Annotated in this window: 211 protein-coding genes, 1 pseudogene and 3 riboswitches (2 of these 215 running past the window's edge); of the genes and pseudogenes, 98 read left to right on the top strand and 114 right to left on the bottom strand. The window is 71.3% G+C overall.

Translation table 11 applies throughout. The annotated features are described in order from the left end of the window. Together FNV62_RS11210 and FNV62_RS11205 are read right to left on the bottom strand one after the other, a co-directional pair. Positions 1–24, bottom strand: partial view of a response regulator transcription factor gene (locus FNV62_RS11210; protein WP_143612798.1) — the start only. It extends 639 nt beyond the left edge of the window; only the first 24 of its 663 coding nucleotides appear in the window; its start codon is at positions 22–24; its stop codon lies off the left edge, out of view. 14 nt (positions 25–38) lie between these two features. Beyond that, the gene (locus FNV62_RS11205; RefSeq protein WP_143612797.1) at positions 39–1,208 is read right to left on the bottom strand and encodes a sensor histidine kinase; all 1,170 of its coding nucleotides are present in this window, start codon (positions 1,206–1,208) and stop codon (positions 39–41) included. A gap of 107 nt (positions 1,209–1,315) precedes the next feature. Here FNV62_RS11205 and FNV62_RS11200 point away from each other — a divergent pair, with 107 nt between their 5' ends. The 3 genes from FNV62_RS11200 to FNV62_RS11190 are packed head-to-tail and all read left to right on the top strand — an operon-like array spanning position 1,316 to position 3,458. Then, the gene (locus tag FNV62_RS11200) at positions 1,316–2,257 is read left to right on the top strand and encodes an ABC transporter ATP-binding protein (RefSeq protein WP_143612796.1); all 942 of its coding nucleotides are present in this window, start codon (positions 1,316–1,318) and stop codon (positions 2,255–2,257) included. After that, on the top strand, positions 2,254–2,979 hold the full coding sequence (locus tag FNV62_RS11195) for an ABC transporter permease subunit (protein ID WP_143612795.1): 726 nt from the start codon (positions 2,254–2,256) through the stop codon (positions 2,977–2,979). The genes FNV62_RS11200 and FNV62_RS11195 overlap by 4 nt, the downstream gene beginning before the upstream one ends. A gap of 41 nt (positions 2,980–3,020) precedes the next feature. Then, entirely contained in the window at positions 3,021–3,458 is a 438-nt protein-coding gene (locus tag FNV62_RS11190; RefSeq protein WP_143612794.1) for a hypothetical protein, read from the top strand. On the opposite strand, the gene mug is transcribed toward FNV62_RS11190, so the two are convergent. The 7 genes from mug to FNV62_RS11155 all read right to left on the bottom strand — a co-directional run bounded on the left by mug (position 3,436) and on the right by FNV62_RS11155 (position 9,589). Next, positions 3,436–4,017: a G/U mismatch-specific DNA glycosylase gene (gene mug / locus FNV62_RS11185; protein WP_143612793.1), complete on the bottom strand. Its 582-nt coding sequence runs from the start codon at positions 4,015–4,017 to the stop codon at positions 3,436–3,438. The genes FNV62_RS11190 and mug overlap by 23 nt on opposite strands. Beyond that, complete coding sequence (gene purB / locus FNV62_RS11180; RefSeq protein ID WP_054229009.1) at positions 4,014–5,456, bottom strand: adenylosuccinate lyase; 1,443 nt, start codon at positions 5,454–5,456, stop codon at positions 4,014–4,016. Before purB ends, mug begins: the two co-directional genes overlap by 4 nt. Positions 5,457–5,548: 92 nt before the next feature. Beyond that, on the bottom strand, positions 5,549–6,787 hold the full coding sequence (locus tag FNV62_RS11175) for a cytochrome P450 (RefSeq protein ID WP_143612792.1): 1,239 nt from the start codon (positions 6,785–6,787) through the stop codon (positions 5,549–5,551). A 24-nt stretch (positions 6,788–6,811) separates the two neighbouring features. Next, positions 6,812–8,206 carry an NAD(P)/FAD-dependent oxidoreductase gene (locus FNV62_RS11170; protein ID WP_097283760.1) on the bottom strand — a complete coding sequence of 465 codons (1,395 nt, stop codon included), beginning with the start codon at positions 8,204–8,206 and terminating at the stop codon, positions 6,812–6,814. Next, the gene (locus FNV62_RS11165; RefSeq protein ID WP_143612791.1) at positions 8,203–8,436 is read right to left on the bottom strand and encodes a ferredoxin; all 234 of its coding nucleotides are present in this window, start codon (positions 8,434–8,436) and stop codon (positions 8,203–8,205) included. Before FNV62_RS11165 ends, FNV62_RS11170 begins: the two co-directional genes overlap by 4 nt. Before the next feature lie 64 nt (positions 8,437–8,500). After that, positions 8,501–9,115 carry a hypothetical protein gene (locus FNV62_RS11160; RefSeq protein ID WP_143612790.1) on the bottom strand — a complete coding sequence of 205 codons (615 nt, stop codon included), beginning with the start codon at positions 9,113–9,115 and terminating at the stop codon, positions 8,501–8,503. A 135-nt stretch (positions 9,116–9,250) separates the two neighbouring features. Next, positions 9,251–9,589: a DUF4326 domain-containing protein gene (locus FNV62_RS11155; RefSeq protein WP_054229004.1), complete on the bottom strand. Its 339-nt coding sequence runs from the start codon at positions 9,587–9,589 to the stop codon at positions 9,251–9,253. Between the two features lie 396 nt (positions 9,590–9,985). Between FNV62_RS11155 and FNV62_RS11150 the strand changes: the two genes are divergently transcribed. Further along, on the top strand, positions 9,986–10,966 hold the full coding sequence (locus FNV62_RS11150; protein ID WP_144315154.1) for a teichoic acid biosynthesis protein C: 981 nt from the start codon (positions 9,986–9,988) through the stop codon (positions 10,964–10,966). A gap of 37 nt (positions 10,967–11,003) precedes the next feature. On the opposite strand, the gene FNV62_RS11145 is transcribed toward FNV62_RS11150, so the two are convergent. The 7 genes from FNV62_RS11145 to FNV62_RS11115 all read right to left on the bottom strand — a co-directional run bounded on the left by FNV62_RS11145 (position 11,004) and on the right by FNV62_RS11115 (position 19,495). Continuing rightward, entirely contained in the window at positions 11,004–11,843 is an 840-nt protein-coding gene (locus FNV62_RS11145) for an SGNH/GDSL hydrolase family protein (protein WP_097283757.1), read from the bottom strand. 73 nt (positions 11,844–11,916) lie between these two features. Next, positions 11,917–12,930, bottom strand: coding sequence for a hemolysin family protein (locus FNV62_RS11140; protein ID WP_143612789.1), 1,014 nt, complete (start codon positions 12,928–12,930; stop codon positions 11,917–11,919). Next, a complete protein-coding gene (locus FNV62_RS11135; RefSeq protein ID WP_097283756.1) occupies positions 12,927–14,270 on the bottom strand; it encodes a hemolysin family protein in 1,344 nt (447 codons plus the stop codon). Before FNV62_RS11135 ends, FNV62_RS11140 begins: the two co-directional genes overlap by 4 nt. A gap of 160 nt (positions 14,271–14,430) precedes the next feature. Beyond that, the gene (locus FNV62_RS11130) at positions 14,431–14,856 is read right to left on the bottom strand and encodes a GNAT family N-acetyltransferase (RefSeq protein WP_097283755.1); all 426 of its coding nucleotides are present in this window, start codon (positions 14,854–14,856) and stop codon (positions 14,431–14,433) included. Between the two features lie 57 nt (positions 14,857–14,913). Continuing rightward, entirely contained in the window at positions 14,914–15,813 is a 900-nt protein-coding gene (locus tag FNV62_RS11125; RefSeq protein ID WP_143612788.1) for an LLM class F420-dependent oxidoreductase, read from the bottom strand. A 210-nt stretch (positions 15,814–16,023) separates the two neighbouring features. Continuing rightward, positions 16,024–18,588 carry an FtsX family ABC transporter permease gene (locus tag FNV62_RS11120; RefSeq protein ID WP_143612787.1) on the bottom strand — a complete coding sequence of 855 codons (2,565 nt, stop codon included), beginning with the start codon at positions 18,586–18,588 and terminating at the stop codon, positions 16,024–16,026. A 10-nt stretch (positions 18,589–18,598) separates the two neighbouring features. Next, positions 18,599–19,495: an ABC transporter ATP-binding protein gene (locus FNV62_RS11115; RefSeq protein ID WP_225900232.1), complete on the bottom strand. Its 897-nt coding sequence runs from the start codon at positions 19,493–19,495 to the stop codon at positions 18,599–18,601. A 147-nt stretch (positions 19,496–19,642) separates the two neighbouring features. Here FNV62_RS11115 and FNV62_RS11110 point away from each other — a divergent pair, with 147 nt between their 5' ends. Next, positions 19,643–19,906: a hypothetical protein gene (locus FNV62_RS11110; RefSeq protein WP_054228994.1), complete on the top strand. Its 264-nt coding sequence runs from the start codon at positions 19,643–19,645 to the stop codon at positions 19,904–19,906. A gap of 4 nt (positions 19,907–19,910) precedes the next feature. Beyond that, complete coding sequence (locus tag FNV62_RS11105) at positions 19,911–20,285, top strand: hypothetical protein (RefSeq protein WP_054228993.1); 375 nt, start codon at positions 19,911–19,913, stop codon at positions 20,283–20,285. Here the strand turns inward: FNV62_RS11105 and FNV62_RS11100 are convergent, their stop codons facing one another. Together FNV62_RS11100 and FNV62_RS11095 are read right to left on the bottom strand one after the other, a co-directional pair. Beyond that, positions 20,286–20,972: a class I SAM-dependent methyltransferase gene (locus FNV62_RS11100; protein ID WP_097283752.1), complete on the bottom strand. Its 687-nt coding sequence runs from the start codon at positions 20,970–20,972 to the stop codon at positions 20,286–20,288. It abuts the gene before it with no gap. A 128-nt stretch (positions 20,973–21,100) separates the two neighbouring features. Then, positions 21,101–21,787, bottom strand: a complete 687-nt coding sequence (locus FNV62_RS11095; protein ID WP_060900485.1) for an esterase/lipase family protein — start codon at positions 21,785–21,787, stop codon at positions 21,101–21,103. Positions 21,788–21,901: 114 nt separating this feature from the next. Here FNV62_RS11095 and FNV62_RS11090 point away from each other — a divergent pair, with 114 nt between their 5' ends. Next, entirely contained in the window at positions 21,902–24,070 is a 2,169-nt protein-coding gene (locus FNV62_RS11090; protein ID WP_225900231.1) for a helix-turn-helix transcriptional regulator, read from the top strand. 57 nt (positions 24,071–24,127) lie between these two features. On the opposite strand, the gene bioD is transcribed toward FNV62_RS11090, so the two are convergent. Genes bioD through bioB form a run of 3 tightly spaced genes read right to left on the bottom strand, consistent with a single transcriptional unit; the run spans position 24,128 to position 27,357 of the window. Next, positions 24,128–24,853 carry a dethiobiotin synthase gene (gene bioD / locus FNV62_RS11085; protein ID WP_143612785.1) on the bottom strand — a complete coding sequence of 242 codons (726 nt, stop codon included), beginning with the start codon at positions 24,851–24,853 and terminating at the stop codon, positions 24,128–24,130. Between the two features lies 1 nt (position 24,854). Next, positions 24,855–26,153, bottom strand: a complete 1,299-nt coding sequence (locus FNV62_RS11080; RefSeq protein ID WP_054228989.1) for an adenosylmethionine--8-amino-7-oxononanoate transaminase — start codon at positions 26,151–26,153, stop codon at positions 24,855–24,857. Further along, positions 26,146–27,357, bottom strand: coding sequence for a biotin synthase BioB (gene bioB / locus FNV62_RS11075; RefSeq protein WP_143607510.1), 1,212 nt, complete (start codon positions 27,355–27,357; stop codon positions 26,146–26,148). The genes FNV62_RS11080 and bioB overlap by 8 nt, the downstream gene beginning before the upstream one ends. A 186-nt stretch (positions 27,358–27,543) precedes the next feature. Here bioB and FNV62_RS11070 point away from each other — a divergent pair, with 186 nt between their 5' ends. Next, positions 27,544–28,704: an 8-amino-7-oxononanoate synthase gene (locus FNV62_RS11070; protein WP_097283749.1), complete on the top strand. Its 1,161-nt coding sequence runs from the start codon at positions 27,544–27,546 to the stop codon at positions 28,702–28,704. Here the strand turns inward: FNV62_RS11070 and FNV62_RS11065 are convergent. Together FNV62_RS11065 and FNV62_RS11060 are read right to left on the bottom strand one after the other, a co-directional pair. Next, a complete protein-coding gene (locus FNV62_RS11065) occupies positions 28,661–28,885 on the bottom strand; it encodes a DUF397 domain-containing protein (RefSeq protein ID WP_075025332.1) in 225 nt (74 codons plus the stop codon). The genes FNV62_RS11070 and FNV62_RS11065 overlap by 44 nt on opposite strands. A 13-nt stretch (positions 28,886–28,898) precedes the next feature. Continuing rightward, positions 28,899–29,756 carry a helix-turn-helix domain-containing protein gene (locus FNV62_RS11060; protein ID WP_097283748.1) on the bottom strand — a complete coding sequence of 286 codons (858 nt, stop codon included), beginning with the start codon at positions 29,754–29,756 and terminating at the stop codon, positions 28,899–28,901. 212 nt (positions 29,757–29,968) lie between these two features. On the opposite strand from FNV62_RS11060, the gene FNV62_RS11055 reads away from it, so the two are divergent. After that, positions 29,969–30,427, top strand: coding sequence for an ATP-binding protein (locus tag FNV62_RS11055; protein WP_054228985.1), 459 nt, complete (start codon positions 29,969–29,971; stop codon positions 30,425–30,427). 341 nt (positions 30,428–30,768) lie between these two features. On the opposite strand, the gene FNV62_RS11050 is transcribed toward FNV62_RS11055, so the two are convergent. From FNV62_RS11050 to FNV62_RS11035, 4 genes are all read right to left on the bottom strand, one after another. Next, entirely contained in the window at positions 30,769–31,290 is a 522-nt protein-coding gene (locus FNV62_RS11050) for a DUF6328 family protein (RefSeq protein ID WP_097283747.1), read from the bottom strand. Positions 31,291–31,377: 87 nt separating this feature from the next. Then, positions 31,378–31,851 carry a C40 family peptidase gene (locus tag FNV62_RS11045; protein WP_054228982.1) on the bottom strand — a complete coding sequence of 158 codons (474 nt, stop codon included), beginning with the start codon at positions 31,849–31,851 and terminating at the stop codon, positions 31,378–31,380. A 3-nt stretch (positions 31,852–31,854) separates the two neighbouring features. Further along, positions 31,855–32,040, bottom strand: a riboswitch (cyclic di-AMP (ydaO/yuaA leader). Positions 32,041–32,387: 347 nt separating this feature from the next. Then, positions 32,388–32,693, bottom strand: coding sequence for a hypothetical protein (locus FNV62_RS11040; RefSeq protein WP_054228981.1), 306 nt, complete (start codon positions 32,691–32,693; stop codon positions 32,388–32,390). Positions 32,694–32,700: 7 nt separating this feature from the next. Then, entirely contained in the window at positions 32,701–33,357 is a 657-nt protein-coding gene (locus FNV62_RS11035; RefSeq protein ID WP_097283746.1) for an ATP-dependent Clp protease proteolytic subunit, read from the bottom strand. A 202-nt stretch (positions 33,358–33,559) separates the two neighbouring features. Between FNV62_RS11035 and FNV62_RS11030 the strand changes: the two genes are divergently transcribed. From FNV62_RS11030 to FNV62_RS10995, 8 genes are all read left to right on the top strand, one after another. Then, the gene (locus FNV62_RS11030; protein WP_060902456.1) at positions 33,560–33,838 is read left to right on the top strand and encodes a type II toxin-antitoxin system Phd/YefM family antitoxin; all 279 of its coding nucleotides are present in this window, start codon (positions 33,560–33,562) and stop codon (positions 33,836–33,838) included. A gap of 269 nt (positions 33,839–34,107) precedes the next feature. Beyond that, entirely contained in the window at positions 34,108–34,410 is a 303-nt protein-coding gene (locus FNV62_RS11025; RefSeq protein ID WP_054229180.1) for an urease subunit gamma, read from the top strand. A 17-nt stretch (positions 34,411–34,427) separates the two neighbouring features. Then, positions 34,428–34,739 (top strand): urease subunit beta, encoded by a 312-nt coding sequence (locus tag FNV62_RS11020; RefSeq protein WP_097283745.1) that lies wholly within the window; start codon positions 34,428–34,430, stop codon positions 34,737–34,739. Continuing rightward, positions 34,732–36,453, top strand: a complete 1,722-nt coding sequence (locus FNV62_RS11015; RefSeq protein ID WP_054228978.1) for an urease subunit alpha — start codon at positions 34,732–34,734, stop codon at positions 36,451–36,453. The genes FNV62_RS11020 and FNV62_RS11015 overlap by 8 nt, the downstream gene beginning before the upstream one ends. Then, positions 36,453–37,127, top strand: coding sequence for an urease accessory protein UreF (locus FNV62_RS11010; protein ID WP_143612783.1), 675 nt, complete (start codon positions 36,453–36,455; stop codon positions 37,125–37,127). Before FNV62_RS11015 ends, FNV62_RS11010 begins: the two co-directional genes overlap by 1 nt. Positions 37,128–37,262: 135 nt before the next feature. Next, entirely contained in the window at positions 37,263–37,946 is a 684-nt protein-coding gene (gene ureG / locus FNV62_RS11005) for an urease accessory protein UreG (RefSeq protein WP_054228976.1), read from the top strand. Further along, the gene (locus tag FNV62_RS11000) at positions 37,943–38,704 is read left to right on the top strand and encodes an urease accessory protein UreD (RefSeq protein ID WP_054229179.1); all 762 of its coding nucleotides are present in this window, start codon (positions 37,943–37,945) and stop codon (positions 38,702–38,704) included. Before ureG ends, FNV62_RS11000 begins: the two co-directional genes overlap by 4 nt. A 141-nt stretch (positions 38,705–38,845) precedes the next feature. Beyond that, positions 38,846–40,444 carry an alpha/beta hydrolase gene (locus FNV62_RS10995; protein ID WP_054228975.1) on the top strand — a complete coding sequence of 533 codons (1,599 nt, stop codon included), beginning with the start codon at positions 38,846–38,848 and terminating at the stop codon, positions 40,442–40,444. A gap of 61 nt (positions 40,445–40,505) precedes the next feature. Here the strand turns inward: FNV62_RS10995 and FNV62_RS10990 are convergent, their stop codons facing one another. Together FNV62_RS10990 and FNV62_RS10985 are read right to left on the bottom strand one after the other, a co-directional pair. Continuing rightward, positions 40,506–41,231 carry a lysophospholipid acyltransferase family protein gene (locus tag FNV62_RS10990; protein WP_054228974.1) on the bottom strand — a complete coding sequence of 242 codons (726 nt, stop codon included), beginning with the start codon at positions 41,229–41,231 and terminating at the stop codon, positions 40,506–40,508. Between the two features lie 110 nt (positions 41,232–41,341). Further along, positions 41,342–41,860, bottom strand: coding sequence for a CGNR zinc finger domain-containing protein (locus FNV62_RS10985; protein ID WP_054228973.1), 519 nt, complete (start codon positions 41,858–41,860; stop codon positions 41,342–41,344). Between the two features lie 26 nt (positions 41,861–41,886). Here FNV62_RS10985 and FNV62_RS10980 point away from each other — a divergent pair, with 26 nt between their 5' ends. Then, positions 41,887–42,408 carry a GNAT family N-acetyltransferase gene (locus FNV62_RS10980; RefSeq protein ID WP_143607505.1) on the top strand — a complete coding sequence of 174 codons (522 nt, stop codon included), beginning with the start codon at positions 41,887–41,889 and terminating at the stop codon, positions 42,406–42,408. Between the two features lie 97 nt (positions 42,409–42,505). On the opposite strand, the gene metE is transcribed toward FNV62_RS10980, so the two are convergent. The 4 genes and pseudogenes from metE to aceA form a co-directional block, all read right to left on the bottom strand. Continuing rightward, on the bottom strand, positions 42,506–44,824 hold the full coding sequence (gene metE, locus FNV62_RS10975; protein ID WP_144315152.1) for a 5-methyltetrahydropteroyltriglutamate--homocysteine S-methyltransferase: 2,319 nt from the start codon (positions 44,822–44,824) through the stop codon (positions 42,506–42,508). Between the two features lie 164 nt (positions 44,825–44,988). Then, positions 44,989–45,212: riboswitch (cobalamin riboswitch) on the bottom strand. Between the two features lie 97 nt (positions 45,213–45,309). Then, positions 45,310–46,200 carry a 3-hydroxybutyryl-CoA dehydrogenase gene (locus FNV62_RS10970; protein ID WP_143651999.1) on the bottom strand — a complete coding sequence of 297 codons (891 nt, stop codon included), beginning with the start codon at positions 46,198–46,200 and terminating at the stop codon, positions 45,310–45,312. Beyond that, positions 46,122–46,706, bottom strand: a pseudogene (locus tag FNV62_RS10965) (malate synthase A); the annotation flags it as partial. The pseudogene FNV62_RS10965 and the gene FNV62_RS10970, both read right to left, overlap by 79 nt. Before the next feature lie 114 nt (positions 46,707–46,820). Next, complete coding sequence (aceA, locus tag FNV62_RS10960; RefSeq protein WP_097283739.1) at positions 46,821–48,104, bottom strand: isocitrate lyase; 1,284 nt, start codon at positions 48,102–48,104, stop codon at positions 46,821–46,823. 374 nt (positions 48,105–48,478) lie between these two features. Between aceA and FNV62_RS10955 the strand changes: the two genes are divergently transcribed. Continuing rightward, entirely contained in the window at positions 48,479–49,885 is a 1,407-nt protein-coding gene (locus FNV62_RS10955; protein WP_097283738.1) for a short-chain fatty acyl-CoA regulator family protein, read from the top strand. Between the two features lie 75 nt (positions 49,886–49,960). Here the strand turns inward: FNV62_RS10955 and FNV62_RS10950 are convergent, their stop codons facing one another. Next, complete coding sequence (locus FNV62_RS10950; protein ID WP_143607499.1) at positions 49,961–50,341, bottom strand: winged helix-turn-helix transcriptional regulator; 381 nt, start codon at positions 50,339–50,341, stop codon at positions 49,961–49,963. Positions 50,342–50,482: 141 nt separating this feature from the next. Here FNV62_RS10950 and FNV62_RS10945 point away from each other — a divergent pair, with 141 nt between their 5' ends. The 3 genes from FNV62_RS10945 to FNV62_RS10935 all read left to right on the top strand — a co-directional run bounded on the left by FNV62_RS10945 (position 50,483) and on the right by FNV62_RS10935 (position 51,897). Then, entirely contained in the window at positions 50,483–50,890 is a 408-nt protein-coding gene (locus FNV62_RS10945; protein ID WP_097283736.1) for a RidA family protein, read from the top strand. Positions 50,891–50,969: 79 nt separating this feature from the next. Next, positions 50,970–51,494 carry a GbsR/MarR family transcriptional regulator gene (locus FNV62_RS10940; RefSeq protein WP_205522457.1) on the top strand — a complete coding sequence of 175 codons (525 nt, stop codon included), beginning with the start codon at positions 50,970–50,972 and terminating at the stop codon, positions 51,492–51,494. A 58-nt stretch (positions 51,495–51,552) separates the two neighbouring features. Then, on the top strand, positions 51,553–51,897 hold the full coding sequence (locus FNV62_RS10935) for a hypothetical protein (protein WP_205522456.1): 345 nt from the start codon (positions 51,553–51,555) through the stop codon (positions 51,895–51,897). 147 nt (positions 51,898–52,044) lie between these two features. Here the strand turns inward: FNV62_RS10935 and rocD are convergent, their stop codons facing one another. The 3 genes from rocD to FNV62_RS10920 form a co-directional block, all read right to left on the bottom strand. Next, a complete protein-coding gene (gene rocD, locus FNV62_RS10930; protein WP_144315150.1) occupies positions 52,045–53,295 on the bottom strand; it encodes an ornithine--oxo-acid transaminase in 1,251 nt (416 codons plus the stop codon). Continuing rightward, complete coding sequence (ddaH, locus tag FNV62_RS10925) at positions 53,292–54,113, bottom strand: dimethylargininase (protein WP_097283733.1); 822 nt, start codon at positions 54,111–54,113, stop codon at positions 53,292–53,294. Before ddaH ends, rocD begins: the two co-directional genes overlap by 4 nt. A gap of 123 nt (positions 54,114–54,236) precedes the next feature. Next, complete coding sequence (locus FNV62_RS10920) at positions 54,237–54,749, bottom strand: Lrp/AsnC family transcriptional regulator (protein ID WP_054228964.1); 513 nt, start codon at positions 54,747–54,749, stop codon at positions 54,237–54,239. Between the two features lie 119 nt (positions 54,750–54,868). On the opposite strand from FNV62_RS10920, the gene FNV62_RS10915 reads away from it, so the two are divergent. The 4 genes from FNV62_RS10915 to FNV62_RS10900 are packed head-to-tail and all read left to right on the top strand — an operon-like array spanning position 54,869 to position 58,981. Then, on the top strand, positions 54,869–55,624 hold the full coding sequence (locus tag FNV62_RS10915) for a LytR/AlgR family response regulator transcription factor (protein WP_097283732.1): 756 nt from the start codon (positions 54,869–54,871) through the stop codon (positions 55,622–55,624). Positions 55,625–55,638: 14 nt separating this feature from the next. After that, on the top strand, positions 55,639–55,998 hold the full coding sequence (locus FNV62_RS10910) for a hypothetical protein (RefSeq protein WP_054228962.1): 360 nt from the start codon (positions 55,639–55,641) through the stop codon (positions 55,996–55,998). A gap of 3 nt (positions 55,999–56,001) precedes the next feature. Next, complete coding sequence (locus FNV62_RS10905; RefSeq protein WP_143607495.1) at positions 56,002–57,747, top strand: cation acetate symporter; 1,746 nt, start codon at positions 56,002–56,004, stop codon at positions 57,745–57,747. A 28-nt stretch (positions 57,748–57,775) separates the two neighbouring features. Continuing rightward, entirely contained in the window at positions 57,776–58,981 is a 1,206-nt protein-coding gene (locus FNV62_RS10900; protein WP_054228960.1) for a sensor histidine kinase, read from the top strand. Positions 58,982–59,000: 19 nt separating this feature from the next. Here the strand turns inward: FNV62_RS10900 and FNV62_RS54555 are convergent, their stop codons facing one another. The 7 genes from FNV62_RS54555 to FNV62_RS10870 all read right to left on the bottom strand — a co-directional run bounded on the left by FNV62_RS54555 (position 59,001) and on the right by FNV62_RS10870 (position 67,556). Further along, positions 59,001–59,159: a hypothetical protein gene (locus FNV62_RS54555; RefSeq protein WP_168489788.1), complete on the bottom strand. Its 159-nt coding sequence runs from the start codon at positions 59,157–59,159 to the stop codon at positions 59,001–59,003. Positions 59,160–59,254: 95 nt separating this feature from the next. Further along, positions 59,255–61,393, bottom strand: coding sequence for a serine/threonine-protein kinase (locus tag FNV62_RS10895; RefSeq protein WP_143612780.1), 2,139 nt, complete (start codon positions 61,391–61,393; stop codon positions 59,255–59,257). A gap of 36 nt (positions 61,394–61,429) precedes the next feature. After that, entirely contained in the window at positions 61,430–62,959 is a 1,530-nt protein-coding gene (locus tag FNV62_RS10890) for a PASTA domain-containing protein (protein WP_164331657.1), read from the bottom strand. A 212-nt stretch (positions 62,960–63,171) separates the two neighbouring features. Then, a complete protein-coding gene (locus FNV62_RS10885; protein WP_054228957.1) occupies positions 63,172–64,125 on the bottom strand; it encodes a cytochrome c oxidase assembly protein in 954 nt (317 codons plus the stop codon). Positions 64,126–64,281: 156 nt separating this feature from the next. Further along, positions 64,282–65,307: a 6-phosphofructokinase gene (locus FNV62_RS10880; RefSeq protein ID WP_054228956.1), complete on the bottom strand. Its 1,026-nt coding sequence runs from the start codon at positions 65,305–65,307 to the stop codon at positions 64,282–64,284. A gap of 259 nt (positions 65,308–65,566) precedes the next feature. Next, positions 65,567–66,295 (bottom strand): type 1 glutamine amidotransferase, encoded by a 729-nt coding sequence (locus FNV62_RS10875; RefSeq protein ID WP_054228955.1) that lies wholly within the window; start codon positions 66,293–66,295, stop codon positions 65,567–65,569. A gap of 22 nt (positions 66,296–66,317) precedes the next feature. After that, the gene (locus FNV62_RS10870; RefSeq protein WP_054228954.1) at positions 66,318–67,556 is read right to left on the bottom strand and encodes a MurT ligase domain-containing protein; all 1,239 of its coding nucleotides are present in this window, start codon (positions 67,554–67,556) and stop codon (positions 66,318–66,320) included. A gap of 154 nt (positions 67,557–67,710) precedes the next feature. Here FNV62_RS10870 and def point away from each other — a divergent pair, with 154 nt between their 5' ends. Continuing rightward, positions 67,711–68,250 carry a peptide deformylase gene (def, locus tag FNV62_RS10865; protein ID WP_164331655.1) on the top strand — a complete coding sequence of 180 codons (540 nt, stop codon included), beginning with the start codon at positions 67,711–67,713 and terminating at the stop codon, positions 68,248–68,250. A gap of 53 nt (positions 68,251–68,303) precedes the next feature. Here the strand turns inward: def and FNV62_RS10860 are convergent, their stop codons facing one another. Further along, entirely contained in the window at positions 68,304–68,948 is a 645-nt protein-coding gene (locus FNV62_RS10860; protein WP_054228952.1) for a TetR family transcriptional regulator, read from the bottom strand. A gap of 169 nt (positions 68,949–69,117) precedes the next feature. On the opposite strand from FNV62_RS10860, the gene FNV62_RS10855 reads away from it, so the two are divergent. Further along, the gene (locus FNV62_RS10855) at positions 69,118–70,347 is read left to right on the top strand and encodes an acyl-CoA dehydrogenase family protein (protein ID WP_097283728.1); all 1,230 of its coding nucleotides are present in this window, start codon (positions 69,118–69,120) and stop codon (positions 70,345–70,347) included. 33 nt (positions 70,348–70,380) lie between these two features. On the opposite strand, the gene FNV62_RS10850 is transcribed toward FNV62_RS10855, so the two are convergent. Genes FNV62_RS10850 through FNV62_RS10840 form a run of 3 tightly spaced genes read right to left on the bottom strand, consistent with a single transcriptional unit; the run spans position 70,381 to position 73,192 of the window. Beyond that, a complete protein-coding gene (locus FNV62_RS10850) occupies positions 70,381–70,902 on the bottom strand; it encodes a cupin domain-containing protein (protein ID WP_097283727.1) in 522 nt (173 codons plus the stop codon). 5 nt (positions 70,903–70,907) lie between these two features. Continuing rightward, the gene (locus FNV62_RS10845; RefSeq protein WP_143651996.1) at positions 70,908–72,122 is read right to left on the bottom strand and encodes a cytochrome P450; all 1,215 of its coding nucleotides are present in this window, start codon (positions 72,120–72,122) and stop codon (positions 70,908–70,910) included. Between the two features lie 5 nt (positions 72,123–72,127). Next, entirely contained in the window at positions 72,128–73,192 is a 1,065-nt protein-coding gene (locus FNV62_RS10840) for a type III polyketide synthase (protein ID WP_054228949.1), read from the bottom strand. Between the two features lie 213 nt (positions 73,193–73,405). Here FNV62_RS10840 and FNV62_RS10835 point away from each other — a divergent pair, with 213 nt between their 5' ends. Further along, a complete protein-coding gene (locus FNV62_RS10835) occupies positions 73,406–74,080 on the top strand; it encodes a transcriptional regulator (protein ID WP_097283726.1) in 675 nt (224 codons plus the stop codon). 42 nt (positions 74,081–74,122) lie between these two features. Here FNV62_RS10835 and FNV62_RS10830 read toward each other — a convergent pair whose 3' ends face one another. The 5 genes from FNV62_RS10830 to FNV62_RS10810 form a co-directional block, all read right to left on the bottom strand. After that, a complete protein-coding gene (locus tag FNV62_RS10830) occupies positions 74,123–74,362 on the bottom strand; it encodes a DUF6213 family protein (protein WP_054228947.1) in 240 nt (79 codons plus the stop codon). A gap of 24 nt (positions 74,363–74,386) precedes the next feature. After that, positions 74,387–75,781 (bottom strand): NADP-dependent succinic semialdehyde dehydrogenase, encoded by a 1,395-nt coding sequence (locus tag FNV62_RS10825; protein WP_143600902.1) that lies wholly within the window; start codon positions 75,779–75,781, stop codon positions 74,387–74,389. Between the two features lie 86 nt (positions 75,782–75,867). Then, complete coding sequence (locus tag FNV62_RS10820) at positions 75,868–76,332, bottom strand: NUDIX domain-containing protein (RefSeq protein ID WP_143612776.1); 465 nt, start codon at positions 76,330–76,332, stop codon at positions 75,868–75,870. Next, positions 76,329–77,867: an ATP-dependent DNA ligase gene (locus FNV62_RS10815; protein ID WP_143612775.1), complete on the bottom strand. Its 1,539-nt coding sequence runs from the start codon at positions 77,865–77,867 to the stop codon at positions 76,329–76,331. Before FNV62_RS10815 ends, FNV62_RS10820 begins: the two co-directional genes overlap by 4 nt. A 44-nt stretch (positions 77,868–77,911) precedes the next feature. Continuing rightward, a complete protein-coding gene (locus FNV62_RS10810; RefSeq protein WP_143651995.1) occupies positions 77,912–78,862 on the bottom strand; it encodes an NAD(P)/FAD-dependent oxidoreductase in 951 nt (316 codons plus the stop codon). 87 nt (positions 78,863–78,949) lie between these two features. Between FNV62_RS10810 and FNV62_RS10805 the strand changes: the two genes are divergently transcribed. The 6 genes from FNV62_RS10805 (at position 78,950) to FNV62_RS10780 (ending at position 84,309) form a co-directional block, all read left to right on the top strand. Continuing rightward, on the top strand, positions 78,950–79,546 hold the full coding sequence (locus FNV62_RS10805) for a helix-turn-helix domain-containing protein (protein ID WP_371649029.1): 597 nt from the start codon (positions 78,950–78,952) through the stop codon (positions 79,544–79,546). A 94-nt stretch (positions 79,547–79,640) separates the two neighbouring features. Beyond that, positions 79,641–80,618 carry an NADPH:quinone oxidoreductase family protein gene (locus FNV62_RS10800; RefSeq protein WP_054228942.1) on the top strand — a complete coding sequence of 326 codons (978 nt, stop codon included), beginning with the start codon at positions 79,641–79,643 and terminating at the stop codon, positions 80,616–80,618. Beyond that, positions 80,615–81,796, top strand: coding sequence for an acyl-CoA dehydrogenase family protein (locus FNV62_RS10795; protein ID WP_143612774.1), 1,182 nt, complete (start codon positions 80,615–80,617; stop codon positions 81,794–81,796). The genes FNV62_RS10800 and FNV62_RS10795 overlap by 4 nt, the downstream gene beginning before the upstream one ends. Continuing rightward, positions 81,793–82,905, top strand: coding sequence for an acyl-CoA dehydrogenase family protein (locus FNV62_RS10790; RefSeq protein ID WP_225900229.1), 1,113 nt, complete (start codon positions 81,793–81,795; stop codon positions 82,903–82,905). The genes FNV62_RS10795 and FNV62_RS10790 overlap by 4 nt, the downstream gene beginning before the upstream one ends. A 175-nt stretch (positions 82,906–83,080) precedes the next feature. Next, entirely contained in the window at positions 83,081–83,938 is an 858-nt protein-coding gene (locus tag FNV62_RS10785) for a phosphatidylinositol-specific phospholipase C/glycerophosphodiester phosphodiesterase family protein (protein WP_143612773.1), read from the top strand. 176 nt (positions 83,939–84,114) lie between these two features. Continuing rightward, positions 84,115–84,309, top strand: coding sequence for a hypothetical protein (locus FNV62_RS10780; RefSeq protein ID WP_054228939.1), 195 nt, complete (start codon positions 84,115–84,117; stop codon positions 84,307–84,309). Between the two features lie 31 nt (positions 84,310–84,340). On the opposite strand, the gene FNV62_RS10775 is transcribed toward FNV62_RS10780, so the two are convergent. The 6 genes from FNV62_RS10775 to FNV62_RS10750 all read right to left on the bottom strand — a co-directional run bounded on the left by FNV62_RS10775 (position 84,341) and on the right by FNV62_RS10750 (position 90,789). After that, positions 84,341–85,615: a phosphodiester glycosidase family protein gene (locus FNV62_RS10775; protein WP_143612772.1), complete on the bottom strand. Its 1,275-nt coding sequence runs from the start codon at positions 85,613–85,615 to the stop codon at positions 84,341–84,343. 75 nt (positions 85,616–85,690) lie between these two features. After that, positions 85,691–86,065 (bottom strand): DUF779 domain-containing protein, encoded by a 375-nt coding sequence (locus FNV62_RS10770; protein ID WP_143612771.1) that lies wholly within the window; start codon positions 86,063–86,065, stop codon positions 85,691–85,693. 176 nt (positions 86,066–86,241) lie between these two features. Continuing rightward, positions 86,242–87,795 (bottom strand): protein kinase domain-containing protein, encoded by a 1,554-nt coding sequence (locus FNV62_RS10765; RefSeq protein WP_143612770.1) that lies wholly within the window; start codon positions 87,793–87,795, stop codon positions 86,242–86,244. A 240-nt stretch (positions 87,796–88,035) separates the two neighbouring features. Continuing rightward, positions 88,036–89,454 (bottom strand): DHA2 family efflux MFS transporter permease subunit, encoded by a 1,419-nt coding sequence (locus FNV62_RS10760; RefSeq protein WP_144315148.1) that lies wholly within the window; start codon positions 89,452–89,454, stop codon positions 88,036–88,038. A 20-nt stretch (positions 89,455–89,474) separates the two neighbouring features. Continuing rightward, positions 89,475–90,284, bottom strand: coding sequence for an alpha/beta fold hydrolase (locus tag FNV62_RS10755; RefSeq protein WP_097283715.1), 810 nt, complete (start codon positions 90,282–90,284; stop codon positions 89,475–89,477). A 46-nt stretch (positions 90,285–90,330) separates the two neighbouring features. Then, positions 90,331–90,789 (bottom strand): cupin domain-containing protein, encoded by a 459-nt coding sequence (locus FNV62_RS10750; RefSeq protein ID WP_060895022.1) that lies wholly within the window; start codon positions 90,787–90,789, stop codon positions 90,331–90,333. 124 nt (positions 90,790–90,913) lie between these two features. Between FNV62_RS10750 and FNV62_RS10745 the strand changes: the two genes are divergently transcribed. The 4 genes from FNV62_RS10745 to FNV62_RS10730 all read left to right on the top strand — a co-directional run bounded on the left by FNV62_RS10745 (position 90,914) and on the right by FNV62_RS10730 (position 93,380). Continuing rightward, entirely contained in the window at positions 90,914–91,519 is a 606-nt protein-coding gene (locus FNV62_RS10745) for a TetR/AcrR family transcriptional regulator (protein ID WP_054228933.1), read from the top strand. Positions 91,520–92,095: 576 nt separating this feature from the next. Beyond that, positions 92,096–92,668 carry a DUF6529 family protein gene (locus FNV62_RS10740; RefSeq protein WP_097283714.1) on the top strand — a complete coding sequence of 191 codons (573 nt, stop codon included), beginning with the start codon at positions 92,096–92,098 and terminating at the stop codon, positions 92,666–92,668. Next, a complete protein-coding gene (locus FNV62_RS10735) occupies positions 92,668–92,811 on the top strand; it encodes a hypothetical protein (RefSeq protein ID WP_164331653.1) in 144 nt (47 codons plus the stop codon). Before FNV62_RS10740 ends, FNV62_RS10735 begins: the two co-directional genes overlap by 1 nt. Beyond that, the gene (locus FNV62_RS10730; protein WP_313904999.1) at positions 92,808–93,380 is read left to right on the top strand and encodes a GNAT family protein; all 573 of its coding nucleotides are present in this window, start codon (positions 92,808–92,810) and stop codon (positions 93,378–93,380) included. The genes FNV62_RS10735 and FNV62_RS10730 overlap by 4 nt, the downstream gene beginning before the upstream one ends. A 96-nt stretch (positions 93,381–93,476) precedes the next feature. Here the strand turns inward: FNV62_RS10730 and FNV62_RS10725 are convergent, their stop codons facing one another. From FNV62_RS10725 to xylB, 8 genes are all read right to left on the bottom strand, one after another. Then, positions 93,477–94,769: a cytochrome P450 gene (locus FNV62_RS10725; RefSeq protein ID WP_225900228.1), complete on the bottom strand. Its 1,293-nt coding sequence runs from the start codon at positions 94,767–94,769 to the stop codon at positions 93,477–93,479. Between the two features lie 721 nt (positions 94,770–95,490). Continuing rightward, positions 95,491–97,014, bottom strand: coding sequence for an aldehyde dehydrogenase family protein (locus tag FNV62_RS10720; protein ID WP_143607478.1), 1,524 nt, complete (start codon positions 97,012–97,014; stop codon positions 95,491–95,493). Between the two features lie 56 nt (positions 97,015–97,070). After that, positions 97,071–98,423, bottom strand: coding sequence for a helix-turn-helix domain-containing protein (locus FNV62_RS10715; RefSeq protein ID WP_144316453.1), 1,353 nt, complete (start codon positions 98,421–98,423; stop codon positions 97,071–97,073). 134 nt (positions 98,424–98,557) lie between these two features. Beyond that, on the bottom strand, positions 98,558–99,160 hold the full coding sequence (locus tag FNV62_RS10710) for an N-acetylmuramoyl-L-alanine amidase (protein ID WP_097283708.1): 603 nt from the start codon (positions 99,158–99,160) through the stop codon (positions 98,558–98,560). Positions 99,161–99,204: 44 nt separating this feature from the next. Continuing rightward, on the bottom strand, positions 99,205–100,218 hold the full coding sequence (locus FNV62_RS10705; RefSeq protein ID WP_060895026.1) for an acetamidase/formamidase family protein: 1,014 nt from the start codon (positions 100,216–100,218) through the stop codon (positions 99,205–99,207). After that, positions 100,215–101,708, bottom strand: coding sequence for an APC family permease (locus FNV62_RS10700; protein ID WP_144315146.1), 1,494 nt, complete (start codon positions 101,706–101,708; stop codon positions 100,215–100,217). The genes FNV62_RS10705 and FNV62_RS10700 overlap by 4 nt, the downstream gene beginning before the upstream one ends. Positions 101,709–101,957: 249 nt before the next feature. Then, positions 101,958–103,166, bottom strand: a complete 1,209-nt coding sequence (locus tag FNV62_RS10695) for an ROK family transcriptional regulator (RefSeq protein WP_097283706.1) — start codon at positions 103,164–103,166, stop codon at positions 101,958–101,960. Positions 103,167–103,246: 80 nt separating this feature from the next. Next, the gene (gene xylB, locus FNV62_RS10690; RefSeq protein ID WP_054228924.1) at positions 103,247–104,692 is read right to left on the bottom strand and encodes a xylulokinase; all 1,446 of its coding nucleotides are present in this window, start codon (positions 104,690–104,692) and stop codon (positions 103,247–103,249) included. Positions 104,693–104,855: 163 nt separating this feature from the next. Between xylB and xylA the strand changes: the two genes are divergently transcribed. Further along, entirely contained in the window at positions 104,856–106,022 is a 1,167-nt protein-coding gene (gene xylA / locus FNV62_RS10685) for a xylose isomerase (RefSeq protein ID WP_143612766.1), read from the top strand. Positions 106,023–106,440: 418 nt separating this feature from the next. Further along, complete coding sequence (locus tag FNV62_RS54550; protein WP_225900227.1) at positions 106,441–106,692, top strand: hypothetical protein; 252 nt, start codon at positions 106,441–106,443, stop codon at positions 106,690–106,692. 99 nt (positions 106,693–106,791) lie between these two features. Here FNV62_RS54550 and FNV62_RS10675 read toward each other — a convergent pair whose 3' ends face one another. The 3 genes from FNV62_RS10675 to FNV62_RS10665 form a co-directional block, all read right to left on the bottom strand. Beyond that, positions 106,792–108,135, bottom strand: a complete 1,344-nt coding sequence (locus tag FNV62_RS10675; RefSeq protein WP_143612764.1) for an esterase-like activity of phytase family protein — start codon at positions 108,133–108,135, stop codon at positions 106,792–106,794. Positions 108,136–108,223: 88 nt separating this feature from the next. Continuing rightward, the gene (locus FNV62_RS10670; protein ID WP_143612763.1) at positions 108,224–109,504 is read right to left on the bottom strand and encodes an SWF or SNF family helicase; all 1,281 of its coding nucleotides are present in this window, start codon (positions 109,502–109,504) and stop codon (positions 108,224–108,226) included. After that, the gene (locus FNV62_RS10665; protein ID WP_143612762.1) at positions 109,501–112,353 is read right to left on the bottom strand and encodes a DEAD/DEAH box helicase; all 2,853 of its coding nucleotides are present in this window, start codon (positions 112,351–112,353) and stop codon (positions 109,501–109,503) included. The genes FNV62_RS10670 and FNV62_RS10665 overlap by 4 nt, the downstream gene beginning before the upstream one ends. 247 nt (positions 112,354–112,600) lie before the next feature. Here FNV62_RS10665 and FNV62_RS10660 point away from each other — a divergent pair, with 247 nt between their 5' ends. Both FNV62_RS10660 and FNV62_RS10655 read left to right on the top strand, forming a co-directional pair. Beyond that, the gene (locus tag FNV62_RS10660) at positions 112,601–113,683 is read left to right on the top strand and encodes a fatty acid desaturase family protein (protein WP_143612761.1); all 1,083 of its coding nucleotides are present in this window, start codon (positions 112,601–112,603) and stop codon (positions 113,681–113,683) included. Between the two features lie 129 nt (positions 113,684–113,812). Next, positions 113,813–113,995 (top strand): hypothetical protein, encoded by a 183-nt coding sequence (locus tag FNV62_RS10655; RefSeq protein WP_054228918.1) that lies wholly within the window; start codon positions 113,813–113,815, stop codon positions 113,993–113,995. Positions 113,996–114,134: 139 nt separating this feature from the next. Here FNV62_RS10655 and FNV62_RS10650 read toward each other — a convergent pair whose 3' ends face one another. The 3 genes from FNV62_RS10650 to FNV62_RS10640 all read right to left on the bottom strand — a co-directional run bounded on the left by FNV62_RS10650 (position 114,135) and on the right by FNV62_RS10640 (position 116,097). Continuing rightward, complete coding sequence (locus FNV62_RS10650) at positions 114,135–115,007, bottom strand: hypothetical protein (protein ID WP_143612760.1); 873 nt, start codon at positions 115,005–115,007, stop codon at positions 114,135–114,137. 136 nt (positions 115,008–115,143) lie between these two features. Next, a complete protein-coding gene (locus FNV62_RS10645; RefSeq protein WP_371649122.1) occupies positions 115,144–115,458 on the bottom strand; it encodes a hypothetical protein in 315 nt (104 codons plus the stop codon). A 54-nt stretch (positions 115,459–115,512) separates the two neighbouring features. Then, a complete protein-coding gene (locus FNV62_RS10640) occupies positions 115,513–116,097 on the bottom strand; it encodes a PadR family transcriptional regulator (RefSeq protein ID WP_060899476.1) in 585 nt (194 codons plus the stop codon). A 123-nt stretch (positions 116,098–116,220) separates the two neighbouring features. On the opposite strand from FNV62_RS10640, the gene FNV62_RS10635 reads away from it, so the two are divergent. Beyond that, on the top strand, positions 116,221–116,979 hold the full coding sequence (locus FNV62_RS10635; protein ID WP_143612759.1) for an alpha/beta fold hydrolase: 759 nt from the start codon (positions 116,221–116,223) through the stop codon (positions 116,977–116,979). 4 nt (positions 116,980–116,983) lie between these two features. Here FNV62_RS10635 and FNV62_RS10630 read toward each other — a convergent pair whose 3' ends face one another. Beyond that, positions 116,984–117,583 carry a class I SAM-dependent methyltransferase gene (locus FNV62_RS10630; RefSeq protein ID WP_143612758.1) on the bottom strand — a complete coding sequence of 200 codons (600 nt, stop codon included), beginning with the start codon at positions 117,581–117,583 and terminating at the stop codon, positions 116,984–116,986. A gap of 152 nt (positions 117,584–117,735) precedes the next feature. Between FNV62_RS10630 and FNV62_RS10625 the strand changes: the two genes are divergently transcribed. The 5 genes from FNV62_RS10625 to FNV62_RS10605 all read left to right on the top strand — a co-directional run bounded on the left by FNV62_RS10625 (position 117,736) and on the right by FNV62_RS10605 (position 122,769). After that, positions 117,736–118,509, top strand: coding sequence for an MHYT domain-containing protein (locus FNV62_RS10625; RefSeq protein ID WP_054228914.1), 774 nt, complete (start codon positions 117,736–117,738; stop codon positions 118,507–118,509). 66 nt (positions 118,510–118,575) lie between these two features. Then, a complete protein-coding gene (locus FNV62_RS10620; protein WP_143612757.1) occupies positions 118,576–121,158 on the top strand; it encodes a sensor histidine kinase in 2,583 nt (860 codons plus the stop codon). Beyond that, entirely contained in the window at positions 121,155–121,592 is a 438-nt protein-coding gene (locus tag FNV62_RS10615; protein ID WP_054228912.1) for a roadblock/LC7 domain-containing protein, read from the top strand. The genes FNV62_RS10620 and FNV62_RS10615 overlap by 4 nt, the downstream gene beginning before the upstream one ends. 19 nt (positions 121,593–121,611) lie before the next feature. After that, positions 121,612–122,007, top strand: coding sequence for a DUF742 domain-containing protein (locus FNV62_RS10610; protein WP_054228911.1), 396 nt, complete (start codon positions 121,612–121,614; stop codon positions 122,005–122,007). Between the two features lie 156 nt (positions 122,008–122,163). Then, the gene (locus tag FNV62_RS10605) at positions 122,164–122,769 is read left to right on the top strand and encodes a GTP-binding protein (protein WP_143612756.1); all 606 of its coding nucleotides are present in this window, start codon (positions 122,164–122,166) and stop codon (positions 122,767–122,769) included. A gap of 39 nt (positions 122,770–122,808) precedes the next feature. Here the strand turns inward: FNV62_RS10605 and FNV62_RS10600 are convergent, their stop codons facing one another. Next, positions 122,809–123,237: a PPOX class F420-dependent oxidoreductase gene (locus tag FNV62_RS10600; protein WP_097283697.1), complete on the bottom strand. Its 429-nt coding sequence runs from the start codon at positions 123,235–123,237 to the stop codon at positions 122,809–122,811. Between the two features lie 93 nt (positions 123,238–123,330). Between FNV62_RS10600 and FNV62_RS10595 the strand changes: the two genes are divergently transcribed. Both FNV62_RS10595 and FNV62_RS10590 read left to right on the top strand, forming a co-directional pair. Further along, the gene (locus FNV62_RS10595) at positions 123,331–123,744 is read left to right on the top strand and encodes a roadblock/LC7 domain-containing protein (protein ID WP_054228908.1); all 414 of its coding nucleotides are present in this window, start codon (positions 123,331–123,333) and stop codon (positions 123,742–123,744) included. Positions 123,745–123,872: 128 nt separating this feature from the next. Further along, positions 123,873–124,865 (top strand): DUF6397 family protein, encoded by a 993-nt coding sequence (locus FNV62_RS10590; protein WP_143612755.1) that lies wholly within the window; start codon positions 123,873–123,875, stop codon positions 124,863–124,865. Between the two features lie 16 nt (positions 124,866–124,881). Here the strand turns inward: FNV62_RS10590 and FNV62_RS10585 are convergent, their stop codons facing one another. Together FNV62_RS10585 and FNV62_RS10580 are read right to left on the bottom strand one after the other, a co-directional pair. Further along, entirely contained in the window at positions 124,882–125,748 is an 867-nt protein-coding gene (locus tag FNV62_RS10585; protein ID WP_054228907.1) for an acyl-CoA thioesterase, read from the bottom strand. Positions 125,749–125,767: 19 nt separating this feature from the next. After that, a complete protein-coding gene (locus tag FNV62_RS10580; protein WP_143612754.1) occupies positions 125,768–128,281 on the bottom strand; it encodes a DEAD/DEAH box helicase in 2,514 nt (837 codons plus the stop codon). Positions 128,282–128,426: 145 nt separating this feature from the next. Between FNV62_RS10580 and FNV62_RS10575 the strand changes: the two genes are divergently transcribed. After that, positions 128,427–129,221 carry a metal-dependent hydrolase gene (locus FNV62_RS10575; RefSeq protein WP_054228905.1) on the top strand — a complete coding sequence of 265 codons (795 nt, stop codon included), beginning with the start codon at positions 128,427–128,429 and terminating at the stop codon, positions 129,219–129,221. A 125-nt stretch (positions 129,222–129,346) separates the two neighbouring features. On the opposite strand, the gene FNV62_RS10570 is transcribed toward FNV62_RS10575, so the two are convergent. From FNV62_RS10570 to FNV62_RS10555, 4 genes are all read right to left on the bottom strand, one after another. Further along, on the bottom strand, positions 129,347–129,622 hold the full coding sequence (locus FNV62_RS10570; protein ID WP_054228904.1) for a type B 50S ribosomal protein L31: 276 nt from the start codon (positions 129,620–129,622) through the stop codon (positions 129,347–129,349). 33 nt (positions 129,623–129,655) lie between these two features. After that, positions 129,656–130,126: a DUF5709 domain-containing protein gene (locus FNV62_RS10565; protein WP_054228903.1), complete on the bottom strand. Its 471-nt coding sequence runs from the start codon at positions 130,124–130,126 to the stop codon at positions 129,656–129,658. Between the two features lie 291 nt (positions 130,127–130,417). Next, complete coding sequence (locus FNV62_RS10560) at positions 130,418–132,199, bottom strand: ABC transporter ATP-binding protein (protein WP_097283692.1); 1,782 nt, start codon at positions 132,197–132,199, stop codon at positions 130,418–130,420. Next, entirely contained in the window at positions 132,196–134,049 is a 1,854-nt protein-coding gene (locus FNV62_RS10555) for an ABC transporter transmembrane domain-containing protein (RefSeq protein WP_143612753.1), read from the bottom strand. Before FNV62_RS10555 ends, FNV62_RS10560 begins: the two co-directional genes overlap by 4 nt. Before the next feature lie 337 nt (positions 134,050–134,386). On the opposite strand from FNV62_RS10555, the gene FNV62_RS10550 reads away from it, so the two are divergent. The 3 genes from FNV62_RS10550 (at position 134,387) to FNV62_RS10540 (ending at position 138,603) form a co-directional block, all read left to right on the top strand. After that, positions 134,387–135,133: a L,D-transpeptidase family protein gene (locus FNV62_RS10550; protein WP_143612752.1), complete on the top strand. Its 747-nt coding sequence runs from the start codon at positions 134,387–134,389 to the stop codon at positions 135,131–135,133. 87 nt (positions 135,134–135,220) lie between these two features. After that, positions 135,221–136,966 (top strand): peptide-N4-asparagine amidase, encoded by a 1,746-nt coding sequence (locus FNV62_RS10545; RefSeq protein WP_225900226.1) that lies wholly within the window; start codon positions 135,221–135,223, stop codon positions 136,964–136,966. A gap of 143 nt (positions 136,967–137,109) precedes the next feature. Continuing rightward, positions 137,110–138,603, top strand: a complete 1,494-nt coding sequence (locus FNV62_RS10540; RefSeq protein ID WP_143600864.1) for a cation:dicarboxylate symporter family transporter — start codon at positions 137,110–137,112, stop codon at positions 138,601–138,603. Between the two features lie 130 nt (positions 138,604–138,733). Here FNV62_RS10540 and FNV62_RS10535 read toward each other — a convergent pair whose 3' ends face one another. After that, positions 138,734–139,189, bottom strand: coding sequence for a MarR family winged helix-turn-helix transcriptional regulator (locus tag FNV62_RS10535; RefSeq protein WP_060895164.1), 456 nt, complete (start codon positions 139,187–139,189; stop codon positions 138,734–138,736). A gap of 115 nt (positions 139,190–139,304) precedes the next feature. On the opposite strand from FNV62_RS10535, the gene FNV62_RS10530 reads away from it, so the two are divergent. Then, the gene (locus tag FNV62_RS10530; protein WP_143612751.1) at positions 139,305–141,104 is read left to right on the top strand and encodes an ABC transporter ATP-binding protein; all 1,800 of its coding nucleotides are present in this window, start codon (positions 139,305–139,307) and stop codon (positions 141,102–141,104) included. Between the two features lie 43 nt (positions 141,105–141,147). Next, positions 141,148–142,074, top strand: coding sequence for an endolytic transglycosylase MltG (mltG, locus tag FNV62_RS10525; protein WP_143612750.1), 927 nt, complete (start codon positions 141,148–141,150; stop codon positions 142,072–142,074). A gap of 55 nt (positions 142,075–142,129) precedes the next feature. Here mltG and FNV62_RS10520 read toward each other — a convergent pair whose 3' ends face one another. From FNV62_RS10520 to FNV62_RS57980, 5 genes are all read right to left on the bottom strand, one after another. Continuing rightward, complete coding sequence (locus FNV62_RS10520) at positions 142,130–143,227, bottom strand: NAD(P)-binding domain-containing protein (protein ID WP_060895161.1); 1,098 nt, start codon at positions 143,225–143,227, stop codon at positions 142,130–142,132. Between the two features lie 101 nt (positions 143,228–143,328). Next, the gene (locus FNV62_RS10515; protein ID WP_143612749.1) at positions 143,329–144,357 is read right to left on the bottom strand and encodes an ABC transporter substrate-binding protein; all 1,029 of its coding nucleotides are present in this window, start codon (positions 144,355–144,357) and stop codon (positions 143,329–143,331) included. Between the two features lie 116 nt (positions 144,358–144,473). Then, on the bottom strand, positions 144,474–145,265 hold the full coding sequence (locus FNV62_RS10510) for an ABC transporter ATP-binding protein (protein ID WP_143607461.1): 792 nt from the start codon (positions 145,263–145,265) through the stop codon (positions 144,474–144,476). Next, on the bottom strand, positions 145,238–146,125 hold the full coding sequence (locus FNV62_RS10505) for an ABC transporter permease (protein ID WP_144315144.1): 888 nt from the start codon (positions 146,123–146,125) through the stop codon (positions 145,238–145,240). Before FNV62_RS10505 ends, FNV62_RS10510 begins: the two co-directional genes overlap by 28 nt. Positions 146,126–146,257: 132 nt before the next feature. Continuing rightward, a complete protein-coding gene (locus FNV62_RS57980; protein ID WP_382144020.1) occupies positions 146,258–146,341 on the bottom strand; it encodes a putative leader peptide in 84 nt (27 codons plus the stop codon). 187 nt (positions 146,342–146,528) lie between these two features. On the opposite strand from FNV62_RS57980, the gene FNV62_RS10500 reads away from it, so the two are divergent. The 5 genes from FNV62_RS10500 to FNV62_RS10480 all read left to right on the top strand — a co-directional run bounded on the left by FNV62_RS10500 (position 146,529) and on the right by FNV62_RS10480 (position 152,818). After that, positions 146,529–146,954 carry a YjbQ family protein gene (locus FNV62_RS10500; RefSeq protein WP_054228891.1) on the top strand — a complete coding sequence of 142 codons (426 nt, stop codon included), beginning with the start codon at positions 146,529–146,531 and terminating at the stop codon, positions 146,952–146,954. Between the two features lie 314 nt (positions 146,955–147,268). Further along, positions 147,269–148,444 (top strand): N(5)-(carboxyethyl)ornithine synthase, encoded by a 1,176-nt coding sequence (locus tag FNV62_RS10495; protein ID WP_060895157.1) that lies wholly within the window; start codon positions 147,269–147,271, stop codon positions 148,442–148,444. Positions 148,445–148,740: 296 nt separating this feature from the next. After that, the gene (locus FNV62_RS10490) at positions 148,741–150,231 is read left to right on the top strand and encodes a DEAD/DEAH box helicase (protein ID WP_144315142.1); all 1,491 of its coding nucleotides are present in this window, start codon (positions 148,741–148,743) and stop codon (positions 150,229–150,231) included. A 528-nt stretch (positions 150,232–150,759) separates the two neighbouring features. Then, entirely contained in the window at positions 150,760–151,389 is a 630-nt protein-coding gene (locus tag FNV62_RS10485; protein WP_144315140.1) for a hypothetical protein, read from the top strand. 667 nt (positions 151,390–152,056) lie between these two features. Continuing rightward, the gene (locus FNV62_RS10480) at positions 152,057–152,818 is read left to right on the top strand and encodes a hypothetical protein (RefSeq protein ID WP_225900831.1); all 762 of its coding nucleotides are present in this window, start codon (positions 152,057–152,059) and stop codon (positions 152,816–152,818) included. A gap of 49 nt (positions 152,819–152,867) precedes the next feature. Here the strand turns inward: FNV62_RS10480 and FNV62_RS10475 are convergent, their stop codons facing one another. Next, a complete protein-coding gene (locus FNV62_RS10475) occupies positions 152,868–153,632 on the bottom strand; it encodes a dienelactone hydrolase family protein (protein WP_144315138.1) in 765 nt (254 codons plus the stop codon). A 285-nt stretch (positions 153,633–153,917) separates the two neighbouring features. On the opposite strand from FNV62_RS10475, the gene FNV62_RS10470 reads away from it, so the two are divergent. From FNV62_RS10470 to FNV62_RS10445, 6 genes are all read left to right on the top strand, one after another. Continuing rightward, positions 153,918–154,625 carry an SDR family oxidoreductase gene (locus FNV62_RS10470; protein WP_143600847.1) on the top strand — a complete coding sequence of 236 codons (708 nt, stop codon included), beginning with the start codon at positions 153,918–153,920 and terminating at the stop codon, positions 154,623–154,625. Positions 154,626–154,739: 114 nt separating this feature from the next. Next, positions 154,740–155,609, top strand: a complete 870-nt coding sequence (locus tag FNV62_RS10465) for an aldo/keto reductase family oxidoreductase (RefSeq protein ID WP_060895153.1) — start codon at positions 154,740–154,742, stop codon at positions 155,607–155,609. 140 nt (positions 155,610–155,749) lie between these two features. Beyond that, positions 155,750–156,457: a TetR/AcrR family transcriptional regulator gene (locus tag FNV62_RS10460; RefSeq protein ID WP_097283679.1), complete on the top strand. Its 708-nt coding sequence runs from the start codon at positions 155,750–155,752 to the stop codon at positions 156,455–156,457. Between the two features lie 446 nt (positions 156,458–156,903). After that, the gene (locus tag FNV62_RS10455; protein WP_225900225.1) at positions 156,904–158,040 is read left to right on the top strand and encodes a hypothetical protein; all 1,137 of its coding nucleotides are present in this window, start codon (positions 156,904–156,906) and stop codon (positions 158,038–158,040) included. Positions 158,041–158,236: 196 nt separating this feature from the next. Then, on the top strand, positions 158,237–159,133 hold the full coding sequence (locus tag FNV62_RS10450; protein ID WP_143605312.1) for a serine hydrolase: 897 nt from the start codon (positions 158,237–158,239) through the stop codon (positions 159,131–159,133). Between the two features lie 240 nt (positions 159,134–159,373). Next, positions 159,374–160,753, top strand: coding sequence for an MFS transporter (locus tag FNV62_RS10445; protein ID WP_143612744.1), 1,380 nt, complete (start codon positions 159,374–159,376; stop codon positions 160,751–160,753). Positions 160,754–160,783: 30 nt separating this feature from the next. Here FNV62_RS10445 and FNV62_RS10440 read toward each other — a convergent pair whose 3' ends face one another. After that, the gene (locus FNV62_RS10440; protein WP_186003067.1) at positions 160,784–161,284 is read right to left on the bottom strand and encodes a winged helix-turn-helix transcriptional regulator; all 501 of its coding nucleotides are present in this window, start codon (positions 161,282–161,284) and stop codon (positions 160,784–160,786) included. 107 nt (positions 161,285–161,391) lie between these two features. Here FNV62_RS10440 and FNV62_RS10435 point away from each other — a divergent pair, with 107 nt between their 5' ends. Next, complete coding sequence (locus FNV62_RS10435) at positions 161,392–162,177, top strand: SDR family oxidoreductase (RefSeq protein WP_060898978.1); 786 nt, start codon at positions 161,392–161,394, stop codon at positions 162,175–162,177. Between the two features lie 50 nt (positions 162,178–162,227). Next, positions 162,228–162,587, top strand: a complete 360-nt coding sequence (locus FNV62_RS10430) for a nuclear transport factor 2 family protein (protein ID WP_097283677.1) — start codon at positions 162,228–162,230, stop codon at positions 162,585–162,587. Between the two features lie 14 nt (positions 162,588–162,601). On the opposite strand, the gene FNV62_RS10425 is transcribed toward FNV62_RS10430, so the two are convergent. The 4 genes from FNV62_RS10425 to FNV62_RS10410 form a co-directional block, all read right to left on the bottom strand. Then, positions 162,602–163,372 (bottom strand): SDR family NAD(P)-dependent oxidoreductase, encoded by a 771-nt coding sequence (locus FNV62_RS10425; RefSeq protein WP_143612743.1) that lies wholly within the window; start codon positions 163,370–163,372, stop codon positions 162,602–162,604. Positions 163,373–163,400: 28 nt separating this feature from the next. Beyond that, positions 163,401–164,633, bottom strand: coding sequence for an amino acid deaminase/aldolase (locus FNV62_RS10420; protein WP_143612742.1), 1,233 nt, complete (start codon positions 164,631–164,633; stop codon positions 163,401–163,403). Continuing rightward, a complete protein-coding gene (locus tag FNV62_RS10415) occupies positions 164,630–165,460 on the bottom strand; it encodes an SDR family NAD(P)-dependent oxidoreductase (protein ID WP_143612741.1) in 831 nt (276 codons plus the stop codon). Before FNV62_RS10415 ends, FNV62_RS10420 begins: the two co-directional genes overlap by 4 nt. Positions 165,461–165,644: 184 nt before the next feature. After that, positions 165,645–166,619 carry an SMP-30/gluconolactonase/LRE family protein gene (locus FNV62_RS10410; protein WP_097283673.1) on the bottom strand — a complete coding sequence of 325 codons (975 nt, stop codon included), beginning with the start codon at positions 166,617–166,619 and terminating at the stop codon, positions 165,645–165,647. A gap of 194 nt (positions 166,620–166,813) precedes the next feature. Here FNV62_RS10410 and FNV62_RS10405 point away from each other — a divergent pair, with 194 nt between their 5' ends. Further along, positions 166,814–167,407 (top strand): TetR/AcrR family transcriptional regulator, encoded by a 594-nt coding sequence (locus FNV62_RS10405; protein ID WP_054228878.1) that lies wholly within the window; start codon positions 166,814–166,816, stop codon positions 167,405–167,407. A gap of 206 nt (positions 167,408–167,613) precedes the next feature. Here the strand turns inward: FNV62_RS10405 and FNV62_RS10400 are convergent, their stop codons facing one another. Further along, entirely contained in the window at positions 167,614–167,808 is a 195-nt protein-coding gene (locus FNV62_RS10400) for a hypothetical protein (RefSeq protein WP_143612740.1), read from the bottom strand. A gap of 339 nt (positions 167,809–168,147) precedes the next feature. Between FNV62_RS10400 and FNV62_RS10395 the strand changes: the two genes are divergently transcribed. Next, on the top strand, positions 168,148–168,312 hold the full coding sequence (locus tag FNV62_RS10395) for a hypothetical protein (RefSeq protein WP_164331651.1): 165 nt from the start codon (positions 168,148–168,150) through the stop codon (positions 168,310–168,312). Between the two features lie 12 nt (positions 168,313–168,324). Next, a complete protein-coding gene (locus FNV62_RS10390; protein ID WP_143612739.1) occupies positions 168,325–168,855 on the top strand; it encodes a hypothetical protein in 531 nt (176 codons plus the stop codon). Positions 168,856–168,860: 5 nt separating this feature from the next. Here the strand turns inward: FNV62_RS10390 and FNV62_RS10385 are convergent, their stop codons facing one another. Further along, a complete protein-coding gene (locus FNV62_RS10385; protein ID WP_143600832.1) occupies positions 168,861–169,286 on the bottom strand; it encodes an ArsR/SmtB family transcription factor in 426 nt (141 codons plus the stop codon). A gap of 180 nt (positions 169,287–169,466) precedes the next feature. Here FNV62_RS10385 and FNV62_RS10380 point away from each other — a divergent pair, with 180 nt between their 5' ends. From FNV62_RS10380 to FNV62_RS10355, 6 genes are all read left to right on the top strand, one after another. Continuing rightward, on the top strand, positions 169,467–170,924 hold the full coding sequence (locus tag FNV62_RS10380) for an MFS transporter (RefSeq protein ID WP_143612738.1): 1,458 nt from the start codon (positions 169,467–169,469) through the stop codon (positions 170,922–170,924). A gap of 43 nt (positions 170,925–170,967) precedes the next feature. Further along, complete coding sequence (locus FNV62_RS10375; RefSeq protein ID WP_164331649.1) at positions 170,968–171,120, top strand: hypothetical protein; 153 nt, start codon at positions 170,968–170,970, stop codon at positions 171,118–171,120. Then, positions 171,117–171,677 carry an SDR family oxidoreductase gene (locus FNV62_RS10370; RefSeq protein ID WP_143612737.1) on the top strand — a complete coding sequence of 187 codons (561 nt, stop codon included), beginning with the start codon at positions 171,117–171,119 and terminating at the stop codon, positions 171,675–171,677. Before FNV62_RS10375 ends, FNV62_RS10370 begins: the two co-directional genes overlap by 4 nt. Before the next feature lie 186 nt (positions 171,678–171,863). Then, positions 171,864–172,766: an SGNH/GDSL hydrolase family protein gene (locus FNV62_RS10365; protein ID WP_143651989.1), complete on the top strand. Its 903-nt coding sequence runs from the start codon at positions 171,864–171,866 to the stop codon at positions 172,764–172,766. A 189-nt stretch (positions 172,767–172,955) separates the two neighbouring features. Further along, positions 172,956–173,129 carry a CsbD family protein gene (locus tag FNV62_RS10360; protein ID WP_075025472.1) on the top strand — a complete coding sequence of 58 codons (174 nt, stop codon included), beginning with the start codon at positions 172,956–172,958 and terminating at the stop codon, positions 173,127–173,129. Between the two features lie 173 nt (positions 173,130–173,302). Continuing rightward, entirely contained in the window at positions 173,303–173,908 is a 606-nt protein-coding gene (locus FNV62_RS10355; RefSeq protein ID WP_097283667.1) for a GOLPH3/VPS74 family protein, read from the top strand. Positions 173,909–173,978: 70 nt separating this feature from the next. Here FNV62_RS10355 and FNV62_RS10350 read toward each other — a convergent pair whose 3' ends face one another. The 3 genes from FNV62_RS10350 to FNV62_RS10340 all read right to left on the bottom strand — a co-directional run bounded on the left by FNV62_RS10350 (position 173,979) and on the right by FNV62_RS10340 (position 178,550). Continuing rightward, positions 173,979–175,166 (bottom strand): hypothetical protein, encoded by a 1,188-nt coding sequence (locus FNV62_RS10350; protein ID WP_205523144.1) that lies wholly within the window; start codon positions 175,164–175,166, stop codon positions 173,979–173,981. 165 nt (positions 175,167–175,331) lie between these two features. Beyond that, a complete protein-coding gene (locus FNV62_RS55600) occupies positions 175,332–176,894 on the bottom strand; it encodes a C40 family peptidase (RefSeq protein WP_225900223.1) in 1,563 nt (520 codons plus the stop codon). Between the two features lie 8 nt (positions 176,895–176,902). Continuing rightward, positions 176,903–177,073, bottom strand: a riboswitch (cyclic di-AMP (ydaO/yuaA leader). 115 nt (positions 177,074–177,188) lie between these two features. Continuing rightward, on the bottom strand, positions 177,189–178,550 hold the full coding sequence (locus FNV62_RS10340) for a diacylglycerol/lipid kinase family protein (RefSeq protein ID WP_143612736.1): 1,362 nt from the start codon (positions 178,548–178,550) through the stop codon (positions 177,189–177,191). 300 nt (positions 178,551–178,850) lie between these two features. On the opposite strand from FNV62_RS10340, the gene FNV62_RS10335 reads away from it, so the two are divergent. From FNV62_RS10335 to FNV62_RS10320, 4 genes are read left to right on the top strand one after another with little or no spacing between them, the layout of a single operon-like run. After that, positions 178,851–179,555, top strand: coding sequence for a response regulator transcription factor (locus FNV62_RS10335; protein ID WP_143612735.1), 705 nt, complete (start codon positions 178,851–178,853; stop codon positions 179,553–179,555). Next, entirely contained in the window at positions 179,552–181,036 is a 1,485-nt protein-coding gene (locus FNV62_RS10330; protein WP_143612734.1) for a sensor histidine kinase, read from the top strand. Before FNV62_RS10335 ends, FNV62_RS10330 begins: the two co-directional genes overlap by 4 nt. Before the next feature lie 47 nt (positions 181,037–181,083). After that, a complete protein-coding gene (locus FNV62_RS10325) occupies positions 181,084–181,491 on the top strand; it encodes a hypothetical protein (RefSeq protein ID WP_097288809.1) in 408 nt (135 codons plus the stop codon). Further along, positions 181,491–181,721, top strand: a complete 231-nt coding sequence (locus FNV62_RS10320) for a hypothetical protein (RefSeq protein WP_097283664.1) — start codon at positions 181,491–181,493, stop codon at positions 181,719–181,721. Before FNV62_RS10325 ends, FNV62_RS10320 begins: the two co-directional genes overlap by 1 nt. Positions 181,722–181,723: 2 nt before the next feature. Here FNV62_RS10320 and FNV62_RS10315 read toward each other — a convergent pair whose 3' ends face one another. Next, positions 181,724–182,911: a PP2C family protein-serine/threonine phosphatase gene (locus FNV62_RS10315; protein WP_309170979.1), complete on the bottom strand. Its 1,188-nt coding sequence runs from the start codon at positions 182,909–182,911 to the stop codon at positions 181,724–181,726. Between the two features lie 175 nt (positions 182,912–183,086). Here FNV62_RS10315 and FNV62_RS10310 point away from each other — a divergent pair, with 175 nt between their 5' ends. Next, positions 183,087–184,451: an FAD-dependent oxidoreductase gene (locus FNV62_RS10310; protein WP_060897995.1), complete on the top strand. Its 1,365-nt coding sequence runs from the start codon at positions 183,087–183,089 to the stop codon at positions 184,449–184,451. A 109-nt stretch (positions 184,452–184,560) separates the two neighbouring features. Here the strand turns inward: FNV62_RS10310 and FNV62_RS10305 are convergent, their stop codons facing one another. The 3 genes from FNV62_RS10305 to FNV62_RS10295 all read right to left on the bottom strand — a co-directional run bounded on the left by FNV62_RS10305 (position 184,561) and on the right by FNV62_RS10295 (position 188,786). Then, positions 184,561–185,580, bottom strand: a complete 1,020-nt coding sequence (locus FNV62_RS10305; protein ID WP_225900222.1) for an SGNH/GDSL hydrolase family protein — start codon at positions 185,578–185,580, stop codon at positions 184,561–184,563. 169 nt (positions 185,581–185,749) lie between these two features. After that, on the bottom strand, positions 185,750–187,846 hold the full coding sequence (gene ligA / locus FNV62_RS10300; protein ID WP_399222124.1) for an NAD-dependent DNA ligase LigA: 2,097 nt from the start codon (positions 187,844–187,846) through the stop codon (positions 185,750–185,752). A 349-nt stretch (positions 187,847–188,195) separates the two neighbouring features. Then, complete coding sequence (locus FNV62_RS10295; protein ID WP_143600814.1) at positions 188,196–188,786, bottom strand: TetR/AcrR family transcriptional regulator; 591 nt, start codon at positions 188,784–188,786, stop codon at positions 188,196–188,198. A gap of 201 nt (positions 188,787–188,987) precedes the next feature. Between FNV62_RS10295 and FNV62_RS10290 the strand changes: the two genes are divergently transcribed. The 5 genes from FNV62_RS10290 (at position 188,988) to FNV62_RS10270 (ending at position 195,013) form a co-directional block, all read left to right on the top strand. Further along, positions 188,988–189,590 (top strand): (2Fe-2S)-binding protein, encoded by a 603-nt coding sequence (locus tag FNV62_RS10290; protein WP_054228863.1) that lies wholly within the window; start codon positions 188,988–188,990, stop codon positions 189,588–189,590. Continuing rightward, positions 189,587–190,579 carry an FAD binding domain-containing protein gene (locus tag FNV62_RS10285; RefSeq protein ID WP_143612732.1) on the top strand — a complete coding sequence of 331 codons (993 nt, stop codon included), beginning with the start codon at positions 189,587–189,589 and terminating at the stop codon, positions 190,577–190,579. The genes FNV62_RS10290 and FNV62_RS10285 overlap by 4 nt, the downstream gene beginning before the upstream one ends. After that, positions 190,576–192,726: a xanthine dehydrogenase family protein molybdopterin-binding subunit gene (locus FNV62_RS10280; RefSeq protein ID WP_143600808.1), complete on the top strand. Its 2,151-nt coding sequence runs from the start codon at positions 190,576–190,578 to the stop codon at positions 192,724–192,726. Before FNV62_RS10285 ends, FNV62_RS10280 begins: the two co-directional genes overlap by 4 nt. Beyond that, positions 192,719–193,981 (top strand): XdhC family protein, encoded by a 1,263-nt coding sequence (locus tag FNV62_RS10275; protein WP_143612730.1) that lies wholly within the window; start codon positions 192,719–192,721, stop codon positions 193,979–193,981. The genes FNV62_RS10280 and FNV62_RS10275 overlap by 8 nt, the downstream gene beginning before the upstream one ends. Positions 193,982–194,080: 99 nt before the next feature. Further along, a complete protein-coding gene (locus tag FNV62_RS10270; protein ID WP_225900221.1) occupies positions 194,081–195,013 on the top strand; it encodes an NADP-dependent oxidoreductase in 933 nt (310 codons plus the stop codon). A 42-nt stretch (positions 195,014–195,055) separates the two neighbouring features. Here FNV62_RS10270 and FNV62_RS10265 read toward each other — a convergent pair whose 3' ends face one another. Together FNV62_RS10265 and FNV62_RS10260 are read right to left on the bottom strand one after the other, a co-directional pair. Beyond that, positions 195,056–195,751, bottom strand: a complete 696-nt coding sequence (locus FNV62_RS10265; RefSeq protein ID WP_143600804.1) for an HAD family hydrolase — start codon at positions 195,749–195,751, stop codon at positions 195,056–195,058. Between the two features lie 55 nt (positions 195,752–195,806). Next, entirely contained in the window at positions 195,807–196,283 is a 477-nt protein-coding gene (locus FNV62_RS10260; RefSeq protein ID WP_054228858.1) for an Lrp/AsnC family transcriptional regulator, read from the bottom strand. Between the two features lie 189 nt (positions 196,284–196,472). On the opposite strand from FNV62_RS10260, the gene FNV62_RS10255 reads away from it, so the two are divergent. From FNV62_RS10255 to FNV62_RS10240, 4 genes are all read left to right on the top strand, one after another. Then, a complete protein-coding gene (locus FNV62_RS10255) occupies positions 196,473–197,624 on the top strand; it encodes a hypothetical protein (protein WP_143607440.1) in 1,152 nt (383 codons plus the stop codon). A 185-nt stretch (positions 197,625–197,809) separates the two neighbouring features. Continuing rightward, positions 197,810–199,306: an FUSC family protein gene (locus FNV62_RS10250; RefSeq protein ID WP_143612728.1), complete on the top strand. Its 1,497-nt coding sequence runs from the start codon at positions 197,810–197,812 to the stop codon at positions 199,304–199,306. A 135-nt stretch (positions 199,307–199,441) separates the two neighbouring features. Then, entirely contained in the window at positions 199,442–200,833 is a 1,392-nt protein-coding gene (locus FNV62_RS10245; protein ID WP_097283652.1) for a nitric oxide synthase oxygenase, read from the top strand. Positions 200,834–200,895: 62 nt separating this feature from the next. After that, on the top strand, positions 200,896–201,942 hold the full coding sequence (locus tag FNV62_RS10240) for a lactonase family protein (protein ID WP_054228855.1): 1,047 nt from the start codon (positions 200,896–200,898) through the stop codon (positions 201,940–201,942). A 154-nt stretch (positions 201,943–202,096) separates the two neighbouring features. On the opposite strand, the gene FNV62_RS10235 is transcribed toward FNV62_RS10240, so the two are convergent. Both FNV62_RS10235 and FNV62_RS10230 read right to left on the bottom strand, forming a co-directional pair. Further along, a complete protein-coding gene (locus FNV62_RS10235; protein ID WP_096239944.1) occupies positions 202,097–203,020 on the bottom strand; it encodes a sirohydrochlorin chelatase in 924 nt (307 codons plus the stop codon). A gap of 167 nt (positions 203,021–203,187) precedes the next feature. After that, complete coding sequence (locus FNV62_RS10230; protein WP_225900220.1) at positions 203,188–204,234, bottom strand: N-acetylglucosamine kinase; 1,047 nt, start codon at positions 204,232–204,234, stop codon at positions 203,188–203,190. 167 nt (positions 204,235–204,401) lie between these two features. Between FNV62_RS10230 and FNV62_RS10225 the strand changes: the two genes are divergently transcribed. The 3 genes from FNV62_RS10225 (at position 204,402) to FNV62_RS10215 (ending at position 206,719) form a co-directional block, all read left to right on the top strand. Next, positions 204,402–205,079 carry a uracil-DNA glycosylase gene (locus tag FNV62_RS10225; RefSeq protein WP_067372796.1) on the top strand — a complete coding sequence of 226 codons (678 nt, stop codon included), beginning with the start codon at positions 204,402–204,404 and terminating at the stop codon, positions 205,077–205,079. 247 nt (positions 205,080–205,326) lie between these two features. After that, entirely contained in the window at positions 205,327–205,623 is a 297-nt protein-coding gene (locus FNV62_RS10220) for a zinc-ribbon domain-containing protein (RefSeq protein WP_054229155.1), read from the top strand. Positions 205,624–205,813: 190 nt separating this feature from the next. Then, positions 205,814–206,719, top strand: coding sequence for an NAD(+)/NADH kinase (locus tag FNV62_RS10215; protein ID WP_107308960.1), 906 nt, complete (start codon positions 205,814–205,816; stop codon positions 206,717–206,719). A gap of 390 nt (positions 206,720–207,109) precedes the next feature. On the opposite strand, the gene nhaA is transcribed toward FNV62_RS10215, so the two are convergent. Together nhaA and FNV62_RS10205 are read right to left on the bottom strand one after the other, a co-directional pair. Then, positions 207,110–208,987: a Na+/H+ antiporter NhaA gene (gene nhaA, locus FNV62_RS10210; RefSeq protein WP_143651985.1), complete on the bottom strand. Its 1,878-nt coding sequence runs from the start codon at positions 208,985–208,987 to the stop codon at positions 207,110–207,112. A 163-nt stretch (positions 208,988–209,150) separates the two neighbouring features. Then, positions 209,151–210,038: an alpha/beta fold hydrolase gene (locus tag FNV62_RS10205; protein ID WP_054228850.1), complete on the bottom strand. Its 888-nt coding sequence runs from the start codon at positions 210,036–210,038 to the stop codon at positions 209,151–209,153. 151 nt (positions 210,039–210,189) lie between these two features. Here FNV62_RS10205 and FNV62_RS10200 point away from each other — a divergent pair, with 151 nt between their 5' ends. Continuing rightward, a complete protein-coding gene (locus tag FNV62_RS10200) occupies positions 210,190–212,274 on the top strand; it encodes a BTAD domain-containing putative transcriptional regulator (protein ID WP_143611119.1) in 2,085 nt (694 codons plus the stop codon). On the opposite strand, the gene FNV62_RS10195 is transcribed toward FNV62_RS10200, so the two are convergent. Then, positions 212,249–214,696: a SpoIIE family protein phosphatase gene (locus FNV62_RS10195; protein ID WP_375336839.1), complete on the bottom strand. Its 2,448-nt coding sequence runs from the start codon at positions 214,694–214,696 to the stop codon at positions 212,249–212,251. The genes FNV62_RS10200 and FNV62_RS10195 overlap by 26 nt on opposite strands. A 173-nt stretch (positions 214,697–214,869) precedes the next feature. Beyond that, positions 214,870–215,955 carry a WD40/YVTN/BNR-like repeat-containing protein gene (locus FNV62_RS10190; RefSeq protein ID WP_143600787.1) on the bottom strand — a complete coding sequence of 362 codons (1,086 nt, stop codon included), beginning with the start codon at positions 215,953–215,955 and terminating at the stop codon, positions 214,870–214,872. A 270-nt stretch (positions 215,956–216,225) separates the two neighbouring features. Between FNV62_RS10190 and FNV62_RS10185 the strand changes: the two genes are divergently transcribed. Further along, a complete protein-coding gene (locus FNV62_RS10185) occupies positions 216,226–216,813 on the top strand; it encodes a hypothetical protein (RefSeq protein ID WP_097283647.1) in 588 nt (195 codons plus the stop codon). 13 nt (positions 216,814–216,826) lie between these two features. Here the strand turns inward: FNV62_RS10185 and FNV62_RS10180 are convergent, their stop codons facing one another. The 4 genes from FNV62_RS10180 to FNV62_RS10165 all read right to left on the bottom strand — a co-directional run. Next, entirely contained in the window at positions 216,827–218,578 is a 1,752-nt protein-coding gene (locus FNV62_RS10180; RefSeq protein WP_143612727.1) for an SWIM zinc finger family protein, read from the bottom strand. Beyond that, the gene (locus FNV62_RS10175) at positions 218,575–222,219 is read right to left on the bottom strand and encodes a vWA domain-containing protein (protein ID WP_143612726.1); all 3,645 of its coding nucleotides are present in this window, start codon (positions 222,217–222,219) and stop codon (positions 218,575–218,577) included. Before FNV62_RS10175 ends, FNV62_RS10180 begins: the two co-directional genes overlap by 4 nt. Further along, positions 222,206–223,369: an AAA family ATPase gene (locus tag FNV62_RS10170; protein ID WP_143651984.1), complete on the bottom strand. Its 1,164-nt coding sequence runs from the start codon at positions 223,367–223,369 to the stop codon at positions 222,206–222,208. Before FNV62_RS10170 ends, FNV62_RS10175 begins: the two co-directional genes overlap by 14 nt. Positions 223,370–223,440: 71 nt before the next feature. Then, positions 223,441–227,071, bottom strand: partial view of a hypothetical protein gene (locus FNV62_RS10165; RefSeq protein WP_144315136.1) — the 3' portion only. It continues 1,259 nt past the right edge of the window; only the last 3,631 of its 4,890 coding nucleotides appear in the window; its start codon lies beyond the right edge, outside the window; its stop codon occupies positions 223,441–223,443.

Here is a 227,071-nt window from a genome sequence, read left to right as displayed (position 1 = left end):
GACGAGGAGAACGGTGACCGGCATCCGGCCAGCGTAGATCAGCGCAACGGCAGCTCGACCCGTACCTCCCAGTCACCCCCGTCCGGCCCGGTCCGCGCCCGCCCGCCGAGCAGCGCCGCCCGCTCCCGTATGCCCCGCAGGCCACTGCCGCGGCCCGGCCCCGATATCCCGGCCGTCAGCGGATTGCGGACCTCCAGGCCCAGAGTGCCGTCGTCGACCGCGATACGGACCCGCACCGGCACGCTCCCCGCGTGCCGCAGCACGTTGGTCAGGGACTCCTGGAGGATGCGGTAGCCCTCGCGGGAGACCGGTCCCGGCACGGTCTCCAACGCACCCGTCACCTCGGCATCCACCTTCGCACCCGAGCCGCGCGCCGACTCCAGGAGCCGGTCCGCCTCGCTCAGCGTGGGTCGGCCGCTCGCGGGGCGCCCCGCCTCGCGCAGCACGCCGAGCACGCGTTCCAGGTCCTCCAGGGCGGCCCGGCCGGTGTCCTCGATGGCGAGCAGCGCCCGGTCGGTGAACGCGGGGTCGCCGGCCGCCCGTGCCGCGCCCGCCTGCACCACCGCCACGGTCAGCGCGTGCCCGATGGAGTCGTGCAGCTCACGGGCGATGCGCGTGCGTTCCAGGAGCTGTTCGGTGCGTTCCTCCAGGGCGGCGAGACGCTCGGCGGGGGAGGGGCCCAGCAGTCGGCGCGCGATGGCCGTGACCAGCTCGCCGAGGCCGACGACCGCGCCGTACAGCGCGAGCAGCGGCACGGGTACGAGCAGGGCGCAGGCCCACGGCGGGGGCGACACCGGCAGCAGTGTGATGTCGACGGGGCGACCGCAGGCGGCCCCGGCCAGTTCGATGGCGGTCACCGGCATCCAGACGGTGACCCCCGTCGTCACCGCCCCGAGGCCCATCCGTACTTCGAGCCACAGCACGGTCCGCAGCCGGTCCCGCCAGGTCGCCGACGGCGCGACCGAGATCGCCGCGTCGCGGTTGCCCCGCTCCAGCGGCGCGTCCGGCGCCAGCATGTACCGCGCCTGCACGCCCTCGCCCCGCCGCACGGCCGGGACCAGCCCCAGCGGGATCAACAGCACCGCGGGCACCCACGGTCTCGACATGTCGATGAACAGCCACACACTGACGAACAGCATCGGCACCCACAGATGCAGCAGACGCGTGTAGGTGGTCCCCAGGAACAACGGGCGCAGAAAGCGGGCCATCGCGCCATCGTCCCAGCCGGCCCCGCGGGCCGGCTTCCCCCGAGCGGGGGAGACGATCTCCACCGGCGGGGGAGTACCGACCGCGCAAAGGCCGCCAGGCTGGGGTCATGACCAGCATCGACGTCCATGACCTGACCAAGGAGTACGGCAGTCTGCGCGCCGTGGACGACCTCACCTTCAGGGTGCTTCCCGGCCGTGTCACCGGCTTCCTCGGACCCAACGGCGCCGGAAAGTCCACCACCATGCGGCTCGTCCTGGGTCTTGACCGGCCCACGTCCGGCACCGCCACCGTCGGCGGCCGGCCCTACGTCTCGTTCGACGAACCCCTGCGCCAGGTCGGAGCACTGCTCGACGCGGGGGCCGCGCACGGCTCGCGCACCGCGCGCGACCATCTGCGGGCACTCGCCGCGAGCAACCGCATCTCCGAACGCCGGGTGGACAACGTGCTGGAGGAGTCGGGGCTCGCGTCCGTGGCGCGGCGCAGGGTGAAGACGTACTCCCTGGGCATGCGACAGCGCCTGGGGATCGCGGCCGCGCTCCTCGGTGACCCGCCCGTGGTGCTGCTCGACGAACCGTCGAACGGGCTCGACCCCGAAGGGATCATCTGGATCCGCGAGGTGCTGCGCCGACTGGCCCGTGAAGGCCGCACGGTGCTCGTCTCCAGCCATCTCATGAACGAGACCGCGTCCTTCGCCGACCACCTCGTCGTCCTCGGCCGGGGCCGGCTCCTCGCCGACACACCCCTGCGGGAGTTCATCCACGCGCGCGTGCGGCCCCGGGTACGGGTGCGCACCACGGACGGCGCCGCTCTCGGCGCGCTGCTCGCACGCCACGGTCACGAGGCCGTCGAGGGTGCGGACGGAGCGTGGACCGTCCCGCACGCACGCGTGGAGGACATCGGGCTCCTCGCCTCCGGCGCGGGCCTGCCGATCCTCGAACTCGCGGCGGAAGAGGGCACGTTGGAGGAGGCGTACCTCGATCTGACGGCCGCCGAGGCCGAGTTCACCGCCGTACCGTCGCCCACCCGGCCCCAGGAGGCCCGCTCATGACCTTCGCACCCGTACTCCACGCGGAGTGGATCAAAATCCGTACGCTGCGGTCCCTCGTCACGGGACTGCTCGCGGTGCTCCTGGCGACGGCGGCGTTCTCCGCGCTCGCCGGTCTCGACGACTCCGGTGGCCAGGACTTCGACCCGCTGTTCTCGGTGTTCTTCGGCGTGAGCTTCGGGCAGATCGCGGCGATCACGTTCGGCGCGCAGGCCGTCGCGGCCGAGTTCCGGGGCGGCGCGCTGCGGGTGTCGCTGGCGGCGGTGCCCCGGCGGGGACGGTGGTTCGCGGCCAAGGCGGTGGCGATCGGGGTACCCGCGCTGGCCGTCGGCCTGATGTCGGGGCTCGTGAGCCTGCTCGTGGGCAAGGCGGTCCTCGGAACCTGGGCGAGCGGGCTGACGTGGGGCGAAGGGGTACGCGGGGCCCTGGGCTGCGGCCTCTACTTGGCGCTGATGGCGCTGTTCGCCGCCGGGCTCACGGCCCTGCTGCGCAGCGCGGTCGCCACGTTGGGCATCCTGGTGCCGTTCCTCCTGATCGTCTCCTTCGTGATCGGCGGAGTGTCGGGCGGCGCGGCCGACTTCCTGCCCGACCGGGCGGGCCAAGTGGTGCTCCACGAGACGTGGGACGGCGCCCTCGGCCCCTGGACCGGGCTCATGGTGACCGCGGCCTGGACGGCGGCGGCCCTCGCGGCGGGCGCGTGGAGCGTACGCCGCAGGGACGCCTGACGGCACGCCAATTGTCAGAGGCAGCGGCTTTACTGGACCTCATGACCATCGCACGGCATCTGGCCACGATCGACCGGCTGTGCTCCGAGGACTTCCCCCTGGAGCACGGCGGGTCGTTCGGCAGTCCCGGGGGACCCGGTTTCCACCTCGTCGAGTTAGAGCGCAGCGCCGGCTCCGGGGAGGGCGACGACGGGGAGCGGGAGGAGCAGATCGAGGCGTGGCGGGAGGGCCTCGCGCAGCGGCTCGCCGACCGGTGGGGGGAACAGGGGCACATGAGCCTGGACGGCGTCTTCCTGCGCGCCCAGCAGGGCGACGAGCACATACCGGAACCGTGGGCCTCGCTCGGTGCGTACGTGCGGAACGTGTACGTCTGGCAGGCGCACGGTGATGGCCGCTGGGTCGCCCTCGGCATCTCCCTGCCGGGCGTCGACCCGGAGTTCAGCCTGCTCGCCCTGGTCACCGAGATCGATCCGCCGTGACCTGATCCGCTACCCCCCCGGCGGCAGCCACCCGCAGCCGTCCGAACTCCTCGGCCATCGTCGCCGCCGTCCAGTGCGCGTTGAGCCCACTCGGGTTGGGCAGCACCCAGACCCGGGTGTCCCCGATCGTCCGCTCCTGCGGGCCGATCACGGCCTTCCGGTCTTCGAAGGCCGCCCTGTAGGCGGTCACCCCCACCACCGCCAGCCACCCCGGCCGCAGTCGCGCCACCTTCGCGCTCAGCAGCCGCCCGCCCTCGCGGTACTCCTCCGCGGACAGCTCGTCGGCCCGGGCGGTCGCGCGCGCCACCACGTTCGTGATGCCGAGCCCGTACGACGGCAACTCGCCCTGCTCCGACGGCTTCATCAGCCGGGGCGTGAACCCCGACAGATGCAGCACGGGCCAGAAGCGGTTGCCGGGACGGGCGAAGTGGTGGCCCGTGGCGGCGGTCATCAACCCCGGATTGATGCCGCAGAAAAGCACCTTGAGGCCGTCCCCGACGACATCCGGCACCAGCCGGTCGCGGGCGGCCTCGAGGTCCGCGGGAGTGAGCCGCGTCAGAGGATCGCCCCCGGCGTGTAGCCCGCGGCCTCCGGGTGCTGCTTCACGATCTCCTCGATGCGGCCGACGACGGCGGCGACCTGGTCGGCAGCGGCACCGGTGAACGACAGCTTGTCGGCCATCAGCTCGTCCAGCTGCGCGCGGTCGAGCGGAATGCGCTCGTCGGCGGCGAGCTTGTCGAGGAGTTCGTTGCGCTCGGCGCCCTGCTCGCGCATGGCGAGCGCGGAGGCGACGGCGTTCTCCTTGATCGCCTCGTGCGCGACCTCACGGCCGACGCCCGCGCGCACCGCGCCCATCAGGACCTTGGTCGTCGCGAGGAAGGGCAGGTAGCGGTCCAGCTCGCGCGCGACGACGGCCGGGAAGGCGCCGAACTCGTCGAGGACGGTGAGGAAGGTCTCCAGCAGACCGTCCAGCGCGAAGAACGCGTCGGGCAGCGCGACCCGGCGGACCACCGAGCAGGACACGTCGCCCTCGTTCCACTGGTCGCCCGCCAGCTCGCCGGTCATCGAGGCGTAGCCGCGCAGGATGACCATGAGGCCGTTGACCCGCTCGCAGGAGCGCGTGTTCATCTTGTGCGGCATCGCCGAGGAGCCGACCTGGCCCGGCTTGAAGCCCTCGGTCACCAGCTCGTGCCCGGCCATCAGCCGGATCGTCTTGGCCGTCGAGGACGGCGCGGCCGCCAGCTGCACCAACGCGGTCACGACCTCGTAGTCCAGCGAGCGCGGGTAGACCTGGCCGACGGAGGTGAAGGCCTGCGAGAAGCCGAGGTGCCCGGCGATCCGCTGCTCCAGCTCGGCGAGCTTCGCCGCGTCCCCGCCCAGCAGGTCGAGCATGTCCTGCGCGGTGCCGACCGGGCCCTTGATGCCGCGCAGCGGGTAGCGGCCGAGCAGCTCCTCGACACGGCCGTACGCGACGAGCAGCTCGTCGGCCGCGGTCGCGAAGCGCTTGCCGAGGGTGGTGGCCTGGGCGGCCACGTTGTGCGAGCGGCCGGCCATGACCAGTTCGGCGTACTCGCCCGCCAGCTTGCCGAGCCGCGCGAGGACGGCCACCGTGCGGTCGCGCATCAGCTCCAGCGAGAGCCGGATCTGCAGCTGCTCGACGTTCTCGGTGAGGTCGCGGGACGTCATGCCCTTGTGTACGTGCTCATGCCCGGCGAGGTCGTTGAACTCCTCGATCCGCGCCTTCACGTCGTGCCGCGTGACCTTCTCGCGCTCGGCGATGGAGGCCAGGTCGACCTGGTCGAGGACGCGCTCGTAGTCGGCGATCGCGGCGTCCGGGACCTCGATCCCGAGGTCCTTCTGCGCCCGCAGCACGGCGAGCCAGAGCTGACGCTCCAACTTCACCTTCTGCTCGGGGGACCAGAGCGTGGCGAGCTCGGCGGAGGCGTAGCGTCCGGCGAGGACGTTGGGGATACGGGGCTTTGCAGGCGCGGCAGTCACGTGGACGGAGTTTACCCGCCGTCCGGCCGGGCTCCGGAACGTGCGCACGCTCCGGAGCCCAGGTCAGCGGTAGTGGCCCTGGCCGGGCGGCCCTAGGGTCGGATGCCGTCGCAACCGATCGGCAGATGGCGTGGGCCGCGCAGGACGGCGTTCTGCCGGTAGGGCGGCGGGTCCTCCAGCAGCCGGGGGTTCTCCAGTCTGCGGGCCAGCTCGCTCAGCGCGAGCTGCGCCTCCAGGCGGGCGAGCGGGGCGCCGAAGCAGCTGTGGATGCCGCTGCCGAAGCCGAGGTGCTGGATGTCCCCGCGGTCCGGGTCGAACCGGTCCGGATCCTCGAAGCGGTCGGGGTCGCGGTTCCCCGCCGCCAGCACCAGCCACAGTGACGCGCCCTTGGGGATGGTGATCCCGCGGACCTCGATGTCGGCGAGGGTGGTGCGCTGCGGCACCAGCTGCACCGGCGGCTCGAACCGCAGCAGCTCCTCGACGACGGGGACGGCGAAATTCGGGTCCTTGCGCAGCCGCTCGAGCACGTCGGGGTTGCGCAGCAGGGTCAGCATGCCGTTGGTGATGAGGTTGACCGTGGTCTCGTGGCCGGCGATCAGCAGGAGCGCCGCGGTGCTCAGGACCTCCATCGTCGTCATGACACCGTCCGGCCCTCCCGCCGTGGACAGCTGGGACAGCATGTCGTCCCCGGGCTTCTTGCGGCGTTCCTCGATGAGCCCGGCCAGATACATGCCCAGCTCGGTGCGGGCGTTGTGGGAGACCTTGGCGCGCTCGTCGGTGTCGGCGCCCGGGACGGGGTCCAGGCTGGCGGCGATCGTGTCCGCCCAGGAGTGGAAGCGCGCCTCGTCCTCGCGCGGCACCCCCAGCAGCCGGCAGATCACGGTCACGGGGAAGGGATAGGAGAACTGGTCGACCAGATCGATCCGGTCCGGGTTGTCGATGCCGTCGATGAGCCCGGAGACGATGTCCTTCAGCTCGCCGCGCATCTCGTGGACACGCCGCGGGGAGTGCGGCGGCCCGAACGGCCGGTTCGTCATGCGCCGCAGCCGGTCGTGCTCCGGCGGGTCGAGCCGCAGGAAGCTCGGCGGAAGGGCCGTCTCCTCGTCCGCTTCGGCGGCCAGCGGGTTCGCGGTCGCCGGCGTCTTCAGATTGCGGGCGTCGGAGCTGATGCGCGGATCGTGGAGCAGGCTCTGGATGTCGTAGTACCTGCTGAGGACGAACGGTCCGTCCGCGTCGTGGTACACCGGCGTCCGGCGCAGCTCCGCGTACAGCGGATACGGATCGGCGCGGTGGGCGTAGTCGATGATCTGCCGCAGGATGGCTTCGGTCATGGGTGCGTCCTAGGGAACGTCGGATCAGTGCCGAGCGGGGGTGAACGACAGCCGTCGGTCGTCCGGCGCGTATCCGCTGAGGGTGACGGTCGGGCCGTGGGTGGGCACGGACGGGTCGGGGAAGTCCGCGGGCATCGGCCGCTGCCCCTCGGGGCGGCGGTCCACGGTGGGGGAGGCCGGCGGGAACGGCGCCGTGGTCTCGATGAGCTGTTGGTAGAACTGCAGCCACTTCGTCTGGTCGAAGGTGACGGCGCCGATGACGCGGTCCTGGTACCCGTAGACGCCGGTGAACCTGTGCTCGCTGCGGGAGCCCTGGGCGATGAGGATCTCGGTACCCATCGACGGCACCCCGACGGACTTGATGTTCACGCCGAACTGGGAGGACCAGAAGGCGGGCACCCAGATGTGGGGGCGGCGGTCCGCACTGTCGCTCAGCATGTTGTGCGCGGCGGTCTCGGCCTGGGCGACGGCGTTGCCCCAGTGCTCCAGGGACAGGAACTGGTATCCGAACAGCGGGTGCGGGGACCGTGCGACATCGCCGGCCACATAGATGTCGTCGGTGACGATGCCCCGGATGTCGAAGGCCCGGCACCCGGCGTCACAGGCGATCCCGCGGGGACCCGCGCCGAGTCCGGACCCGGCGAGCCATTCGGTGTTGCGCTGGGCACCGAGGGAGACGACCACCACGTCGGCCTCGACGGTGTTCCCGTCGGAGAAATGCGCGGCGCGGACGCGTCCCGCGGAGTCGCCCTCCAGGCCGGTCACCATGACGCCGCAACGCAGGTCGACGCCGTGTTTGCGGTGCAGCTCGGCGGCTACCTGGCCGACGACTCCGCCGAGCGCTCCGACCAGCGGCGCGTCCGCCCGCTCGGCCACGGTCACCGCGATCCCGCGTTCCCGGCAGGCGGAGGCGATCTCGGAGCCGGTGAACCCGGCGCCGATGACGAGCACGCGGCGGGGGCCCCGCGCGAGCGAGCGCTCCAGCGCTTCGGCGTCGTCGCGGGTCCGCAGCACGAACACCCCGTCGAGCTCCGCCTCGTCCTCCTGGGGCCAGGGCCTGGCTCGTACACCGGTCGCGATGAGCAGCCGGTCGTACTCCACCTCGTCGCCGTCGGCCAGCCGTACCCGCCGGGCCGCCATGTCCAGGCCGGTGGCCGGAACCCCGAGGCGCCACTGCGCGTCGATGGCGCGGTGCCGGGGGAGGCCGGTGCGGTCCGCCGTCGCCCTGCCCAGCAGAACCTGCTTGGACAACGGCGGTCGGTCGTACGGCTCGTAGGGCTCGTCCCCGATCAGTGTGAGGGAACCGGCGAACCCCTTCTCCCGCAAGGTCTCCGCGGCCCGAAGCCCCGCGAGCGAGGCGCCGACGACGACGATGCGACCTTCACGCTTGAGCCGGTCCAGCGATCCGTCGACGCTCACCGGCCGGCCTCCCGGTCGGTTCCGGGGTTCCCGTCGGGGAAGTTCGCGTCCACCACGATGGCCTGGACGGGACACGCGGCGACGGCTCGCGCCACGTCCTCGCGCCGATCCTCCTCGACCTCGGGGCTGTAGAGAAGGGACTCGTCCTCGTGCATGACGAAGACATCGGGAGCCAGGAACGCGCACTGCGCGTATCCCTGGCAGCGGTTGAGATCGACGACAAGCCTCACCGAGGATCAGCCTTTCCGTGGCCCGTTCTCGTCCCCCTGCCCCTCAGCATGCGCGAGAGGGTGCTCAGCCGCTCGCCGGGGCGTGCGGACCGGCACGGAGGATGTGAAGGCTGACGACCAGTGCCCAGAACGGGAAGACCAGCTCCGACCAGGGCAGAGAAGATCCCGCGACGAGCAGGACAAGCCCCGCGAGATAGCCGAACACGGCGAGCGAACGGGGGAGGACGCGCAGACGGTGACCGATCGTCGAGGTCGTGAAGACGAACACGGCGGCCATGCGGAGCGCGTACGTCGTCATCAGCGTGTAGGCGAAGTGGCGGCCGAAGCCGGAGGGTTGGCTCAGTACACTGCCCGCCGCGGCGCCGGCCGCGAACATGGTGGCCACGTAGACCAGTCCGCTGCCCATGAAGACGGTGGCGATGAATCTGTCCTCGGCATCGCCGACCCGTGCGCGCAGGGCGCCCATGAACCACAGGAAGAAGATCCCCGCGAACGGGAGGATCTCCAAAGCCGTACGCACTTGCCACCGTTGGTCCGGCGCGACCGTCGCCGTTTCGGCGTCCCCCGCCGGGATCGCGATCCGCACCAGCACGATCGCCGCCGCCAGCAGGAGGGCGAACACGGTCCCCGCCAGCCCGGCGGCGCGCGGCGTCCGCAGCCGTTCTTCCCTCGGCTCCATCGGCGCTCGCTCTCCTCCCGAGACCCCGTTCCCCTCTCGGTCCAGCAAGCAGGCACCGGTGCGCCCACGCCACCGGGGACACCCGTGGGGGTGATGCCCCGCTCGGCCGGAGGCCGGTTGCGGGATTCGGCCGCGCTACGAGGCGTCGGCCAGCTCCGCCAGGATGTCGCCGTGGCACAGCTCGGGTGCGCACCAGCAGGCCAGCGTCTTGCCACGCAGGGCGGGCACCTGGTCGAGGAGGTCGGGGCGTTCGAGGAGATACGCCCGGTACTTCTCCATGATCTCGGCACGGGTGCCGTCGCGCTTCTTGGTGGGGGTGTCGTAGGCGAAGGGGTTGTAGAGCGGGTGCTGCGGGAGGTCCCAGTGGCCCATGGTCCAGCGGCGGCCGATGTAGACGAGGTCCGCGGGGGCGTGTTCGAGCCGGGGGCCGAACTCGTGGATATGACCCTTGAGGTTGATCACGGTGGTGGGCATGGGATTCCCTTCGGCCGTCCGTCTACCCACCGGTGTCTACCCCACGGACCGCTCGTACGGCAGCAGCTGCGGCCGTTTGGCCGGGCGTCCGTCACCAGAGGAGGGGCCGGTGCACACCACGAGGCCGACTCCCGGCGACGCGGCTGACACCCTGGTCGAGAGGCGCCTCTGACGGTCCCCAAGATCCGGCGCGGCTCGCGCGCCCATGGCCTGCTCGTCTGCCTGTACGGCCCCGGCAGGCGCGACGAGCACACCGACCCCCACCTCGTCGGCAGTTGGGACGGCTTCGCCCCCGACCCCCGACCCCCGGCACCCGGGGCAAGCCCTCCCGTGCGTCTTCGCATAAGCTCATGCGTTCATGATCAACTCTTCGCTGCCGCCACAGGAGGACAGAAGATGACACACACGTCGCCCACGAGTTTCAGCCGACGCGGGCTGCTGCGCGCGGGTACCGGCCTCGGCCTCGCCGCGCTGGGCGTCGGATACGGCGCGGGCGCCGCGAGCGCCGCCATACCGACGTCCCCGCGTTTCGACCTGACACAGCCCTCGTACGACCTCTTCCGCGGGCAGTCCCTTCACGACGTGACCGTCCAGCAGGGGTTCGCCTTCGACAACGTCAACCGGCGGCTGTTCGTGGCGCAGCGGCGCGACGGCTCCTCGGACACCGCCGGCGACCTGTGCATCACGCAGCTCGACTTCGCGGGCAACTACGTCGGCTACATGCACCTGACGGGCTTCGGGCACTGTGTCGCCTTCGGCGCGCAGGGCGTGGGCTCGTCGACGTACCTGTGGACGGAGGTCGACGCCAACGCGAACGGCTACGGCGCACGTCTCGCCCGCTTCAAGTTCACCAGCGGGACGGCGCTGTCCAACACGTCGTCGGCGCTGACGAAGTACACGCCCGTGGCCACCGCGACCGAGCACACCTGCTCGATCGACCCGGTCAACAACCGCCTGATCGTCCGGTACAACCTCAGCGACGGCAAGCACATCGCGGTCTACGACCTCGCAGACGCCACGAACGGCGACTTCTCCTCGCCGCTCGCCGACTTCAAGCAGCCGAGCCTGCCGACGCTGTCGCCGACGTTCCAGGGCTACACGGCCTACGGCAAGTACCTGTACCTGCTCACGGGGACGTCGTACGACGCCAGTGGCGGTGTGGTGAACTCGGAGATCACCTGCGTCGACATGAATACCGGCACGATCGTGCAGGGCCCGGTCCTCACCAAGGCGGGCGAGACTCTCGACTTCCGTGAGCCGGAGGGCCTCGCCATCTATCAGACGGTCGCCGGTGAGGTCCGGCTGTTCCTCGGCTTCGCCTCGGGCGCCGCCGGAGACCGCCGCTCGAACCTGTTCTACAAGAACGCACTCGTCTGAGGAGGGTCGGGGACTGGCAGCCGGGTTGGGCTCTGGGTCAGGGCTCCACCCGTCGCCAGTCCGCCACAGGGCCGGGGTTTGTGTGGTCCGCAGGGCTGGCCCAGAAGGCTTTGCCCAGCTCAGCGCTGAAGTGGGCGCCTGTCCGGCCGTCCCCCGATGAGCGTCCCGTCAGGCGTCGTCCTATCCACGGCAGCAGGTGCTGCCTGGCGAAGCTGGCGTCGGCGGCGCGGCGGGCGACCCAACCGGGCGGCGCCGTGGGCGGCATCGGCGTACGCCACTCCTTGTCCTCGGGTTCGTACCCGAGCGTCTGCCAGACGGCCTCCGCGACCCGGCGGTGCCCCTCGGCCGTCAGATGCAGTCGGTCCACGTCCCACATCCGGGGGTCGGCGAGTGAGGGCGCCCCATAGAGGTCGACCACCAGCGCGCCGTGCCGATCCGCGAGCTGGTCGACGACGGAGAAGAGCTCCTCCATACGCGGCCGGAACCGTTCGAGCACCGGACCGTTGCGGCCCGGGCTGCGCATCAGGACGAGCCGCTCGCAGGCGGGGGCGAGCCGCTCCACGGCCTCCTCCAGGAGAGCCCGGACGCGTCCCATGTCGACCTTGGGGCGCAGTGTGTCGTTGAGTCCGCCGACGAGGGTGATCACGTCGGGTCGCATCGCGACCGCCACGTCCACCTGTTCCTCGACGATCTGTCCGATCAGCTTGCCGCGCACCGCGAGGTTGGCGTATTTGAAGCCGGGCGTCCGCGTGGCCATCCGGCCGGCGAGGAGATCGGCCCAGCCGCGGTAGGAGCCGTCGGGCAGTCGGTCCGACATGCCCTCGGTGAAGGAGTCGCCGACCGCGACAAGACTGGTGTAGGTGGCATTCGTCTGCATGGCGGACAAGATGCTAACCCGCCCGCATACTCGCCGGTCGGTCGGGCCTCCCGCGGGCCCGCCCCGGCCGCCCTCACACCGTCTGTCCGAACAGCTCCCTCAGCACGTCCTCCATCGTCACCAGCCCCGTCATCCGTCCGTCGCTGCCCATGACGGCCGCGAGATGCGTACGACTGCGGCGCATCGCCGTGAGCACGTCGTCCAGCGGGGTGCTCTCCCGCACCCGCGCGATGGGCCGCATGTCCTCCACCCGGAACGGCACCTCGCGCGGCATCGCGTCCAGCGCGTCCTTGACGTGCAGATAGCCCACGATGCGGCGCCCCACGTCCACGACCGGGAAGCGCGAGAAGCCGGACTCGGCGGACAGCCGCTCCAGCTCGTCCGGAGTGACGCCCACGCGCGCGTAGACGACACCTTCCAGTGGCAGCACCACGTCCCGTACGGGCCGGCGGCCGAGCTCCAGCGCGTCGTGCAACCGCTCCAGAGCGCGGTCGTCGATGAGCCCCGCCTCGCCTGAGTCCTTGACCAGCCTGGCCAGCTCGTCGTCGGAGAAGGTGGCGACGACCTCGTCCTTCGTCTCGACCCGCAGCAGCTTCAGCAGGCCGTTCGCGAAGGCGTTGACCGTGAAGATCACCGGGCGCAGCGCCCGGGACAGCGCCACCAGCGGCGGTCCGAGCAGCAGCGCGGTGCGCACCGGCTCCGCGAGCGCGATGTTCTTCGGCACCATTTCGCCGAGCAGCATGTGCAGATAGGTCGCCAGGGCGAGCGCGATCACGAACGAGATCGCGTGGCCCGCGCTCTGCGAGACGCCCACCGCGTGGAACGCCGGTTCCAGCAGGTGCGCGATCGCGGGCTCGGCCACGATGCCGAGGACCAGCGTGCACAGGGTGATGCCCAGCTGTGCGGCCGCCAGCAGCGCGGACACGTGCTCCAGGCCCCACAGGACGCTGCGTGCCCGCCGGTCGCCCTCCTCGGCGTGCGGCTCGATCTGGCTGCGGCGCACCGAGATCAGCGCGAACTCGCCGCCCACGAAGAAGGCGTTCACGACCAGCGTCGCCAGCCCGATCAGCAGTTGTACGGCGGTCATCGCGGCCCCCTCTCCTCGTCGTACCGCTGCTCCCCGTCGCGCGGCGCGTGCAGCAGCACCCGCGCGGCCCGCCGCCCGGAGGCGTCCACCACGTCGAGCCGCCACCCGGCGACCTCGACGGCGTCCCCGACGGCGGGGATGCGCCCGAGCCCGGTCGCGAGGAAGCCGGCCAGGGTCTCGTAGGGCCCCTCGGGCACCCGCAGTCCGACGCGGGCCAGCTGGTCGGTGCGGGCGGACCCGTCGGCCGAGTACAGCGCCCGCCCCTCCTCGTCCGTGCCGGCCGGGGCCAGGTCGGGCGTCTCGTGCGGGTCGTGCTCGTCGCGGACCTCGCCGACGACCTCCTCGACGATGTCCTCCAGGGTGGCGACGCCCGCCGTGCCGCCGTACTCGTCGATGACGGCGGCCATGGTGCGTCCGCCGGACAGCCGGTCGAGCAGCCGGTCGACCGTGAGTGACTCCGGTACGAACAGGGGTGCGCGCATGATCTGGGAGACGGGGGTGCGGGGCCGCGACGCGGCGGGTACCGCCACCACGTCCTTGATGTGTGCCACGCCCACGACCGAGTCGAGGTTGCCGTGGTAGACGGGGAAGCGGGACAGGCCCGTCGCCCGGGTCGCGTTCGCCACGTCCTCGCAGGTCGCCTGGACGTCCAGCGCGATGACCTGGACGCGCGGGGTCATCACGTTCTCCGCGGTCAGGTCGGCGAGGTTCAGGGTGCGCACGAACAGCTCGGCGGTGTCCGCCTCCAGGGCGCCCTCCTTGGCGGAGTGCCGGGCCAGGGCGACCAGTTCCTGGGGCCCGCGCGCGGAGGCCAGCTCCTCGGCCGGTTCGAGGCCGAAGACCCGTACGACACGGTTGGCCGTGTTGTTGAGATGCGTGATGAACGGGCGGAACGCGGCGCTGAACCAGCGCTGCGGCGTCGCCACCCGCTTGGCCACGGCGAGCGGAGAGGAGATCGCCCAGTTCTTGGGGACCAGCTCGCCGACGACCATCAGGAAGACCGTCGACAGGGCCGTACCGATGACCAGCGCCACCGAACGGGACGCGGAGGGCGAGACGCCGAGCGACTCCAGCGGACCCGCGATCAGCTTGGCGATCGACGACTCGGAGAGCATGCCGACGACCAGGTTGGTGACGGTGATGCCGAGCTGGGCGCCGGACAGCTGGAACGTCAGGTTCCGTGCGGCCTTGAGGGCGCCCGACGCGCCGCGCTCGCCGCGCTCGACGGCCCGCTCCAGCTCGCTGCGCTCGACCGTGGTCAGTGAGAACTCCGCCGCGACGAAGGCGCCACAGGCCAGCGAGAGCAGCACCGCCACCAGGAGGAGGAGCACTTCGGTCATCGGGTCACCTCCGTCCCATGATCGGCCAGGGGCGGGGGGATCGCGCGATGTCGGGTACAGGGAGTCTCGCCCATCGGCGGACGCTCACACCTTTCATGGAAGGACCGGATGATCCTCCCATGGTAAAGGATCGGCAAAATGCCCTCTTGGGTGCTGGACGCTAGTCGGTGAGCGGCTTCGCCCAGCGGCGCCACTGCTCCTGGAGCTCGTACCCGGCGGCCCGCCACGCATGCTGCCCGGTCTCGTTCCGCCGCAGCACCATCGCGTCCGAGCGCCGCCCCCCGAGCCGTACGAACCGCTCCTCGGCGGCGGCGAGCAGCGCGGAGCCGATCCCGCGGCGGCGCCGCCCGGGATGCACCGCGAGCCGGTACAGATGGCAGCGCCAGCCGTCGAAGCCCGCGATCACCGTGCCCACCAGCTCGCCGTCGTCCTCGGCCAGGATCAGTGCCTCCGGATCGTGGGCGACCAGGAGCTCCACGCCGTCCCGGTCGTCACTGATGCTCGTGCCCTCGGCCGCCACCTTCCAGAAGGCCAGCACGGTGGCGAGATCCTCGGGCGTCGCGGCCCGTATCCGCAAGTCGGTCATGGCGCCGATCCCATCACGCGTTCCGTGGGGTGGCACCGAATTCCACGATCCGGACGGTCACTCGTCCCGCAGCGCCTCGACGACGGGGGCGAACGCCTCCATGTTCGGCTCCAGGACCGTCAGATACGAGAACCCGTACCGCTCCCGCTGCGCCCGCACCTGCGCGACGATCTGCTCCAGTGTTCCCACCAGCACGATCGGCAGCTCCAGGACCTCGTCCTCGGTCAGGTTCGGGATACGGGGCAGCCAGGGACGGATCGCGGCGCCGCGGTCCTCGGTGACGGCGAGGACCTGGATCAGCAGATTGAGCTCGGCGGGCTCCTTGCGCCCCTCGGCCGCCTCCCGGTACAGGGCGACGCGTTCGTCCAGCGCGGCGGCCGTGATCGGCTCCAGCGTGCCGGCCGGGCTGGTGCGTGCCCCGGTGAACGCCGCGATGTCCGCGTGCTCGGCGGTGAGCCGCAGCATCCGGTCGCCGTTGGCGCCGATCAGCAGCGGCACGCGGAGTCGCTGCGCCGCTCCCGGCTGGTGCTCGTCCGAACCGAGGAGGCGCTCCAACTCCTCGACGGTGCGCTGGAGATGGTCGACCCGCTCGCGCGGTGAGCCCCAGGGGAGGCCCGCCGTGTCGTGCTCCGCCCGGATGTAGCCGGTGCCGAGCCCGAGTTCGAGGCGACCGCCCGTGAGCGTGTCCGTGGTGGCGACCTCGCGGGCCAGCAGCGTGGGATTCCAGAAGCCCGCGTTGAGCACGAAGGTGCCGAGGCGGGGCCGCTCGGTGGCCTCCGCCGCGGCCACCAGCGAGGGGAAGGGCGCGGGCATGCCCAGGTGGTCGGGGACCAGGATCACGTCGTAACCGAGTTCCTCGGCGCGTCGGCACTTGGCGCGCCACTCGTCGAGGGGCGCGGGGGCGAGCAGATTGACGCCGAACCGGAACGGGCGGGAGGAGCCCAAGGACTGCGGCATGAACTCTCCTCAATCACAAGCCACTTGTGTGCAAGGGGCGAACGGGGTGGGCCGGACGCGAGTGCATCGGTGAACAGGGCACGTACGTCGGTGGGCAGGACCACGTACGTCGGTGGGCAGGGCACGTACATCGGTGGGCAGGACGCGTACGTCGGTGAGCAGGACACGTACGTCGGTGGGCAGGACGCGTCCATCAACAGGACGCGTACGTCATTCGTGCGCGATGGCCGCCAGAACGTTCATGCGCGAGGCACGCAGCGCCGGCAGCAGCGCCGCCACGATGCCCACGACCGCCGAACCCACGACCACGGCGACGATGGTGGTCCAGGGGATGGCGAGCGACTTCATGCCCTGGAGCGCGAGGACCCGCTGCACACAGACGCCCCAGACCAGCCCGAGCGCGAGGCCGAGGACGGCGCCGAACACGGCGATCACCACCGACTCCAGCCTGATCATCCGGCGCAGTTGGCGCCGGGCGAGCCCGATGGCGCGCAGCAGCCCGATCTCGCGGGTGCGTTCGACCACCGACAGGGCGAGGGTGTTGACCACGCCGAGCACCGCGATCACGATCGCGAGTCCGAGCAGCGCGTACACGAGGTAGAGCAGCACGGCGATCTGGTCGTGCACGAGTTTCTTGTAGTCGGCCTGGTCACGGACCTGCACCTGCGGATACGGCTTGAGCGTCTGCTCCAGGTGCGCGCGCAGCCGGTCGGGGCTCGTGCCGGGAGCCGCGTTCACGTACAGGGCCGAGTCCTGCCCGCCGGGCACGTACTTCTCGACCGTGCCGAAGCCGAAGGCCAGCCCGCCCTGCATCCCGAAACCCCCGGAGCCGCCCTGGTCCGTGAGCGCCCCCACGGTCAGCTCGGTCTTCCGCCCGGCGGGGAACTCGACGGGGATCACACTGCCGACGCGCACGTCGTGCTCCCGCGCGAACTTCGCGTCCATCGACAGGTGCCCGGCACCGAGCGCCGCCGCCGTGTTCCCCTGCGTGTACGTGACGTGGGCGACGTCGTCGAGCCGCGGATCGTAGCCCGCCGCGGTCGTCTCCACCCGCTTGCCGTCCGGCAGTCGCACCGCGACCGGCGTGAACCGCTGGCGGACGACGAGCCCGGCACCCTCGGTGGCGCGCACCTTGTCCGTGATCTCCCTGGTGAACGGCACGAAGTTGCTGTTCTGGATCACGAAGTCGGAGCCCAGTGTCTTGTCGATCTGGTGGTCGAAGGACTTGCTCATGGACGCGCTCGCCACGGACATCCCGCCGACCAGCGCGAGGCCGACCATCAGCGCGGCCGCCGTGGCACCGGTGCGCCGCGGATTGCGCAGCGCGTTGCGCTGGCTCATCCGGCCGACCGGGCCGAACAGGGCGGGGAAGGCACCGCCCAGGACCCGGATCACCGGCCGCACAAGGAGCGGTCCGGCGATCACCGTCGCGATGAGGGTGAGTACGACACCGAGGCCCAGCAGGGAGGCGGACGTCGCGGTCTTCGACGCCGTGGCGCAGCCGGTCAGCGCGGCGGCTCCGGCCACGCCCACGACGGAGCCCACCAGGGCGCGCGTCCGCAGCGGCCGTCCCACCCCGGCGACCTCGGCGTCCGAGAGGGCCGCCATCGGGGAGACACCGGCCGCGCGCCGGGCGGGGAGATACGCCGCCACGAAGGTGACGCCGACCCCGACGACGTACGACGTGACGGGGGTCGGCCACCCGATCACCATCTCGGTGGACTTGAGGTTCATCCCGAACGCGCTCATGAGCCGGATCAGCCCGAGGGCGAGACCGATCCCCGCGGCGAGTCCGAGCGTCGAGCCGACCAGACCGAGCAGCAGCGCCTCGGTGAGCACGGACCGCCGCACCTGCCGCCGGTCGGCGCCGAGCGCGCGCAACAGGCCCAGCTCACGGGTGCGTTGGGCGATGAGCATCGAGAAGGTGTTGACGATCAGGAAGACGCCGACCAGTACGGCGATGCCGGCGAAGCCGAGCATCACGTACTTGATGACGTCCAGGAATCCGCCGAGCTGCGCGGTGGCGTCCTTGGCCTGCTCGTCGGCGGTCTTCACGTCGTATGTCGTGGTGCCCACCTGTGCCGCGATCCGCTGTTTGAGCGGAGCGTCGGCGATCCCGGGCGCCGCGTCCACCGCGATGCTCGTGGCGGCGTCCGGGCTGCCGAGCAGGTTCGTCTGCGCGGTGGGCGTGTCGAGGAACAGCAGTGCGGCACCGGGGTTGGTGGTGGTGAAGGTGGCGATGCCGACGATCCTCACCGGGAAGGTGCGCTCCGCCTGCACCGTCAGGGTGTCGCCGATCGCCACGTGCTTGCGCTGGGCGGTGTCCGCGTCGAGCAGCGCCTCGTCGGCGCCGTGCGGGGCGTGGCCGGAGGTCAGCTTCACCGGACTGCGCTTGGTGACCTGCCAGTTGGTGGCGATGGTCGGCGCGCCCGAGGTGGGTCCGATCGACTTGTTGTCGCGGTCGACGATGGTGAGGTTCTCGACGCTCACGTCCACATGGGTGGCCGCCACGCCGTCGACCTTCGCGAGCCGGTCCGCGAGCGAGGCGGGCAGCGTCGGCGTGGCGCCGGTCGCCACCCGCGACTTGAGGTCGTTCTTCGGCGACACGGTCACATCGGCCGCGGTGGATGCGAAGAGCCGGTCGAACGTGCGGGTGACCGTGTCCGAGAAGATCAGGCTGCCCGCCACGAACGCCACGGACAGCACGACGGCCAGCGCCGAGAGCAGCAGTCGTCCCTTGTGGGCGAGGAAGCTCCGCAGAGTCGCCTTGAGCACGGCCGCCGCCTCAGTCCTTGTCGAAGGTGTCGAGAGTGTCGAGAGATGTGTCCACAGACGCGTCGAGAGGTACGTCGTCGGAGTCGGCGGCCAGGACCACTTCCACGCCGTCGGAGGCGCCCTCGGCGGCCGGGCGGCCCCCGGAGAAGTGCCGCATGCGCTCCAGCACCGCCTCCGCCGTCGGCCGCTCCATCTCGTCCACGATCCGCCCGTCCCCGAGGAACAGCACCACATCGGAGTGGGCCGCCGCGCCCGGATCGTGCGTGACCATGACGACGCTCTGGCCGAGGTCGTCGACCGCCTCGCGCAGGAAGCCGAGGACCTCGAGCCCCGCACGGGAGTCGAGGTTGCCGGTCGGCTCGTCCGCGAAGATCAGCTCGGGGCGGGAGGCGAGCGCCCGCGCACAGGCGACGCGCTGCTGTTGTCCGCCGGACAGCTGCGCGGGCCGGTGCTTCAGCCGGTCCCGCAGCCCGAGCGTGTCGATGACCTGGTCCAGCCACTTCTGGTCCGGCTTTTGACCCGCGATGTCCATCGGCAGCGTGATGTTCTCGGCCGCGTCCAGCGTGGGGATCAGATTGAAGGACTGGAACATGAACCCGATCCGGTCCCGGCGCAGTCGGGTCAGCTCACGGTCCTTGAGCCCCGTGATCTCGGTGTCGCCGAGCCACACCTGTCCGGCCGAGACGGTGTCGAGTCCCGCGAGGCAGTGCATCAGCGTCGACTTCCCGGAACCCGAGGGGCCCATGACCGCGGTGAAGCGGCCGCGCGCGATGTCCACGTCGACCGAGTCGAGGGCGAGGACGGTGGTCTCGCCGGATCCGTACGCCTTCGTCAGGCCGCGGGCGCGGGCGGCGACCCCGTCGGCGTCCCGTCGTCCGACGGCGTGCTCCGCAGCAGGTGTGGACAAGGCCGCCTCCTCCGTGATGGACGTCCTGACTCCCTGGTCCCGGCCGAGCGTAGTGTGACCCCGCCCACAGCCGGTATCCCCCCGAAGTACCGGCTCCGGCGAGTCGCCCCCTTGCCGGTGCTAGCACTTCGGCGCTAGCTTCGAGGTATGGCGAAGACTCAGCTGAACGTGCGGGTGGACGAGGGCACGGCCAGGGCGGCCCGGGAGCGGGCCCTGGAGCGCGGCATGAGCGTGAACCGCTACATCGAAGAACTGGTCAGACAGGACACCGGGGAGGTCGGTCACACCTTCGTCGATGCCGCCTCCGACTTCATGAAGCAGTACGCGAACGTCTTCGCCGAGGAGTTCGGCGCGGACCGGGAGGGCTCACGGGACGCGTTCCGGGACGGCTCGCGCGAAGGTCGTCGTTGATCCCTTGAGCAGTCTCAGAGTCGACCTCGCCTGGCTCCTCATGATCGCCGAACAGAAGACGCCCGGAGATCCCCAGGTCACCGACTGGGGAGCCCTCGTCGCCGCCGTCAGTCGGCACGAGGCGGAGATATTCGGCATTCCCGTCTACGACAGCCCGCACGCCCGCGCCGCCGCGCTGCTCCAGCTGCTGCTGCACGTCCCTGCGCTCGAACGGTCCAACGCGATGTTCGCCTCGGCCGTCGCGTACGCCTATCTCGTCGCCAGCGGCCTCAAGGTCGTCACCTCGCCCGAGCAGGTGCGCGAACTCGCCCGCCTGGTGAAGGGCGGCGACGCGACCGTGCACGAGATCGCACAGGAGCTGCGGCAGTGGAGTCTGTGACTACTCCCTGACCGGCGGGCGCCTCGCGCTGCCCAGCACGCAGTACGACGTGGGCAGCCGCGGTCCCTTCTCGGGCATCAACAGCCGCCGGTACGGGCCCAGTTCGAATCCGGCCTCGCGGAGCGCGGCGATCGGGTCGCGGGCCAGATGGCAGCCGCCGTTCAGCCGCGGCCACACCGTCCGGTCCAGCCCGCGCTGGGCGGACGCCATCACGCGCCCGCCGCCCTTGCCGTGTTCGAAGAACCGCACGGTGCCACCGGGACGCAGCACGCGCCGCAACTCGCCCAGGGCCCGCGGCACATCGCGCACGCTGCACAGCACCAGCGAGATCACCGCCCCGTCGAACGCCTCGCTCTTGACCGGCAGCGCCTCCGCCGCGCCCGGCACCACGTCCACGGGCACCTCGGAGCGCAGCGCGGCCTCCACGGCCAACTGCCGCAGCAGCCGCTCGGGTTCGATCGCCACCACCTCGGAGACGGCGCTCGGGTAGTGCGCGAAGTTCAGCCCGTTGCCCGCGCCGATCTCGATGACCCGCCCCGAAAGTCCGGTGAGCAGCCGGTCGCGTACCCCGCCCATGCCCATCCGGGTCTCGGCCATCACGCTGATACGGGCGTAGTAGCGGGCGAACAGCGGATGGTGCACGGCGTCGTGCGACAGCTTGGCGGAGCCGGCTGACCTGAAGGGCATGACGGACCTCCCGGGAGGACGGGGTCTTACCGGGATTGTCCCCCCAGGACGTCCGCCACACGCTCTACGACGCTCGACCACACGCCTTACGACGCTCGACCTACGTCTTACGCGGGTCGGCCCACGCGTCAGGCGACGAAGTCGCGCACCTGCTTGTAGACGCCGTAGTCGTTGTTCATGTCGGTGTGCGAGATGCAGCCGACCTCCACATCGGTGGCGCCGCTCAGGATCGCGCTGGTGTCCGGGTTGATCAGCTCGTCGCAGTTCGACCAGTAGCTGGCGTACGAGACGCTGCCCGGCGTCTCGTCACCGGAGTTCAGCGAGGTCAGGAACGAACTGCCGGTGTACATCTCGGCGCACGAGGTGTAGAGCCACGTGCACCAGCTCGCGACCGTGGTTCCGTGGTTCACCCCGGCGGTGGACACGAAGTCGTCGACGTACGAGGTCCCGCCGAGGTTCTTGAGGTAGTAGCGGGCACTCAGCGCACCCATCGAGTGGACGACCAGGTCCACCTTCGACGCGCCGGTCTGCGCGAGGACGGTCTTGACCTCGGTGGAGAGCTGCTGGGCCGTGGTCACGTTCGACTGGCCCCAGTCGTACGACCACGCGAACAGCTCGGAGCCGCTGTAGCCGTCGGCCTTGAAGTCGGCGATCCAGTCGTCCCAACTGCTCGCCGAACTGCTGAGACCGTGCACGAAGATGACGGGGTTGTGGGTCGCGGCCCGGGCGGGCACGGCGGACAGGGAGAGTGACACGAGGAGCGCCGCGACCACGGCGGAGAAGGACGTGGCGATGCGACGCGAGCGGCGTTGCATGGTGCCTCCAGACAAGGGTGGGGTGCCTGGAGTGTCAGCCGGGGTCTACGCGCGCCGCATCGGTGAAATCGCCGGTCTTTACTTGCCAGTTAACTCACCAGTAACGTCATTCGGGTGGTGACTTCGGCGAACCCCGTACGCGGCCCCGCACAACCCGAGCTCGGCCCCTCGCTTCCCGAAGGCGTACGGGTACGGATCCTGCGCACCGCGCACGGCGACCGCCGCGCCGCCGCGGAACTCGCCTCCGCGCTGACCGAACGTCAACTGACCGGCGTCGACCCGCTGCCTGCACAGCCTCCCGTACTCCTGCGCGCGTACCGGCAGGAGGTCCGCGCCCTGCCCGACACCACCCGACGCCTCCTGCTCCTCGCGGCGGCCGACCAGTACCCGGTCGACACCCACGCCTTCCTGCGGGCCGTCACCGCGACCCGGCTCGACACCCGGCCCCTCGTCACCGCCGAGGTGGCCGGAGTCGCCCACGCCACGGCGGGCGGGATCGTCTTCCGCGATCCGTGGACCCGGATAGCGGCCTACGAGACCGCCTCCGTGACGGACCGGCGCGCCGTCCACCTCCTGCTCGCCCGGGTCCTGCGCGGCGAGGGCGAGTCACCCCGGCGGTCCTGGCACCGGGGCGCCGCCGCACTCGGTCCCAGCCGACGCCTCGCCGCCGAACTCAGGGCGGCCGCCCACACCGCGCGCACCGCGGGCGACCACGCCCTGGCCTGCGCCCTCGTCGAACGCGCCGCCGCGCTGTCCCCCGAGCCGAGCGAGCGGGCCCGGCTGCTCGCCCGCGCGGCCGCCGACGCCTGGCGGTCCGGCGACGCCGACCGTGCCCGCCGGCTCGTCGCCGCCACCGACGACGACGCCCTGGGCGGTCTGCTCGCGCTGCGCGCGGGCAACGCGACGGACGCGTTCGACGCGCTGCTGACGGCCGCGGTGCGCTACGCCGAGGACGGCCCGGGGCCGGCCCGTACGGACCACCCCCAGCACGCCGCCGTCCACCTCCTCGCCCGCGCCACCGAAGCCGCGATCTACACCGGAGACCTGCGCCGGTGCCGAGAGGCGGCGGCCGTCGCCGACCGGCTCGGGATCGTGCCGCCCGGCACGCTGGGCGGGCTGGCCGCCGCGTTCGAGGGCCGGTACGACGACGCGCGGGACCTGCTGAAGGCGGCGGCCGGGCGCTGCGGTCCCGGGGGCGATCCCACCCTGCTGATCCACTCCGGGATCGCCGCGCTCATGCTCGGCGACCACACCGCGGCCGCCACCGCCACCGTCCGGGCCGCCGCCTCCGCCCGGGCCGGGGGAGACGGGGTCACCGTTCCCCAGGCCATGGAGTTCCGGGCGTACGCCGACTTCTGGACCGGTCGACCGAGGGCCGCCGAGGCCGCCACCCTGGAGGCCCTCCGCCAGGCGTACACCACCGGCCAGGACAACGGGGCCTGTCATCTGCAGGCGGCCCTCGCGATGTTCGCCGCGGTCACCGGCGACGAGGACGTCTGCCGGGAGCGCGCCGAGGCCGCCCGCTCCTACGCACTCGCCCGCGGGCTCGGCCTGCCCGCCGCGCTGGCCCTGTTCGCGCTCGCCTTCCTCGACCTGAGCACCGGCCGCTTCGCCGCCTCGGCGGCCCGGCTGCGCGCCCTCGCCGCATTCGGCCCCGGGCACGGGCACCGCGCCATCCGTCACATCGCCACCCCGCACTACGTCGAGGCCGCCGTCCGCACCGGCGACACACGGGTCGCCCGGGCCGCCCACGCCGACTACGACCACTGGGCGCGTACCGTGCGCAGCCCCGACGACCTGGCCCTCAGCGCCCGCTGCCGGGCCCTGCTCGCCTCCGGCGCGGAGGCCGTCGAGCACTACCGCACCGCCCTCGACCTGCACGCCTCGGGCACCCGTGACTTCGAACGCGCCCGCACGGAGCTGCTGTTCGGCGGTGCGCTACGGCGACTGCGGCACCGGACGGAGGCCCGTGACCGGCTGCACAGCGCCCTCGAGGCGTTCGAGCACTTCGGTTCGCCGCAGTGTGCGGCGGCGGCGCGGATCGAACTCCGTGTCCTGGGGGAGCCCGTCTCGCCGGTGCGGGGCGCCGACGATCTCGTCGCCCGCCTCACCGCGCAGCAGTTGATGGTCGCGCGCATGGCGGCCGACGGGGCGACCAATCGGGAGATCGCGGCGCGGTTGTTGCTCAGTCCGCGGACCATTGATCATCATCTGCGGGGAGTGTTCGCGCGGTTGGGGATTCGGTCGCGGATCGAGTTGGTTCGGTTGTTGGGGGAGGGGTGAGGGGGCTGTTCTTCGGCTGTGCGCCGGTGGGGGTCGAGCACGCAGTTCCCCGCGCCCCTAGGGGGCGCCTGCTGCCTGCGTCGAATGGAAAGTGTGCGTGTCCCAGCTTCCCCCGAGCCGCGGCGCCAGCCAGCCCGGCGCCTCCGCACGGAAGGCGGTGACGTCGTACGACCCCGCCCCCGCGGGCAGTGCTCCCAGCAGCGGAGCCTCCGCCACGACCGGCAGGTCCGCGAGGTTGCACCGTGACGCCAGGTCGGGGGAGTCGGGCCAGCTGCCGATGACGACTCCCGCCAAGTCCAGCCCACGGCGCCGCAGTTCACGAGCCGTCAGCTCGGTGGTGTTCAGGGTGCCGAGGCCCGCTGACGCCACCACCAGCACCGGCGCGTCCAGCAGGCTCGCCGCGTCCGCCAGCGTGCCGCCCTCGTCGTCGAAGCGGACGAGGAGACCACCCGCTCCCTCCACCAGCACGAGGTCGTGATCGGTGGCCAGTTCGGCCGCCGCCTTCGCCACCGCGACCGGGCTCACCGGGGGCAGGGAGGCCCGCCGCGCGGCCGTCGCGGGAGCCAACGGCTCCGGATAGCGGGCGAGTTCGAGCGTGGTCACGGCGCCCGCGAGCCGGGCCACCTCGTCGGCGTCCCCGCGCTCGTCCGGGCGTACACCCGTCTGCGCCGGCTTGAGTACGGCCACGGAGCGTCCGGCCGCGAGGGCCGTGGCGGCGACGGCGGCCGTCGTGACCGTCTTGCCGACCTCCGTGCCCGTCCCCGTGATCACCAGAACCGCCATGTCATCCCTCCCGTGCCGCCGCGCACACCGCGCGCGCGATCCGTGCCACGTCCACGTCACCCGTGACGTACGGCGGCATCGTGTAGACGAGGTCGCGGAACGGGCGCAGCCACACGCCCTCGCGCACGGCCGCCGCCGTGGCCGCCTTCATGTCGACCTCGTGGTCGAGCTGGACGACGCCGATCGCGCCCAGGACACGTACGTCCCGGACACCCGGCAGCGAGGACGCCTCCGCCAGGCCGTCCCGCAGACCCGCCTCGATCCGCTTGACCTCGGTCTGCCAGTCCTGTCCGAGCAGCAGGTCGATCGAGGCGCAGGCCACCGCGGCGGCGAGCGGATTGCCCATGAAGGTCGGGCCGTGAGCCAGCACCGGGACCTCACCGCGTGAGATGCCCTCGGCCACCCGCGCCGTGCAGAGCGTCGCCGCCATCGTCATATAGCCGCCGGTCAGCGCCTTGCCGACGCACATCACGTCCGGCGTGATACCGGCGTGCTCCGCCGCGAAGAGAGCGCCCGTTCGGCCGAAGCCGGTCGCGATCTCGTCGAGGACGAGAAGCACGTCGTGGGCGTCGCACGCCTCCCGCAGCACCCGCAGATACGCGGGGGAGTGGAACCGCATCCCGCCCGCGCCCTGTACCACCGGCTCCACGATCACCGCGGCGAGCTCGTCGGCGTGCCGCCCGATCAGCTCGCGCAGCCGGTCGGCGTACGACTCCTCGTACGCGACCGGTGGGGCGTCGGCGAACACCTGGCGCTGGAGCACGCCCTGCCACAGCTCGTGCATCCCTCCCTCGGGGTCGCACACCGACATCGGCTGCCAGGTGTCCCCGTGGTAGCCGCCGCGCCAGGTCAGCAGCCGCTGCTTGCCCGGGCGGCCGAGCGAGCGCCAGTGCTGGAGGCACATCTTGACGGCGACCTCGACCGACACCGATCCGGAGTCGGCGAGGAAGACGTGTTCCAGGCCCTGGGGCGTGATGTCGACAAGTCGCTTCGCCAGCCGCACGGCGGGCTCGTGCGTGAGCCCGCCGAACATGACATGGCTCATGCGCTCCAGCTGGTCGCGCGCCGCGTCGTTGAGGACCGGGTGGTTGTAGCCGTGAATGGCCGACCACCAGGACGACATGCCGTCGACCAGCTCGCCCGAGCCGTCCGCCAGCCGCAGGCGTACCCCGCTCGCCGACTCCACGACGAGCGGTTCCTGGCGGCCGGGCATGGGGCCGTACGGGTGCCAGACATGCCGCCGGTCCAACTCCAGCAGTTCCCGCACGGGCAGCGTGGACGGCTCGGACGGGTCAGGCATTGGGGGCGAGGTCCGTTCCGGCACCCCGGCGGCGTACGGCGACGAGATCCGTACGCGCTTCGGCGGGCTGCTCCTGCTCGGCCTGCACCTTCACGGAACCGCAGACGCCACCGCCCTCGTGCGAGCCGCACCCGGCGTCCGCGTCCGCGTGCGCACCGCATCCGGCCTCGGCGTGCGCACCGCAGCCCGCGCCCGCCGTCAAGCGGTGCTCGGGCAGGGTCACCTCGCCCGCGCCCTCCACCTCGAACCCGGCGTCCGCGATCATCTCCAGGTCGGCCTTGCCCGCCTGGCCCTCGCTGGTGAGGTAGTCGCCGAGGAAGATCGAGTTGGCCAGGTTCAGGGCGAGCGGCTGCATCGTCCGCAGGTGGACCTCGCGGCCGCCCGCGATGCGGACCTCCACGTCCGGGCAGACGAAACGGACCATGGCCAGGATGCGCAGGCACCGCTGCGGGGTGAGGTTCCACTCCTTGGCGAGCGGGGTGCCCTCGAAGGGGATCAGGAAGTTCACCGGAACGGAGTCCGGGTCGAGCTCGCGCAGCGAGTAGACGACGTCGACGAGGTCCTCGTCCGACTCGCCCATGCCCGCGATCAGACCCGAGCAGGCCGACAGACCGGCCGCGTGCGCCTTCTGGACCGTGTCCACCCGGTCGGCGTACGTGTGCGTGGTCGTGATGTCCCCGTACGTCCCCTCGGACGTGTTCAGGTTGTGGTTGTAGGCGTCCGCTCCCGCCTCGCGCAACCGCTCGGCCTGGCCGTCGGAGAGCAGGCCCAGGCAGGCGCACACCTCGACGTCCTCGTTCTGGTCCTTGATCGCCTTGATGGTGTCGGAGACCCGGTCCACGTCACGGTCCGTCGGTCCGCGGCCGCTGGCCACCAGGCAGACCCGCTTGGCGCCCCCGGCGAGCCCGGCCGCCGCGGCCTGCGAGGCCTGGTCCGGCTTGAGCCAGGTGTACTTGAGGATGTCGGCCTTGGAGCCGAGGCGCTGCGAGCAGTACGAGCAGTCCTCGGGGCACAGACCGGACTTCAGATTGACCAGATAGTTGAGTTTCACTCGACGGCCGAACCAGTGCCGGCGGACTTTTCCGGCCGCGGCCACCACGTCGAGCACGTCGTCGTCGGACGTGGCCAGCACGGCCAGCGCCTCGTCACGGGTCGGCAGCTCGCGCCGAAGCCCCTTGTCCACCAGCGTGTTCAGCAGGTCCATGAGATCCGATCCTGACGTATGCGAGCCGCTGCGGCCAAGGAGAGTTTGCACAACAGAGACGCTTCGACGTGTGGGTATTGCCACATCATGGGCGCCGCGTCGCCCCGCTAGGGTCTGTGCACTGCCTACAAAACGACCACCTTCATGACCCCCTCACGACCACTCCCAGGGCCCGGAGGCACCAGCATGGCCGGATCGCCGTTCGCGTGGATCGACGAGCAGGCGCACCAGCGCCTACAGGCCGGACTCGTCCGCACCCTGCGCCCCCGCGCCGCCGACTCACCCCTTCTCGATCTGGCGAGCAACGACTACCTCGGGCTGGCCCACCACCCCGAGATCACGGCGGCCGCCGCCCAGGCCGCGCGCCGCTGGGGCGCCGGTGCGACCGGCTCGCGGCTCGTCTCCGGCACGACCGAACTTCATGGGGAGCTCGAACGCGAGCTCGCGGACTTCTGCGGCTTCGAGTCCGCGCTCGTCTTCTCCTCCGGCTACGCGGCCAATCTCGCCGCCGTGACCACGCTCGCGCCGCACGGCTCGCTGGTCGTCTCGGACGCGGGCAACCACGCCTCCCTCATCGACGGCTGCCGGCTCGCCCGGGGCGCGACCCAGGTCGTGGCGCACGCCGACCCCGACGCCGTGCGCAAGGCGCTGGGCACGCACGAGGGTCCCGCCGTCGCCGTGTCCGACACGGTCTTCTCGGTGGACGGCGACGCGGCCCCGCTGGCCGAACTCGCCACCGCCTGCCGCGAGCACGGCGCGGCGCTGCTCGTCGACGACGCGCACGGGCTGGGCGTCCTGGGCGACGGCGGCCGGGGCGCCCCGCAGGCCGCGGGGCTCGCGGGCGCCCCGGACGTGGTCGTGACCGCCACGCTCTCCAAGTCGTTCGGCAGCCAGGGCGGAGCCGTCCTCGGCCCCGCCCCGGTCATCGACCACCTGGTCAACGCGGCGCGCACCTTCATCTTCGACACGGGTCTCGCGCCCGCGGCGGCGGGCGCGGCTCTCGCGGCGCTCAGGCTGTTGCGCCGTGAGCCGGAGCGCGCCGCCCGGGCGCGTGAGGTGGCGACGGCGCTGCACACCCGGCTGACCGCCGAGGGCCTGGAAGCCGTACGACCTGACGCCGCCGTGGTCTCCGTGCGCGCGCCGTCCCCCGAACAGGCCGTGCGATGGGCCGCCGACTGCCGTGCGGCGGGACTCGCCGTCGGCTGTTTCCGCCCGCCGTCCGTGCCGGACGGCATCTCACGGCTGCGGCTGACCGCCCGCGCGGACCTCACCGACGCGCAGATCGAGCACGCCGTCGGCGTGATCAGTTCAGTCCGGCGACAAAGCCCTCCCAACTGGCGGGAGTGAAGAGCAGGGCGGGGCCCGCCTTGTTCTTGGAATCGCGCACGGCGACCAGTCCGGCCCAGGGCCCTGGGCCGGGTCGGGCCGTCTCGACGCAGTTGTTCATACCCGTACTGCGGCTGCTGCGCAGCCATCGCACGTCGCGGAGTGAAGTACTGGAAGGTATGTACCGAGGCAGTGCGGTCATGGGGGGTGCCTCCTTACGCGCCGTCACCTATCCCGGCGATGTAGTCCAACGAGTCCTCGGGCGAAAGGGCGTGGAACTGAAGGGCGTTGAAGGCCTCGGTGTAGGCCTGAAGGTCTTCTTTCCGTTCGAGATAGAGGCTACTCGTCAAGTGGTCGAGAACAACCACATCCAGATCAGTTGTGTTCGGAAATGAGAAGATAACGAAAGGCCCGGTGACGCCGATATGGGCTCCCGCGGCGAACGGCAGGACCTGAAGCCGCACTTGAGGCAGGGCGGCGGCCTCCCGCAGACGCTCCAGTTGCCGGGCCATCACCTTCGGGCCGCCGACCTCGCGTCTTAACACGGCCTCGTCCAGGACCGCGGTCAGTTCCAGCGGCGGATTCGAACGCAGGACGTCCTGCCGGGCGAGGCGCACCTCGACGAGCGCGTCGAGCTTGCCGTCCTCCAGGCCGCCGACGGCGACCCGAGTCACCTCCCGTGCGTACTCGGGTGTCTGGAGCAGTCCGGGTACCACCGAGGTCTCCAGCGTGCGCATGCCGCTGGCCTGGGACTCCAGACTGATGAAGTCGCGGTACGTGGGGGGCAGAACCCCGCGGTAGGCGTGCCACCAGTGATGGCGACCGTTGCCCTCGGAGCCCGCGAGGCCGACCAGGAGCTCCCGTAACTCGGGCTCCGTGACGGCGTAGGCGTCCAACAGGCGCTCCACGTCGGCCGGTTTCACCCCACTGATACCGGTCTCGATCCGGCTCACCTTCGACTGGTGCCAGCCGACGAGACGGGCCGCCTCACCACTGGTGAGACCCGCATCGGCGCGCAGCGCGCGCAGTTCGGCACCGAGCTTGCGGCGGCGCACCGCGGGACCGTGCTGCATGGCCGTACTCCTTACTCCTTCCGAGCCGCCCAAATACGCTCCGCCGTCGCAGAGTTCACCGCATCGAGCGACAGATATATGCATATCTCGGTGGATCGCACCCGTGACCGGCCCGGTGATGGCAGTCTGGCGCGAAGCACCAGTCCGGGACCGTACTCGAACCATCCGCTCCGTGTCGGACTCCGGTCCCGTGGGAAAGGGACGACGTCGCCATGGCAGATCACCAGGAAGCATCCGTCACTCTGCCGAGCGATCCCGCCTCGGTCTCCGCGGCCCGGAATTTCGTCGCCGATGTGTTGGCCGAATGGGGCCTGCCGTGCGACGCCGAAGTCGCGGACACCGTACGCCTGATCGTGTCAGAACTAGCCACCAACGCCGTCCAACACACTTTCGGACAGTCGCCCACCTTCACGGTGGACGTCCGCCTCGACCGAGACGAACACCTGCGGATCGGCGTCACCGACAGCCATCCGCGCTTTCCCAAACGTCTGCCCGCCGCCGTCCAGCAGGACAACGGGCGCGGCATGGTGATCATCCGCTGGCTGACCGCCGAATGCGGCGGCAGACTCGTCGTCCGGCCCACCCGCGAGGGCGGCAAAACGGTCGCCATCGAGCTGCCCTGGACGGTGCCGGCCCAGCCGGTGACGGCCGGCGGCCCACAAGAGCCTTGAGGAGTGGCTCAGTTGTCGTGTCCGCCCCGTCCGGCGCCTCGCGGCGGGGCCCGGAAGGCCTCGGCCGTCGGCGCCGACCGGCCCCCGGTCCGACGGACGACGGAGATCGTACGGCGCGGATCTCCCGGTCACAGTGACCGCGCCCCCACCGGAGCCGCCGCCGTCCAGCCCACCCTCTCCGGCACGACCGCGCCGTCCGGCCGGTCGGCCGGCGTCAGCCGGGACGAACCGCTCGCCGCGGCAGGGGTCCGTCACCCACGTGGTCGACCCGAAGGCGCCGATCTCCTTCCTCAGCCGGCTGCCGCGGTTCGTGCCCGCGGGGAGTCGGACGGTGAGCGTGCTCACGGTTCTCGGTCCGGTGCTTCTTTCGGAGCCGTCGCTCCGCTGACGACGGCACGGTGCACCAGGCCGGGCAGGAGGCCCCACAGCGCCACACAGACGAGCAGGGTGCCCGCGCCCGAGGCGATCCCGGCGGCGCGTCCCAGCGCCACGTCCACGACGAGCAGCACCGATCCCGTCAGCGCCAGCATGAGCACGCCCATCCCGACCGTGGCAAGGACGGAGGAGACCCGCACGATGGTCGGCTTCGCGCCCTGCCGGAAGAGCGACCTGTGCAGCGCGGCCGGCGCCGTGAAGAGCGCGGCGGCCAGCACGGCCAGCAGGAGGGTGGTGACGTACGTGGCGCGCTGCACCGTGTCGAGGGACGGGAAGCGCGGGGTGAACGCCAGCGTCAGCAGGAACGCGAAGAGGATCTGCACACCGGTCTGCGTGACGCGCAGCTCCTGGAGCAGTTCGCCGAAGTTGCGATCGGCGCGCTCGAGGGGCGTCTCGTTCCGCTCCTCGGAGGAAGGTCGCTCAGCCATGCTGAACGATTAACCGGTTCGTCCGCTTTTCACGCCCGGGGGTGGAACCCCGAGGGGGTGCCGTCCGGCGGCACCCCCTCGGGCAGGTCAGCTGACCCGGCCGTACCAGACGCTCTTCGTCCAGATCTTCTGCAACTTCACGACCTCCCCTGTCTTCGGGGAGTGCCAGATCTTTCCCTTCCCGGCGTAGATGCCGACGTGGTACACGTTCCGGCCCGAGTGGAAGAACACCAGGTCTCCGGCCTTGCGGTGGGACGCGGAGATGTGGTGCGTCTTGTTGTACTGCGCCGCGGCCGTACGAGGCAGCGTCTTGCCCGCCTTCTTGTACGAGTAGAGCGTGAGCCCGGAGCAGTCGAAGCGGCGTGGCCCGGCGGCGCCGTACTGGTACGGGGAGCCCTTCTTGGAAGCCGCGACCTGAAGTGCCTTCGTCGCCAACGTGGCCGCTTCGGCGTCGGATGCGACGCCTGGAACCACGAGGCTGCCGCCCACGGCGGCGAGGGTGAGCGCCGAGGCCGTACCGGCCCGGGTCCACAGCGACGGGACACGATTGAGCGCAGTCATGCGCAACCCTTCGTCAGCCGCCTGTGAAGGATGACCTGTCGGATTCGGGCTGGCGAAGTAGCCCGGCCGCTTGCGCGGCTTCACCCCAAGGACCGCCCGGATCTCTCCGGCGACCCGTCTTGCTGGGTCCTCCACTCCTGCCGATGCACTTCTGTCGACCGGTCATCCGGGCAGCGGCAGGACTCGGCGTCCGCCCGGACCGCCCCGCCGCTGTGGCGGGGGCTTGTCGTCGGAAGGGATCTTCACGCATAGCGGTCGGAAAATCCGAGCGGAACCGGCGATTTGTGGGGTTACTCACCACTCACCCGTTCGGGTGGACCACCCTCTGTTCGGGCGATGTTGGGGACGCCGACGACGCGCCCACCAGCACCGGAGCGTCTCATTCCGCCTCTGGGCTACGCGCGTTGTGCAACTTTTTCGGTTCCCCGAAGGGGCCTGCGACTACTCCATCAGGGGGTACGCCATCTGGTCCGTTTGAACCCCGGGCCGGACGCCCCGCCGACTCGGCGCGCACGGCGACCCGGGGTGCGGATGTGTCAATTGTCGGCGTCGGGGGGCAGGGTGACGCGGGCCGCCCGCCGCTCACCGTCGAGGACGCGCAGGGCCTGCGCCAACGTCGGCGCGTGCACCTCGCTCTCGCCGCGCTGGTGCATCAGCGCGAGGGCGTCCCGCAGCTCGGTGGCCTTGGCGACCAGCGCCTGGGCGGCACGCAGACCACGGTAGGTGTCTCCGGGCCTGGCCGGGTTGATACGGCCCAACAGGTCGACCACGTCGAGGTAACGGTCGATCAGCTCGGCCTCGGCTCGTGTCAGTGCGGGCAGCGGGGGCAGTTCGGGCACCATCGGCGGATCACCTCGCGTCGGGTGTGGCGTTCCTCGCACCGGGCGCGGTGCGCGAGGTCTTGCGGCTGGGGATGATCCCGTCCACCAGTCCGTACGCCAACGCGGCCTGAGCGTCCAGGATCTTGTCCCGCTCGATGTCGGCGGCGACCTGTTCAGGACTCTGCCCCGTGTGCCGTACGAGCATGTCCTCCAGCAGCCTCCGAGTGCGCATCAACTCCTCGGCCTGGAGGGCCAGATCGCTCGCCTGTCCCTGTACCGGCTCGGGAAGTGACGGCTGGTGGATCAGCACCCGGGCCCCCGGCAGCGCGAACCGCTTGCCCGGCGCGCCGCCGGCCAGCAGCACGGCGGCGGCCGACGCGGCCTGCCCCAGGCAGGTGGTCTCCACGTCGCAGCTGACGAACTGCATCGTGTCGTAGATCGCCGTCATCGCACTGAACGAGCCGCCGGGGGAGTTGATGTACAGCGCGATGTCCTGGTCCGGCGCCAGGTATTCGAGGTGCATGAACTGCGCCATCACGTCGTTCGCCGAGGTGTCGTCGATCGGCGTCCCGAGGAACACGATCCGCTCGTCGAGCAGCTTCGAGTACGGATCCAGGGTCCGGTGCCCCGTGCTCGTCCGCTCGGTGAACTCGGGCAGGACATGACGGGCGGACGGTTCATTCATGGCACGCGCCTCCTGTGAAGGGTTCTGTAAAAAATGTACAGGACGTACAGAGCGGCGGAAGGGTGCTCGGCTGACAGCGAAAATCCCCGTGCGCCGCCGGTGGAGAGGGTCGCCTGATCGTGGGAACGGAACGATTTCGGTGGAGCTGAACGAGATCGTCCGCTCTGTGGGGGTGCCGGGGGCCCGGTCTAAGCTGGTGGGCATGGCCTACGAGATTCCGGTGACGCAAGCCAGGGCTGAGCTCGCCGATCTGATCAACCGGGTGGTGTACGGGGGCGAGCGCGTCGTTGTGACACGGCACGGCAAGCCCCTCGTCGCCCTGGTCTCCGCCGCCGACCTGGAGCGGCTCGAGGAACTCCCGGAGTCCGCCGACGAGCAGGTGGTCAGCTCCCTCTCCAGCGTCCGCGAGGTCGCGTCCGCCCCGCGTGAGCGCCAGCGCTTCGGCATCGCGGCGGAGCACCGGGGGCACGGCGCCTCGTAGGGTCCCTTCGGTGGCGACGGCGACGGTGACGGCCGCGTCGAAGGCGGGCGGCCATCGCGCCGTATACGGTCCGACCCATGGCCTCGTCCAGGGCGGCGGCCTCGACGACGGCCCGGGGGCCGCCACGTCGGTCATGCGTGGATCACAGCCCGGTTAACGTCCTCGAAACGACGGCCAACTAGCGTGCCCATCCACGCCACCAGGGGTTTTGGTGGCTGCGGCCACCGGACCCCGCACGGTCCGGAGCGAGGACTGTGAGGTGGGACGCCGTGCAACTGACCCCGCACGAGCAAGAGAGGCTGCTGATCCATGTGGCCGCCGACGTGGCCGAGAAGCGACGGGCCCGCGGGCTCAAACTGAACCACCCCGAGGCGGTCGCCCTCATCACGTCGCACATCCTCGAAGGCGCGCGCGACGGCCGTACGGTCGCCGAGCTGATGTCCTCCGGACGCAAGATCCTCACCCGGGACGACGTCATGGAGGGCATCCCCGAGATGATCCACGACGTTCAGGTCGAGGCGACCTTCCCGGACGGCACCAAGCTCGTCACCGTCCACGACCCGATCGTCTGACGGGGGGAGCGAGAGCCATGATTCCCGGAGAGATCCTGTTCGCCGACGGACCCGTCGTCTTCAACGAGGGCCGCGAGGTCACCCGGCTGACCGTTCTCAACGCCGCCGACCGGCCCGTCCAGGTCGGCTCCCACTACCACTTCGCCGAGGCCAATCCCGGTCTGGACTTCGACCGCGCCGCGGCGCGCGGCAAGCGGCTCAACGTCGCCGCCGGCACCGCCGTGCGCTTCGAGCCCGGGATCCCCGTCGACGTCGAACTCGTTCCGCTCACCGGCGCCCGTGTCGTGCCCGGCCTGCGCGGGGAGACCGGAGGTGCCCTCGATGCCTGAGCTCTCGCGCGCCGCGTACGCCGACCTGTTCGGCCCCACCACCGGCGACCGCATCCGACTCGCCGACACCGACCTGCTGATCGAGATCGAGGAGGACCGTTCCGGCGGCCCCGGGCTCGCCGGTGACGAGGCCGTCTTCGGCGGCGGCAAGGTCATCCGCGAATCCATGGGCCAGTCGCGCGCCACGCGCGCGGAAGGCACTCCGGACACGGTCATCACGGGTGTCGTGATCGTCGACCACTGGGGGATCGTCAAGGCCGACGTCGGCATCCGCGACGGCCGGATCACCGGCATCGGCAAGGCCGGTAACCCGGACACCATGGACGGGGTCCACCCCGACCTCGTCATCGGCCCCGAGACCGAGATCATCGCGGGCAACGGACGGATCGTCACCGCGGGTGCCATCGACGCGCACGTCCACCTGATCTGTCCGCAGATCGCCGACGAGGCGCTCGCCTCCGGCATCACCACGCTGGTCGGCGGCGGCACCGGTCCCGCCGAGGGTTCGAAGGCGACGACGGTCACTCCCGGCCCCTGGCACCTCGCCCGGATGCTGGAGGCGATGGAGCAGTACCCGCTCAACTTCGGTCTGCTCGGCAAGGGCAACACCGTCTCGCGCGACGCGATGCTGTCGCAGATCCGGGGCGGGGCGCTCGGTCTCAAGCTGCACGAGGACTGGGGCTCCACGCCCGCCGTCATCGACGCCGCGCTGACCGTCGCCGACCGCACCGGTATCCAGGTCGCCATCCACACGGACACCCTGAACGAGGCCGGGTTCGTCGGCGACACGCTCGCCGCGATCGCCGGCCGCGGCATCCACGCCTACCACACCGAGGGTGCGGGCGGCGGGCACGCGCCGGACATCATGACCGTGGTCTCCGAGCCGCACATACTGCCCAGCTCCACCAACCCGACCCGGCCGTACACCGTCAACACCGCCGAGGAACACCTCGACATGCTGATGGTCTGCCACCACCTCAACGCGGCCGTCCCGGAGGACCTGGCCTTCGCCGAGTCCCGCATCCGGCCCTCCACCATCGGGGCCGAGGACATCCTGCACGACCTGGGCGCCATCTCGATCATCTCGTCCGACGCGCAGGCGATGGGCCGGGTCGGCGAGGTCATCATGCGGACCTGGCAGACGGCCCACGTGATGAAGCGGCGGCGCGGCGCCCTCCCCGGTGACGGGCGCGCGGACAACCACCGCGTACGTCGCTATGTCGCCAAGTACACGATCAACCCGGCGCTCGCGCAGGGCCTCGCCCGCGAGATCGGCTCCGTCGAGACCGGCAAGCTGGCCGACCTCGTGCTGTGGGAGCCCGCGTTCTTCGGGGTCAAGCCGCAGCTCGTCATCAAGGGCGGGCAGATCGCGTACGCGCAGATGGGCGACGCCAACGCGTCCATCCCGACACCGCAGCCGATCCTGCCCCGGCCGATGTTCGGGGCGATCGGACGGGCACCCGCCTCGAACTCGTTCAACTTCGTGGCGCCGCTCGCCATCGAGGACGGACTGCCGGAGCGGCTCTCGCTGGGGAAGCGGTTCGTGGCGATCGAGTCGACGCGTGGGGTGACCAAGGCCGACATGCGGGAGAACGACGCCCGGCCGCGGGTACGGGTCGATCCCGACAGCTTCGCCGTGCACATCGACGGGGAGCTGGTCGAGGCCACCCCGGCCTCCGAACTGCCCATGGCCCAGCGTTACTTCCTCTTCTGATGTCCCGCGCGGCACTACTCGTTCTGGCCGACGGCCGCTTCCCCGCCGGAGGGCACGCCCACTCCGGCGGGGCCGAGGCGGCGGTCAAGGCCGGGCGGATCAGCGGGGCGGCGAGCCTGGAGGACTTCTGCCGGGGGCGCCTCAACACGGCGGGGCTGGTATCGGCCGCCCTGGCCGCGGCGGCCGCGCTCGGGGTCGATCCGGCGCTGCTGGACTCTGCCGCGGACGCGCGCACGCCCTCGCCGGCTCTGCGGGTCGCCGCGAGGCGGCTCGGACGGCAGCTGATGCGGGCGGCTCGGGCGACCTGGCCGTCCCGGGAACTGGACGCGCTGGCACGGGCCTTTCCCAAGGGAGCGCATCAGCCGGTCGTACTGGGGCTGACGGCGCGGGCCGCCGGGCTCGGACCCGAGGACGCCGCGTACTGCTCCGCGTACGAGAGCGTCAGTGGTCCGGCGACCGCGACCGTGCGGTTGCTGAGCCTTGATCCGTTCGATGCCACCGGGGTGCTGGCCCGGCTCGCGCCGGAGCTGGACGTCGTGGCGCGTGCGGCGGCCGACGCGGCGCGGAACGTGGTCGACGGTGGGGTCGACGCGTTGCCCTCGGCGTCGGCGCCGTTGCTGGAGATCAGTGCGCAGGCGCATGCCGCTTGGGCTGTACGGCTCTTCGCGTCGTAGGTGGATCGCCCCCCGTTCCCGTCCCCTGGGGGCTCCGCCCCCAGACCCCCGATCGGCCTGAACGGCCTCGTCCTCAAACGCCGGACGGGCTGGTTGGTGCCGGCCCGGGCTGAACAACACTTTGGAGCCGCCATCATGCATCTCGACCACGATCACTCCCACGACGGGGCCTTGGCCGTCAGCGCCGACGCCCGACGGCCCGACGGCGCGCGGCGCGCTCTGCGCATCGGGCTCGGCGGCCCCGTCGGGTCCGGGAAGACGGCGACCGTCGCCGCGCTCTGCCGGGCGCTGCGGGACGAGCTGTCGCTCGCGGTCGTCACGAACGACATCTACACCCGGGAGGACGCCGAGTTCCTGCTGCGGGAGGCCGTGCTCCCCCCGGAGCGGATCACCGCCGTGGAGACGGGGGCGTGCCCGCACACCGCGATCCGGGACGACATCTCCGCGAACCTCGAAGCGGTGGAGGACCTGGAGGACGAGGTGGGCCCCTTGGACCTCATCCTCGTCGAGTCCGGGGGCGACAACCTCACCGCGACGTTCTCCAAGGGACTCGTGGACGCGCAGGTCTTCGTCATCGACGTGGCGGGCGGGGACGACATTCCGCGCAAGGGCGGGCCCGGTGTCACCACCGCCGACCTGCTCGTCGTCAACAAGACCGACCTCGCGCCGTACGTGGGGTCCGACCTGGGGCGGATGGCCGCCGACGCCAAGGCGCAGCGCGATGAGCTGCCCGTCGTCTTCCAGTCGCTGCGGACCGAGGCCGGGGTGACGGCCGTCGCCGACTGGGTGCGGGAACGGCTGGCCGCGTGGACGGCATGACCACAGCGGGAGTGCGGGCCACCGCACGGATCGGGGCACGGGCCGACGGGCGCGGCGGTACCGCGCTGCCCGTGCTGGAGGGAGAGGGGCCGCTCGCCCTGCGGCGCACCCGGGCGAGCGGGGACGAGGCACGCGTCATGCTCGTCGGGGCGATGAGCGGGCCGCTCGGCGGTGACCGACTCGCCGTGGAGGCGGAGGTGGGGGAGGGGGCCCGGCTGCACGTCGGATCGGCCGCCGCGACCATCGCCCTGCCGGGACAGGCCAAGGGCGAGGCCCGTTACGACGTGCGGCTCGACGTGTCCGGCGGGGGTGAACTGCGCTGGCTGCCCGAGCAGTTGATCTCCGCCCAGGGGAGCGACCTGTACGTGTCCTCGCGCGTCGAGCTCCGGTCGGGCGCTCGCCTCGTCTTCCGGGAGGAGCAGGTACTCGGGCGCGTCGGCGAGCAACCCGGACGGCTCACCAGTCGTCTTACCGTACGGCTCGACGGACGGCCGCTGCTGGACCAGGAGCTGTCGTGCGGCCCCGGGGCACCCGGCGGCTGGGACGGTCCCGCGGGGCTCGGCGGGCATCGGGCGCTGGGTCAACTCGTCGTCGTACGACCGGAGTTCGAGAGCGAGCCGCCGCAGGCGCGGCTGTTGGAGGAGTACGCGGCCGTCATGCCGCTCGCCGGCCCCGCGGCCTTGGTGAGCGCCCTGGCGCCGGACGCGCTGCGACTGCGGCGGGTACTGGACGAGGCATTGCGCGCACTCGACCGATAAGTCGACAAGTACTCTCCGCTCAACGGGACTTGGTACTCCGGTTATCGGAATGGTAAAGAAGGCCGGTCACCCCTGTTCTCAGGGACCTCACAGCAGAAAGGATCCCCGTACCAATCGCAACGATGTACGGGGAGGTCCCACTTGAGGGCTAAGAGACCGACGAGACGCCTGACCGCGTTCGCTTCGGCCGGAGCACTCGTCACGGCGACCCTGATAGCCGGAGCCGTCGCGGCGCCGTCGGCCACCGCCGACTCGCGTCACGGTCAGGACCGCGAGGCCCGCGGCGCGGCGATCGCCGCCGCCCGGGCCGCGAAGGCCGGGATCAACTGGCAGGACTGCCCTGCGGACTGGGGCTTCGAGAAGCCGATCCAGTGCGGCTGGGTCTCCGTCCCGCTCGACTACGCCCACCCCTACGGCAAGCAGATCAAGCTCGCCGTCGACCGCATCGGGAACACCGGGACCAAGGCGGAGCGCCAGGGCGCGCTCGTCTACAACCCGGGTGGCCCCGGCGGTTCGGGCATGCGCTTCCCGCGCCGCGTCACCACCAAGAACCCCCTGTGGGTGAACACCTCGAAGGCGTACGACTTCGTGGGCTTCGACCCGCGCGGTGTCGGCCACTCCGCCCCGATCTCCTGCATCGACCCTCAGGAGTTCGTGAAGGCGCCCAAGGCCGACCCGGTCCCGGACTCCGAGGCCGACAAGCGCGTCCAGCGCAAGCTCGCCGCCGCGTACGCGGACGGCTGCGCCAAGCGCAGCGGCAAGGCGATGCTGGCGCAGATGACCACGCCCAACACCGCCCGCGACCTGGATGTCATCAGGGCCGGACTCGGTGAGAAGAAGCTCAACTACCTGGGCGTCTCCTACGGCACCTACCTCGGCGCCGTCTACGGCACCCTGTTCCCGGGCCACGTCCGTCGCATGGTCGTCGACAGTGTCGTCAACCCGGCGAAGGAGAACATCTGGTACCAGGCCAACCTGGAGCAGGACATCGCCTTCGAAGGCCGCTGGAAGGACTGGGAGGACTGGGTCGCCAAGAACGACACCGCCTTCCACCTCGGCGACACCCGCGCCAAGGTCCAGGACCAGTGGCTGAAGCTGCGGGCCACCGCGAAGAAGAGCCCGCTCGGTGGCGTCGTCGGCCCCGCCGAACTGATCTCCTTCTTCCAGAGCGCCCCGTACTACGACTCGTCGTGGGTGCCGGTCGCCACGGCGTTCAGCAAGTACGTCGCCGGTGACACCCAGGCACTCGTCGACGCCGCCGCCCCCGACATGTCCGACACCGCGGGCAACATCGCCTCGGAGAACGGCAACGCCGTCTACACGGCCGTCGAGTGCACCGACGCCAAGTGGCCCACCAGCTGGTCGAAGTGGGACAAGGACAACACGAAGCTCCACAAGAGCTACCCGTTCATGACGTGGGCCAACGCGTGGATGAACCTGCCCTGCGCGACCTGGCCGGTCAAGCAGCAGACCCCGGTGAACGTCAAGACCGGCAAGGGCCTGCCCGCCGTCCTGATCGTGCAGTCCACGCGTGACGCCGCCACTCCGTACCCCGGCGCCGTCGAACTGCACAAGCGCTTCAAGGGCTCCCGCCTGATCACCGAGAACGGTGCGGGCTCGCACGGTGTGACCGGCCTGGTCAACCCGTGCATCAACACCCGGGTGGACTCCTACTTGCTCACGGGCAAGACGGACGCGGCCGATGTGACGTGCACCCCGCACGCCACGCCGACCCCGTAACACCCCACGCACAGAGGGGCGGCCGGATCCCCGGCCGCCCCTTTTGCCTGTCGCGCGTCTGTCAACTCAACGGTATCCGGGGGAACTTGCGGGCCTGGGCCGAGACCTCGGCCGCCTCCTCCGCCTTGACGACGGCCGCGTACCGGTCGACGTACTCCTGCTCGGAGAGGGTGAGGATGGCGTACATGATCTCGTCGGTGACGGCGCGCAGGATGGCCTTCTCGTTCTCCATCCCGGCGTAGCGGGAGAAGTCGAGGGGCTTCCCGAAGCGGATCACCACGGGGTGGAGGCTCGGGATCTTCTGGCCCGGCGGCTGCGCCTCGAAGGTGCCGATCATGGCACAGGGGATGACCGGAACCCCGGCCTTCAGCGCCATGACCGCGACGCCGACCTTGCCCTTGTAGAGGCGCCCGTCGTGCGAACGCGTCCCCTCCGGGTAGATGCCGAGCAGTTCGTCCCTGCGCAGCACGCCCAGTCCCTCGCGGATCGCGGCCTGGCCCGCGTCCTTGCCGGAGCGGTCCACCGGGATCTGCCCGGCGCTGCGGAAGAAGGCGGCCGTCAGCCGTCCCTTGATACCGGGCCCCGTGAAGTACTCGGCCTTCGCCAGGAAGGTGATCCGCCGCTTCAGGATCGCGGGCATCAGGAAGTGGTCCGAGAACGAGAGATGGTTGCCGGCCACGATGGCGGGACCCGACGCCGGTATGTGCTCAAGGCCCTCGATCCGAGGCCGGAACACCAGCCTCAACAGTGGACCCAGAAGCACGTATTTGAGCACGTAGTAAAACACGGTGTCTCTCCAACTCTACCGAATAGGCTCTGGGGCCGCGTTCTTCCGGACTTCATCCCTGAGGATGCTCTACTGGCCACGTGGGGGATAGGGGCGGCTCCTGACGCTCGTCAAACGCCGCGTGCCCGGTGGCGGCGTACCGCGTCGCGGTTGGCGCAGCGTGCGGAGCAGTACCGCCGACGTCCGGTGCGGGAGGTGTCGGCGAAGATCGTGGTGCACTCGCTCACGGCGCAGCGTCGGAGGCGGTGCATGCCCCGTCCGGTCAGGTGCAGTGCGGTGCCCACGGCGATGAGTGAGAACAGTACGGAGCCGAGTGTCTGCCGGTCGTCGCGGAAGTGCAGATGCCAGCCGCTGCCGGCGTGGTTGGTCATCCGGGGGTGGGCGGCGGCCGCCGCCAGCATCCGGTTGACCAGCTCGGCGCGCTCGTGTTCGTCGGTGGCATCGACGACCTTCTCCCACGCCTCCAGCGCGTCCTGGGCGCGGTCGAGGTCCTGGGGAGTGGCCGGGCTCTCCAGTACCAGCCCGGCGGCGCGGCAGCGGTCCGCGAGCTCCTCGGCGCCGGCCGGGCGTCGGTTGGCCAGATCGGCGGCCAGGTTCACGGCATCCTCGCCGTAAGGGTTGAGGTGCATAAGACCATTACATCAGTCTGGTCGGCATGGGACAACGCAAAGGAAACGGGCCGGCCGTGCGGCAGGCGGTGGAGTACGACCTGGTGGAGCTCGTACGTCTGCGGGCCCTGCTGTTCGAGAACCTCGGCGGTCACTTCTTCAGCCCCGCGTCGGCGGACGACGACTGGCTGGACGCCCTGGCCGTGGTGCTGAAGGAACAGCTGACCGCGGATGCCGTGCGCATCCTCGTGGTGGACGGTGACGGTGACCGGGACGGTGACAGCGACGGCGACCGTGGCCTGGCCGCCTGTGGGATCGCCACCATCGAGCAGCGGTTGCCCGGCCCGCATCTGCGCAACGGCCGGATCGGGCATGTGATCGGCGTGGTCACCGACCCGTCGTACCGGCGCCGCGGTCACAGCCGCTCGATCATGCGGAGCCTGCTCGACTGGTTCGAGGAACGTGAGGTCGCCCGAGTGGACCTGTACGCCTCCGCCGAGGGCGAACCGCTGTACCGCGAACTCGGCTTCACCAACCACCCCGACCCCGCGTTGTACTGGCGCCCGTGAGTCACCGGCCTCCGTGCGGGCGCGGGGCTTGTGGTGCGGTGGGTCGCCGGCGGGCCGGGAAAGTGGTGGGCGTGCTCTCCCGGCCCGCCGTACGGGCTCAGGACGCGGACAGCTCCGTGCGGACCGTCCGGGCCGCGGTGACCAGGTTCTCCAGCGAGGCCCGGGTCTCGGGCCAGGCGCGGGTCTTCAGGCCGCAGTCGGGGTTGACCCACAGTCGTTCCGCGGGGATGGCCTCAAGTCCCCTGCGCAGCAGAGACGCCGCCTCGTCAGCGCCGGGTACGCGTGGGGAGTGGATGTCGTACACGCCGGGTCCGGCCTCGCGCGGGTAGCCGTGTCCGGCGAGTTCGCGGGCGACCTGCATGTGGGAGCGGGCGGCCTCCAGGCTGATGACGTCGGCGTCGAGGTCGTCGATGGCCTGGACGATGTCGCCGAACTCGGCGTAGCACATGTGGGTGTGGATCTGGGTGTCCGGGCGTACGCCCGCGGTGGTGAGGCGGAACGCCTCGGTGGCCCACGCCAGATACTCCGGATGGTCGCAGGCGCGCAGGGGCAGGGTCTCGCGCAGCGCGGGTTCGTCCACCTGGATGACCGAAGTCCCGGCAGCCTCGAGGTCGTTCACCTCGTCGCGCAGGGCGAGGGCGACCTGTCGGGCGGTGTCGGCGAGGGGCTGGTCGTCACGGACGAAGGACCAGGCGAGCATGGTGACCGGGCCGGTGAGCATGCCCTTGACCGGCTTGGTGGTGAGGGACTGGGCGTACGTCGTCCAGCGCACCGTCATCGCTTCCGGGCGGGAGATGTCGCCGGCCAGGATCGGCGGGCGTACGTAGCGGGTGCCGTAGGACTGGACCCAGCCGTGCTGCGTGGCGAGGTACCCGGTGAGCTGTTCGGCGAAGTACTGGACCATGTCGTTGCGTTCGGCCTCGCCGTGCACGAGGACGTCGAGGCCGGTCTTCTCCTGGAAGGAGATCACCTCGCCGATCTCGGCCCTGATGCGGTCCTCGTATCCGGCGCTGTCGATCCGTCCCGCGCGCAGGTCCGCCCGCGCGGTGCGCAGTTCGGTGGTCTGCGGGAAGGAGCCGATGGTGGTGGTCGGCAGCAGGGGCAGCCGCAGGTGGGCGCGCTGGGCGGCGGCCCGCTCGCGGTAGGGCTGGGAGCGGCGGCCGTCGGTGGCCGTGACGGCCGCGGTGCGGGCGCGTACCGCGGGGTCGTGGGTGAGCGCCGAGCCGGCGCGCGAGGCCAGGTCGGCCCGGTTGGCGGCGAGTTCGGCCGCGATGGTGTCGGTGCCGCCCCCGAGGCCCTTGGCGAGGGTGACGATCTCGGCGGTCTTCTGGCGGGCGAAGGCGAGCCAGCGCAGGATCTGCGGCTCGATGTCCCGCTCGGCGGTGGCGTCGAGCGGGACGTGCAGCAGCGAGCAGGAGGCGGCCACGTCGACCCGGTCGGCCAGTCCGAGCAGGGTGCCGAGGGTGGCGAGGGACTTCTCCAGGTCGTTGACCCAGATGTTGCGCCCGTTGACGACACCGGCGACCAGACGCTTGCCGGGCAGTCCGCCCACGGCGGCGAGCGCGTCCAGGTTGGCGGCGGCGGCCTCGGTGAAGTCGAGCGCCAGGCCCTCCACCGGAGCCTTGGCGAGCACGGGCAGCGCGTCACCGAGCCGGTCGAAGTACGAGGCGACCAACAGCTTCGGGCGGTCGGTGAGCCCGCCCAGGTCGCGGTAGGCGCGTGCGGCGGCGTTCAGCTCGGCGGGCGTACGGTCCTGGACCAGGGCCGGCTCGTCGAGCTGCACCCACTCGGCGCCGGCCGTGCGGAGGTCGGTGAGGACTTGGGCGTACACGGGCAGCAGCCGGTCGAGGAGCGTCAGCGGATCGAAGTCCGCGGCCACACCCGGCGCGGGCTTGGCGAGCAGGAGATAGGTGACGGGGCCCACGAGGACGGGGCGCGCGGTGAGGCCGAGGGCGAGGGCTTGGCCCAACGCGGCGACCTGCTGGGTGGAATCGGCCGTGAAGGCGGTGTCGGGACCCAACTCGGGCACCAGATAGTGGTAGTTGGTGTCGAACCACTTCGTCATCTCCAGCGGCGCCGCGTCCTGGGTGCCGCGCGCCATCGCGAAGTAGCCGTCCAACGCGTCGGCCTCGACGGCGGCGCGGTGGCGTTCGGGGATCGCGCCGACCATGACGCTGGTGTCCAGGACGTGGTCGTAGTACGAGAAGTCGCCGGTGGGTACCTCGTGGATGCCGGCCTCGGCCAGCTGCCCCCAGTTGGTCCGGCGCAGTTCGGTGGCGGTGGCCCGGAGGGCGTCGGCGTCGACGCGGCCCTTCCAGTAGCCCTCGATCGCCTTCTTCAGCTCCCGGCCCTGTCCCTGGCGGGGGTAGCCGTACACGGTGGCCCGTGCCGCCGCGGCTGCGGACTTCGCTGTCACGGAAATCTCCTTCGCGAGATATCTCCCTGGGATCCCGGGACGGGACGAGGGCGCGAAGGGGTGACGAACCGGACGGGAACGACCCCCACGCGGCTCAGCGCGGTCGTCCGCCCGATAGATACGCCGACCCGCCCACGAGGTCACCGGGATGTCCGCGCACGAGGGGTCGCGCGCGGGCAACGGGCAGGTCTTCGGACTCGCGGGCACATCCTTCGGACGGAGGACACCTAGTGGCCGTCGCTTCCCAGGTCCTGTTCACCGGACCCAGTGCGTATGACGGCGGTCGTTCCCACTCACCGCTGCGGGGCAGTCCCGGATTCCCACCGGGTTCCCTCTTGCGACGCATCCCGCCTGGCGGACGGGGCGAACCAGTTGCACAGGCCAGCCTATGGGGCACTCACCCGGCGCGGCGGATCACGTCCGGCATTCGGACGGTGAGCCGGGACACACGGTCCGGGCTCCTCGGCCCGGTCGCGCCGGGATGCTCACTCCTGGCCGTACACGTGGAACCCGCGGCCGGTCTTGCGGCCCAGCAGCCCCGCCTCCACCATCCGCTGGAGCAGCGGGGGCGGCGCGTAGAGGGGTTCCTTGAACTCGTCGTACAGGGACTCCGCGATCGAGGCGACGGTGTCGAGGCCGATCAGGTCGGCCAGTTTCAGCGGGCCCATGGGGTGGGCGCAGCCCAGTTCCATACCCGTGTCGACGTCGGCGGCGGAGGCGAAGCCGGACTCCGTCATGCGGACGGCCGACAGCAGGTAGGGGATGAGCAGGGCGTTGACGACGAAGCCGGCGCGGTCCTGGGAGCGGATGACGGTCTTGCCCAGGGTCCGGGTGGCGAAGTCCTCGACGGCGCCGACCGTTTCGGGGGCTGTGTGCAGGGAGGTCACGACCTCCACCAGCGGCAGCACGGGCACGGGGTTGAAGAAGTGCAGGCCGAGGACGCGGTCGGCGCGGCGGGTCGCCCTGCCGAGGCGCATGACGGGCAGGGAGGAGGTGTTGCTCGCCAGGACCGCGTCCGGGGACTCGACGATCTTGTCCAGCGCGGTGAAGATCTCCGTCTTGGCGTCGACGTTCTCCACGACGGCCTCGACGACGAGCTGCCGGTCGGCCAGGTCTTCGAGGCTGCCGGAGAAGACCAACCGGTCGAGCGCGTCCCGTGCCGCGGCTCGCGCCAGCTTGCCGCGCTCCACCGCGCGGTCCAACGAGGCCGCCACCCGGTCGCGTGCGGCGCGGGCGGCGACCGCGTCCACCTCGCACACGACGGTGTCCAGCCCGGCCCGCGCGCACACTTCGGCGAGAAGTACAGGCCGAAGTCGACGAGGGAGGCGGGCACGGGTCGGCCGTCGAACTCCAGGTGCTCCTCCGTCAGGTGCCAGCCGCGCGGGCGCACCATGATGGTGGCGAGCCGTTCGCCCAGCCGGTACTCCTTGCCCTCCTCGGCGGTGAAGTCGATCCGGCGGTCGATGGCATCGAGCAGGTTGAGCTGACCGCCGATGACGTTGTCCCAGGTGGGTGAGGTGGCGTCCTCGAAGTCCGCCATCCACACCCGGGCTCCGGAGTTGAGCGCGTCGACGGTCGTACGGCGGTCGGGCGGCCCGGTGATCTCCACGCGGCGGTCGGTCAGTCCGGGAGCCGGCGCGGCCACCCGCCAGGTGAGGTCGGCACGGACGGCGGCGGTGGCGAGGGGGACGTCGAGCGGGGCTCCGGCCGCGAGCCGTATGGCCTGCCGCCTGCGTTCCTTCAGGAGTTCCTGGCGACGTCCGACGAAGGCGTCGGCGAGACGGCCGAGGAAGTCCAGGGCGGCGGGGGTGAGGATCTCGTGGTGCCGGTCGCCCGGTGCCGCGAGGACGCGGACGGGGCGGGTCGGTGCGCTGGTGGACATCAGGATCTCCTGATCGGGGGGAGGGGGGAGGGGGAGCGGAACGGGAGCCGGACGGGACGGTCGCCCGGCTTCCGCCCGGTCATGGGAGGGTGCGCGCGGGCGACCTTGCGGGGCCTAGTGGAACTGCTCCTCCTCCGTGGAGCCGGCCAGGGCGGTCGTGGAGGAGGCCGGGTTGACGGCCGTGGAGACCAGGTCGAAGTAGCCGGTGCCGACCTCGCGTTGGTGCCTGACGGCGGTGAAGCCGTGCTTCTGCGCGGCGAACTCCCGTTCCTGGAGGTCGACATAGGCGGTCATACCGTGCTCGGCGTAGCCACGGGCCAGGTCGAACATGCCGTGGTTGAGGGAGTGGAACCCGGCCAGCGTGATGAACTGGAAGCGGTATCCCATCGCACCCAGCTCCCGCTGGAACTTGGCGATCCGGTCGTCGTCCAGAGCGGCCTTCCAGTTGAAGGACGGCGAGCAGTTGTAGGCGAGCATCTGGTCCGGATACCGGGCGTGGACGGCCTCGGCGAACTCGCGGGCCTGTGCCAGGTCGGGGGTGCCGGTCTCGACCCAGATCAGGTCGGCGTACGGGGCGTAGGCGAGACCACGGGCGATGACCGGCGCCATCCCGCCCCGCACACGGTAGAAGCCTTCCGCCGTGCGCTCGCCGGTGACGAACTCGGCGTCGCGCTCGTCCACATCGCTGGTGAGCAGCGTGGCGGCCAGCGCGTCGGTGCGCGCGATGACGAGTGTCGGCACGTCGGCGATGTCGGCCGCGAGCCGGGCCGCGTTGAGGGTGCGGATGTGCTGGGAGGTGGGCACGAGGACCTTGCCGCCGAGGTGGCCGCACTTCTTCTCCGAGGCCAGTTGGTCCTCGTAGTGGATGCCCGCCGCGCCGGCCGCGATCATCGCCTTGGTCAGCTCGAATGCGTTGAGCGGGCCGCCGAATCCGGCCTCCGCGTCGGCGACGATCGGGGCCAGCCAGTCGGTGGTGTCCGCGCCGCCCTCCGCGGTGGCGATCTGGTCGGCGCGCAGCAGCGCGTTGTTGATGCGCCGGACGACCTGGGGAACGGAGTTGACGGGGTAGAGACTCTGGTCGGGGTAGGTGTGCCCGGCCTGGTTGGCGTCGGCGGCGACCTGCCAGCCGGACAGATAGATGGCCTGGAGCCCGGCCCTGACCTGCTGCACGGCCTGGCCGCCGGTCAGGGCGCCGAGCGCGTGGACGTAGTCCCGCTCGTGCAGCTGCCGCCACAGACGCTCCGCGCCGCGCCGGGCCAGGGTGTGCTCCTCACGGACGCTGCCGGACAGCCGTACGACGTCCTGCGCGCTGTACGTGCGCTCGATGCCCTGCCAGCGGGAATCGGTGGCCCAGCGCCGCGTGAGCTCCTCGGCCGTAGTCGTCTTGGGCTCTGTCATGGCCTTCACCGTCTCCCTCGATGGTCCGGTCTGCCAATCCCCGACGTCACTGAGCGAGGGAGTGGCACTGCGTGTCTAATTCGGAAGTGCGGCTCGCCGCCCGTCGCTGAGCGGAGCCGAGCAATGCTGTCGTGCGGACGGCACCGATGCCGGGATCTCCGACGTCAGGGCATGAATCGCGCCCGGTTCTGGGTGCCGACCGCTGAAGGTCCGGCGGGCCGCACTGGAACTCTGGCACTGGCACTGAGTGCCAACAACCGTGGACGTATGCCAACTTCTGTGAATCTTCGAGAGCGCTTTTGCCAAGTTTGCGAAGGGCGCGATGGGCGGATCTCGCTTACGCTGACGGCCGTCCGGAGCAACGGAGGAGCACGGTGGGAAAGACCTACGCGGGGGCGCGGCTGAGGCGGTTGCGTGAGGAGCGCCGGATGAGCCAGGCCGAGCTGGCCCGGGTCCTCGGCATCTCGCCCAGCTATCTGAACCAGATGGAACACGACTCCCGGCCGCTCACCGTGCCGGTCCTGCTGAAGCTGACCGAAGCCTTCGGTGTCGACCCCGGCTTCTTCTCGGAGCGCGACACGACCCGGCTGGTCGCGGACCTGCGGGAAGCACTGGCAGGAGAGATCACCGAAGACCGGGTGTCCGCGTCCGACCTCGCGGACCTCGCCTCGCGCATGCCCGCGGTCGCCGCGTTCCTGCTCGACCTGGGGCGTCGCAACCAGGCCCTCACCGAGCGGCTCGCCGGAGCCGCGGACGGCCGGGACGGCACGCAGGAGGCACCCCGCTCGCCCCACGAGGAGATCCGGGACTTCTTCTACCGTCGCCAGAACTACCTTCACGACACCGACCTCGCGGCCGAGCGACTCGCGGAGGACATCGGCATCCGGCCCGGCGAGGTGGTGCGGGCGCTCACCGAGCGGCTCGCCGACGGGCACGGCGTGCGGTCGGCCGCCGAATCCGGCGATCGCCTGCATCACTACGACGAGGCGTCCCGCACTCTCCATCTGTCGGGCCGTCTGCGACCCGGTCAGCGGGCGTTCCGGCTGGCGACCCAGCTCGCCCTGCTCGAGTACGGCGACGAACTCGACCGTCAGGCCGCCACCGACTTTCCCGCCGGTTCACCGTCGCACGCGCTGGCCCGGATCGGCATCGCCAACTACTTCGCCGCCGCGCTGATCCTGCCCTACCGCACCTTCCACGCGGCGGCGGAGGAGGTGCGGTACGACATCGAACGCCTCACCGACCGGTACGGCCTCGGCTACGAGACCGTCTGCCACCGTCTGAGCACCCTCCAGCGCCCGCGGCTGCGCGGAGTTCCCTTCTCCTTCGTCCGGGTCGACCGGGCCGGCAACCTGTCCAAACGGCAGTCCGCGACCGACTTCCACTTCTCCCGGGCCGGTGGCACCTGCCCTCTGTGGAACGTCTACGAGGCGTTCGCGGCCCCCGGCCGCATCCACGTCCAGATCGCCGAAATGCCCGACGGTCAGCGCTACTTGTGGACGGCACGGGCCCTGACCCGCCACCGCGGAGGCTGGGGCGAACCCGGCAAGACCTATGCCATCGGCCTGGGATGCGAGATCCGCCACGCCGCACGCCTCGTCTACGCCGACGGACTCGACCTCGGCAACGCCGCCGCGGCTACCCCCATCGGCATGGGCTGCCGCAGCTGCGAACGCACCGACTGCCCCCAGCGTGCCGCACCCCCACTCGGCCGGCGACTGAGAATCGACGAGAACGACAGCACCTTCGTCCCGTACCCGGTGGCCGACCAATCGCCTTGAGGGCACATGGAAGCGCCTGGCGGGGAGGTGAGCGTCCGTCCAACGTGACGGTCGCGCGGGTGAGTGCTCCAGCCGTCAGGCGTCGAAGCGGCGGCGGGCGGCCTCGATGTGGCTGAGGTACCGCTGGGTCCAGCCGCACATGGCGTCGACCGTGGCGCGAAGACCCTGGCCCGATTCGGTGAGGGTGTATTCGACCCGCGGCGGCACGGTGGGGTGCACGCGGCGCTCGACCAGGCCGTTGCGCTCCAGCATGCGCAGGTTCTGGGTGAGCATCTTGTGGCTGATGCCCTCGATCTCGTCGCGCAGCTCGGTGAAGCGCAGGGTGCGTTCACCGAGAGCCTCGATGATCAGGAACGCCCACTTGTTGGCGACGTCGGAGAAGATCTCCCGCGCCAAAGAGTCCGCGCGCCTCAGGTCCGCATCCTCGGGCGAACCGTTGAACTGCTTGGTCACCATAAGGTTCCCCAGTCACTGAAAAGTGCGTTCTTCCAGGTCAGCGGCCACTCTCCTACAGTTCCCGAGTAACCACAAGAGACCGAGGGTCTCGTGGCTCGGTGGACGCGAGCCACGGGCCCTCATGACAAGGAGGCAGGCAACATGGCCATCACCCTGGTGAACCCCGGCGGATTGCCGAAGATCCCGGTGTACCGGCAGGTGTCGATCGCGACCGGGTCGAAGCTGGTCTTCGTCGCCGGGCAGGTCGCCTGGGACGCCGAGGGGGTCACGGTCGGCGAAGGTGACCTCGCCGCTCAGGTCGAGCGGAGCTACCTCAACGTCGGCACCGCGCTGGCCGAGGTCGGTGCTTCCTTCGACGATGTGGCGAAGCTGACCGCCTACGTCGTCGACTGGACCCCCGACAAGATGCCCCTGTTCCTGGAGGGAGTCGCGCGGGCCTCCGCGAAGCTGGGGATCACCCCGATGGCGCCGGCCACGCTGATCGGCGTGGCGGCACTGGACGTCCCCGACCATCTGGTGGAGGTCGAAGCCACCGCGGTCACCGACTGAACATCCGCGCTTCGCCGTCGCCCGCGACGGAGATGACACAAATCTGTGTCATCTCCGTCATTGGTGCTAGGTTCGCGAGGTGCCGAATGAGAGCCGGGTACGCGAGGTGCCGAATGACAGCCGGCTGATCTTCGCCGACCACGTCGGGCGGTTCTACGCCCGCCAGTACGGGTTTCCGCCGATGGCCGGGCGCCTGTTGGGGTACCTGCTCGTCTGCGATCCGCCTCAGCAGACGATCGACGAGCTGAGCCAGGCGCTGCTGGCGAGCCGGAGTGCCATCACCGGTGCGGTGAAGCTGCTCGAGAGCCACGGGACGGCGCGGCGCACACGTGCCGCCGGCGAGCGCATGGACCGGGTGAGCCTCGATCCGGCCGACCGGCAGCCGCGGAACTTCGACTCCGCCATCCACAAGGAGCACGCGGCGCTGTTCAGGGAGGGGCTGGCACTGCTCACCGACGCTCCACCGGAGCGGCGCGCGCCACTCGAAGAGATGGCCGCACTGGCCGAGTTCCTGGCCGTCCGCCTGCCCAGGCTGGTGGACGAGTGGCACGCACACCGCGACACACTGCGCGCCTCGGGAAAGCTGCCCCGCCCCCGCGCATAGCCGCACAAAGTCCAGGGCCGGCCGGTCCCGGAGCGAAACCACGGACAGGTTGCCCGTCATGACCGAGCCCGAACTGTCTGCCTTGCGGGAACGCGCCGAGCACGGCGACGCCTCCGCGACCGACGAGCTGATCGAACTCGCCACCGAACTCGGCGATCTGAACGAACTGCGCCGCCTCGCGGACGCGGGCAACGCCACCGCGACCGACGAGCTCATCCAACTCGCCGCAGAGCAAGGCGACCTCCAAGAACTGCGCCGCCTCTCGGACCGCGGCAACACCACGGCCACCGACCAGCTGATCGAACTCGTGACCGAACAGGACAACATGGACGAGCTGCGACGCCTCGCCGACCAGGGCAACACGACAGCGGCCGAGCAACTCGCGGAGCTCACCGCCGAATGATCGCCTGTCTGCACTCCTCAACAGGTCGATCGCAGAGCGGCGCGGGCGCCTGCCCCGGTGTTCCGGGGCAGGCGCCCGTCGGCGGTGCGGCCGGGCGAGGGGAGCGCGGCGTGCCCACCAAGGCGCCGGCGGCCGCCGGCGCCGGTGTCAGACCCCCTGTGACAGCACCTTCTCCAAGGCGCCCAGGGCGGAGTGGAGTTCCTCACCGGTGATGGTCAACGGCGGGGCCAGCCGGATCGTCGATCCATGGGTGTCCTTGACCAGAACTCCCTCGCGCATCAGGCCCTCGCTGATCTCGCGCCCGGTGCCGATGGCCGGGTCGATGTCGACGCCCGCCCACAGCCCGCGAGAGCGGAAGCCCTCCACGCCCCGGCCCACGAGCGCCGTCAGGCCACTGCGCAGGACCACGCCCAACTCGGCCGCCCTGCCCTGGTATTCACCGGTCTCCAGGAGTCCGACGACCGCGGAGCCGACCGCCGCGGCCAGCGGATTGCCGCCGAAGGTCGAGCCGTGCTCACCGGGCCGCAGCACCCCGAGCACGTCCCGGCGGCCGACCACCGCCGACACCGGCACGATGCCGCCGCCGAGCGCCTTGCCCAGGAGGAGCAGGTCGGGGACGACGTCCTCGTGTTCCACGGCGAGCGTGGTGCCGGTGCGGCCCAGGCCGGACTGGATCTCGTCCGCGATGAACAGACAGCCGGCGCGCCGGGTCAGCTCCCGGACACGGGTCAGGTAGCCGTCGTCCGGGATGACGACGCCCGCCTCGCCCTGGATGGGCTCGATCAGCACGGCCGCGGTGGTCTCGTCGACGGCCGCTTCCAGCGCGGCGAGGTCGTTGTACGGGACGACGCGGAAGCCCGGGGTGAAGGGGCCGAAGCCGGCGCGGGCCGTCTCGTCCGTGGAGAAGCTCACGATCGTCGTCGTACGGCCGTGGAAGTTGTCCGCGGCCACCACGATCGTCGCCCGGTCCGGCGCGACGCCCTTCACCTCGTACGCCCACTTGCGGGCCACCTTGATGGCGCTCTCCACCGCCTCCGCGCCCGTGTTCATCGGCAGGACCATGTCCAGGCCGGTCAACTCGGCCAGCGACTCGGCGAACTGGGCCAGCCGGTCGTTGTGGAAGGCGCGCGAGGTGAGCGTCAGCCGGTCCAGCTGACGATGGGCCGCGTCGATCAGCACCGGGTTGCGGTGGCCGAAGTTGAGGGCCGAGTAGCCCGCCAGCATGTCGAGGTAGCGGCGGCCCTCGACGTCCTCGACCCAGGTGCCCTCGGCGTGGGCGACGACCACGGGCAGCGGGTGGTAGTTGTGTGCGAGGACGGGCTCCTCGGCGCGGATCAGGTCGGCGGAGGAGCGCGGACCGGCGGCGGAGGACGCGAGCGTACGGGCGGGAGCGGTCATGAGCGGATCTCCTGGGTGCAGCACTTGATGCCACCGCCGGCCTTGTGGAACTCGGAGAGGTCGACGGGGACGGGGACGTAGCCGTGGCGGGCGAGCCGGTCGGCGAGGGCCTCGGCGCGCGGCGCGATGAACACGTGGCGGCCGTCGGAGACGGAGTTCAGGCCGAAGGTGAACGCGTCCTCACGGGTCGCGAGCACCGCGTCCGGGAAGAGCCGGGCCAGGACCTCGCGACTGCCGGGCGAGAACGCCTCCGGGTAGTACGCGATGTTCGCCTCGGGCCCGTCGTCCAGGACGAAGAGCGCCGTGTCCAGATGGTAGAAGCGCGGGTCCACCAGCTGGAGGCTGACCACCGGGACACCGAAGAACTCCTGCACCTCGCGGTGCGCCTCGGGGGTCGTACGGAATCCGGTGCCGGCCAGTACGTACCGGCCCACCGGGACGAGGTCGCCCTCGCCCTCGCAGACGGATTCGGGACGGTAGACGTCGAAACCGGCCGCCTTGAACCAGGTCTCGTACGCGGTGGACTCGGGGCGGCGCTGCGGCGCGTGGAAGTACGAGCCGAAGACCCGGCCCGCCAGGACCAGCGCGGAGTTCGCCGCGAACACCATGTCCGGGAGATCCGCCACGGGTTCCACGGTGTCCACGGTGTGGCCGTGGGCCCGGTAGGCGCCGATCAGCGCCGCCCACTGGTCACGGGCCAGATCGACGTCCACGTGGGCGTCGGGATGCATCCAGGGATTGATCGCGTACTGCACGGCGAAGTGTCTGGGTTCACAGACGAGAAAGCGCCGAGGGCGCGGCACACGGCTGTCAGGCACAGAGAGGTTCCTCCGCTTCCTGCGGTGTCGACTGGGGGTGCCTCCAAGGTAGGAAACGGGGGATACGGGCGACAAGAGACGAGAGCTGCGTGTGTGCGCAGCATCGCTGCGTAATGACTCAGGTCAACGCAGGTTTGATGCGTCCATTGCATCCTGTGGGGCCGCGTGGGTGGCTCCCGCCTCCGGGGCCTCCGGCAGCAGGTGCGACAGCACCATGTAGCTGATCGTCTTCCGGATGAAGGGCTCGGTGCGGATCCGCTCCAGCACCTCCTCGAAGTGGTCCACATCCGTGGCCCGCACATGGAGCAGCGCGTCCGCGCCGCCCGTCACCGTCATGGCCGCGGTGATCTCCGGATGGTTGCGGACCACCTCCGCGAGCCGCCGGGGCGGCGCCGCGCCCTCGCAGTACACCTCGACGTACGCCTCCGTGCGCCAGCCGAGCGCCGTCGGCTTCACCGTGGCCGTGAACCCGGTGATCACACCGGTCTCGCGGAGCCGGTCGACACGGCGCTTGACCGCGGTGGCCGACAGTCCGATCGCCGTGCCGATCTCGGCGAAGCTCGTCCGGGCGTTGGCCATCAGGGCCGTGATGATCTTGCGGTCGAGTTCGTCGAACATCGCGGGCTTGCTGTTCATGGCGGCACTGTATCCAGCGACAACGTCCACGCAACCAGCGACAACGTCCGCATGTCCGGCGGCGACGTCCACGTCCCGCACATGTCCAGGCATGCCGATCGCTCCTACACTCCACTGTCATGCTGCGCGCGCTCGCCGTCGACGACGAACAACCGTCCCTCGAGGAACTCCTCTACCTCCTGAACGCCGATCCCCGGATCTCCAGCGCCGAGGGCGCGAGCGACGCGACCGAGGCGCTGCGCCGGATCAACCGGGCCCTGGAATCCGGACCCGGCGGGCCCGAAGCCATCGACGTCGTCTTCCTCGACATCCACATGCCCGGACTCGACGGACTCGACCTCGCCCGGCTGCTCACCGGTTTCGCCGCACCGCCGCTCGTCGTGTTCGTCACCGCCCACGAAGGCTTCGCCGTCCAGGCCTTCGACCTCAAGGCCGTCGACTACGTCCTCAAGCCGGTACGGCGGGAGCGGCTGGCCGAAGCCGTCCGGCGGGCCGCCCAACTCCAGGACACCGCACCGCGGATACCCGTCCACGAGCCCGACCCGGACCACATATCCGTCGAACTGGGCGGCGTCACCCGCTTCGTGGCCGTCGAGGACATCACCCACGTCGAAGCACACGGCGACTACGCACGTCTGCACACCGCCCAGGGCAGCCATCTCGTCCGCATCCCGCTCTCCACCCTGGAGGAACGCTGGCGCTCACGCGGCTTCGTCCGCATCCACCGGCGCCATCTCGTCGCCCTGCGCCACATCGGCGAACTCCGCCTGGACGCGGGCGCCGTGAGCGTCTTCGTCGACTCCGTCGAACTCCAGGTCAGCCGTCGGCACACCCGCGAACTGCGCGATCTGCTGATGCGCCGGACCACGAGCTGAGAGGGGGAAGCGGCGTGCCGCAGGACCCGACCGAACGCCGGGTGGTCGTCACCGGGGTGCCCCGGCGCACCCGCCGCACCTCCGGCTACTACCGGCCCAGGACCGAGATCGACGAACAGACCACGCTCGGCCACACCTACGTCCGCTCCCTGATGCGCAGTCAACTCCGCGCCGCGCTAGTGGTGTTCGCCGTACTGGTCCTGCTGGTCGGGCCACTGCCCCTGGTCTTCGCCGCTATGCCGGACGGCGCGAGCCTGGAGTGGGCCGTGCTCGGCTTCTGCGTCTACCCGCCCCTGGTCCTGCTCGCCCGCTGGTACGTGCGGCGCGCGGAACGCAACGAGAAGGACTTCGTGCGCCTGGTCGAGGACCGCTGAGCCGTGAATCAGAACTACGCCGTCCCCGCTGTCGCCCTCGTCGTCGTGGCGACCGTCCTGGTCGGCGCGTTCGGCCTGCGCATCTCCCGGACCACCTCCGACTTCTACGTCGCCTCACGCACCGTGGGCCCCCGGCTCAACGCGGCCGCGATCAGCGGCGAGTACCTCTCCGCCGCCTCCTTCCTCGGCATAGCGGGCCTCGTCCTCGTCCAGGGCCCCGACATGCTCTGGTACCCCGTCGGCTACACGGCCGGCTATCTCGTGCTGCTCCTGTTCGTCGCGGCCCCGCTGCGCCGCTCCGGCGCGTACACCCTGCCCGACTTCGCGGAGGCACGCCTCGGCTCACCGGCCGTGCGACGCCTCGCCGGAGCCTTCGTGGTCGGGGTCGGCTGGCTGTATCTGCTGCCCCAACTACAGGGCGCCGGGCTGACGTTGGCCGTCCTGACCGACGCGCCCGACTGGTTCGGCGGGGTGCTCGTCGCGGTCGTCGTGGTCGCCACCGTCGCCGCCGGAGGCATGCGCAGCATCACCTTCGTACAGGCCTTCCAGTACTGGCTCAAGCTCACCGCCCTGCTGGTCCCCGCACTCTTCCTGGTCCTCGCCTGGCAGGCCGACGGCGCCCCGCGCCAGGCCTTCGCCGAACCCGCGACCTTCCGCGAACAGCGCGTCGTCCGTATCGACGACAGCCTCGACCTGAGGCTCTCGGCCCCGCTGGGCGTCACGGCCACCGGCAAGGTCGACGGCCACCGCTACGACGGCGAGCGGCTCCGACTCCGCTCGGGCGTCCACCGCATCGAGCGCGGCACCCGGCTCACCTTCGCCAAGGGCGACCCTGTCCCGGCGGCCGACCGGGGCAGCAACGGCGGCATGTCGACCTCGCTGGCGGCGGGCCGCGAGGAACGCCCGCTGTACGCCACGTACGGACTGATCCTCGCGACCTTCCTCGGCACGATGGGACTGCCGCACGTCGTCGTCCGCTTCTACACCAGCCCGCACGGCGTCGCGGCCCGCCGCACCACGGTCGCCGTCCTCGGCCTCATCGGCGCGTTCTACCTGCTGCCGCCCGTCTACGGGGCGCTCGGCCGCCTGTACGCCCCCGAACTGAGCCTCACCGGGAACGCCGACGCCGCCGTCCTGCTGCTGCCCGACCGCGTGATCGGCGGGCTCGGCGCGGATCTCCTGGGCGCGCTGGTGGCGGGCGGGGCCTTCGCGGCGTTCCTGTCGACCGCGTCCGGACTGACCATGGCGGTGGCCGGGGTGCTCACCCAGGACGTGCTGCCCTCACGCGGCGTACGCCACTTCCGGCTGGGCACCGTGCTCGCCATGGCGGTACCCCTCGCGGCGAGCGTGATCGTCGGCGGACTGCCCGTCGCCGACGCCGTCGGACTCGCCTTCGCCGTGTCCGCGTCCTCCTTCTGCCCGCTGCTCGTCCTCGGCATCTGGTGGCGGCGGCTGACCCCACCGGGCGCGGCCGCCGGAATGCTCGTCGGCGGCGGCGCCGCCTTCGTCGCCGTCGCCGCGACCATGGCGGGCTACCCGGGCTCGGGCGCGCTGCACGCACTGCTCGCCTGGCCCGCGCTCTGGTCGGTGCCGCTCGGATTCCTCACCATGATCCTGGTGTCGCTGGCCACGGCCGGACGGGTGCCGTCCGGAACGGCGGCGATCCTGGCCCGGTTCCACCTGCCGGAAGAACTGGCCGGAGGAGACAGGCGCGCGGACGCCGACGCACGCGGGGAGGCCAAGGCGTGAGTGGATCGTCGAGCGAGGCGGTGACGGCGTGAGCGGATTCCTGGCGGGCCTGTGCGTCGCCGTGCTCCCGCTGCTCGCCGCCGGGTTCTGGCTCGGCAGGCGCACCGCGCGGCCCGAGAACCTCGGCGGCCTCGGCACCCCCGTCGAACACGCCACCTTCGAGACCCTGCACACCGCCTCGCTGGCCGCGCCCCCACTGCGCGCGGGCCTCACCGGCGAGACCGCCCGCAAGTCCGCCCGCCGACTGCGCACCCTGCTCGGCACGGACGCCCTGTGCCTCACCGACCAGGACACCGTCCTCGCCTGGGACGGTCTGGGGGAGCACCACCGCACCGAGATCATGGAACGGCTCGGCAGCCCCCTGGAGACCGGCCGCGGCGAGGCCTTCCGGCTGAAGTGCGACGAGCCCGACTGCTCCCTGCGCTGGGCCGTCGTCGCACCGCTCACCGTCGACGACCGCGTCCACGGAGCGCTCGTCGCCTGCGCGCCCCGCGAGTCCGCCGTCCTCGTCCGGGCCGCGGGTGAGGTCGCCCGCTGGGTCTCCGTGCAACTGGAACTCGCCGACCTCGACCAGTCCCGCACCCGTCTGATCGAGGCCGAGATCAAGGCCCTGCGCGCCCAGATCTCCCCGCACTTCATCTTCAACTCGCTGGCGGTGATCGCCTCGTTCGTCCGCACCGACCCCGAGCGAGCCCGCGAACTGCTCCTGGAATTCGCCGACTTCACGCGCTACTCGTTCCGCAGGCACGGCGACTTCACCACCCTCGCCGACGAACTGCACGCCATCGACCACTACTTGGCGCTGGTCAGAGCCCGCTTCGGCGACCGCCTCTCGGTCACCCTGCAGATAGCCCCCGAGGTGCTGCCGGTCGCGCTGCCCTTCCTCTGCCTCCAGCCCCTCGTGGAGAACGCCGTCAAACACGGACTGGAGGGCAAGACCGACAAGAGCCACATCAGCATCACCGCCCAGGACGCGGGCGCCGAGGCGCTGGTCGTGATCGAGGACAACGGCACCGGGATGGACCCCGACCGGCTGCGCCGGATCCTCGCCGGGGAGGTGAGCCCCTCCGGCGGCATCGGACTGTCCAACGTCGACGACCGGCTCCGCCAGGTGTACGGGGACGAGTACGGCCTCGTCATCGAGACCGCGGTGGGAGCGGGCATGAAGATCACCGCCCGGCTGCCGAAGTACCAGCCGGGGGTGCACTCGGCGGGACCGCTGCCCAGGGAGTGACAGTGACCCGTGCGCGCGGTCAGGCGTTGCGCGAGGCCACCATGCCGATGGTGAGCAGACCGAGCACCACCCAGCCGAACCACAGCCAGCCGTTGCTGCCGAGCGCCACCGTGTAGGCCGTCACCATGACGAGTCCGCCGACGGTGAGCACCCCCATCGCCTTCGTCGAACCGGGCATCGCAGTACACCCTTCTCCCGGCGGGGTCCGCGACGCGGGCCGTGGCCTGCGCCCATTTTCACCCGAAGGGACGTAGTTCGCCAGGGCCGGGTGTGCTACTCGCCTCCGTGCATGAGGGACTTGTCCAGACGCTCGATGCTGCAGACCACCAGGTAGTACCCCTTCCTCCACAGTCCTGTGCTGCGCAGGCCATGACTCACATAGGTGTCGGCGGGATAGTCGAGTCGCTGCGGCGGGGCGTCGGCCGCGCATTGTGCGTCCGCCTCGGCATCGGGCTTCTTGCCGGGTGTGAGGGTGGTGAGGTGCGTGATCCGGAAGACCTTGCCCACATGGTCCTGGTCGCAGGAGACGAGTTCGTAGTGGGTGTATTCGCTCGCGTCCCCGCGGGCATGGCCGAGGCAGTCGTCCTGCTGCATCTGGGTCGCGTCCTCGAACGTCATCCCGTACGGGCGGAGGGGGCCGAGCCTGCCGTACACCGGACCGTGCTTCCCGACCAGCAGGCATGCGACGTTCCCGCCGGTGGCGTCGAAGCCCTCGCGGGTGGGCACCACGGCCAGGCTCTGGACGTGCCAGGCGAGTTTGTCGGCGGTCGCCTTCGTCCGCTCCGCGCACTGGTCCGGTCCGTCGCTGCCGGCCTCCTCGAAGGAGCGGGCCTTGTACAGCTCCATCACCTGCCCGTCGGGGCGCAGCGCTCCGCAGCTCGGATCCAGTCGCAGACGCGGGGTACCCGAGGACGGTGCGGGGGACGGGTCGCTCAGTACGCAGTCGCCCTTCTTGAGCGGTGCGGAGAGCCCGACCCCGGCGCCGTACGGGGCTACGGGCGTCCGCGTCCCGTCGTACCGGGCCATACCCCAGATCACTCCCGCCGTCAGCGACAGAGCGAGGAGCAGTGCGGCGGTCACCTGCAGGAGCAGTGTCCGCCTGTGACGCCTCCCGCCGGGACCCGGGGCGGGTGCGGCGGGCCCCACGAAGCTGGGCGGACCGAAACCGGCACCGGGCTGCGGGGGGAGCGGGGTCGGCGGACCGAAGCCCTGGCCCGGGCGAGGGGCGTACGCGGCCGGGGCACCGGCTGCCTGCGCCATGGGTGCGTACGCCGGGTGCTGCGTCGGCGCGGGAGAGGCCTGGGCCGTGGGGACGTACGAACCCGGCGCCGCGAAACCCCGTTCCCGGGCCAGTCCCTGGTCCCGGGCGGGGGACGGGCTCTGGTCGTGTGCGGGCGGCGCGTAGTCGTGGTCCCTGGACGGGCCGCCCGGGGGGCCGCCCGGGGGGCGGCCCGGTGGCGCGGGACCGCCGGGCCCGTCGGAGGTGACGAGCCCCGCCCACGCGGGCTGGGAGCCGGTGTCGACCTGGGTCGGCGGATGGGGCTCGGGCAGGATGATCCGGGCCAGGGCCGCCGCCGTCCGTTCCGCGGAGATCCGCAGGGCGGGGTCCTTGACCAGCAGCGCGTCGATGATCGGCCCCAGCGCACCGGCCCGCCGGGACGGCGGCGCCTCCTCCGAGACCACCGCGGCGAGCGCCCCCAGGTGGCTGTCGCGGTCGAAGGGGCCGTGGCCCTCCACACCGAAGTACAGAGTGCAGCCCAGCGAGAACAGGTCGGCGGCCGCGGTCGGCTGCCCGCCCTGCGCCCGTTCCGGTGCCAGATAGCCGGCCGTGCCGACGAGGACGGAGGTACGGGTCCAGCGGGTCTCGGGGGAGTCCGGCTGGACCGAGACGCCGTAGTCGGTGAGGAGGACGCGCGCGCCGGGGGTGCCCGCGCGGTCCGGGGCGAGCAGGATGTTGGCCGGTTTGACGTCCCGGTGCATGATGCCGCGCTCGTGCCCGGCGGTCAGCGCGTCCAGCACCGCGAGGCCGACGCGGGCGCACTCGTCGGGTGCCAGCGGGCCGCGCCGGGCGAGCCAGGCCCGCAGGTCCTCGGCTCCCGCCACGTACTCCATCACGATCCATGGCAGGCCGTCGTGCTCCAGGACGTCGTGGACCGTCACCACGTGCGGGTGGCCGCGCAGGACCGCCGCGTGCCGGGCCTCGGCGCGGGCGCGCGCGATCCGCGACTCGTGCTCCTCACTCCCCTCCCGCACATCGCGGAACCTGATCTCCTTGAGCGCCACGTCGCAGTCGAGCCGCTGGTCGTGGGCGAGCCAGACGTGGCCCATCCCGCCGGAGCCGACCTGCTTCAGAAGCAGATACCGGCCGTCGATGATCCGGCCCACTCCCGACTGCGCTGATCCTGCTGTCATCCGGTTGCCCCCGGGTTCTGCGTTGTCGTACGCGGGTCAGGCCGCGCTCTCGGTGGACCCACCGGGCGCGGAGTCGCTCGTACCCGGGTCGACCGGGGCGGGCGGTGTGCTCGACACGGGCTCACTCCGCGGCGGCGCGCTGCTGACGGTGGGCTTGGTCGAGGTCGGTTCGTGCGAGGTCGGTTCGTGTGACGTCGGTTCGTGCGACGTCGGCACGGTCGGGGCGGTGGCCGTGGGGGTGGTCGGGGCAGTGCTCGTAGGTGAGCCGGTCGGAGAGGTGTGCGACGGGGTCGACGTCGTTCCGCCGCCCGTTCCGCCGCTCGTGTCCGTGGGGGTGTTGGTGGGCGTGCCCGTGGACGTGGCGGTCTTCGTGGGGGTGGGGGTGACCGTGTCCGTAGGGGCACCCGACCCGGTGCCGCTGCCGGACGACGAGGCGCTGCCCGACGACGCGCCGTCGGACGAGGAGCCGTCGGACGAGGAGCCGGACGATCCCCCCGACGAGGTCGGCGGGGTCGTCCCGGGATCCGAACCCGCTCCGCTCGTGCCGCCCGCTCCGTTCGTGCCGCCCGTGCCCGTGCCGGAAGCCGGCGGCGTGGCCGGACCACCGCCGCTCGCGGACGGGCTGTCGGACCGCGCCGACAGGACGACCGACGTGCCCCAGGCGACCTGGCTGCCCTCGGTCGGCCGGGACGCCGTCACCTGGGCGTCGTCGGCCGGCAGGGTGTCACCGGCGTACGACATTCCCAGCCCCGCGTCGGTCAGCCGCCGGGTGGCCTCGGCGAAGGTCATGCCGGTGACCGGTGGCACGGCGTGCTTCTGCTGGGTGTCGAAGGACTTGTCCCGGCTGCCGTCGCTGCCCACCGGGCGGGCGATCCCCCGGTCGGGGTTGCGCACGTCGACGAGCTGGAGCTTGTGGATCTCCTGCGCCCCGGGCGGCGGCTCGACCATCACGACGCGGTCCTGCCGGTAGTCGGCCCACTGATCGTTGCCGTTCTTGAACCGCACATCGGTCTTCGAGGCCTTTCCCTCGAAGGGGAGCAGCGGATTGCCACAGGAGCACTTCACCGCGGGCAGTCCCTGTTGGTCGACCAGAATGGCGATTCCGGCCTGCAGCAGCGCGGCGTACGAAACCGCCTTGCCGTTCTTGTAGTCGTGATTCGTCACGAGAGTGTCGTGACGCAGTACGACGGGTGTGAGTTGATCGATATAACCCGGGATCTGATCGGTGCTTATATGCAGGACCCGCGCCCATTCCTGGGCCTTCGCCGAGTTCTTGGGGTCGGTGAGGAATTTCTTCAACTTCGCCACGGCGCAGGTGCCGGGTTTCGTGGTGCCGCCCCACACGCCGGTGCCAGGGCCGGTGTCGGTGCCGGGTGCGGTACCGGGTTCGGGCGCCGGCGCCGGTGAACCGCTTCCGTCGCTGCCGTCAGGGGCTCCGCCGTACAGCCCGGGACTGTTACTGGCCTGCACGCCACCACTGGGCCGGGCCTCGGGCAGATGGATGTCCGTGCCGAGCTGTCGGTCCTCCTTGAAGAAGGGGGAGACCGAGGAAACCCCCACCGCCACGGCCCGTACCACGAACAACTGATCGGATTTGCTGCACCCGCTGACTATCAGTACCGAAACCAGCAGTAGAGCGAGCCGTCGGGCGGCGGAAATCCCCGCCCTTTGCATGGACGCACGAATTGACATGACCGCTCCCCCTGCGGTTTCCCCCGTTGTCCCCCCATGCTACTGAACCGAAAAGCCCTTCACGCAAGGTGAATTGCAAAGTTAATTCAGCGGCCGCGTGCGTTGAGTGAGGCCAGATAGGCGTTGTACGCCTCGAGTTCCTTGTCACCGTCGCGGTCGGCGGCCCGGTCCGTGCGGCGGGCCTGCCGCTTCTCGGAGGCGTACCACTGGAAGAGCAGCGCGATCAGCACGAGGACGGAGGGGATCTCGCTGAACGCCCAGGCGATGCCGCCCGCGGCGCTCTGGTCGGAGAGCGCGTCGATGCCGAGCGAGGCGGGCGGGTTCTTGTACGTCTCCACCATCGGCGCGGACGCCATCATCAGCGCGATACCGAAGAACGCGTGGAACGGCATGCCCGCGAACAGCTCCAGCATCCGCATCAGATAGCCCGGCCGGTGCGGTCCGGGGTCGACGCCCATGATCGGCCAGAAGAAGACCAGGCCGACGGCGAGGAAGTGGCACATCATCGCGATGTGCCCGGTCTTGGAGCCCATCAGGAAGTCGAAGATGGGGGAGAAGTACAGCGCGTACAGGCTCGCGATGAACAGCGGGATCGTGAACGCCGGATGCGTGATGATCCGCATGTAGCGGCTGTGCAGGAACATCAGGAGCAGTTCACGCGGCCCCTTGTTGCCGCGCGTGGCGGCCACCGGCAGCGCGCGCAGCGCCAGCGTGATCGGCGCTCCGAGCAGGATCAGGATCGGCGAGAGCATGCTGATCACCATGTGCTGCACCATGTGCACGCTGAACATGACCATGCCGTAGTCGTTCAGCTTGGTGCACATCACGAGCATCACGGTCAGCACGCCGAGCACGAAGGCTATGGTCCGCCCGACCGACCACTTGTCACCGCGCCGCGCGAGCCGCACAACCCCCCAGCCGTACAGGCCGAGTCCCACCAGGCAGGCGACGAGGAAGAACGGGTCCGCGGACCACTCGAGCCCCCGCCCCAGCGTGAACGGCGGCAGATCCATGGTCATGCCGTGCCCGCTGTGATCCATCCGCCGGCTCCTGATTCGTACGTTGTGCGCTGTCTGTCCGAACCAGAGTAGGACTGACCCCGGCCACAACTGTGACCGGGGTCAGTGCGGCGCCGCGTCAGGGGCGCGGGGAACTGCGCGACACGCCACGATGCTGCCGCAGCCGAGAACGAACCCTCAGAGCACGCACTCCGCTTCCGCGTACCGCTCCTCAGGAACCGTCTTCAGGCTCTCCACCGCCTCCGCGAGCGACACCATGACGATGTCGGTCCCCCGCAGCGCGGTCATCTTCCCGAAGTCGCCGCGATGCGCGGCCTCCACCGCGTGCCAGCCGAACCGCGTGGCGAGCACGCGGTCGTACGCCGTCGGGGTCCCCCCGCGCTGGACGTGCCCGAGGATCACCGGCCGGGCCTCCTTGCCGAGGCGCTCCTCCAGCTCCAGGGAGAGCTGCCGGGCGATGCCGGCGAAGCGCTCGTGCCCGTAGACGTCCTTGCCGCCCTCGTCGAACTCCATGGTGCCCGGGCGAGGCTTCGCCCCCTCCGCGGCGACGACGATCGCGAACCGCTTGCCCGCCTCGAAGCGCTCGCCGACCCGCGCGGCCAACTCCTCGATGTCGAAGGGGCGTTCGGGGACGACGATGGCGTGCGCGCCCGCCGCCATGCCGGAGTGCAGGGCGATCCAGCCCGTGTGGCGGCCCATGACCTCCACGATCAGCACCCGCTGGTGGGACTCGGCGGTGGTCTTCAGCCGGTCCAGGGCCTCGGTCGCGACGCCGACGGCCGTGTCGAAGCCGAAGGTCACGTCCGTGACGGCGATGTCGTTGTCGATGGTCTTCGGTACGCCGACGATCGGCAGGCCGTTGTCCGAGAGCAGCCGGGCCGCCTTCAGCGTGCCCTCGCCGCCGATCGGGATGATCGCGTCGAGGCCGAGCTCCTCGACATGGCCCTTGGCCCGCTCCACGCCGTCACGCAGCTGCGCGGGCTGGACCCGGGAGGAGCCGAGGATCGTGCCGCCGCGAGCCAGGATGCCGCTCACCGCGTCGAGGTCGAGCTTCAGGTAGTCGCACTCCAGAAGCCCCTTCCAGCCGTCCCGGAAGCCGATGACCTCGTCGCCGTGGTCGACGACGGCGCGGTGCACGACGGACCGGATGACGGCGTTCAGGCCGGGGCAGTCGCCGCCGGACGTGAGGACACCAATGCGCATAGCCCGAAATACCTTCTCAACGTGGGCCGGGTACCGGACCACGCTGTCCGGCTGGAATCCCGGTCACCCTACCGGCGGGACGGGGTGGTGCCGTAGCGGGCGTCCGCCTGGTGGACGCGGCCGCACAAGTGAGCGGACATGCGGTCAGGCGGGCCCGACCTGGGTACACCGTGCCCGATACGCCTAGGGCGCGCTTGAGGTATCCCTCGAGCGCGCCCTGTGGACATCCCGTACCGTTTGTCCGTTGTTGGTCGACCGTTCAGGCGGGCTGCTGCGCCGCGGAGATGCGCTCGCCCCGGAGTGCCTCGTACCAGCGGTCGTCGATCGGCGGCAGCGCGTTCACGTCGAGCGCCAGCTTCAGCAGCAGGTCCGCGATCTGCGGGTTGCGGGCGAGCACGGGTCCGTGCATGTACGTGCCGAAGACCGTGTCGTTGTACGCGCCCTCGGTGCCGTCGCCGGTGCCGTTGCCCTTGCCGAGCCGCACTTGCGCGAACGGACGCGCGGTGGGGCCGAGGTGGGTGACGCCCTGGTGGTTCTCGAAGCCGGTCAGCTGCGGCAGGCCGAGGCGCGGGTCGATGTCTCCGAGTACGTCGCCGACGCACCGCTCGCCCTCGCCGCGTACCGAGACCACGTCGAGCAGGCCGAGGCCCGGCTCGCGCTGCCCGAGGTCGTTGATGAACTCGTGGCCGAGGATCTGGTAGCCGGCGCAGACCGAGAAGACGATCGCGCCGTTGCCCACCGCGCGGTGCAGACCGCCGTCGCGGCGCAGACGCTCCGCGGCGAGCCGCTGCGGCCGGTCCTCGCCGCCGCCGATCAGATAGATGTCGCCGGAGGTCGGGATCGGCTGGTCGCTGCGTACGTCGAGACGGGCGACGTCGAGACCGCGCTGGCGGGCCCGGCGCTCCACGACGAGGGCGTTGCCCTGGTCGCCGTAGGTGCTCAGCAGGTCCGGGTAGATCCACACCAGGCGCAGGCTGTTGTCACTCATTCTCTTGGTCCTCCGTGGCTGCTCAGTTGCCGACACGACGCCTCAAATCCTGGAATGCGGTGTAGTTCGCGATGACCTCGATGCGACCGGGCGGGGCGAGCTGCACCGCCTGGTCGAGGTTCTCGCAGACCTGGAAGGACTGGTTGGCGACCTCGAGACGCACGGCGAGGTCGAGCTTGCGGTCGCCGAGCACGAAGATGGGGTGCCCGGTCAGCCGGGTGTAGTCGACGTCCCACAGCCAGGAGGTGTCGGTACCGTCGGCGCCCCGCGCGTTCACGGACAGGATGACCGGGGTCGGCGGAGGGTCGATCAGGGAGAACGTCTCGAGCCAGCCCGCGGGGTTCTTGGCGAGCAGCAGACGCAGGTCGCGCTGCATGAACTGCACCACGTCGTAGCGTCCGGCGACCGCCTGCACCTGGTACATGCGCTCCAGGGCGACCTGCGGGGGCACCCCGAAGACCGCGGCGACGGCGGCCGACGAGGCGGCGTTCGCCTTGTTGGCCCGGCCGGGCAGCTGGAGGTGGATCGGCCACGCGGAGCCGTGCGGGTCGAGGACGTGGTCCCCGGACAGCGCCCAGGTCGGCGTCGGACGGCGGAAGCCGCAGTCGCCGCAGAACCAGTCGTCTCCGGGGCGCTGCATCACACCGCCGCAGGACGGGCAGGACCAGGCGTCGTCCTTCCACATCTGACCGGCCGCCACCCACATGACGTTCGGCGAGGAGGAAGCGGCCCACACGACGAGCGGGTCGTCGGCGTTGGCGACCACGACGGCCTTGGAACCGGCCAGGCCCTCGCGCCAGTGCTCGGCCATCATCCGGGTCTCGGCGGCCCGGTCGAGCTGGTCGCGGGAGAGGTTGAGCAGGGCGATGCACTTCGGGTCGGTGTCGCGGGCGACACCCGCGAGGTACTTCTCGTCGACCTCGATGACCGCGAACTTCGCGTCCGAGCCCCCGGCGAGAGCCGAGGTGATACCGGCCGGCATGTTGGCGCCCAGCGCGTTGGACACGACCGGGCCCGCGGCGCGCAGCGCCTCCGCGATCAGCCGGGTGGTCGTGGTCTTGCCGTTGGTCGCCGACACCAGGATCACGTCCAGGTGTGTGGCGAGCCTGGCCAGCAGATCGGGGTCGAGCTTGAGTGCCACCCGGCCGCCGATCACCGATCCGCTGCCGCGTCCGGCGGCCCGCGAGACGGCCGCCGCCGCCTTGCCCGCCGTCACGGCCAGCTTGGCCCGCGGCGTCAGCGGGTCCGAGTTGCCTGACATCGTTTCTCGATCCTCCTTGCGTACGCGCCGCGCCTCTGCCCCCGGCACCGTGTGGGCCTCAGCCTATCGAGATCCACTCACGTGCCCGAATCGCGGCACCTCCACGGTGCCCGCGCGACATTCGCGCGCTCATGAGGACCGTACCCTTGCCGCCATGCGACACGGCTCCATCCCCGGCACCCGAGGGCGCGTCCGGCCGGTGACTCTGCTCGGCGACCCCGTTCTGCACACACCGTGTGAAGACGTCACGGACTTCGGTCCCGAACTCGCGCAACTCGTCGAGGACATGTTCGCGACGATGTACGCCGCCCGGGGCGTCGGCCTCGCCGCGAACCAGGTCGGCGTCGCGTCGCGGGTCTTCGTGTACGACTGCCCGGACGACGAGGATGTCCGCCATCTGGGACACGTGGTGAACCCCCGTCTCGTCGAGGCGGACGGAGTGGTGCTGCGCGGGCCGGAGGGCTGTCTCTCGCTGCCCGGCCTGGAAGCGGGGACGGAGCGGTACGACCACGCCGTTGTCGAGGGTTTCACGGTGGACGGGGAGCCGGTGTCGGTGCGGGGCACGGGGTGGTTCGCCCGGTGTCTGCAGCACGAGTACGACCATCTGCAGGGCGGTCTGTACGTGGACCGGTTGAGCGGTTGGCGCCGGCGCCGGGTGATGAGGCAGGCGGCGCGGGCGTCTTGGGGGCGCTGAGCTTCGCGGGCCGACTGCGGGTGCCACGAACAACCCGCAGCCGGCACCCGACCTCAGAACCCAGGACCCCCGACACGATCGCCGGCCGCGGCCAGCCGGCCCCACAGCAGATCGGCCAGACTCCGTACCAACTCGGCCCGGGAGCAGGGCTGCTCACCGAGCCACCAGTCCCCGGCGGCATGCATCATGCCGACGATCCCGTGCCCCCACACCCGCGCCAACTGCTGACTGCCCGGTCCGAGATCCACCCGTTCCTCGATGACCTCGGCCAACTCCTCGCCCATGCGTCGCAGCAGCGGCGCGGAGTGCTTGCCCAGGTCGAAGCCCTGGTCGGCGGACGAGGCGCCCTCCGTGGGGTGCATCAGGAAGCGGTAGACCTGAGGGTGCGCCTCGATGGCCGCGAGATACGTGTCGAGCGTGGCCTCCACCCGCTCCCGGCGCTCCGCGGGCGCGTCCAGCGCGGCCCGCAGCGCTCCGAGGAGGGCGTCGGTGTGCCGCTTGGCCAGGGCCGCGTACAGTCCACCCTTGTCGCCGAAGTGGCGGTACAGGATCGGCTTGGTGATGCCCGCCTCGGCGGCGATGGCGTTCATCGAGGCCCCGGGGCCGTCGCGGAGCACCACTCTGTCGGCGGCCTCCAGCAGCTCGCGCCGGCGGCGGTCGGCGGACCTCTGCTGATCGGTCCGCTGTGTGGTGTCCATGATCTCTCCCCACCCGTGGTGATTCGGTGACGCCTGCGCAAAGTAACACTCATCGGCCCATGCGTATCGAACGGGCTGCCGAGCGGTACGTGGGAGTTGACTTCTACTACTGATCAGTAACAGACTCCAGTTACCGCAAGTAACACTTTAGTGCAGTGCTGGAGGGGTCATGGCCGAGTTCACCATGGAGCTCAACGACGAACAGAGGGAGGTCCGCGACTGGCTCCACGGGTTCGCCGCCGATGTGATCCGCCCCGCGGCCGCCGAGTGGGACGAGCGCGAGGAGACTCCCTGGCCGGTCATCCAGGAAGCCGCGAAGGTCGGCATCTACTCCCTGGACTTCTACGCCCAGCAGTACTTCGACCCGACCGGTCTCGGCATACCCATGGCCATGGAGGAGCTGTTCTGGGGCGACGCGGGCATCGCCCTGTCGATCGTCGGCACCGGCCTCGCCGCCGTGGGCGTCCTCGCCAACGGCACCGAGGAGCAGATCGGCACCTGGATCCCGCAGATGTACGGCGACGCCAACGATGTCAAGGTCGCGGCCTTCTGCTCCTCCGAGCCCGACGCCGGCTCCGACGTCGCCTCCATGCGCACGCGTGCCGTCTATGACGAGGCCAAGGACGAGTGGGTGCTCAACGGCACCAAGACCTGGGCGACCAACGGTGGCATCGCCAATGTCCATGTCGTCGTCGCGGTCGTCGACCCGGACCTCGGCTCCAAGGGACACGCCTCCTTCATCGTGCCGCCGAGCACGCCGGGCCTCTCCCAGGGCCAGAAGTTCAAGAAGCACGGCATTCGTGCCTCGCACACCGCGGAGGTCGTCCTCGACAACGTTCGCATCCCCGGGTCCTGCCTGCTCGGCGGCAAGGCGAAGCTGGACGAGCGCCTGGCCCGCGCCCGGGAGCGCGCCAAGGCGGGTGGCGGCGAGCGGGTGAAGAACGCCGCGATGGCCACGTTCGAGGCGTCGCGTCCGGCGGTCGGGGCCATGGCGGTGGGCACGGCCCGCGCCGCGTACGAGGTCGCCCTCGACTATGCGATGACGCGTGAGCAGTTCGGGCGTCCGATCATCGACAATCAGGGTGTCGCGTTCCAGCTCGCCGACATGCGTACGTCGATCGATGCCGCGCGTCTGCTGGTGTGGCGGGCTTCGTGGATGGCGGTCAACGGGAAGCCGTTCACCGCGGCCGAGGGGTCGATGTCCAAGTTGTTCGCCAGTGAGACGGCGAAGAAGGTCACCGGTCAGGCGATCCAGATCCTGGGTGGAAATGGCTACACCCGCGAGTATCCGGTGGAGCGGATGCACCGGGATGCGGCCATTTACACCATTTTTGAGGGTACGAGCGAGATTCAGCGGCTGGTGATCGCTCGGACGCTTTCCGGGATGCCGATTCGGTAGTCACCCCGCGCCCCTAGGGACCGGGCGCCGCCCTCACCGGAGCTTCAGAGGGGTGAGCTGCTCGATGTCGTACCTCGCCCGCAGTTCCTCGATGGCCGCGTGGTCCGGCGGGCCCCCGTCCCTCAGGATCTCGAGCAGCTCCTCGAAGTAGCGCTCGTGGTCCGGGGGCGGGGAGGCCTGGAAGAACATCTTCGCCTGGTCCTCGGTGGGGTTGGAGAAGGCGTGGGGACAGCCCGGGGGCACGACGATGACCGTGCCCGGGGTTGCCCGCACCACCCGGTTGCCCGAACTCGACTCCCACTTCTGCCAGTTGTCGGGGGTCCGGATCCGAGGCTCGAAGGCGAGCACGTCCAGCTCCCCTTCGAGCACGTAGAACAGCTCCTCGCTGCGCGTGTGCACATGGGCGCCCACGTCGAACCCGGGCGGTACCAGCACCTCGAAGGTGGAGGCGGTGCGCGAGTGCGAGCCGGTCACCTTGAACGTCACGTGCTGGGCGGGGGTCTGCACGATCCGGCCGTGACCCGGTGGTACCAGGAGTCCTTCGGTCATGGTCATCGCGCTCACCACGTCACGGGCAGAGCCTCGGGGCCACGGATCAACGCGCCTTTCCTGAACGGGACCTGACTCGGGGGGACGGCGAGCCGCAGTCCCGGCAGCCGGTCCACAAGCGCCTCGACCAGGAGTTCCGACTCCAGCCTGGCCAGCATCCCGCCCGGGCAGTAGTGCGGGCCGAAGCCGAACGCCACGTGCGGATTGGGGCTGCGCCCGAAGTCGATGTGCTCCGGGTCCGGGAAGACCTCCGGGTCGCGGTTGGCGGCCAGGTACGAGACGTAGATCGGATCGCCGGCCCGGATCAGTACGCCCCTGATCTCGACGTCCTCCCTCGCGATCCGCGACAGGCCGACCATGTTGCGGTGCGGGATGTAGCGCAGCAGCTCGTCGATGGCCTGGGAGCGGATCCGAGGGTCGGAGCGCAGCCGGTCGGCCAGCGCCGGGCGGGTCAGGAGCAGGTAGAACATCTGCCCGCTGTTGTTCGTGACCGCCTCGCCGCCGATCTGGAGGAGGACGGCGAGTCCGACGGCCTCCTCCAGACCGATCTCGTCCCGGCCCACGGCGGCGCCCAGCAGCGAGGTGACGTCCTCGTCCCTGCTGTCGTTCCGGGCGCCGATGAGCTTCCTGAAGTAGGCGCCCATCTCGTCCTTGGCCTTCTCGCTGACCTCGGCGCCGTGCGCGGAGGACAGGATCAGCTGCGTCCAGGTGTGCATGCCCCGCCGGTCGTCGGCCGGGACGCCCATCAGCTCGCAGATGACCGCGATGGGGAAGGGGGTGAGGATCGCCTCGGTGAGATCGGCGGGCGGTCCGATCCGCAGCAGCTCGTCGACCATCACGTCGAGCGTGCGTCGGGCCTTGTCGCGGACCCGTTCCACCCCGCGTGCCGTGAAGGCCGCTGCCACCGAGCGGCGCAGCCGGGCGTGGTCGGGCGGGTCCAGGAAGCCCACCGCGCCGCGGACCGGGATGAAGTGCGGGGCGAGCCGGGTGACCGAATGGTCCATGACCGCCTCGCGGCTGAACCGTGGGTCGTTGGCGACCATGCGCACATCGTCGTGTCGGGTCACCAGCCAGGCCCAGCCCTCGCCGTTGGGCAGCTGGATCCGGGTGACCGGTCCCTCGCGCATCAGCTCGGTCAGGACCGGGTCGAAGTCCACGCCCTTCAGGTCGAGGGCGGGCCAGTGCCGGACAGGCGGCAGTGGCCCGGGCATCGTCTTCTCGGTCATCTCGTTCACACCGTCTCGTTGCTGCCGTCGCGCCAGCGGCCCAGGGCCATCTCCGCGGTGATGCCGGGGCCGAAGCCCGCGAGCAGTCCGCGCGCGGCGTGCTCGGCGCCGCCCTCGTCGAACAGCCGGCGCAGCGCGTCCAGGACGACGGCGCTGGCGATGTTCCCGTACTCGGTGAGGGTGGCCCGGCTGAACCGGAAGGCCTCCGGCGGGACCTCGAGGAACTTGCTGAGGTCGTCGAGGATCCGGGGGCCGCCCGCGTGGATGATGTAGAAGTCCAGGTCGGAGGCGTCCCAGTCGTGCTGTCGCGCGAGGGCGTGGAGGGCGGGGGCGAGCGGTTCCATCGTCCCGGGAACCCGCTTGTCCAGCAGGAAGTGGAAGCCCGTGGCGCGGACGTCGTACATGATCCAGTCCTCGGTCTTGGGGACCAGGTAGGAGCCGTTGCGCTCCAGGTGGACGCCGGTGCCGCCGTTGCCGCGGACGACGGCGGCGGCGATGCCGTCGCCGAACAGGCCGTTGCAGAGCAGCGAGCCGACGCTGAGATCGGTCGGCTGGTAGCAGAGCGAGCAGAACTCGCAGGCCACGATGAGCGCGTTGGCGTCGGGATACGCCGTGGTGAAGTCGTGGGCCCGGTTGATCGCGGCGCCGCCTGCCGCGCAGCCCAGCTGGGCTATGGGTATTTGCCGGGTGTCGCTGCTGAAGTCCATCGTGTTGATCAGCCAGGCCGTGAGCGAGGGCATCATGAACCCGGTGCACGAGACGTAGATGATCATGTCGATGTCGGTGGTGAGCAGCTCGGCGTCGTCCAGCGCCCGCTGTATGACGGCGGGGACGCGGGCCTTGGCCTCACTCTCGTAGACCTTGTTGCGTTCTTCGAAGCCCGGGTGTTTCAGCGTCTCCGCGATGGGCTGCACGATGTGCCGGGTTTGGACACCAGTGTTCTCGATCAGTCGGAGTGCCAACGGCAGTTGCGGGTGGTCCTCGTGACGGGAGCGAGCCAGCTCCAGCGTCTCCTCCATCGTGATCACGTATTCCGGCACGGAGACCGAAGGTCTGCACAAAGTCGCCATGACGCGCGCCTTCTTTCGCCTTCCGGGGAACTCTCGTCCCCCGGCGGAAGAGTGGTTCACCCACGGGGGCGGTTCACCCACCGGGGTGGTCCACCCACGATCACCCGGAAGCGTGGGGATCTCGCGTCGGGTTACTCCATTCCGGGGATTTTTGGGAGGACGCGGGAGTGCGAGGGAAGAGGCCCCGGGACGGCCGAACCGAAGGAGTACGCCATGGTGCGCACGGCCAGGGAACTGCTGGAGGACACCACCGGGAAGCTCGCCCCGGACCCCCACGCCAACCGGCTGTTGCCCCTCATCGCCCGGGGCGCGGCCCAGCGTTCCACGCTCGCCGCCCTCGCCCTGGAACAGCGCCATGTGATCGCCGCGGACCGCCGTGCGTTCCTGCATCTGGCCGAGCGTCCGGACGTCGAGCCGCGGAGCGCCGCCTTCTTCGCCATGCTCGCGGAGGGTGAGGCTCTGGCCCAGGACAGACTGGATGTGTTCGCCGCCGCCTGCGGGGTGGACGAGGCGCGGGTGGCGGCCTACGAGCCGCTCGCGGACTGCCAGGCCTATCCCGCGTACGTCGCCTGGCTGGCCCTGAACGGCTCACCGGCCGACGTGGTGCTCGCCCTGAGCGGCAACTTCACGACGTGGGGCGGCTATTGCGCGGCGATCGCCGAAGCCCTGCGCCGTCACTACGGCTTCGGCGGCGAGGTGTGCGGCTTCTTCGACTTCTTCGCGGCACCCGCCCCGGAGCTGGAGCGGAAGGCGCTCACGGCTGTACAGGCGGGGCTGGACGCGGGGCGGATCGGGGAGACCGAGGTCCTCAGGTACGGGCGGCTGCTGCAGAGCTACGAGGCGAAGTTCTGGCACGCCCTGTGGGAACTCGACCAGCGGCCGACCTGAGGGCGCGTCGGCCCGGCGCGCGGACCGGGCGAACGCGCGCCGTCAGTCGGACGTCGTCCCGCTGCTGTGCGCGATGCAGGCCACGTCGATGCGGTCGGCGAGCTTGGCGAGTTCGATGGTCAGTGTCGCCACCGTGTCCTCGTCGAGTCCGTCCTGGCCGGCCTCCACCAGGTGCAGCCATCGGCCGCCCACCGTGCGCAGCAGTTTGCTGACGTCGGCGGCCGCCACCTGCAACGTGCCGCGGTCGTCGACGATCAGAGGCAGGGTCACTTCGCGGTTCACAGGGGGATCGTAGCTGCGGAACGCTTACGCTCCGTGCCATACGGTGGTGATGTTGCAGAACTCGCGGATTCCGTGTCCCGACAGTTCACGTCCGTAGCCCGAGCGCTTGACCCCGCCGAACGGGAAAGCCGGGTGGGAGGCGGTCATCCCGTTGAAGAACACGCCGCCCGCCTCCAGGTCGCGCACGAACCGGTCCACCTCGGCCTCGTCGTTCGTCCATACGTTCGAACTCAGCCCGAACGGCGTGTCGTTCGCGAGCGCCACCGCCTCGTCCAGATCGGCGGCGCGGTAGAGCGTGGCGACCGGCCCGAAGGTCTCCTCCTGGTGGACGCGCATCTCGGGGGTGATGTCGGTGAGGATGGTCGGCGCGTAGTACCAGCCGTGCTCCGTGAAGCCTTCGGGACGCTCGCCGCCGCAGAGCACGGTGGCGCCGTTCTCCACCGCGTCGTCGACGAGTTCCTCCAGGTCACCGCGGCCCTGCTCGGTGGAGAGCGGGCCGATGTCGGTGGCTTCGTCCAGCGGATCGCCGACCTTCAGCGCCTTCATGCCCGCCGTGAAGCGCTCGGCGAAGGCGTCGAACACGTCCGTGTGCACGATGAACCGCTTGGCGGCGATGCACGACTGCCCGTTGTTCTGCACCCGGGCCGTCACCGCGGTCCTCGCCGCCCGGTCCACGTCGGCGGACGACATGACGACGAACGGATCGCTGCCGCCCAGCTCCAGCACCGTCTTCTTGACCTCGTCCCCGGCGACGGAGGCCACCGCGCGCCCCGCCGGTTCACTCCCGGTCAGCGTCGCCGCCTTGACCCGGGGATCGCGCAGGATGCCCTCCACGGCGCCCGAGCCGATCAGCAGCGTCTGGAAACAGCCCTCGGGGAAGCCCGCCCGGCGGAACAGGTCCTCCAGATAGAGGGCGGTCTGCGGCACGTTCGAGGCGTGCTTGAGCAGGCCGACGTTGCCCGCCATCAGGGCGGGCGCGGCGAATCGGACCACCTGCCAGAGCGGGAAGTTCCACGGCATGACGGCCAGCACCGGGCCCAGCGGCCGGTAGCGCACCAGGACGCGGGAGGCGCCGGAGTCCTTGACGTCGGAGTCGGCGGGCTCCTCGTCGGCGAGCAGCTCCTCGGCGTGGTCGGCGTACCAGCGCATCGACTTCGCGCACTTGGCGGCCTCCGCGCGGGCCTGCTTGACGGGCTTGCCCATCTCCGTGGTCATCACCCGGCCGATGTCGTCCCGCTCCTCGTCAAGGAGGTCGGCCGCCCTGTGCAGCAGCCGTGCGCGCTCGGCGAAGGACGTGGTGCGATAGTCGCGGAACGTGGTCTCGGCCGTGGCGAGCCTGCGCTCGATCTCCTCGGCGCCGAGCGCGTCGTACGTTTTGAGCGTCTCGCCGTTCGCCGGGTTCACCGTCGCGATGGGCATGGCCGACCTCCTGAAGCGGGCTGTTCCTCGAGCCTGTTTTCCGACCCTCCCGTGCGGCGCGGTGCGGCGCAACGCGGAGGGCGTTCTCAGTCCGAGTGCTCCGCCAGCCGCTCGAGAAACGCCGCCTGCGCCGGCACGATCAGCGCCCCGGCCCGGTCCAGGCCGAACCATTCCACCCGGTCCAGCTCGGGAAACTCCTGGCGCCGCCCCGACTTCGGCGGCCACTCCATCTCGAAGGTGCCCGGGACCACGGTCGCCGGGTCGAGGTCCGCCTCGATCGCCCAGGCCGTGACGACCTTGCCGTTCTTCTGCGTGACCTCGCCGAGCGGGACGGCCTCGCCGTCGGGCGGCGGCAGCCCCAGTTCCTCCTGGAACTCCCGGCGCGCCGCGTCCCAGGCGGTCTCGTCGGGCTCGTACTCGCCCTTGGGCACGGTCCACGCCCCGGCGTCCCGCCGCGCGAAGAAGGGGCCGCCCATATGGCCGAGCAGCACCTCCGGGCCGTCGTCGGTGCGCCGGTACAGCAGCAGTCCCGCACTGCGCTTCCCCGTCACGGGGCCACCTCCGGGTATGCGGCGAGCAGGGCCTCGACCGTGTCGGCCTCCGCGGGCGTCTTGTCCTCGCGGTAGCGCACCACGCGGGCGAAGCGCAGGGTGACCCCGGCCGGGTAGCGGGTGGACCTCTGCAGACCGTCGTAGGCGATCTCCACGACGAGTTCGGGCCGTACGGTGACCACGTGGCCGCTGTCCTCGACGGCCAGCTCCTGGAGGCGCTCGGTCTGCCAGGTCAGCATCGCGTCCGTCATGCCCTTGAAGGTCTTGCCGAGCATCGCGAAGGAACCGTCCGCGGCGCGGGCCCCGAGGTGCAGGTTGGAGAGCTTGCCGGTGCGCCGTCCGTGGCCCCACTCGGCCGCCAGGACCACCAGGTCGAGGGTGTGCACGGGCTTGACCTTCAGCCACGACGCCCCGCGCCGGCCCGCGCTGTAGGGGGCGTCCAGGGCCTTCACCACCACGCCTTCGTGACCGCGCTCCAGCGTCTCGGCGAGGAATCGTCGTGCCGGGGGGATGTCCTCGGGCCCGTGGGCGAGGGCGCGCCGCACCCGCATCGGCTCGGGCACCAGCCGCGCCAGCTCCGCGTGCCGTTCGGCGAACGGCAGGTCCAGCAGATCCCGCCCGTCGACCGACAGCGCGTCGAAGAAGACGGGGGAGACCGGCACGCTCTTCGCGGCCGTGGCCACGTCCACCCGCGAGCCCACCCGCCCGGCCGTCTCCTGGAAGGAGCGTGGCCGCCCGTCCTCGTCCAGCGCGATCACCTCGCCGTCGAGGATGAACCGGGTGCCCTTCAACTCCATCGCGGCGGAGGTGAGTTCGGGCAGCCGGTCGGTGATGTCGTCGAGGGTGCGGGTGTAGATCCGTACGTCGTCGCCGTCGCGGTGCAGCTGTACGCGGATGCCGTCGAGCTTCTCCTCGACGGCACACGCGCCCAGTTTCTCCACGGCCTCGGACACGGACGTGGCGCTGTGCGCGAGCATGGGCAGCACCGGGCGGCCCACCGTGAGCCGGAAGCCGTCCAGGGCCCCCGGGCCGTGCGCCAGCAGCGCCCGCGCCACCGTCTGCAGCGATCCGGCGAGCATCACCGCCCGCCGTACGTCCGCGGCGGGCGCGCCGGTCGCCTCGGCGAGCCCCTCGACCGCGACCGCGTCCAGCGCGCCCTGCCGCACCTCACCGGTGAGCAGCCCGAAGAGGAACCGCTGCTCGTCCTCGGTGGCCGCCGCCCGCAGCTCGTCCATCAGCCGCCTGCGCTCCGCCTGCGAGCCGGCGCCCGTGACCGCGCCGACCTCCGTGAGCCGGGCGTCCACGTCCCGCACCGTGAGCGAGGGCTCGGGCGCGGGTGGCACAGGCCCGCTCAGCAGCTTCCAGCCGATACCGAGCCGCCCCTGGGGGAGACGGCCCGCCAGATACGGGATCACGATCGGCACGTCGTCCGCGTCGGCGTCCCGGAACAGCTCGGCGAGCAGGGCGGTCTTCCGGGACCGCGCCGAGGTGGCGGCGACCTCCCGGGACACATGGGCGAGCCGGGCGAGCAGCATGGAGCCATGGTGCTACGGAGGGGCGCCGTCCACACCCGGGCGGTTCAGCTCCGCGGCCAGGACCTGTCCTGGACGGCGTCGAGGTCGGCGAAGAGCAGCTCGCCGTTGAGCGTGGCCGCCGCCCGGTAGCCCGCGCCCGCGGCGTTCACGACCTGCTCGGCGAAGCCCACCGCGTTGCCCGCCGCCCAGACGCCGGGCACGGTCGTCAGGCCCGTCTCGTCGACCACCGGGTACGTGCCGAACGGGGTCTCGCGCAGCTCGGCGCCCAGCCGCTCGAACAGGTCGTTGCGGGGGACCGCGCGCGGCGCCACGAAGAGCGTCGAGCGGTCATGGACGGCGCCGTCCGTGAGCCGGACCCCCGTGAGCCGGTCGCCCTCGACGACGAGCCCCGCGACCTCACCGGGCACCACGACGACCCCGGCGGCGGCGAGCCGTCGCGTGTCGTCGGCCGTCAGCTCCGCCTCGGTGACCGTGTGCAGGAACAGCGTGACGTCCTTCGACCACTGGGAGACCATCAGCGCCTGGTGGACGCTCATCGGCGTGGTGGCCAGCACCCCGAAGGACCTGTCGCGGACCTCCCAGCCGTGGCAGTACGGGCAGTGCAGCACGTCCCGCCCGAAGCGCTCGGCGACCCCCGCGACCGTCGGGAGCTCGTCCGCCAGCCCGGTGGCGAGGACCAGGCGCCGGGCGTGCACGGTCCGTCCGGCCGCGAGCGTCACGCGGAACTCGCCGTTGTCCTGCCGGGACACATCCACCGCCCGGTCCCGGACCAGCTCGACGCCGTACCGCGCGATCTCCTCGCGCCCCGCGGCGAGGAACTCTGCGGGCGGCATGCCGTCCCGGGTCAGATAGCCCTGCAGATGCGCGGCGGGCGCGTTGCGCGGCTCGCCCGCGTCGACGACGAGCGTGCGGCGCCTGGCCCGGCCGAGGACCAGTGCGGCGGACAGGCCGGCCGCGCCGCCTCCGACGACGACGGCCTCGTACCTCTCGGTCATGTCGGTCATGGTGACCACCTCCACCGCAGACGGTCGCCCGACCGGTGCCGCATTGACAAACGTCTTTGCCGAATCTGCAATATGGGCATGAGCAAGGATATGGATGACGACGCACGGACGGACGAGGTGCTGGCCGAGGTCGGGCCGAGGCTACGGCGCATCCGCAAGGAGCGGGGCGCGACACTCGCCGGCCTGTCCGAGGCGACCGGTATCTCCGTGAGCACGCTGTCGCGGCTGGAGTCGGGGCTGCGCAAGCCCAGTCTGGAGCTCCTGCTGCCGATCGCCCGGGCCCACGAGGTGCCGCTGGACGAACTGGTCGGCGCGCCCCCGGTGCGCGACCCGCGGGTACGCGCCCAGCCGATCGTGCGCGGCGGTCGCACCCACTGGCCGCTCACCCGGCAGCCCGGCGGACTCCAGGCGTACAAGGTGCTCGAACCGCAGCGCAAGCTCGAGCCGGAACCCCGGACCCACGAGGGCTATGAGTGGTTGTACGTGATGTCGGGGCGGCTGAGGCTCGTGCTGGCCGATCATGATGTGGTGCTCGGTCCGGGGGAGGCCGCCGAGTTCGACACGCGGGTGCCGCACTGGTTCGGGTCGACGGGGGAGGGGCCCGTGGAGTTCCTGAGCCTCTTCGGGCCACAGGGGGAGCGGATGCATGTGAGGGCGCGTCCGGCCCGCTCGTGAGGGCGTGACGCACATGACTGTTCCCTGATCGGCAAGCGACCGCTTAGTATGCGGTCGAGCCCGGTCAGACAGAGCAGTCCCGTGGAGGCCCCGCATGCAGGCATGGCAAGTACACCAACTCGGCGAACCGAGCCAGGTGATGCAGCTCCAGGACGTGGAGCGACCGGTGCCCGGTGAGGGACAGGTCCTGCTCAAGGTACGCGCGGCGAACATCAACTTCCCGGACGTGCTGATGTGCCGCGGGCACTACCAGGTCAGGCCGCCACTGCCGTTCACGCCCGGTGTGGAGATCTGCGGCGAGACCGAGGACGGACGCCGCGTGCTGGCCAACCCCGCGCTGCCGCACGGCGGTTTCGCCGAGTACGCCGTCGCGGACGCCGCCGCCCTGCTGCCCGCGCCCGACACCCTCGACGACGCCGAGGCGGCCGCCCTGCACATCGGCTACCAGACGGGGTGGTTCGGTCTGCACCGCCGGGCCCGTCTCGAAGCCGGTGAGACGCTGCTCGTCCACGCCGCTGCCGGAGGGGTCGGCAGCGCGGCCGTGCAGCTGGGGAAGGCGGCCGGCGCCACGGTCATCGGCGTGGTCGGCGGGGCCGACAAGGTGGCCGTGGCGCGCGAGCTGGGCTGCGACGTCGTCATCGACCGGCGTACCCAGGACGTCATCGCCGCCGTGAAGGAAGCCACCGGCGGCCGGGGCGCCGACGTGATCTACGACCCCGTCGGCGGTGAGGCGTACACCCAGTCCACCAAGGTCGTCGCCTTCGAGGGCCGGATCGTCGTCGTGGGCTTCGCCAGCGGCTCGATCCCCAGCCCGGCGCTCAACCACGCCCTGGTGAAGAACTACGCGATCCTCGGCCTGCACTGGGGTCTGTACGGCACCAAGAGCCCCAAGCTGATCCAGCACTGCCACGAGCAGCTCACCGAGCTGGCCGCGCGCGGTGCCATCAAGCCGCTGGTCAGCGAGCGCGTGCCGCTGGGCGGCGGCGCGGCCGCCGTGCAGCGGGTCGGCGACGGTGTCACCACCGGCCGGGTCGTCGTGGTGCCCTCTCTCGAGAACGGAGCAGCCGCATGACCGACGCAGCCGAACTGCGCACCCGTACGAAGGAGTTGCTGGCGGCGCACCCGCCCGCGACCACGGACCGCCTCGACTTCCTCAAGGCCCGCTTCGACGCCGGACTCGCCTGGGTGCACTACCCCGAGGGCCTCGGCGGGCTCGGCGCCCCACGCACCCTCCAGGCCGTCGTGGACGCCGAACTGGAGGCCGCCGGCGCCCCCGACAACGACCCGCGGCGCATCGGCATCGGCCTCGGCATGGCCGCGCCGACCATCCTCGGCTTCGGCACGGAGGAGCAGAAGCGGGACTTCCTCAGGCCGTTGTGGGTCGGCGAGGAGGTCTGGTGCCAGCTCTTCAGCGAGCCCGGCGCCGGGTCCGACCTGGCCGCGCTCGGTACGCGCGCCGTCCGGGAGGGCGACAACTGGGTGGTCAACGGGCAGAAGGTGTGGACCTCCAGCGCCCACCTCGCCCGCTGGGCCATCCTCATCGCCCGCACCGACCCGGACGTGCCCAAGCACCGCGGCATCACGTACTTCATCTGCGACATGAGCGACCCGGGCGTCGAGGTGCGGCCGCTGCGCCAGATCACCGGCGAGGCCGAGTTCAACGAGGTCTTCCTCACCGACGTCCGCATTCCCGACGCGCACCGGTTGGGTGAGGTAGGCGACGGCTGGCGGGTCGCGCAGACCACGCTCATGAACGAGCGCGTCTCCATCGGCGGTATGCGCATCCCGCGCGAGGGCGGCATGATCGGCCCGGTCTCCAGGACCTGGCGCGAGCGTCCCGAACTGCGCACCCACGATCTGCACCAGCGGCTGCTGAGGCTGTGGGTGGAGGCCGAGGTCGCCCGGCTCTCCGGCGAACGGCTGCGCCAGCAGCTCGTCGCGGGCCAGCCCGGCCACGAGGGCTCCGGCATGAAGCTCGGATTCGCCCGCCTCAACCAGGAGATCAGCGGCCTCGAGGTCGAACTCCTCGGCGAGGAGGGCCTGCTGTACGACGACTGGACGATGCGCCGACCGGAACTGGTCGACTTCACCGGCCGCGAGGCCGCCTACCGCTATCTGCGCTCCAAGGGCAACAGCATCGAGGGCGGGACCAGCGAGGTCCTGCTGAACATCGTCGCCGAACGCGTGCTGGGCCTGCCGTCCGAGCCGCGCACCGACAAGGACGTCGCGTGGAAGGACCTGACCCGATGATGACGACGACAACGCAAGCCACCCAGCCCGATCTGCTGTACTCGGAGGAGGAAGAGGCGCTGCGTGCCGCCGTCCGCGACCTCCTCTCCGACCACTGCGACGCGGCGGGCGTCATCACCCGCACCGAGACCGACACCCCGCACGACCCCGAGCTGTGGAAGGCGCTCTCGGACGGGATGGGCCTGGCGGGCCTGCTCGTGCCCGAGGCGCTGGGCGGCCAGGGCGCCACCCACCGCGAAGTCGCCGTGGTGCTGGAGGAGCTGGGGCGTGCGGTCGCGCCGGTGCCGTATCTGACCAGCGCCGTCGTCGCCACCGAGGCGCTGCTGGCCTGCGAGGGCGAGGAAGCCGCCGGGCTGCTGACGGCGCTGGCGTCGGGCCGGACGATCGGCGCGCTCGCCGTCGCGCTGTCCGTGGCACCCGGCGGCGCCCACCGGGCCGTACGGAACGAGGACGGCTTCCTGTACGGGGAGCTGACGGGGATCGCGGACGCGGCGGTGGCCGACGTGCTGCTGGTTCCGGCGGACGACGGCGGGCTGTACGCCGTGGACGGGGACGCCGTGACGGTCACCCCGCAGGTGTCCCTCGACCTCACCCGACCGCTCGCCACGGTCGCCTTCGACGGGGTGCGGGCACGTCGCCTCGGCGCCGCCGAACCGGCCGTACGACGAGCCCTGCGCAGCGGCGCGGGACTGCTCGCCTCCGAGCAACTCGGCCTCGCCGACTGGTGCTTGACCGAGACGGTCCGCTACCTCAAGGAACGCAAGCAGTTCAACCGGCCTGTCGGCGGATTCCAGGCGCTCAAGCACCGGCTCGCGCAGCTGTGGCTGGAGGTCGTCAACACGCGTGCCGCCGCCCGCGCCGCCGCCGACGCGCTCGCGACCGGCAGCGCGGACACCGACGTGTCGGTCGCCGTCGCCCAGGCGTACGCGGCGTCCGTCGCCGTCCACACCGCCGAGGAGGCCCTCCAACTGCACGGGGGCATCGGGATGACCTGGGAGCACCCGGTTCACCTCTATCTGAAGCGGGCCAAGGCGGACTCGATCGCGTACGGCACGGCGGGAGCCCACCGCGCGACGCTGGCCGAACTGGTGGACCTGCAAGCCCCCTGACGTACATCTGCCGGAGGCCCGCCCCACCAGGGGCGGGCCTCTCGGTGTGCGCACCGCGGGTGAAGTGAACGGACAGCGGCAGTCCGGCCAACTCCCCCCACGGCAGGGTTTGTCGGACCTCGCAGGACCGCATACTCGCTGAGGTCCGTAGCGCATCCCTCAAGGGAGGCAGAGCATGGCCCTCACCACCCGTCGCAGAGCCCTCACCACCCTCGGCGCCGCCCTGGCGGGCTCGGTCGCCCTGCCCGCCTCGCGGGCACTGGCGGGGGAGGAGAAGCACCACACGCGCCCCCTGTGGCGTGCCCACGCCCATAACGACTACGAGCACCCGCGGCCCCTGTTCGACGCCCTCGACCACCGCTTCGGCAGCGTCGAGGCCGACATCTACCTCGTCGGCGACCAACTCCTTGTCGCCCACGACCCGGTCGAGCTCGACCCGACCCGCACCCTCGAATCCCTCTACCTCGCCCCGCTCGCCGCCCGCGTGAAGGCCCACCACGGCTCGGTCTACCGGGGACACCGGCGGCCCCTGCAACTCCTCATCGACATCAAGACCGAGGGCTCGTCGACGTACCTCGAACTCGACCGCCATCTGAGCCGCTACCCGCACCTGTTCACCACCTACGCGCACGGCCGGGTGCGCCCGGGGCCGATCACCGCGGTGATCTCCGGCGACCGCGCCGCCCGTACGCCCATGGAGGCGCAGAGCGTGCGGCGCGCCTTCTACGACGGCAGGCTCACCGACCTCGGCAGCGCGGCCCCCGCCTCCTTCATCCCGCTGATCTCGGACAACTGGACGCTCAACTTCACCTGGTCGGGCGACGGTCCGTTCCCCGACGCCGAGCGTGCGAAGCTGCGCGGCATCATCGCGGCGGCGCACCGGCGCCACCAGAAGGTGCGGTTCTGGGCCACCCCCGACCTGGCGGGCCCGGCGCGCGAGGCGCTGTGGGGCGAGCTACTGGCCGCCGACCTCGACTACTTCAACACCGACGACCTCGCCGGGCTCGAAGCCTTCCTCGACGCGCACGAGTAGACGCGTGCGCGTAGGACGCACGCGAGTGGACGCACACGAGCAGGCGCACGCGCTGGTGTGCGAGTGGGCGTAGACACCACACGTTCGGAGGACACGTCAGCCGCCCGGACGAACCCTCCGCTACGCGACACTTGCGGCCGAAAGCCGCGGTGTCGACGTGGCGGAGGAGGTTGACGATGGCCATTTCCATCTCTGTGGTGGTACTGCTCCTGATCCTCGCGGTGGTCTTCCTGCGCAACGGCGCGCTGAAACCCTCGCACGCGGTGGTCTGCGTCCTGCTCGGCTTCTATCTGTCGACCACCAGCATGGCGCCGACCATTCAGAACGGGCTCACCGCGACGGCTGACATCGTGAGCAGCCTGCGCCCCTGACGTGCGGGTCCAGATGCGCGTCAGCCCGGAGTCAGCCGTGTGAGAACACCCCGATGCCGTTGGGGACCGGGCGTTCGGCGCCGCCGGAGGGGTGGTTGAGGACGCTCACCGCGCCCGCTCCCGGCATCCGCGCGACCATGGTCGTCGAGCCGCCGCCGTCCAGACTGAACGCGTCGGAGGAGCCCAACGACCGCATGGTGTGCGCCACTTCGGCGATGGTCAGTCCGCCGCGGTAGGCGGCCGCCCCGTCGAGGGCGAGCAGAAGCAGGCGCCGCCCCTTGTTCGCGATGCCCACGGCGGTCCGTACGGCCGAGGCGGTGTTGTTCAGACCGGGCAGCGGCTGACCGTGAGTGAGGACCGGATAGCCGCCGATGGCGAAGCGGTACCGGATCCGGGTGCCGGCCGCGACGAGCCAGTGCTGAATGCGGACCGCCTGCCCCTTCGCCAGCTCGCGCAACTGCTGCGCGCCCGCCTCGCGCCCCACCAGCACGGTGGTGCCGGACGCGATGGGACCGCCGCCGGGTGTGCTGGCCCTCGACACGACCCGGCCGCGGCGGACCGTCACCTCGTAGGTGTCCCCGCTGCAGGGCGCGGCGCGGTCGATGTCGGTGCCGCAGACGGCCCGCTTGCGGGAGACACCGCCCCAGGCCGAGGTGAACGCGCCGATCGAACCCTGCGGCAGCGCGTACTGGTTGAGCCCACCGAGCGCCCACCGCCCACGGGAGCTGCGCACGGAACCGTCGAGGGCCAGACTGTCCAGCCGGGCCCGGCCGTCCAGGCCCACGCCGAGCACGTTCTTCGTGTTCGTGCCGGGCGGCAGGGTGGGGCCGAAGCGCTGACCGTCCGGGACCGCCGCCTTCAGCGTGCGGCCGTTCGCGATCGCGGGACCCACGGTCGCGCCCGTGGCCTCGACCCCCGGATGCTGGGCCTCGGAGATGTCGAAGAAGTCACCGTTGACGCCGGCGACGGCGCCCTGCGCCTCGGCCAGCCGGGAGACGGCCGCCCGGGAGGCCACGGCCGCGGAGTGGAGGAGATCGACGCGCACATGAGGGTTGCTCAGATCGATGCTCAGTACGTGTGCGCGCGCCACGCCCCGGGCCGCCTGGAGGTCGAACTCCTTGTACGTGATGCCCGGGGCGACGGCCTTGCCGACCAGGGCCTTCGCGTCCGCGACCGTGCCGTTCCAGGTATGGGCGCCTGCCACGCCGCTGGCCGGTGCCGCCCCCACCAGGGCCGCACCGGCCAGCGCGCTCCATGCCGTGAGAACCGTCAGTGCTGTTCTGAGTCGTCCGTCGCGAGGTGTCACGGTGCCCCCTGAGGTCTCGTCAACTGTCTTGGGACTCAGGGGGATTGCAGCAGACCGTGACGACCTCCGCAGGGCCTAGGCGTCTACGACGCGGGAACGGATGAGAAAACGCACTCCTTCGGGTGCTTCCAGGGAGAAACCGCTGCCGCGGCCGGCCACGACGTCGACGATCAGTCGCGTGTGGCTCCACAGCTCGTACTGGCTCTTCGACATCCAGAACGTGACCGGCTCGTCGAGCCCCTCGACGTCCAGCTCGGCGAGCAGCACGTCGGAGCCGCCGGTGCGGAACTCGCCCTCCGGGTAGCACATGGGCGCACTGCCGTCGCAGCAGCCGCCGGACTGGTGGAACATCAACGGTCCGTGGACCGCCCGCAGCCGCCGCAGCAACTTGGCGGCCGAGGGCGTCAGCTCCACGCGCGGGGCGGCGTCCGTCGTCTCCTGCTGGTCCATGGCGTGTCCCTGCCTTGATGCGCGGAAACGGATGCGACCGCTTCGCGCGAGGGTCGGTCGGTCCGGCCCAGTCAACTCCTGGCTTGGTTGCAGACAGGTTGCATGACGGCGGGAGGGAGGATCAGGTGGCATGGCGAGGGAGGAGCCACGTGCGCTCGGTGCGCGGCGGCCGCCCGTCATGGTTGGTGCGTGACGCTCACCTCTACGGTCAGCGTGCCTCTGTTGTCCTCGGAGCAGGACCCGGCGGCGTCGTTGATCCCCAGTTGCAGGGGGCCGTTTTGAGCCGCCCGGAAAGTCAGTTTCCGCCCGACGGTGTGGACGGGGGCGTCCTGACTGTCGGAGAGGCGGGCCAGCAGGGTGCCGAACGGCGCCGCCGGCTTGATCTTGCAGCTCTTCGCCCCGTCCAGTGACTGGTCCGTGAGCGCGTCGTAGCCGGTCGGCCCGGTCACGGGTATGTTCCGGTAGTCGACCGTCCATTCTCCGGAAACGAACCGTACGGTGACCCGATCTCCCTGCTGGATGGTCAGTCCGGTCACCGACTGCCAGCCGGTCGTCGACCGGACGACCTGACTGATGGTCGCCGTCGTGGGGTCCTTCTTCAGCGGCAGCACCCCGGTGAGGAAGAGACCGCCCCCGACACCAGCCGCCAGCACCGCCGTACCGGCCAGTGCCCACCACAGCCGCCTCGGGCCCCTCGGGCGGGACGACTGCCGGGGCGCGGGTTTGAGCGACGTGGTGTGCAGGGCCGTCGGTACGGGCTCCCCGGCCGGCACGAGTCGCTCCTGGCCGCTGGTCACGGTGTCCGCGTAGGTCAACGAGGCCGAAGGCTGGAGCACGCGCACGGTCGGTGACGGCAGTGGCCCGGCGTCCGCCTCTCCCGCCGCGACGCGCCGCAGCGCGGAACGCGCGGTGGCCGCCGAAGGACGCTCGTCGGGGGACTTGCGCAGCAGTGCCTCGACGACCGGGCGCAGCGGGCCGAGCCACTCCGACAGGACGGCTTCCTCGTACGCCACCGCGTGCAGCGTCGCGGGCCGTGCCGGCCTGCGGAACGGGGACTGCCCGCCGCAGACCGTGGCGAGGGTCGCGCCCAGGGACCACAGGTCGGAGGCCGGGCCGACCGGCGATCCCATCACCCGCTCGGGCGCCATGTACTCGAGGGAGCCGATCAGTTCACCGGTGGTCGTCAGGAACTCGCCGTCGTCCAGGGCCGCGATACCGAAGTCGGTGAGGACGGCGTTGCCGTCGCGGCGCAGCAGGACGTTGGCGGGCTTGACATCACGGTGCAGCGTCCCGGCCGCGTGCACGGCCTCCAGTGCGTCGAGCAGTTGCACACCCAGGGCGGCGGTGTGCTGCGGCGTGAGCGGCCCGCTCTCGGCGATCCGGTGGGCCAGCGAGGGCCCCTCGACGAGTTCCATGACGATCCACAGCCGGTCCTCGGACTCGACCAGGTCGTGGACACCCACCACATGGGGATGCGACACCCGGGCGACCGCGCGCGCCTCACGGACCGCGCGGCGCACCCGTATGCGCTGCTCCTCGTCGCCCTGGGTGAGGATGTGCAGTTCCTTGGCCGCGACCCGGCGGTCCAGCAACTGGTCGTGGGCGCGCCAGACCGTGCCCATCCCGCCTCTGCCGAGAACGTCGTGCAGCAGATACCGACCGGCGATCAGCCGCCCCGAGCCTCGTTCCGAACGCGTCGCCGCCTGGTGATCGCCATCTCCGGGTATCACGCGCTCTCACGTTTCCTTCCCGGTGGACTGGGCGCCCGCCGGCCGTCGTTCGATCGGTCGTCGTTCGTTCGCTGGCTCGTCGTTCGGGACTGAGCATAGCGGAGCGCATCGGGGCGATATGCCGTCAACTCGCTTGCGACGGAGGGCCTTTGACGGCCGATGCTCTTCGGGTGCCGGGCTGCCTCTCCATCGAGGTCGCGGCGGGAAGATCGCCGGCCGTGATGATCTGCGCAGTGGGTGTCAACGGGCGTCCAGGAGATCGCGTGGTCCTCGGACGCGTTCGGAAGGATCGTCTCCCGCGGCCGTGCGGGCTGCCCAGGGGCCGGTGGTCAGGATGCCCAGGGCGAGGATGGCCAGACCGCAGCCGGCGATGATCCACCAGGCGGCCGGGCGTGCCCCGGCGGCGATCACGGCGCCGGTCACCGCGATGCCGAGCGCGGCGCCGACCTGACGGCTGGTCGCGGCGATCGCGGCGGCCACCCCGGCCTGGGCGCGCGGCAGGCCCGAGACCGCGGTGTGGGTGATGGGCGCGTTGACGAAGCCGAAGCCCAGTCCGAACAGTGCGTACGCCGCGTAGAGCAGGATGTCCGAGCGGTCGGCGGATCGGGTGGCGACGACGGACAGCAGGCCGCCGGCCGTCATGCCGGCCCCGGCGAGCAGCAGCGGGAGGCGCGGGCCGCGGCTGCCCACGATCCGTCCGGCCAGTGGCGGGCACACCAGTGACAGCACCGCCATCGGCAGCAGACGCACCCCGGTGCTCAGGGCGCTCAGCCCCAACACCTGTTGCAGGTAGAGGGTGTTGGCGAACAGGAAGCCGCCGAGCGCGGTGAAGGCGCACACCGCCATCACCGTGGCCCCGCTGAAGGGCGCGCTGCGGAAGAGGCGCGGGTCGACCAGCGGTTCGTCGCGTCTCTGCTCGTAGGGGATGAAGGCGGCCAACGCGCCGGCCGCGGTGATCAGGCAGACCACGATGGCGGGGGAGGTCCAGCCCCGGCCCGGTGCCTCGATGATGGCGTACGTCAGTGTGCCGAGCGTGGTGATCACCAGCAGTTGGCCCACCGGGTCCACCCTGCGGGGCCGTGGCGCGCGTGACTCAGGGACGAACAGGGTGGTGAGCAGGAGCGCGGCCAGCCCGATCGGCACATTCAGCCAGAACACCGACCGCCATCCGGCCGTCTGGACCAGTACGCCGCCGAGGATCGGCCCGGCCGCCATGCTGACGCCCACCACCCCGCCCCACACGCCGATGGCCCTTGCCCGCTCCCGCGGCCCGGGGAAGGCGTTGGCGAGGATGGCCATGGCGACCGGGGTGAGCATGCAGCCGCCCACCGCCTGCGCCATGCGAAACACGATCAGCCAGTCCAGCGACGGTGCCAGGCTGCACAGCGCCGATCCGCCGGTGAACAACACGAGCCCGAGGAGGAAGACACGCCGTCTCCCGACGCGGTCGGCCGTGGAGCCGGCCAGGATGAGCAGCGAGGCCAGCACGATGGTGTAGGCGTCGAGGGTCCACTGCAGGCCCGACACGGAGCTGTGCAGGTCTTCCTGTATCGAGGGCAGGGCGACGTTCAGGATGGTGGTGTCGAGGCTGACCAGGAGCACGCTCAGGCAGCAGACGGCCAGGACCAACGAGGGTCTGCTGCGGTCGGGTTGAGACACGTCGGCTCCCCTTTCCGGGGTCAGTGCCGCGGCCGGTCGGTGGCGTGGGCCTCCGCGAAATCCCAGAGCACCGGGAGGAACTGCTCGGGCGTCTCGGTCTGGGGCATGTGGCCGGTGTCTTCCAGAAGACGGAACTCCGCGTCGGGGATGGCCCGCGCGTACGCGCGTCCGTAGTCGGCGTCCACGACCTGGTCGCTGGCACCCCATGCGACCAGGGTCGGATGGGTGATCTTGGCGAGGCGGTCGGTCAGGGTGGGGTCGGCCATGGCGTGCGGGCCCGAATAGAGCTGCAGGGTCGCACGGTTGGCGGCCATGACCGCGCGCTGCGCCTCGGTCAGCTTGCTGGGATCGAAGCGGAACTTCGAGGGGTCGTGGAAGGACAGGCGGGACAGCTCGACGGGCGTCAGGGAGAAGGTGTCGGCTATCGGGTGGCCGGGGACGGGGATGCCGACGGCGTTGACGAGGGTGACGCTGCTGATCCGAGGGCTGCCCAGGGTCGCGAGTTCGGCGGCGATCCAGCCGCCGATCGAGTTGCCGACAACGGCGACGTCCCGCAGGTCGAGCACGTCGAGCAGTTGGGCATAGACCTGGGCCAGGGTCGTGACGTCGGTCAGCCACTCGGGGCGGGCAGTGCCGTCGAAACCGGGGTGGACAGGGGTGAAGACCCTGGCCGGACGCTGCTCGGCCAGGAGGCCGGCGAACGGGGTGACGGTCCCCGGGCCGCCGCCTCCGTGCAGCAGCAGGAAGGGGTGCCCCTCCTGCCCGAAGAGGTCGACGGTGACGTCGAGGGTGCCCTGGTCGAGCGTGAGCGTGTGGGTGCTGCGGGTCATGCGGTGCTCCTCAAGTGTGCCGTGTGGAGAGGGAAGGGGGTTGCCGTCAGGCGAAGTCGGTCGCGGGGACGGTGGCGTAGCGGCTCATCACCGCGACGGTCGACTCCGGGGTCAGTTCCCGGCCGCCCGCGATCATGTTCCGCAGGTCGCGGAAGTACTGCACGTACAGGTCGGGCGTGAAGGTGTTGAGCATCACCGCGGGCGTGTCGCCGAGGTTGGCGAAGGTGTGCGGGGCGCCGGGCGGGATCATGGCGAGCGTGCCGGCCGGGGCGACGTGGGTCGTCTCCCCGATGGTGAAGTGCACGGTGCCGGAGACGACGTAGAAGCCCTCGTCGTGCTGGGCGTGACGGTGCTGGGGCGGGCCCTGGGTGTGCGGGGCGATGGTGATCTCTCCGATGCCGAGGCGGTGCCCGGTGGTGCTGCCGTCCTCGAGGATGCGCATCTGCGTGGGGCCCAGCTGGATGGTCTCGCCGTCGTCCGGGCCGACCACGGAAACCGTGCTCATTGCTTCTCCTTCGTGAGAGTTGACTCTCATGAGATTAGAGGGGTCGGGTGGCATAATGCAAGTTAACTCTCACGACGAGGGGTGGCTGCTAAAATGCGGGTGAGTCAACAGGAGGAGTCCCACGATGACGGCGCAGGCGGGCACCGGCCGCACCAACCAGAAGCAGCGCACGCGAACGGCGATCGTGGCGGCCGCCCGGGAACTCACCGGCACGGGCGCCGAGGTGACCATGCCCGCGATCGCCCGCGCGGCCCTCGTCTCCGAGGCCACCGCCTATCGGTACTTCCCCGACCTTCCGTCGCTGATCAGCGAGGCCCTGGCCGGCGTCTGGCCGCCCCCCGCCGAAGCGCTCGCGCCGGTCGCGGACTCCGCCGACCCCGTCGAACGCGTCGCCTTCGCCTGCGAGTTCCTCCTCCGCGGCATCCTCGCCCGACAGGGCTCGGTACGCGCGATGATCGCCGCCACCATCACCCGGCCCGAGACAGTGACCACGCGACCGGGCATTCGCTTCGGACTCATCGACCATGCGCTCCTCCCGCTGGAGGACACGCTCGGCGCGAGGGACCCGGACGGCTTCGCCCAACTCAAGCGGGACCTCGCGGTGGTCGTGAGCGCCGAGGCGTTCTTCACCCTCACCGATCTGTGCGGGCTCGACCCCGACGAGGCCATCACCAGCGCCGTACGGACCGCGGCCACCCTGACCGAGGCCGCGGTGCGGGCGAACGCGTGACGGTGGGGCGCGCCGCGGCCTCGGTCGCAACCGGCTCGAACGACTCCCGTGCCGGCCCGAGGTCCTCGACGGCTTCATCGCCGGAACCGGCCCGGCCCTCGACGACTCGACGTCACCCTGACGAGCCAGAGCCAGGTGGACGAGGACCTCACCAATAGAGCAGCGACTGCCCAGGCGGACCAGTTGAAATGGACAGGACTCGAGCACCCGGGGCCAACTGGGAGAAGAGGTCCGCCGGGGTCGTTTCCCGCGGCTGCCTGGATGCGCCGTCCGACACCCTGGAGCGCTCATGAAAGGAATGGCCGCGGCGACAGCGCCGGCGGTTTCCGCCATGCCGCTTGCCGCCGCAAGCGGCTGTCCCAGCCGGACGATCTCGTCCGCCTGCGCCAGGCCCACATCTGGAGCGCTGTCAGCGGGCATCCCCGTGTTGACCTGCCCCGGGCACCCGCTGCTCTGCCTCGCGGGTGACACGACGGCCGGTGTCACCGACGGCGAGGAAACCAGCGAGTCCGGCGCCACGGTGGTACGTCGTCGACGCATCCGGCAGCAAGGTCGAACCCGATCGATTGGGGACTGATGACCGGGCACACGGGCGCGCGGACGCGGCGTCCCGCACGAAGGGTGGCCGGATTCTTGGCCGCATTGCTGCCGGTCGCGGTCGCGGTGGGGTTATATGCGTTCGGTCGCACGCACACACCCGACTACACCAGCGGTTTGTTCGGACAGCACGGCGTCGGCGTCATCGACCTCAAGGCGCGCCTGGGTAGCGCTCTGATGGCACTCGCGCTCGTCCAACTGCTGCTCGGGCTGTGGATGTACCGGCGCCTACCGGGGGCGGGGGCCGCGCCGCACCGGGTGCACCCCGCGCACCGGCTCATCGGCCTCCTTGCCTTTCTGCTCTCGCTGCCCATCGCCTACCAGTGCATCACCGCCTACGGAGTCGACTTCACGAGCAGCCGAGTGGCGGTGCACTCCATCACGGGCTGCGTCCTGTACGGCGCGTTCGTCGCCAAGGTGCTGGTGGTGCGCAGCCGCCGACTGCCCGGTTGGGCGCTTCCGGCCGCCGGCGGCACCCTGGTCGTCGCCATCGCACTGATGTGGTACACAGCCGCCTTGTGGTTCTTCACCGGCTCCGCCCCCGGCTTCTGATGAACCGGCAGCTCACGGTGAGGGAGTTCCTGAACGCCGCGGTGCCGTGGACGACCCGCTACCTGGATGCCGCTGCCGCCGCTTCGCACGCGAACCTCAACTGCCTCTGCGTGCCCCTCGGCCTCGCGCGCACCGCGGCGTGATCAAATACGGCATGGCATCGTCCTGGACCGGTGAACGGGTACGCCTACGCGCTGTCGAGCCCGACGACTGGACAGCGTTCACGCGCTTCGCCGACGATGACGGGCGGCGAGGGAGCCGGCTGGATCTACCGCGGTCCGCCGAGAGCTACCGTGCCTGGGCGCGGGAGCAAGCCGTTGCCACGTGCGACGAGGACCGCTTCCAGTTGGCAGTCGAATCGAGGGCCAGGGGAGAGCTGGTGGGCACGGTCGGCTCACATCGCACCGGCCCCCGTTCAGGCTGGTTCGAGTTTGATGTCATGATCGGCACTGACCATCGGCGCAAGGGCTACGCATCAGAAGCCGTAGTGCTGCTGATGCGCTTCATGTTTGCCGAGCGGCGCTATCACAAATGCCTGGGAGCGATCTTCGCCCACAACGAGGCATCGCTGGCACTTACCCGTCGGCTCGGCTTCACCGAGGAGGGGCGCTTGCGGGAACACGTCTTCTTCGCCGGCCGGCACCACGAACTCGTCATGATGGGCATGCTCGCCGACGAGTTCGACCAGCGACACGCGATGAGCGCACCCTGAGCCGGGCATCCAAGCGTGTGCGGAACGGCGCTCGAACTCGATCAACGTTCGCTGTTCGGGGGTGGAGGCGGCCTGTCACCGCAAGCAAGACTGCACTCAGCTGCGCAAGGTGGCACGCAGGCGCAAGCCGACGGTTGCGAGACCTTCCAAGGTGGTGACCTGGTAGCTGGGCTCCGGTCCGGGCGGCTCGCTCAACTGGTAGCGGCGCGCGGTCTGCGCGGTCAGGAGCGTCAGCATCGCCATGGCCAGAGCGGCTCCCTCGCAGCCATGCGGCCCGGTACCGAAGGAGAGGAAGACCCCGGGTTTCGTCGGCGAGCCCGAATCATCGAGCCAGCGCTCGGGCTGGAACTGGTCCGGATCGGAGTGTTCCCGGGCGTCGCGGTGAGCGGTGTAGGGGCAGACGAGAACGGTGGACCCCGCGTCGATGGTGTAGCCGGCGAGCTGAGTCTGTCGCGTGGCGCGCCGGGTCAGTAGCCAGCTCGGGGGGTGCAGTCGCAGCACCTCGCGCACCAGAGCCTGGGTGTATTGCAGGCCGTCGAGGTGGGTGCTGGTCGTCGCGGCCGGGTCCGCGGGCAGCAAGGCGGCTTCGGCCGCGACGCGTCCCGCTGCCTGGGGGTATCGGGCCAGATACAGCAGGATCCATCCGGCTGCCCGGGAAGGTGTCTCGAAGGTGGCGACGGTGATTCCGGGGAGAGTGTCGAGGATGGCCTCTTCCGGCAGCAGGCCGTAGCGGGGGGAGGGCCGAAGCATCTGTCCCAGCATGTCGTCACCGAGCCGACCCGATGAACGGCGTCGGCGGACGATGGGTCGCAAAGCGTTGGTGAAGGCGACTTGCTGCCGTGTGCGGAACCGCCGTGCCGGTGTGGGGACCCAGCGCGGCCATACCCAGCGCGAGGGGCGTACGAGCACCTCCCGGGCCAGGAAGAGCTGCGAGGCAAAGGGCAGCAGGGTGGGAGCGTCTTCGGAGAAGAGGTAGCGCACGCCGATCTCCGCCAGGGCGTGCCGTACCGGGGGCAGAATCTCGACGTCCCGGCCCGTGGGCCACTGGTCGGCGAAGCGAGCGGCACTGGGCGCGATCTCACCGATCCGGGCTGCAACCGCCTGCGGGCGCAGTCCCCGCATGCGGGCGGCGTGAGCGCGCGCACGATCCTCCGGCGTCGGTGCCCCGCTCGACCGCTTCAACGGTGGGAAGAGAGGTCCGGTCGCCTTGGGGAAGTCCTGCGCGCCGCGCAGGACCGCTTCACACGGCCCGGCCGTAGCGGCTACGTAGACACCCGGCTCCAGCTGCCAGACGTCCCCGCACTCGTCAGCGCCACGGCGCGCCATTGCCAGCCGGTCGCGGCTCCAGGCCGCGAAACTGCCTTCGGGCAGCCGCGGCGGCTCATTCATTCGGCCCATGAGATCGTGCCTGACTCTCGTACCTGTCCAGGTCGATGTCGTCGGCAGCGTGGCTGGGAGCCGGCGGGCGCGCTGAGGTGCCCGCCGACAGTGCGGTCAGACCGAGTCGTCGCCGGCGTACGCATCCCATTCGTGGGCCCCGTACGCACCGTAGTGGCGGGTGAAGGACAGTCTGCCGAGCAGCTTGGCGATCATGATGCACTCCTCTCGCCTGTCTGAGCCCTCGACTGTCGAGGACTCAGCAAAAAGGTTCCCGCCAGCACTACATGGCACTCATACCATATTGGCACACATACCGCATATGTCATATTCGGATCATCGGTCGGATGTCGGTCGGGTTACGAGCCCGCACGGTGAGATCCATGCTCGGCAGACCGGTGACGTAAGGCGCGGCAGGGCGATGATCAACCGGATGTCTCGGGACATCTACTCGGGACGTCTAAGGGCGTCTAAGGGCGTCCCTGGAGGCGCCACGCTCGGCCTGCCGGATGACGCACGGAACGGCTCTGATCAGGCAGGCGCTCGGCCGGGCTGTGTGGCGAGGACCTGCTTGGGGTTGGTCTGTGACTGGTCCGGAAGCACTGGTCAGGCGGGGTGCGGCTGTGGGAGGAATGGGGAGTTGGCGCGCGCCAAGCCGGGCTCGGTCGAGAGCGGGCTGAGCGAAAGGCGCCTGACGGGGGAAAACCCAGGTCAGGCGCCTTTCTTGGGGTGTCTAGAAGAAGCCCAGCTTCTTCGGTGAGTACGACACCAAGAGGTTCTTGGTCTGCTGGTAGTGCTCCAGCATCATCTTGTGCGTCTCGCGTCCGATGCCGGACTGCTTGTAGCCGCCGAACGCCGCGTGCGCGGGGTAGGCGTGGTAGCAGTTCGTCCACACCCGGCCCGCCTGGATCGCACGGCCCGCGCGATAGGCGGTGTTGATGTCGCGCGTCCATACGCCGGCCCCGAGGCCGTACAGCGTGTCGTTGGCGGTCTTGATGGCGTCGTCGAAGTCGTCGAACGACGTGACCGAGACGACCGGTCCGAAGATCTCCTCCTGGAAGATCCGCATCCGGTTGTCACCCTCGAAGATCGTCGGCTGGACGTAGTAGCCGCCCTTCAACTCGCCGTCGTGCTCGACACGCTCGCCGCCGGTGAGGATCCTGGCACCCTCCTGCCGACCGATGTCCAGGTAGGAGAGGATCTTCTCCAACTGGTCGTTGGAGGCCTGCGCACCGATCATCGTGTCGGTGTCGAGCGGATGGCCCGGCTTGATCAGCTCGGTGCGGGCGACCGCCGCCTCCATGAACTCGCCGTAGTGACCACGCTGGATGAGCGCGCGTGACGGGCAGGTGCAGACCTCGCCCTGGTTGAGGGCGAACATCGTGAAGCCCTCGAGTGCCTTGTCCCGGAAGTCGTCGTTCTGCGCCCAGACGTCGTCGAAGAAGATGTTCGGGGACTTGCCGCCGAGCTCCAGCGTGACCGGCTTGATGTTCTCCGAGGCGTACTGCATGATCAGCCGCCCGGTCGTGGTCTCACCCGTGAACGCCACCTTCGCCACCCGCGGGCTGGACGCGAGCGGCTTGCCCGCCTCCACGCCGAAGCCGTTGACGATGTTGACGACGCCCGGCGGGAGCAGGTCCGCGATCAGGCTCATCCAGTAGTGAATGGACGCCGGGGTCTGCTCGGCGGGCTTGATGACGACCGCGTTGCCCGCCGCCAGCGCCGGGGCGAGCTTCCAGACCGCCATCAGGATCGGGAAGTTCCAGGGAATGATCTGCGCGACGACCCCGAGCGGCTCGTGGAAGTGGTACGCGACGGTGTCGTCGTCGACCTCGCCGAGCGAACCCTCCTGGGCGCGGATCGCCCCCGCGAAGTAGCGGAAGTGGTCGATGGCCAGCGGGATGTCGGCGGCCAGGGTCTCGCGCACCGGCTTGCCGTTCTCCCAGCTCTCGGCGACCGCCAGCTTCTCCAGGTTCGCCTCCATCCGGTCGGCGATCTTCAGCAAGATGTCGCCTCGCGCGGTGACGGAGGTGCGGCCCCAGCCGGGCGCGGCCGCATGCGCCGCGTCCAGCGCGCGCTCTACGTCCTCGGCGGTGCCCCGCGCGACCTCCGTGAACGGCTGTCCGTTCACCGGACTCGGGTTCTCGAAGTACTGCCCACGAGCCGGCGGCACGTACTCGCCGCCGATGAAGTGGTCGTAACGCGCCTGGTAGGAGACGATCGCGCCCTCGGTGCCGGGCGCCGCGTAACGGGTCATGCTGGTCTGCCTCCCGGAGAAGCGCTGCCCGCCGTTGGACAGCTCTCGCCGCGAGGCTAGGAGCGCGGACGTTGCAACGACGTTGCGGGCGAAGCAGGTCGGCCCTGCCCGGCAACCGACCGGCCCCGCGCCGCGAGCCCCGCGGGGTTCGGTCGGCCCGGTGGCGCGGCCTGTTCGCGCTCCAGAGCCTCCAGCCGGGCCCGCACCGTCGCCGTCGGGCGTACGGCGGCCAGCGCCCGCCATACGTCGAGGTCGTCCTCGCCCCACGGGGCACGCGCCCAGTCCGTCAACAGGTCGGGGTCGCGACGCGCGATGAGTGCCGTACGCAGCCCGTCGGCGAGGCGGCGCCGCAACCGCACCACGGCCGGGGCCCCCGAACCCGGCAGCAGCGGACCGGCGTACGCCGCCGCGGCCGCCGTGACCGCACCCGTACCGAGCCGCCGTTCGACGACCGCCACGTCGGACTCGACCGGCGCCGTGAGCCGGTAGGGCCGCGAGCCCAGCAGGCCGGGGCCGAGCAGCCGGCGCAGTCGGGTCAGCTCGGCGCGCAGGGTCACCGGTGTCACCGACTCGTCCTCGTACAGCGCGCACAGCAGCTCGTCGCCCGAGAGACCCTCCGGGTGTCTTGCCAGCAGCACCAGGATCTCGCTGTGCCTGCGGCTGAGCCTGACCTTCCGGCCGCCCGCCACCAGTTGGGCCTCGTCGCGGCCGAGCGCGGTCAGCTCGACCGTGTCGGCCGCTGCTTCCGCCGGTGCGAGCAGTGCCAACTGGGACTCGGCGGCCCGCGCCACCGCCTGCACGAAACCGAGACTGTGCGGATGCGCGAGCCCGTCCCCGCCCGTGATGTCCACCGCGCCGAGCACCCGCCCCGTGCGCGGATCGTGCACCGGCGCCGCGGCGCACGTCCAGGGCTGGACCCGGCGGATGAAGTGCTCGGCCGCGAACACCTGCACCGGCCGGTCCACAGCGACCGCCGTTCCCGGCGCGTTGGTGCCGACCGAGGTCTCCGACCATCGCGCGCCCGGTACGAAGTTCATCCGCCCCGCCAGCCGTCGCGTCGCCGGATGCCCCTCGACCCACAACAGCCGGCCCTGCGCGTCGCACACCGCGAGAAGGTGCTCGCCGTCCGCCGCGAACGTCCCCATGAGCTCCCGGAAGAGCGGCATCACCCGGGCCAGCGGATGCTCCGCCCGGTAGGAGCCCAGGTCGCCGTCCGTGAGCTCCACCCGTGCCGTGCCGTCCGGTGCGACACCGGCCCGTGCCGATCGCCGCCAGGAATCGGCCACCACGGAGCGCACCGGTCGCGGCACCGTGCCCGCCTCGGTGAACGCCTCGTGCGCGCGGCGCACTATCCGCACCCGCTCGACGGGATCGGCTCCTGGTTCGAGGGCCACCCACGGTTCGGTCAACCCGGCCTCCCGGTAGGCGATGCGGCTGAGACCATCGTCACTCCCGGAGCGGGCGCCGACAAGCACCGTGACGGAGCTCCTCATGCGGCGCTCACATGGGCGTGGGTCGTCGGGGAGCCGCGGCGGGCGCTCCGTCAGGCGAAGTTGACGAGCTTTATGTACCGCGTCCAGTCCCAGTTCGGCCCCGGATCCGTGTGGTCGGTGCCCGGCACCTCGTAGTGGCCGATGATGTGAGCCCGGTCCTTGGGGATGCCGTGCTTCGCGCAGATCGCGGCCGTGAGCTTGGCGGACTCCTCGTAGAGCGCGTTGGTGAAATAGGCGGGCCGGTCCACCCAGCCCTCGTGTTCGATGCCGATGCTGCGGGTGTTGTAGTCCCAGTTCCCCGCGTGCCAGGCGATGTCACGCTCCCTGACGCACTGGGCGACATGCCCGTCGGCCGATCGCACGAGGTAGTGCGCGGACACCTTCTTCTGGGCGTTCTGGAAGATGGCCACGGTTCTGGGAAAGGTCTCCTGCGTGACGTGAATGATCACGTAGTCGAGCGGATAGGCCGTCGGCCGACTGGACGCCGTGTAGTTGGAGGCGCTCGCCGGTGCCCATTCGGCGAGCGGATAGTCGACGGCCGCCGTCTCCGCCTTCGCCTTGGCGCCGGGAAGTAACGCGTAGGGGAGGGCGGCGAGGGCGGCGCCGCCCTTGAGCAGGCGTCGCCGGCTCGGGAACGATCTGGCCCGTTCCATGGGGGAGTTGCCTTTCGATGATAGGGAGGGAGGGTCAGCCGCGCTCAGCGTCGCAGCGTCGCGGCGGTGTCACGCAGTCGCGCGTGCAGGCCGCGGTGCGTCTCGCGCGCGGGCAGCCACTCCTTGCGGATCTTGGCGACGCACGTGTAGTTGGTGTCGCAGACATTGGCGAGCGGCGATTCGACCGCCTGGGTCGCGAACTGATAGGCGTCGAGCTCGCTGAACCCGTAGTCGCGCACCAACCACTGCACCAGGTCGAGCTGCGATATGCGGAACGCGTCCTCCAGCGGGCGTGCCGAGCCGGTCGAGATGATGTGCGTGTCGGACTCGATGCGCGGCCAAGGGGTGGCGACTCCCTTGAGCAACTCGACGATCACCACCGTGTTCATCGCGCACTCGACGGCCACACCACATGTCTCGCCCTCGCCCTGCCGGGCATGCCCGTCACCGAGGCTCAACAGGGCGCCCTCGACGTTCACCCCGAGGAAACAGGTGACGCCGGCCCGCATCTCCGGAGTGTCCATGTTCCCGCCGTGCGCGTCGGGCACCAGCGCGGAGCGCACCTCGAGGTTCGCGGGCGCCACTCCGACGGTGCCGTGCATCGGGTCCATGGGCAACTCGATCCGGATGTCGCTGTCCCGGGCGCTGAACAGGGCGGTGCGCCGCTCCCGGTCGAGCTGCCAGATCCACACGGTCTCCGGCAGCGGAGGCTGCAGCGTGGCCGTGGTGTGTGTGGAGGTGAGCGCGCCGAACAGCGGGACCGTCGTCGAGGCCGCCCAGTCGCGAGCGGGCTCGATCGACACGAAGTGCACCGCCACGGTGTCGCCCGGCTCCGCGCCCTCCACATGGAAGGGGCCGGTCTGCGGATTGAGGAACGGGAACTCGCACACCTCGGACACCAGGTCCTTCTCCGAGCGCACCCGCCCGGCGAAGCAGTCCTCCGTGTACAGATCGAGGACGGTGCCCGGCGCGACGCGTGCCACGGGCGGCGCGCCGCCGAACGTCCAGGCGTACTCGCCCGGTTCGGGGCGCACGGTCAGGATGCGGGGGTCACTCATGGCTGCACGGCTCCGTTCTGCCGAAGGTCGGGGGACTCGGAGGACGAGGTCTCGTCGAGATGGACACGGGCGGTCTCGGCTATGCGCCCGGGGTGGCGGCGCGACAGGACGATCAATACCACGACTCCGGCCGCCATCCAGACTCCGACAACCGGTCCCGCATACGAAACGGGCGCGGTGAGTTCGGAAACGAAGTCGAAGACGGGCAGGCCAGCGGCCGTCAGCAGCGCGGGCACGAAGGCGACGATGCCCAGCAGAGGGAAGAGCAGATGCCGCACCGGTTTGAGCAACTCGCGTCTGCGGCGCAGGAAATAGCCCCCACAGGCGAGGTTCACCACGATGTACACGCCGATGACGACCGTGACGATCACCGTCGCGAGCAGCAGGAACGCCGTGACGGGGTCGTAGTACAGACCGAGGCCCAGCACAGCCGCGACCGCCACGCCGCACTGCGCGGCGACGCCGGCGACGGGGGATCGGTGCCTCGGATGCACGTGCGCGAAGAGCCGCGGGAACACCTTGATCCGGGCCAGGGCGAAGGCCGTACGGGTCGAGACCGTCGCGCAGGCGTTGGCGTTGGCGATCGTGGAGTTGACCACCGCCAGGAACACCAGCACCCAGAACACTCCGAAGGAAGCGCGGGCCACGCCTTCCCAGGACGCCGCGCCGGAGGCTCCGAAGCCCCCAAGGCGGTCGGGGCCGAAGTACACCGACATGGCGTACGTGGTGAGGACGTAGAAGAGACCGATCCCCAGCGCCGCGCCGAGGACCGCGCGGTGCATGGTCCGGCGGGGATCCTTCGTCTCCTCGGCGAGTGGCGCCGCCGCCTCGAATCCGGCGAAGGCCAGCACCGTGTAGACCGATCCCGCGAACACGCCACTGACGCCTTCGTACCCCTCGGCCGTGTGCGAGGTCCCGAACACCGACAGAGTGTTGTCGCCCCCCGCCTTGGCGATCAGCCATATCGCGAAGACGAGGAAGACCAGCACCTCGAAGACGCCGAGGACTGTGCCGAAACGGGCCGAGGCACGCACTCCGAAGTATCCGGCGACCGCGATGATTGCCGCGCCCGCGAGCGACCACGGCCACCACAGGTCGTCCGGGTAGGAGGACCATTCCTGATGCAGTGTGCCCGCGGTGGTGAACCCGAGTTGCAGGAGGAGCAGCGGTGGCACCAGCGCCTCGACGAACACATAGCCCCAGCCGACGAGGAACCCCACGGCCGGGTGCAGTCCCTGGGCCGCGTACGTGGCCACCGAGCCCGCGGTGGGCAACCGTCGTGCCAGCTCGGCCACACAGGACGCGGTGAAGAGGCAGGCGACGAGGGCTATCAGCACGGAAAGGGGCAGACTGCCGCCCGCGAAGGCCGCGCCCGACGGAATGGACGCGGCGACCGCCGCGGCCGGCGCCATGGCCGTGATGCTCTGGAACAGGACCTCCCGCAGCCCAACAGCCTCGCGCCGCAGTCCTGGAACCGTCTCCTCCGACATCTGAACCCCCCGATCCCCCGAATGCCCGGACAGCCGGCCATCGGCCCGACGGCTGCGCCTCGCGTGAATTACGGTACGGCGCTTGCCGGTTGGGCGGGAGGGCACGGCGTTCGTCGGTGGACAACTCGGGGACTGTGGACAACGCGGTCACCCGTGAGGGGGAAAGGGACCTTGGGCACGGGGTCGTCGACCGCGATGGCCGCGACAGCTGCGATGGCGGTCATGGCCGTCATGGCCGCGATGACCGCGCTACGCCCGCTCCGCGAACCCCGCCGGATCGTCGAGCACCGCCCGCACCACCGAGTGGGCGGCCCCCAGCAGTGGCCCCTCGGGCCCCAGGGGTGACACGGACACGGCGCAGGCGGGGCCCGCCGTGCGCCGCGCCAACTCGCCCTCCAGCGAAGGCAGCAGCCACGGTGCGAGACCGGACAGCGCTCCACCCAGCACCACCGTCTCCGGATCGAGGAGGTTGACCGCGCCCGTGAGCGCGATCCCGAGCGCTGTCCCGGCGTCGCGCAGGGCACGCCGCACCTCCGCGTCGCCCCGGGCGGCACGCTCGGCCAGCAGCCCGACCCGGTCCTCACGCGGCTCCAGACCGGCAGCGCGCAGCACGGCCTCCTCACCCGCGTACTGCTCGAGGCAGCCCCGTCCGCCGCACGGGCAAGGAGGCCCGTCCGGCCACACCGGCACATGCCCCAGCTCGCCTGCGAAACCGCGGGTTCCGCGCAGCAACCGTCCGTCCACGACCACGGCCGCGCCGATGCCGATCTCCGCGGACACATGCAGGAAGTCACGTGGGGTGGCATCGCCGAGCCACAGTTCCGCCAGACCGCCGAAGTTCGCCTCGTTGTCCACGGTCAGCGGGAGGTCCCCGGGCAACAGCGCGCCGAGATCCGTGTCATGCCAGTCGAGGTTGGGGGCACGGACCACGGTCCGGTCGTCGCGGGCCACCAGGCCGGGCACCGCGACCGCGAGGCCCGCGGGCCACAGGCCCTCCCGTTCGGCCTCGGCGACGACCTGCCGCACCAGCGCGGTCAGCTCCTGGAGCACCGGCTCGGGCGGCCGCCCGCGGTTCGTGCCGTGCCGCACCGCCCGCGCCCGTACGGTACCGCGCAGATCGACGGCGCACACCGCCAGATGGTCGACGCCCACCTCCGCGCCTATCCCGGTGGGACCGCGCCCGCTGACGGCGAGTGCCGATCCCGGTCGCCCCACCCGTCCGGGCCGCTCGGGGCCCAGCTCTTCGAGGAGCCCCGAGCGGATCAGCTCGTCCACCAGCGTCGAGACCGCCGCCCGCGTCAGACCGATGCGCGAGGCGACGGCGGCACGCGACAGCGGCCCCTCCGCGCTCACGGTGTGCATGACACGGGAGAGGTTGCGGCGGCGCATGCCCTGTTGGGTGTCGGGCAGTCGACGGCCGGAACCGGTCGGGTGGGCCTCGTGCAGTGGTGCGGTCATGCCTCCGTCAGTCCTCGTCCGGCCGGTCCCACTGGGGGCTGTCCTCGTCAGTGCTCGCTCAGTGCTCGTTCAGTGCGCGCTCAGTCCTTGTTCGGTTCCCGTTCCAGGAGCGGGGCCGCGTCGGAGAGTACCCCGGCGATCCTGGCGAGCGTCTCCTCGTCCCGGTCCACGGCGTCGAGCACCGGCCCGTGGGCCGTTCCCCAACGGCGGGCCACCGCGGCCGGGTCCTCGCCGGTCAGCAGGCCCGCGGCCTGCGCGGCGGCGCCCAGCGCGACCAGTTCCTTGGCCTCGGGCACCTGGACCGGACGTCCCGACAGCCGGCGTACGGTCTGCTGCCAGGCCGTTCCCCGGGCGCCCCCGCCGATGAGCAGCAGCGGCGCGGAGCGGTCCGCGTCCGGGTCGAGCACCAGGTCGAGGGCGCCGAGGAGCGAGTGGACCGCGCCGTCGTACGCCGCCTGCAGCAGCTGCCCGCCCGTCGTGTCGTGCCTGAGGCCGTGCAGCAGCCCCGAGGCATGGGGCAGGTTCGGGGTGCGCTCGCCGTCCAGGTAGGGGAGCAGCGTCACGCCGGCGCCCGGTTCGACCGCCTCGCGGTCGAGGCCCAGCAGCGCGGCCACTCGATCGACGGCGAGCGTGCAGTTCAAGGTGCAGGCCAGCGGAAGCCAGTCGCCGCGTGCGTCGGCGAAGCCCGCGACGGTGCCGGTCGGGTCGGCGGGGCGCCGTGTCGAGACGGCGTACACCGTGCCGGAGGTGCCGAGGCTCAGTACGGCGGTGCCGGGGCGCAGACCGAGGCCGAGCGCGGCGGCGGCGTTGTCGCCGGTGCCCGCGGCGACCAGCGTGCCCTTGGAGAAGGGCAGCTCATCGCGGGCGTGCACGGTTCCGGCCACCTCGCCGGGCTGGGCGATACGGGGGAGCAGCGCCGGGTCGAGTCCGACGTGCGCGAGGACTTCTTCGTCGTACCTCTCCGTACCGGACGCCCACCAGCCGGTACCGGAGGCATCGCCGCGGTCGGTCGTGCCCTCTCCCGTGAGGCGTTCGGTGAGGTAGTCGTGGGGCAGCCGTACGGCCGCGGTCGCTCGGACGGCGTCGGGTTCGTGCTCGGCCAGCCAGGCCCACTTCGTGACCGTGAAGGAGGGGCCGGGCACGCTGCCGGTGCGCTCGGCCCAGGCCTTCGGGCCGCCCAGCTCCTCGACCAGCCGACGGGCCTGTGGCGCCGAGCGCACGTCGTTCCAGAGCAGGGCCGGGCGTACGGGATCGCCGTGGGCGTCGAGGGTGACGAGCCCGTGCTGCTGGCCGCCGATCGACACCGCGGCGGCCTCGTGGGCCGCCTCGCCGCACTGGTGCAGCGCCTCGCGGAGCGCGTCCCACCACTGCCGCGGGTCGCTCTCGCGGCCCGCCCCGGTGGAGACGGTGTGCGGCGCCTGCCCGCTCGCCACCACCTGTCCGGTCGAGGCGTCGACGACCAGGGCCTTGGTGGACTGGGTGGATGTGTCCACCCCGACGACGAGCGGACCCTCGGCTGCTGACATCGGGCTCTCCCTCTTCCGCGGCTCCGCGGGATCTGTCCTGGTGATGGGGTTTGCGGACCGGTGTGGCCCAGGTTTCGCATTTCGTCTCTTCCCAGAGATGCCTCCGCATACTAATTTGTTAACCGCCATGACGAAATAGTCGGAGCTAGCAAGGAGCCGCGGCATGAACTACCAGCCCACCCCCGAGGACAGGTTCACCTTCGGCCTGTGGACCGTCGGCTGGCAGGGAAGGGACCCGTTCGGCGACGCCACCCGGCGCGCCCTGGACCCGGTCGAGTCGGTACAGCGCCTGGCCGAGCTCGGCGCCCACGGTGTGACCTTCCATGACGACGACCTGATTCCCTTCGGGTCCTCGGACAGCGAGCGCGAGTCGCACATCAAGCGCTTCCGCCAGGCCCTGGACGCGACCGGCATGCGGGTGCCGATGGCCACCACCAACCTGTTCACGCACCCCGTCTTCAAGGACGGCGCGTTCACCGCGAACGACAGGGACGTGCGTCGCTACGCGCTGCGCAAGACGATCCGCAACATCGACCTCGCGGTCGAACTCGGCGCGCAGACGTACGTCGCCTGGGGCGGCCGTGAGGGTGCCGAGTCCGGCGCCGCCAAGGACGTGCGCGTCGCCCTCGACCGCATGAAGGAGGCCTTCGACCTCCTCGGTGAGTACGTGATCTCCCAGGGTTACGGCCTCAAGTTCGCGATCGAGCCGAAGCCGAACGAGCCGCGCGGCGACATCCTGCTTCCCACCGTCGGCCACGCGCTCGCCTTCATCGAGCGCCTGGAGCGCCCGGAAATGTACGGCGTGAACCCCGAGGTGGGCCACGAGCAGATGGCCGGGCTGAACTTCCCGCACGGCATCGCGCAGGCCCTGTGGGCAGGCAAGCTCTTCCACATCGACCTCAACGGCCAGTCCGGCATCAAGTACGACCAGGACCTGCGCTTCGGTGCCGGTGACCTGCGCTCCGCGTTCTGGCTGGTCGACCTCCTGGAGAGCGCCGGGTACGCGGGCCCGAAGCACTTCGACTTCAAGCCCCCGCGGACCGAGGACTTCGACGGGGTGTGGGCGTCGGCAGCGGGCTGCATGCGCAACTACCTGATCCTTCGGGAGCGTACGGCCGCCTTCCGTGCCGACCCCGAGGTCCAGGAGGCGCTGCGCGCGTCGCGCCTCGACGAACTGGCGCAGCCCACCGCGGCGGACGGCCTGACGGGGCTGCTCGCGGACCGTGCGGCCTTCGAGGAGTTCGATGTGGAGGCGGCCGCGGCGCGCGGGATGGCCTTCGAGCGGCTGGACCAGCTCGCCATGGACCACCTGCTGGGCGCGCGGGGCTGATCGTGCCCCGGTGAGGTCTGGCCCGTCTCCTGGCGGGCCGGGCCTCACATCTCGCTGCGCGGACCCGGCGGGGCATGCTCCGGAATCATGCGATCCACGGCATGAGTCCGTATCAACTTCGGCACAGGGGTCGCCCCATGACCGGTTCGAGGCGAGTCTTGACGGTATGGCCACCCCGCCCTTACCGCCCCAGCCTCCCCGGCCGCCAGGAAACACTCCCCCTCCGGGAAACGGTGGCTTCGGCCCGCCGCCCGGAGGCTTTGGGCCTCCTCCGGGAGACCAAGGTCCCCCTTTCGAGGGCTACGGCCCCCCTCCGGGGGGTGACGGTCCCGAGCCTCCCTCTGGATTTCCCGGCGGTCCGGGAGGCCCTGGTAGGGGGCGGCGCCGCACCCCGCTGTTCCTCGCGCTCGCCGCGCTCGTGGCCGTTGTGGCTGTCGTCGCCGTGGTGCTGATGGTCCGCGGCGGCAGCGACACGCCCGACAAGAAGGGGTCCACCGAGAGTGGCGGCACGCAGGGATCGTCGTCCCCGTCGCTGAGCATTCCGTCCGAGCTGCCCAGCGAGCTGCCTTCGTCCCTGCCCTCGTCCCTGCCTTCGTCCTTGCCCTCGGAGCTGCCGAGTGATCTGCGCAGCATCCTGCCGAGCGACCTGCAGTCGCTCCTCCCGACCTAGGGAACGGCGCGCTGCCGTGAGCAACTGAGGTGATGGGCACGCGCGCGTGGACGCCGTTCGCGACGCACGCACGCGTGCCCGACGAAAGGGATCCTGAGGTCAGATCCCGTGCGGCAGTCGTACGTAGGTGACCGTCGTCTCGATACCGCTGTCCACCAGGCGGCCCTGCGCGTCGAACGCGCCCGCCCCGTCGGTCATCCCGAAGTCGTTGTCGTTGATCAGCGCGAGTGTGTCGTGGTCCACGCGCGCGACGCCCTCGATCTTTCCGGGTACCCCCGCGACCGTTCCCAGGTCCACGACCAGACGCTTGGCGAGCACCGGGACGCCGGAGGCGGCCGGATCGTCGAGCTGTTCCAGAGAGGGGGACGTCGTGTCGCTGTCCCAGGGACCACCGAGGATGTTCACGCGGCGCGTGAGTTCCACCACCTGCAACCGTGCCGCCTTGTCCGTGCGCTCCTCCACCAGCAGCCGATCACGGCCGATGGCCACCACGGAGGAGATCTTCAGCTCCGAGGTGTCGTCCTCGCTGGGGTCGACCACGTTCACTGGGTCGAAGCGGTAGGCGTACTCGGCGGTGACGGCCCGCTTCTTCGGGGAGAAGCGCAGCAGCCGCGTCGTGCGCGAGGCGTCTCCCGCGTCGCCGTTCGGCAGGGAGAGCGGGCTCTGCACGGCCATCACCAGGTCGCCGCCGGGAAGCTGGGCGAGACCTTCGAAGCCGCGATTGGTCTTCCGGTGCAGCAGGACGGCCGGCAGCGCCTCGACCACCGGGTAGTCGGTGCCGGTCAGGTTCAGTCCCTTGGGCACATAGCGCGTGAGGACCCTCCCGCGCGCGGAGACATGGATCAACGAGGGACCGTACTCGTCGACGAGCCAGAAACTGCCGTCCGCGGAACGGACGATGCCTTCGGTGTCGACGCCGTTCGGGTTGTACGTGAGGGGGGTCTGCGCGTCATAGGAGTACGGCGCCTCGTCGCGCCCCGCCTGGTTGGACAACCCGGTGACGGGCTTCCCGGACGATGTGGTGATCGGGAGCGCGTCCAGCACCTTCACGGCGTCGCCGGACACCCTGATCTTCACGATCGCCGGGTCGAAGCCGGGCACCGGGAACGTGCGACGCTTCTTGCCGTCGACCTTGATCTGCCCGTTGGGGCCGCGGTCGGTGACCGTCCAGAACTCGCCCCGGCGCCCGGCCGGGTAGATGTCGCTGCCGATCCCACCGAGGTCCACGCCCCGGTCGTCGCCCACCGTGCCGGGCAGCAGCGCGTTGCTGAACGTGGCCAGAGGGATGTCGCCGAGGGTCGCGGTGCGTGTGACCCTCGGCTGCGACGGGTAGCCCTGAGCGTTCGCGGTGCCGACCGCCACGAGGGCGGCCAGCATCGCGAGCGGTACACCCGCGGCGACGGTTCGGTGGATGTGGCGCCGGCCGACGGCATGCGGGGACATCGGGCCTCCTGAGGCACAAGTTCGTTGACAGCGGCCAGAGTTGGCCGCTGCGCGGAACGTCGTACGACTTCGAGGTGAACGTGGGGCGTCAACCACTCATCGGGTCGCCGCCCGGGTCTCCCTGCGCCATCGCGAAGGCGGTGGCCGGATCCCCCGCCGCCGGCCCCGCGGGCGTCCAACGGCCCCGCTCCTTGCGGTACGGCCACCATCGGCCGTCACGCCCCAGGCGCAGCTGGGCAGGCCTCCCAACGGCGGTCCAGCGGTTGTGGGTGGCACGCAGTCGCGGCCGCTCGCCCTCGTCCCAGGCCGCCTCCAGGGCGGCACGCGCGCGTGTGAGTGCCTCCGCCTCCACGGCCCACTCGTCCTCCAGCACGGCCAGCGCGACGACACCTCCGTGGTGCCAGGCGCGTACGGCGAGCGCCAGTTCCTGCCGGTCGCGCCCCGAGCCGTCGGCCAGCCGCTCGACGATCGCACCCTCGGGGGCCAGCGCCGCAAGCCGGACCGCGTCCTGCCCAACTGTCAACTCGGCCGGTGCCTCCTGGCCGTGAGTCGGACTGAGTGCCTCGGCGAGCAGCCGGTGCGCCTCGGCCGCGGTCGCGGTCGCGAGGAACTCCAGGGCGGCCGGGTCGACGCCGGGCGCGGGCGCGGCCTCGGTGTCCAGGGAGGGCGGCCGGCCGGGCACCTCGGGCAGTACCGGAGGAGCGGGCAGGGGCGGCAGGATGTCCCCGGCCGCGTACGCCTCGCCGGCGTCCACGCCCTGCGGAGCGGGTTCCGGGGCGTCCGGCCGATTCTTCGCGGTCGCGCTGCCGCGCGCCTGAAGCTCGTCCAGCAACGTGCGTTCGGCGCGGCCGCGCATCAGCAGCAGGGCGAACGGATCCTGGTCGAGCAGCCGCGCCATCTGATAGCAGAGCGCCGCGGTGTGCCCGCAGTGGTCCCAGGCCCCGCAGTCGCACTCGGCCTCCAAGTCACCCAAACCCGGAAGCAGCTCGACTCCCGACGCCGCCGCGTCCTCCACCAGATGCGGGGGCATCTCGCGGTCGAGCAGCGCCGCGACATGCCCGGCCCGTTCGACCGCCATGTCCAGGAAACGGTCCCACTGCTCCCCGGACAGTTCCTGAAGCAGCACGTCCGAGCGGTGTGCGGTGCCGTCCCGGTCCCGAACGACGGCGGTGACGCGCCCCGGCCGTACCGACACGGCGCCCACCGCCCCCGTACGCGCGAGTCTGCGCCCCGTCTTCACCGGCTCCGAGTCCAGCGCCGCGTCCTCCAGCGCCTTCAGCCAGGCCCGGCCCCACCACGTCTGCGCGAAGCCCTGCCCCTGTGCGGGCGGCAGCGCCGCGAACGTACGCTCCTCGTTCCCATCCGTCATCGTGCGTCCCCTCGCAGCTCCACCAGGTCGGCCAGTTCGGCGTCGGTCAGCTCCGTGAGCGCCGCCTCTCCGGCGCCGAGGACCGCGTCGGCCAACCGCTGCTTGCGCCGCAGCATCTCGGCGATGCGGTCCTCGATGGTCCCCTCGGCGATCAGTCGGTGCACCTGCACGGGCCGGGTCTGGCCGATGCGGTACGCGCGGTCCGTGGCCTGCGCCTCCACGGCCGGGTTCCACCAGCGGTCGTAGTGCACGACGTGCTCGGCCCGCGTCAGGTTCAGGCCCGTGCCCGCGGCCTTCAACGACAACAAGAAGACAGGGATTTCGCCCGCCTGGAAGCGCTCCACCATCGCCTCGCGCTCATGGACGGGCGTCCCGCCGTGCAGGAACTGCGTCGCGACGCCGCGCACCGCGAGATGGCGCTCGATGAGGCGCGCCATCCGCACGTACTGCGTGAAGACCAGAACGCTCGCTCCCTCGGAGAGGATGGTGTCGAGCAGCTCGTCCAGCAGCTCCAGCTTCCCGGACCTGCCCGGGATCTTCGGCCGGTCCTCCTTGAGGAACTGCGCCGGATGGTTGCAGATCTGCTTCAGCCCGGTGAGCAGCTTCACGATCAGACCGCGTCGCGTCATGCTGTCCGCGCCCGAGATCTCCGCGAGGGTCTCACGCACCACCGCCTCGTACAGACCCGCCTGCTCCTTGGTGAGCGAGACGGCACGGTCGGTCTCGGTCTTCGGCGGCAGCTCGGGGGCGATACCGGGGTCCGACTTGCGCCGCCGCAGCAGGAACGGCCGCACCAACTGGTTGAGCCGCTCGGCCGCCGCCGGATCCTGAGCGCCTTCGACGGCCTGCGCGTAACGCGTCCGGAAGGAGCCGAGACTCCCCAGCAGGCCCGGCGTCGTCCAGTCGAGGATCGCCCACAGCTCCGAGAGGTTGTTCTCCACCGGCGTGCCGGTGAGCGCCACGCGCGCGCGTGCGCCGACGGTGCGCAACGCCCGCGCCGTCGCCGAGTAGGGGTTCTTCACGTGCTGCGCCTCGTCCGCGACGACCATGCCCCACGGCACCGCGGCCAGTCGCGGCGCGTCGAGCCGCATCGTGCCGTATGTGGTGAGCGCGAACTCCCCGTCCACCAGGCCTTCCAGACTGCGCCGCGAGCCGTGGAAACGGCGCACCGGCGTGCCGGGCGCGAACTTCTCGATCTCGCGCTGCCAGTTGCCCATCAGGGAGGCCGGACAGACCACGAGGGTGGGGCCCGCGGCCGACGTGTCGGTCTGCCGGTGCAGATGCAGGGCGATCAGCGTGATCGTCTTGCCCAGGCCCATGTCGTCGGCCAGACAGCCACCCAGTCCCAAGGAGGTCATGCGGGCGAGCCAGTTGAGGCCCCGCACCTGGTAGTCCCGCAGCGTCGCGGAGAGCGCGGCGGGCTGCCCGACCGGCTCCTGTCCCTCCGGGTCCGAGAGCCGCTCCCGCAGCGTCGCCAGCCACCCCGTGGGCCGTACGTCGACCCTGTGGCCGTCGACCTCCGTGGAGCCCGTCAGAGCGGCGCTCAGCGCCTCGACGGGCGTGACCTTGCGGTCCTGTTGCGCCCGGGCACGGCGCACCTCCTGCGGGTCGACGAGGACCCACTGGTCGCGCAGCCGCACCATGGGGCGGTTCGCCTCCGCGAGGCGATCCAGCTCCTGTCGTGTGAGTCGCTGATCGCCCAGCGCGAACCACCAGTCGAAGGCAAGCAGCGCGTCCGCGGACAGGAAGGAGGGCGCGGCCGACGCGACCTTGTCCGGACTCCGCTCGTCGTCCGGCGGCCCGACGACGGCGCGTGCGGTCAGCTTGCGCGCCAACTCCTTGGGCCAGTGCACGTCGACGCCGGCGGACCCCAGCAGGCGGGCGCCCTCGCCGAGGAGTTCGGTGACCTCCTCGTCGGCGAGTTCGACGGCGTCCGGCACCGTCGCCGAGAGCAACGGGGTGAGCGGGGGCCAGGCGCGGGCCGCACGGCGCAGGGCGAGCAGGACGTCCATCCGCGCGCGCGGGCCGAAGGCCGCCGATCCGGCCCAGACGGCGGAGGCGTCCGCGACAAGGCCCGGGTCGTTCACGCTGTGCACCTGCAGCACCCCGCGGAACGGGAGCCGCGTCTCGTCCGCCCCGACCGACGCCAGCCCAGGGACCTCGACGCGCAGCGAGACGCGTACGCCCGCGTCGTGCCCGGCGGCCACGTCGGCGGCCCAGGCGCGTTGCTCCGGCACATGCTGCGGCTCCGGCGCCGCGAAGGCCGCACCTCCCGCGGCCGGCGACGCGGCGGGGGAGCGGGGCAGCGCGTCGGCGACCGCGTCGAGGAAGGCTCGCAGCAACCGCTCGGGGTCGGGCAGCCGCACCGGCTCACGGCCGTCCACCGGTACGGCGTGCGCGTCGGGCGGCATCGCCGCGGCGAGTTCGCGTACGCGCTCCAGGTCGTCGGCCCGGAGCGGACCGGCACGCCACGCGTCGTGGTCGCTCGCCGTCAGCCCGGGCAGCAGCAGTCCGCGTGCGGCGAGTTGGAGGGCGAGCACGGCGCCCGCGCCCCAGAACTTGGTTGTTCGGTGTGCGTGCGCGGCGGCACGCGCGCGCGTGAGGACCGGCAGCGCGGCGCGCACCGGGAGCAGGACGGCGGGCACGGTCACGAGCTCGACACCGTCGTCTCCGGGCAGCGCGACGGTCAGGTCGTCGAAGGCGCCGGACGCCACGGCGGGTGGGACGTCGCCGTCGGGCCGCCAGAAGGCGACGCTTCCGGTACGGGACGGATCGGCGGGCATGAACACGGCACAGCATGGGGCCAGTTCGGAGATCTCGGCGGGCGTCGCCGCAGGAATTCTCTGCACAGCGATGGCGCATTCCTCAAATTTGACTACTGGGTCGGAGTCGCCGAGGGTACAGCACCGCGTGCACCGGGCGGGGACGCCCGGACCGTGAGGTGGCTCTCCCCGGGCCGGGGGTGTACGTAACCCCCCTTCGACGGACGGGGAAGGCCTCAGTACGGACGCGGGTGGTGGCGTCATGGTCGCCGAGGGTCACTGGTTCGTACGTTTCATCAGGTCAGCCCCTTGCCTGAGAAACCGGAGATCCGCCATGTCCCAGACCGCCACAGCCGTCGTGGAAGACCTTCCAGGGGCGGGTGTCGGGCAGAACCCCGGAAGCGACTTCGCGCCCCTCCTGCGCACCGTCAGGGCCCGGGGTCTCCTGGACCGGCGCCACGGCTGGTACGCACGCGCGATCACCGTGAACGCGCTGGCTCTGGCCGCGGTCGTGACGGGTGTCGTCCTGATCGGCAACTCCTGGTGGGCGCTTGCCCTCGCCCCACTGCTCGCCGTGTTCTCGGCCCGCACGGCCTTCATAGGCCACGACGCGGGCCATGCGCAGATCACCGGCAACAAGCCGGTCGGCCGTGCGATCGGCCTGGTCCACGGCAACCTGCTCCTCGGGCTGAGCTATTCCTGGTGGAACCACAAGCACAACCGCCACCACGCCAACCCGAACCACATCGACAAGGATCCCGACGTCGTCGCCGACGTCCTGGTCTTCACCGGTGAGCAGGCCGAGGTCCGGGTGGGCTTCCGGCGCTGGCTCACCCGCAACCAGGCCTGGCTCTTCTTCCCGCTCACTCTCCTGGAAGGCGTCGCCCTGAAGGTCCACGGCTTCCAGGACCTGCGCCGGCAGCCCCCGCGTGAGCGGGTGGTGGAGGCACTGCTGCTGGTGACCCACGTCGTGGCATACGCGACCTTGCTGCTTACCTCCATGTCCCTCGGCAAGGCCCTGGCCTTCGCCGCGCTGCACCAGGCACTGTTCGGCCTGCACCTGGGCATGGCCTTCGCGCCCAACCACAAGGGCATGGAAATGCCCGACCCGGACGGCGAGCGCTGGGGCCACCTGCGCCGCCAGGTGCTCACCTCCCGCAATGTCCGCGGTGCCGCCCTGACCGACTGGTTCCTCGGTGGCCTCAACTACCAGATCGAGCACCACTTGTTCCCCAGCATGCCCCGCCCCCATCTGAGGATCGCCCAGCCGCTGGTGCGCGCACACTGTAGGGAATTGGGTATCCCCTACGCGGAAACCGGGCTCGTCGACTCCTACCGGCAGGCCCTGCGTCACATGCACGAGGTCGGCGAACCCCTCAGGACCGAGGAGTCGCGGAAGCTCTCAGGGGGTGAGTGAGCGCGGAGGGTCTCAGGGGTGAGTCAGGGGAGCGCCTCAGGGATGTCTCAGGGTCGCGCACTGGAACCGTGAGAGGCGTGGACCCGTTCTCAGGACAGAGAGCGGCAGCAGCCGCGAAGGAGGCGACACATGTCGAAGAACGCGAAGATCGCCGCAGGTGGTGTGGCGGTAGGCCTCATCCTGCTGATCTGGTTGCCCTGGTGGGTCTCCTTCCTGATCGTGGTGGGAGTTCCGGCGGCCGCGTACCTGACGCTGGACCCCTCGCAGCGGCGCAGGCTGCGCCGCGTCACCCGCAAGGAACTCGGCCGCTGAGGCGCCGCCGATCGGGTGCGTCTCCCGGCATGCGGGAGGCGGCTCGGTCGCCGCTCGCGGACCGTGCCGCCGGCAGGGTCCGCGAGCGTGCGCGTGCCCCGCTTCGTCCGGGGTGAGGAGCGACCCACTGCGGGACCGCTCAGCTGGGGCGTACGGCCATCTTGTCGAGGGCATCCAGGAGACCGGGCAGTTCCGGGCCCCGGCCGACGGGCAGGACCTCTCCGGGCTCCTCGTCGAGGAGGACGAAGGCGATGTCGTCGGTCCGGGCGACCATGGACCAGCCGGGGCCGTCCGCACGCAGGGTCCGGGCGTCGCCGGTGGCGAAGGACGAGCGGACGCGGCCCAGGGGCGGCGGGGTGTCCACGTAGGAGCGCGCCTCCGCGAGCACCCGGCGAATACCGCTGCGGGTTTCGCCGCTGCCGCTGCCGCTGCCGCTGTCGCCGTCGGTGCTCTCGGTCTCGTCCTGGTGGGCGTCCTCGGGCTGGGCGGTGTCCTCCGGCGTGACGAAGTCGCCGTCGTCGATCTGTTCCCGCCAGATCGCCCACTGGAGGGCGATCTCGTCGGCTCCGAGGCGTCGTTGGGCCGGTCCCCAGATTGCGGTGTTCGGTGGGGTGAGCGCCGGCCGATCCGTGAGCTCGGGCGCGGGGTCGTGCGGGGCCGGCACCCCGGGAGCCGCGACGGCGACGTCCAGGGGCCAGCCGGGCAGTGCGGAGACGACCGTGCGCTCGTCGGGCGACAGCTCGTGCTCCATCCCGCAGTCCCAGGACGCGATGGCGACGGCGACCAGCGAGACGTCGTCGATGACGACCGTCCACCGTGCACCCTCGCCGTCCTGGCCGAGCACGAGACCGTACCCGTCGGCCAGGGGTGCCAGGTCGAGCGCCGCGCAGGCCTCCGGGTAGTCGTCCCCCAGCACGCTGGGGAACTTCGCGGGCGTCAACAGCACCGCTGTCAGCACATACAGCGCGTCGTCGTCCCCGGTGGCGACGGCGCCATCGTCCGTCCCGGCCATCCCAGCCTCCCGATCGCTACGTTCGTCGGCGCACCATAATGCGAGCCGAAGGCGCTTGTCACGAGCCCGAAACAGACGCGGAGCTGCAGTTATCCGGCTGGACGGGGGCGAAACGCCCGGCCCGCGCCCACCGCGATCAGGCGGCGGGCAGGCCGAGCAGCGTCCGCGCCACCGTCCGAGGCGACTCGTCGCGCTCCCGTGCCAGAGCGATGACGGCACGGCAGGCCAGCTCGTTCACCCCGAACGACAGCGCCTCGGGCGACACCCAGGCCGCGGCTTCGTCGATCTGCTCCTGGTCGTCCTCCGCGCAGGCCGACACATAGGCCGCGGCCGCCTCGAAAAGATTGTGTGTACGTTTCTCCGGTCGCCGCTTGGCGGGCCGCTGCGCCTCGGCCCCGTCGGCCGCCTTCCGGTGCCATATCTCGCGGAGTCTGCCGAACATTCCGGTCATCGGGCCACCTTCCCCCTGCGCGGTTGCCATCGCTGATCGTTCACCTGTTGCTACTCAACGTAGAGTTGAAGGCCCGGCGGCAGAAGAGGGACGGTCCGGTGAAGCGTCGCGAACGTTCCCTTCGAGTGAGTCGATCGTGGCCCGCAACCAGGTGAGTTCGGCCCGGCTCGTGGCCCGGGCGATGGTGAGAATGCCCTGCCGGAAGGGATCGTCGAGCTCCTCGGCGCGCAACGGCCGGTCGCCTTCGTAGAAGAAGCTCGCGGGCTCCTCCAGGAAGGCGAGCCTGCGGCGCAGTACCGCCGCCTGCGCCCCGGGGTCGGCCAGGTGCCTGAGGAAGGCGAGCACCGTGAACCAGCGGTTCTCGTCGGTGATGTCGCGCTGTACGGGGTCCGCGAGTCGGCGCCGCAACTCGCTTCTCCCCTCCTCGGTGAGTGTCAGGACATGACGAGGGGCAGCCACGGAGCCGGGCTGTGTCGCCCGCGCCAGCAACCCCGCCTTCTCCAGCCGCTTGATCGCGGGATACAGCGTGCTCTCCGCGACGGGCTTCACATGGCCGGTCAGCGCGGTGATGCGCTTGCGCAGCTCGTAGCCGTGCAGCGGGGCGTCGTACAGAAAACCGAGGATGGCCAGCTCAAGCATGCCCCGCATTCTGCCGCACCGGCGGTGTACATCATCTACTGGGTACATCGCTTCCTCTATACATCGTAGCCGATGTATTGTCCTGAAGCGCGAGAAAGAAACAGGCAGACTTGAGGGAGAGCGATGAGGCAGGCCGAGTTCGACGGCAAGGGAAGCTGCATCCGCTGGACGGAGGCGACGGGCGCTGAACCGGCTCGGGTGTACGTACACGGACTGGGGTCGGCCTCGACGGTCTATAACGCCCACATCGCGGCCCGGTCCGAACTGGCGGGGCGCCGGACCTTGTTCGTCGATCTGCCCGGTCACGGCATCAGTGATCGGCCCGCGGACTTCGGCTACGCCCTGGAGGACCACGCGGACGCGCTGGCGGCCGCCCTGGACGAGGCCGGTGTCACGGCGGCGGAGCTGGTCGCGCACAGCATGGGCGGCGCGGTGGCGATCGTGCTCGCCCATCGGCGTCCCGAGCTCGTGTCCAGGCTGGTCCTCGTGGAGGCGAACCTCGACCCCTACCCACCGGTCAAGGCGGGCAGCAGCGGCATCGCCTCGTACACGGAGGAGGAGTACGTCGAAAACGGTGGCCACGCGCGCGTGCTCGACAAAGTCGGCCCCTCCTGGGCGGCAACCATGCGGCTCGCCGACCCGCGCGCGCTGCATCGCACCGCGATCGGCCTTGCGCGCGGCACGGTCCCCACGATGCGCCACCTGCTCGAAGAGCTGACGGCGGACCGTGTCTACCTTCAGGGGGCGCTGAGCGGTGAACTGGTGAACAGGGAGGAGCTGGAGGCCGCCGGAGTCCGGGTGGTGACCGTTCCCGGTGCGGGGCACAACGTCATGTTCGACAACCCCGACGTCTTCGTGGCCGAGGTCGCCGGACAGGTCTGAGGCCTCAGCCCCGCCGCGTGGCCAGCGCCAGGAAGCGGACGTCCTCGTCGACGTACGAGGTCATGTCCCAACCGGAAGCGGCCAGCAGAGGGCGGAGATTGGCCTCCGCCCTGAGGTCGTCCGGTGTGATCCGGCGCCCCTGGCGCGCGGCGAGCGCGGCCCGGCCGATCGGATGGAACAGCGCCAGCGTTCCGCCGGGCCGCACCACCCGCGCCAACTCCCTCAGATTCTCGGCGGGGTTGGGCAGATGCGCGATCAGCCCCGCCCCGAGGACGGCGTCCAGCGACTCCGTGCGCAGCGGCAGCGCAGTGACGTCGGCGAGCAGCAACTGCCCGTCGCGGTGCCGTCCGGCCCGTACCGCGGCCGCCAGCATGGCCGGGGTCAGATCGGCTGCGACGACCACTCCGGAGGGCCCCACGGCCGCGCGCAGCGACGGCAGCGCCCGTCCGGTGCCACAGCCCGCGTCGAGCACCCGGTCCCCCTCGCGCAGCCCGAGTTCGCCGACCGCCGCCGCATAGGCCGGCCCGTCGTCGGGGAACCGCGCGTCCCAGTCGGCCGCGCGCGCCGTGAAGAACTCCTGGACGTGTGTGTGGTCGTCGCTCATGTTCCGCATGATCTCTCACCGACACGAAGTACGACGCTGTGCACACGTTCGAGCGTCATGCGATCGGTCATGTACCTGTCTGTGTCATATTTCAACACCTTTCGAAATGCGCCCCCTTTGCGCGCCCCTGACCGGACTAGCGTCCCTGGGCCATGGGACACCTGGACCACGCCGCCTTCGGCTGGCTGACCCCCGTGCTGTCGTACGTGATGGCCTGTATAGGCGCCGCCCTGGGGCTGCGCTGCACGGTCCGCGCGCTCGGCGCCACTGGGCGCTCGCGCCGCAACTGGCTGCTCACCGCGGCCTCAGCGATCGGCACCGGCATCTGGACGATGCACTTCGTGGCGATGCTCGGCTTCAGTGTCAGCGGTACGGAAATGCGCTACAACGTGCCGCTGACCATCCTCAGCCTGCTCGTCGCGATGGTCGTCGTCGGCGCGGGCGTCTTCGCCGTCGGCTACGGCCGCGACCGGGGCCGTGCGCTCGTCCTGGGCGGGCTCACCACCGGACTCGGCGTCGCGAGCATGCACTACCTGGGCATGGCGGCGCTGCGGCTGCACGGCGTCGTGCGCTACGACCCGGTGCTCGTCGGGCTCTCCGTCGTGATCGCCGTGGTCGCGGCCACCGCGGCCCTGTGGGCGGCGCTCAACATCAGGTCGCCCGTCGCGGTCGCCGTCGCCTCCCTCGTCATGGGTGGGGCGGTGAGCAGCATGCACTACACCGGAATGATGGCGGTGAGCGTGCGTGTCAGCCCCTCCGGGGAGGCCCTTCCCGGGGCCACGGCGATGCAGTTCATCTTCCCCCTCGCCGTCGGCCTCGGGTCCTATCTCTTCCTGACCTCGGCATTCGTCGCGCTGTCCCCGACGGCCCGCGAGCGCGAGGCATCCGCATCGGCCCAGCGGCCGGTCGAGAGCGTCGCCCGCTAGCCAGTGGCCGGCCCGAGCCACGACGGCTCGGACGACACGCCCCGAACCACTTCGAGCGAGGAGGCCATGCGTACACCCCGTAGGACCCCTGCAGCCGGCGCCGAGCCGTCGGCCCCACCCCCGCAGCGCGGCCGCCGCGCCCACGCGGGACCGCCCGCCGACGAGTACACCGACCCCGACGAGGACGCCACAGGGACGCCGTCAGAGGCGTCCGCGTGCGCGGGACGATGGCGCATACGTCCTCGCACGGTACGGGCCAAGATCGTCTGTCTGCTCATGGTGCCGGTCGTCTCGCTGCTCGCCCTGTGGGCGTACGCCACGGTGAGTACCGCCCAGGACGTCGCGCGACTGCGGCAGGTGCAGCGCGTGGACTCCACCGTCCGAGCCCCGGTCGACGACGCCGTCGCCGCTCTCCAGGCCGAACGCGCGGCCGCCGTTCGCCGTGCGACCGACCCGACCTCCGAGCCACAGAGCGATCTCAAGACGCTGGCGGAACGCACGGACCGCGCGGTGGCGAAGCTGCGACTGGGCGACCACAACACCGTCGCCGACGGCGCCGATCTGCCCGCCGGAGTGGCCGGACGGCTCGATGCGTTCGTCAACGGGGCCGAGAGCCTGGGGCCCCTGCGCACCGCCGTACTGGAGCGCCGTACCGGATGGGACGAGGCGTACGGTCAGTACACCAGGACCATTTCGGCGGCCTTCGCGGTCGGGGGCGCCCTCACCGGCATCCAGGACGCCGACCTGGGCTCCGACGCGCGCGTACTCCTCGAATTCTCCCGGGCCGGCGAGGCACTGGCCCAGGAGGACACCGTGCTGTCGGGTGCCCGGCTCGCCCACACCCTGGACGGTGAGCGACTGCGGCAGTTCACCGGGGCGGTCGCGACCCGCCGCGCCCTGACCGACGCGGCCGTCGCGGATCTGCGTGGACCCGAACAAGCCTCCTGGCGCGACCTCGTGACGGGGAGCGCGTACGCCGACGTACGCGCCGTCGAGGACAAGGTGCTCGCGTCGAGGCCCGGCGGAAGCGCCGTCGACGCCGCGCCGGAAGCCGACTGGAACACCGCCCACGCGCGCGTGCAGGACGCCATGCGCGCCATCGAGGCGAAGGCGGGCCGGGGTGTCGCGGACCGTGCCGACCCCTTGACCCGCGGTCTGCTGACACCCGCCGGCGCCGCCGTCGTGTTCGGCCTCGCCGCCGTCGCCGCCTCGCTCGTGATCTCCGTACGCATCGGACGCGGCCTCGTCGTCGAGCTGGTGCTCCTGCGCAACAGTGCCCTCGAGATCGCTCGACGCAAGCTGCCCGAGGCGATGCGCAAGCTGCGCGCGGGAGAGGAGATCGACGTCCGTGCGGAGGCTCCGCCGGGAGCACCCTCGGAGGACGAGACCGGACAGGTCGCCGAGGCCCTGGGCACCGTGCACCGGGCCGCCCTGCGCGCCGCCGTCGAACGCGCGGAACTGGCCAGCGGGATCTCGGGGGTCTTCGTCAATCTCGCCCGGCGCAGCCAGGTCCTCGTGCACCGCCAACTGAGCCTGCTGGACAGCATGGAGCGCAGGTCCGAGGACCCGAACGAACTGAGTGACCTCTTCCGGCTCGACCACCTCACCACCCGGATGCGGCGCCACGCGGAGAGCCTGATCATCCTGTCCGGCGCCGCACCCGGCCGGGCCTGGCGCATGCCGGTCTCGCTGACGAACGTGGTCCGCGCGGCCGTGTCCGAAGTCGAGGACTACGCGCGCGTGGAGGTACGACAGCTGCCCGAGGCATCGGTCGGCGGCGCCGCCGTGGCCGACCTCACCCACCTCCTGGCGGAAATCGTCGAGAACGCCGCCCAGTTCTCCCCGCCGCACACCCGCGTCCGCATCACCGGCGAACCGGTCGGCAACGGTTACGCCGTGGAGGTCGAGGACCGAGGGCTCGGCATGGGCAAGGAGACGCTCGACGAGGCCAATCGGCGCATCGAACAGTCCGAGGCGCTGGACCTGTTCGACAGCGACCGGCTCGGTCTCTTCGTGGTGAGCAGGCTCGCGGCCCGGCACGGCATCAAGGTGCACCTGCGCACTTCGCCCTACGGGGGCACCACCGCCGTCGTCCTGCTGCCGACCGCGCTGCTGCACGGAGGCGCGGCGGAACGTTCCCCCCGCAAGACAGACAACGAAGGGCCCGACGAACGCGAGTACGCGCGTGTGTCGGCCGCCCCGGAGCACGACTCCGTCCAGGCGCCCATCGAGCGGCCCGCACTCGTGCCCCTGGTGCAGACCGCTGTCGAACCCCCGGCGCATGGCTTGCCGGAAGCCCCCGTGAACGTCTCGTCCGAAACCCCTCTGAACGGCTCGCCGGAAACGACACCACCTGGAGTCACCACTTTGCGGCTGCACCGCCCTCCGGACGACTCCGAGGGGTCCGACGACCTCCCACGGCGCGTACGGCAGGCGAGCCTCGCGCCCCAACTGCGCGCACAGCGAGCCGAGGAGCCGACACAAGTGGCGGCCCACCAGCACGACGACAGACGCACCCCCGAACTCGTACGGGACCGTATGGCGGCCTACCGCGACGGCTGGGCGCGCGGCAGCGGCAGAACACCCGGTCTCGGCGCCACCCCAGACCCCGATGCGGGCAGCGACAGCAGTGAAGGAGACCCCGCATGATCCAGGACCCGAGCATGAGGGCAGCCCAGCGATCCGGCGAACTCGACTGGCTGCTGGACGATTTGGTGCTGCGCGTCGCCGAGGTGCGGCATGCGGTGGTGCTGTCGAACGACGGACTGGCGGTGGGTTCCTCCACCGGCCTCAGGCGCGAGGACGCCGAACACCTGGCTGCCGTCGCCTCGGGCTTTCACAGTCTGGCCAAGGGCGCGGGACGTCACTTCGGCGCCGGGGGTGTACGCCAGACGATGGTGGAGATGGATGACGGCTTTCTGTTCGTCGCGGCAGCGGGCGACGGCTCGTGCCTCGCCGTCCTCACCGCGGTCACGGCCGACATCGGTCTGGTGGCTTATGAGATGGCGCGGCTGGTCAAGCGTGTCGGCGAGCACCTCTACACGCCGCCGCGGGTCGCCGCGCAGCCGCCCGCCGCCGGATGACCGAGGGCGGGCGGCGCAGATGACCGAGGACCTCGCGGGCAGCCAGTGGTACGACAGCGAAGCGGGACCGCTCGTCCGGCCCTACGCGATGACGGGCGGCCGCACCAAACCGGGCCCCACCGGAGTGCGCTTCGACCTGATCGCTCTGGTCACCCTCGACAAGGCTGCACCCGGAGTCGACGAGGACTCCCTGCTCGGGCCGGAGCACCGGGCCCTCATCGACCTGTGCCGCTCGGAGACGCAATCCGTGGCGGAACTCGCCGCGGACGCGGACCTGCCGGTGGGCGTGGTCAGGGTGCTGCTCGGCGACCTGATGGAACTGGGCTGCGTCACCATCAGCCGCCCGGTGCCGCCCGCGCAACTGCCCGACGAGCGGATCCTCCGCGAGGTGATCGAGGGACTGAGGGCGCTCTAGATGAACGACGCGACTCCACACATCCAGGGCAACCACGCGACTCCGCACACCCAGATGAACGACGCGACTCCACACACGCGCACCCATGCACCGACGCACACCCGGCACCGTTCGACCGACGCCGACCGCTGCCGCCACTCCCGAGAGAAGTGATCGATGGTCTCCGAGAACTCCGACGCCTCGGCCGACGAAACGGCCGCCCTGGCGTTGAAGATACTGGTCGCCGGCGGGTTCGGCGTGGGTAAGACCACCTTGGTGGGCGCGGTCAGCGAGATCAGGCCGCTGCGCACCGAGGAACTGCTCAGCGAGGCGGGTCAGTCGGTGGACGATACCGACGGCGTGGACCACAAGGTCACGACGACCGTCGCCATGGACTTCGGACGCATCACCATCCGGTCCGGCCTCTCCCTCTACCTCTTCGGCACGCCGGGCCAGGACCGGTTCTGGTTCCTGTGGGACGAGCTGTCACAGGGCGCGCTGGGGGCGGTCGTCCTTGCGGACACCCGCAGGCTCGAGGACTGCTTCCCCGCGGTGGACTACTTCGAGCACCGGCACATCCCGTTCGTGGTGGCCGTCAACTGCTTCACGGGCGCTCGCGCCTACGGCGCCCAGGACGTGTCCCGCGCCCTCGACCTCGATCGCGGCACGCCCGTGGTGCTCTGCGACGCCAGGGACCGCGACTCCGGGAAGGAGGTACTCATCCGGCTCGTGGAGTACGCCGGGCGGGTGCACACCGCCCGGCTGCTCGACTCCGTCGGTTGAGGCCACGGAACATCGGACCGAGGCCTCCGAAGGAGAGACCTAGTCCGACACCGAGGCCCAAGCCACGACCTTCTCGATACTCACGCGGACGAGGAGTTCACCCGGGACGCCGTTGCGCTTCCCGAACTCCTCGGCCCGATCCTCGCCCATGTAGCGTGCGCCGATCCGAGCTGCCCAGTGACGCAGCTCGTCCAGATCCTCCGACAACTCGGCACGACCCTCCAGAACCACGAAGTCGAACGGCGGCTGGTCGTCGTCCACGCAGAGGGCGACTCGCCCGTCGCGGGCCAGATTCCGACCCTTCACAGTGTCCTTCGCGGTGTTGAAGAGCAGGTGGTCGCCGTCCAGCAGAAACCAGATCGGCGCCACGTGCGGACTTCCGTCGGCGCGGACGGTCGACAACTTTCCGGTGCGGGTGCCCTGCGAGACGAAGGCCCGCCATTGCTCATCGGTCATCTTCTGTGCCATGCGCCCATCCTCCTTGCCCGGAGGGCGGCCGTGGGGAAGGCTGGCTGGTCGGATCCTCCGGCCAGGGGGAAAAGAATCACGGGGAGATGGAGCATGGCGCAGAACACGGGGCTCGGCTGGCTGCTCGACGATCTGACCGAGCGCGTCGAGCACGTACGGCACGCGTTGGTGCTGTCCAACGACGGGCTGGTGACCGGCGCGAGCACAGGGCTTCGACGTGAGGACGCCGAGCACCTGGCGGCGGTCTCGTCGGGCCTGCACAGCCTGGCGAAGGGCTCAGGTCGGTACTTCGGCACCGGTCAGGTGCGCCAGACGATGATCGAGTTCGACGACGCGGTACTTTTCGTCACCGCGGCGGGTGCGGGCAGCTGTCTGTGTGTCCTCAGCGCCGCGGAAGCCGACATTGGCCAGGTCGCCTACGAGATGACACTGCTCGTCAACCGTGTCGGCGAGCACCTCGGCGTGGACGTACGCCAACCGGAACGTTCCTCTTCCGTAGATCTCTGACCTGCGGATACGTCATCGCGGTCAGAGTTATCCACAGGGTCGCCGCGAGATCCGCCGAACCGGCTACGGTTTTTCTCGAAGCAAGCGCCCGACGGCGCGAGCACCTCACTCCACGGGGGAGAACCGTCATGTCCGGCAACACCATCATGCAGTCCACCGCCCCGCAGTCGGCCGCCTCGCAGTCCACCGCATTGCAGTCCACCGCATCGAGGCCCGCCACAACGTCGCTCGCACGCGCCGCGCGAGAACTGGAGCTCAGGCGCGGCGAGTTCGACCTCGCACTGCATCTCGGATGTGTCCGCACCGTTCCCGACGAGGGGGGAGGCGGACGCCGCGTCAATCGTGCGGAGATCGAGCGGGTGCGCTCCGAGGACGGCTTCCCCGAGGCACTGCGGGAACGCGTCAAGGCCGTCGGCACCACGGAGGGCGCGGCGCTGATGGGCGTGACGGCCGCCAGGTTCACGCGCTTCGCACGCCTGGGTCTGGTGGTGCCCGTGAAGTTCTACCTGAACCGGTACAGGGCTGTGGTCTGGCTGTACCTGGCCGAAGAGCTGCGCCAGTTCGGGGCGGACGAGCAGAACGCGAGGCTGCTGAAGGGCCGTACCCCCGAGGGACTCCGCGACCAGCTGGAAGCCGGCCTGGATCTCCGCCCCCGCAACTGGCGGGGCCGGCACATGGGATTCCTGCTGCGGCAGACCGAGGACCCCTGGGCGCAGGCCGCGATCGTGGCCTCCCTGCTCGACCCCGCTCAGGTGGCCGAGATCGTCAGGGACCCCTACGAGCGCGCGTATCTGAACCGCTTTCGGCCCGAGCGGGCCGCCCATGGCGCCGCGCCGGACACGCCCGCCGCACACCTCGTCTCGCGCATCATGACGGCCGAGGATCCCGACGAGATCAGCTGGCTCCGTGCCGACCTGGGCCAGGCACTCGTCGAGGCCCGAGAGCTCCGCCCCGCGCCCCGTCCGACCCCGAAGGCCCCGCCCACGCCGGTCTCCCCCTTGAGCGCGGCGGCTCCGGCGGTCTCGCGATCGCGGGAAGCCGCCCTCGACGACCCGGCCCCGAGCGTGGAGCCCGAGCGGCCACGCAGGCTCCTCGGGTGGCTGCGCCGCAGAAACCCCTGACCCCTTTCCTGCATCCCTACAGCGCCCGAAAAAGGCCCTCCTGGACGACCGAGACGAGCAGGCGTCCCTCCAGGTCGTAGATGCGCCCTCGGGCAAGCCCGCGACCGCCCGTCGCGATCGGCGACTCCTGGTCGTACAGGAACCACTCGTCCGCGCGGAACGGCCGGTGGAACCACATCGCGTGGTCGAGCGAGGCCATGTCGAAGCCGCGCTGACCCCACAGCGGCTCCACCGGGATGCGGACGGCGTCCAGGAGGGTCATGTCGCTCGCGTAGGTGAGGGCGCAGGTGTGCACCAGCGGGTCGTCGCCCAGTGGCCCGACGGCACGCATCCACACCGCGCTGCGCGGCTCCGCGTCCTTTATCTCCTCCGGGGTCCAGCGCAGTCCGTCCACGTACCGGATGTCGAACGGCTGGCGGCGCGCCATGCGCTCCAGCGACTCGGGAAGCGCGCCCAGATGCTCGGTGATCTCCTGCGAGACCGTCGGAAGTGACTCCGGGTGCGGTATCTCGCGGGCCGGCGGCAACTGGTGCTCGAAGCTCCCATCCTCAGGCTTGTGAAAGGAGGCGGTCAGATTGAAGATCGTGCGCCCCTGCTGCACGGCGGTGACGCGACGGGTGGTGAACGACCGCCCGTCCCTGACCCGTTCGACCTGGTACACGATGGGCACGCCCGGCCGGCCCGGGCGCAGGAAGTACGCGTGCAGTGAGTGCACCGGCCGGTCGGCCTCGGCGGTGCGCCCGGCCGCCACCAGGGCCTGGCCCGCCACCTGGCCGCCGAAGACCCGCTGCAGCGATTCGTCCGGGCTGCGGCCACGGAAGATGTTGACCTCGATCTGCTCCAGGTCGAGCAGGTCGACGAGCCTCTCGGCTGGGTTCGTCATGTGTGGGATTCTCCTGTGCTCACAACTGGCCGACGTCGGTGACCTTGACGACCGCGCGACCCTCTGCGTCGGAGGCCACGAGATCGACCTCCGCGCTGATACCCCAGTCGTGGTCACCGTTCGGGTCGGCGAAGGTCTGACGGACGCGCCACAGACTGTTCTGCGGCTCCTCCACGATCGACAGCAGCTTGGGGCCGCGGGCGTCGGGGCCCGTGCCGAGGTCCTCGTACTCGTCCCAGTACTTGTCCATCGCCTCGCCCCAGGCGTCGGCGTCCCAGCCGGCTTCGCCGTCCATCTCGCCGAGCTCGTCGACGTTGTCGAGTGCGGCGAGTTCGACACGGCGGAACATCGCGTTGCGGACGAGGACACGGAAGGCGCGGGCGTTCGACGTGACCGGCTTGACCTGGTCGGCCCTCTCCTGGGCCTCCTCGGCCGTCATCTCCTCGGGGTTGGCGAGCTGCTCCCACTCGTCGAGGAGGCTCGAGTCGACCTGGCGCACCAGCTCGCCCAGCCAGGCGATCAGATCCTCCAGGTCCTCGGACTTGAGGTCGTCCGGGACGGTGTGTTCAAGCGCCTTGTAGGCACTCGCGAGGTAGCGCAGGACAATGCCCTCAGTACGGGCGAGCTCGTAGTTGGAGACGAACTCCGTGAAGGACATGGCCCGTTCGTACATGTCACGGATGACGGACTTCGGCGACAACGGATGGTCGCCGACCCACGGGTGGCTCTTGCGGTAGGTGTTGTAGGCGTGGAAGAGCAGCTCCTCCAGCGGCTTGGGGTACGACACGTCCTGGAGCCGCTCCATGCGCTCCTCGTACTCGACGCCGTCCGCCTTCATCGCCGCCACGGCCTCGCCGCGCGCCTTGTTCTGCTGGGCCGCGAGGATCTGCCGCGGGTCGTCCAGGGTGGACTCCACGACGGACACCATGTCCAGGGCGTAGGAGGGCGACTCGGGGTCCAGCAGCTCGAACGCGGCGAGCGCGAAGGTCGACAGCGGCTGGTTGAGCGCGAAGTCCTGTTGCAGATCCACGGTGAGGCGCACGATGCGACCCGTGGCGTCCGGCTTGTCGAGCTTCTCGACGATGCCGCCGTCGAGGAGCGAGCGGTAGATCGCGATCGCCCGCCGGATGTGCCGCAGCTGCTGCTTGCGCGGCTCGTGGTTGTCCTCCAGCAGATGCCGCATCGCGTCGAAGGCGTTCCCGGGCCGGGCGATCACCGCCAGGAGCATGGTGTGGGTGACCCGGAAGCGGGAGGTGAGCGGCTCGGGATCGGAGCCGATGAGCTTCTCGAAGGTGTTGTCCGTCCAGCCGACGAAGCCCTCGGGAGCCTTCTTGCGGACCACCTTGCGGCGCTTCTTCGGGTCGTCGCCCGCCTTGGCGAGCGCCTTCTCGTTCTCGATGACGTGCTCGGGCGCCTGCGCCACGACGAAGCCCGCCGTGTCGAATCCGGCGCGCCCGGCACGGCCGGCGATCTGGTGGAACTCGCGGGCACGGAGCGTGCGCACCCGGTTGCCGTCGTACTTCGTCAGCGCCGTGAACAGCACGGTGCGGATCGGGACGTTGACGCCGACACCGAGGGTGTCCGTGCCGCAGATGACCTTCAGCAGACCGGCCTGGGCCAGCTTCTCCACCAGCCGCCGGTACTTGGGCAGCATGCCCGCGTGATGCACGCCGATGCCGTGGCGTACGTACCGGGAGAGGTTGCGGCCGAACTTGGTGGTGAAGCGGAAGTTGCCGATCAGCTCGGCGATCTGGTCCTTCTCCTCGCGCGTGCACATGTTGATGCTCATGAGCGCCTGCGCCCGCTCCACGGCCTGAGCCTGGGTGAAGTGGACGATGTAGACCGGAGCCTGCTTGGTCGCGAGGAGCTCGGTGAGCGTCTCCGTCAGCGGGGTCAGCACGTATTCGTAGGAGAGCGGCACGGGCCGGGTCGCCGAGCGGACCACCGACGTGGGACGTCCGGTGCGCCGGGTGAGGTCCTTCTCGAACATCGAGACGTCGCCGAGCGTCGCCGACATCAGGATGAACTGCGCCTGCGGCAGTTCCAGGATCGGGATCTGCCACGCCCAGCCGCGGTCGGCCTCCGCGTAGAAGTGGAACTCGTCCATGACGACCTGGCCGACGTCGGCGTGCTTGCCGTCCCGCAGCGCGATGGACGCCAGCACCTCGGCGGTGCAGCAGATGACGGGGGCGTCGGAGTTCACGGAGGCGTCGCCGGTCAGCATGCCGACGTTCTCGGTGCCGAAGATCTTGCACAGCTCGAAGAACTTCTCCGAGACCAGTGCCTTGATCGGCGCCGTGTAGAAGGTGACCTCGTCGCGGGCGAGCGCAGCGAAGTGGGCGCCCGCGGCGATCATGCTCTTGCCCGAGCCGGTGGGCGTCGAGACGATCACGTTCGCACCCGAGACCACCTCGATCAGCGCCTCCTCCTGATGGGGGTAGAGCGTGAGACCGCGTTCCCCGGCCCACGACTCGAAGGCTTCGTAGAGGGCGTCGGGATCTGGGGTCTTCGGCAGCTGATCGATGAGGGTCACGCCCCCATCTTGCCTGTCGACCCGCTCGATGGGGGAATCGGATGCTCGTCCGAAGATCACGACCGTTACGCTGTGGCGCCGACGAAGCGTCAGCGTATGCGGGCAACTGGACAGCGGCAGAAGAAGAATGGGGCGGGGAACGGCCATGATGGGACCAGCACACTCACTCTCGGGAGCCGCGGCCTGGCTCGGCGTCGGAGCGGCAGCGGCCGCCACCGGCCACACGATGCCCTGGCCGGTCCTCCTCGTCGGCGCCCTGATCTGCGCGGGTGCCGCGCTCGCCCCCGACCTGGACCACAAGGCGGCGACGATCTCGCGGGCCTTCGGGCCCGTCTCACGGACCCTGTGCGAGATCGTCGACAAGCTCTCGTACGCCGTCTACAAGTCGACCCGCAAGCCGGGCGACCCACGGCGCAACGGCGGCCATCGCACGCTGACGCACACCTGGCTGTGGGCGGTGACGATCGGCGCGGGCACCGCGGTCCTTGCGATCACAGGTGGCCGCTGGGCGGTCCTCGCCATCCTCTTCGTGCACATGGTGCTCGCGATCGAGGGACTGCTGTGGCGGGCCGCCCGCGGCTCCAGCAGCGACGTCCTGGTCTGGCTGCTGGCCGCGACCAGCGCCTGGATCCTCGCCGGAGTCCTGGACAAGCCGGGCAACGGTTCGGACTGGCTGTTCACCGCGCCGGGCCAGCAGTACCTGTGGCTCGGCCTGCCGATCGTCCTGGGCGCCCTGGTGCACGACATAGGCGACGCGCTCACGGTGTCCGGCTGCCCGGTCCTGTGGCCCATCCCGATCGGCCGCAAGCGCTGGTACCCGATCGGCCCGCCCAAGGTGATGCGCTTCCGGGCCGGCAGCTGGGTCGAGCTCAAGGTGCTCATGCCGGTCTTCATGCTGCTCGGCGGAGTGGGCTGCGCGGCGGCGCTCAACGTCATCTGAGCGAGTGCGTCAGCCCCGCGGGCCCCAGGAGGAACCTCAGCCCCGCACGTCCGGGGAGGAGTGTCAGCCCCACAGGCCCGAGGAGGAGCGTCAGCTCCTCGGGCCCGAGCGCGGGGGGCAACCCCTCACGCCGTCCCGTCCTTGCCCGCTCCCTGCCCCGCACCCCCGTACCGCCTCTCGAACTGTGCGATCCGGCCCTCCGAGTCCACGGTCCGGGCCTTGCCCGTGTAGAAGGGGTGGCTCTCCGAGGAGATCTCGACGTCGACGACCGGGTAGGTCTCACCGTCGTCCCACTCGATGGTCTGGTCGCTCGTCGCGGTGGACCGGGTGAGGAACGCGTACCCGGCGGCGCGGTCGCGGAAGACGACGGAGTGGTAGTCGGGGTGCTTGTCCTGCTGCATGGGTGCTCCTTGGGGGAGAGGGGCGGGGGCCGGTCAGCCGGACGTGGTGTCCTCGTCGACGATGTGCATCGCGGCCTCCTCGGCCGAGGCCGCGGCCCCGTCGATGCCGACGTCGGTGGCGATCAGCCCGCTCTCGTCGTCCTCGTGCGCTCCCTCATTGGGGGCGACGAGACGACCGGAGCGGCTGGCGCCCACTTCGTTGTCCCAGGCTTCGCCGTCGGTGCCCTGGCAGTCTCCGATGCCGTCCCCGTCCGGCTCGGCGATGTCGGGCATCTCCTCCGCGAGGCGTTGGTCCAGGCTCTCGCCCTGGCGGCGCTCCGCGGCGGTCACCCCGGAGTGCTCCACCGCCCACGGCCGCTCCGGCGGGGACCAGCCCCGGTCGAGCGGGTCACCGACACCGTCGGAGAGCAGGGTGTCCTCGGAGTCGAGCAGCCCCGCGTCGTCCTGGACCTCGGATCCGTCGGGCTGGTAGACGTCGTCTCCCCATCCGTCGACGCTGTTCACGGGTACCTCCAGGTGATGCGGGCGAGCCCGATCCCACCGCGCTCGACGGCGGGCGCGCGGGCCACTCGACACAGGCTTCGCCCTTCGCGAACCGGGTGGTTCCCGGGCGTTCCCCGAGCCGGTGCCGATATCCAGCCTTCCACTCCGGTTCGGCACTGCGCAACGCCACACGGTCCGAGGCGGTACGGGCCCGCCCGCGGAGGCGGGTCCCGGGCGCCGGTGCGACCCCTGCCGCACAGCCGGTGCGGACCCCTGCCGCAGACGAGCCCGGACCGCACCGGCAGGGCACCCTCACCCGTGCCAGGACCTCCACAGCGATGCGTAGGCGCCGTCCGCCGCGACCAGCTCGTCGTGACTGCCCAGCTCACTGATCCGGCCGTTCTCCACGACGGCGATGACGTCCGCGTCGTGGGCGGTGTGCAGCCGGTGGGCGATGGCGACCACGGTGCGTCCGTCGAGGACGCGGGCCAGCGAGCGTTCCAGGTGACGGGCCGCGCGCGGGTCGAGCAGCGAGGTCGCTTCGTCCAGGACCAGGGTGTGCGGATCGGCGAGGACCAGCCGGGCCAGGGCGATCTGCTGGGCCTGGGCCGGGGTGAGCGCGAGCCCGCCCGAGCCGACCTCGGTGTCCAGACCGTCGTCCAGTGCCCGTGCCCAGCCCTCCGCGTCGACCGCCCCGAGCGCCGCCCACAGCTCGGCGTCGACCGCTCCCGTCCTGGCGAGCAGCAGGTTGTCGCGCAGGGAGCCCACGAAGACGTGGTGCTCCTGGTTGACCAGGGCCACGTGGGAGCGGACCGCCTCGGCGGGCATCCGGGACAGTTCGGCACCGCCGAGCGTGACACGGCCGTCCCGGGGCGCGTAGATCCCGGCCAGCAACCGGCCAAGGGTGGACTTGCCCGCACCGGAGGGTCCGACCAGCGCGAGCCGGGTACCCGGGGCGACCTCCAGGGAGACCTCGCGCAGCACGTCCACCCCGGCCCGGTAGCCGAAGCGCACCTCGTCCGCTCGCACGTCCCGCCCGTCCGGGACCATGTCCGGGTCGCCCGCGTCCGGCTCGATGTCCCGGACACCGACCAGCCGGCCCAGCGACACCTGGGCGACCTGCAGCTCGTCGTACCAGCGCAGGATCAGTCCCACCGGATCGACGAGCATCTGCGCGATGAGCGCGCCCGTCGTCAGCTGCCCCACACCGATCCAGCCCTGGAGGACGAAGACCCCGCCGATCATCAGGACCGAGCAGAGGATCACCACGTGCGTGACACCGATGACCGGGAAGAGGACCGTGCGCAGCCAGAGCGTGTAGCGCTCCCAGGCCGTCCACTCCTTGATCCGGCGCTCCGACAGCTCGATGCGGCGCTCGCCCAGGCGGTGCGCCTCGACGGTGTGGCCCGCGTCCACGGTCTCGGCGAGTGCGGCGGCGACGGCGGCGTAACCGGCGGCCTCGGAGCGGTAGGCGGACGGGGCGCGCTTGAAGTACCAGCGGCAGCCGATCAGCAGGATGGGCACGGCGACCAGTACGGCGGGGGCGAGCGGCGGCGCGGTCACGGCGAGCCCGCCGAGCAGCAGGGCCACCCACACCACGCCGATGGCGAGCTGCGGTACGGCTTCGCGCATCGCGTTGGCGAGCCGGTCGATGTCCGTGGTGATGCGGGACAGCAGGTCGCCCGTGCCGGCCCGCTCGAGGACACCGGGCGGCAGCCCGACCGACCGTACGAGGAAGTCCTCGCGCAGATCGGCCAGCATCCGCTCGCCGAGCACGGCCCCGCGCAGCCGCACCTCGCGGACGAACACGGCCTGCACGACGAGTGCGACGGCGAACAGCGCGGCGGTGCGCTCCAGATGGAGCTCCCGCGCGTGGTCCGAGACCCGCTCGACGATCGAGCCCAACAGGTAGGGGCCGGCCATCGAGGCCACCACGGCCACCGTGTTGGCGGCGACGAGCAGCAGGAAGGCCCGACGGTGCCGCCGGAAGAGTTCGGTCACGTAGGCGCGTACGGTCGCGGGGGCACCGACGGGCAGGGTGTGCGCCGTCGTCGGGGCCGCCGGGTCGTAGGCCGGTGGGGCCACGCCGATCATGCGGTCTCCTCGATTTCTTCCAGTTCCTTCAGTACGCCGCCCAGGTCGGCCTCGTCTGCTTCCCGCACGTGGCGTCGCGCGGCCCCGTCCTCTTCCCGCACACCGCTCCGCGCGGCCTCGTCATCGGTCTCCCGGGTCACCACGGCCCGGTACCGCGGCTCACCGCGTACCAGCTCGCGGTGGACGCCGACCGCCGCGACCTCGCCCTCGTGCACCAGGACGACCCGGTCCGCGTGGTCCAGGAGCAGCGGCGAGGAGGTGAGGACGACCGTCGTGCGCCCGGTGCGCAGGGCGCGCACGCCGTCGGCGATCCGGGCCTCGGTGTGGGAGTCGACCGCGGAGGTCGGCTCGTCGAGGACCAGCACTTCGGGGTCCGTGATCAGCGACCGGGCCAGGGCCAGGCGCTGGCGCTGGCCGCCGGAGAGGGAGCGTCCGCGTTCGGTGATGCGGGCCTCCATCGGGTCCGCGGCGTCCAACGACCCCTGGGTGAGCGCGTCCAGGACGTCGCCGCACTGCGCTGCGGTCAGTGCGGCCTCGGCGCTGACCAGACCTGAGGAAGGCACGTCGAGCAGCTCGCGCAGCGTGCCGGACAGCAGCACGGGGTCCTTGTCCTGGACGAGGACGGCCGTACGGGCGGAGTCGAGCGGCAAGTCGTCGAGGGGTACGCCTCCGAGGAGCACCGAGGTGCCCTCCTCCGTGGGGTGGCCGCCCAGCCGCGCGGCGAGCACACCCGCCGCGTCAGGATCGCCGCACACCACGGCGGTGAGCCGTCCGGCGGGCGCGAGCAGTCCGGTCGCGGGGTCGTACAGATCGCCGGCCGGCGCCTCGGCCGAGCGCGATCCGCCGCTGTCCATGGCCCGTTCCAGGGACAGCACCCGGGCGGCGCGCTTGGCGGACGGGCGGGAGAAGGAGTAGGCCATCGCGATCTCCTCGAAGTGTCGCAACGGGTACGTGAGCAGCATGACCGCGCTGTACACGGTGACGAGTTCGCCGACCGTGATCCGGCCGTCGCGGGCGAGGTGAACGCCGCGCCAGATGACGGCGATCATCAGCAGGCCGGGCAACAGCACCTGGATGGCCGAGATCAGCGACCACATCCGGGCGCTGCGCACGGCCGCGCGGCGGACCTCCTGGGAGGCACGGCGGTAGCGGTCGAGGAACAGTTCCTCGCCGCCGATGCCGCGCAGCACGCGCAGGCCCGCGACGGTGTCCGAGGCCAGTTCGGTGGCGCGTCCGGCCTTCTCGCGCTGGAAGTCCGCGCGCCGGGTGGCACGGGGCAGCAACGGCAGTACGGCGAGTGCCAGGACGGGCACACCCACCGCGACGAGTACGCCGAGCGCGGGCTGGTAGACGACCAGGCCGACACAGACCAGTACGACGGTCAGGGCGGCCGCCGCGAACCGCGACAGGGCCTCCACGAACCAGCCGATCTTCTCGACGTCGCCGGTCGAGACCGCGACGACCTCGCCGGCCGCGACACGTCGCGTCAGGGCGGAGCCCAACTGGGCGGTCTTGTGGGCCAGCAGCTGCTGGACGCGCGCGGCGGCGGTGATCCAGTTGGTGACCGCGGCGCGGTGCAGCATGGTGTCGCCCAGCGCGATGCAGGCGCCGCACAGCGCCAGCAGCCCACCGGTCAGGGCGAGTCGGGTGCCGGAGCGGTCGACGACTGCCTGGACGGCGAAGCCGACGCAGAACGGCAGCCCGGAGACGGCCACGAAGTGCAGCAGTCCCCAGGCAAGGGCCTTGAACTGGCCGCCGAGCTGATTCCGGCCGAGCCACCACAGGAATCGGGGACCTGAGCGCGCGTCCGGCACACCCGGGTCGGGATAGGGAAGGTCTTGAATCTGCATGACGTCCCAGTGGCTCGTGTAAGGGGTGGGGTCAGGGGGTGGGGCCGGGGCGATGCCGTGGAGTTCCGGCGACCGACCGACCGTGGGGGGTCGGCAGCAAACCGTGAAAGGTTCGCGTCACGGTGGGGCCTGAGGCAAACGGTTTTTCATCCCAGGACATGGATTCAGGACAGAGAATCGGGACACGCGTTCGCGAGACAGGAGTTGGGTCGGGGGCTCCGAGACAAGGCTGGGACCGCTTCCGACCCATCGAATGTGTGCCTGGAAAGGCAACGCCTGACCGAGAAGTCGGGGGGTAGGGGATATTCGTCCGATACGTGATGCAACGATGGGCCGCATGCGAAAAGACGGTGCGAGGCGTACGGGGTTCACCGCTGTGGCGTGCGGTGTCCTCGCTGTGTTCCTGTCGGCCTGTGGTGGTTCGGAAGGGGGGAACGGCGCGGTGAAGGGCCACGGCGGAGCCGGTGCCAAGGGCGAGAACGCCCCCGCGCGCGCCGTCGATCTGACCCGGATACCGGAGGTCGGCAACCGCCTGCAGGCCCGGATCCCGTCCAACGCCCACCAGGTGGTGGCGGTCTACGGCGAGGGCAGGGACTCCGCCGACTCCACGGTCGTGCTGTACGCGAAGGCGGGTTCCTCCTGGGAGGTGCGGCGTTCCTGGCAGGCGCACAACGGGACGAAGGGCTGGACCACCGACCATCACGAGGGCGACAAGCGCAGCCCCGTCGGAGTGTTCTCGCTCACCGACGCGGGCGGAGTGCTCGACGACCCGGGCGCCCTGCTCCCGTACGACCACTCGGCGGCCTATCAGGCTCCCCGCGACTGGGCCAGGTCGCACTGGCACGACTTCGACTACGTCGTCGCCATCAACTACAACCGCCGCGTGGGCACCCCGCCGGACGACCCGGACCGGCCCCTGGGTCAGTCGAAGGGCGGCAGCATCTGGCTGCACATGGACCATGGCAGCGGTACGTCCGCGTGTGTCAGCGTGCCCAAGCCGGCCATGGAGTACCTCCTGCGGACGCTCGACCCGCGTCAGCACCCTGTCATCGTGATGGGGGACAAGGCCGATCTGAAGGTGTAGCGGCGGTGGCCGACCGGGCTGCCCCGCGTGGCGCGGTCACCGAGTGCCCATTGCGGGGCGGCCCGACTCCCCCGTAGAACACCGCACATGAGAAGACGGATCGTCATGTCCATGCTCGCCGGAGTGATCCTCTCGGCGAGTACCTTCCTGGGAGCGGGCCCGGCCTCGGCGGCACCGCCGGCGGACGCCGCCCAGCTTGCCGCCACCCCCGCCCGGTCGGCGGATCAGGTAGCCGCCACGCCCCGCGACGCGCCCTCCGGGACACCCGCCGCGACTGCCGCTGATACGTCAGCCGATGCGCCCGCCGGGACTGCCGCTGATACGCCCGCCGAGTTCGGCACCGACTGGCACGACCCCCTGACCGCCGCCCCGCCGGTGGCGAGACCGGCCACCAAGTCCTGTGCGGTGATGGTCGCCGAGGCGCAGTTCCGTGACTTCACGCCGTATCGGGGCGCGTACACACCGCCCAGCGGCTGCGGCGACCGCTGGAGCAAGGTCGTCCTGCGACTCGACGGCAAGGTCAAGGGGCGCCAGTTCGACCGGCTCGGCTATCTGCACATCGGCGGTGTGGAGATCTTCCGTACCTCCACCCCGGAGCCTTCGCCCGACGGCATCGAGTGGTCCGTCGAGAAGGACGTGACCAGGTACAGCGACACGTTCCGGCGGGGCGGCGACGTCGAGATGCTCATCGGGAACGTCGTCGACGACACGTACACCGGAGTCCTCGACGTGAAGGTGACCCTGACCTTCTACGCGCAGGGCGGCGCCGTGAAGTCCGCCGCGACCCCCGACCGTGTCCTCACCCTCCAGGACGGCACCCTCACCACCCCGCGCAACAGCGAGCGCGTCGTCGCCGAGGTGTACGCGACCGGCTCAGGCGGCGGCTGCGAGGAGTACTGGTACCTGACGGTGCCCGACCCCGCCCCGTACTCCTGCAAGGCGGACAAGGGCCCCTATCGCGAGGTGCAGATCAAGGTGGACGGCCAACTCGCGGGCATCGCCGAGCCGTTCCCGACCGTGTGGACCGGCGGCTGGTCCAACCCCTTCCTCTGGTACGTGATCCCGGGCCCGCGGGCCTTCGACATCAAGCCGATCGAATACGACCTCACGCCCTACGCCGGTCTCCTCAACGACGGTCGTCCGCACCGGATCGACGTCTCCGTCGTGGGCGTCCCCGCGGGCCAGACCGGCTGGAGCACCCCGGTCAACGTCCTCGTCTGGCAGGACGCGAAGCGCGCGCACGTGAGCGGCGCGCTCACCGAGGTCAGGGCAGGCGACCTCACCAACTCCTCCACGTACACGCCCGGTTCGGAAGAACGTCTCGACACCGTGGGCGGACACCGGCTGACGACCGCCGGATACGTCGACACCTCGCACGGCCGGGTGTGGACCACCGTGCGCCGCACGCTCGCCAACACCTCCGCTCACCACTGGACCGACGGCGAGAACACCGACGCGCTCAAGGCCACCTGGACCGACGACGAGACCGTCACCGTCGACGGGCGCGGACCGGTCGGCGTGAGGCGCACCCACCGCACGTACACCATGGACGGCACCACGACGCTCGCCGCGGACGACCGGTTGCGGACCGTCCTGACGCTCGGCGACCGGGCCGCGGTCGACGAGACACGCGGCGGCCGGCGCACCACGTGGTCCCGGCTCGACGACACGTACGCGGGAGACGCGACGTATACCGCGAACGTGCCGCGCGACCAACGGCATGCGGTCGGTACGACGAGCGAGCGCTACCGGCTGTACGGCTCGGACGGCTGCTACGACCGCGTTCTGGTCACCGCGCAGGGAGTGCTGACGCGGGACCGCAGCGACTGCTGAGGCATCGGGCGGGGAACGGCACGTCTGTTCCAGGATTTACATGGACGTGACTCAGAGGTATCCGGCGGCACCGGCAACTCCTCGATAGTGATCGCTGCGGAAGGAAGTTTCCGCATACCAGAAGTCCCCTCGGAGGAGTGCCCGTGCCGCCGTCTGTACCGTCCCCGCGACGCGTCGCACGCATACTGCGTACCTCACTGTTCGCGCAGGTCGCCTGCGCGCTCGTACTCGGAATCGTCGTCGGAAGGTTGTGGCCGGACGCGGCCACGACCTTCCAGCCGCTCGGCGACGGTTTCGTACGCCTCATCAAGGCGGTCATCTCACCGCTCGTGTTCTGTGTCGTGGTCGTCGGCATCACCAAGGCCGGCGACCTGAAGGCCTTCGGCCGGATCGGGCTCAAGGCCCTCATCTGGTTCGAGGTCGCGTCCACCGCCGCGCTGATCCTCGGGCTGATCGCGGCGAACGTCGTCGGCCCGGGCTCGGGCATGCACGCGGACCCCTCGAAGCTCGACGCCTCGGCCGTCGACGGCAAGACCGGCGGCGGCTCGCTCCCGTCGACCGGCGAGTTCATCCTGAACGCGCTGCCGCAGAGCGCGGTCGGGGCCTTCGCCGAGAACTCCCTGCTCCAAGTCCTCGTCCTCGCCTGTCTGGTCGGCGCGGCACTGCTCCACCTCGGCAACTCCAAGGTGCCCAAGGTGCTGCCCGCCATCGAGCAGGTCCAGGACGTGGTCTTCGCGATCGTCGGCTTCATCATGAAGCTGGCCCCGCTCGCGGTGTTCGGCGCGATGGTCCACCTGGTGGGGGAGTACGGGCTCGGCGTCATCAAGACGTACGGCAAGCTGATCGCGCTGTGCTACGCGGTCGCGCTGCTGTTTCTCGCGCTGCTCGCCGTCGCTCTGAAGGCGGTCACGGGGCTCAGCCTCTGGAAGTTCGTCCGCTACACCCGCGAGGAGATGCTGCTCGCGCTCGGTACCGCCTCCAGCGAGACCGTCATGCCGCGCATGATGCAGAAGCTGCGCCAGGCGGGCTGCCGCGACGACGCCGTGGGCCTGGTCCTGCCCACCGGCTACTCCTTCAACCTCGACGGCGCCTCGATCTACCTGTCGATCGGTACGTTGTTCATAGCGCAGGCGGTGGGTGTGGATCTGAGCCTGGGTCAGCAGATCACTGTCGTCCTGGTTCTCATGCTGACCAGCAAGGGCATGGCGGGTGTGCCGGGTTCCGCCTTTCTCGCTCTGTCGGCGACGGCCTCTTCGCTCGGTGTCGTCCCCGCCGGAGCCGTCGCCCTCCTCCTCGGCGTGGACCGCATCATGGACTCGATGCGCGTCGCGACCAACCTCCTCGGCAACTGCGTCGCCGTCTTCGCGGTCTCCCGCTGGGAGGGCGCGCTCGACATGGAGCGGGCGAAGAAGATGCTGGACGGCGAGATCGCGTTCGTGGAGGAGGACGACGAGCCGCGGACGCCGGAGTCGCCGACGGAAGAACCGGGGCCCGAGTCGACCAGGGCGGAAGTCCCCGTCCGTTCGACCGAGGCGGAAGTCCCCGTCCGTTCGACGGAGGCGGAAGTCCCGGCCCCATCGGTCGAGCCGGAAGTCCCCGCCCTGTCGGCCAAGGAACCTGCCCCCGAGGTCGGGTGACCGACCCGGGACGGGTCACCGCACCCGCGCCTCCGGAACGGGCCGCGCGCCCCCACTCCAGCCGTACGGAGTGGGGGCGCGCGGCCCATCGCGTCGTCCGCCGCGTGACGAAGCCGCCCGCGGCAACCCCTCAGCAGCGGTGCTCAAGCCTGGGCATGCCGTCCACCAGCGTGTCCAGCAGCCCCCCGAGCACCTCGCGCTGCTCGTCCGTCAACGGCGCCAGGATCTCCTCGGCGGCCGACCGCCGCGCGCCGCGCAGTTCGCGCAGCGCCTCGCGCCCCTCGTCCGTGACCTCGATCCGGATCACCCTCCGATTGGTGGGATCGGGGACCCGGCGCACCTTCCGGCTCGCCTCCAGGCCGTCGACCAGCGTGGTCACGGCCCGGGGCACCACTTCCAGGCGCTCGGCGAGATCCGCCATGCGCGGCGGTGAGCTGTAGTGCGCGAGCGTGCGCAGCAGCCGGGACTGGGCCGGGGTGATGCCCAGCTCACGCTGCTCAAGGTGCCGCTTCTGGATGCGGTGCACACGTCGGGTCAGCCGCAGCAACTGCTCGGCGAGCAGGCCGTCGGCATCGGGGGTGGTCATACGGGAACAATATCAGGATGCGGTTCATTGTGAGTATAGGTAACAATGAGCTAGGCTCCGCCAGTCATCGTTTGCCTGCCCTGCGTAGCCGTCGTCTCACCTCCCGTAGGAGCCCATGCGTCCCGACCAATCCACCTGGACCCCGTCACCCGCCGAGGGCGAACAGCCACGGCAGGTGCGCCGTATCCTGAAGCTGTTCCGGCCCTACCGCGGCCGGCTCGCGATCGTCGGCCTGCTGGTCGGCGCCTCGTCCCTCGTCACCGTCGCGACCCCCTTCCTGCTGAAGGAGACCCTGGACGTCGCGATCCCCCAGGGCCGCACCGGTCTGCTGAGCCTGCTCGCGCTCGGCATGATCCTCAGTGCGGTCGTGACCAGCATCTTCGGTGTCCTGCAGACCCTGATCTCCACGACCGTCGGCCAGCGCGTCATGCACGACCTGCGCACCGCCGTGTACGGCCGACTGCAGCGCATGTCGCTCGCCTTCTTCACCCGGACCCGCACCGGCGAGGTCCAGTCCCGCATCGCCAACGACATCGGCGGCATGCAGGCGACCGTGACCTCCACCGCCACCTCGTTGGTCTCCAACCTCACCAGTGTGGTCGCCACGATCGTCGCGATGGTCGCCCTGGACTGGCGGCTCACCGTGGTCTCGCTGCTCCTGCTGCCGGTCTTCGTGTGGATCAGCCGACGCGTCGGCAACGAACGCAAGAAGATTGCGACCCAACGCCAGAAGCAGATGGCCGCGATGGCCGCCACCGTCACCGAGTCGCTCTCCGTCAGCGGCATCCTGCTCGGCCGCACCATGGGCCGCGGCGATTCGCTCACCAAGGCGTTCGAGGCCGAGTCCGACAGCCTGGTCGACCTCGAGGTGAAGTCGAACATGGCGGGCCGCTGGCGCATGTCCGTCATCGGCGTCGTCATGGCCGCCATGCCGGCCGTCATCTACTGGGCCGCGGGCATGGCCCTCCAGTTCGGCGGCCCGTCCGTGTCGATCGGCACGCTCGTCGCCTTCGTCTCGCTTCAGCAGGGTCTGTTCCGGCCGACGGTCAGCCTGCTGTCCACCGGCGTCCAGATCCAGACCTCGCTCGCGCTCTTCCAGCGCATCTTCGAGTACCTCGACCTGCCCATCGACATCACCGAGCCGGAGCGCCCGGTCCACCTCGACCAGGTCAAGGGCGAGATCCGTTTCGAGGACGTCGAGTTCCGCTACGACGACAAGAGCGGCCCGATCCTCGAGGGCATCGACATCACCGTCCCCGCGGGCGGCAGTCTCGCCGTGGTCGGCCCGACCGGCTCCGGCAAGTCCACGCTCAGCTATCTCGTGCCACGGCTGTACGACGTCACGGGCGGCCGCGTCACGCTGGACGGCGTCGACGTACGGGACCTCGACTTCGACACGCTCGCCCGCGGGATCGGCGTCGTCTCCCAGGAGACCTACCTCTTCCACGCCTCGGTCGCGGACAACCTGCGCTTCGCCAGGCCCGACGCCACCGACGAGGAGCTGCAGGCGGCGGCCAGGGCGGCCCAGATCCACGACCACATCGCGTCACTGCCCGACGGGTACGACACGGTCGTGGGCGAACGCGGCCACCGGTTCTCCGGCGGCGAGAAGCAGCGCCTCGCCATCGCCCGCACGATCCTGCGGGACCCGCCGGTCCTCATCCTCGACGAGGCGACCAGCGCCCTGGACACCCGCACGGAGTACGCCGTGCAGGAGGCCATCGACGCCCTGTCGGCCAACCGGACCACGCTCACCATCGCGCACCGGCTGTCCACCATCCGTGGCGCCGACCAGATCGTCGTCCTGGACTCCGGCCGTGCGGTCGAACGCGGCACGCACGAGGAGTTGTTGGAGCGGGAGGGGCGCTATGCGGCGCTGGTCCACCGGGACGCTGAACTGGAGCCGACAAGATGACGATATGCCGGGTTTGTAGGCTTTAGCGGGTTACCGTGCCCGCATGCAGATGAACACTCCGCCACGGAGCACGATTCGACTGACGCGCCGGGGCCGGGTCGCCCTCATCGCGACCGGAGCCGTCGTGGCGGCCACCGCCGTGACGGTGCCGCTGCTCACCCTGACCACGAAGGACGAGGAGACACGGCCCACGTCCCTCGTCATCCCGGAGGGCTGGCGCACCGGCCAGGTCTACGAGGCCGTCGACGAGGCCCTCGCGCTGCCTCTGGGATCCACCAAGAAGTCCCTGGCCAAGGCCAACCTCAAGTTGCCCACCTACGCGGAGGGCAACCCCGAGGGCTACCTCTACCCGACGACGTACCACATCGACAAGACGGCGACTCCCGAGTCCCTGTTGGCGCTCATGGTGAGCACCGCGAACAAGAAGTTCAGCGGCAGCCCCATCACCGCGGGCGCCCAGCGCAACGCGATGAACCTCTATCAGGCGATCACCATCGCGAGCATCATCCAGGCCGAGACCTCCACCAAGGCCGACATGGGCAAGGTGGCCCGGGTCATCTTCAACCGCCTGGAGCGGGGCATGCCGCTGCAGATGGACGCGACCCTCGACTACGCGCTGAACCGCTTCACGCCGACCACGACCACGAACGAGACGAAGCTCGAGAGCCCCTACAACTCGTACCAGCGCATGGGGCTGCCGCCCACACCGATCTCCAACCCCGGCCAGGCCGCGATGCGTGCCGCGATCAACCCCACCCCGGGCAACTGGCTGTACTTCGTCACGGTCAAGCCGGGCGACACCCGGTTCACGGCCAGCTACGAGGAGCAGCAGAGGAACGTCGCCGAATTCAAACGGCTCCGGAGGAGTGCCTCACCCTCGAACTCGAACTCACCCTCGGCCTCGAACTCACCCTCGAACTCGATCTCGACCCCGCTTCCGGGCTCGCCGTCCGCCTCGGCCCTGAGCTGAGGCCCGCTGTCCGTTGTGGCACCGCCCACGAGGTCTGCGAGCCGGCCACGGGGCATCAGGCGCCGACGGTCACTCCCGCCAGCAACCGCCTGATGTCCCGTACCGCCGCGCGCCCGGCCCGGTTGGCGCCGATCGTGCTGGCGGAAGGCCCGTACCCGACCAGATGGATCCGGGGATCGGCGAGCGCGCGCGTCCCTTCGACGCGGATGCCGCCGCCCGGCTCACGCAGCCGCAGAGGCGTCAGATGATCGAGGGCGGCACGAAAACCGGTCGCCCACAGGATGACATCCGCGTCGACGTGACGCCCGTCCGCCCATTCGACACCGTCCGGGGCGATCCGGTCGAACATCGGTTGCCGGTCCAGCACGCCGTCGGCCAGCGCCTGCCGGATCGCGTCGTTCAGCGGCAGCCCCGTCACCGACACGACACTCTTGGGAGGCAGCCCCTGCCGGACCCGTTCCTCCACCAGTGCGACGGCCGCGCGCCCCACGTCCTCGGTGAAGGGGCCCTCACGGAAGACGGGCGGCCGCCGTGTCACCCAGGTGGTCGCGGCCGCGTACGGGGCGATCTCCATCAGATGCTGGGTGCCGGACGCGCCGCCGCCCACGACGACCACCCGCTGCCCGGCGAACTCCTCGGGTCCCGGGTACTGCGCCGTGTGCAACTGCCGCCCACGGAAGGTCTCCTGGCCCGGATAGCGCGGCCAGAACGGCCGGTCCCAGGTGCCCGTGGCATTGATCAGCGCCCGCGTCGACCACGTACCGTCGGAGGACTCGACCAGCAGCCGCCCGCCGGCACCCTCCCGCACGGCCCGCACGTCCACCGGCCGCCTCACCCGCAGGTCGAAGGTGCGCTCGTAGGTGTCGAAGTACTCCGCGATCACCTCGGAGGACGGCCGCGCCGGGTCGGCGCCCTCCAGCTCCATACCGGGCAGGGAGTGCATCCCGTGCACCTTGCCGTACGTCAGCGACGGCCACCGGAACTGCCAGGCGCCGCCCGGACGCGGTGCGTGATCCAGCACGACGAAGTCCCGTTCCGGCTCGAACCCGCTCCGCCGCAGGTGATAGGCGCTGGACAGTCCCGCCTGCCCAGCGCCTATGACGACGACATCGACCTCGCGGACTTCGCGCGCCTGCGCCCCGGTGTTGTTCACGCTTCCACCAACTCGACCGGGGCGCGGGATCTTCCCGAACGGCGCCGCCTGTGAGCCACCCGACGCGCGACCTGTCGGCCGGGAACCAGGAGGGACGGCCCTCAGGAGTCCTTGTAGACGCGGGGCGTGGTGGTGGAGGGGGGCAGGCCGCCGTTGAAACGCGTGTCCACGAAGGCGGCGAAGTAGACCTTGCCCGGGATCAGCTTCAGCTCGGTGAAGGTGTCCGCGATCTGCTGCTCCGACGCGATGAGCGGCTTGTCGACGGCGACCGCGATCCGGCTGGCGTTGGTGCGCTTCACCGAGGCGAGCGCCACCTCGTACGGCAGACCGGTGTCCTTCGCCCACACCTTGGCCCAGGCGTCCGGATGCCGGTACACCCAGTCCTGGGCGCGCCGCAGCCGCTCCAGGTAGTCCTTGACGGCCGCGGCCTTCTTGGTGTCCTTCAGCGCACTCGGCGCCGCCACCTGGAAGCTGAGCCCGTTGACGACGCCGTCCCCGTCGGTCAGGATCCGGCCCTGCTCGGCATTGAGGACCTGCGAGGTGTACGGGTCCCACACCGCCCACGCGTCCACCTTGCCGCCGGTGAACGCGGCGAGCGCGTCGGCGGGCTGCAGATACTTGACCTTCACATCGCTCAGCTTCAGACCGGCCTCCTTGAGCGAGGCGATCAGCTGGAAGTGTGCGGACGAACCCTGTGCCACGGCGATGGACCTGCCCTTGAGCTCCTCGGGCTTTCGCAGCGACGAGTTCTTCGGTACGAGGATGGCCTCACCCTTGGACGTGCCGTGCCAGGCGGCCACCACCGAGACCTTCGAGCCCGCGCCGGCCGCGAAGACGGGCGGGGTGTTGCCGACGCCGCCGATGTCGACGGCCTTGGCATTGACGGCCTCCAGGAGTGGCGGCCCGGATGTGAACGTCGACCACTTGATCTTGTAGTCGAGGTTCTTGAGTTCTCCGGCGGCCCGCAGCACCGCCTCGGAACCGCCCTTCTGGTCACCGACGTTGAGCGTGAGGGAACCCTTGCCATCGGTTCCGGCACCGGCGGTGTCGGCGGCCGAGTTCCCGCCGCAGGCGGCCAGGAGCAGGGTCAGAGGGAGGAGCAGAGCGGCGGGGACGAGGTGTCGGCGCATGACGATTCCGTTCGATTGTTCAGGTGAGGTCAGGTGAGGTGAGGTGAGGTGAGGTGCGGGGTGACGGTGAAGTGAGGGTGAGGCGATGGCCAAGGTGACTGACGGGGAGGAGAAGCTCAGGCGACGGTGTCCACGCCCAGGCGCTCCAGGAGGCCGGCACGCAGTTCGGCGAAGCGGGGGTCGGCGATGTCGCGCGGGCGGTCCAGGTCCACCTGGGTCTCGTACGCGATGACACCGCCGTCCATGACGAGGACCCGGTCGGCGAGCAGCACGGCCTCCTCGACGTCGTGCGTGACCAGCAGCACGGCACAGCCGCGCCGCCGCCACAGTTCGCCGACCAGCCGCTGTGCCTTGATGCGGGTGAGGGCGTCCAGCGCGCCGAACGGCTCGTCGAGCAGCAGCAGATCGGGTTCGCGGACCAACGCACGGGCCAGCGAGGCGCGTTGGGCCTCGCCGCCGGAGAGCGTCTTGGGCCAGGCGTTCGCCCGGTGGGTGAGTCCGACCTCGGTCAACGCCTGCTCGGCGACGGCGCGTTCGGGCTTGCCGGGCAGCCCCAGCAGGACGTTGCGCCACACCTTCTTCCATGGCATCAGCCGGGGTGCCTGGAACGCGACGGCCTTGCGCCGCGGGACGAGCACGGTGCCCTCGATGTCACGGTCGAGCCCGGCGAGGATGCGCAGCAGTGTGGACTTGCCGCAGCCGCTGCGGCCGAGCAGGGCCACGAACTCGCCCGGACGCACGTCGAGTTGGAGGTCGTCGATGACGGCGCGCCCGTCGAAGGAGCGGGTGAGCCCCTGCACGCGTACGGCGGAGTCCTGGGTGATCGGGTGTTGCCGGGCGGTCGCGGTCTTCTGCTGGGCGGTGGCGCCCTTCTGGAGGGTCACCGGCCCGTGAACGTCGGTCGCCATTGCAGCAACAGCCTTTCGAGGGAGCGGACGATGAAGTCGGCGAGCAGGCCGAGGAAGGCGTAGACGATCAGGCAGACCACGATCACATCGGTCCGCAGGAAGTCACGGGCCTGCACCATGAGGAAACCGATCCCGGCGTCCGCGTTGATCTGCTCGGCGAAGACGAGCGCGAGCCAGGCGATACCGAGGGAGTAGCGAAGCCCGGTCATCGCCCCGGGCAGCGCCCCCGGCAGCACGACATGCCGCACGAGCCCCCACCGCGAGAGTCCGAGGGACTCCCCGGCCTCGATGAGCTGGGAGTCGACGCCGCGGATACCGGCGTACACGTTCAGATAGAGAGGGAAGGACACCCCCAGCGTGATGATCGCGATCTTCGGGGCCTCGCCGATCCCGAACCAGATGATGAACAGCGGGATCAGCCCCACGAAAGGCACCGTCCGCAGCATCTGGACGCTCGCGTCCACGAGGTCTTCGCCGACCCGGAAGAGCCCGGAGGCGAGGGCGAGCCCGGTACCGACGAGGGTTCCGAGCAACAGCCCCACCGCGACGCGCTGCAAGGAGACGCCCATCGCGTTGGGCAGCGAACCGTCGGCGACCAGATTGCCGCCGACCCGCGCGATGGTGCCCGGCGAGGCCAGGATGTCGGGGGTCAACACCCCTGTGCTGCTGAGGAGTTGCCACAGCGCGAGCAGCAGGAGCGGGCCGGAGGTGCGGCGCAGCCAGCGGGGCACACGGGTGCGGCGGGTGGAGAGGGGGACGATCGGTACGAGCTCGGGTGGCGTCGGCCGGGCTGCACCATTCTTGGAGATGTCCGATATATCGGGCCCGGAGGGGGTGGGCGGGGCGTGGCTGGTGCTCATGAGTGCTCCACGGGGAGGAGAGCGGCCGGAGAGGAGTACGCCATGGCTCCGCCGCGTCAGCGGCTCAGGCCGAGCCGCGACGTGCGGGTGGAGCGGAGCGGGGGCGCGGTGGAACGGGGGAGTGAAAGGGCGTCAGAGGCCGCGGCGACACGCGGCGGAAGCCACCCGCAGCAGGTCGATGTGACCGCGCGTGGTGAGTATGGCTGAACGCAACATGCGGGTGAAAGTAGCCAGATGGTCCATGCCCGGTCAATGCTGTCTCGCGGACTGGAACGCGTGTACAGCGGAATGGGACGCCTGCACAAGGGTGCGGGCTGTCGGTTACTAGGGTGCGGGCTGTCGGTTACGAGGGTGTGGGCTGTCGGTCGTGTCCGGAAACCCGCGGGCGGGTGAGAATCGGGTCATGCCCGATGCCTTCACCACCCGAGTCCTGAACGTCAACACCGGTTCGGCGGAGACGGTCGTCGACCTCACCCGCGACTGCGAGGCATTCCTCCGAGAGGCGGCGGCGGGCCGTGACGGCCTCCTCAATGTCTTCGTGCCCCACGCCACCGCCGGTGTCGCGATCATCGAAACCGGCGCCGGAAGCGACGACGACCTCCTCGCCGCGCTGCACTCCCTGCTGCCCGCGGACGACCGCTGGCAGCACCGCCACGGCAGCCCCGGGCACGGCCGTGACCACGTACTCCCCGCCGTCGTCCCGCCCCACGCGACGCTTCCGGTGCTGGGCGGGAGGCTGGAACTGGGGACGTGGCAGTCGGTGTGCCTGGTGGACACGAACAAGGACAATCCTGTGCGAAAGGTGCGTTTGAGCTTTCTTGGGGGCTGAGCCTTCTTGGGGGTTCAAGATCAGGCGGCGGCCGCGCCCGTGGGGGACGGGGGTACGGTGGTCTTACCGAGCGCACCTCGCATGCCGTCATCCGTTTCGGCGTCGTTCTCGGGGAACGGCAAGGCCTGGGCCCATGTGGTCCGGCCGGAAATGAGCCGCCCCATGCCTCCTGGCCAGCGCGATTGCGCCGTCTTCCGTATTCCGTCCCGCGCCCCGCGTTAGCGGACTCCTTGGTTCTCACGCTGTTTCCGAGGCCCTCCGGTGCCTCGCTTCACACACCCGCGATGAACAAGAGTCACATGACAAGGAAGCGCATGAGCCTGATGAGCCTGGGAGTGCTTGCCTCCTCCCGCAAGGAGAACGAGTTCCGGTTGCCGTTGCACCCCGGCCACCTCGACCGGATCGCCCCGGACGTACGCGAAAGGATGTTCCTCGAAGAAGGCTACGGCCGGCGGTTCGGCGTCGGGGACGACGCTCTGCGACCACTGGTGGGAGGCCTGCGCTCCCGAGAGCGGCTCCTCGCCGAGTGCGATGTGCTGCTGCTGCCCAAACCGATGCACGACGACATCGCCGAGCTGCGCGAGGGCCAAGTGCTGTGGGGATGGCCGCACTGTGTGCAGGACGAGAAGATGACCCAGATCGGCATCGACAAGAAACTGACTCTCGTCGCCTGGGAGGCCATGAACCACTGGACGTCCACGGGTGCCTTCAGCGTCCATGTGTTCCACAAGAACAACGAACTCGCGGGCTACTGCTCGGTGCTGCACGCCCTGCAACTCGGTGGGCTCACGGGTAGTTATGGCCGCCGCATGCGTGCGGTGGTCATCAGCTTCGGCGCCACGGCGCGCGGAGCGGTCACCGGCCTCGGCGCCATGGGAGTCTCCGACGTCACGGTGCTGACCCAACGCGCCGCGGCGGCCGTGGCCTCGCCGATGCCGTCGGTCGTGATGGGCCACTTCGAGGAGCAGGAGGACGATCCGTCGCGACTTCGGGCCCTCACGGCGGCCGGTCCCGTGCCGCTCGCGGAGTACCTGGCCGGGTTCGACATCATCGTCAACTGCATCCGGCAGGACACCGACGCACCGCTGATGTTCGTCACCGACGAGGAACTCGCCCTGTTCCGGCCGGGCACCTTCTTCATCGACGTCGCCTGTGACGCGGGCATGGGCTTCGAATGGGCCCGTCCGACCACCTTCGGCGAGCCCATGCCCTCGGTGGGGCCGGGCTGCCACTACTACGGGGTGGATCACAGCCCGTCCCATCTGTGGAACTCGGCCACCTGGGAGATCAGCGAGGCGCTCCTTCCCTATCTCCGCAAGGTCATGAGCGGTCCCGTCGCCTGGGACGCCGACGCCACGGTCAGAAACGCCATCGAAATTCGCGACGGCGTGATCCAGAACCCGAAGATTCTCTCCTTCCAGCACCGGTCGGCCGCGTATCCCCACGACCTCGAGGTCCCGGCGCCGCGCCCCGCCGCTCAGGTGGCCTGACGACGCCTGGGCGAGCCCGCGCATCAGGCCTGCGCGGGCTCGCCCGGCCGGCCTGCGGGTCGATAATGGTACTTTTTGTGTCCGGACGCGCGCGCCGTGCTAAAGTTGACGCCAGTCGTGGTTCCCGTAAACTCCAAGTGCCTTTGATGACTTTATGTCGTCGGGCATTTTTGCATTTCGCAGAGCGTGGACCCCTGGGTACCGCCCGGAAATCGGATTCGGTTCGTTCTTGCAATTCATTCGGTTCACCGCTGCCGAGAATTCCTCGATACGTGCCATATCGAGGAAGGTTCTCCATGAACCGCTCAGCACGTACGAGCGACCGTTTCGCCAAGACCCGTCGGCAGGGCGCCCAGGGGCGCCCCGGCCCCCGTTCAGGCGGCGGCGGCCGCCGTCCCGCCGCACCGCAGGGCGAGTTCGCGCTGCCGGAGACCATCACCCCGGCCCTCCCTCCGGTCGCGGCCTTCGGTGAGCTGGACCTCCCCGTCGAGGTGCTGAACAAGCTCACCAGCCTCGGCGTGAACGAGCCGTTCCCGATCCAGGCCGCCACGCTGCCGAACTCCCTCGCGGGACGCGACGTCCTGGGCCGCGGGCGCACCGGATCGGGCAAGACGCTCGCCTTCGGCCTCGCGCTCCTCGTGCGTACGGCAGGACAGCGGGCGGAGGCCCGCAAGCCGCGCGCCCTGATCCTCGTTCCCACCCGCGAGCTGGCCCAGCAGGTCTCCGATGCGCTCACCCCGTACGCCCAGTTGCTGAAGGTGCGGCTGGCCACCGTGGTCGGTGGTATGTCGATCGGGCGGCAGGCCGCCGCGCTGCGGGCCGGGGCCGAGGTCGTCGTCGCGACCCCGGGCCGCCTCACCGATCTCGTCGAGCGCAATGACTGCCGCCTCGACCGGGTGAGCATCACCGTCCTGGACGAGGCCGACCAGATGGCCGACATGGGTTTCATGCCCCAGGTCACCGAGCTGCTGGACCAGGTGCGCCCCGACGGCCAGCGCCTTTTGTTCTCCGCCACGCTGGACCGCAACATCGACCTCCTCGTCCGTCGATATCTCCATGACCCGGTGGTCCACTCGGTCGATCCCTCGGCGGGCGCGGTGACCACGATGGAGCATCACGTACTGCAGGTGCATGGCGCCGACAAGTACGCCGCCGCCACCGAGATCGCCGCCCGCGACGGGCGCGTGCTCATGTTCCTGGACACCAAGCACGCCGTCGACCAGTTCACCAGGCACCTGCTGGGCAGTGGTGTGAAGGCCGCGGCACTGCACAGCGGCAAGTCGCAGCCCCAGCGCACGCGCACGCTGGCCCAGTTCAAGACCGGTCACATCACGGTCCTGGTGGCGACCAACGTCGCTGCCCGCGGTATCCATGTCGACGATCTCGACCTCGTCGTCAACGTCGACCCGCCCAGTGACCACAAGGACTACCTGCACCGAGGCGGCCGTACCGCCCGCGCCGGTGAGTCCGGCAGCGTCGTCACGCTCGTTCTGCCCGGCCAGCGCCGCGACATGATCCGTCTCATGTCCGACGCGGGCATCCGGCCCCACATCACCCAGGTCCGTTCCGGCGAGGCGGAGTTGAGTCGTATCACCGGCGCGCAGGCGCCCTCCGGTGTTCCCATCGGCGGCAGCCGGCCGGTCGCGGAGCGACCCGAGCGCGGCGGTACCCCCTTCCGGGGCCTGGGCACCCGCCCGGGCCGCGCCGGTGGCGAGTCCCGCCGGGTCGCCGAGGCACGCCAGACGGCCGAGGCCCGCAAGGCCGCTCGGGTTCGTCGAGGCGCGTAGTCTGAACCGTCCGTCGAGGCGCGTAGTCCGGACCGTGGGAACGGAACCTGTCCGTGGCGACCTGCGGGGCCATGACCTCAGAGCAACGCCTCAAGTGTCATGGGGGAGCCCACTTCCAAGCCGACGGACTGTGGGCCTCCCTCGTCGAGGTTCACACGGAAGAGGGACACGCGAGTGACGCGGTGACCGGTCCGGAACGCCTCGAACGCAGCTCCGATACCGGATGGGCAGCGGAACGAAACGGCTGAGGCATCCGCTCGCGATCCTCATCGCCGAAGGACTGACCAACCGTCGGACGGCCACGGTGCCGCGAATTGGCGAGGACGGGGTCGCGGGTGACGAGAGCGGCCAACTTCCCACGATCGACGGCCACATGGCGGTTCGGCCGCACTAGCACATGAGTCGGCCCGGGAAGCACATGTGTCGCACATACCCGCGCGACAGGAGCATCCAGTTCCACTCGTGCGTACTATCTCTACACTGCTGCAGGCCGTGGCAGTTGTGTCCTGCGAGTGATTGGCCCATGTCATGTCTGAAGTCAGTTCCAACTCCCACTCCACAGAACTCACGTCGCAGTACATCGCCCAGGTGACGGGTGACCTTGAGCGCAATGCCAAGGAGCAGGAGCGTGTCGGTGCAGAGATCGAGGCCCTGCAGGAGCAGTTGCGTGCCCTGCGGCACGATCACACCGTGCTGGTGAACATGCAGGACGCGCTCGGCGGTCCCGGCTCGACCCCCGGTGCGGAGGCCGCGGTTGCGCCGTCCGTGCCTCACCAGGTCTCTGCCGAACCCAAGCAGAGCAAGGGGAAGAAGGCGGCCGCCACGGGCGCGAAGAAGACGGCGCCCAAGAAGCCCGCCGCCAAGGCCTCATCCGTGAAGGCGTCCACGGCAGCGGCCAAGCCGACCCTCGTCGAGCTGATCCGAGGGCACCTGGAGAAGCAGACCGAGCCGCGTTCCGCCGCCGAGGTCACCACCGCGCTCACGCAGGCCCACCCCGACCGGAGCGTGAAGACCACGGTCGTGCGCACCACCCTCGAAGGACTGGTCGCCAAGAGCCACGCTCACCGCACCAAGCAGGGTTCGTCGGTCTTCTACACCACGGCAGTCACCTCGGAGCCCGCGCCGGCCGAGCCGCAGCAGGAGACGGTGTCCGACTGAGCATCCGCAGGAGCCCCTGGCACCTGGTAACTGTACGACCCAGTAGTCGTCCTCCTCGGCCGAGGCGGCGCACGGCGGTCTCCAGCACACGGAGACCACGGTGCTCCAGGATGTCCAGACACGTGGGCTGCCCTTGGCCGTTCGTCATCTCCGACTTTCCGCTGCCGCCCGTGACGCTTGGTTGCCTTCGCCGGCGAGCGGCCACCTCAGGACCGTCCGGCACGTCCCGTGGACGCCCCCGCGAAGATGTCGAGTGCTCCGGCACGGTCGGTCGGACCGCCATTTCCGCGTAGGCCGAAAGCCGTGACCTCGGAATTCGCGGCCCCCCTGCCTAGTTCCCCCGCTCAGACACGCGTGCCGTCATCACGACCGCACACAACACGTCGCAACGGCGCGCGCGTCACGCCCTGTCACACCGGAGCACGGACCAAAAGGACGGGGAACAGGCACTGGCCGGGGGCTCCGTGGTGCGGGCTTTGTCGCTCTATACGATGAGGCGTCCGGTGGGGGATGGGGGGAGAGACCATTGGGTTGGGCGGTCGACGAGCGTCGCGGTGATACCGGGGACGGTCATGCGTACGGCGACGGGTCCGACGACGACCGGTCGCCGTCCGCCGCGAGTGACGACGCGGGCGCGCGGCCGCGCGGCCCGCTGCGCCGGTTCGCGTTGTTCGTCGGGCGCACGTTGTACGGCGAGTGGTACGGCATCGTCGTGGATCCGGTACGGCAACTCGTGCGCCGTGGGCTGTCCGGACTCGTGTTGGCGTTCGTGGCCGTCTTCGGGGTCATCTTCTTCCACGCGCTCGCCCAACATCCCACCGGTGCGGTGATCGTGCGGCTGATCGGCGGAGTGAAGGCCTGTCTGCCGCTGCCCCTGGCCCTGTTGCGTACTCCGGTGTCGCTGTACGTGCCCGCCCTCGACCTTCCCGTGTGGGCGGGCATCACCCAGCTGTTCTTCGCCTTCGCACTCGCCGAACTCGCCCTCGGCCGGGCCCGGACACTGGTCGTCGCGTACGCCACCACCCTGGCCGGCACCCTCACGGTCCGCGTGATGATCGCGCTCGGCCCGGGCTGGTGGGGGCTCGGCCTGCCGCCCGAGATCGGGCAGGTCCTCGACACCGGACCCTCTGCCGCGGTGGTGGGACTGTTCACCTACCTCTCGGTCGTCCGGCGCGCCCCCATCGTGTTCGCGCTCACCGGCGGCTCGATGGTGTGGGAGTCGATCGTCAAACCCAATCTGGCAGGCCGTGAGCACCTGATCGCCGTGGGCGCCGCGATTGTCCTGGCGGTGCTGCACGGGCGCTGCCGAAGACTGCGGGATTCCCTCGGCGCCCTGCTTTTCTCGGCATGGTCACGCAGTGGCCTCGAGCGGCTGTTCCCGCCACGTGGTGAGGGGCGTACGCGGGGCGGAAGGACTCAACCGCGCTGAGGGTCCCCGACCGGGGACGGCCGTCCCCGCGATCGGAGGAGAGGCGTGTTCAGAGGGCGCGGTCGAAGAGGTCGAGCAGGGCTGCCCAGTGGCGTTCGGTGGCCTTGGTGTCGTACGCGGCGGTGTCGGCCATGGTGTAGCCGTGGTGCGCGCCGGTGTAGACCTCGCTGCGGTGGCGGACACCCGCCTCGGTGAACGCCTTGTCGAGGCGCTCGATCTGCTCGGGAGGCAGGGAGGCGTCCTGGTCGGCGTGGCCGAAGTACAGCTCCGCGGTGACCCGGTCGGCGAGCAGGTGCGGGCTGTCGGGCGCGTCGGTCGCCAGCCGGGCGCCGTGGAAGCCGGCCGCGGCCGCGACCCGCTCGGGGTAGGTGCCGGCGGTGCGCAGGGCCAGGCCCGCGCCCATGCAGTAGCCGGTGGTGCCGACCGGTCCGTCGGCGGCCTGCGGGCAGGCCGCCAGCCAGGACAGATAGGCGTCGGCGTCGCGCATGGCCGGCTCGGGGGTCAACTCCTGGATGATCGGAATGAGTTGCTCGAACAGCGCCGGCCGGGCGGCCGCGTCGATGAAGTCGGGCAGCTCCACCACCGGGGCCGGGCCGTGGCGGTAGAGGAGATTGGGAACCAGCACGGTGTAGCCGGCCCCGGCGAGCCGGTCGGCCATCTCCTTCAGCCGGGGGCGCAGTCCGATGGCGTCCATGTAGAACAGCACCGCGGGGTGGGCGGTGTTGTCGTCGGGGTGGGCCAGATAGGCGTCGGCCGAGCCGTCCTGGGTGGGGATGTTCACGGAGGTTCCGCGTACGTCACGTACATCGGTCATGGGCGTCCCTCATCTTCTCTCGGGCGTCTCCGGGGTGTCTTCCGGGTGTTTCGGGGTGCCGCGCGGATCTCCGACGGCCACCCGATCGCGGCGGTCCCGTCGAGCAGTCTGGCACTCGTGGTGCGGTCGGTTCGGCAGGGCCCCGCTGTCGTTCCCGTGGCGGGAGTCGCCGTCATGCGCAGACGGATTCCTGGCGCGGCGCCGGACGCGTACGAGCCTGGTACCGACAGTCCCAGGAAAGCCGGGCTACTGGTTGTGCGCATCGTCCGGTCGCAGGGTGGAGTCATGACGACAACACTCATCACCGGAGCGAACAAGGGTCTCGGTTACGAGACCGCCCGCCGGCTCGTCGCCGCGGGTCACACGGTCTACGTCGGCAGCCGGGACGCCGAACGAGGACGCCGGGCCGCCGAACAGCTGGGCGCCCGGGCCGTCCAGCTCGATGTCACCGACGACGCGTCGGTGCGAGCCGCCGTGAAGGCCGTCGAGGCCGAGGGCGGGCTTGACGTACTGATCAACAACGCGGGCATCGAGTCGAGGGGCGAGGGCAACTCCGTGCTCGGCGCCGCGGACGTGACCGCCGACGTGATGCGGGAGACGTTCGAGACGAACGTCTTCGGCGTGGTGCGTGTCACCCACGCCTTTCTCCCGCTGCTCCAGGCCTCGGCCGCCCCGGTGGTGGTCAATGTCAGCAGTGGGCTGGCCTCGCTGGCCCGGGTGAGCGATGCGGGTACCCCGGCGTACGCCTACCCCGGCGTCGCGTACCCGGCTTCGAAGACCACCGTCAACATGATCACCGTGCAGTACGCGAAGGCGTTGCCGAACATGCGGATCAACGCGGTGGAGCCCGGCTTCACCAAGACCGACCTGAACGGGAACACCGGCATCCAGACCGTCGAGCAGGGCGCCGAGATCATCGTACGGATGGCGCAGATCGGCCCCGACGGTCCCACCGGGGGCTTCTTCGACGCCGAAGGCACCCTTCCCTGGTAGTCCGAGCCGGTACGCCACCCCGTACGCGTGCCAGACCCCGCGACCGCCACTCCGCCACTCAGCCCCCACTGCCACTCAGCCCCACCGCCCCACCGAACACACAGGAGCATCGACATGACCGTGCAGTCACTTCACGGCGGAACGTTCACCATGGCCAAGGACCTGACGGTCACCCGCATGGGGTACGGCGCCATGCAGCTCGCCGGTCCGCACGTGTTCGGGCCGCCGGCCGACCGGGACGCCGCCGTGGCCGTTCTGCGCGAGGCGGTCGAGCGGGGGATCACACACATCGACACCTCCGACTTCTACGGCCCCTACGTCACCAACCAGATCATCAAGGAAGCGTTGCACCCCTACCCGGCCGGCCTGCACCTCGTGACCAAGGTCGGAGCACTGCGGGACGCCGAGGGAGGCTGGCCGAAGGCGCTGTCGCGCGACGAGCTTCGCCAGGCCGTGCACAGCAACCTCGAGAACCTCGGCCTGGACGCACTCGACGTCGTCAACCTGCGGGTGGGCGGGCTCGACGCCCCCGAGCCGGGTTCGCTCGCCGAACCGTTCACCGTGCTCGCGGAGCTCCAGCAGGAGGGGCTGATCAGGCATCTCGGTGTCAGTACCGTCTCCGCCGAGCAGATCAAGGAAGCCCAGTCCATCGCGCCCGTCGTGTGTGTGCAGAACTTCTACAACCTCGCGAACCGCGCCGACGACGCGCTGATCGACTCCCTGGCCGAGCAGGGCATCGCCTACGTGCCCTACTTCCCCATCGGCGGCTTCTCCCCGCTGCAGTCGGACACCCTGCACGCGGTCGCGGGCCGGCTGGAGACCACTCCGGTCGCCGTCGCCCTGGCCTGGCTGTTGCAGCGTTCCCCGAACATCCTGCTCATCCCCGGTACCTCCTCGGTGGCACACCTGCGTGACAACATCGCCGCTGCCGCCCTGGTCCTTCCCGAGAAGGAGCTGGCCGAGCTGAACGGGATCGCGGTGTGAGGAATGTGGGGTCGTCACGCACGAGGCACGCGCGTGGCGGCCCCGTGGCGGTGTCCGGGGCGCCGTTTGCCCGCGCCGGGTGCTCGCACCGTTCGGTACGAACTTGTTTTTCACGAACACGTTCGTTAGTCTTGTGCGGCATGACTCCAGAGAAGCCCGCTCCGATCAGCCGACGGGAACGCCCGGCGAAGCCCGCCCTGACCAGGCAGGGAATCATCGACGCCGCGCTGGCGATCCTTCGTGACGAGGGGCTGGGCAAGGTGACGATGCGCCGCATCGCCACGGCCCTCGACACCGGGCCCGCGTCGCTCTATGTCTACGTCCGCAACACGGGGGACCTGCACGCGCAGATCCTCGACTCCCTGCTCGGACCGGTGAAGGCGCCCGCACCGGAGGCGGGGACCTGGCGGGACCGGTTGAAGGCACTGCTGGTCAGCTATGGAGAGGTGCTCTTCCGGCACCCGGAGATCGCCCGGATGGCGATGTCCACGCAGCCGAGCGGCCCGAACTACCTGGCGCTGGCCGACGCGATCCTCGGCCTCCTCGACGAGGGCGGGGTGTCGGGCCGGGAAGCGGCCTGGGGCATGGACCTCCTGCTGCTCCATCCCACCGCCGTGGCCGTCGAACACAGCTCCCCGAAGTCCGCCACGCAGGAGTCCGACGAGTTCTCCGCGCTGGCCGCGAAGATCGCCACCGCGGACCCGGCGCGCTACCCCCACATCGCCCGGCTCGGCGACACGCTCGTGTCGGGAGACGGCCCGAGCCGCGCCGACTGGGCTCTGGACGTCATCCTGGACGGCGTCCTCGCCGCGGCCTCTCGTGCGTCGGCCGAACAGCGCGGCTGGTGAGAGTGGGGTGTGTGTTTCCCCTGTGTTGCAAGTCGCGCCCGAATGTATGTCTAGGGTTGATCCGTAAGCGCGGGCAAGCAGCGAGGGCTGTGACCAGGCCCTCGGAACATGTCTCCGGCGGTACGGACAACGCGAGTTCAGTGCCTCGCACCTGAGAGTGGTTGTCGTGGCGGCAGGCGGTTGAGTGCCGGAGCCCGCGGGGAAGCCGCCCGCGGTCTGTGCCGCGGGTGAGGGAACGACAAGGGGTGTTGATGGAAGGCGCGGATCTTCCAGCGGGGGACCGGTGCGTACCGGTTCGTGGCGTCGTCGATCAGTTGGCGCGGTAGGCGCCTGTGCGGTGGGACGAGGGTCGCGAGGACGCGGGGGGACCGACTCAGGCGCAGGACCCGGAGCAAAGTCACCGGGGAACGGATGGCCGCGCCGTGGGCCGGGCCGTCCCCTGGGTCATGCGACAGGAACGCAAGGGCATACGACCCCATATCGTCGTCCTGGCGGCGTGGACGTTGCTCTGGTTCCTGCTGGTGCAGAGACACGGGGGGATCTCCTGGCACTACCTGCGCACCGGGGGCCAGCTGCTCTTCGGTGCCGTTCCGGGTGGCGGCCTCGCCATCTACGCCAACCATCCGGAGTTGCAGATCGGCCCCGTGAGCTTTCTGGCGGCCGCGCTGTTCGCCCCGCTGCCACCCCACATGGCGGAGGTGCTGGCGGAGGCGGTGATGTCCGCACTCGGCCTCTACATGTTGGTTCTGGTCGGCCGCACTGCGGCCGACCACAACCGCGGCACGGGACTCAACCACCGCCGACTCCAGCAGCGGGTGCTCGTGGCAGGGGTGGCCTTCATTCCCATGTGGGTCGAAGTGGCGGTCCGCTTCGCCCACTTGGACGACGTACTCGCGCTGTTCTTCACCACTCTGGCCGTACGCGCTCTGGTGCGGGGCCAAGGGCGCACGGTGGGCATCATGCTCGCGCTGGCGGTGGACTCGAAACCCTGGGCAGTGGCGTTCACGGCTCTGCTGCTCGCCCTCCCGGCCGCGCGACGACGCAACTCCGCGCTCTGGACGGTCGGCCTGGTGGCCGTCGCGTGGCTGCCGTTCTACGTCACCCATCTCAACTCGGCTGCCGCCGCCAGATTCACCATCGCCAACCAGCCCGCCTCGGCGCTGCGTTGGCTGGGCGTCCTGGCCCCGGCCACGCCCTGGTGGGACCGCCCGGCCCAAGTGCTCCTGGGATTCGGTCTCGGCGCGCTGGCGGTAGTCAGAGGCCGCTGGCCCGCGGTCGTGCTGCTCGGCGCCGATGCCCGCATCGCACTGGACCCGAGTGTCTACACGTACTACAGCGCCTCGATCCTGCTCGGCACCCTGCTGTGGGACGCGGTCGGGCAGCGTCGTCTGGTGCCGTGGTGGAGCTGGATCGCCCTGCTCTCCCTGTACGGCAGTACCTTGTTGGTGCCCTCGGACCGCGTCTGCGGCCTGATCCGGCTGGCCTTCGCCGCCGGTTCGGCGGGCTACGTCCTGCTGGGGCCCGTGCCACGCCGCCGGGGCCCCGAGTCGAAGGTTCCTTCTCCGGCGTCCCCCCAGGTGTGACCACCCTCCGCGGGGAGGAATGGGTTGATGAATGTCACACGGCTAAAAACCTCCCAATTCAGACATAAGCCTATTTACCGCACGCCGGGGTCTCTTTCGTCCCTGTAGCGTCGCCGTCATTCGGGAATCGAGAGGGGCCCGCGAACGGGCTCCCGATGTGACCGCAGACACAGAGCAGGGAATCTTCATGCCGGACATGCACGCACTGCGCCGCGCGCGGCGTGGACTGGCCGCGACCGCGGCGGCCGGGTCGGCGCTCGCGGCGCTCTTCGCCGCCACCCCGGCCCAGGCGAGCACCGCCGACGCCACCTCCGAAGCCACCGCCACCGTCGGCGGCTCCCAGGTGAAGTGCACCTCACAGCGGCCAGGGCTCGCGGCCCGGCTGTCCAAGGACATCGCGGGAGCGCTGCACGGGCGGGACCACGCCGCGGCGCTCGCGCTGTACGACCGTGCCACGGGGACCTCGTGCGACTTCCGGGCCGACACCGCCTTCGACTCGGCGAGCGTGGTCAAGGTCACGATATTGGGGGCGCTGCTGCGCCAGAGCATGGAGCAGCACCGGGCCCTGACCGCTCACGAGGTGGAACTGACCACCGCCATGATCACCAAGTCGGACAACGACGCGACGAACGCCCTGTGGCACCAGATCGGCCACGCCGGCATCCAACACTTCCTGACCCTGGCAGGGATGGGGGACACCGTCCCCGGGCCCAAGGGCTACTGGGGGCACACCCAGGTCACGGCCGAGGACCAGCTGAGGCTGCTCCGGCTGCTCACCTCGGACAACTCCGTCCTCGACCGGGACGCGCGCACCTACGCCCTCCGGCTGATGAACCGGGTCGTCCCCGAGCAGCGTTGGGGAACGCCCGCCGGGGCCCCCGCGACGGCGACCGTTCAGGTCAAGAACGGCTGGTTGCCGCGCGACACCCACGGCTGGCGGGTGCACAGCGTCGGTGTGTTCACCGGCGGCGGCCACGACTACGGACTGGTCGTGCTCTCCCAGGACAACCGCACGATGGCCGACGGCGTCACGACCCTCGAGGGCGCCGCCCATGCCGTAAACCGGGACCTGAACACCTCAACTGCCGCGTAGGTATTCCCCTTTCGCGCCGATCGGTCGGAGGTTAGGGTGCCGGTAACGAGTGTGATTCCCGAGGAGTCGAGACATGCCCGGTCGTCCGAGCGCGCGTTGACGTCGTAGGCCCTGAGCGGCCCGTCATCGCGTGCTGCCCTTGATGCGCGGCACAGCGAGCCTTCCCCCACCTGAACCGTCGGCGTCCTCGACGTGCGCTGGGTGGCGGACTCTGTCTTGCGCGATCCAAGGGGTTTTCCTGTGCCGGACGCTTCCTCCTGTCCGTCCTCCTCCTCGTCGTCCTCGTCGTCCTCGTCCTCGTCGTCGTCGTCCTCGTCCTCCGCCGCGTCCGGCTCGGGGCGTCCTGTTCCGTCGGCCCTCCGGCGCGACGCCGACTTCCGCCGGCTGTGGGTGGGACAGACGGCCTCTCAACTCGGTGAGCACGCGAGCCTGGTGGTCCTTCCGCTGATCGCGGTTCTCACACTCGACGCCGATGCCGGCCGCCTGGGCGTCCTCCGCGCGGTGGGGCAGGCGCCGACCCTGCTGCTCGCGCTCCTCGTCGGCGCGTGGGTGGACCGATGGCGGACCCGCACGGTGATGGTGCTGGCGGACCTCGGCCGGGCCCTGGCGCTGGGCGGCGCCGCCCTGGCCGGACTCCTCGGCGGGCTCGGCCTGCCGACACTCCTCGTGGTCGCCTTCACGGTCGGGGTCCTGTCGGTGTTCTTCGACGTGGCGTACCAGACCTCTCTCGTACGACTGGTGGAACGCGACCGGTTGACGCGGGCCACCAGCGCGATCGAGGGCAGCCGCTCGGCGGCGCAGATCGTCGGCCCCGCCCTGGGCGGCGTGCTGGTGTCCCTCCTGTCGGCGCCGATCGCCGCCGCGTCCTGCGCCCTGTCCTTCGCGGGGTCGTTCCTGTCGATCCGGCGGATCCGGCGCCGCGAATCGGTCCCCGAGCGGTCGGGACGGGCCCCTCGGGTCTGGCGCCGGATCCACGAGGGCCTGCGCTTCGTCGCCGGGGACACCTGGCTACGGACCGTGGGCCTGGCCTCGACCGCCTTCCAGTTCTCCTTCGCGGCGACGATGACCGGCTATCTGCTCTTCCTGCCAAGGGACTTGCACCTGTCGGGCAGCGTCGTGGGGATGACACTCGCCGCCACGGGGCCGGGCGCGCTCCTGGGTTCTGTGCTGGCCGCCCGGCTCCCGGGCCGGTTCGGTCACGGCGTGGTGCTCGTGTCGGCGGCGGCGCTCGGCGACGGCGTGATGCTGTGTGTGCCCGCGCTGAGCGGCCCCTCCGCGGTGACGATCCCCTCGCTCGTCGCGGTCAACTTCGTGTTCGGGACCTTCGGCCAACTGGTGAACGTCACGGTCATGGCCGTGCGGCAGGCCGTCACCCCGGACGGGATGCAAGGCCGCGTCGCCGCGACGATCACGTTCGTCGGCATGGGGGCCGCCCCGCTCGGCTCGCTGCTCGGCGGCTTTCTCGCGGGGGAGTGGGGGCTGCGCACCAGCCTCCTGGTGACGGCCGCCGGCATGATGCTGTCCCCGGCGCTGATGGCCCTGTCCCCCCTCGCCCGCCTGGGACGCGAGCTGCCCCCGCGGGACGTGCCGCCCGGACATCGCTTTCCCCCACCGGGCTGAGCGGTCGCGGCGTTCAGTCGCCGAGGCCGCTCACCTCTGCGTCTTCGACCCGTTCGGGTAGCGGTCGCGCATGGCGGGGCTCGCCGCGGGGCCCGCCGTGAAGACGAAGGCGTCGCTGTCGTCGAGCCGGCGGCCGGTCCTGGCGTCGACGACGACGGGCTCGACCTCCTCGCCGCTGTCCGCGTCGACGAGGATCATGCTGCGGTCCTGCGGCGCCAGCCGCGCGTTGCCCCAGGCGGCCAGGGCGACTATCACCGGGCGGAGCGAACGACCGCGTTCCGTCAGGACGTACTCGTGGCGTACGGGGTTGGTCCGGTACGGCCGACGCTCCAGCAGTCCGTCCGCGACGAGGCTCTTGAGCCGGGCCGTGAGCATGCTGGAGGAGATTCCCAGGTTCTCCTGGAACTGGTCGAAGCGGGTGTAGCCGTCGAAGGCGTCGTGGAGGATCAGCAGCGTCCACCACTCGCCCACGTGTTCCACCGTCGTGGACAGCGGGCACTCCCGGTCCTCCAGCCTGATGCGGCTCGCCACGGCGACCGTCCCTTCAGTTACTGCTAAAGTCGAAGTTAGTACCTTCTATTTTAGCAGTAACGGGGCGGCGCTGCTCGGCATGCCCGCACCCGGGAACGGAGCGCACCATGGCCACTCACCCCGGCGAATCCCTCGACGGCCGTCGAGCCCTGGTCACCGGCGGCACCAAGGGCACCGGAGCCGCCATCGCCCGACGCCTCGCCCAGGCCGGCGCGACCGTACTCGTCACTGCCCGCAGCCGTCCCGACGAGGTCGAGGAGAAGACGTTCATCGCCGCCGACCTGTCCACGGCCGAGGGCGCCGCACGGGTGGTCGGTGAGGTGGAGGCCCGGCTCGGAGGCGTCGACATCCTGGTCAACACCCTCGGCGGCTCCGAGGCGCCCGCCGGGGGCTTCGCGGCACTCGGCGAGGACGACTGGGCCAGGGAACTGAACGTCAACCTGCTGGCCGCCGTCCGCCTGGACCGCGGACTGCTGCCCGGCATGATCGCGGCCGGAAAGGGCGCCATCGTGCACGTCACATCGATCCAGCGCCGCATGCCGCTGTGGAACGGCACCCTCGCCTACGCCGCCGCCAAGGCCGCCCTGACCACCTACAGCAAGGGCCTCGCCAACGAGGTCGCCCCGCACGGCATCCGCGTCAACACCGTCTCGCCCGGCTTCGTCCAGACCGCCGCCGCCGACAACCTGGTGGCCAGGATCGCCTACGACGCCGGCATCACCCAGGACGCGGCACTGGCCCGGCTCATGGACTCCCTCGGCGGGATCCCCCTCGGCCGTCCCAACCGTCCCGAGGAAGTGGCCGAACTCGTCGCCTTCCTCGTCTCCGACCGCGCCTCGGCCATCGTCGGCGCCGAGCACGTCATCGACGGCGGCACCACCCCCACGGTGTGAACCGCCCTCACCCACAGCACCTGAAAGACGCCACAACCGAGAGGCCCGCCATGAAGCACGACCAGCCCCAGGCCATCGCTCCGGACACCCTGCCCGAGGTGATCACCCGCTACCTCACGGCGCACCGCGCCCACGACACCGCCGTGGCCATCGCCGCGTTCACCCGGGACGCGACGGTGATCGACGACGGCAACACCTACCAGGGCACCGCCGCCATCGAGCGGTGGCTGAACCGGTCGGCGACCGAGTTCACGTACACCATCGATCTCACCGGGGCCGAGCGCACCGACGCGAGCCACTACTCCGCCACGCACCACCTCGAGGGCGACTTCCCCGGCGGGACCGTCGACCTGCGCTACCGGTTCACGCTCCGCGGCGACCTCGTGGAACGCCTCGTCATCGAACCCTGAAGTCACTCCCACTTCTAGCTCGAGGCCAGCTTTCGGAGTATCAGGGCGGAGAGCGGCGTGGGGAGGGTGCGCAGGGTGCGGACCAGGGTTGTCGTGGTCCAGGGGAAGTAGGCCTGTGCCGGTTCTCTTTCCAGGGCGCGTACGACGTGTCGTGCCGCGCGGTTCTGGCTGACTTGGAAGGGCTTGGGGAGACCGTCGGCTCCGACGCGGTCGGTTGCGACGAAGCCCGGGTGGACGGTGGTGAACCGGATGCCGTGGGGAGCGAGTTCGACGCGTGCGGTGTCGATGAGGGTGCGGGCAGCGGCCTTCGCGGCGGAGTAGGGGCCCTGGCGGGGGATGCCCATCAGGCCGGCCAGCGAGTTGGTGTGGGCGATCAGTCCTCCGTCGCGCTGGGTTTTCATCTGTGCGATCAGCGGGACGAGGTAGTGGACGACGACGTCGTAGTTCAGGGCCGTGATCCGTGCGATGTCGGCCACGGTGACCTGGTCCATGGACATGTCCGGTCCCTGGCCGGCGTTGAGGAGCGCGATGTCGACGGATCCGTACTCCGCGACGCACGCGGCCACCACGGCGGAGGACGCCCCCGGGTCCAGGGCGTCGGCGGCGATGTCCAGGCAGGCGCTGCCCGCAGCTCGGATCTCCTCGGCCACGGAGGCGAGTTCGGGCGCGCGCCGTGCCGTGATGACCAGCCGGTTGCCGTGGTGTGCGAGTCGGCGTGCGACCTCCGCGCCGATGCCCGAGGAGGCACCGACGACGAGGACGGTTCGGTCGGTGATGCGGGTCATGGTGTCACCTTGCCCGGAGGACGGGCCGTCACAGGAAGTGCCGGCCCTCGCCCCGGTACGTCGGTACGGTGTCGACCACCTCGCCGCCGCTGACCAGGTGGAGTTCGCCGACCCGCTCGCACAGTTCACCGGCCTTGGCGTGCCGCAGCCACACCCGGTCTCCGATGCGCAGGACCTGCGCGGGCTTGCCGAGCAGCGGGGTCTGCACCTCGCCCGCCGCTTCGGTGGCGGTGACGCGCAGGCCGGGGGGCCAGGCCAGAGTGGGCAGCCGGTCCTTGCCGGGCGGCCCCGACGCGATCCAGCCGCCGCCCAGGAGCGTCGCGATCTTCGGGGAGGGGCGGCGTACGACGGGCAGCACGAAGTACGCGGCGGGGACGGGCCGGAAGGACCGGTAGAAGTCGAAGAGCCCAGGACCGTACAGGCCGGAGCCCGCCGCGAGTTCGGTCACGGCGTCCTCCCGCGTGGTGGTCTCCAGGCTGCCGGTGCCGCCGCCGTTGACGAACCGCAGTGGGGTGACGGCACGTACGGCGGCGACCGCGGCCTCCCGTCGCTGGCGTAGTTCCTCGACGGAGGAACGCTGCATCGCGCGCACGACGGCCCGCTTGAGCAGCGAGCCGGGCTGGTTGTCGCCGAGGCCGGCGACCTGGCCCTCGTACCCCATGATCCCGGCCAGTTCGAAGCCCGGACGGGCCGCGACCGCGCGGGCGAACGCGGCCGCCTCCCGCGGCGTGTGCACCGGCGACCTGCGCGGCCCGAGATGGAGACGGCCGCCCGCCAGTCGCAGGGCGGCGTCCAGTTCCAGGCAGACGCGGACACGGGTCTGCCGGGGGCCGGTCGCGGCGTCCACGAGGTCGAGGTGCTCGACGGAGTCCACCATCAGGGTGATCCGGGAGGCGAGCTGTTCGTCGGCGGCCAGCCGGCGCAGCGCGGTGGCGTCGGTGGTCGGGTAGCCGACGACCACGTCCTCGAACTCCTCGGCCAGCCACAGGGCTTCGGGCAGCGTGAAGCCGAGGATGCCCTGGAACCCGGGACGGGCGAGAGCCCGGCGGATGAGGGCGCGCGAGCGCAGCGACTTGCTCGCGAGCCGTATCGGTTTGCCGCCCGCGCGGCGTTCGAGGTCGACGGCGTTGGCGTCGAAGGCGTCCAGATCGATGACGCCGAAGGGCGGCTCCAGGCCCGCGGTCGCCGCCCGCAACCGGTCGAAGCGCCCCTGTTCCGCGGGGGCGGACCGGGCCGGGGTGGTGGCGGTGTCGGTGGTCATCGGTTGTCGTCTCCTCGCTCGCGCACCACGGCCGTGGCCGGGGCGATGCTCCTACTGCGGCGTTCCGCCATGGCCGCCACCCTGGGGATCACGAAGCGCATCAGCCGGGGGAACACCCCGGCGACCCGCTGAACGCGTCCGCCGACGGCGGGGTGGACGACTTCGACCGGCTTCTTCACGATCGCGTCGACGATGACCGAGGCGACCTTCTCGGGGGTGAGCGGCTTCTCGGCGAAGGTGATCACCGCGCTGGGGTCGGCCATCTCCTGCTCCAGCATCGGCGTCCGGGTGCCGGGCGGGTGGATGATGCTGAACGTCACCGGTCCGCCCCGTTCCTCGATCGCCACGCTGTGGTGGAAGGCGCGCAGCCCGTGCTTGGTCGCGCCGTAGGTGGTGTAGCCGGACAGCGGCAGGAACGCGCTCATGCTGCAGACGGTGATGATGTGCCCGTGCCCCTGGGCGCGCATCCGGGGCAGCGCGGTCAGCGTCCCGGTCATCGGGCCGAGCAGGTTGACCTCGACCATGTGGCGGTGCTGTTCCAGGGACAACTGGCGTGCGTATCCCGTGTGGATGATCCCGGCGTTGTTGACGAGAACCTCGACGGGGCCGAGCCGGGCCGCGACGGCGTCGAAGGCCTCCTCCCAGGCGTCCTGGTCGCGGATGTCGAGGGGGATCGCGCAGGCGGCGGGGCCGAGTCGGTCGGCGAGGCGGGTGGCACCGGCCAGGTCGATGTCGGCGAGGGCGACCCGATGGCCGCGGCGCACCGCCTCGCGCGCGGTGGCGGCGCCGATGCCACTGGCCGCGCCGGTCACCAGGACCACGCTCATCGCGGCCTCCCCTGGCATGTGCCGCCGCTGCCGTACGAGGTGTCGTCGTGGGCGCCGTCGCCCGTTCGATGTCCGTGCATGTGAACTCCCGGGAGGCGGGCGGGGGATGGCCCCGTGGACGGAGTGCGCGTGTCCGCGAGCGGAGGGGGCGGGCCGGCCGTCGGGGAGGCCCGTGCGTCCGGGGTCACGACGGCAGGACGTACGCCTCCAGCCGTGCGCCGTCGAGCTGTGCCGCGCGTTCCGGGTCGTCGGTGGGGACGGTGGCGGCGTACAGGGTGTCACCGCGCGGGCCCGCGACCAGGCAGCTGAGCGTACGTTGGCTGGTGGCGACGCGGTCCAGGATCGTGCCGCCGGGGCCGACCCGGACGCACTCGCCGCGCAGCGCGTTGGCGACCCAGGCCGTGCCGTCCTTGCCCGGTGCGATGCCGTCCGGGGCGATGGGGGTGTCGGAGCGGTCGGCGATCGCCTGGTGGTCCAGCAGGGACGAGACCCGCCGGGTGATCCGGCCACGCAGCCCGGGACTGTTGAGGGACCTCCACAGCCAGGCCGGGACCAGCGGGGCCCAGGGGCGCGGCGGGCCGAGCCGTCCGTCCGGCAGCACGGGCAGCGCGGTGAGCCGCATCGCCAGTGTCTCGGCGACCAGTAGGGTCCGCCCCTCGTCGATGAGGAAGCAGCCGTTGGGGAACACCAACGGCTCGCTCAGGCCCAGCAGTTCGCCTCCAGGCGACAGGCAGGCGAGCGGGGCCCTGGGCGGGCCCGGCGGTGCGTAGAGCATGGCGTTGGGCCGCTGTCGGACGAAGCCGTGGTAGTCGAAGCCGAAATTGCCCACGTAGGCGCGGCCCTGCCCGTCGACGAGCATGTCGTTGACCGGGCCGCCGGCGATGTCGCCGAGGTCCGCGTGCACGACCAGGGAGCCGTCCGGTTCCTGGCGGTGGACGCGGCGTCCGTCCATCGAGACGACCAGCATCCGTCCGTCGGGCAGCCAGCCGAGGCCGCCCGCCCGGCCGGGGACCTCCAGCACGGTCTCCGGCTCCCCGAGGGTGTCCCAGCGGTGCACCGTCCCGTGGGCGAAGTCGCAGAACCACAGCGCGCCGTCGTGCCAGCGCAGGGACTCCAGCGTGCCGAATCCGTCCAGAACGACAGTGGCTTGCGGTCGCACTTCCGCCTCCTGAGGGGGCTCGTGCCAGGCGTCGGGTTCCGCTACGGTCGCCCACCACGCGGAAGTAAGTCAAGAGTCTTGGACGTTTGACTTACTTCTCGGCGGATCCGCGCTCCGAACCGACGCGCGGCCCGTGGGTCTGGCTATCCTGGCGGACGAACCCGCAGGTGAAGAGGGGAGATCGTGTGTCCCGTATGGCGGCGAGCGACCGGAGGGCCGAGCTCCTCGAGGCCGCGATCCGGGTCATGACGCGTGACGGCGTGGCCAAGGCCACCACCCGTGCGATCGTCAACGAGGCCGGTATGACCCTCGGGGCCTTCCACTACTGCTTCGACTCCAGGGCGCAGCTCCTCGAACGCGTCACCGAGACCCTCACCGAGCGCTACGTCGCCGAGGTCCGGGGCCTGTTCGCGCCGCACCGGGACATCCGCGACAGCGTCCTCGACAGTCTGCACGCGTTCTGGAAGGGGTTCGAGGCCAACCCCGGCGAGCACCAGATTAGTTACGAGCTCACCCAGTACGCGCTGCGCAATCCCGGCTTCGAGAACATCGCCAGGAGACAGTACGAGATCTTCCTGGCCGCCTTCGCCTCCCTGCTCGAACTGGCCGCCGACAACGCCGGGATCGAGTGGACGCAGCCCGTGCCGATCCTCGCGCGGTACGTGCACTCGGTGATCGACGGCCTGAACATGACCTGGCTCGTCGACCGCAACAGCGACCACAGCCAGGCGGTTCTGCACCTGCTCGCCGACCACCTTCTCCAGTACGCCAGACCGTCGGCCGCCTGACGCGTGCGCCGTCGGCGGCTTGGAATGCGCTATGATTGATCTTGAGCGGACCGCTGGAAGTCTCGGCGGCAGACCTCGCGTTGGTGGTCCAAGGAAAGACGCCCCGCTTCCTGCGGGGAGATGCAGGTGCAAGGCCTGCCCGGCGCTCCACGAAACCCCGCCTCCGGTACTCCGGAGGCGGGGTTCGCTCGTTGCGGCCGGTGCCGTCAGCGGTTCCGGAGGGGCGCGTTCGAGGTGCGGGTCCAGGAGAGGACACCGGTGAGCGCGATCCGCAGGAGGGCGCGCAGTTCGACGTGCAGGGGGCCTGCCGTCGGCGGCTTGCGTCCACTGACGTCGTGACCCCGCTGCGCCGACTCAGTGACGTCGAGGCGGCGTTCGCCCGCACCCACGCGCTGATGCACGGCACCACGCAGGTCACCACGCATGTCACGGTGCGCGGCGACCTCGCCCCCGAGCACTTCCGGAGCGGCGCCGAGCGGTGGCCGCCGAGCCGCCGCTGCTGTCGTTACGCATCGAGGAGCGGCCCGACGGCCTGTGGTTCACCACCGGCCCCGGACCCCGGCCCGGACAGATCCGACACGACCCGCCCGGCACGCCGGAATCGGCCGACGACGTACTGTGCGGGGAGCTCAACGACGTGCTGGAGACCGGTGGTCCACTGTGGCGGCTACGCCTCGTCCGCGACCCGGGCGCGGGGGCGTCGCATCTCTACTTCACCCGCAACCACGCGATGCGACGAGTTGACGTACCGTCCCCCCGCGCGGCCGGACGCCCCGGTACGGGAGTTCGTGCCGCGGCCCGATCCCCTGCCGTTCGCGGCGCATCGGCCGTGGGACGAGCGGGCCGCGGACTTCGTCCTGTTGGCGTTCACCTGGGAGGAGAGCCTGGCCCTCAAGTCCTGGTGACGGGAGCGGAGGGTGACGGTCAATCAGTTCTTCGCGGTCGCGCTGGCCGACTCGTACGCCGAGGTCACGGGCCGTTCGGAGGTGAATCTGTGCACGGCCGTGTCGCTGCGGCGACGATACGAGGAGAGCGCCGAACTGCCGGACGTGGGCTGTTTCATCAACGTCATCCTGAACGTTCCCGTGCGGGTCGTCCGGGGCGATCCGGCCGACGAAGCCCGTGACTACGCCGCGGCGCCGGCGCGGGCGGACGCCGCGTGGCGCCCGCCCCTGCGCGACCACGCGGTGATCCGGCGAGCGGTGGAGCAGACCGCGGCCGTCCGGTCGGCCGCCGGGATCTGCATCACCAACGTCGGCGTCGTCGACCCGGCGCTCGGCCCGCGCACCGCCCGGGTCACCGGCTATCGCACCGTGGTCAACCACGTGGGCGCCAACTACGGGGTCGTCCTCCATCTCGGCACCCTCGGTTGGGCGAAGGCGCTGCGCGACCGCGTGCTGCGCAGCGGCGCGGCGCGCCGGGGTCTGCCGGCGGGGGCTTCCCGATGAGGTGTTCAGGCCGTGTTCTCGGTGTCCCCAGTGTCCTTGGTGTCCTCGGTGCGCAGGACCAGGGCGAGGAGGCCGGGGAAGCGCTCGTCGAACTCGGCGCGGCGCAGCCGGTTGAGCCTCTTGGGTCCGGCGTCGCGCTGCTCCAGGAGGCCGGCCTCGCGCAGTACGGCGAAGTGGCGGCTGAGGGTCGCTTTGGTGACCGGCACGTCGAAGCTGCCGCACGACCGTTCCCAGTCGGCGGCCCCGGCCAACTCCCTTACGAGGGTCTGGCGGACCGGGTCGGCGAGGGCGAGCAGCGCCGCCTCCAGCGGTACGTCGCCCGGGCGAGTGTGGACCGGCGGCGTGCGGTGACTCGTGGCTGCCGTCGGCTGTCGGCTCTCCACGGTCGCCCGCCCGCCCCGTGCCGTCGACTCTCGGCTCTGTGCCGTCATGGCTGGTTGCTCCGTCCCGACTCGCTTGGTCCGTGAGGCGTGCCGTACACGGATTGCAGAGTGTTCGATGATCTGCGTACACTCGGAGTGTTCGCTTGTAGACGAACATTCTACCGGAGCCCGCTGCGTATCGCCCGGCTCCGGCCCCCCACCGCCCTCCGGCACGACGGAAGGAAAACCGTGCCTCAGACCCAACCCCACAAGTCCCGGCCGGGACTGACGCTGTTCGCGGCCTGCCTCGGTTTCGTGGTCGTCATCCTGGACGTCAGCGTCGTGAACGTCGCCACCAAGGCGCTCGGCGCGGACTTCGGCGGCAGTCTGTCCGGTCTTGAGTGGGTGATCAACGGCTACACGCTCACCTTCGCGGCCTTCCTCCTGACCGCCGGCGCCATGGGCGACCGTTACGACCCCAAGCAGATCTTCATGGCGGGCTTCGCGTTGTTCGCCGTGACGTCCCTGGCCTGCGGCGCCGCCCCCTCGTTGGTCGCCCTCATCGCCGCCCGCGTGGTCCAGGGCGTCGGCGCCGCGATGATCGTGCCGTCCTCGCTGTCGATCGTGAACACCAACTTCCCCGACCCGGCGGAACGCACGCGCGCCGTGAGCCTCTGGGCCGCGGCCGGCGGACTCGCCCTCGCGCTCGGCCCGGTCGTGGGCGGCCTGCTGGTCGACTCGCTCGGCTGGCGCTCGATCTTCTACGTCAACGTCCCCATCGCCGCCGTCGGCATCGTGCTCGTGCGGGCCCGCGCCCGGCCCGCCCCCGCGCGCGACGCCTCGGTCCGCCGCTCGCTGGACCTGCCCGGTCAGTTGCTCGCCGTCGTCGGCCTTGGCGCGTTCACCGGGGCGATCGTGGAGGCCAACGCGCGGGGCTGGTCCTCGGCCACCGTTCTGACCTGCCTGGCCGTCTTCCTGGTCGCGCTGCTCGGCTTCCTCGTGGTGGAGCGCCGCAGTGGCGACCCGATGCTGCCCCTCCATCTGTTCGGCCGACGGGCGTTCAGTTCCACGTCCCTCATCGGCGTGTTGCTGAACTTCGCCTTCTACGGCCTGATCTTCGTCTTCAGCCTCTTCTTCCAGCAGGTCTGGGACTACTCGCCCATCGGCGCCGGACTCGCGTTCCTGCCGATGACGGCCGCCATCATGATCGCGAACCTGTCGTGCGGTCCGCTGGTCAAGCGCTACGGCGCCCGGACCGTACTGATCACCGGCAACACCCTCGCCGTCCTCGGCTACCTGGCCACGGTCCCCGTCGTCGACTCCGGGGCGTACACGCAGATGACCGCGCAGTTCGTCGTCGCCGGATTCGGCATCGGCCTGGTCGTCCCCTCCATGACCAACGCCATGCTCGGCTCCGTGGACCCGGCCAACGCCGGTATCGCCTCCGGTGTCCTCAACGCCTCGCGTCAGCTGGGCGGCCTCATCGGGGTCGCGGTCATGGGTCTGCTCGTCGGCCAGGCCGCCTCCGACCACTTCCTGTCCGGCCTGCGCGCGGCCCTGCTCTGCGCCGTGGTGGCCCTCGCGATCAGCGCCGTGCTCAGCGCGGTCGGCCTGCCCGGGCGGCAGACGACCACCGCGACGGCACCGACGGCCGCCGCGTCCAAGGCCGGGTCCGAGCCCGCTCTGAAGACCGCCGACGCGCGCTGACGGCCGCCCGCCCGGTCGCCCTACCCCAAGGAGTCCCCGTTCCATGCCTCACCTCGTGCTCGAATACTCCGGCAACGTCCGGGAGCGCATGGACCCGCCCGCCCTCTTCGGGAGCTGCACGGTCCGAGGACCACAGCGACCGTCCCGCGGCCTGACCGGGCCCGCCCCCCACGTACAGGAGCAGAACCAGTCATGAGCGCATACGCAGACCAGCGCGTCCTGGTCGTCGGCGGCACCTCCGGTGTCGGCCTCGCCACCGCCGGGGAGTTCGACCACGTCGTCGTCTCGGCGGGGGAGACCCCGATGGGGCGGGTCGACGCCCTGCCGCTGGCCGACGCGTACGCCGCCATGGACAGCAAGTTCTGGGGCGCGTACCGCATCCCCGGGTCCGTCCGCGTCCGTCCCTCCGGGTCGCTGACACTGCTCGCCGGCTACCTATCCCAGCGGCCGGGCTGGGCCTCGGCCCTGCAGAGCGCCATCAACGCGGCCCTCGAGGCCCTCGTGCGCGGCCTGGCCCTGGAGTACGCGCCGCTGCGCGTCAACGCCGTCTTGCCGGGGCTGCTGCGGACCCCGCTCTGGGAGGGCATGGACGTCACCGCCCGCGAGCGGATGTACGAGGCGGCGACGCAACGCCTGCCCGTGGGACGCGTGGGGGAGGCGGCCGACGTCGCCCAGGCGGTGCTCTTCGTCACCGGCAACGCCTACGCGACGGGCACCACCGTGTACGTCGACGGCGGCGGAACCATCGCCTGACGGCGCATGACCCGACGCCCCTCGCCGTACCGCGGCGGGTGCGCTGCGAGACCCCGTCTCCGGTACTCGGGGGGACGGGGTTTCCCGCATATGTGACAGATCTCTTCTCCAGCGACCTACCGGCCGGTATACAAGCGATGTTGAGCGTGCAAGGAACGCCGCGTCAGTGTCGACGGAGGAGAGATGATGAACCATCACGTGGTCCGGGGCGACGCCACCCGAAGACGACGACATGCCTCCGCGCTGGGAGCCGCCCTCGGTTGTGGTGTCCTGCTCCTCGGCGTCGCCTCCGCGTCTCCCGCTGTCGCGAGCGGATCGCACTCCCACCGGGGAGTCGACTACGTGGCGCTCGGCGACTCGTACACCTCCGGACCCCTGATCCCTCGTCAGGTGGACGCCAACTGCGCCCGCTCCGACCAGAACTACCCCTCGCTCGTCGCGACGCGGCGGCCGACCCGATCGTTCACGGACGTGAGCTGCGCCGGTGCGACGACCGACAACATGTGGAAGGCGCAGGGAACCAACGGACCCCAACTGGACGCCGTCGAGCGCTCCACGGATCTGGTGACCGTGCAGATAGGCGGCAACGACATCGGCTTCGGCTCCATCATCGGCACCTGTGCCGCGCTGAGTTCCAAGGACCCGTCGGGCAACCCCTGCCAGCAGTACTACAACTCCCCGGGCTTCGACCAGCTGACGCGGAACATCATCGAGACGGCCCCCAAGATCGCGCGGGTGCTGCGCGCCGTGCACGACAGGGCCCCGCACGCCCGGGTGCTCGTGGTCGGCTACCCGGACCTCCTGCCCGACGACGGCAGCGGCTGCTATCCGTCCGTCCCCTTCGCCGCCAAGGACTTCGCCTACCTGCGTGACGTAGGGAAGCGGCTCAACCTGATGATGCGCGCGGTGGCCCTGTTCAGCCGTGCCGACTACGTCGACACGTACAAACCCACCGTCGGGCACGACATGTGCAAAGCACCCGCCGACCGGTGGATCGAGCCACTGCAGCCCGCATCACCCGCCGCCCCCGCACACCCCAACGCCAAGGGCGAGGCGGCCATGGCCGGGGCGGTGCTCCGGCGGCTGTAGCTCCTGCGTGATGCGCGATCTCCACGGACTTCACGGACTTCACGGACCTCACGGACCTCACGGACCTCACGGACCCCATGAAACCCACGGACTCCGCGAACTCCATGGACCAGGCATGTTTACACGATCTGCCCAGGGTCACACGGGTCAGTGAGCACCTGATGCCGAGAGCACCGAGAGGTGAGTTCCATGGCTCGCGACCAGAAAGCCAAGGCCAAGGCCGAGCAGGCCAAGGGCAAGATCAAGGAGACCACGGGTCGTGCCGTGGGCAACGAGCGGATGACGGCCGAGGGGCGTGTGGAGAAGGCCAAGGGTGACGCGCGTCAGGCGAAGGAGAAGACCAAGGACATCTTCCGCGGCTGACGCCCGGCCGCTCGTGGGCGGACGGTTCACACGGAGCAGGGGGCCCGTCGCATGGAGCGACGGGCCCCCTGCTCCGCTCCGCGCGCACCCGCGCCGAGCGGTGGAGGTTCGTAGGCTTTCCCCGCCGAAGATCGTAGGCTTGCCCCTCCGGAGACTGTGTGGGGGAGCCATCTATGACCACGGCCAGGGACCTCTTGATCACCGCCATGGACGTGGACCCGGACCGCTCTGTGGGGCAGGGCGACCTCTCCCTCGCACTCGCCGGGGCCGAGGTGATCGACCTCCTCGCCGCTGACGCCGTACACCTGGACGGCGACCGCCTCGTGCCGGCCCCGGAGCCGACGACGGAGGACCGCCTCCTGGCCGAGGCGGCGTCCTCACTCGTACGTCAGGTGCCCTACGAGCCGGTCGAGGACTGGCTGTGGCGCAGGGGGCGCGGCCTGGCCGCGGTCCATCTGGCCGCCCTCGAGGCGGACGGCCAGCTGACCCGGCAACGCCAACGCCGACTGCTTTTCGGAGCCGTCCGGATGGTCGTGGTCGACTCGCCCGCCCGGCGCCGGGCCCTGCACCGCTGGGCCGCCGACGAGCCCGTCCTCGTCTCCCTCGCGGCGGCCGTCGGGATTCCGGCCGAGCAGGGCGTGGACGTACCGGTCGTGACCGACGACGCGGTGACGACCGTGCTGGCCGCCGTCAACGACGCGGTCATGGAACTGGAAGCGGTACGCCAGCGCCGGTCCATCGAGAACGCGGCGTTCGCCAACCTCTGGCGAGGTGCGTGAGCGAGCGGGCGCGCCGTGACCCGCCGGGTTCAGAGGGTGACCTCGGGTCGGCGCCGGTTTCCGGTAGCGATCACTCGCCCCTGCCGGGCCCGTTCTCGGACGTGCCGGTGCCGGTGCCGGTGCCGGTGCCTGTTCCCGTGTCGGTGCCCCGGTCCGGGCCGTCGTCGCGGGCCGCGCGGCGTGCCCGTACGGTGCCCGCGACCCGTTGGAACGTCCGCGTCAGCTGGTGGAGCGGGTTGCCCTCCTGACCGGCGGACGTCTCGTGCGCACCGGACGCACTCGTCCGGAGGTCGCGGAGCTCGGCCAGCGCCGCATGTGCGAGTTCGGTCGCCTCGCGGTACTGGTCGCGCGACTTCGTCATGGCGTCGAGTGCCTCGGCGTAGACAGCCACCAGTGCCCGCGCCTCCTCCAGCGTCAGCAGCTTCCAGTCCTCCCGGAGGCCGGTGAGGGCGTCCTGCGCCGTTTCCGGCAGCGGCCGGGGCAGTGCCGCGTACCGTACGACCTTCTCCAGGAGCTCCGTCGGCTCCGAGCCGTCGAGGAACACGCTGCGTACGGTGCAGTCCTGCTCGTCGTATCCGGGCCGGGCGGGGGAACCGGGCAGAATCACGGCGCCGCCGCGCGGCACCCGTACGCCCAGGTCGTACAGCGCCCAGTTGACCGTCTGGAACTGCTCGGGCGCGGCGCGGTGTTCCACGACGCGGTGCCGCAGAGCGGGCGGGAGCAGCCGGGCCAGCGGGAGGCGACCGCGTTCGTCGGTGGTCATCGCCTCGTGGATGACGACGTTGATGCTCCAGCTGTGCTGCGCTGCCTCCTTGAGCAGGCGGCGCAGCGTCTTGTCCTCCTGCGGCAGCGGGTTGATGTCCCGCAGGCGGAGCCCGGGCACGATGTCGTGGTCCCAGGGGACCTCGTGCCCCTCGGGCCAGAACATGGTCGCGGGAGAGGGCCACGCGAGGTCCCACGGCCGTTCCGCCTCGGCCACCAGCGTCCAGCGGGTTCCCTCGGCGGCGTGTTCGCGTCCGTCCGTCGTGAGCCGTGCGCGAACCGGGACGGCGTCGTCGACCAGCCAGCGCGCCTCGAAGACATGGCCCTCGGCGTTCGAGGGGTCCTCTGCCTCCAGAAAGTCGTGGATCGTCTCGTCGGCCTTCAGCCTCCGCAGGTTCTCCCTGAGGATCTCCAGCGGGGCGGACCCGATGTGGCGCCCGCCGGCCAGCCAGACGGTTTCCGGAGCGGTGGCGCGGGCGGTGGAGGGCTTGGGCATGAGTCACTTTGCGGTGGGAGGCGGCGTGGCCTCCCAGTATGGTCAGCGCGGGTGGCCGGTCGGGCGGCGAGGCCCACGTGGATCACGTAAATCCCCTATTGTGGAACTTCGACCGTTCCAGCGCCTTATGCGTGTTTTGAGGCGCTGGCAACGTCGCCGTGTCCGTCACGCCGGGCGCAGCGCGCTGTGAATCGCCTTCTGTCCGGCGAAGAAGAGGGACTCTTCGCGTATCGAGGCACCCGGGCTGGGGGCGTGGATCATCATGCCGTTGCCGGTGTAGAAGCCGACGTGGCTGACGTTGTCGTAGAAGAAGATCAGGTCGCCGAACTGGATGTCGGTCAGGGGAATCGCCGCACCGGCGGTCGCCTGACCGTGGACGGTGCGCGGGAGTGCGACCCCGGCGGCCCTCCAGGCGGCCTGGACGAGGCTGGCGGAGTCGTACGAGTCCGGCCCGGTCGCACCCCAGACACACGGCTTGCCGATCTGCTCGCGGGCGAAGGCGAGGGCCTTGGCGGCCTTCCCGCCGTACGCCGACTCCGCCGTGCCGACGGCCGTGTTGACCGCGCCGGTGAAGGCGCCGGTGCCTACGGGCACACCCGCGGCCAGGGGCATCCCCGCGCCGAGGGACATGTCCGCGCCGAGCGGCATCTCCGTACCCATGGGCATCCCCGTACCCATGGACATGTCCGTGGGCAGCGGTATGCCCCTGCCGAAGGACATGTCCGCGCCGGGAGTCATGCCCGCGGTCAGGGGCATCCCCGCGCCGAGGGACATGTCGGCACCGAAGGGCATCTCCGTACCCATAGGCATCCCCGTACCCATGGGCATCCCCGTACCCATGGACATGTCCGTGGCCGGCGGTACGCCTGTGCCGAAGGACATGTCCGCGCCGAGCGGCATCCCGGTGCCGAGGGACATGTCCGGGCCGAGTGCGGTCGACTGCTGTCGCTGCCACTCCTCCTCGGCCTGTCGGCGAGCCTGGTCCTCCGGGGTGGGCCAGACACCCTCGGCCGGACGTGACTCGATCGCCGCGGGCCCGGGGTTCCACAGCGCGGCGTGCTTGGACACCAGTTCACGGGCCAGCGCCAGCTTGCGCTGGATCTTCGCCTTGGACGTCTTCAACGAGGACTGCCCCGGCCCGGCGGGCAGCGCGGGCAGCAGGGCCGTGGCGGCCTCCTGCGCGGATCGCGGCGCAGGCTCCGGCACGGCCGGCAGCGCGGCGACGGCCCTGCCCGTCAACTCGGCCACGGGCCCGGCGGCCGTCTCGGCGGAGGGGCCCGCGGTCAATTCCAGAACGGGGCGGGCGGTCAACTCCCGCCCACGGTTGGCGAGTCCGTCCTCAGGCCGCTTCGCCGGGCCCGTGGGCCGCGCCTCGGCCGGGCGGTTCGGCATCCGGTCGGCCGGCAGCCTGGCCGGCGCGGACGGACCCAGCTGCGTGCGCGCCGCGTCGAACCAGGTCTTGGTGATGTCGTCGAGGGCGGGGTCGCGGCGCCTGCGAGCGGTTTCCGGCGCGGTGTTGACGCGGCTTCGGCTCCCCGTGGTCATCGCGCGGGTCCCGTTGACGAACCCGACGGCGTTCTCGGCCTGGTCGTAGAGGGAGCTGATCCGCTGCTGCACCTCCTCGCGGCTCGGACCGTCCGCGCCACTGAGGGCGGCCGTCGCGCGTGCGGAGTCGGGCAGGCCAGGGAGGCTGTTGCCTCCAGGGCGCGGGGTTCGTTCCGGCGCCATGGGAGCCGTACTCCTTCCGTACTCCGCCTACCGGGCCAGCTGTCGGGTTCGGGCGGAAGATTCCGGAAGGCATGCCCTACGGTCCTTGCCCGATCGGGCAGTTGGGCCGATTCACCCCAAGGTCGGTTGGGTCCCGGTTCCGGTTGCCACAGGGGCATCGGATTCGGCGGAGGTCGCGCGACCCGGCGAGGTTCGCCGGAGGGAGTCGTGCGGCCTACCGCCAACTTAGCCAATTTGTGTGCCTGGTGTGAAGATTGGAGCGCGAACTGTCCGATATGTAATTGTGACCTTCGTCTACGTGTCCCGGCCTCGACCAGGATGTCGTACGACCGCCGTGCGCCCCATGGTCGCCGCGAGCGTGCGCAACCGGCGCCAGTCCAAAGAGGGTTGGGTCTCCGGCACGCCGGGCCGTTCCTTGGGGACGCGGACGCGTAGCGCGCCGGGCTCGATGCGGCAGTGGACCGGGGCGGGCAGGACCAGGGCCTCACCGTCGATGCCGGCCTCGATCTCCGCGCGGTCGGCGTCGATGACCACCTCACGGGTGGTCAGGACCGCGAGTCCGTCCGGCGCGGGGTCCAGTACGAGCGCGGCGGCCTCGGCCGCGCTGTCCACCGTGATGCCGAGGACACCGAGCAGCCCGGAGTCGAGCCGTTCGCGGCGGCCGAGACCGGCCGGATCGTTGGTGCGGTACGGGTTGTTGCTCACCAGTACGGCCTGCGGGGCGTCGAGCGTCGTGTCCGCGGCGCGAGCGGTCAGCCGCGGCCCGCGCTGGCGGGTGAGCAGGTCGGGCAGGAGGTCCAGGATCGTGCCGATCTTGTCGTCGCGGTACGCGGGACTCTGCACGACCGCCGCGTACGCGCCGAAGGAGGCGTTGTTGACGAACGGGTGGCCGCCGGCGAAGCCGAGGTCCACGCGGAGTTCGACGCCGTCGGTGAGGGCGTCCAGACAGGTCGCCGGGTCCTCGCGGTCGAGGCCGAGGTCCATGGCGAAGTGATTGCGGGTGCCCGCGCAGACCACCAGGAACGGCAGACCGTGTTCGGCGGCGACGGCCGCGACCAGCGCCTGGGTACCGTCACCGCCGGCGACGCCCAGCAGATCCGCGCCGTCCGCGACGGCGGCCCGGGCCAGCGCGGTGACGTCCTGGTGCCTGTCCGGGTCGAGGAGCACGACCTGCGCGCCGAGCCGCTCCGCCTTCTCCCGCAGCCCGAACTTCGCCACCTTGCCGCCGCCGGAGTGCGGGTTCATGACGAGGAACGGGCGCCGCGGCGGTGGCGCCCTGCGTTCCTTCGGGCGCGGGGCGCGCGTCCGGTCGCTCCGCAGGGCGTACCGGCCGCTCCAGACGGCCACGGTCCACAGTGCCAGGGACACGGGAACGGCCCAGAGCAGCCCGGTCACGGCGAACAGGGTGATCACGGCGCCGGGCGCGACGGCCGCCAGCACGGCCGCCACCCAGCGGAGCGGGCCGCGCCGGGTCAGCGCCCACCACAGCGCCGCCGCCGTGACGGCCACGCCGAGGAGCGCGGCGAAGAGCAGCAGTACGCCGTCCACGCCTCCGTAACCGAGCGGCAGCAGCACCGCCAGCGCCGCCGCGACCAGCGCGGCCCTGGCCGCCCACCGTTTCCCGTGGCCGACCTGCGCGCTCGTGTCCACACCCATCGCTCCTCCACGGACGTCGTAGAAGTCCGGCCCTGGTGGGCCCGGCCGCACGGAGGCCTGGTTCGGCGGGTCGTCGGCTGTGTGCGGGGTCGGCCATCGACGACACAGTCGTATGCAACCGTCGGGTCAGGCCCCGCGCAACCGCCACGCTCCGCCGGGCCCGCGCCGACCGGGGCCGGTCCGGGCGGTTCTCACCGAACCCTTGGTCCACCCCTCGGGGCCCGTTCCGCCGTGGCTGATGCACGATGGGCGGCGGCGGGCCCCGGCAGTACGCCGGTGTGTGTGGGAGGGACAGTGGTGATGAGTGGGCAGCGCGGCCGTGTCCTGGTCGTGGACGACGACGCGGCGATCCGCCGCTCGCTGGAGCGGGGCCTGCGGCTCGGCGGATTCGCCGTGGACCTGGCCGACGGGGGCCGGCCGGCCCTGGCGGTGGCCCGGCGGACGCCGCCGGATGTGATCGTGCTGGACATCTCGATGCCCGACCTCAGCGGCATCGAGGTGTGCAGGGCGCTGCGGGACGAGGACAACGACGTACCCGTGCTGATGCTCTCCGCACTCGACGAGACCGCCGACCGGATCGCGGGCCTGCAGGCGGGCGGCGACGACTACCTCGTCAAGCCCTTCGCCCTGCAGGAGCTGGTCCTGCGGCTGGAGGCACTGCTGCGGCGCAGGCCGCCACGGGACAGCGGCACCGTACGGGCCGGCGGGCTGCTCATGGATCCCGCCGCCCGCAGGGTGAGCCTCGACGGGCGGCCGGTGGAACTGACCCGCCGCGAGTTCGAGCTCCTCCACTTCCTCGCCCGCAACGCCGGCATCGTGCTCAGCCGGGACCAGCTCCTCGATCGCGTATGGGGCTACGACCTCGAGGTGCGCACCGACGCGGTGGACACCTTCGTCAGCTATCTGCGCCGCAAACTGGAGACGTCGGGGCGCTCCCGGATCATCCACACCGTACGAGGCGTGGGCTTCGTGCTGCGCGACGACGACCCGCGGGAGCGGCCGTGAGACTGTCCACGCGGATCGCCCTGGCCGTGGGCGCCACCGTGCCCGTACTGGTACTGGCCACCGGCTGGCTGCTGCTGCGGCTGGTCGCCGCGGATCTGCACGATCAGCAGGACACGCATCTACGCGAGCGCGCGGTGGCCGTCGCCAAGGACGCCCGGAGTCTGCTGCGCGCGAGCGCCGCCGACCGGTCGGCGGCGGTGGAGCAGGCCCGCGAACGCCGGGTGTTCACCTCGGCCCTGGACGTGGGCGTACGACTGATCGGCCCCGAGGAGACCTTCACGGGCGGCCCGCAACCGGCGGCCGACGTGGCGCTGCCCGCCAGGGCGCGCGTGCCGGTCACCCTCCGTGCCGACGGCAGGAGCTGGCGGATCCTGTCGACCCGGGTGACGGGGGCCCGCCCCGGTGTGCGCGGCACCCTGTGGCTGTTCGCGTCCGACACCGCCGCCGACACCCAGGTGCGCCTGGTCCGACGGCGCGCGGTGACCGTCGCCCTGCTCGCCGCACCGCTGTCCGGGCTGCTCGCCTGGGCCGTCGCCACACGGGCCAGCACACCGCTGCGCCGTCTGCAACGCCGGGCGAGCGGCCTCGACCCCCGCTCCAGTTCCACCCGCCTGGACCACACCCCGACGCGGATCGCCGAGGTCGACGACCTCGCACACACCCTGCAGACCGTCCTGGCCCGCTACGACGAGCAGGCGCTCAGGACCGCCGAGGCACTGGCCACCGCCCGCTCCTTCGCCTCGGCGGCCTCGCACGAACTGCGCACCCCGTTGATGAGCATGCAGACCAACCTGGAGATCCTCACCGAGCATCCGGAGCTCGCCGGACCCGACCGCGACGAAGTGCTGCACGACCTGAGCCGCGAACACGCACGCCTCCTCGGGGTCCTCGTCATGCTGCGCGACCTCGGCCGCGGAGACCTCGTCGAGGCGGACGCCTTCGGCCCGGTCGACCTCGCCGACCTCGTCGAGGCCAGCACCGAGGAACAGCGGCGACGCCATCCGCACGCACGGGTGGCCGGCCACTGCGCACCGGGGCTGCGCGTACACGGCTGGGAGGCGGGACTGCGGAGCCTGGTGGACAACCTGCTCGTCAACGCCCTGGTCCACGGGCACACGGACGGGCAGCCCCCGCAGGTCGAGGTGACCTTGCGCGCGAGCGGCGCCGACGCGCTCCTCGTCGTCGAAGACCGGGGCCCTGGCATCCCGCCCGAGCTGCGCACCGAGGTCTTCGAACGCTTCCGCCGCCGACCGGACAGCCCCGGCTCCGGCCTCGGGCTGACCCTGGTCGCCCAGCAGATCGCCCTGCACCGGGGCGGGATCCGGGTACTGGACCGGCCCACGGGTGCGGGTACCCGCGTCGAGGTCACCCTGCCGCTGAGCGACGGCACCGCGGACACGGAGGACACGCTTCCGCTCCCGCGCAACTGGATGATCACGACCGCCGACCGGCCACAAGAATTCCACAAAGACGGCTCCTAGCTTTCCCGGCGAGAGGGCAGTCGCCCCTGAACGTGGAGGAGTTCGTCATGCCAAGCACCAGGAAGACCGTGATCTCGGTCGTCTCGTTGGTCGCCGCCGGATCGCTGTTCGGCGCCGCAGGCGCCGCCACCGCCGACGCCGCGACTCCCGCGCCGTCCGGCACCCCCACGGGCGACGGCGCGGCGGCGCTCTGCAAGCGCGCGCCGAAGATCGACCGGCGGATCGACCGGATCCTCACCCGGCTCCGCGCGGACGCTTCCCAGCGTGGCTCCATCGCCCGTCTCGAGCAGCGGGTGGCGAACGCCAAGTCCGCGGGGCACACCCAGATCGAGACCTACCTGAACGACCGGCTCACCGCCCGGCGTTCCCTGGTCCCCACCCTGGAGACCCGCCAGAAGGACCTGGCCGACGTCGAGAAGTGGTGCGGCGCCCACGACAACGGTCGTACGAACTGATGCGCGCGCGCCACGCCGTGCCGGCCGTACTGGCCGCCCTGCTGTTCCTGGCCGGATGCGGCCACGGCGGGAGCGCACAGAGCACGCAGGGCACACAGACCGCACGGGGCACGCAGTCCACTGACCGGCCCGCACCCACCTCCTCCGCGGACCTCGGTCATCTGCGGAAACTCCTCGACGACGCCGATTCCGCGGCGAGCGCGGCGGAGTCGGACATGGCCCGGGAATGAGGTCAGCGTTCCGCCGACGGGGGCGATCCGGTGGCATGGAGCCGGTGGTGGCCGTCGACGGGGCGGGTGGCGAAATGCGGTCGATGCGGGTGGTGGGAGGCGGTGCGTTCGATGATCAGGAGGGCGGCGTCGTCGTTGGGGTGGTCGCCGACATGCGCGAGGAGGTCGTCGTGGATGTGCCGCAGCAGTGCGTCGGGGCTGGAGTTGGGAAAGGAGGCGACCCGCTCGAGGAGCGGGTAGAAGACGCCCGACGGTGAGCGGGCTTCGATGACGCCGTCGGTGTAGAGCAGGAGGATGTCACCGGTTTCGAAGGTGAACGGGTCGGGTCGGTGGCTCGCGGCGGGCAGTTCGCACATGCCCAGCGGGGGGAGGGGGTGGCGCGGGTGCAGGATCGTGACCTCCTCGTTACGCAGCAGGAGAGGCGGTGGATGACCGCAGTTGATCATCCAGGCGTCCGGCCCCTCGTCGGGGATGTCGAGCACGAGCGCGGTGATGAAGTGCTCGCCCGGATCGTGCTCGGTGTCGGCCACGTCCTCCAGGTCGCGGCACACGCTGACCTCCAGTGCCGCCGTGAGCTCGGGCAGGGTGGCGTACCGGTGAGCGCCCTCGCGGAACGAGCCGAGCACCACCGAGGCCTCGCCGATGGAGGCCAGACCCTTGCCGCGTACGTCCCCGATGATCACCCGCGTGGAGGGCTGGGCGGCGCGGGAGACCGCGAACAGGTCGCCGCCGATCTGCGTCTCGTCCTCGGCGGCCAGATACAGCCAGGCCACGCGCAAGGGCCCGATCCGGCGGGGCGGCGGTCGCAGCAGGACCCGCTGAGCCGTCTCGGCCACCGACCGCGCCCGGCTCAGCTCCCGGGCACGCCGCTCGCGTACATGGCAGACGAAGACCACCAGCGCGGAGAGCACGGTCAGGGCGATGATCTGCGCCACGTGGTTGGCGGTGGTCAGCCCGCCGTGGAACACCGCGATGAAGACCTGGGCGGCCACGGCCAGCACCCCCACGACGGCGGTCAGCCGTGGCCCGGCCAGGGAGGCGGTGAGGGCGGGGGCGATGACCAGCAACGGACCCAGGTGGACGCTGGTCGGGGAGTGGAGGTCCACCACAGTGATCACTACGATCAGCGCGAGTGGGATCGCCACCAGTCCGCGGCCCGACGGCTGCTCCACGAGGCGGTCCACTGACACACGCCGGACACCCACATATCCCATTTTGCCCCCGAATCTGAGGCCCGTGCTCCTCGACGGCAGGCCATAAGATCGGCTTATGGGGTCATAGATCCAACCCGGCTACTGACTAAGGTTTGCCTTAGTTTAGGCTTCCCGACGAGCCACCCTGCCACCGTTCGAAGGGAACCTGATCATGCCTCGCCCTCTGCGGGTAGCCATTGTCGGAGCCGGCCCCGCCGGGATCTACGCTGCCGACGCGCTGCTGAAGTCCGCAGTTGCGGTCGAGCCCGGTGTGTCCATCGACCTCTTCGAACGGATGCCGGCCCCCTTCGGTCTGATCCGTTACGGCGTGGCCCCGGACCACCCGCGGATCAAGGGCATCATCACGGCCCTGCACCAGGTGCTCGACAAGCCCCAGATACGTCTCTTCGGCAATGTCGACTACCCGGGGGACATCAACCTCGACGACCTGCGCACCTTCTACGACGCCGTGATCTTCTCCACGGGGGCGACGGCCGACCGGGCCCTCGACATACCCGGCATCGGCCTCGACGGTTCGTACGGCGCGGCGGACTTCGTCTCCTGGTACGACGGTCACCCGGACGTGGCACGGACCTGGCCGCTCGAAGCGGAGAAGGTCGCCGTCCTCGGCGTCGGCAACGTGGCGCTCGACGTCGCCCGCATCCTCGCCAAGACCGCCGACGAACTGCTGCCGACCGAGATCCCGCAGAACGTCTACGACGGCCTCAAGGCCAACAAGGCCCTGGAGGTCCACGTCTTCGGCCGCCGCGGTCCGGCGCAGGCGAAGTTCAGCCCGATGGAGCTGCGGGAACTGGACCACTCCCCGAACATCGAGGTCATCGTCGACCCCGAGGACATCGACTACGACGAGGGTTCGATCGCGACCCGGCGCGGCAACAAGCAGGCCGACATGGTCGCCAAGACCCTGGAGAACTGGGCCATCCGCGACATCGGTGACCGCCCGCACAAGCTGTTCCTGCACTTCTTCGAGTCCCCCACCGAGATCCTCGGCGAGAACGGCCAGGTCGTCGGCCTGCGCACCGAGCGCACCGCCCTCGACGGCACCGGCAACGTCAAGGGGACCGGCGAGTACAAGGACTGGGACCTCGGTGCGGTCTACCGCGCCGTGGGCTATCTGTCCGACGAACTGCCCAAGCTCCCCTGGGACGCCGAGTCGGGCACGGTCCCGGACCAGGGCGGCCGGGTGATCGAGGAGACCGGCGAGCACCTGCAGTCGACGTACGTCACCGGCTGGATCCGACGCGGCCCCGTGGGTCTGATCGGCCACACCAAGGGCGACGCCAACGAGACCGTCGCCAGCCTGCTGGACGACCACGCGAACGGACGTCTGCACACGCCCGGCTCGCCCGATCCGGAGGCCGTGGACGCGTTCCTCGGCGAGCGGGACGTCCGCTTCACCACCTGGGAGGGCTGGTACCGCCTGGACGCCGCGGAGAAGGCGCTGGGCGAACCGCAGGGCCGGGAGCGCGTGAAGATCGTCGAGCGCGAGGACATGCTCGGCGCGAGCGGCGCGTAGTCCTCGGGGGCTCCTCTGAGCCCCTCGGCCTCAGGCCCCCTCGGCCTCAGGCCCCCTCGGCCTCAGGGCCCTTGACCTCAGGACCCATCGGCCTCAGAACCCTCTGGCCTCAGGACCCCTTGCTCGCCTTGATGGTGTTGATGACGGCGTCGGCCATACCGCGTTCGCCGCGTGCGTTGGGGTGGACGGGCGCGGCGGGGGCGAGCGGCACGAGGGGTTCGACCCAGCGGGTTTCACGCGCGGAACACACGTCGTGACCGTTCGACGGGGCGTAGGTGTCGACATACCCGGCACCTGCGCCTTCCGCGCGTTGCCGCAGGGTGGTGTTGAGCTGCTGCTGCTCCTGGTGGAGGAAGGTGACGTCGCCGGGCGCGAGGCCCATGTCGCGGCCGCAGTCGCCGGCCGCGGCGGGCAGGATCGCCGGGTACCCGACCACGTAGACGCGTGCCTGAGGGGCGCGACGTCTGACCTCGGCCAGGGTGTCGGCGACCCGGTCGCCCACGGTGTTGATCTTCTGCCGGACGGTGTCGGTGGTGCCGTCGACGTACTGGCCGCGGCAGGGGGCGTGATTGCCGGTGTACTTGCCGCTGCCGGTGGCGAAGTAGAGGATGCCGGATTTGGCGCACTGTGTGATCAGTTCGCTGAAGCCGATGTCGTTGCCGCCGATGCCGAGGGTGACGAGGGCGGTGTGGGTGGTGAGGGCGGAGAGCTGGGCGGGGTTGGTGCCGCTGTCGGTGGCCTGGGGTGCGGTGAGGTCGTCGACGGTGGCGCCGGTGCAACTCATGTCGTGGAAGTCGGCTGTTTCGACGCCGAGTTCGTGGGCCACCAGGGTGGGGTAATTGCGGTCGGAGCGGTCGCATCCCGTGGGGGTTCCGGTCCGGGAGGGGATGCCGGGGCCGGCGGTGTAGGAGTCACCCAGCGCCACATACGGACCCGGACCCGCCGATGACCCGGAGGTGCCCGTCCTCTCCGGCGCCCCGGACACCGTCGAGTGGCTCGGCTCTCCGGAGACGGCCGCGCTCTTCGGGGCGGCGGTGGCCGAGTCGTCGTTGTCCCCCAGGCTCGTGGCGGCGAAGAAAATGCCACCCGCGGCCATGACGGCGAGCCCGGCTCGTGCGGAAGTCTTCATGAATCAACGGTCCCGGCGCGGGCTCGCCGTCACGAGAGAGTCCACTCCCGAACCGATGGTGTAGCGGGGTACACCATCGGGTTCCGAGTCACGGCGAGGACGGCCGAACACGAGGCAGGAAGCAGGCAGGAAGCAATGAGCGGGAAGCAGGGGAAGGAAGAAGCGCCCTTCAGTCGACGTAGTCGGCGACCAGAGTCGCGAACTCGTCGGGTGTGACCAGCCGGATGCCGAGGTCCTCGGCCTTGGCGCGCTTGGATCCCGCGCCTTCGCCGGCGACGACCAGCGTGGTCTTCTTGGAGACGCTGGAGGAGGAGCGGCCACCGGCGCGCTCGATGAGTTCGTTCATCTGGTTGCGGCTGAGCTTCTCCAGCGGGCCGGTCATCGCTCCGGTGACGACGACCGCCATCCCGGTCAGCGGCCCGCCCGCCGGCTCCGCGCCCTGGGCGCCGGTATCGGTGTCGGTGTCGGTGTCGTCGGCGGTGACCGGCGGAGTGGCACCGGGCTCGGTCATGTTGACCCCGGCCGCGGTGAGCTTGTCGATGAGCGGGGCGAGTTCGGCGAGTTCGGCCACGATGGACGGGGCCTTCTCCGTGCCGATGCCCTCGACCCGCTGCATCGCTTCGGCGTCGGCGGCACGGATGTGGTCCATGGTCGCGAAGTACCGGGCGATACGACGGGACATGGAGCGGCCCGTGCCGCGGACGCCGAGCGCGCACAACACCCGCGACAATGGCTGCCCCTTGGCCGCGCCGATCGCCGCGAGGAGATTGTCGGTGCTGGTCTCACCCATCCGTTCCAGGGCGAGGAGTTGGTCGCGCGTGAGGGCGAACACGTCGGCCAGATCGGCGACCAGGCCGGCCTCGACGAGCTGGACGACACGGGTGTGGCCCAGGCCCTCGATGTCGAGCTGGTCGCGGCCGGCGGCGTACGAGAGGGCGGCGACCAGATGGCAGTTGCGGCCGTTCTCGCAGCGCCAGCGCTGCTCGCTGGTGTCGATGGTGGAGCCGCACCGCGGGCACACCTCGGGGAAGACGATCGGCCGCTCCTCGCCGGTGCGCAGATGGGCGACCGGGGCTTCGACGCGGGGAATCACGTCCCCGGCGCGGTGGACCATCACGTGGTCGCCCAGACGCAGGTCGCGGCGGGTGATGTCGGCAGGGTTGTGGAGGGTCGCGTAGGTGATGGTGGAGCCGTCGATCTCGACCGGCTCGAGGACCGCGCGCGGAGCGATGATGCCGGTGCGGCCCACGTTCCACTCCACCTCCAGCAGCCGGGTGATCTTCTCCACGGCCGGCAGCTTGTAGGCGATCGCCCAGCGCGGTGCACGCGAACCGGATCCGGCGGCCTCCTGATCGGCTGCGAGGTCGGCCTTGACGACTATCCCGTCGATCCCGAACGGCAACTCCGCCCGAAGCGCGGCGATCTCCTTGACCCGGGCCAGGACCTGCTCGGCGGTCTCCGCCGTGGTCCCGGGCACGGCGGTGACGGCGGTGGTGTTCACGCCGAGCTCGCCGCACCGGGCCATCAGCTCGCTGTGCGCGGCCTCGGCCAGCCGTGCCGCGAGGGCTCCCTCAGTGCCGGGCAGCGGCAACAGGGCATAGCCGAAGAAGGTCATCGGCACGGTGTAGGCGCGGTCCTTGGCGCGCAGCGTGCCCGCCGCCGCGTTGCGCGGGTTCGCGAACGGCTGGCCGCCGTGCGCGGTGCGCACCTCGTTGGCGTGCTCGAACTGGGCGGTGGTCATCAGGACCTCGCCGCGCACCTCCACCGTGACCGGTTCGGTGAGTTCGGCCGGGAGGCCTTCGACGGTGCCGATGGCGTGCGAGACGTCCTCCCCGGCCGTCCCGTCGCCACGGGTGATCAGCCGGGTGAGGCGACCACGGGTGTACCGGGCGGCGATCGCGAGGCCGTCGAGCTTCGGCTCGACACCGAACCGTGTGACGTCGTGGCCGATCCGCCGGGCCAGCGACGCGGTCCAGGCGGTGAACTCCTCCGGCGAGAACACGTTGTCCAGGCTCAACATGGGCACCGTGTGCGGGACATCGCCCTCCACGGCGCCACCGGCGACCTTCCCGGTCGGTGAGTCGGGCAGCACCTCGTCGGGATGAGCGGACTCCCACGCCGCGATGCCCCGCACGAGCCGGTCGTAGGTGTCGTCGTCCAGTACCGACGTGCCGCCCGCGTAGTAGGCGGCCGAAGCCTTCACGGCGTCCTCGACCGCCTGCGCGTAGGCGGCGGCATCCACGATCACTGCGGCTGGTGTTGTCATACCCGCCATCCTGCACGCCACCACTGACAACGCCCCGGTACGCGTCTGCCGCACGTCGGAAACCGGGTGACCGCGGCGGCGGTGACCACTAGGGTGAACTCGTTCAGGTGCGAAGGTTTCGGCTACTTCTCCTGTCAAGAGAGAGACGCGGGTTCGAATCCCGTCGCCCGCCCCGGCGGGTGTCGTCCAGCGGCCCAGGACACTTACGTCGCCGACACCGATCCCGATCTCTGAACACCGCGACACGAGCCGTCCGCCACGGGGGAGTACAGGCGGGCGGCTTCGTCGTGCGCGCGGGAGCGGCTGTCGGTGACGACGGCCCGCCGCTCCCGCCAGGCCGCGGCTCGGCTCACTCGGGCGGCGCGGAACCCGGCGCGCCCACCCGTAGACCGTCCATCACGAGGTCCAGAAGGCGGGTGGCGCGCGGCTGCCAGTCCCCGTCCGCGTCGATCTGCCAGAGACCGGCGATGAAGAGGAAGAAGTCCTCCGGGGTCACTCCCGGGCGGATGGTGCCCGCCTTGTCGTTCGCCGCCAGGAGCAGAGCGGTGGCCGAGGACATCGCGCCGTGCCCCAGCCGGGTCAGGGTGCCGTGCGCGAGGGTGGTCGCGCGCAGGGCCTCGGCCAGGCCGACCTTGGTCATGGCGAACTGGGCGAGGCGGTCCATCCACTCCCGCAGGGCCCGGTCCGGCGGACGCGTCTCGAGCAGCTGCGCCGCGGTGTCGGCGACCTGCTGCACCTCGTGGCGGTAGATCTCCAGGAGGAGTGCCTCGCGATGGGGGAAGTTGCGGTAGAACGTCCCCTGCCCGACCCCCGCCTTCTTGGCGATCGCGCTGAGCGGGGTGTCCGCCGACCGCGTCAACTCGACCAGGGCCACCTCGAGGATGCGCTCGCGATTGCGTTGCGCGTCCGAGCGCAGCGGGGTGGCCTTCTTCTGCTGCACTCGGGCCTCCTTCGTCCTCCGCCCTGCCAGGCGGGCGCCTTGCTAAGCGGACAGCTGTCCGATAGGTTCATGATTAACGGACAGCTGTCCGCTTAGGTTCACCATACCGCCGGATCCGGCCAGTGTGGACCATCGGTGTTCCCTTTTCCCGGCCCTCTCGCGACTTCCTTTCCCCCTCAGACAGGCGAAAGAAGGCTGATCATGGCCCCCACGACGTCCAGCGCCACGACCTCGACGTCCAGCACCATCACCCTGCACGTCAACGGCGAGAAGTACACGCTGCCCGTCGACCGTCGCACCACCCTGCTCGACGCGCTGCGTGAGCGTCTCGATCTCACCGGTACCAAGAAAGGCTGCGATCAGGGTCAGTGCGGCGCCTGCACGGTGCTGCTCGACGGACGCCGGGCCGTCTCCTGTCTGCAACTCGCCGTCGCCGCCGAGGGACGCGAGATCACCACCATCGAAGGGGTGGCGGACGGTGAGCGGCTGCATCCCGTGCAACAGGCCTTCCTCGACCTCGACGGCTACCAGTGCGGCTACTGCACGCCCGGCCAGATCTGTTCGGCCCTCGCGGTGATCGAGGAGCACGCGGCGGGCTGGCCGAGCGCCGTGACCGCGGACGTGCGGCCCGAAGCGGGGGTTCCGCAGCTCACGCCCGAGGAGATCCGCGAGCGGATGAGCGGCAACCTGTGCCGGTGCGGCGCGTACGTGTCGATCGTCCAGGCCGTTGCGCGGGCGGCACGGTCGTCCGATGCACGGTCGTCCGATACGCGATCGTCCGAGACCAAGGAGGAGGCGGCATGAGGGAGTTCGACTACGAGCGCGCCTACGACGTCACCGGCGCGGTCGCCCTGCTGGGCGCCGACCCGGACGCGCGCTATCTCGGCGGTGGGACCAATCTCGTCGACCTGATGAAGAGCGGGGTGGAGCGGCCCGCCCGGCTCGTCGACGTGCGTGAACTCCCCCTCGACCGCGTCGAGTTCACAAGGAGCGGCGGTCTGCGGATCGGCGCGACCGTGACCAACAGCGACCTCGCCGCCCATCCCGACGTACGGCGCCACTACCCGGCGTTGACCCAGGCCGTGCTGGCCGGGGCCTCCGGTCAGCTGCGCAACATGGCCACGGTCGGCGGAAACCTGCTCCAGCGCACCCGCTGCGGCTACTTCACCGATCTGGCGAAGCCCTGCAACAAGCGGGTCCCCGGCAGCGGTTGTCCGGCCGTCGAGGGCGAGCACCACAACCACGCCATCCTCGGTGCCTCCGCGCACTGCGTGGCCACGCACCCCTCGGACATGGCCGTGGCCCTCTCCGCCTTCGACGCCGTCGTCTCGTACGAAACGGCGGACGGGCCGGGGGAGTTGCCGCTCGCGGAGTTCTATCTGCCGGTGGGCGACACCCCGCACCTGGAGACCGCCCTGCCGCCCGGCGCGCTGATCACCGGCGTCACCCTTCCGGCCGCCCCGGTCGCCGCCCGCTCCCGCTATCGCAAGGTGCGCGAGCGCGCCTCGTACGCGTTCGCGATCGGCTCGATCGCCGCCGCACTCGACGTCCACGACGGTGTCGTACGGGAAGTGCGCCTCGCCTTCGGGGCGGTGGCCTCCCGGCCGTGGCGGGCCCGTGCGGCCGAACGGGCGCTGACCGGGGGACCGGCGAGCGCCGAGGCCTTCGCCGCCGCCGCGGACGCCGAGCTCGCGGCCGCCCGGACGCTGCCCCACAACGGATACAAGGTGCCCCTGATGCGCAATCTCGTCGTGGCGATGCTGACCGAACTCACCGAGGAGGTGGCCCGATGACCGGCACGACCGCGACCACGACCGCGACGACGGCGGCGACCGCGACGTTCGGGGCCGTCGGCGCCGCGCACACCCGCGTCGAGGGCGTGGCCAAGGTCACCGGGGCGGCGCGCTACGCGGGCGAGGTCCCTTATCCCGAACTCGCCCACGGCTGGCTGGTGTTGTCCACCGTGGCCCGTGGCCGGATCCGCGCGGTGGAGTCCGCGCCCGTCCTCGCGATGCCGGGCGTCGTCGCCGTCCTGCACCACGAGAACGCCCCGCGTCTCAACGGCGACTACACGAACGCCTTCGGGGCGCCCGACCCGGTCGCCCAGATCTTCCAGCACGACCGGGTCCCGTTCGTCGGCTGGCCGGTGGCGCTGATCGTCGCCGAGACGCCCGAGCAGGCCAGGGAGGCCGCCGAGGCCCTCGTCGTCACGTACGACGAGGAGCCGCACGACGTCGTGTTCGCCGCCGGGCTCCCCGGGGTGTACGCGCCGGAGAGCGCCCCCGCCGCCCAAAAGGGTGACCTGGAGGCCGAACTCGCCGCGTCCGCCGTCGTCGTGGACGCCGAGTACAGCACTCCGGAGGAGCACCACAGCCCCATGGAGCCGCACGCGGCGATCGCGCGCTGGGACGGCGGCCGGCTCGAGGTCATCGACTCCAACCAGGGCAGCAGGTTCGTGGCGGACGAGCTCGCGAAGCTGTTCTCGCTCGACCCCCAGTCGGTGCGGGTGCGCTCGGAACACGTCGGCGGCGGCTTCGGCTCCAAGGGCACCCGCCCGCACTCGGTCGCCGCCGCGATGGCCGCGACCGTCCTCCAGCGCCCCGTACGCGTCGTACTGACCCGCCGCCAGATGTTCTCGCTGGTCGGCTACCGCAGCCCCACGGCCCAGCGGGTCAGGCTCGGCGCCGACGCGGACGGCCGGCTGCGCGCGTTCGACCACCGGGCCGAGTGCCTCACCTCGACCGTGTACGAGTTCGTCGAGCGGGCCTCCGAGTTCGGGCGCGCGATGTACGACTCCGACGCGCACTACTCGCAGACCCGTGTCGTACCGCTCGACGTGCCGACCCCGAGCTGGATGCGGGCGCCCGGCGAGGCGCCGGGCTCGTTCGCGCTGGAGTCCGCGCTCGACGAACTCGCCGAGAAGTGCGGACTCGACCCGATCGCGCTGCGCGCCCGCAACGAACCGGCCGTCGGCCCCGTCTCCGGTCTGCCGTTCAGCGGCCGCAACCTGCTCGCGTGCTTCGAGGAGGGGGCCCGCCGGTTCGGCTGGGCGGACCGTGACCCGCGTCCCGGTGTCCGCCGCGAGGGCCGCTGGCTGCTCGGGACCGGCACGGCCGCGTCCACGTTCCCCGTGCTGTCCGCCCCGTCCACGGCGGCCGTGACGGCCGAGCCGGACGGCAGCTTCACCGTACGGATCACCGCGTCCGACGTCGGGACCGGGGCCCGCACCGCGCTCACCCTGATCGCCGCGGACGCGCTGGAGGTGGCGCCGGAGCGCATCCGGATGCGCATCGCGGACAGCGACTTCGGCTTCGCGATGATCGCCGGCGGCTCGATGGGCACCCGCTCCTGGGCCTGGGCGATCAGGGTCGCGGCGGACGAGCTGCGCGAGCGGCTGGCCCTGGGCGGCGGCATTCCGCCGGAGGGGATCACCGCACGCTCGGACACCTCACAGGCGGTCGGCGCGCTGGAGCAGAAGGAACGGCACTCCTTCGGTGCCCAGTTCGCCGAGGTCGCCGTCGATGTCACCAGCGGGGAGGTGCGGGTGAGGCGGATGCTCGGCATCTTCGCGGCCGGCCGGATCGTCAACCCGCTGACCGCGCGCGGGCAGTTCGTCGGAGGCATGGTCTGGGGGCTGTCCATGGCCCTGCACGAGGAGGCTCACCGGGACCGGGCAAGCGGCGGCCACGTCGGCGCCGACCTCGCCGGCTACCACTTCTCCGCGCACGCCGACGTACCCGACATCGAGGCGGACTGGGTGGACGACCCCGACCCCGGGGACCCGGTCGGCATCAAGGGCATCGGCGAGATCGGGGTCGTCGGAGCGGCGGCGGCGATCGCCAACGCGGTCTGGCACGCGACGGGTGTACGTCACCGGAATCTGCCGATCCGCCCGGACCGGGTGCTGCTGGCGGGCACGGGAGGGGACCGGGATGCTTGACATCGCCGACGAGCTGAGCCGCTGGGCCGAGGAGGGACGGGACTTCGCCGTCGCCACCGTCGTGAGCGTCGGCGGCAGCGCCCCGCGCGGCCCCGGCGCCGCCCTCGCGGTCGACGGCGGCGGCACGGCCATCGGCTCGGTCTCCGGCGGCTGTGTGGAAGGCGCCGTGTACGACCTGTGCGTCCAGGCGCTCCAGGACGGCCGGACGGTGCTGGAACGATTCGGATACAGCGACGAGGACGCCTTCGCGGTGGGGCTGACCTGCGGCGGGGTCATCGAGGTCCTGGTCACCCCGGTGCGCGCGGACGCGCCTGAGCGGCCGGTGTACGCGGCGGCGCTGGCGGCGGCGTCCCGGGGCGAGGCGGCGGCCGTCGCCCGGGTGGCCCGGGGACCGGTGGAACTGCTGGGGAGGGTGCTGCTCGTCCGCCCCGACGGCTCGTCCGACTCCTCCGACTCCTCCGACTCCTCCAGCTCGTCCGACTCCTCCGGGGCATCCGACCCGTCCCGGTCGTCCACGTCGTACGCGGGAGGCCCGGGCGTCTCCCACGAGGGGAGCCTCGGTGGTCGTCCCGAGCTGGACCGCACGGCGGTGGCCGAGGCACGGGCCCTGCTGTCGGCGGGCCGCACCGGCACCCTCGAACTGTCGGAGGACGGCGCGCGCTGCCCGGGTGGCGTGACCCTGCTCGTCGAGTCGAGCGTGCCACCGCCCCGAATGATCGTCTTCGGCGCCGTGGACTTCGCGACGGCGCTGGTACGGGTGGGCAGGTTCCTCGGGTATCACGTGACCGTGTGCGACGCCCGCCCGGTCTTCGCCACCCGGGTCCGCTTCCCCGACGCCGACGAGATCGTGGTCGACTGGCCGCACCGCTACCTCCGGCGGACCGTGACCGACGACCGCACGGTCCTGTGCGTGCTCACTCACGACGCCAAGTTCGACGTACCGCTGCTGGAGGCGGCCTTGCGCATGCCGGTGGCGTTCGTCGGCGCCATGGGGTCACGCCGCACGCACGAGGACCGTGAGCGGCGGCTGCGTGAAGTCGGCCTCGGCGAGCGGGAGTTGGCCCGCCTGAGATCCCCGATCGGGCTCGACCTCGGGGCCCGTACGCCCGAGGAGACCGCGCTGTCCATCGCGGCGGAGATCGTCGCGGCCCGGGAGGGCGGGACAGGCGCTCCTCTGACCGGTTCCAGGACACCGATCCACCGCGACGGGGGCGGACGGGGGACCGGCGCGGCCGGGGCGCGCGAGGCTGCCTGAGAAAGGCGCGTGAAGTCCGACGACCCGAGCGCGAGGTGCACGGGTCGACCACCCTGGAGGTACCGCCGGTGCCTGGCCGGCGCGACCTGGGAGGTTGGAATGGACACCATGCACGCGGTGCGCGGCCACCGACGGGGCGGCCCCGAGCAGCTGACGTACGAGCTCGCCCCGCGCCCGGTGCCGGGCCCCGGAGAGGTCCTGGTCGGGGTACGGTCCGCGTCCATCACGCCGGACGAACTGGTCTGGGACGCGACCTGGACCGACAGCTTCGACGGCAGCGGCAGCGAGCGGGTGCCCATCGTGCCGTCCAAGGAGGTCTCGGGTGTCGTCGCCGAGCTCGGCCCCGAGGTGTCGGACTGGAAGGTCGGCGACGAGGTGTACGGGCTGATCCCGTTCACCCGGGACGGGGCCGCGGCGGAGTTCGTCGCCGTCCCCGCGGCCGTGCTCGCCGCCAAGCCGGCCCGGCTCGACCACGACCACGCGGCGGCGCTGCCGCTGGCCGGGCTGACGGCCTGGCAGGGCCTGGTCGTGCACGGCGGCCTGCGCCCCGGTGCCCGGGTGCTGGTGCAGGGCGGCGCGGGCGGGGTGGGCTCCTTCGCGGTGCAGGTCGCGGTCGCGCTCGGTGCCTCGGTCACCGCGACGGCCGGCGCCGAAGCCGCCGATTTCGTACGCGGGCTGGGCGCCGAGCAGGTCGTCGACTACCGGAGCGAACGCTTCGAGGAGCAGGTCAAGGACGTCGACCTGGTCTTCGACACCGTCGGCGGCGACACCCAGGAGCGCTCCTGGCAGGTGTTGCGTCCCGGCGGTCGTCTGGTGAGCATCGTCGCCCCGCCCGACGCCACGAAGGAGGGCGGCAGGTTCTTCGTCGTGGAACCGGACCGCTCCGGACTGGAGGAGCTGTCCCGCCTGGTCGCGGACGGCGAACTGACTCCGCCCGTCGACCGCGTCTTCCCCCTCGCCGAGACCGCGCAGGCGTACGCGGCACTGGAGCGGGGCCACCGCCGGGGCAAGATCGTGCTGCACGTTTCCTGAGCCGACGCCGGAGACCGCACGCCGTCGAGGTGTGGCCGTGGCTCAGGAAGCCGAGGCCGGTCGCGCGAGCCAGTCGTACGCGCTCCGTGCGGTGAACTCGCGCTGACCGCCGCGCAGCAGCAGACCCGCCGTGGCGAACGCCGGGTCGTCGGCCTGTGCGGCGACGTACGGGACGGCGATGCAGCGCATCCCGGCCGCGTGTGCGGCGGCGGCGCCCGGAGCGGCGTCCTCCAGGACCACGCAGTCCGCCGGGTCGGCCTCCAGACGGCGCGCCGCTTCGAGGAAGACGTCCGGGGCGGGCTTGCCGTGCGCGACCTCGTCGGCCGACACGACGGTCGTCAGATGGGCGGCCAGGCCGGTGCCCGTCAGGATCGCCTCGATGGCGGCGGGTGCGGAGCCCGAGGCCACGGCCATCGAGGCGCCCTCGGCGGCCAGCAGTTCCACGAACCTCCGCATCTCCGGGTACACGTGCGTGGCGGCGCGGGCCAGCTCCAGATAGCGGCGGTTCATGTCGGCGAGCAGGGCGTCCAGCGGGGACCGCAAGGCGTAGTGGTCCTTCCAGAGCGCCACCGTATCCCGGGTGCTGATGCCTACGTAGCGCTCGTGCTCGGCCCAGGTGAAGTCGGTGATGCCCTGCGCGGCGAGCGTCTGGCGGCCGGCCTCGAAATAGTTCGGCTCGCTGTCCACGAGTGTGCCGTCGAGATCGAAGATGACCGAAGTGCGGCCGAGAGTGCTCATGGGGTCCAGGATGCCAAGCGAGGCCGAGCGCGGCCGATCACCCCTGTGCCGGCCGTCAGCTTCTCGCCGCTCGCCCGATCGACTCCACCAGTGGCAGCACCCGGTGCGGAACCCGCTCGCGCAGTGCCACCTCGGTGCGGGTGCGGACGACGCCGGGCATGCTGATGAGCGCCTGGATCACGTCCTCCAGGTGGGCGTTGTCGCGCGCCACGACCCGGGTGAGCAGATCGCCGCCGCCCGTGATCGAGAACGCCTCGATGATCTCAGGTACGGCGGCCAGCGCGTCGCCGACCTCGTCGAGGTGGCCCTGCGTGACCTCGATGTGCACGAAGGCGAGGACGGGGTGGCCGAGCGCCGCGGGGGACAGTGAGGGGCCCGTACCCGTGATCACCCCGTCCCGTTCCAGCCGGTCGAGGCGGGCCTGGAGCGTGCCGCGGGCCACACCGAGCATGCGGGCGTACTCGCGCACGCTGGTACGCGGTTGCTCCAGCAGCAGCCGCAGGATGCGGGTGTCGAGTTCGTCCACGGCCATGATCCACCGGCCTCCCTGCCGCCTGGGCTGATCTTCTTCGACCGTACCAATGGCTCGGCCCGCCGTGAGCCCGGTGGGCCGGTTCACCCCTCCCGCTCACTTTGTCCGCCGCGCCGCGTTTGCCGGTGTGCCGCCCACCGCGTTACCTGGAGGGGTGGCGCAGGGCTCGAGGAGCGGCGAGGAGCGACGATGATCACGCAGGAGCAGGTCGACCGAATTCTCCGGCTCGCGGGGAACGGGCTCCCGTTCGTCTCCCTCTACCTTCCGGTGGAACCGGACCAGCCAGGCCGTCGTACGTACCGGGCCCGGCTGGCCAGTCTGCTGGAAGGCATCAGGCCGCTCGCGGACGACCGCTCGCTGGAGCACGCCGCACGGCTCTCGCTGGGCGACGACATCGCGAAGATCGAGCAGAGGCTCGGCGAGGAACCCCAGCGGCCCGGGACCGTCGTCGTCTTCTCCTGCACTGGCCACGGTGTCTACGAGGAGGTGTGGCTGCCGCGCGCCACCCACGAACGCGTCGTGGTGGACGCGGACCCCTACGTCCGTCCGATGCTGGCGGTGCTCGACGAGTACGACCGCACCTGCGCGGTCGTCGTGGACGAGGCCACCGCACAGGTCTGGGAGTACCACCTCGACGAGGTCCGGGAGCTGGAGGCGATCCGCGACCGGACGCTGCGGGGGCCCGAGCACGCCGCGGGGCTCGACGAGGTGCGGGTCCGCGACAGGGCCGACGAGCTGAGCAAAAGGCACTACCGGCGGCTCATCGGCGAGCTCAAGCGCCTGTTCAAGGAGGGGGGCTTCGATCTGCTGGCCGTCGGCGGGCACCCCTATCAGGTGCCGGCCTTCATCGAGTACCTCCCCCGTGACCTGCACGACCGGCTCGTCGGCCGCTTCACCGTCGACCGCGACAGCGCGACCGCCGCCGACATCCGGGACAAGGTACGCGTCCTTGTCACCGACCGCGCGTACCAGGAGCAGGAGCGGCTGGTCGGCGAGATCCTCGAAGCCGTAGCGACCAAGCATCACGCGACGGTCGGACTCGACGACACCCTGTGGGCGGGCTCGCTGGCCGCGATCCGGACGCTGGCCGTGGACGCGGAGGCCGTCGCGCCGGGAGTCGTGTGCGACCGTGACGGGCTGCTCGCCCGCACCGGGGAGCACTGCCCGCTCTGCCAAGACGCCCTGCGCGAGGTCCCCGACGTCATCGAGGAACTGGTGAAGACCGTCATCGAGGACGGCGGCGAGGTCCGCCACATCGAGATGGAGACGGACCTGCGCACGCACCTGACCGGGGCCCTGCTGCGCTTCGAGCTCCCCCCGCACCCGGTCGACACGGAGTGATGCCAATGGCATCCACATGGCTCCCCTCCCCGCCCGATGACTGTGCCAATGGCTCAGTGCTCCGGAGTCCACTTGAGCCAACAGCCCCGATGATGCTGTGATGGGCAGGTCGATGGCGCTGCGGGACCCCCGCGGCGCCTTTTGCATGCCTGAAGTACAGGCTGAGCTCAAGGGGCGGGGAAACAGTGCTGAAGAGGGTGTTCGTGGCACCGGACCCGGGCCGGCTGCGGCTGCGCGGCGCCGTCCGGGCCGTCCTCGGCATCGGCCTGGCGGTGGCTCTGTGCGGTGCGGCCGGCTCCTCCCTCGCGGGCGTGGTCGCGGGGGGACTCGCGGCGCTGCTCGCCCTCTTCACGGTCACCGACGCCACGGTGCGCGGACAGCTGGCGACGACGGCGCTGCTGCCCGTGGTGGGCCTTCCGGTCCTGGCTCTCGCGGCCACCCTGCACGACCACCCGACGGCGCGCGGCGCGGCCTTCCTCGCCGTCGTCGGCGCCGGCGTGTACGCCCGGCGCTGGGGCGCGCGCGGCCATGCCCTAGGCGTCTTCGGGTTCATGGCCTTCTTCATGGCGCAGTTCCTGCACACCGTGCCGGCGCGACTGCCCGAGCTGTACGGCGCCGTACTGCTCGCGCTCCTCGCCTCCTCGGCGGTCCGATTCGGACTGTGGTGCTACGAGCGCCGGATGCCGCCCGCCGGGGCGCCCGCCCCCTCGGCCGGCCGGGGCCTCGCCCGTCCCACCACCCGCCAGGCGGTCCAGGCCGTCGTGGCCGCCGCGTTCGCCCTGGGCGTCGGAAGCCTGCTGTCCCAGGAGCGCTGGTACTGGGCCGTCGGCGCCGCGTGGTGGATCTTCGTCAACACCACCTCGCGCGGCGAGACCCTGATCCGCGGCTACCGCCGGGTCCTCGGAACGGTGATCGGCATCGCCCTCGGTGCCTCGGTCGTCGTCCCCCTGCACGGTGCGCCCGTACCGACCGTGGCCCTGCTCGCCGTGTGTGTGTTCGTCATCTTCTACAGTGCCGCGGTCTCGTACACCTGGATGATGCTCGCGGTGACGGTGATGGCCGAACTGCTGTACGGGATGTTCGGCGTGCTGGACCAGCATCTGGTCGTGCTGCGTCTGGCGGAGACCGGCATCGGGGCGATCGGCGCCGCGCTGGCGGTCCTGCTCGTGCTGCCGATCACCACGCACGCCACGACGGACGCCTGGATCGTGCGGGCGATCCAGTGCGTCCACGCCTGCACGACCGAGGCCGCGGCCCGTCTGAACGGTTCCTGCGCCGCCGACCCCGCGGCACGCGTCGCGGAGCTGGAGACGGTGCTGAACAAGGTGCGGCTCTCGCTCACGCCCCTTCTGCACCCCCTCAATCCCCTGCGCGCCCGTGGCCGCAGGGCGCGCCAGGTACTCGTGGCGCTGAACACCTGCGCGCGGGAGGTACGGGGCCTCGCCGCCATCGCGTCGGACCCCGTGGCCTCCGGCGACCACCGCCTCACCCTCGCGTGCGAGCGCGTCGAGCGGGCCGTCGAGGCACTCACCTCGCCCGAACCGCGGCGGATCACGGTCCAGGCCGGAACACCTCCCCTGGAAGAGCCGGTACTCGCACACCTGCACGGGCTCGAGCGGGCACTCGCCGAACTCGCCGCGCCCCTCCTGCACCCCCGTGCTTCGCACCCCGTTCGCGTCTGACAGGCGAGTCACGTGCACGGGCCACGTAGAGGGTGGATCACCGCCCGGGCGGGGTAACCCCGCGGCTATCGGACGCACGGAACCCGCGGATCGTGCGGGAGCGGCCCGCGGGCCAAGCCGCTTGGGGGTGGCACCATGCGGGACTTCCCGCGAGGAACCGGACAGGAAGAGCGCTTCGGCGACGACGGGAGCGCGCGGTACCCGACGCCGTGGGCCGAGGGGCCGGGCGGCTGGCTGGACCGTGTGCCGGCAGGTCGCAGGACGCACGGTGCGACGCCGACGGCACTGCCGCACGCCGTCGGTTCCCGGCGGGCGGAGCCGTCCGTCCCGGGTCTCGGCGGGCGCCTGACACCCGTGCCGGGCCGTTCCGCCGCCCCGACGTCGCACGACGACTCGCCGCCGTACGCACTCCTGCGCGCCGCCGCCGAGTTCCTCACGCTCCGCCACACCGAGGAGCGCCTCGGCGACCCGGCCCGGCGCATCGCCGCCGCGCGGGCCGAGATCGCGGAGACCGGCACCTACCGCCACACCACCGAGGAACTCGCCTTCGGTGCCCGCGTCGCCTGGCGCAACGCCAACCGCTGCATCGGGCGCCTGTACTGGCGCTCCCTGTGCGTCCGTGACCGCAGGGACGTTCGGACGGCCGAGGACGTCGCCGAGGCGTCGGCCGACCATCTGCGGGAGGCCGCGGGCGAGGGCCGGATCAGGGCGCTCATCACCGTCTTCGCGCCCGACCGGCCGGGCCGCCCGGGGCCACGGATCTGGAACGAACAGCTCATCCGCTACGCCGGTTACGCCCGCCCGGACGGTGGCGTGACCGGCGATCCGCGCAACGCGGGCCTCACCGCGCTGGCCCGGCGGCTCGGCTGGCCCGGCGGCCCCGGCACCCCGTTCGACGTCCTGCCGCTGGTGGTCCAGGGCGCCGACGGCAAACCCGACGAGCGACCCCGCTGGTTCACGCTGCCCCAGGACGCGGTGCTCGAAGTGGAGCTCGCCCACCCCGAGTACACCTGGTGGCGCTCGCTCGGACTGCGCTGGCACGCCGTGCCCGCGCTCGCCAACATGTGCCTGGAGATCGGCGGCATCTGCTATCCGGCGGCCCCGTTCAACGGCTGGTACATGGGCACCGAGATAGGCGCCCGCAACCTCGCCGACACCGACCGCTACAACCTCCTGCCCTACCTCGCCGACCGCCTGGGCCTCGACACCCGCACCGACCGCTCGCTGTGGAAGGACCGCGCGCTCGTCGAACTCAACCGCTCCGTCCTGCACTCCTTCGACCACGCGGGCGTCACCGTCACCGACCACCACACCGAGTCCCGGCGCTTCCTCACCCACCTCGGCCGCGAGGAGCGCAAGGGCCGCCGGGTCGGCGCGGACTGGTCGTGGATCGTGCCGCCCATCTCGGGCAGCGCCACCCCCGTCTTCCACCGCACCTACGAGACCGTGGAACGGCATCCGGCCTACGTCCACCACCCGGAGGCGCGCGCACGGGCGCTCGGGGAGGCGGGCGGACCCTTGGTCTAGACCGTTGGTCGCCGACTGCTACCGTCGGCCCCGGAGAGCGCGGGACCGAGAGGGGAACGGCAGTGGCAGACGGCGGCACGCGGGAACAGCGGGCGTTCATCGGCTCGTTCACGGCGGCGGGAGGCCCCGGCGTCCTCACCGCGGCCGTGGACCGCGGCAGCGGCGCGCTGACCCTCCTGAGCGCGGTGGACGGCGTACCCGATCCCTCGTACCTCGCCCTGTCGCCCGCCCACGACATGCTCTACGCGGTCAGCGAGACGGCCGACGGCGCGGTGGCCGCGTACCGCGTGGACGGCGACGAACCGAAGCCCGCCGGGCCGTTGGTCTCCGTCGGAGGCAGCGGCCCCACGCACCTCAGCGTGTTCGCGGGACACGTCCTGACCGCCAACTACGGCTCCGGCAGCGTCACCGCCCTGCCCGTGCGCGACGACGGCACGCTCGTCGGCGCCGCCTCCAGCGTGCTCCAGCACAAGGGCCGCGGCCCGCACACCCGGCGCCAGCAGAGCCCGCACGCCCACCAGGTACAGCCCGACCCGAGCGGGCGCTGGGCCGTCAGCGTCGACCTCGGCACGGACTCCGTGCGGGTGTGCGCGCTGGACGGCGGCCGGCTCACGCTGCACCGCGAGATCGCGCTGCGCCCCGGCTCCGGGCCCCGTCACCTGGTCTTCCACCCCCGTGGCGAACACGCGTACGTGCTCAACGAACTCGCCCCCACGGTCACCGTCTGCCGCTGGAGCGCCCAGGAAGGCTCTCTGCGCCCCGTCGGGGAGACGCCGGTGCTCTCGGGGGTCCCGGACGGTGACGCGTACCCCTCGGGCATCGTGGTGTCGCCCGACGGGCGCTTCGTGTGGACCGCCACCCGCGGCCAGGACGTCGTCTCCGTGCTCACGCCCGACGCGGTGGGCGAAGGGCTGCGGCTGGTCGCGACGGTGCCCTGCGGCGGCACCTGGCCGCGCGCGCTGGCCCTCGACCCCTCGGGGCGCTTCCTGTACGCCGCCAACGAGCGCTCGGGGGACGTGACCTGGTTCGCGGTCGACCCGGACACGGGGGTGCCGCGACGGGGCGGCTCGGTGGAGGTTCCGGCGGCGTCCTGCGTGGTCCTCGGCTGAGCCGCCCGGCGGTGCCCCGCTGCCGAGGCGCGAGTCGCCGACGTACGAACTGCCGACGTACGAGACGCGGAGACGCGAGAGAGCCGACGAGAGAAGGGCCCGCTCCTGTGACAGGAGCGGGCCCTTCGACGTGCGAGGGGTGGTGCCTGGGCGGTCAGCGGACCGGCGCGCCCTGCGGCTGCTGCGGGGCGATGCCCAGCGCAGTCGTGTACTTGGCCAGCGCGAGCTTGCCGATCGCCGGGTACGGGCCGAGCGCCTCGGCGGCGGAGCAGCCCGCCTCCTTGGCGGCCGCGTCCAGCAGGCCGGCGTCGATCTCCGGTCCGATCAGGTACGGAGCCAGGGCGAGCTGCTGGGAACCCGAGCCGCGCAGCTGCTCGGCGGTGGCCGCGATCGCGCCCTCCTCGTCCAGCGCCGCCGCCATCACCGGCACGGCGAGCCGCGCGGCGAGCAGCATGCCGGTGATCCCGGCCGCCTGTACGGCCTCCTCGCCGCCCACGGAGGCGAGGATGATGCCGTCGGCGGCCGTGGCCACGGTGAACAGCCGGGCACGGTCGGCGCGCGCCAGACCCGCCTCGGACAGACGCACGTGCAGCGCCTCCGCGAGCAGCGGGTGGGGGCCGAGAACGTCGGTCAGGTCGGCCGCGATCCGGCTCTCCATGACGGCCTGGCGGACCCGGCGCAGCAACGCGTTGTCCGGGCCGGCGAGCAGGGGCACCACGACGGCGACGGGGCCGTCGGGCTGGGTCACGTCCGCACCGGCGGCACGGGCCTGCTCATAGCGGGCGGTGCGCTCCTCGGCGGCACGCGTGAGCACGGACTGCAGCGTGGGGAACTCGGCGTCGTCCCCGTCGAGGTACCCGATCCGGGCGTCGAGGCCGGGCAGCTCGGAGCGCGCGATGCTCACGACCTCCTCGGCGAGGCTGCGCGTGGCCGCGCTGGAGGTGCCCGGCACCGCGAGGACGAGCGCAGGCGCGCCCTCGGGAGCCGCCAGCGGCTCGGGTCGGCGGTGCCGCCCGGGCTGGCGAGGTCGCGGCATTCGTACTGGCAGGCCGGACGCGGGCCCAGTGGGGGAGCTCATGGCGACGCATGTTACTGGTTTCTTGGGCTCCCCTGTTCGGGGAGGGTGCAGGTGAGCGGTATCCGTCCCCTTTTGTCTGATGAGTTACGCGTGGATCAGAAATGATCGGTGTGGCTGGACTCGCCGGTGCTGTGGTGCTCCTGTGGCAACCGGTGCGGGAGTCAACTTCACTTGTCCGACAGGGTGGGTGAATCCCCCTTTCGGGGGACGGATGGCGAGGTTGTGCCCTTTTCGGTCATCACGTAAAGCATGTGTTCGTCGCGGGGGAGCGTGAGCCGGTCGCCCGCCAGGTCGACGGCGATACGTACGGCGCCGTCCAACGGAGTGCCCGCGGCCGGTACCTGCCGGGCGTGCGGCACCCGGTCCGTCAACTCCGCGCGCAGCGGTACGAGGAGGGGGTCGCCCATCTTGAACAGGCCCCCGGTGAGGGCGACCCGGTCCTCCCCGGTGTCCGGGCAGACGGCGGCCGCGGAGTCGGCCAGATGCCGGGCGGCGGCGCGCATCAGGTCGCGCGCGACGGGGTCGCCGACGGTGGACGCGGCGCACGCGGCCACTTCGGGCGCGAAGGAGGCGAGTACGGCGGGCCGGTCGGTGCGTGGATACAGCTTGCCCGGCAACCCGGCCACCGGCCCGAACATCTCCTCGGCCCGCGCCAGCAACTCCGCCGACCCGCCCGGGCGTCCGTCGAAGGCCCGCAGGGCCGCCTCGAGCCCGGCGCGGCCGATCCACGCCCCACCGCCGCAGTCACCGAGCAGATGGCCCCAGCCGTCCGCCCTGCGCCAGCCGCCCAGATCGGTGCCGACAGCGATCATCCCGGTGCCCGCGGCGATCACCGCGCCCGGCCGGGGGCCGAGCGCGCCCACGTACGCGGTCACCGCGTCCGCGGCCAACGCGAGCCGCCGCACGCCGAGTTCGCGCTCCAGCGCTGAGGGCAGCTCGGCCCGCAGAGCGTCGCCGAGGGTGGCGAGCCCCGCCGCTCCGACGGCGACGGCCCCCAGTTCCTCCGTCCCGGTGGCCGCCATCAACTCCCGGGCCATCGGGAGCAGTTGCTCCAGCAGATGTCCGGCGTCGATGCCGCGCGGGCCGGTGCGGACCGGCTCCTTGGAGGTCAGTGGAACGCCGACGACATGCCCGTGCACGGCCAGTGCCGCCCGCAGCCCCGAGCCACCCGAGTCCACCGCCAGCACACCGACCGACGCGTGGGAGGGACGCAACAGGCTCCCCTCCTCTCTGCTGACCGGCCGCCTGGGCGATCGGCTGGACCGGCTCGATGATCTCGGCGCGGTGGAAGACTAGCGCCGAGAGGCGGGTCCGCGCGCGGCGCTCGTCCGTATGAATCCGTATGAATGCGTCACGGCGTGTGCCAGTAGAGTGGCACGTCGTGGCACCACGACCCTTGCATGAACTCATCGAAGCAGGCTGGGCGAAGGCCCTGGAACCTGCGGCCGAACGCATCGCCGCCATGGGGGACTTCCTCCGGGCCGAGATAGCGGCGGGCCGGACCTATCTCCCGGCCGGGGCGAATGTCCTGCGGGCCTTCCAGCAGCCCTTCGACGACGTCCGCGTGTTGATCGTCGGCCAGGATCCCTATCCCACACCGGGGATGGCCATCGGGCTGAGTTTCGCCGTGTCGCCCGAGGTGCGTTCGCTGCCGGGCAGCCTGGAGAACATCTTCCGGGAGCTGCACACGGACCTGGGGCTGCCCAGGCCGTCCAACGGCGATCTGACGCCCTGGACCGAGCAGGGGGTGCTGCTGCTCAACAGAGCGCTGACGACGGCGCCCCGCCAGCCCGCGGCGCACCGGGGCAAGGGCTGGGAAGAGGTCACGGAGCAGGCGATCCGGGCGCTGGTCGCGCGGGAGAAGCCGCTGGTGTCGATCCTGTGGGGGCGTGACGCCCGCAATCTGCGGCCGCTGCTCGGGGATCTCCCGGCGATCGAGTCCGCGCACCCCTCACCGATGTCGGCCGACCGCGGTTTCTTCGGCTCGCGTCCGTTCAGCCGGGCCAACGAGCTGTTGGAGAGGCAGGGCGTCCAGCCGGTGGACTGGCGCCTGCCGTAGAGCGGTCACCGGATCTCGTGCCACCCGCACGGGTTCCGGGGCGCGTGGGCGGGCGGCGTGGGCGGGGCACCGGCGCGAGGCGGTGCCCGTCGGCCCCGTGGCCCGGGAACGACCGTTCGAACTCCCGCCGGACTTCCGGGCGGTGTCGTGCAACCCCGCCGGCGGCGAGCGCGTCGACGTGCACGAGACTGTGCTCCGCGACTGCATTCCGCAGATCGTCCGCACCGACCCGGGAGGGACCAACAGCATGATCATTTTTGGCACCAGGGGATACCTGTACCAGCTCGCGATAATGACGCTGGTGTGTGGCCGCTGCGGCAATCCCTCGGCGCACACGCTCCGCAAGCGTGTCACGAAGTTCACGCTGTTCTTCGTGCCGCTGTTCCCGATCTCGTCGAAGTACGCGACGCAGTGCACCTTCTGCGGCGCGGAACAGAAGGCGACCAAGGAGCAGGCGGAGCAGCTGCAGGCGCAGGCCGCGAGCGCGCACGCCGCCCAGCAGTACGGCCAGCCGCAGCAGCCCCAGCAGCCGTACCAGGCCTGAGCCGGGGGCGGGGACCGACCCGGCGGTACGTCGACGGCGCCGTGCTCCCCGCGGACGGCGCCGGTCCGCCGCCGACCCCTTCCGTATGAGTCGTCCAGGCTGCATTCCGTGCCGCATAGGTCGCACATGCCCCTCATCGGGCAATGATGGACTACTTGGACATGGCGTCTCGACGGAAGGGAACCCTCTCATGGGTCTGATCGGATCGATCGGCCTGATCCTGCATCCCCGGCGCAATCCGGGACCGGTCATCGAGTCGGTCGTGCAGTGGGCCCGCAAGAACGACGCCGAGGTGCTGGGGCTGCCGGACGAGGTGGGCCGCATCGACTGCAGCGCCGTGGCCGTACCGGATCAGGACCTCGTCGCCCGGGCCGATCTGATCGTCAGTCTCGGCGGGGACGGAACCATGCTCCGTTCCATGAGGCTGCTGTCCGGAAGCGCCACTCCGGTGCTCGGCGTCAACCTGGGCCGACTGGGCTTCCTCGCGGAGATCGATGTCGACGAGCTCCAGTCCGCGCTGGACCGGATCGACAGCGGCCAGTTCACCACCGAGGCCCGGATGGCCGTACGAACGCGCCTCCCGGACGGGCGCGAGGTCCGCGCGTTCAACGACATCGCCCTCGTACGGGTGCCCGGCAGCGGCATGGCCGCCATCGCGATCCGGCTCCAGGACGAGGAGTTCATCCGCTACGCCGCCGACGCCGTCGTGGTCTCCACCTCGACCGGATCCACGGCGTACAGCTTCGCCGCGGGCGGCCCGATCCTCTCGCCCCGGGTGGAAGCCATCCTGGTCGTCCCGGCCAGCGCGCACTCGTCGTTCGACCGGGCGCTCGCCCTGCCCGCGGACGAGGACGTCACCCTCGAACTGCTCCCCACGACCGGGCGACTGGCGGTCGAGGTCGACGGCGAGGTGCTCGGCTACCTCGACGCGGGCGACCGGGTCACCGTGTCGGCGTGCCCCGCGGCGGCTCATGTCGTGCGCCTGGGCGGTACGACGTTCTACCAGCGAGCACGCAGAAAACTCGGCATCAAGGGAAGTATCGAGGCGGGCGGGCGAACCTCCCGGGACTCCGCCGACCCCTCGACGGGGCGCTGAAGAGCGCGTCTCGAGCGGCACAGCGGCCGACCCGAGGGAGGCGGCCTTGGGCAGGGTGAGCCGCCGACGGAAGGGTCCATGGCGCGGAGCCTGCCGAAGCTGTACTACATCGCCGTGTCGCTCTCGAGTCTGAAAGCGGTGCGGGCCCTGGCGGAGGCCGCCCTCGGACCCGACGCCTGGATCCCCCCGCTCGATGTCGCCGTCGTCTCCGACTTCTGGCCCCACAAGCTGCGGGCTCTGGCGGCCCACGCCGGCCAGGCGGACGCCGCGGCCCTGCTGCAGCTCTTCGGCCTGCCCGGGGACGAGGGCCGGGTCGAGGAATACGTACGGGCCCACCCGCCGTGGACCGGCGGCGCACGGGAGAGCGACCTGCCTCGCCCTGATCGGGGCTCAGTCCTGCCGGCCGACCCCTTGAAGCGCCGCCCGTTGCCGCGCGGCGCGCACCGCCGCCGACAGCGAGGCGATGTCGTAGGCGCCGTAGTGGCGGCGGCCGTTGACGAAGAACGTCGGGGTGCCCGAGACACCGCTGAGGTCGGCGGACTCCACGTCCGCCGCGACCCTGGCCGTCCCCGTGCCTTCGCGGAGATCCTTTCGGAAGCGTTCGACGTCGAGGCCGATCTCCTCGGCGTAGCGGAGCAGGTCCTTCGGCCGCAGGTCACCCTGGTGCTGCATCAGCAGATCGTGCATATCCCAGTACCCGTCCTGGTGGGCCGCGGCCTCGGCGGCCTCCGCGGCGAACTGGGCGTTCGGATGGACATCGGTCAGCGGCAGATGCCGCCACACGTAGCGCACGTCGCCGAAGTCGGCGAGCAGCTCTCGCACCACGGGCTCGGCCAAGCCGCAGTACGAGCACTCGAAGTCCCCGTACTCGACGAGCGTCACGGGCGCCTCCAGCGGGCCGCGCACGTGGTCGCGGTCCACGTCCACGGGGTCGCTGAGGTCGACGATGGTGGTGCCCGTACCGAGGAGGGCCCGGACACGGGAACGCTTGGGAAGGGCGCCGATCACCGAGGTGACCAGCCAAGTGAGGAGGAACGCGCCCACCACGGCGGCGAGGATGCCGATCTTCGCCTCCGCCAGCCGGGCCCCGTGGAAGGCGAGGGTCGCGATCAGCAGGGACACGGTGAACCCCACTCCCGCCAGGGTGCCGCCCGCGGTGATGGCGCCCCAGCCGACCGGCGGGTGCAGCCGCCCGCGGCTGGCGCGTGTGGTGAGCCAGGTGGCGCCGATGATGCCGAGCGGCTTGCCGAGCACGTAGCCGAGGAGGATGCCGAGGGCGATCGGGGAGGTGAAGGCGTGGGCCAACTGGCCGGCGCTGATGGTGATGCCGGCGTTGGCGAGGGCGAACAGCGGCACGATCACATAGCTCGTCCAGGGGTGGAACATCCGCGTGAGCCGCTCGTTGGGCGAGAGCGTCGAGGCGATCCCGCGCCGTACGGAGCGCTCCAGTTCCGGCGTCGGCTGCTCGCGGAAGCGCCGGAAGAGACGGCTGGCTCGTTCCAGGTCGACGCGCTCGGCGGGGTAGGCGTAGGTGAGCAGGCCCATCGCGAGCCCGGTCACGACCGGGTCCACCCCCGACTTGAGCAGCGCTACCCACACCGCCGCGCCCAGCACCGCGTACAGCGCGGGAACCCGTACCCCGAGGGTGCGCCGCACCAGCACGACGGCCGCGAAGAGGCCGAGCGCCGTCAGCAGCGCGGGCAGGACCAGGGCGCCGCTGTAGGCGACGGCGATCACGGCCAGGGCCAGGAAGTCGTCCACGACGGAGATGGTGAGGATGAAGACCCGAAGACTGTCGGGCAGCCGTGCCCCGAAGAGGGCCAGCATGCCCAGGGCGAAGGCCGTGTCCGTCGACATGGCGGCGCCCCAGCCGTGCAGGGAGTCGTGGCCCGCGTTGAGAGCCAGGTAGATCGCGATCGGCACGACCATGCCGCTGAGCCCGGCGAGCAGCGGCAGCGTGACCCTTCTGCGCTCCCGCAACTCGCCCAGGTCGAACTCCCGGCGCGCCTCGAGTCCCACGACGAAGAAGAACAGCGTCATCAGCCCGCTGTTCACCCACTCCCGCAGGCCCAGGGAGACCTCGCCCGCCCCGAGGCGGACCGACAGTTCGGTGCTCCAGAAGGCCTCGTACGTGCCCGGCCCCATGTTGGCCCAGGCGAGGGCCGCGAGGGTGGCGGCCAGCAGAACCGCGGCACTGCCGGTCTCGGTCTGCAGGAAGGAGCGCAGCGGACCGCGCCCGTCCTTGCCGCACACGGTCTGCCCCGACATGGGCGAGGTCTCGGCTGGCACAGTCACCCCCTGATTCTCGCCCCGCGCGTGGTCCGGCACGCGGCGAAACGGTGTCGGTGGGGAGATCCGCGCAGTGCTCGGTGAGGAGATCCGCTCGGTGGCCGGGGAAGAGGTCAGCTCGGTGGCCGAGGAAGAGGTCCGCTCAGTGGTCGGCGACGAGGTCCCTGATGGCCTTGACGACGTCGGCGGGGGCCTCCTCGGCCATGAAGTGCCCGCAGGAGACGGTCGTGTGCCGCAGGTCGGGCGCCCAGGCGCGCCACCGCGCGGCGGCGTCGAAGCCGAGAGCCGCGCCCCAGTCCTGCTGGAGAACGGCCACGGGCATCCGCAGCCGGTTCCCGGCAGCACGGTCGGCCCGGTCGTGCTCGACGTCGATGCCGGCCGAGGCGCGGTAGTCGGCGACGATGGAGGGGACGGCCGCGCGGGAAGCCGCCAGGTAGGCGGCGCGGATCTCGTCCGGGATCGCCCTCGGGTCCCGCGTCCAGATGTCGAGGAAATGACCGAAGAAGACGTCCGCGGCGGCGTGGATCATCCGCTCGGGCAGACCCGGCGGCTGGGCCATCAGGTAGAGGTGGAAGCCGACGGCCGCGCCGGTGCCGTGCATCACGTCCCACATGTCCAGCGTGGGCAGCACGTCGAGCGAGGCGAGATGGGTGATCGCCTCGGGGTGGTCGAGGCCCGCGCGGATGGCGACCAGCGCGCCCCGGTCGTGCCCCGCCAGGGCGAAACGCTCGTGGCCCAGGGCGCGGGCGAGCGAGACGACGTCGGCGGCCATGGTGCGCTTGGCGTACGCGTTCCCGTCGGCGCCGGTGTCGACGGGCTTGTCGCTGGCGCCGTAGCCCCGCAGGTCGGGACAGATGACGGTGTGGTCGGCCGCGAGGTCGGTGGCCACGTGCCGCCACATCAGGTGCGTCTGCGGGAATCCGTGCAGCAGCACGATCGGGCTGCCGGATCCGGCGACGGCGACGTGGAGCGCGACATGGTCGGCGACGGGGACCCGCCGGTAGTCGAAGCCGGGGATGGTCGGTGCCATGGTTCGCCCTTTCTGGGAGGCGGAAGCGGAAGGTGACGGACGCGACGAGCCTGCCGGGCGCGAATCAGCAGGTGATCAGCGCGTGCTCAGCACGTGATCAGCAGGTCGTCGGCGCAGTACCGTGGCGAGGGTGTCGGGAGAGGCGAGCAGGGTGCGGGTCGCGTTCGGTGTGCTCGGACCGACCGTGGCCGAGAGCGACGGCCGCGCGCTCGCGCTGAAGGGACCGAGGCACCGGGCCGTGCTGGCCCGGCTGGTGGTGGCCCGCCGCCGGGTCGTCCCTGTCACCCACCTGGTCGGCGACCTGTGGACGGATCCCCCGCCCGGCGCCGTGGGCGCCGTACAGACCTTTGTCGCCGCGCTGCGACGCGTCCTGGAGCCGGACCGTCCGTCCCGGGCCCCCGCCCGGCTGCTGGTCACGGACGGCCCCGGGTACGCGTTGCGCCCGGAGCCGGACGCCGTGGACGCCTGGTGCTTCGAGACGGCCGTCGGCGCCGCCACGCGGTTGCCGGCCTCGCAAGCGCTGCCGCGACTGGAGGAGGCGCTGGCCCTGTGGCGCGGGCCCGCGTACGCCGAGTTCGAGGAGGAGGACTGGGCCCGGGGCGAGCGCTCCCGCCTCGCCGAGCTGCGGCTCCAGGCGGTGGAGCAGCGGGCCCGGACGCAGCTGGACCTCGGCCTGGCCGCCGAGGCGGTGCCCGACCTGGACGTACACCTCACCGCTCACCCCTGGCGCGAGGACGCCTGGCGGCTGCTGGCGCTGGCGCTGTACCGGCAGGACCGTCAGGGGGATGCGCTGGGCGTGCTGCGCAGAGCCCGGGCGGTTCTGGCCGACCAGTTGGGGGTGGACCCCGGGCCGCGGCTGCGCCGCCTGGAGGCGGACATCCTCGCCCAGGACCCCGGGCTCGATCCTCCGGCCGGGCCGACGGCGACCGCGGCCCGGCTGTGGACACGGACGGCGGCGGCCTACGACCGTACGGTCGCCGCCGGTGCCCGGGCCCGGTTGGAGACGACGGTGAGCCTGATCCGCAACCTCGCGGTCACCGGGGGCGGTGGGCTGGCGGCCGCCAGGCAGCACCGTATGGAGGCCATCGCGGCGGCGGAGGAGTTCGGCGACCCGGACCTGACCGCCCGGGTGATCGGCGCCTACGACGTCCCCGCGATCTGGACCCGCAACGACGATCCGGAGCAGGCCCGACGGATCGTCGATGCCGCCGAGCGCGCCCTCACCGCTTTGCCGGGCGACGCGCACGAGGCCGCGCGGTGCCGCCTGCTGGCCACGATCGCCCTGGAGACACGCGGCAGCCGGGCACCACGCGGTCCCCAGGCCGCCCGCGAGGCGGAGGAGATCGCCCGTCGTCTCGACGATCCCGCGCTGCTGGCGTTCGCGCTGAACGGGGCGTTCATGCAGTCCTTCACCCGCGCGGGCCTGGCCCCACGGCGTGACGAGATCGGCGCGGAGCTGGTCGAACTGGCAGCCCGGCACGACCTGGTGACCTATGAGGTACTCGGTCACCTCATCCGGCTCCAGGCACGCGGCGCGCTGGCCGACTTCGCCGCGGCCGACCGCCATGCCGCCGCCGTGGACCGGCTGGCCGAGCGCCACGAGCTGCCGCTCGCGAGCGTCTTCACCCAGTGGTACCGGGCGTTGCGGCTGGCCGCGTCCGGGCAACCGGCGGGGGCCGAGACCGCCTACCGGGACGCCGCCGCACGGCTGGACGGCGCAGGGATGCCGGGCCTGGAGCGTGGACTTCTTCCGCTCGCCCTGCTGTGCCTGCGGGTGCGGCACAGGAGGACGTGGTCCGACACCGATTCAGGGGAAACTGGCCCAGGGGCTCCCGGTCGAGGGGATACCGGTCCATGGGGTACCGGTCCACGAGGTTCCGATCCAGGGCCGGTCGAGATCGACCTGGGGGCGGACTGGGGCCCGTACCGCCCTTGGGCCGCGCCCTTCGCCTTGCTGGCATCCGGGCGCCGGGCCGAGGCCCGGGCGGCACTGCGCGCGCTCCCGGAGCCGCCGCGCGACCTGATGTACGAGGCGTGCTGCTGCCTGGAGGCCGTGGTCGCGCTGGAGGTCGGAGACCGGGACGTCCTGGAGCGGGCCCGCGCCCGCCTGCTGCCGGCCGCCGGGGAACTCGCCGGCGCGGGCAGCGGCCTGATCACCCTCGGCCCCGTCGAGGACCACCTCGCCGACATCACCACCGCGCTGCGGGCGCCTACGAGTCCAGTTCCGCCCAGATGATCTTTCCCTCGTGTGTGTACCGGGTGCCCCAGCGGTGGGTGAGCTGGGCGACGAGGAAGAGGCCGCGTCCCCCTTCGTCAGTGGTCCGGGCGTGCCGCAGCCGCGGGGAGCTGTTGCTGGTGTCGGTGACCTCGCAGATCAGACGGGATGCGCGCAACAGCCGCAGTCGCACGGGGCCCGGGGCGTAGCGCACCGCGTTGGTGACCAACTCGCTGACGACGAGTTCGGTCGCCATCGCCAGCTCTTCCAGTCCCCATGCACGGAGTTGGCGGGTGGCGAGGGCGCGGGCTCCCGCCACGGCGGCGGGATCGGAGGCCACGTCCCACGAGGCGACGTGGTCGGCGCTGAGCGCGTGCGTGCGCGCCACGAGGAACGCGGCGTCGTCGGACTGCGGTGTGGAGGTCATCCCCCGAACGTTGGCGCAGAGCGTCTCGAGCGGGAGATCGCAAGGACACAGAGCGTCCCTGAGATGGGCCATTCCGACCTCGACGTCCCGCTCGCCGCCTTCGATGAGGCCGTCGGTGTAGAGGCCGATCAGGCTGTTCTCGGCGAGTTCGATGTCGACTGCCTCGAACGGCAGTCCACCCAGCCCCAGTGGCGGACCGGCCGGCAGTTCCGGGAAGCTGACCCGGCCCTCCGGGGTGACGAGGACCGGCGGCGGATGGCCGGCCCGGGCGAGCGTGCAGTTCCGTGTGACCGGGTCGTAGATGGCGTACAGGCAGGTGGCACCCATCACCGTGGTCCGGATCAGGTCGGCCGACGCGTCGTGGGACTCCTCCTCGCTGAGGCGGAGCACCAGGTCGTCGAGGTGGGCCAGGAGCTCGTCGGGCGGCAGATCCATGTCGGCGAGCGTCTGCACCGCGGTACGCAGCCGGCCCATCGTGGCGGCCGCACTCAGACCGTGGCCGACCACATCGCCCACGACGAGGCCGACTCGGGCTCCGGACAACGGGATGACATCGAACCAGTCCCCGCCCACCCCATCCTTGGCGTCCGCGGGCAGATACATGGAGGCCACGTCCACGGCCATGCCGCCCTCCAGCGTATGGGGCAGAAGGCTGCGCTGGAGCGTCAGCGTGGCGTGGTGCTCGCGTGTGTAGCGGCGGGCGTTGTCGACGCAGACGGCCGCCCGTGCGACCAGTTCCCGGGCGAGCAGTACGTCGTCGGAGGTGAAGGGAGCCGGGTTCTGCGAGCGGACGAAGGTGGTGAGGCCGAGGATGGTGTCCCGTGCCCGCATCGGCACGGAGATGAGTGAGTGAAGTCCGAACTCGCGCATGGTCGAGGTCCTGGACGGCTGTTCCACGACCCATTGGGGGTTGTCGGGGTTCAGCACCGGTATGAGGACGGGCTCGCCGCTCACGAGGAGGTCGAGATCGTGCGGGGGAGGGATGAAGTCCACCGGATCGCCGACCTGGGCGACCGCCTCCGGACACCCCTCCCGTACGGAACTCATGCCCGCCCGCCGCATCACCGGCCCCGTCACCGCCGGACCCGTGTCGGAGAGCCAGGGTCCGTGCCCCTCGGTGCTGAGGACGGGCTCCAGCAGATCCACGATGGCGAAGTCGGCGAACCGGGGCACGGCGAAGTCGGCCAGCTCCTGGGCCGTCTCCATGACGTCCAGGGTGCTGCCCACACAGGCGCCGGCTTCATTGACCATGGAAATCAGCTGGCGTGCGTTCCACCGGTCGGTGACGTCCAGCACCATGTAGCAGATGTCCGTGACGGCGCCCTCGACGTCCATCAGGGGGAAGAACGACGTGGAGTAGGCGTGCTGCCGATGCGGATCGGCCCAGCTCCAGCCCAGGTACTCGAAGTCGCTGACCGGCTCGCCGCTCCGCAGTACCTTGCGCATCACGTCCTCGAGGGTCTCCGCATGGAGGCCCGGGAAGAGGTCGGTCAGGCGCCGGCCCAGACGCTGCTCACGCGGTATGCCGCCGATGCTCTCCAGGGTGTTGTTGACCCAGGTGCAGCGCAGGTCCATGTCCACGATGGCCATTCCCACGGGCGAGCGGGTCAGGAACCCGTCCAGCACGGACTGCCCCATGGCCCAGCGCGTGACGCGCTCCCGTGCCGAGAGGAGAAAACACTCGTCGTCGCCGACCTGGAACGACGCGGAAACCCGCAGATTCACTTCGACACGACGGCCGTCGCGATGGGACAGCGTGACCTCTCCGCTCCAGGGCTGGCCCTCACGACAGCGTTCCATGACCGCCGCTACACGGCGGGGGTCTTCGGGCACGGCGAGCAGACGGCCGACGGAGCCTCCGACGACCTCGCGGGCCGAACGACCGAGGAGTTCTTCCGCGCTTCTGGTCCAGCCGATCACCGTGCCGGCCAGGGTGACGATCGCCGCCGTGTCCGAGGCTGCTTCTTCCACACCGATATAGGGCTCTGTGCCGGGACCTTCGCCCGATTCCGGAATCGCAGGTGTCACGTCTTCACCGCCATCCCCATACCTCCATGCTCGCGCCTCCCGCAGCGGCGCGCCAGCGGCGCAAGGGACCGTTCGACACGGTGAATTCGCTACCGGTCGGGTCGGCATCACCACGCCGGGTGACCGGTGCCGGATGTCGTCCCAGGGGCGGCTCCCGGGCCTCAGCCGACGACCGCGGCGCGTACGCACAGCACGTCCGGCAGATGTGAGGCCAGTTGCCGCCAGCTGTCCCCGTCGTCCGCCGACGCGTACACCTCGCCGTTGCGATTGCCGAAGTACACACCCGCCGGGTCCGCGCCGTCCGTGCAGAGCGCGTCGCGCAGCACCGTGCCGTAGTGGTCCTCCGTGGGCAGACCCGCGGTCAGCGGATCCCACGTTCTGCCGGCGTCCTGTGTGCGGAAGACACGACAGCGCCGGTCGGCAGGGACGCGGTCCGCGTCCGCGTTGATCGGGAAGACGTACGCCGTGTCGCCGCGGTGCGGATGCGCGGCCACCGCGAACCCGAAGGTGGACGGCAGGTCCGCGCCGATGTCGGTCCACTCGCCGCCCGCGTCGTCGCTGCGGTACACACCCCAGTGGTTCTGGAGGTAGAGCCGGTCCGGGGTCGACGCGTCCTGTGCGATCTTGTGCACGCACTGACCGAACTCCGGGTTCGGATCCGGCAGGAACACCGCGGAGACGCCGGAGTTGGACGGCTCCCAGCTCGCTCCGCCGTCATGTGTACGGAACACCCCCGCCGTGGAGACGGCGACCGTGACGGCCCTGGGGTCGCGCTGGTCGGTGAGGACGGTGTGCAGCCCCTCGCCACCGCCGCCCGGCACCCACTGTGACCGGGTGGGGTGCTCCCACAGGGGCCGTACCAGCTCGAAGGACTCGCCTCTGTCCTCGGAGCGGTAGAGCGCGGCCGGCTCCGTGCCCGCGTACACCACGTCCGGCTCGGCCGCCGCCGGGTGCAACTGCCACACCCGCTCCAGCGAAGCCCCGGTGTCCTTGGGGAACTTGACGGCCGGCTGCGCCGGTTCGGTCCATGTCCGTCCCAGGTCGTCGGAGTGGAAGACGGACGGACCCCAGTGCGCGCTGTCCCCTCCGGCCAGCAGTCGTGGTGTCTCGCCGCGGGTGTCGATCGCGACCGAGTACACGGCCTGCGCGTTGAAGTAGGGACTCTCGTCGAACTCCCAGGCGGCGCCGCGCCGCCGTCCGATGAACAGCCCTTTGCGTGTACCGACGGTGAGCAGTACTTCGGCCATGCCGACCACCTCCGCGACGACGTCGTCTCAGACATCGGCCAGTCTGCACCCCGGCACTGACAGTCTCCCCTGTACGTCACATCTCCGCAGGTCAGCCGGGTGGCGTCGGTCATCGGCGATGTCTCGTCCCGGCCGACGCGCCTGTGGGCGAGGGATGACCGGATCCCTGGAACGCACGGGTCGTGGGACTCGTTGTGAGCATCGCAGGGACCGATCCCGTATGGGAGGGCGATGTGGCATGTCCGTGCGGTCGTGAGGAGGATGCCATCGATGGCGGCATTCCGTGGTCCGAAGGCTTCGAAGGTGTGGCTGTGGCGATGGCGGCGCAATCCGTTGCGGCGTCGCAGTGACGTGCTGGAGGCCTGGATCGTGCTCGTCGCCTGGGCGCTCACCGCGCTCGGCGGGGTGCTCACCGGTCTGCTGGCGACGCAGTCCGTGGAGAACGGCCTTGCCAGGCAGCGGGCCGAGTGGCACTCCGTTCCGGCGTTGCTCAACGACGACGTGCCGAAGTCGACCGCGCCGGCCGACGACGCCGACATGGTGTGGGCGGAGGTCCACTGGACCGCGCCGGACGGCTCGCCGCACGCCGGCCAGGCCCGGGTGTCCGTCGGCAGCCCCGCGGGCACCCCGGTGATGGTATGGACCGACGCCGACGGCCGCCTCGTCACCAAGCCCCCCACACCCTCCCAGGCCCAACTGCGTGCCGCGCTGATGGGCGTGCTGGTGGGGGTGAGCGTCGCGGGTGTGCCGTTCATCGGCGGACGGCTGGTACGCGGACGAATGGAACGACGGCGCATGGCGCAGTGGGACGAGGACTGGCAACGGGTCGGGCCCCTGTGGGGGCGGAAGACGGGCTGAGGAGACCCCGGGGTCAGGCCGGATCGTGGTTCCGCTCCGGCGCCCACGCGGCCGTGAGAAGGGACGCCGTCGCGGCCGAGGCGTATATGGACGACGCGAGCCAGGCGCGGGCGTACGCCTCCGGGTCGGCCGGCCGCAGCCGGCCCAGCGCGTCATGGCGCCGGTCCGACGCGGTGTCCACCAGCGCACGCGCGCACGCGGCCCCCGTGGTCAGACCCACCGCGGCGAGCCGACGGGGGAGTGCGCCGTCGGCCACGGTGGCGGTGACGGCTCGGCCACCCGCGACTGCGCGGTCCACGGCCCGCCGCAGGAGGTCGAGTTCCGTGGGAAGCGCGGGCGCTGGGGTGGAAGGGATGACGGTCGTTGCGGTCCTGGGCAGGTGGGTGCGGTTGAGGCGGCGCAGGCCGAGGTCCGCGCGGACCGGGTCGCCGTCCGCGCCCTGCCAGGCCGCGGCGAGGGCGCGTACACCGCTCGGCCGGTCCGCCGTGAGCCGTGCGACGAGGCGCAGGGACAGACCGTGGGCCCCCGCCAGAAGCCGGAGGTTCTCGACGTAGGGGAGTTCGGGACGCTCGTCCGGCGCCAGGAGGCGCACCGTGGGACCACCGTCCACGGCGAACCCTCCGCCGGTGATCGTCCCGGTGAGGAAGAGCAGGTCACCACCCGCGTCCCGCGCGTCCGCGGGCTCGGCCGACCACCGCAGCGCGGCGGCCACCTGGTCGGCCGGGGAACGCCGCCAGAGCGTGGCGAGCGGCTCCTCGTGCCAACGGGCCCCCGACGCCCGTACGGAACGGACCGCGCCGCCACCGCCGATCCGCCCGTCCGGCGAGACGGTCGGGTCGGTGAGGATCGCCCCGCCGTGGTCGCCCAGTTCCCGCAGGGTGAGGGCGCTGCCGCCGGGGACCGCGGCGCCCGCGGCCTGTCGAGCACGGTCGGCGTCGCCCGGCGCCACGTCGGACAGCGAGCGGAGCCGGCCGTCCTGTGCGAGGGCGTACGTGACCGCCCCCGCGTACCCCGAAGCGGTCACCACCGGCTCGGTGAACAGACCGTGCAGTCGCAGCGAACCGTTCGCCGTGTAGGCCCGACGCGCGGTGCCGATCAGATCCGGGTCCGGCGCCCGGCGCAGCCCGACGGCGACGGTCAGCAACTCCGCCAGCTCCGAAGCCAGTTCGGGCAGCCGGAACGCGGGGTCCCCGGTGCCCGCCTCGGAGAGCCGCCGCGCCACCCGGACGGCCGCGGCCGCGGCGCGGTGGAGTCCGGCGACGCGCGCCGAGTGGGCGGCGTGGAGGAGCGTGGCGCGGTGCACGGCACCGGAGCCGGTCACTCCGGCTGCCAGTACGGCGGTCGCGGCCACGCGGAGGGCGTCCACCGCCGCGGACTGCGGGGGAGTGAGGTCGACGGCCCCGGTCTCCGGAGGGACGACAGGGGTGGAGTCACCGGCGTCCGACGGCACGACAGCCGTCGCCGCAGGTCCGTCCGTCTCCTCCGCCAGCGGCGCCAGCGTCAGGACCGCCGCACGATGCAGACACGCCGGCGCGAGCAGACAGCTGCACACGGCATCCTCGGCGGACGTCACCACCCCGGCCGTGGTGGTGAGAGTGACCGTCGTCGAGTCGTCGACCCGCACCACGACCGTCGCGTCCGTGACCGCGACGGGCCAGTTGGCCGCCTTGGCCGCGGCCGAGTCGGCACGTTTACGCAGCCGGGTCGGGAGCGACTCCAGCGCGGCGGCCGCCACTTCGGCCGTCACCGGGGGAAGCGTGGTCATCGCTGTGTACCTCCCATGCGTTCGCCCACCCAGCGGGCCAGTTCCAGCGGGCTGAGGGCCGCCACCGGCATGCCCGCGGCCACCAACTGCCCCGCCACACCGGCCGAGTAGCGCGGTCGGCCCGCGTCGTCCAGCGAGGCGCAGCCGAGGACGTGGCAGCCCGAGTCGACGAGTGCCCGCACCTCGGACAGCAGCGGGCCCACCGGACCCCCCTCCTCGAAGTCGCTGATCAGGACGACCAGTGTGCGGGAGGGAACCGTCACCAGTGAGCGCGCGTGCCGCAGGCCCCGGGCGATGCTCGTCCCGCCGCCGACCCGCACCTCGAGGAGCAGCCCGAGGGGATCGTCCACCTGGTCGGTGAGGTCCACGACCTCCGTCGAGAACGCCACGAAGTGCGTGCTCAGTGCCGGGACCCCGGCGACCACGGACGCGGTGAGCGCCGCCCAGATCGTCGACGCCTCCATGGACCCGGACACATCGACGACCAGCACGAGCCGCCAGTCCGCCGCCTTGCGGGCCCGGGTACGGAAGACCGGCCGCTCGGGCAGCACCGTCACCGCTCCCGTCGCCGGATCGCGGCGCGCCGTCGCGAGGTTCGCGCGCACGGTGCGGGCGAGATCCAGGGGGCCGCCCGGTCTGCGGGTGGGCCGCGGATGCGCGAGACCTGCGAGGGCGGCCCGCAGTCTGTGGGCGAGGGCGTCCGTGAGCTCCTTGACCAGCCGGGCCACCAGGGGCCGAAGCCGCGCCAGTTGCTGCTCGGGCATGCCTCCCGCGTACGAGAGGACCGTCCGCAGGAGCTCGACCGAGGGGCGGGCCGAGGCGGGGTCGAGTTCCTGCAGGGCGTCGACGCGTCCGGCGTCGGCCGCCGCGGCCAGCACCTCCTCTCGTACCCCGGGTCCGAAGAGCGCCGCCAGCTCCTCGGACCAGCTCCGCACATCCGGGAACGACGCCTCGCTCCCCCCGCCGGCACCGTCGTCGCCGGGCTCTGCGACCCCCTCGCCGCGTCCGCTGCCGTACAACTCGTCGAGTGCGCGGGCGATCCGGCCGGCCCGACCCGTCAACTGCCGTGCCCTGCCCAGCAGGAGCCGCCAGCGATCTCCGGGGCCGAGACTGTTGGGCACGGCGGGACTGTTCGGTACGGCGGGACTGTTCGGTACGGCGCGAATGCCGGGTACGGCAGGGCTGCTGGGCACAGGACTGTTGCGTACGGCAGGACTGTCGGGCGTGGCAGGACTGTCGGGCACGCCGGGGTTGTCGTGCGGGGTCTGATTCGAGGTCGGTGTCGCGTCCGTGCCCAAGGGGTCCAACCCCGCGGTCGCCAACGCTGTCCGCCCCGCCAGATCCGCCGCCGCCATCCGGGCCAGGAACCCCGGCTCCGCCACCGCGTCCGGCAACTCGCCCACCGCGCGGCCGGTGCGGTCCTCCACCGCGGCGAGCATCCGCGACCGGGCCGCCGGCGCCAGGACGTCGAAGCCGGCGCGCAGGGCCGGCAGGCGGTCGAGGAAGGCCCGGTCGGTGAGGGACTCGACGCGCTCCAGGAGCGGGTCCACGGCCTCGCCCGTCTCGAGCAGCGGACCGGCGGCGAGCAGCGTGCCGCGCAGGAACGCGGCGAGGTCGGAACGGAGTTCGGGAGTCACGGCACCGTCGACACGGGAGGCCAGCCGGGTGCCGAACTCCGTCGCCTCCCGCAGCCCCAGCAGCACCCGGGCGGCTCCCGCGGCGCCGCGGATCAGCGGCGTACCGTCCTCGTCCAGGCGGCCGAGGGCGTCCGCGAGCCGGAGTCCGCCGCCCGCGCCGTCCACCCGGGCGGCGAGGTCCACCAGAGCGCGGGCGTCGGCGGTGTCGGTGGAGCCGGTCAGCCCGTCGAGCGCGCGGACACCGGCGGTGCCCAGCTCCTCGTACGCGGCCTCGATCCGCTCCTTCTCCCAGGGGGCGGGCAGCCCCGGCACATGTCCCGCGCCGATCCGGCTCAACAGGTCGAGCCCGCCGAGGAGTTCGGGCAGGGTGCCGGACGCGGGCAGCAGTTCGGCGACTTCCGTGAGGCGCTCCGAGGCGAGCCCCGGGAGGGCGCAGCGGGCCGCGTCCTCGAGCCCGGCGAGCACCTGGGCCGCGGTCGGACCGCCGTCACGCCGCTCCGCCGCCCGTCGCCGCGCCAGTACGCCGCCTGCCGCCTGTTCCAACGTCACTCCGTGAACGCCGGTCACATCCAGCATCGCCGCGGTCGAGGGCGTCCAGGTCACCGTCCACCGTGTGGTGAGCGCGGCGCCGTCGCCGACCCCCGCGACGCCGGCCTCCTCGCCGTAGGGAACACGGCAGACCGCCATCCTGCGCAGACAGATCTCGCGTCGGCGGTCGAGTTCGGACCGCAGCGCGTCGAGCCGCAGCTCACGACGGGCGGGAGCGGTGGCGGAGGGCAGCGAGAGTTCCGCGAGGAGGCCTTCGACCGCCGGGCCGAGGCCGGAGCGTGGCGTGCCAGGAGCGAGTCTCCCCTGCCGGTGACCGACGAGCACCCGCTCCATGGCAGCGGCCACCACCCGCCCCCGACCCAGCAACTGGCCCTGCGTGAGCACGGTCTGCACCGCCTCGACCAGCTCGCCCCGGCCCGCCGCGGGCAACCCGCGCAGCGTGGCCAAGTCCCGCGCCACCCGCACCACCTCCCGGGCGTCGGCGGGGCCACTGGGATGTCCCGCCTCGCGGACGGCGGCGCAGATCCGCACAGCCGTCGCGGTCAGCAAGTCGTCCAGTCGCCCCGGCTCCCCGGCCGCCCGGAACACCCCTCGCTGCCACTCCGGATCACGGATGCCCGCCGGATACCCGGACCGCTCGTCGAGCAGCGGGTACGAGTAGGGCACGAGGGAGGTGATGACCGAGGGGACGTCCTCCGCGGATCCGGCACCCGAACCCACCGGCCCGGAACCAGCCCGCAGCAGCGCGGGCGCGTGAAACGCCCCGATCACCGCTGCCGTACGCCGCCCCGCATACTCGGCCAGTCGACCCCGCATATTGGCCTCGCGCCGCAGGTCGTACGGGTCCACGGCGTCCTCTCCGGTGTCCGCCCGCAACGCCCAGCCGACGAGCAGCGCGGCGCGCCGCAGCTCCTCCGGCGCCGCGCCCGGCGCGCCCGACTCCACCAGCCGCGCCCACAGGTCGTCCTCCGTCCGGCCTCCGGCGCGCGCTCGCAGGGCGGCCGCCAGCCGCCCACGCCCGCCACCCGCTCGGCCCGCACCCGGCTCCTCCGCCACCTCCCGCGTCCGCTCCTCCGCGTCCCGCGCGGCCAGGGGCAGGTCGAACGGCACGACCGGCACCCGTGCCTCCCTCGCCCAGCGAATCGCAGCGAGCTCCGGGGAGAACTCGGCGAAGGGCAGAAAGACCACCCCGCCGTGCTCCCGGCTCCCCGCCAGCGCCACCGGTGGCACCGTCGCCGGGTCCCCCAGGTACTCCAGCCACGGCGCGAACTCCTCCGGAAGCTCGATGAGGAGCACCTCCGGCGCCGCCGCCGACAGCATGCCCGGCACGGCCGCCGCGAGCGCCGGTGAATGGTGCCGCACGCCGATCAGGAACGGTTCCCGACACCCGGCCAGGGCCTCCAGAGCCACCTCGGGCGACCCCGCCGAGTCGGGCGCCGCCTCACACGAGGTCATCGCGCAGCTCCCACAGCGTCCGCCACAGCGCGGCGCCCTGCTCCGCGCGCCGCCGCACCGGACCGTCCCAGTAGCCCAGCAGCCGTGCGTGATCGGCCGGGTCGTCCTTGCGTACCGTGCCGAGCAGATGGCCGGGCAGGGTGCGCACGACATCCCGGCCGTCCCCGAGATACGCGGCGCCCAGGCCCATGGACGTGGCGACCTGCACCGCCTCCGCCGTCGACATCACCGTGGTGGGCCGCTCGACCTCCCAGCCCTCCGCGCTGCGGCCCGAGCGCAGATCCCGGAAGGCGGTGACCAGCGCCTCCAGCACCGCGTCGTCGACGGAGAAACGGGCGCCCGAGCGGGCGAGCGCCGCCGTGGCCTGGCCACGGACCAGCTCCGTCTCCGCGTCGAGGTCGTCGATCGGTCCGACGGTCTCGAAGTTGAAGCGGCGCTTGAGGGCGGCGGACATCTCGGAGACACCGCGGTCACGGAGGTTGGCCGTGGCGATCAGCGTGAACCCCGGCACGGCGTGCACCGTGCCGTCCCCTTCCGGACCGCCGGCCAACTCCGGTACCGCCATGCGCCGTTCGGACAGCAGGGACACCAGGGCGTCCTGCACCTCGGGCAGACAGCGCGTGACCTCCTCGATCCGGGCGACGGCTCCCCGGGTCATCGCCGTGAGCACGGGTGAGGGCACCATGGCCGCTCGGCTCGGCCCCGCGGCGAGCAGCATCGCGTAGTTCCAGCCGTATCTGAGCTGGTCCTCCGTGGTGCCCGCGGTGCCCTGCACGGTGAGCGCGCTGGTGCCGCACACGGCGGCGGCCAGCAGCTCGGAGAGCATCGACTTGGCGGTGCCGGGCTCGCCGACCAGCAGGAGACCCCGCTCGCCCGCGAGCGTCACCACGCACCGCTCGACGAGTCCCCGGTCACCCACGAACTTCCGTGACACGACGAGCCGTCGCCCGTCCGCGCCGCTCAGCGCCTCGCCGCCCGAACCGCACACGAACGTCACCACGGCGCGCGGGGTCAGGCGCCAGCCCGGCGGTCGCGGCCCCTCGTCGTACGCCGCGAGAAACGCCAGCTCCTCGGCGTGACGGTCCTCGGGCAGCTCGACCTGCCGCGCGCCCGTCACGCTCGACACATCCGGCACACCCGTTACGCCCATCGCCTCCGTCACGTCCGTCCTTGCCGTCTCACCCGATGCCGTCGTCCCGCTCGCCGTGCTCTGTCCGCCGCTCATGCCCTGCCTCCGCTCCGGCCGCCTCTGCCGCCCCGGCCACCACGCCCGGCGAACTCCTCGAACCCGGGCGCGTCCCCCTCGACGACCCGCCGCCAGGCCCGCGCGAACAACTCCGGCACCGGGCGGTCCGGCACCACGAAACCGTGGGCCGTCTCCGGCAGCAGCGGGGCTTTCCAGCTCTCGACGGGCAGCCGCGGCGCCTTGTGCTCCAGCCAGCCGCCGGGCAGGAACTGCGCTCGCCCGGCCCGGGACCGCTTCGCCTCCACCACCAGCCCGGTGGCGGCCAGTTCGGCCCTGGCCCGCTTCAGCCGTGCGGGCTTCCAGCCGGTCCAGGCCGCCTGGTTGCGGTCCGTGGGGTCCGGGAGCGCGAGCAGCATCAGATAGAGCCCGGCCGCATCCTCGGACAGCCCGCACCGCTGCGCCGCCTCGGCCACCAGCTCCGGCACGCTGTGGGCCGGATGCTGTGCGGCTCCGGGAGGGCCGTCCGCCGTGACCAGGGCGGTGAACTCCTCGCTCAACAGCGTGCGCAGCGACTGCAGTTGCCCGCTGTCCCGGCTCAGTGCCGCGAGCAGCTTCAGCGCCGGGTGATCGGGTCCGCCCTCCTCGCCCGCCTGCGGCAGCACGGCCGACGGCCGCAGCCATACGGTGTCCCACTCCGAGCGGTGCCGCATCGGCGCCAGCATGATCGCCGGGCCCGCCCGCAGCAGGCCCTCCGCGTCCCCGCCTCCCTGGGCGGGCAGCCCGAACGTCTCCCGTACCCGGGTCGACACCGTGTTGCCGTCATGCCCCCAGGTCACCCCGAGGTCGAGCAGCAGCCCGGGGTCGGTGAGGCGCTCGCGGAGCATGCGCAGGGTCTCGGGCAGCGTCGCGCGCAGCGGATCGCCGTACGGCAGTCGATAGGCGAGCCAGCGCAGCATGCCGACGTACGCGGCCAGGGTGGAGCCGGTGAACAGGGCCTGGGCGTCCAGCGGTTCGAGTCCGTTGCCCCGCATCCGCTGCTCGGTGCGACCGGTCAGCTCGGGGCGCGCCTGGGGGTTGAGGACCGCGTCCAGCATCCGGCCCGGTCCGATCTCGCTCACCATCCGCGCGATCAGCTCGGGCGGCGCCGCCCGCCGCTGCCCCCGCCGCTCGATCCAGATCCGTACGACAGGCTCCAGGTCGAAACCGTCGGTCCACAGCCGCTCCATGCGTCCGGGATCCGTGGGGATCAGCGCGGCGGTGAACAACTGCCGTTCCGCGACGGAGAGCTCACCGAGAGCGGTCCGGGCGGCCTGCGCCTCCGCGCTCTTCGCGCCCAGTGGCTGGAGGTGCTCCGCGGGCAGCAGCCCGTCCTTGCCGTAGGAGTTGAGCCCGGGCAGCCCGAGGAGCAGCAGCGCTCCGGCCACCGCGCTCACCCCCACCCGCTCGGCGAACTCCCGCGCCTGCTCCGGCCGGTAGGGCAGCGGTCCCCGCTCCCGCACGAGCGCCACCAACCGCCGTACGGCGGGCGCCAGGGCCTCGTCCCCGGGCGTACCCCGGATCTCGGACTCGACGAGTGCGAAGCCCTCCCAGGGGCCGAACTCGCCCGCCGGGTCGTACTCGACGGCGTTCCAGTACGCGTCGCCCGCGTCGACCTTCTGGCAGGACAGGATCAGCAGCCGCCGGTCGCCCGCGGCCAGCACCTCCCCGACGCGCTCCGGCCGCTCCGACCGGGAGGCCTTGAGCTGCACGACCCGCAGTCGTCCGCGGGGATCGACGAGCACCCCGTCGCCGACCGACAGAACGACGTCGAGGAATTCCAGCAGCCCGGCGCGCCGGCCCTCCGGCGTGGTGGGCGCGGCGGCGCGCAGGGCGGCCGCCACCGTGCCGGGACCGGTCAGCGAGAGCCAGGCGACTCCGGTGCCGACGAACGGGAACTTCGAGGGCGGTGTGCCCGGGGCCAACAGTGAGCGCAGCGCCCTGAGCTGATCGACCGCGGTGGTGGCGTGTTGCTCGTTGCCGTAATAACCGTAGAAGTGTCCGGGAGCGGTGAGCTCCCGCAGCGCCTCGCGCAGGACGTGGTCGTACGCGTGCCGGACTTCCTCCTCGTCCTGCGGCGCGGCGACCGGCCGCTCGGCCTGCTCGCCAAGCGTGGCGATTCGCCTGGCGCAGCGGGCCGTCTCCTCGACCAACCCGGCCACCCCGAGGGCGAGCCGCTCGTCGGTGACGGCGGGCAGCAGCCGGGCCACGGCCTCCCGCGGGCTCTCGCCGTCCCGGACGGCGGCCAACAGCGCGGTGGCGTCCGCGTCGGTCACGGCCCGCAGCGCGGCCGAACCGTGCTCGTCGCGCGGGCGCAGCGCGTGCCAGTACCACAGCGGCGGCAGGAAGCGGGTGCCCGCCGCATGTGCGCTGCCGCGGTCACCCAGCTGGACGCGGGCCAGCGACAGGCCGTCCCTGTCGCACAGCTCGACGATCGTGCGGTTCCAGCCCGTCTGTACGGGGTGCAGGACGGCGCCGCCCGGCAGGCGCAGGGGCGGGGCCGGAACGCCCTTGGTGGTCGCCGGGCTGCGGTTCCCGTCGACCGAACAGGCCGTCCAGGCACCGGAGTTCTGGTCGTGCGTCACCCACCAGCCGAGCAGCCCGTCCTTGCTGCCGAACGGCGAGCCCTCCAGACCCGGCTGGACCGGCAGCAGACGGCAGTCCGTCTGCGTGAGGACGATGCCCGGGCGGGCGTCGGCGAGCGCCGAGTCGAAGAACGCGGGCACCGACATCCGGCCGCGCTTGGCGGACGCGGGGTCGTACTCGTGCCAGCGGTTCTCGTGCAGCACCCAGTAGGAGATGCCGTCCGAGGCGATCTCGCGGCGCTGCTCGGCGAACGTGGTGTCCCCGGCGTGCACGGGCCGACCGCCGAAACAGCGACCGCCGTCGGGCAGCGCGAGCGACACCGGGTGGCCGCCGTACCAGCCGCCCGGCAGGCCCGTCGGCTTGAACACGTCGGCGGGGCGCCCGGACCAGACGGCCCGCTGCTCGTTCCCGTACCCCGACGCGATGAGCCACTGGCCGTCCACATGACGCACCGTCGGCTCGCCGTACTGTCGCCCCTGGGACGGCAGGGTGAGCGTCCGCGCGTCGAGCAGCGCGTCGGGGCCGGCCAGCGCGACCTGGGTCTCGACACGGACGATCAGCGCGGGCCAGGCGTCCGCGTACTGGTACGACCGGCCGTGCTGATGCTGCCACGGGTGTGGTCCACTCGCCGGAGGAGTGACCCTGCCGAGGGTGTCCAGGGCCTCTTCGAGGGCGGGCCAGCCCAGTTCGTCGAGGATGCCCGCGCGCAGGGTGCGGCCCAGGACCGGGGCGGGATCGAATCCGACGATCCGACGGACGGCCTCCGGTGCTGTCGCCAGTACGGCGGGTGCCGAGAAGCGGGAGACCTTGGCCAGCAGCTCGTCGAGCCCCGGCAGGCCGACCGGCTCGGCCAGTGCGTCGGCACGGTCCCGCAGCCAGCCCGCCACGGCCGTGCGCAGCGCCGGATGGTCCGCGAGCGGCCGCACGCGGACCGACGGTCCGGACGCGGGTCCGTCCACGAGGGAGAGGCTCTCCACCGCCCTGCGCAACAGGGGAGCGAAGCGCGGGTCGGTGGCGACCGTGGCCAGGTCCCGGCGGCCCGGG

It is taken from the genome of Streptomyces sp. RLB3-17, assembly GCF_007113425.2.
Classification (GTDB): Bacteria; Actinomycetota; Actinomycetes; order Streptomycetales; family Streptomycetaceae; genus Streptomyces; species Streptomyces mirabilis_D.
This window is presented reverse-complemented; position numbering and strand designations above follow the sequence as displayed.

Coding starts and splice junctions, on each gene's coding strand:
- FNV62_RS10945 (WP_097283736.1), top strand. CDS start 50,483: ATGGCCATCACCCTGGTGAACCCCGGCGGATTGCCGAAGATCCCGGTG.
- FNV62_RS10630 (WP_143612758.1), bottom strand. CDS start 117,583: ATGAGCGACGACCACACACACGTCCAGGAGTTCTTCACGGCGCGCGCG.
- xylA (WP_143612766.1), top strand. CDS start 104,856: ATGAACTACCAGCCCACCCCCGAGGACAGGTTCACCTTCGGCCTGTGG.
- FNV62_RS11080 (WP_054228989.1), bottom strand. CDS start 26,153: ATGCCTGACCCGTCCGAGCCGTCCACGCTGCCCGTGCGGGAACTGCTG.
- FNV62_RS10320 (WP_097283664.1), top strand. CDS start 181,491: ATGCGCGCGCGCCACGCCGTGCCGGCCGTACTGGCCGCCCTGCTGTTC.
- FNV62_RS10385 (WP_143600832.1), bottom strand. CDS start 169,286: ATGACGGCACAGAGCCGAGAGTCGACGGCACGGGGCGGGCGGGCGACC.
- FNV62_RS10815 (WP_143612775.1), bottom strand. CDS start 77,867: ATGCTGCTCGCCCGGCTCGCCCATGTGTCCCGGGAGGTCGCCGCCACC.
- FNV62_RS11015 (WP_054228978.1), top strand. CDS start 34,732: ATGCCTGAGCTCTCGCGCGCCGCGTACGCCGACCTGTTCGGCCCCACC.
- FNV62_RS11195 (WP_143612795.1), top strand. CDS start 2,254: ATGACCTTCGCACCCGTACTCCACGCGGAGTGGATCAAAATCCGTACG.
- FNV62_RS10870 (WP_054228954.1), bottom strand. CDS start 67,556: ATGTCAGGCAACTCGGACCCGCTGACGCCGCGGGCCAAGCTGGCCGTG.
- FNV62_RS11095 (WP_060900485.1), bottom strand. CDS start 21,787: ATGCAACGCCGCTCGCGTCGCATCGCCACGTCCTTCTCCGCCGTGGTC.
- FNV62_RS10650 (WP_143612760.1), bottom strand. CDS start 115,007: ATGGCCGGGACGGACGATGGCGCCGTCGCCACCGGGGACGACGACGCG.
- FNV62_RS10460 (WP_097283679.1), top strand. CDS start 155,750: ATGACTCCAGAGAAGCCCGCTCCGATCAGCCGACGGGAACGCCCGGCG.
- FNV62_RS10825 (WP_143600902.1), bottom strand. CDS start 75,781: ATGCCCATCGCGACGGTGAACCCGGCGAACGGCGAGACGCTCAAAACG.
- FNV62_RS10335 (WP_143612735.1), top strand. CDS start 178,851: ATGAGTGGGCAGCGCGGCCGTGTCCTGGTCGTGGACGACGACGCGGCG.
- FNV62_RS10485 (WP_144315140.1), top strand. CDS start 150,760: ATGTCTGAAGTCAGTTCCAACTCCCACTCCACAGAACTCACGTCGCAG.
- FNV62_RS10285 (WP_143612732.1), top strand. CDS start 189,587: ATGAGGGAGTTCGACTACGAGCGCGCCTACGACGTCACCGGCGCGGTC.
- FNV62_RS10420 (WP_143612742.1), bottom strand. CDS start 164,633: ATGACCACCGACACCGCCACCACCCCGGCCCGGTCCGCCCCCGCGGAA.
- FNV62_RS11050 (WP_097283747.1), bottom strand. CDS start 31,290: ATGGCTGAGCGACCTTCCTCCGAGGAGCGGAACGAGACGCCCCTCGAG.
- FNV62_RS10640 (WP_060899476.1), bottom strand. CDS start 116,097: ATGCTTGAGCTGGCCATCCTCGGTTTTCTGTACGACGCCCCGCTGCAC.
- FNV62_RS11070 (WP_097283749.1), top strand. CDS start 27,544: ATGGCCGGATCGCCGTTCGCGTGGATCGACGAGCAGGCGCACCAGCGC.
- FNV62_RS10750 (WP_060895022.1), bottom strand. CDS start 90,789: ATGAGCACGGTTTCCGTGGTCGGCCCGGACGACGGCGAGACCATCCAG.
- FNV62_RS11110 (WP_054228994.1), top strand. CDS start 19,643: ATGGCGAAGACTCAGCTGAACGTGCGGGTGGACGAGGGCACGGCCAGG.
- FNV62_RS10935 (WP_205522456.1), top strand. CDS start 51,553: ATGACCGAGCCCGAACTGTCTGCCTTGCGGGAACGCGCCGAGCACGGC.
- FNV62_RS10980 (WP_143607505.1), top strand. CDS start 41,887: ATGGGACAACGCAAAGGAAACGGGCCGGCCGTGCGGCAGGCGGTGGAG.
- FNV62_RS11145 (WP_097283757.1), bottom strand. CDS start 11,843: ATGCAGACGAATGCCACCTACACCAGTCTTGTCGCGGTCGGCGACTCC.
- FNV62_RS10535 (WP_060895164.1), bottom strand. CDS start 139,189: ATGACCACCCCCGATGCCGACGGCCTGCTCGCCGAGCAGTTGCTGCGG.
- FNV62_RS10915 (WP_097283732.1), top strand. CDS start 54,869: ATGCTGCGCGCGCTCGCCGTCGACGACGAACAACCGTCCCTCGAGGAA.
- FNV62_RS11040 (WP_054228981.1), bottom strand. CDS start 32,693: ATGGTGCCCGAACTGCCCCCGCTGCCCGCACTGACACGAGCCGAGGCC.
- FNV62_RS10985 (WP_054228973.1), bottom strand. CDS start 41,860: ATGCACCTCAACCCTTACGGCGAGGATGCCGTGAACCTGGCCGCCGAT.
- FNV62_RS11100 (WP_097283752.1), bottom strand. CDS start 20,972: ATGCCCTTCAGGTCAGCCGGCTCCGCCAAGCTGTCGCACGACGCCGTG.
- FNV62_RS10605 (WP_143612756.1), top strand. CDS start 122,164: ATGGTCTCCGAGAACTCCGACGCCTCGGCCGACGAAACGGCCGCCCTG.
- FNV62_RS10875 (WP_054228955.1), bottom strand. CDS start 66,295: ATGAGTGACAACAGCCTGCGCCTGGTGTGGATCTACCCGGACCTGCTG.
- FNV62_RS11140 (WP_143612789.1), bottom strand. CDS start 12,930: ATGACCGCCGTACAACTGCTGATCGGGCTGGCGACGCTGGTCGTGAAC.
- FNV62_RS10800 (WP_054228942.1), top strand. CDS start 79,641: ATGCAGGCATGGCAAGTACACCAACTCGGCGAACCGAGCCAGGTGATG.
- FNV62_RS10645 (WP_371649122.1), bottom strand. CDS start 115,458: ATGACCGGAATGTTCGGCAGACTCCGCGAGATATGGCACCGGAAGGCG.
- FNV62_RS10405 (WP_054228878.1), top strand. CDS start 166,814: ATGGCGGCGAGCGACCGGAGGGCCGAGCTCCTCGAGGCCGCGATCCGG.
- FNV62_RS10310 (WP_060897995.1), top strand. CDS start 183,087: ATGCCTCGCCCTCTGCGGGTAGCCATTGTCGGAGCCGGCCCCGCCGGG.
- FNV62_RS10370 (WP_143612737.1), top strand. CDS start 171,117: ATGAGCGCATACGCAGACCAGCGCGTCCTGGTCGTCGGCGGCACCTCC.
- FNV62_RS10185 (WP_097283647.1), top strand. CDS start 216,226: ATGGCGGCATTCCGTGGTCCGAAGGCTTCGAAGGTGTGGCTGTGGCGA.
- FNV62_RS11045 (WP_054228982.1), bottom strand. CDS start 31,851: ATGACTGCGCTCAATCGTGTCCCGTCGCTGTGGACCCGGGCCGGTACG.
- FNV62_RS11175 (WP_143612792.1), bottom strand. CDS start 6,787: ATGACCGAAGCCATCCTGCGGCAGATCATCGACTACGCCCACCGCGCC.
- FNV62_RS10810 (WP_143651995.1), bottom strand. CDS start 78,862: ATGACCGAGAGGTACGAGGCCGTCGTCGTCGGAGGCGGCGCGGCCGGC.
- FNV62_RS11020 (WP_097283745.1), top strand. CDS start 34,428: ATGATTCCCGGAGAGATCCTGTTCGCCGACGGACCCGTCGTCTTCAAC.
- FNV62_RS10560 (WP_097283692.1), bottom strand. CDS start 132,199: ATGATCGGCGTGGCCCCACCGGCCTACGACCCGGCGGCCCCGACGACG.
- rocD (WP_144315150.1), bottom strand. CDS start 53,295: ATGACCGCTCCCGCCCGTACGCTCGCGTCCTCCGCCGCCGGTCCGCGC.
- FNV62_RS10710 (WP_097283708.1), bottom strand. CDS start 99,160: ATGGAACGGGCCAGATCGTTCCCGAGCCGGCGACGCCTGCTCAAGGGC.
- FNV62_RS10325 (WP_097288809.1), top strand. CDS start 181,084: ATGCCAAGCACCAGGAAGACCGTGATCTCGGTCGTCTCGTTGGTCGCC.
- FNV62_RS11190 (WP_143612794.1), top strand. CDS start 3,021: ATGACCATCGCACGGCATCTGGCCACGATCGACCGGCTGTGCTCCGAG.
- FNV62_RS10835 (WP_097283726.1), top strand. CDS start 73,406: ATGGTGCGCACGGCCAGGGAACTGCTGGAGGACACCACCGGGAAGCTC.
- FNV62_RS10275 (WP_143612730.1), top strand. CDS start 192,719: ATGCTTGACATCGCCGACGAGCTGAGCCGCTGGGCCGAGGAGGGACGG.
- FNV62_RS10720 (WP_143607478.1), bottom strand. CDS start 97,014: ATGACCCGTTACGCGGCGCCCGGCACCGAGGGCGCGATCGTCTCCTAC.
- FNV62_RS10785 (WP_143612773.1), top strand. CDS start 83,081: ATGGCCCTCACCACCCGTCGCAGAGCCCTCACCACCCTCGGCGCCGCC.
- FNV62_RS10840 (WP_054228949.1), bottom strand. CDS start 73,192: ATGGCGACTTTGTGCAGACCTTCGGTCTCCGTGCCGGAATACGTGATC.
- FNV62_RS10780 (WP_054228939.1), top strand. CDS start 84,115: ATGGCCATTTCCATCTCTGTGGTGGTACTGCTCCTGATCCTCGCGGTG.
- FNV62_RS11125 (WP_143612788.1), bottom strand. CDS start 15,813: ATGCCGCAGTCCTTGGGCTCCTCCCGCCCGTTCCGGTTCGGCGTCAAT.
- FNV62_RS11055 (WP_054228985.1), top strand. CDS start 29,969: ATGGCAGATCACCAGGAAGCATCCGTCACTCTGCCGAGCGATCCCGCC.
- FNV62_RS10660 (WP_143612761.1), top strand. CDS start 112,601: ATGTCCCAGACCGCCACAGCCGTCGTGGAAGACCTTCCAGGGGCGGGT.
- FNV62_RS11010 (WP_143612783.1), top strand. CDS start 36,453: ATGTCCCGCGCGGCACTACTCGTTCTGGCCGACGGCCGCTTCCCCGCC.
- FNV62_RS10255 (WP_143607440.1), top strand. CDS start 196,473: ATGATCACGCAGGAGCAGGTCGACCGAATTCTCCGGCTCGCGGGGAAC.
- FNV62_RS11030 (WP_060902456.1), top strand. CDS start 33,560: ATGGCCTACGAGATTCCGGTGACGCAAGCCAGGGCTGAGCTCGCCGAT.
- FNV62_RS10430 (WP_097283677.1), top strand. CDS start 162,228: ATGAAGCACGACCAGCCCCAGGCCATCGCTCCGGACACCCTGCCCGAG.
- FNV62_RS10795 (WP_143612774.1), top strand. CDS start 80,615: ATGACCGACGCAGCCGAACTGCGCACCCGTACGAAGGAGTTGCTGGCG.
- FNV62_RS11130 (WP_097283755.1), bottom strand. CDS start 14,856: ATGACCGACTTGCGGATACGGGCCGCGACGCCCGAGGATCTCGCCACC.
- FNV62_RS10220 (WP_054229155.1), top strand. CDS start 205,327: ATGATCATTTTTGGCACCAGGGGATACCTGTACCAGCTCGCGATAATG.
- FNV62_RS10860 (WP_054228952.1), bottom strand. CDS start 68,948: ATGGACACCACACAGCGGACCGATCAGCAGAGGTCCGCCGACCGCCGC.
- FNV62_RS10625 (WP_054228914.1), top strand. CDS start 117,736: ATGGGACACCTGGACCACGCCGCCTTCGGCTGGCTGACCCCCGTGCTG.
- xylB (WP_054228924.1), bottom strand. CDS start 104,692: ATGTCAGCAGCCGAGGGTCCGCTCGTCGTCGGGGTGGACACATCCACC.
- FNV62_RS10575 (WP_054228905.1), top strand. CDS start 128,427: ATGATGGGACCAGCACACTCACTCTCGGGAGCCGCGGCCTGGCTCGGC.
- FNV62_RS10215 (WP_107308960.1), top strand. CDS start 205,814: ATGGGTCTGATCGGATCGATCGGCCTGATCCTGCATCCCCGGCGCAAT.
- FNV62_RS10360 (WP_075025472.1), top strand. CDS start 172,956: ATGGCTCGCGACCAGAAAGCCAAGGCCAAGGCCGAGCAGGCCAAGGGC.
- FNV62_RS10620 (WP_143612757.1), top strand. CDS start 118,576: ATGCGTACACCCCGTAGGACCCCTGCAGCCGGCGCCGAGCCGTCGGCC.
- FNV62_RS10265 (WP_143600804.1), bottom strand. CDS start 195,751: ATGAGCACTCTCGGCCGCACTTCGGTCATCTTCGATCTCGACGGCACA.
- ureG (WP_054228976.1), top strand. CDS start 37,263: ATGCATCTCGACCACGATCACTCCCACGACGGGGCCTTGGCCGTCAGC.
- FNV62_RS10475 (WP_144315138.1), bottom strand. CDS start 153,632: ATGACCGATGTACGTGACGTACGCGGAACCTCCGTGAACATCCCCACC.
- FNV62_RS54555 (WP_168489788.1), bottom strand. CDS start 59,159: ATGCCCGGTTCGACGAAGGCGATGGGGGTGCTCACCGTCGGCGGACTC.
- FNV62_RS10755 (WP_097283715.1), bottom strand. CDS start 90,284: ATGACCCGCAGCACCCACACGCTCACGCTCGACCAGGGCACCCTCGAC.
- FNV62_RS10655 (WP_054228918.1), top strand. CDS start 113,813: ATGTCGAAGAACGCGAAGATCGCCGCAGGTGGTGTGGCGGTAGGCCTC.
- FNV62_RS10260 (WP_054228858.1), bottom strand. CDS start 196,283: ATGGCCGTGGACGAACTCGACACCCGCATCCTGCGGCTGCTGCTGGAG.
- FNV62_RS10530 (WP_143612751.1), top strand. CDS start 139,305: ATGCGTCCCGACCAATCCACCTGGACCCCGTCACCCGCCGAGGGCGAA.
- FNV62_RS10550 (WP_143612752.1), top strand. CDS start 134,387: ATGCGAAAAGACGGTGCGAGGCGTACGGGGTTCACCGCTGTGGCGTGC.
- FNV62_RS55600 (WP_225900223.1), bottom strand. CDS start 176,894: ATGGCGCCGGAACGAACCCCGCGCCCTGGAGGCAACAGCCTCCCTGGC.
- FNV62_RS10555 (WP_143612753.1), bottom strand. CDS start 134,049: ATGCAGATTCAAGACCTTCCCTATCCCGACCCGGGTGTGCCGGACGCG.
- FNV62_RS10545 (WP_225900226.1), top strand. CDS start 135,221: ATGAGAAGACGGATCGTCATGTCCATGCTCGCCGGAGTGATCCTCTCG.
- FNV62_RS10950 (WP_143607499.1), bottom strand. CDS start 50,341: ATGGTGACCAAGCAGTTCAACGGTTCGCCCGAGGATGCGGACCTGAGG.
- FNV62_RS10305 (WP_225900222.1), bottom strand. CDS start 185,580: ATGAAGACTTCCGCACGAGCCGGGCTCGCCGTCATGGCCGCGGGTGGC.
- FNV62_RS10375 (WP_164331649.1), top strand. CDS start 170,968: ATGCCTCACCTCGTGCTCGAATACTCCGGCAACGTCCGGGAGCGCATG.
- FNV62_RS11150 (WP_144315154.1), top strand. CDS start 9,986: ATGACACACACGTCGCCCACGAGTTTCAGCCGACGCGGGCTGCTGCGC.
- FNV62_RS10700 (WP_144315146.1), bottom strand. CDS start 101,708: ATGTCGGAGGAGACGGTTCCAGGACTGCGGCGCGAGGCTGTTGGGCTG.
- FNV62_RS10855 (WP_097283728.1), top strand. CDS start 69,118: ATGGCCGAGTTCACCATGGAGCTCAACGACGAACAGAGGGAGGTCCGC.
- FNV62_RS10175 (WP_143612726.1), bottom strand. CDS start 222,219: ATGACCTCGTGTGAGGCGGCGCCCGACTCGGCGGGGTCGCCCGAGGTG.
- def (WP_164331655.1), top strand. CDS start 67,711: ATGCGACACGGCTCCATCCCCGGCACCCGAGGGCGCGTCCGGCCGGTG.
- FNV62_RS10365 (WP_143651989.1), top strand. CDS start 171,864: ATGAACCATCACGTGGTCCGGGGCGACGCCACCCGAAGACGACGACAT.
- bioD (WP_143612785.1), bottom strand. CDS start 24,853: ATGGCGGTTCTGGTGATCACGGGGACGGGCACGGAGGTCGGCAAGACG.
- aceA (WP_097283739.1), bottom strand. CDS start 48,104: ATGACAGAGCCCAAGACGACTACGGCCGAGGAGCTCACGCGGCGCTGG.
- FNV62_RS57980 (WP_382144020.1), bottom strand. CDS start 146,341: ATGTTGCGTTCAGCCATACTCACCACGCGCGGTCACATCGACCTGCTG.
- FNV62_RS10615 (WP_054228912.1), top strand. CDS start 121,155: ATGATCCAGGACCCGAGCATGAGGGCAGCCCAGCGATCCGGCGAACTC.
- FNV62_RS10280 (WP_143600808.1), top strand. CDS start 190,576: ATGACCGGCACGACCGCGACCACGACCGCGACGACGGCGGCGACCGCG.
- FNV62_RS10895 (WP_143612780.1), bottom strand. CDS start 61,393: ATGACAGCAGGATCAGCGCAGTCGGGAGTGGGCCGGATCATCGACGGC.
- FNV62_RS10770 (WP_143612771.1), bottom strand. CDS start 86,065: ATGGACCAGCAGGAGACGACGGACGCCGCCCCGCGCGTGGAGCTGACG.
- FNV62_RS10735 (WP_164331653.1), top strand. CDS start 92,668: ATGAACCGGCAGCTCACGGTGAGGGAGTTCCTGAACGCCGCGGTGCCG.
- FNV62_RS10850 (WP_097283727.1), bottom strand. CDS start 70,902: ATGACCATGACCGAAGGACTCCTGGTACCACCGGGTCACGGCCGGATC.
- FNV62_RS10570 (WP_054228904.1), bottom strand. CDS start 129,622: ATGCAGCAGGACAAGCACCCCGACTACCACTCCGTCGTCTTCCGCGAC.
- bioB (WP_143607510.1), bottom strand. CDS start 27,357: ATGGACCTGCTGAACACGCTGGTGGACAAGGGGCTTCGGCGCGAGCTG.
- FNV62_RS10500 (WP_054228891.1), top strand. CDS start 146,529: ATGCCCGATGCCTTCACCACCCGAGTCCTGAACGTCAACACCGGTTCG.
- FNV62_RS10790 (WP_225900229.1), top strand. CDS start 81,793: ATGATGACGACGACAACGCAAGCCACCCAGCCCGATCTGCTGTACTCG.
- FNV62_RS10340 (WP_143612736.1), bottom strand. CDS start 178,550: ATGGGTGTGGACACGAGCGCGCAGGTCGGCCACGGGAAACGGTGGGCG.
- FNV62_RS10600 (WP_097283697.1), bottom strand. CDS start 123,237: ATGGCACAGAAGATGACCGATGAGCAATGGCGGGCCTTCGTCTCGCAG.
- FNV62_RS10190 (WP_143600787.1), bottom strand. CDS start 215,955: ATGGCCGAAGTACTGCTCACCGTCGGTACACGCAAAGGGCTGTTCATC.
- FNV62_RS10270 (WP_225900221.1), top strand. CDS start 194,081: ATGGACACCATGCACGCGGTGCGCGGCCACCGACGGGGCGGCCCCGAG.
- FNV62_RS10805 (WP_371649029.1), top strand. CDS start 78,950: ATGAGCAAGGATATGGATGACGACGCACGGACGGACGAGGTGCTGGCC.
- mltG (WP_143612750.1), top strand. CDS start 141,148: ATGCAGATGAACACTCCGCCACGGAGCACGATTCGACTGACGCGCCGG.
- FNV62_RS10695 (WP_097283706.1), bottom strand. CDS start 103,166: ATGACCGCACCACTGCACGAGGCCCACCCGACCGGTTCCGGCCGTCGA.
- FNV62_RS10635 (WP_143612759.1), top strand. CDS start 116,221: ATGAGGCAGGCCGAGTTCGACGGCAAGGGAAGCTGCATCCGCTGGACG.
- FNV62_RS10495 (WP_060895157.1), top strand. CDS start 147,269: ATGAGCCTGATGAGCCTGGGAGTGCTTGCCTCCTCCCGCAAGGAGAAC.
- FNV62_RS10880 (WP_054228956.1), bottom strand. CDS start 65,307: ATGCGCATTGGTGTCCTCACGTCCGGCGGCGACTGCCCCGGCCTGAAC.
- FNV62_RS10920 (WP_054228964.1), bottom strand. CDS start 54,749: ATGAACAGCAAGCCCGCGATGTTCGACGAACTCGACCGCAAGATCATC.
- FNV62_RS10515 (WP_143612749.1), bottom strand. CDS start 144,357: ATGCGCCGACACCTCGTCCCCGCCGCTCTGCTCCTCCCTCTGACCCTG.
- FNV62_RS10465 (WP_060895153.1), top strand. CDS start 154,740: ATGACCGTGCAGTCACTTCACGGCGGAACGTTCACCATGGCCAAGGAC.
- ligA (WP_399222124.1), bottom strand. CDS start 187,846: ATGACAACACCAGCCGCAGTGATCGTGGATGCCGCCGCCTACGCGCAG.
- FNV62_RS11035 (WP_097283746.1), bottom strand. CDS start 33,357: ATGAATGAACCGTCCGCCCGTCATGTCCTGCCCGAGTTCACCGAGCGG.
- FNV62_RS10245 (WP_097283652.1), top strand. CDS start 199,442: ATGCGGGACTTCCCGCGAGGAACCGGACAGGAAGAGCGCTTCGGCGAC.
- FNV62_RS11205 (WP_143612797.1), bottom strand. CDS start 1,208: ATGGCCCGCTTTCTGCGCCCGTTGTTCCTGGGGACCACCTACACGCGT.
- FNV62_RS10745 (WP_054228933.1), top strand. CDS start 90,914: ATGACGGCGCAGGCGGGCACCGGCCGCACCAACCAGAAGCAGCGCACG.
- FNV62_RS10705 (WP_060895026.1), bottom strand. CDS start 100,218: ATGAGTGACCCCCGCATCCTGACCGTGCGCCCCGAACCGGGCGAGTAC.
- FNV62_RS10355 (WP_097283667.1), top strand. CDS start 173,303: ATGACCACGGCCAGGGACCTCTTGATCACCGCCATGGACGTGGACCCG.
- FNV62_RS11000 (WP_054229179.1), top strand. CDS start 37,943: ATGACCACAGCGGGAGTGCGGGCCACCGCACGGATCGGGGCACGGGCC.
- FNV62_RS10675 (WP_143612764.1), bottom strand. CDS start 108,135: ATGTCCCCGCATGCCGTCGGCCGGCGCCACATCCACCGAACCGTCGCC.
- FNV62_RS11155 (WP_054229004.1), bottom strand. CDS start 9,589: ATGCCCACCACCGTGATCAACCTCAAGGGTCATATCCACGAGTTCGGC.
- FNV62_RS10170 (WP_143651984.1), bottom strand. CDS start 223,369: ATGGGCGTAACGGGTGTGCCGGATGTGTCGAGCGTGACGGGCGCGCGG.
- FNV62_RS11135 (WP_097283756.1), bottom strand. CDS start 14,270: ATGACCGAAGTGCTCCTCCTCCTGGTGGCGGTGCTGCTCTCGCTGGCC.
- FNV62_RS10490 (WP_144315142.1), top strand. CDS start 148,741: ATGAACCGCTCAGCACGTACGAGCGACCGTTTCGCCAAGACCCGTCGG.
- FNV62_RS10470 (WP_143600847.1), top strand. CDS start 153,918: ATGACGACAACACTCATCACCGGAGCGAACAAGGGTCTCGGTTACGAG.
- FNV62_RS10595 (WP_054228908.1), top strand. CDS start 123,331: ATGGCGCAGAACACGGGGCTCGGCTGGCTGCTCGACGATCTGACCGAG.
- FNV62_RS11065 (WP_075025332.1), bottom strand. CDS start 28,885: ATGACCGCACTGCCTCGGTACATACCTTCCAGTACTTCACTCCGCGAC.
- FNV62_RS10510 (WP_143607461.1), bottom strand. CDS start 145,265: ATGGCGACCGACGTTCACGGGCCGGTGACCCTCCAGAAGGGCGCCACC.
- FNV62_RS10505 (WP_144315144.1), bottom strand. CDS start 146,125: ATGAGCACCAGCCACGCCCCGCCCACCCCCTCCGGGCCCGATATATCG.
- FNV62_RS10450 (WP_143605312.1), top strand. CDS start 158,237: ATGCACGCACTGCGCCGCGCGCGGCGTGGACTGGCCGCGACCGCGGCG.
- FNV62_RS10435 (WP_060898978.1), top strand. CDS start 161,392: ATGGCCACTCACCCCGGCGAATCCCTCGACGGCCGTCGAGCCCTGGTC.
- FNV62_RS10585 (WP_054228907.1), bottom strand. CDS start 125,748: ATGACGAACCCAGCCGAGAGGCTCGTCGACCTGCTCGACCTGGAGCAG.
- FNV62_RS10590 (WP_143612755.1), top strand. CDS start 123,873: ATGTCCGGCAACACCATCATGCAGTCCACCGCCCCGCAGTCGGCCGCC.
- FNV62_RS10180 (WP_143612727.1), bottom strand. CDS start 218,578: ATGACCACGCTTCCCCCGGTGACGGCCGAAGTGGCGGCCGCCGCGCTG.
- FNV62_RS10205 (WP_054228850.1), bottom strand. CDS start 210,038: ATGGCACCGACCATCCCCGGCTTCGACTACCGGCGGGTCCCCGTCGCC.
- FNV62_RS10455 (WP_225900225.1), top strand. CDS start 156,904: ATGCGACAGGAACGCAAGGGCATACGACCCCATATCGTCGTCCTGGCG.
- FNV62_RS11060 (WP_097283748.1), bottom strand. CDS start 29,756: ATGCAGCACGGTCCCGCGGTGCGCCGCCGCAAGCTCGGTGCCGAACTG.
- FNV62_RS10740 (WP_097283714.1), top strand. CDS start 92,096: ATGACCGGGCACACGGGCGCGCGGACGCGGCGTCCCGCACGAAGGGTG.
- FNV62_RS10415 (WP_143612741.1), bottom strand. CDS start 165,460: ATGAGCGTGGTCCTGGTGACCGGCGCGGCCAGTGGCATCGGCGCCGCC.
- FNV62_RS10425 (WP_143612743.1), bottom strand. CDS start 163,372: ATGACCCGCATCACCGACCGAACCGTCCTCGTCGTCGGTGCCTCCTCG.
- nhaA (WP_143651985.1), bottom strand. CDS start 208,987: ATGTCGGGGCAGACCGTGTGCGGCAAGGACGGGCGCGGTCCGCTGCGC.
- FNV62_RS10610 (WP_054228911.1), top strand. CDS start 121,612: ATGACCGAGGACCTCGCGGGCAGCCAGTGGTACGACAGCGAAGCGGGA.
- FNV62_RS10845 (WP_143651996.1), bottom strand. CDS start 72,122: ATGACCGAGAAGACGATGCCCGGGCCACTGCCGCCTGTCCGGCACTGG.
- FNV62_RS10670 (WP_143612763.1), bottom strand. CDS start 109,504: ATGACGGATGGGAACGAGGAGCGTACGTTCGCGGCGCTGCCGCCCGCA.
- FNV62_RS11200 (WP_143612796.1), top strand. CDS start 1,316: ATGACCAGCATCGACGTCCATGACCTGACCAAGGAGTACGGCAGTCTG.
- FNV62_RS10350 (WP_205523144.1), bottom strand. CDS start 175,166: ATGCCCAAGCCCTCCACCGCCCGCGCCACCGCTCCGGAAACCGTCTGG.
- FNV62_RS10885 (WP_054228957.1), bottom strand. CDS start 64,125: ATGGATCACAGCGGGCACGGCATGACCATGGATCTGCCGCCGTTCACG.
- FNV62_RS10235 (WP_096239944.1), bottom strand. CDS start 203,020: ATGAGCTCCCCCACTGGGCCCGCGTCCGGCCTGCCAGTACGAATGCCG.
- FNV62_RS10290 (WP_054228863.1), top strand. CDS start 188,988: ATGGCCCCCACGACGTCCAGCGCCACGACCTCGACGTCCAGCACCATC.
- FNV62_RS11160 (WP_143612790.1), bottom strand. CDS start 9,115: ATGGAGCCGAGGGAAGAACGGCTGCGGACGCCGCGCGCCGCCGGGCTG.
- FNV62_RS10725 (WP_225900228.1), bottom strand. CDS start 94,769: ATGAATGAGCCGCCGCGGCTGCCCGAAGGCAGTTTCGCGGCCTGGAGC.